Source organism: uncultured Aquabacterium sp. (assembly GCF_913773725.1).
GTDB lineage: Bacteria > Pseudomonadota > Gammaproteobacteria > Burkholderiales > Burkholderiaceae_C > Aquabacterium.
The window spans coordinates 1-196,697 of the sequence record NZ_CAJYGK010000156.1 but is presented as its reverse complement, the minus strand read 5'-3'; the positions used below and the strand labels follow the sequence as shown (position 1 = coordinate 196,697).

At 67.1% G+C, this 196,697-nt stretch carries 194 protein-coding genes, 4 tRNA genes and 1 pseudogene; 108 read left to right on the top strand and 91 right to left on the bottom strand.

Going from position 1 to position 196,697, the window contains the following annotated elements:
- The 8 genes from QZ709_RS19095 to modC form a co-directional block, all read left to right on the top strand.
- Positions 1-361, top strand: a 361-nt coding sequence (locus tag QZ709_RS19095) for a nitrogenase component 1 (RefSeq protein ID WP_294639123.1), incomplete at its 5' end; no start/stop codon positions are given.
- Complete coding sequence (nifX, locus tag QZ709_RS19090; protein ID WP_294639121.1) at positions 358-777, top strand: nitrogen fixation protein NifX; 420 nt, start codon at positions 358-360, stop codon at positions 775-777. The genes QZ709_RS19095 and nifX, both read left to right, overlap by 4 nt.
- The gene (locus tag QZ709_RS19085; RefSeq protein ID WP_294639119.1) at positions 770-1,252 is read left to right on the top strand and encodes a NifX-associated nitrogen fixation protein; all 483 of its coding nucleotides are present in this window, start codon (positions 770-772) and stop codon (positions 1,250-1,252) included. Before nifX ends, QZ709_RS19085 begins: the two co-directional genes overlap by 8 nt.
- A gap of 56 nt (positions 1,253-1,308) precedes the next feature.
- Positions 1,309-1,503 carry a CCE_0567 family metalloprotein gene (locus QZ709_RS19080; protein ID WP_294639118.1) on the top strand — a complete coding sequence of 65 codons (195 nt, stop codon included), beginning with the start codon at positions 1,309-1,311 and terminating at the stop codon, positions 1,501-1,503.
- A gap of 16 nt (positions 1,504-1,519) precedes the next feature.
- Positions 1,520-1,825, top strand: coding sequence for a ferredoxin III, nif-specific (fdxB, locus tag QZ709_RS19075; protein ID WP_294639116.1), 306 nt, complete (start codon positions 1,520-1,522; stop codon positions 1,823-1,825).
- A gap of 174 nt (positions 1,826-1,999) precedes the next feature.
- On the top strand, positions 2,000-2,776 hold the full coding sequence (modA, locus tag QZ709_RS19070; RefSeq protein WP_294639115.1) for a molybdate ABC transporter substrate-binding protein: 777 nt from the start codon (positions 2,000-2,002) through the stop codon (positions 2,774-2,776).
- 3 nt (positions 2,777-2,779) lie between these two features.
- Positions 2,780-3,478 carry a molybdate ABC transporter permease subunit gene (gene modB / locus QZ709_RS19065; RefSeq protein ID WP_294639114.1) on the top strand — a complete coding sequence of 233 codons (699 nt, stop codon included), beginning with the start codon at positions 2,780-2,782 and terminating at the stop codon, positions 3,476-3,478.
- Positions 3,471-4,577 carry a molybdenum ABC transporter ATP-binding protein gene (gene modC / locus QZ709_RS19060; protein WP_294639113.1) on the top strand — a complete coding sequence of 369 codons (1,107 nt, stop codon included), beginning with the start codon at positions 3,471-3,473 and terminating at the stop codon, positions 4,575-4,577. The genes modB and modC overlap by 8 nt, the downstream gene beginning before the upstream one ends.
- Here modC and QZ709_RS19055 read toward each other — a convergent pair.
- The gene (locus QZ709_RS19055) at positions 4,552-5,193 is read right to left on the bottom strand and encodes a TetR/AcrR family transcriptional regulator (RefSeq protein ID WP_294639112.1); all 642 of its coding nucleotides are present in this window, start codon (positions 5,191-5,193) and stop codon (positions 4,552-4,554) included. The two genes, modC and QZ709_RS19055, sit on opposite strands and share 26 nt — an antisense overlap.
- A 107-nt stretch (positions 5,194-5,300) precedes the next feature.
- On the opposite strand from QZ709_RS19055, the gene QZ709_RS19050 reads away from it, so the two are divergent.
- Together QZ709_RS19050 and modD are read left to right on the top strand one after the other, a co-directional pair.
- On the top strand, positions 5,301-5,933 hold the full coding sequence (locus QZ709_RS19050) for a hypothetical protein (RefSeq protein WP_294639111.1): 633 nt from the start codon (positions 5,301-5,303) through the stop codon (positions 5,931-5,933).
- A gap of 100 nt (positions 5,934-6,033) precedes the next feature.
- Positions 6,034-6,879, top strand: coding sequence for a ModD protein (gene modD, locus QZ709_RS19045; protein WP_294639110.1), 846 nt, complete (start codon positions 6,034-6,036; stop codon positions 6,877-6,879).
- Positions 6,880-6,884: 5 nt separating this feature from the next.
- Here the strand turns inward: modD and QZ709_RS19040 are convergent, their stop codons facing one another.
- The 19 genes from QZ709_RS19040 to QZ709_RS18950 form a co-directional block, all read right to left on the bottom strand.
- The gene (locus tag QZ709_RS19040) at positions 6,885-7,565 is read right to left on the bottom strand and encodes a PEP-CTERM sorting domain-containing protein (RefSeq protein ID WP_294639108.1); all 681 of its coding nucleotides are present in this window, start codon (positions 7,563-7,565) and stop codon (positions 6,885-6,887) included.
- Between the two features lie 29 nt (positions 7,566-7,594).
- The gene (locus QZ709_RS19035) at positions 7,595-9,781 is read right to left on the bottom strand and encodes a phosphocholine-specific phospholipase C (RefSeq protein WP_294639106.1); all 2,187 of its coding nucleotides are present in this window, start codon (positions 9,779-9,781) and stop codon (positions 7,595-7,597) included.
- Positions 9,782-9,915: 134 nt separating this feature from the next.
- Positions 9,916-10,467, bottom strand: a complete 552-nt coding sequence (locus QZ709_RS19030; RefSeq protein ID WP_294639104.1) for a PEP-CTERM sorting domain-containing protein — start codon at positions 10,465-10,467, stop codon at positions 9,916-9,918.
- 85 nt (positions 10,468-10,552) lie between these two features.
- Entirely contained in the window at positions 10,553-11,047 is a 495-nt protein-coding gene (locus QZ709_RS19025; RefSeq protein WP_294639102.1) for a hypothetical protein, read from the bottom strand.
- A complete protein-coding gene (locus QZ709_RS19020) occupies positions 11,041-11,364 on the bottom strand; it encodes a (2Fe-2S) ferredoxin domain-containing protein (RefSeq protein WP_294639100.1) in 324 nt (107 codons plus the stop codon). Before QZ709_RS19020 ends, QZ709_RS19025 begins: the two co-directional genes overlap by 7 nt.
- A gap of 41 nt (positions 11,365-11,405) precedes the next feature.
- Positions 11,406-11,705 (bottom strand): ferredoxin family protein, encoded by a 300-nt coding sequence (locus QZ709_RS19015; RefSeq protein WP_294639098.1) that lies wholly within the window; start codon positions 11,703-11,705, stop codon positions 11,406-11,408.
- 34 nt (positions 11,706-11,739) lie between these two features.
- On the bottom strand, positions 11,740-13,044 hold the full coding sequence (locus QZ709_RS19010) for an FAD-dependent monooxygenase (RefSeq protein WP_294639135.1): 1,305 nt from the start codon (positions 13,042-13,044) through the stop codon (positions 11,740-11,742).
- 37 nt (positions 13,045-13,081) lie between these two features.
- Positions 13,082-14,179 (bottom strand): electron transfer flavoprotein subunit alpha/FixB family protein, encoded by a 1,098-nt coding sequence (locus QZ709_RS19005; protein ID WP_294639097.1) that lies wholly within the window; start codon positions 14,177-14,179, stop codon positions 13,082-13,084.
- A 34-nt stretch (positions 14,180-14,213) separates the two neighbouring features.
- The gene (locus QZ709_RS19000) at positions 14,214-15,062 is read right to left on the bottom strand and encodes an electron transfer flavoprotein subunit beta/FixA family protein (protein WP_294639096.1); all 849 of its coding nucleotides are present in this window, start codon (positions 15,060-15,062) and stop codon (positions 14,214-14,216) included.
- Positions 15,063-15,094: 32 nt separating this feature from the next.
- Entirely contained in the window at positions 15,095-15,466 is a 372-nt protein-coding gene (gene nifW / locus QZ709_RS18995; protein WP_294639134.1) for a nitrogenase stabilizing/protective protein NifW, read from the bottom strand.
- On the bottom strand, positions 15,466-16,314 hold the full coding sequence (gene cysE, locus QZ709_RS18990) for a serine O-acetyltransferase (protein ID WP_294639095.1): 849 nt from the start codon (positions 16,312-16,314) through the stop codon (positions 15,466-15,468). Before cysE ends, nifW begins: the two co-directional genes overlap by 1 nt.
- Positions 16,311-17,450 carry a homocitrate synthase gene (gene nifV, locus QZ709_RS18985; protein ID WP_294639094.1) on the bottom strand — a complete coding sequence of 380 codons (1,140 nt, stop codon included), beginning with the start codon at positions 17,448-17,450 and terminating at the stop codon, positions 16,311-16,313. Before nifV ends, cysE begins: the two co-directional genes overlap by 4 nt.
- A 329-nt stretch (positions 17,451-17,779) precedes the next feature.
- On the bottom strand, positions 17,780-18,118 hold the full coding sequence (locus QZ709_RS18980) for a 2Fe-2S iron-sulfur cluster-binding protein (RefSeq protein WP_294639093.1): 339 nt from the start codon (positions 18,116-18,118) through the stop codon (positions 17,780-17,782).
- Positions 18,119-18,128: 10 nt separating this feature from the next.
- Positions 18,129-20,012: a Fe-S protein assembly chaperone HscA gene (gene hscA / locus QZ709_RS18975; protein ID WP_294639092.1), complete on the bottom strand. Its 1,884-nt coding sequence runs from the start codon at positions 20,010-20,012 to the stop codon at positions 18,129-18,131.
- Positions 20,013-20,022: 10 nt separating this feature from the next.
- The gene (iscA, locus tag QZ709_RS18970; protein ID WP_294639091.1) at positions 20,023-20,346 is read right to left on the bottom strand and encodes an iron-sulfur cluster assembly protein IscA; all 324 of its coding nucleotides are present in this window, start codon (positions 20,344-20,346) and stop codon (positions 20,023-20,025) included.
- Between the two features lie 8 nt (positions 20,347-20,354).
- Complete coding sequence (gene erpA, locus QZ709_RS18965) at positions 20,355-20,738, bottom strand: iron-sulfur cluster insertion protein ErpA (protein WP_294639090.1); 384 nt, start codon at positions 20,736-20,738, stop codon at positions 20,355-20,357.
- Between the two features lie 36 nt (positions 20,739-20,774).
- Positions 20,775-21,218: a Fe-S cluster assembly scaffold IscU gene (iscU, locus tag QZ709_RS18960; protein WP_294639088.1), complete on the bottom strand. Its 444-nt coding sequence runs from the start codon at positions 21,216-21,218 to the stop codon at positions 20,775-20,777.
- A gap of 42 nt (positions 21,219-21,260) precedes the next feature.
- Positions 21,261-22,481: an IscS subfamily cysteine desulfurase gene (locus QZ709_RS18955; RefSeq protein ID WP_294639087.1), complete on the bottom strand. Its 1,221-nt coding sequence runs from the start codon at positions 22,479-22,481 to the stop codon at positions 21,261-21,263.
- A gap of 186 nt (positions 22,482-22,667) precedes the next feature.
- Entirely contained in the window at positions 22,668-23,885 is a 1,218-nt protein-coding gene (locus tag QZ709_RS18950) for a M20 aminoacylase family protein (protein WP_294639085.1), read from the bottom strand.
- A gap of 166 nt (positions 23,886-24,051) precedes the next feature.
- Between QZ709_RS18950 and QZ709_RS18945 the strand changes: the two genes are divergently transcribed.
- Positions 24,052-24,360, top strand: a complete 309-nt coding sequence (locus QZ709_RS18945) for a polyhydroxyalkanoic acid system family protein (RefSeq protein WP_294639083.1) — start codon at positions 24,052-24,054, stop codon at positions 24,358-24,360.
- Between the two features lie 21 nt (positions 24,361-24,381).
- Here QZ709_RS18945 and QZ709_RS18940 read toward each other — a convergent pair whose 3' ends face one another.
- Positions 24,382-24,648 carry an acyl-CoA-binding protein gene (locus tag QZ709_RS18940; RefSeq protein ID WP_294639082.1) on the bottom strand — a complete coding sequence of 89 codons (267 nt, stop codon included), beginning with the start codon at positions 24,646-24,648 and terminating at the stop codon, positions 24,382-24,384.
- A 155-nt stretch (positions 24,649-24,803) separates the two neighbouring features.
- Between QZ709_RS18940 and QZ709_RS18935 the strand changes: the two genes are divergently transcribed.
- The 12 genes from QZ709_RS18935 (at position 24,804) to QZ709_RS18880 (ending at position 35,379) form a co-directional block, all read left to right on the top strand.
- A complete protein-coding gene (locus QZ709_RS18935; protein WP_294639081.1) occupies positions 24,804-25,736 on the top strand; it encodes an ABC transporter ATP-binding protein in 933 nt (310 codons plus the stop codon).
- Positions 25,733-26,506: an ABC transporter permease gene (locus QZ709_RS18930; RefSeq protein WP_294639080.1), complete on the top strand. Its 774-nt coding sequence runs from the start codon at positions 25,733-25,735 to the stop codon at positions 26,504-26,506. The genes QZ709_RS18935 and QZ709_RS18930 overlap by 4 nt, the downstream gene beginning before the upstream one ends.
- Before the next feature lie 42 nt (positions 26,507-26,548).
- Positions 26,549-26,797 (top strand): BolA family protein, encoded by a 249-nt coding sequence (locus tag QZ709_RS18925; protein WP_294639079.1) that lies wholly within the window; start codon positions 26,549-26,551, stop codon positions 26,795-26,797.
- A gap of 136 nt (positions 26,798-26,933) precedes the next feature.
- The gene (gene murA, locus QZ709_RS18920; RefSeq protein ID WP_294639077.1) at positions 26,934-28,229 is read left to right on the top strand and encodes a UDP-N-acetylglucosamine 1-carboxyvinyltransferase; all 1,296 of its coding nucleotides are present in this window, start codon (positions 26,934-26,936) and stop codon (positions 28,227-28,229) included.
- Positions 28,230-28,343: 114 nt separating this feature from the next.
- Positions 28,344-28,994 carry an ATP phosphoribosyltransferase gene (gene hisG, locus QZ709_RS18915; protein WP_109035407.1) on the top strand — a complete coding sequence of 217 codons (651 nt, stop codon included), beginning with the start codon at positions 28,344-28,346 and terminating at the stop codon, positions 28,992-28,994.
- 105 nt (positions 28,995-29,099) lie between these two features.
- Positions 29,100-30,422: a histidinol dehydrogenase gene (gene hisD, locus QZ709_RS18910; protein WP_294639075.1), complete on the top strand. Its 1,323-nt coding sequence runs from the start codon at positions 29,100-29,102 to the stop codon at positions 30,420-30,422.
- Positions 30,422-31,567, top strand: a complete 1,146-nt coding sequence (gene hisC / locus QZ709_RS18905; protein WP_294639074.1) for a histidinol-phosphate transaminase — start codon at positions 30,422-30,424, stop codon at positions 31,565-31,567. The genes hisD and hisC overlap by 1 nt, the downstream gene beginning before the upstream one ends.
- A complete protein-coding gene (gene hisB, locus QZ709_RS18900) occupies positions 31,564-32,184 on the top strand; it encodes an imidazoleglycerol-phosphate dehydratase HisB (RefSeq protein WP_294639071.1) in 621 nt (206 codons plus the stop codon). The genes hisC and hisB overlap by 4 nt, the downstream gene beginning before the upstream one ends.
- 30 nt (positions 32,185-32,214) lie before the next feature.
- The gene (gene hisH / locus QZ709_RS18895; protein ID WP_294639069.1) at positions 32,215-32,901 is read left to right on the top strand and encodes an imidazole glycerol phosphate synthase subunit HisH; all 687 of its coding nucleotides are present in this window, start codon (positions 32,215-32,217) and stop codon (positions 32,899-32,901) included.
- A gap of 78 nt (positions 32,902-32,979) precedes the next feature.
- Positions 32,980-33,720, top strand: a complete 741-nt coding sequence (gene hisA / locus QZ709_RS18890) for a 1-(5-phosphoribosyl)-5-[(5-phosphoribosylamino)methylideneamino]imidazole-4-carboxamide isomerase (protein WP_294639067.1) — start codon at positions 32,980-32,982, stop codon at positions 33,718-33,720.
- An 82-nt stretch (positions 33,721-33,802) separates the two neighbouring features.
- A complete protein-coding gene (hisF, locus tag QZ709_RS18885) occupies positions 33,803-34,582 on the top strand; it encodes an imidazole glycerol phosphate synthase subunit HisF (protein WP_294639065.1) in 780 nt (259 codons plus the stop codon).
- Between the two features lie 212 nt (positions 34,583-34,794).
- Positions 34,795-35,379: a CBS domain-containing protein gene (locus QZ709_RS18880; RefSeq protein ID WP_294639063.1), complete on the top strand. Its 585-nt coding sequence runs from the start codon at positions 34,795-34,797 to the stop codon at positions 35,377-35,379.
- A 56-nt stretch (positions 35,380-35,435) separates the two neighbouring features.
- Here the strand turns inward: QZ709_RS18880 and QZ709_RS18875 are convergent, their stop codons facing one another.
- The 4 genes and pseudogenes from QZ709_RS18875 to QZ709_RS18860 all read right to left on the bottom strand — a co-directional run bounded on the left by QZ709_RS18875 (position 35,436) and on the right by QZ709_RS18860 (position 40,359).
- A complete protein-coding gene (locus QZ709_RS18875; protein ID WP_294639061.1) occupies positions 35,436-37,382 on the bottom strand; it encodes an ATP-binding protein in 1,947 nt (648 codons plus the stop codon).
- Positions 37,366-37,914: pseudogene (locus tag QZ709_RS21340) on the bottom strand (CHASE2 domain-containing protein); the annotation flags it as partial. The pseudogene QZ709_RS21340 and the gene QZ709_RS18875, both read right to left, overlap by 17 nt.
- A gap of 15 nt (positions 37,915-37,929) precedes the next feature.
- On the bottom strand, positions 37,930-39,597 hold the full coding sequence (locus QZ709_RS18865) for a FecR domain-containing protein (protein ID WP_294639058.1): 1,668 nt from the start codon (positions 39,595-39,597) through the stop codon (positions 37,930-37,932).
- Positions 39,598-39,627: 30 nt separating this feature from the next.
- Positions 39,628-40,359: a Nif3-like dinuclear metal center hexameric protein gene (locus QZ709_RS18860; protein ID WP_294639133.1), complete on the bottom strand. Its 732-nt coding sequence runs from the start codon at positions 40,357-40,359 to the stop codon at positions 39,628-39,630.
- A 48-nt stretch (positions 40,360-40,407) separates the two neighbouring features.
- Between QZ709_RS18860 and QZ709_RS18855 the strand changes: the two genes are divergently transcribed.
- Positions 40,408-41,577, top strand: coding sequence for a Do family serine endopeptidase (locus QZ709_RS18855; RefSeq protein WP_294639056.1), 1,170 nt, complete (start codon positions 40,408-40,410; stop codon positions 41,575-41,577).
- A 1-nt stretch (position 41,578) separates the two neighbouring features.
- On the opposite strand, the gene tatC is transcribed toward QZ709_RS18855, so the two are convergent.
- The 5 genes from tatC to hisI all read right to left on the bottom strand — a co-directional run bounded on the left by tatC (position 41,579) and on the right by hisI (position 44,073).
- Complete coding sequence (tatC, locus tag QZ709_RS18850) at positions 41,579-42,379, bottom strand: twin-arginine translocase subunit TatC (protein ID WP_294639054.1); 801 nt, start codon at positions 42,377-42,379, stop codon at positions 41,579-41,581.
- A gap of 6 nt (positions 42,380-42,385) precedes the next feature.
- The gene (gene tatB / locus QZ709_RS18845; protein ID WP_294639052.1) at positions 42,386-42,883 is read right to left on the bottom strand and encodes a Sec-independent protein translocase protein TatB; all 498 of its coding nucleotides are present in this window, start codon (positions 42,881-42,883) and stop codon (positions 42,386-42,388) included.
- A 51-nt stretch (positions 42,884-42,934) separates the two neighbouring features.
- Positions 42,935-43,156 (bottom strand): Sec-independent protein translocase subunit TatA, encoded by a 222-nt coding sequence (gene tatA, locus QZ709_RS18840; RefSeq protein WP_294639050.1) that lies wholly within the window; start codon positions 43,154-43,156, stop codon positions 42,935-42,937.
- A 135-nt stretch (positions 43,157-43,291) separates the two neighbouring features.
- Complete coding sequence (locus tag QZ709_RS18835) at positions 43,292-43,675, bottom strand: phosphoribosyl-ATP diphosphatase (protein ID WP_294639048.1); 384 nt, start codon at positions 43,673-43,675, stop codon at positions 43,292-43,294.
- Positions 43,676-43,683: 8 nt separating this feature from the next.
- Complete coding sequence (gene hisI / locus QZ709_RS18830) at positions 43,684-44,073, bottom strand: phosphoribosyl-AMP cyclohydrolase (RefSeq protein WP_294639046.1); 390 nt, start codon at positions 44,071-44,073, stop codon at positions 43,684-43,686.
- Positions 44,074-44,175: 102 nt separating this feature from the next.
- On the opposite strand from hisI, the gene pdxA reads away from it, so the two are divergent.
- Complete coding sequence (gene pdxA, locus QZ709_RS18825; RefSeq protein WP_294639044.1) at positions 44,176-45,243, top strand: 4-hydroxythreonine-4-phosphate dehydrogenase PdxA; 1,068 nt, start codon at positions 44,176-44,178, stop codon at positions 45,241-45,243.
- 12 nt (positions 45,244-45,255) lie between these two features.
- Here pdxA and QZ709_RS18820 read toward each other — a convergent pair whose 3' ends face one another.
- Positions 45,256-47,748, bottom strand: a complete 2,493-nt coding sequence (locus QZ709_RS18820) for a DUF1631 family protein (RefSeq protein ID WP_294639042.1) — start codon at positions 47,746-47,748, stop codon at positions 45,256-45,258.
- A 321-nt stretch (positions 47,749-48,069) separates the two neighbouring features.
- On the opposite strand from QZ709_RS18820, the gene petA reads away from it, so the two are divergent.
- From petA to QZ709_RS18790, 6 genes are all read left to right on the top strand, one after another.
- The gene (petA, locus tag QZ709_RS18815) at positions 48,070-48,669 is read left to right on the top strand and encodes a ubiquinol-cytochrome c reductase iron-sulfur subunit (RefSeq protein WP_294639040.1); all 600 of its coding nucleotides are present in this window, start codon (positions 48,070-48,072) and stop codon (positions 48,667-48,669) included.
- Between the two features lie 14 nt (positions 48,670-48,683).
- A complete protein-coding gene (locus tag QZ709_RS18810) occupies positions 48,684-50,084 on the top strand; it encodes a cytochrome bc complex cytochrome b subunit (RefSeq protein WP_294639038.1) in 1,401 nt (466 codons plus the stop codon).
- 21 nt (positions 50,085-50,105) lie between these two features.
- Positions 50,106-50,873, top strand: a complete 768-nt coding sequence (locus tag QZ709_RS18805) for a cytochrome c1 (protein ID WP_294639036.1) — start codon at positions 50,106-50,108, stop codon at positions 50,871-50,873.
- 131 nt (positions 50,874-51,004) lie between these two features.
- On the top strand, positions 51,005-51,619 hold the full coding sequence (locus tag QZ709_RS18800) for a glutathione S-transferase N-terminal domain-containing protein (RefSeq protein ID WP_109035446.1): 615 nt from the start codon (positions 51,005-51,007) through the stop codon (positions 51,617-51,619).
- Between the two features lie 33 nt (positions 51,620-51,652).
- Positions 51,653-52,234: a ClpXP protease specificity-enhancing factor gene (locus QZ709_RS18795; RefSeq protein ID WP_294639035.1), complete on the top strand. Its 582-nt coding sequence runs from the start codon at positions 51,653-51,655 to the stop codon at positions 52,232-52,234.
- Between the two features lie 27 nt (positions 52,235-52,261).
- Positions 52,262-52,337: transfer RNA gene (locus QZ709_RS18790), tRNA-Thr, on the top strand.
- A gap of 78 nt (positions 52,338-52,415) precedes the next feature.
- On the opposite strand, the gene QZ709_RS18785 is transcribed toward QZ709_RS18790, so the two are convergent.
- The 4 genes from QZ709_RS18785 to QZ709_RS18770 form a co-directional block, all read right to left on the bottom strand.
- Positions 52,416-53,213 (bottom strand): PEP-CTERM sorting domain-containing protein, encoded by a 798-nt coding sequence (locus QZ709_RS18785; RefSeq protein ID WP_294639034.1) that lies wholly within the window; start codon positions 53,211-53,213, stop codon positions 52,416-52,418.
- 399 nt (positions 53,214-53,612) lie between these two features.
- Positions 53,613-54,944 (bottom strand): TolC family outer membrane protein, encoded by a 1,332-nt coding sequence (locus QZ709_RS18780; RefSeq protein WP_294639033.1) that lies wholly within the window; start codon positions 54,942-54,944, stop codon positions 53,613-53,615.
- Positions 54,945-55,081: 137 nt separating this feature from the next.
- Complete coding sequence (locus tag QZ709_RS18775; protein WP_294639031.1) at positions 55,082-55,735, bottom strand: protein-L-isoaspartate O-methyltransferase; 654 nt, start codon at positions 55,733-55,735, stop codon at positions 55,082-55,084.
- A 120-nt stretch (positions 55,736-55,855) separates the two neighbouring features.
- A complete protein-coding gene (locus tag QZ709_RS18770) occupies positions 55,856-56,599 on the bottom strand; it encodes a TetR/AcrR family transcriptional regulator (RefSeq protein ID WP_294639030.1) in 744 nt (247 codons plus the stop codon).
- Positions 56,600-56,725: 126 nt separating this feature from the next.
- Here QZ709_RS18770 and QZ709_RS18765 point away from each other — a divergent pair, with 126 nt between their 5' ends.
- The 15 genes from QZ709_RS18765 to QZ709_RS18695 all read left to right on the top strand — a co-directional run bounded on the left by QZ709_RS18765 (position 56,726) and on the right by QZ709_RS18695 (position 73,304).
- The gene (locus QZ709_RS18765; protein WP_294639029.1) at positions 56,726-57,643 is read left to right on the top strand and encodes a histone deacetylase; all 918 of its coding nucleotides are present in this window, start codon (positions 56,726-56,728) and stop codon (positions 57,641-57,643) included.
- Positions 57,644-57,655: 12 nt separating this feature from the next.
- Positions 57,656-58,099, top strand: a complete 444-nt coding sequence (locus tag QZ709_RS18760) for a thioesterase family protein (protein ID WP_294639028.1) — start codon at positions 57,656-57,658, stop codon at positions 58,097-58,099.
- Positions 58,100-58,264: 165 nt separating this feature from the next.
- A complete protein-coding gene (locus QZ709_RS18755) occupies positions 58,265-59,896 on the top strand; it encodes a 3-(methylthio)propionyl-CoA ligase (protein WP_294639027.1) in 1,632 nt (543 codons plus the stop codon).
- 217 nt (positions 59,897-60,113) lie between these two features.
- Entirely contained in the window at positions 60,114-61,349 is a 1,236-nt protein-coding gene (locus tag QZ709_RS18750; RefSeq protein ID WP_294639026.1) for a branched-chain amino acid ABC transporter substrate-binding protein, read from the top strand.
- A 161-nt stretch (positions 61,350-61,510) separates the two neighbouring features.
- Entirely contained in the window at positions 61,511-62,536 is a 1,026-nt protein-coding gene (locus QZ709_RS18745) for a branched-chain amino acid ABC transporter permease (RefSeq protein WP_294639025.1), read from the top strand.
- 7 nt (positions 62,537-62,543) lie between these two features.
- Positions 62,544-63,836: a branched-chain amino acid ABC transporter permease gene (locus tag QZ709_RS18740; RefSeq protein ID WP_294639024.1), complete on the top strand. Its 1,293-nt coding sequence runs from the start codon at positions 62,544-62,546 to the stop codon at positions 63,834-63,836.
- A 10-nt stretch (positions 63,837-63,846) separates the two neighbouring features.
- Positions 63,847-64,656, top strand: a complete 810-nt coding sequence (locus QZ709_RS18735; protein WP_294639023.1) for an ABC transporter ATP-binding protein — start codon at positions 63,847-63,849, stop codon at positions 64,654-64,656.
- A gap of 3 nt (positions 64,657-64,659) precedes the next feature.
- Entirely contained in the window at positions 64,660-65,355 is a 696-nt protein-coding gene (locus QZ709_RS18730) for an ABC transporter ATP-binding protein (RefSeq protein ID WP_294639021.1), read from the top strand.
- A gap of 224 nt (positions 65,356-65,579) precedes the next feature.
- Positions 65,580-67,676 (top strand): 3-hydroxyacyl-CoA dehydrogenase NAD-binding domain-containing protein, encoded by a 2,097-nt coding sequence (locus tag QZ709_RS18725; protein ID WP_294639020.1) that lies wholly within the window; start codon positions 65,580-65,582, stop codon positions 67,674-67,676.
- Positions 67,677-67,767: 91 nt separating this feature from the next.
- A complete protein-coding gene (locus tag QZ709_RS18720; RefSeq protein ID WP_294639018.1) occupies positions 67,768-69,642 on the top strand; it encodes an acyl-CoA dehydrogenase in 1,875 nt (624 codons plus the stop codon).
- A gap of 58 nt (positions 69,643-69,700) precedes the next feature.
- A complete protein-coding gene (locus QZ709_RS18715) occupies positions 69,701-69,982 on the top strand; it encodes a Dabb family protein (protein ID WP_109035503.1) in 282 nt (93 codons plus the stop codon).
- A 14-nt stretch (positions 69,983-69,996) separates the two neighbouring features.
- Positions 69,997-70,797: an SDR family oxidoreductase gene (locus QZ709_RS18710; RefSeq protein ID WP_294639017.1), complete on the top strand. Its 801-nt coding sequence runs from the start codon at positions 69,997-69,999 to the stop codon at positions 70,795-70,797.
- A 3-nt stretch (positions 70,798-70,800) separates the two neighbouring features.
- Positions 70,801-71,268: a PaaI family thioesterase gene (locus QZ709_RS18705; protein ID WP_294639016.1), complete on the top strand. Its 468-nt coding sequence runs from the start codon at positions 70,801-70,803 to the stop codon at positions 71,266-71,268.
- Positions 71,269-71,302: 34 nt separating this feature from the next.
- On the top strand, positions 71,303-72,334 hold the full coding sequence (locus QZ709_RS18700) for an NADP-dependent oxidoreductase (RefSeq protein WP_294639015.1): 1,032 nt from the start codon (positions 71,303-71,305) through the stop codon (positions 72,332-72,334).
- A 40-nt stretch (positions 72,335-72,374) separates the two neighbouring features.
- Positions 72,375-73,304 (top strand): SDR family oxidoreductase, encoded by a 930-nt coding sequence (locus tag QZ709_RS18695; protein ID WP_294639014.1) that lies wholly within the window; start codon positions 72,375-72,377, stop codon positions 73,302-73,304.
- Between the two features lie 62 nt (positions 73,305-73,366).
- Here QZ709_RS18695 and rapZ read toward each other — a convergent pair whose 3' ends face one another.
- The 3 genes from rapZ to QZ709_RS18680 are packed head-to-tail and all read right to left on the bottom strand — an operon-like array spanning position 73,367 to position 76,924.
- The gene (gene rapZ, locus QZ709_RS18690) at positions 73,367-74,281 is read right to left on the bottom strand and encodes an RNase adapter RapZ (protein WP_294639013.1); all 915 of its coding nucleotides are present in this window, start codon (positions 74,279-74,281) and stop codon (positions 73,367-73,369) included.
- On the bottom strand, positions 74,278-76,032 hold the full coding sequence (recN, locus tag QZ709_RS18685; RefSeq protein WP_294639012.1) for a DNA repair protein RecN: 1,755 nt from the start codon (positions 76,030-76,032) through the stop codon (positions 74,278-74,280). Before recN ends, rapZ begins: the two co-directional genes overlap by 4 nt.
- Before the next feature lies 1 nt (position 76,033).
- Positions 76,034-76,924, bottom strand: a complete 891-nt coding sequence (locus QZ709_RS18680; protein ID WP_294639132.1) for an NAD kinase — start codon at positions 76,922-76,924, stop codon at positions 76,034-76,036.
- 107 nt (positions 76,925-77,031) lie between these two features.
- Here QZ709_RS18680 and hrcA point away from each other — a divergent pair, with 107 nt between their 5' ends.
- Positions 77,032-78,060 (top strand): heat-inducible transcriptional repressor HrcA, encoded by a 1,029-nt coding sequence (gene hrcA / locus QZ709_RS18675; RefSeq protein WP_294639011.1) that lies wholly within the window; start codon positions 77,032-77,034, stop codon positions 78,058-78,060.
- A gap of 138 nt (positions 78,061-78,198) precedes the next feature.
- Positions 78,199-79,224 (top strand): glycosyltransferase family 9 protein, encoded by a 1,026-nt coding sequence (locus tag QZ709_RS18670; protein WP_294639009.1) that lies wholly within the window; start codon positions 78,199-78,201, stop codon positions 79,222-79,224.
- Positions 79,225-79,256: 32 nt separating this feature from the next.
- Here QZ709_RS18670 and QZ709_RS18665 read toward each other — a convergent pair whose 3' ends face one another.
- Together QZ709_RS18665 and QZ709_RS18660 are read right to left on the bottom strand one after the other, a co-directional pair.
- Entirely contained in the window at positions 79,257-80,414 is a 1,158-nt protein-coding gene (locus QZ709_RS18665) for a glycosyltransferase family 9 protein (protein WP_294639007.1), read from the bottom strand.
- The gene (locus QZ709_RS18660; protein WP_294639005.1) at positions 80,411-81,259 is read right to left on the bottom strand and encodes a glycosyltransferase family A protein; all 849 of its coding nucleotides are present in this window, start codon (positions 81,257-81,259) and stop codon (positions 80,411-80,413) included. The genes QZ709_RS18665 and QZ709_RS18660 overlap by 4 nt, the downstream gene beginning before the upstream one ends.
- Positions 81,260-81,415: 156 nt before the next feature.
- Here QZ709_RS18660 and QZ709_RS18655 point away from each other — a divergent pair.
- The 4 genes from QZ709_RS18655 to QZ709_RS18640 all read left to right on the top strand — a co-directional run bounded on the left by QZ709_RS18655 (position 81,416) and on the right by QZ709_RS18640 (position 85,992).
- Positions 81,416-81,492, top strand: a tRNA-Ile gene (locus tag QZ709_RS18655).
- Positions 81,493-81,693: 201 nt separating this feature from the next.
- Positions 81,694-83,694 carry a TonB-dependent siderophore receptor gene (locus QZ709_RS18650; protein WP_294639004.1) on the top strand — a complete coding sequence of 667 codons (2,001 nt, stop codon included), beginning with the start codon at positions 81,694-81,696 and terminating at the stop codon, positions 83,692-83,694.
- Between the two features lie 94 nt (positions 83,695-83,788).
- Entirely contained in the window at positions 83,789-84,634 is an 846-nt protein-coding gene (locus QZ709_RS18645) for an ABC transporter substrate binding protein (RefSeq protein WP_294639002.1), read from the top strand.
- Positions 84,631-85,992, top strand: coding sequence for a diguanylate cyclase (locus QZ709_RS18640; RefSeq protein WP_294639001.1), 1,362 nt, complete (start codon positions 84,631-84,633; stop codon positions 85,990-85,992). The genes QZ709_RS18645 and QZ709_RS18640 overlap by 4 nt, the downstream gene beginning before the upstream one ends.
- 6 nt (positions 85,993-85,998) lie before the next feature.
- On the opposite strand, the gene QZ709_RS18635 is transcribed toward QZ709_RS18640, so the two are convergent.
- The 5 genes from QZ709_RS18635 to QZ709_RS18615 are packed head-to-tail and all read right to left on the bottom strand — an operon-like array spanning position 85,999 to position 90,358.
- A complete protein-coding gene (locus QZ709_RS18635) occupies positions 85,999-86,685 on the bottom strand; it encodes a glutathione S-transferase N-terminal domain-containing protein (RefSeq protein ID WP_294639000.1) in 687 nt (228 codons plus the stop codon).
- A 2-nt stretch (positions 86,686-86,687) separates the two neighbouring features.
- Entirely contained in the window at positions 86,688-87,320 is a 633-nt protein-coding gene (locus QZ709_RS18630; protein WP_294638999.1) for a glutathione S-transferase, read from the bottom strand.
- Positions 87,321-87,376: 56 nt separating this feature from the next.
- A complete protein-coding gene (locus tag QZ709_RS18625) occupies positions 87,377-88,384 on the bottom strand; it encodes a cytochrome d ubiquinol oxidase subunit II (protein ID WP_294638998.1) in 1,008 nt (335 codons plus the stop codon).
- Position 88,385: 1 nt separating this feature from the next.
- Positions 88,386-89,774, bottom strand: coding sequence for a cytochrome ubiquinol oxidase subunit I (locus QZ709_RS18620; RefSeq protein ID WP_294638996.1), 1,389 nt, complete (start codon positions 89,772-89,774; stop codon positions 88,386-88,388).
- A 5-nt stretch (positions 89,775-89,779) separates the two neighbouring features.
- A complete protein-coding gene (locus QZ709_RS18615) occupies positions 89,780-90,358 on the bottom strand; it encodes a GbsR/MarR family transcriptional regulator (protein WP_294638994.1) in 579 nt (192 codons plus the stop codon).
- Positions 90,359-90,541: 183 nt separating this feature from the next.
- On the opposite strand from QZ709_RS18615, the gene QZ709_RS18610 reads away from it, so the two are divergent.
- On the top strand, positions 90,542-90,847 hold the full coding sequence (locus tag QZ709_RS18610) for a hypothetical protein (RefSeq protein ID WP_294638992.1): 306 nt from the start codon (positions 90,542-90,544) through the stop codon (positions 90,845-90,847).
- Between the two features lie 162 nt (positions 90,848-91,009).
- On the opposite strand, the gene QZ709_RS18605 is transcribed toward QZ709_RS18610, so the two are convergent.
- On the bottom strand, positions 91,010-91,243 hold the full coding sequence (locus tag QZ709_RS18605; protein WP_294638990.1) for a cysteine-rich CWC family protein: 234 nt from the start codon (positions 91,241-91,243) through the stop codon (positions 91,010-91,012).
- A gap of 82 nt (positions 91,244-91,325) precedes the next feature.
- Entirely contained in the window at positions 91,326-92,153 is an 828-nt protein-coding gene (locus QZ709_RS18600; protein ID WP_294638988.1) for an HDOD domain-containing protein, read from the bottom strand.
- 174 nt (positions 92,154-92,327) lie between these two features.
- On the opposite strand from QZ709_RS18600, the gene QZ709_RS18595 reads away from it, so the two are divergent.
- Together QZ709_RS18595 and QZ709_RS18590 are read left to right on the top strand one after the other, a co-directional pair.
- Entirely contained in the window at positions 92,328-94,007 is a 1,680-nt protein-coding gene (locus QZ709_RS18595; protein ID WP_294638986.1) for a carbamoyltransferase C-terminal domain-containing protein, read from the top strand.
- Between the two features lie 33 nt (positions 94,008-94,040).
- Entirely contained in the window at positions 94,041-96,065 is a 2,025-nt protein-coding gene (locus QZ709_RS18590; RefSeq protein ID WP_294638984.1) for a S8 family peptidase, read from the top strand.
- On the opposite strand, the gene QZ709_RS18585 is transcribed toward QZ709_RS18590, so the two are convergent.
- The gene (locus QZ709_RS18585; protein WP_294638982.1) at positions 96,040-96,498 is read right to left on the bottom strand and encodes a flagellar basal body-associated protein FliL; all 459 of its coding nucleotides are present in this window, start codon (positions 96,496-96,498) and stop codon (positions 96,040-96,042) included. The two genes, QZ709_RS18590 and QZ709_RS18585, sit on opposite strands and share 26 nt — an antisense overlap.
- Positions 96,499-96,684: 186 nt before the next feature.
- On the opposite strand from QZ709_RS18585, the gene QZ709_RS18580 reads away from it, so the two are divergent.
- From QZ709_RS18580 to QZ709_RS18570, 3 genes are read left to right on the top strand one after another with little or no spacing between them, the layout of a single operon-like run.
- The gene (locus QZ709_RS18580) at positions 96,685-98,019 is read left to right on the top strand and encodes an efflux RND transporter periplasmic adaptor subunit (protein ID WP_294638980.1); all 1,335 of its coding nucleotides are present in this window, start codon (positions 96,685-96,687) and stop codon (positions 98,017-98,019) included.
- Between the two features lie 21 nt (positions 98,020-98,040).
- A complete protein-coding gene (locus QZ709_RS18575) occupies positions 98,041-101,142 on the top strand; it encodes an MdtB/MuxB family multidrug efflux RND transporter permease subunit (protein WP_294638978.1) in 3,102 nt (1,033 codons plus the stop codon).
- The gene (locus QZ709_RS18570) at positions 101,139-104,213 is read left to right on the top strand and encodes an efflux RND transporter permease subunit (protein ID WP_294638976.1); all 3,075 of its coding nucleotides are present in this window, start codon (positions 101,139-101,141) and stop codon (positions 104,211-104,213) included. The genes QZ709_RS18575 and QZ709_RS18570 overlap by 4 nt, the downstream gene beginning before the upstream one ends.
- Here the strand turns inward: QZ709_RS18570 and QZ709_RS18565 are convergent.
- The 14 genes from QZ709_RS18565 to flgB all read right to left on the bottom strand — a co-directional run bounded on the left by QZ709_RS18565 (position 104,203) and on the right by flgB (position 116,926).
- Positions 104,203-105,306, bottom strand: a complete 1,104-nt coding sequence (locus QZ709_RS18565) for a serine/threonine protein kinase (RefSeq protein ID WP_294638974.1) — start codon at positions 105,304-105,306, stop codon at positions 104,203-104,205. The genes QZ709_RS18570 and QZ709_RS18565 overlap by 11 nt on opposite strands.
- Before the next feature lie 23 nt (positions 105,307-105,329).
- A complete protein-coding gene (locus QZ709_RS18560; RefSeq protein WP_294638972.1) occupies positions 105,330-105,665 on the bottom strand; it encodes a hypothetical protein in 336 nt (111 codons plus the stop codon).
- A gap of 125 nt (positions 105,666-105,790) precedes the next feature.
- The gene (locus QZ709_RS18555) at positions 105,791-106,999 is read right to left on the bottom strand and encodes an EAL and HDOD domain-containing protein (RefSeq protein WP_294638971.1); all 1,209 of its coding nucleotides are present in this window, start codon (positions 106,997-106,999) and stop codon (positions 105,791-105,793) included.
- Between the two features lie 21 nt (positions 107,000-107,020).
- On the bottom strand, positions 107,021-107,959 hold the full coding sequence (gene flgL / locus QZ709_RS18550) for a flagellar hook-associated protein FlgL (protein WP_294638970.1): 939 nt from the start codon (positions 107,957-107,959) through the stop codon (positions 107,021-107,023).
- Positions 107,960-107,977: 18 nt separating this feature from the next.
- Positions 107,978-109,681 carry a flagellar hook-associated protein FlgK gene (gene flgK / locus QZ709_RS18545; RefSeq protein WP_294638969.1) on the bottom strand — a complete coding sequence of 568 codons (1,704 nt, stop codon included), beginning with the start codon at positions 109,679-109,681 and terminating at the stop codon, positions 107,978-107,980.
- A gap of 20 nt (positions 109,682-109,701) precedes the next feature.
- Complete coding sequence (gene flgJ, locus QZ709_RS18540) at positions 109,702-110,631, bottom strand: flagellar assembly peptidoglycan hydrolase FlgJ (protein ID WP_294638968.1); 930 nt, start codon at positions 110,629-110,631, stop codon at positions 109,702-109,704.
- Positions 110,631-111,761 carry a flagellar basal body P-ring protein FlgI gene (locus QZ709_RS18535; protein ID WP_294638967.1) on the bottom strand — a complete coding sequence of 377 codons (1,131 nt, stop codon included), beginning with the start codon at positions 111,759-111,761 and terminating at the stop codon, positions 110,631-110,633. The genes flgJ and QZ709_RS18535 overlap by 1 nt, the downstream gene beginning before the upstream one ends.
- Before the next feature lie 42 nt (positions 111,762-111,803).
- On the bottom strand, positions 111,804-112,469 hold the full coding sequence (locus tag QZ709_RS18530; RefSeq protein ID WP_294638966.1) for a flagellar basal body L-ring protein FlgH: 666 nt from the start codon (positions 112,467-112,469) through the stop codon (positions 111,804-111,806).
- On the bottom strand, positions 112,469-113,254 hold the full coding sequence (gene flgG, locus QZ709_RS18525) for a flagellar basal-body rod protein FlgG (RefSeq protein WP_294638965.1): 786 nt from the start codon (positions 113,252-113,254) through the stop codon (positions 112,469-112,471). The genes QZ709_RS18530 and flgG overlap by 1 nt, the downstream gene beginning before the upstream one ends.
- 31 nt (positions 113,255-113,285) lie before the next feature.
- On the bottom strand, positions 113,286-114,014 hold the full coding sequence (gene flgF / locus QZ709_RS18520) for a flagellar basal-body rod protein FlgF (protein WP_294638964.1): 729 nt from the start codon (positions 114,012-114,014) through the stop codon (positions 113,286-113,288).
- Between the two features lie 40 nt (positions 114,015-114,054).
- On the bottom strand, positions 114,055-115,341 hold the full coding sequence (gene flgE, locus QZ709_RS18515; RefSeq protein ID WP_294638963.1) for a flagellar hook protein FlgE: 1,287 nt from the start codon (positions 115,339-115,341) through the stop codon (positions 114,055-114,057).
- 33 nt (positions 115,342-115,374) lie between these two features.
- Positions 115,375-116,028 carry a flagellar hook capping FlgD N-terminal domain-containing protein gene (locus QZ709_RS18510; protein WP_294638962.1) on the bottom strand — a complete coding sequence of 218 codons (654 nt, stop codon included), beginning with the start codon at positions 116,026-116,028 and terminating at the stop codon, positions 115,375-115,377.
- An 18-nt stretch (positions 116,029-116,046) separates the two neighbouring features.
- Positions 116,047-116,457, bottom strand: coding sequence for a flagellar basal body rod protein FlgC (gene flgC / locus QZ709_RS18505; protein WP_294638960.1), 411 nt, complete (start codon positions 116,455-116,457; stop codon positions 116,047-116,049).
- 28 nt (positions 116,458-116,485) lie between these two features.
- Entirely contained in the window at positions 116,486-116,926 is a 441-nt protein-coding gene (gene flgB / locus QZ709_RS18500; RefSeq protein ID WP_294638959.1) for a flagellar basal body rod protein FlgB, read from the bottom strand.
- 173 nt (positions 116,927-117,099) lie between these two features.
- Between flgB and flgA the strand changes: the two genes are divergently transcribed.
- From flgA to QZ709_RS18485, 3 genes are all read left to right on the top strand, one after another.
- Positions 117,100-117,963 carry a flagellar basal body P-ring formation chaperone FlgA gene (gene flgA, locus QZ709_RS18495; RefSeq protein WP_294638957.1) on the top strand — a complete coding sequence of 288 codons (864 nt, stop codon included), beginning with the start codon at positions 117,100-117,102 and terminating at the stop codon, positions 117,961-117,963.
- A gap of 127 nt (positions 117,964-118,090) precedes the next feature.
- Positions 118,091-118,402, top strand: coding sequence for a flagellar biosynthesis anti-sigma factor FlgM (gene flgM / locus QZ709_RS18490; RefSeq protein ID WP_294638956.1), 312 nt, complete (start codon positions 118,091-118,093; stop codon positions 118,400-118,402).
- A gap of 34 nt (positions 118,403-118,436) precedes the next feature.
- Positions 118,437-118,799, top strand: a complete 363-nt coding sequence (locus QZ709_RS18485; RefSeq protein WP_294638955.1) for a hypothetical protein — start codon at positions 118,437-118,439, stop codon at positions 118,797-118,799.
- A gap of 14 nt (positions 118,800-118,813) precedes the next feature.
- Here QZ709_RS18485 and recJ read toward each other — a convergent pair whose 3' ends face one another.
- Both recJ and QZ709_RS18475 read right to left on the bottom strand, forming a co-directional pair.
- The gene (gene recJ / locus QZ709_RS18480; RefSeq protein WP_294639130.1) at positions 118,814-120,535 is read right to left on the bottom strand and encodes a single-stranded-DNA-specific exonuclease RecJ; all 1,722 of its coding nucleotides are present in this window, start codon (positions 120,533-120,535) and stop codon (positions 118,814-118,816) included.
- A gap of 11 nt (positions 120,536-120,546) precedes the next feature.
- Positions 120,547-121,557 carry a hypothetical protein gene (locus tag QZ709_RS18475; RefSeq protein WP_294638953.1) on the bottom strand — a complete coding sequence of 337 codons (1,011 nt, stop codon included), beginning with the start codon at positions 121,555-121,557 and terminating at the stop codon, positions 120,547-120,549.
- A 35-nt stretch (positions 121,558-121,592) separates the two neighbouring features.
- Here QZ709_RS18475 and QZ709_RS18470 point away from each other — a divergent pair, with 35 nt between their 5' ends.
- The 6 genes from QZ709_RS18470 to QZ709_RS18445 all read left to right on the top strand — a co-directional run bounded on the left by QZ709_RS18470 (position 121,593) and on the right by QZ709_RS18445 (position 126,851).
- Positions 121,593-122,846 carry a lipoprotein-releasing ABC transporter permease subunit gene (locus QZ709_RS18470; RefSeq protein WP_294638952.1) on the top strand — a complete coding sequence of 418 codons (1,254 nt, stop codon included), beginning with the start codon at positions 121,593-121,595 and terminating at the stop codon, positions 122,844-122,846.
- Positions 122,839-123,612: a DUF2189 domain-containing protein gene (locus QZ709_RS18465; RefSeq protein ID WP_294638951.1), complete on the top strand. Its 774-nt coding sequence runs from the start codon at positions 122,839-122,841 to the stop codon at positions 123,610-123,612. Before QZ709_RS18470 ends, QZ709_RS18465 begins: the two co-directional genes overlap by 8 nt.
- A gap of 1 nt (position 123,613) precedes the next feature.
- A complete protein-coding gene (locus tag QZ709_RS18460; RefSeq protein WP_294638950.1) occupies positions 123,614-123,823 on the top strand; it encodes a DUF2788 domain-containing protein in 210 nt (69 codons plus the stop codon).
- The gene (locus QZ709_RS18455; RefSeq protein ID WP_294638949.1) at positions 123,823-124,509 is read left to right on the top strand and encodes an ATP-binding cassette domain-containing protein; all 687 of its coding nucleotides are present in this window, start codon (positions 123,823-123,825) and stop codon (positions 124,507-124,509) included. The genes QZ709_RS18460 and QZ709_RS18455 overlap by 1 nt, the downstream gene beginning before the upstream one ends.
- 42 nt (positions 124,510-124,551) lie before the next feature.
- Positions 124,552-125,400 carry a TatD family hydrolase gene (locus QZ709_RS18450; protein WP_294638948.1) on the top strand — a complete coding sequence of 283 codons (849 nt, stop codon included), beginning with the start codon at positions 124,552-124,554 and terminating at the stop codon, positions 125,398-125,400.
- 239 nt (positions 125,401-125,639) lie between these two features.
- Positions 125,640-126,851, top strand: coding sequence for a porin (locus QZ709_RS18445; RefSeq protein WP_294638947.1), 1,212 nt, complete (start codon positions 125,640-125,642; stop codon positions 126,849-126,851).
- A gap of 89 nt (positions 126,852-126,940) precedes the next feature.
- On the opposite strand, the gene QZ709_RS18440 is transcribed toward QZ709_RS18445, so the two are convergent.
- Positions 126,941-127,480, bottom strand: a complete 540-nt coding sequence (locus QZ709_RS18440; RefSeq protein WP_294638945.1) for a DNA-deoxyinosine glycosylase — start codon at positions 127,478-127,480, stop codon at positions 126,941-126,943.
- A 28-nt stretch (positions 127,481-127,508) separates the two neighbouring features.
- On the opposite strand from QZ709_RS18440, the gene QZ709_RS18435 reads away from it, so the two are divergent.
- Together QZ709_RS18435 and QZ709_RS18430 are read left to right on the top strand one after the other, a co-directional pair.
- Positions 127,509-128,273, top strand: coding sequence for a spermidine synthase (locus tag QZ709_RS18435; RefSeq protein ID WP_366937192.1), 765 nt, complete (start codon positions 127,509-127,511; stop codon positions 128,271-128,273).
- 1 nt (position 128,274) lies between these two features.
- Complete coding sequence (locus tag QZ709_RS18430; protein WP_294638942.1) at positions 128,275-130,101, top strand: GspE/PulE family protein; 1,827 nt, start codon at positions 128,275-128,277, stop codon at positions 130,099-130,101.
- Here QZ709_RS18430 and QZ709_RS18425 read toward each other — a convergent pair.
- Both QZ709_RS18425 and QZ709_RS18420 read right to left on the bottom strand, forming a co-directional pair.
- A complete protein-coding gene (locus tag QZ709_RS18425) occupies positions 130,086-132,431 on the bottom strand; it encodes an ATP-binding protein (protein WP_294638941.1) in 2,346 nt (781 codons plus the stop codon). The two genes, QZ709_RS18430 and QZ709_RS18425, sit on opposite strands and share 16 nt — an antisense overlap.
- 7 nt (positions 132,432-132,438) lie before the next feature.
- Positions 132,439-133,188, bottom strand: coding sequence for a response regulator transcription factor (locus QZ709_RS18420; RefSeq protein ID WP_294638940.1), 750 nt, complete (start codon positions 133,186-133,188; stop codon positions 132,439-132,441).
- A 206-nt stretch (positions 133,189-133,394) separates the two neighbouring features.
- Between QZ709_RS18420 and surE the strand changes: the two genes are divergently transcribed.
- From surE to xerD, 6 genes are all read left to right on the top strand, one after another.
- Positions 133,395-134,144 (top strand): 5'/3'-nucleotidase SurE, encoded by a 750-nt coding sequence (surE, locus tag QZ709_RS18415; protein ID WP_294638939.1) that lies wholly within the window; start codon positions 133,395-133,397, stop codon positions 134,142-134,144.
- On the top strand, positions 134,141-135,016 hold the full coding sequence (locus QZ709_RS18410) for a protein-L-isoaspartate O-methyltransferase (protein ID WP_294638937.1): 876 nt from the start codon (positions 134,141-134,143) through the stop codon (positions 135,014-135,016). Before surE ends, QZ709_RS18410 begins: the two co-directional genes overlap by 4 nt.
- Before the next feature lie 42 nt (positions 135,017-135,058).
- Positions 135,059-136,000 carry a peptidoglycan DD-metalloendopeptidase family protein gene (locus tag QZ709_RS18405; RefSeq protein WP_294638935.1) on the top strand — a complete coding sequence of 314 codons (942 nt, stop codon included), beginning with the start codon at positions 135,059-135,061 and terminating at the stop codon, positions 135,998-136,000.
- A 60-nt stretch (positions 136,001-136,060) separates the two neighbouring features.
- On the top strand, positions 136,061-137,503 hold the full coding sequence (gene rlmD / locus QZ709_RS18400; protein ID WP_294638934.1) for a 23S rRNA (uracil(1939)-C(5))-methyltransferase RlmD: 1,443 nt from the start codon (positions 136,061-136,063) through the stop codon (positions 137,501-137,503).
- A 112-nt stretch (positions 137,504-137,615) separates the two neighbouring features.
- Positions 137,616-138,266 carry a chalcone isomerase family protein gene (locus tag QZ709_RS18395; protein ID WP_294638933.1) on the top strand — a complete coding sequence of 217 codons (651 nt, stop codon included), beginning with the start codon at positions 137,616-137,618 and terminating at the stop codon, positions 138,264-138,266.
- Positions 138,259-139,176 (top strand): site-specific tyrosine recombinase XerD, encoded by a 918-nt coding sequence (gene xerD, locus QZ709_RS18390; RefSeq protein ID WP_294638932.1) that lies wholly within the window; start codon positions 138,259-138,261, stop codon positions 139,174-139,176. Before QZ709_RS18395 ends, xerD begins: the two co-directional genes overlap by 8 nt.
- Here the strand turns inward: xerD and QZ709_RS18385 are convergent.
- From QZ709_RS18385 to QZ709_RS18375, 3 genes are all read right to left on the bottom strand, one after another.
- On the bottom strand, positions 139,161-139,358 hold the full coding sequence (locus tag QZ709_RS18385; protein ID WP_294638931.1) for a DUF3079 domain-containing protein: 198 nt from the start codon (positions 139,356-139,358) through the stop codon (positions 139,161-139,163). The two genes, xerD and QZ709_RS18385, sit on opposite strands and share 16 nt — an antisense overlap.
- 110 nt (positions 139,359-139,468) lie before the next feature.
- Positions 139,469-140,338 (bottom strand): ferritin-like domain-containing protein, encoded by an 870-nt coding sequence (locus QZ709_RS18380; protein ID WP_294638930.1) that lies wholly within the window; start codon positions 140,336-140,338, stop codon positions 139,469-139,471.
- 26 nt (positions 140,339-140,364) lie between these two features.
- Positions 140,365-141,207 carry an undecaprenyl-diphosphate phosphatase gene (locus tag QZ709_RS18375; protein WP_294639129.1) on the bottom strand — a complete coding sequence of 281 codons (843 nt, stop codon included), beginning with the start codon at positions 141,205-141,207 and terminating at the stop codon, positions 140,365-140,367.
- A gap of 151 nt (positions 141,208-141,358) precedes the next feature.
- On the opposite strand from QZ709_RS18375, the gene msrB reads away from it, so the two are divergent.
- The 4 genes from msrB to QZ709_RS18355 are packed head-to-tail and all read left to right on the top strand — an operon-like array spanning position 141,359 to position 143,607.
- On the top strand, positions 141,359-141,766 hold the full coding sequence (msrB, locus tag QZ709_RS18370; protein ID WP_294638929.1) for a peptide-methionine (R)-S-oxide reductase MsrB: 408 nt from the start codon (positions 141,359-141,361) through the stop codon (positions 141,764-141,766).
- A gap of 33 nt (positions 141,767-141,799) precedes the next feature.
- Complete coding sequence (locus tag QZ709_RS18365) at positions 141,800-142,447, top strand: septation protein A (protein ID WP_294638928.1); 648 nt, start codon at positions 141,800-141,802, stop codon at positions 142,445-142,447.
- Positions 142,448-142,469: 22 nt separating this feature from the next.
- Positions 142,470-142,754, top strand: a complete 285-nt coding sequence (locus QZ709_RS18360) for a BolA family transcriptional regulator (protein ID WP_294638927.1) — start codon at positions 142,470-142,472, stop codon at positions 142,752-142,754.
- Positions 142,755-142,782: 28 nt separating this feature from the next.
- On the top strand, positions 142,783-143,607 hold the full coding sequence (locus QZ709_RS18355) for a peptidylprolyl isomerase (RefSeq protein WP_294638926.1): 825 nt from the start codon (positions 142,783-142,785) through the stop codon (positions 143,605-143,607).
- Between the two features lie 59 nt (positions 143,608-143,666).
- Here QZ709_RS18355 and trmB read toward each other — a convergent pair whose 3' ends face one another.
- Positions 143,667-144,416 (bottom strand): tRNA (guanosine(46)-N7)-methyltransferase TrmB, encoded by a 750-nt coding sequence (gene trmB / locus QZ709_RS18350; protein ID WP_294638925.1) that lies wholly within the window; start codon positions 144,414-144,416, stop codon positions 143,667-143,669.
- Between the two features lie 81 nt (positions 144,417-144,497).
- Between trmB and QZ709_RS18345 the strand changes: the two genes are divergently transcribed.
- A tRNA-Gly gene (locus QZ709_RS18345) sits at positions 144,498-144,571 on the top strand.
- 62 nt (positions 144,572-144,633) lie between these two features.
- On the opposite strand, the gene QZ709_RS18340 is transcribed toward QZ709_RS18345, so the two are convergent.
- Complete coding sequence (locus tag QZ709_RS18340; protein ID WP_294638924.1) at positions 144,634-146,121, bottom strand: NAD-dependent succinate-semialdehyde dehydrogenase; 1,488 nt, start codon at positions 146,119-146,121, stop codon at positions 144,634-144,636.
- A gap of 148 nt (positions 146,122-146,269) precedes the next feature.
- Between QZ709_RS18340 and alaS the strand changes: the two genes are divergently transcribed.
- From alaS to dut, 7 genes are all read left to right on the top strand, one after another.
- A complete protein-coding gene (gene alaS, locus QZ709_RS18335; protein WP_294638923.1) occupies positions 146,270-148,897 on the top strand; it encodes an alanine--tRNA ligase in 2,628 nt (875 codons plus the stop codon).
- Positions 148,898-149,093: 196 nt separating this feature from the next.
- Complete coding sequence (locus QZ709_RS18330; protein ID WP_294638921.1) at positions 149,094-149,987, top strand: metal-dependent hydrolase; 894 nt, start codon at positions 149,094-149,096, stop codon at positions 149,985-149,987.
- A gap of 197 nt (positions 149,988-150,184) precedes the next feature.
- Positions 150,185-151,072 (top strand): metal-dependent hydrolase, encoded by an 888-nt coding sequence (locus QZ709_RS18325; protein ID WP_294638920.1) that lies wholly within the window; start codon positions 150,185-150,187, stop codon positions 151,070-151,072.
- 73 nt (positions 151,073-151,145) lie between these two features.
- Positions 151,146-152,216, top strand: coding sequence for an AraC family transcriptional regulator (locus tag QZ709_RS18320; protein ID WP_294638919.1), 1,071 nt, complete (start codon positions 151,146-151,148; stop codon positions 152,214-152,216).
- 314 nt (positions 152,217-152,530) lie between these two features.
- Complete coding sequence (locus QZ709_RS18315; protein ID WP_294638917.1) at positions 152,531-153,586, top strand: AraC family transcriptional regulator; 1,056 nt, start codon at positions 152,531-152,533, stop codon at positions 153,584-153,586.
- Positions 153,587-153,624: 38 nt separating this feature from the next.
- A complete protein-coding gene (gene coaBC / locus QZ709_RS18310; RefSeq protein WP_294638916.1) occupies positions 153,625-154,857 on the top strand; it encodes a bifunctional phosphopantothenoylcysteine decarboxylase/phosphopantothenate--cysteine ligase CoaBC in 1,233 nt (410 codons plus the stop codon).
- A gap of 8 nt (positions 154,858-154,865) precedes the next feature.
- Positions 154,866-155,318: a dUTP diphosphatase gene (dut, locus tag QZ709_RS18305; protein ID WP_294638915.1), complete on the top strand. Its 453-nt coding sequence runs from the start codon at positions 154,866-154,868 to the stop codon at positions 155,316-155,318.
- Positions 155,319-155,333: 15 nt separating this feature from the next.
- Here the strand turns inward: dut and QZ709_RS18300 are convergent, their stop codons facing one another.
- Positions 155,334-155,858, bottom strand: coding sequence for a peptidylprolyl isomerase (locus QZ709_RS18300; protein WP_294638914.1), 525 nt, complete (start codon positions 155,856-155,858; stop codon positions 155,334-155,336).
- A gap of 165 nt (positions 155,859-156,023) precedes the next feature.
- Here QZ709_RS18300 and QZ709_RS18295 point away from each other — a divergent pair, with 165 nt between their 5' ends.
- The 3 genes from QZ709_RS18295 (at position 156,024) to QZ709_RS18285 (ending at position 158,138) form a co-directional block, all read left to right on the top strand.
- Positions 156,024-157,214 (top strand): cupin domain-containing protein, encoded by a 1,191-nt coding sequence (locus QZ709_RS18295; protein ID WP_294639127.1) that lies wholly within the window; start codon positions 156,024-156,026, stop codon positions 157,212-157,214.
- Positions 157,215-157,243: 29 nt separating this feature from the next.
- Positions 157,244-157,768, top strand: a complete 525-nt coding sequence (locus tag QZ709_RS18290; RefSeq protein ID WP_294638913.1) for a hypothetical protein — start codon at positions 157,244-157,246, stop codon at positions 157,766-157,768.
- 160 nt (positions 157,769-157,928) lie between these two features.
- A complete protein-coding gene (locus QZ709_RS18285) occupies positions 157,929-158,138 on the top strand; it encodes a hypothetical protein (RefSeq protein ID WP_294638911.1) in 210 nt (69 codons plus the stop codon).
- 222 nt (positions 158,139-158,360) lie between these two features.
- Here the strand turns inward: QZ709_RS18285 and bamC are convergent, their stop codons facing one another.
- The 6 genes from bamC to fliE all read right to left on the bottom strand — a co-directional run bounded on the left by bamC (position 158,361) and on the right by fliE (position 163,227).
- On the bottom strand, positions 158,361-159,524 hold the full coding sequence (gene bamC / locus QZ709_RS18280) for an outer membrane protein assembly factor BamC (RefSeq protein WP_294638910.1): 1,164 nt from the start codon (positions 159,522-159,524) through the stop codon (positions 158,361-158,363).
- A 61-nt stretch (positions 159,525-159,585) separates the two neighbouring features.
- Positions 159,586-160,467 (bottom strand): 4-hydroxy-tetrahydrodipicolinate synthase, encoded by an 882-nt coding sequence (gene dapA / locus QZ709_RS18275; RefSeq protein ID WP_294638909.1) that lies wholly within the window; start codon positions 160,465-160,467, stop codon positions 159,586-159,588.
- Positions 160,468-160,548: 81 nt separating this feature from the next.
- Positions 160,549-161,355: an SDR family oxidoreductase gene (locus tag QZ709_RS18270; protein WP_294638908.1), complete on the bottom strand. Its 807-nt coding sequence runs from the start codon at positions 161,353-161,355 to the stop codon at positions 160,549-160,551.
- 1 nt (position 161,356) lies between these two features.
- The gene (locus QZ709_RS18265; RefSeq protein WP_294638907.1) at positions 161,357-161,560 is read right to left on the bottom strand and encodes a hypothetical protein; all 204 of its coding nucleotides are present in this window, start codon (positions 161,558-161,560) and stop codon (positions 161,357-161,359) included.
- 17 nt (positions 161,561-161,577) lie between these two features.
- Complete coding sequence (locus QZ709_RS18260) at positions 161,578-162,819, bottom strand: MFS transporter (RefSeq protein WP_294638906.1); 1,242 nt, start codon at positions 162,817-162,819, stop codon at positions 161,578-161,580.
- A 48-nt stretch (positions 162,820-162,867) separates the two neighbouring features.
- Entirely contained in the window at positions 162,868-163,227 is a 360-nt protein-coding gene (fliE, locus tag QZ709_RS18255; RefSeq protein WP_294638904.1) for a flagellar hook-basal body complex protein FliE, read from the bottom strand.
- Between the two features lie 205 nt (positions 163,228-163,432).
- Here fliE and fliF point away from each other — a divergent pair, with 205 nt between their 5' ends.
- The 13 genes from fliF (at position 163,433) to fliR (ending at position 175,130) form a co-directional block, all read left to right on the top strand.
- Positions 163,433-165,181, top strand: a complete 1,749-nt coding sequence (gene fliF / locus QZ709_RS18250) for a flagellar basal-body MS-ring/collar protein FliF (RefSeq protein WP_294638903.1) — start codon at positions 163,433-163,435, stop codon at positions 165,179-165,181.
- Positions 165,182-165,199: 18 nt separating this feature from the next.
- The gene (gene fliG, locus QZ709_RS18245) at positions 165,200-166,198 is read left to right on the top strand and encodes a flagellar motor switch protein FliG (protein ID WP_294638902.1); all 999 of its coding nucleotides are present in this window, start codon (positions 165,200-165,202) and stop codon (positions 166,196-166,198) included.
- Entirely contained in the window at positions 166,185-167,276 is a 1,092-nt protein-coding gene (locus tag QZ709_RS18240) for a flagellar assembly protein FliH (RefSeq protein ID WP_294638900.1), read from the top strand. The genes fliG and QZ709_RS18240 overlap by 14 nt, the downstream gene beginning before the upstream one ends.
- Positions 167,277-167,308: 32 nt before the next feature.
- A complete protein-coding gene (gene fliI, locus QZ709_RS18235) occupies positions 167,309-168,703 on the top strand; it encodes a flagellar protein export ATPase FliI (protein WP_294639126.1) in 1,395 nt (464 codons plus the stop codon).
- A gap of 46 nt (positions 168,704-168,749) precedes the next feature.
- Positions 168,750-169,229: a flagellar export protein FliJ gene (fliJ, locus tag QZ709_RS18230; RefSeq protein ID WP_294638899.1), complete on the top strand. Its 480-nt coding sequence runs from the start codon at positions 168,750-168,752 to the stop codon at positions 169,227-169,229.
- Positions 169,230-169,277: 48 nt separating this feature from the next.
- Positions 169,278-170,588: a flagellar hook-length control protein FliK gene (locus tag QZ709_RS18225; protein WP_294638898.1), complete on the top strand. Its 1,311-nt coding sequence runs from the start codon at positions 169,278-169,280 to the stop codon at positions 170,586-170,588.
- Positions 170,589-170,727: 139 nt separating this feature from the next.
- Positions 170,728-171,363 (top strand): flagellar basal body-associated FliL family protein, encoded by a 636-nt coding sequence (locus QZ709_RS18220; protein ID WP_294638897.1) that lies wholly within the window; start codon positions 170,728-170,730, stop codon positions 171,361-171,363.
- A gap of 49 nt (positions 171,364-171,412) precedes the next feature.
- Positions 171,413-172,414, top strand: a complete 1,002-nt coding sequence (gene fliM / locus QZ709_RS18215) for a flagellar motor switch protein FliM (RefSeq protein ID WP_294638896.1) — start codon at positions 171,413-171,415, stop codon at positions 172,412-172,414.
- The gene (gene fliN / locus QZ709_RS18210) at positions 172,407-172,898 is read left to right on the top strand and encodes a flagellar motor switch protein FliN (protein ID WP_294638895.1); all 492 of its coding nucleotides are present in this window, start codon (positions 172,407-172,409) and stop codon (positions 172,896-172,898) included. Before fliM ends, fliN begins: the two co-directional genes overlap by 8 nt.
- Positions 172,899-172,916: 18 nt before the next feature.
- Complete coding sequence (locus QZ709_RS18205) at positions 172,917-173,276, top strand: flagellar biosynthetic protein FliO (protein WP_294638894.1); 360 nt, start codon at positions 172,917-172,919, stop codon at positions 173,274-173,276.
- Positions 173,277-173,363: 87 nt separating this feature from the next.
- On the top strand, positions 173,364-174,074 hold the full coding sequence (gene fliP / locus QZ709_RS18200; protein WP_294639125.1) for a flagellar type III secretion system pore protein FliP: 711 nt from the start codon (positions 173,364-173,366) through the stop codon (positions 174,072-174,074).
- Positions 174,075-174,094: 20 nt separating this feature from the next.
- Positions 174,095-174,364, top strand: coding sequence for a flagellar biosynthesis protein FliQ (gene fliQ / locus QZ709_RS18195; RefSeq protein WP_294638892.1), 270 nt, complete (start codon positions 174,095-174,097; stop codon positions 174,362-174,364).
- 1 nt (position 174,365) lies between these two features.
- The gene (gene fliR, locus QZ709_RS18190) at positions 174,366-175,130 is read left to right on the top strand and encodes a flagellar biosynthetic protein FliR (RefSeq protein ID WP_294638891.1); all 765 of its coding nucleotides are present in this window, start codon (positions 174,366-174,368) and stop codon (positions 175,128-175,130) included.
- Between the two features lie 3 nt (positions 175,131-175,133).
- On the opposite strand, the gene QZ709_RS18185 is transcribed toward fliR, so the two are convergent.
- The gene (locus tag QZ709_RS18185; protein ID WP_294638890.1) at positions 175,134-175,715 is read right to left on the bottom strand and encodes an FxDxF family PEP-CTERM protein; all 582 of its coding nucleotides are present in this window, start codon (positions 175,713-175,715) and stop codon (positions 175,134-175,136) included.
- Positions 175,716-175,846: 131 nt separating this feature from the next.
- Here QZ709_RS18185 and QZ709_RS18180 point away from each other — a divergent pair, with 131 nt between their 5' ends.
- Positions 175,847-177,853, top strand: coding sequence for a DNA topoisomerase IV subunit B (locus QZ709_RS18180; RefSeq protein ID WP_294638889.1), 2,007 nt, complete (start codon positions 175,847-175,849; stop codon positions 177,851-177,853).
- Positions 177,854-177,861: 8 nt separating this feature from the next.
- On the opposite strand, the gene QZ709_RS18175 is transcribed toward QZ709_RS18180, so the two are convergent.
- From QZ709_RS18175 to QZ709_RS18145, 7 genes are all read right to left on the bottom strand, one after another.
- Entirely contained in the window at positions 177,862-179,421 is a 1,560-nt protein-coding gene (locus QZ709_RS18175) for a methyl-accepting chemotaxis protein (protein ID WP_294638888.1), read from the bottom strand.
- A gap of 148 nt (positions 179,422-179,569) precedes the next feature.
- Positions 179,570-180,181 (bottom strand): methyltransferase domain-containing protein, encoded by a 612-nt coding sequence (locus tag QZ709_RS18170; protein WP_294638887.1) that lies wholly within the window; start codon positions 180,179-180,181, stop codon positions 179,570-179,572.
- 73 nt (positions 180,182-180,254) lie between these two features.
- Positions 180,255-181,595, bottom strand: coding sequence for an EAL domain-containing protein (locus QZ709_RS18165; protein WP_294638886.1), 1,341 nt, complete (start codon positions 181,593-181,595; stop codon positions 180,255-180,257).
- Positions 181,596-181,768: 173 nt separating this feature from the next.
- Positions 181,769-183,307 (bottom strand): cryptochrome/photolyase family protein, encoded by a 1,539-nt coding sequence (locus QZ709_RS18160; protein ID WP_294638885.1) that lies wholly within the window; start codon positions 183,305-183,307, stop codon positions 181,769-181,771.
- Positions 183,304-184,686: a DASH family cryptochrome gene (locus QZ709_RS18155; protein WP_294638883.1), complete on the bottom strand. Its 1,383-nt coding sequence runs from the start codon at positions 184,684-184,686 to the stop codon at positions 183,304-183,306. The genes QZ709_RS18160 and QZ709_RS18155 overlap by 4 nt, the downstream gene beginning before the upstream one ends.
- The gene (locus QZ709_RS18150; protein WP_366937191.1) at positions 184,683-184,838 is read right to left on the bottom strand and encodes a DUF2256 domain-containing protein; all 156 of its coding nucleotides are present in this window, start codon (positions 184,836-184,838) and stop codon (positions 184,683-184,685) included. Before QZ709_RS18150 ends, QZ709_RS18155 begins: the two co-directional genes overlap by 4 nt.
- Before the next feature lie 7 nt (positions 184,839-184,845).
- The gene (locus QZ709_RS18145; RefSeq protein WP_294638879.1) at positions 184,846-186,444 is read right to left on the bottom strand and encodes a cryptochrome/deoxyribodipyrimidine photo-lyase family protein; all 1,599 of its coding nucleotides are present in this window, start codon (positions 186,442-186,444) and stop codon (positions 184,846-184,848) included.
- Between the two features lie 174 nt (positions 186,445-186,618).
- Here QZ709_RS18145 and parC point away from each other — a divergent pair, with 174 nt between their 5' ends.
- Positions 186,619-188,943 carry a DNA topoisomerase IV subunit A gene (gene parC, locus QZ709_RS18140; RefSeq protein WP_294638878.1) on the top strand — a complete coding sequence of 775 codons (2,325 nt, stop codon included), beginning with the start codon at positions 186,619-186,621 and terminating at the stop codon, positions 188,941-188,943.
- An 84-nt stretch (positions 188,944-189,027) separates the two neighbouring features.
- Here parC and QZ709_RS18135 read toward each other — a convergent pair whose 3' ends face one another.
- The 4 genes from QZ709_RS18135 to QZ709_RS18120 form a co-directional block, all read right to left on the bottom strand.
- Positions 189,028-190,020: a sodium-dependent bicarbonate transport family permease gene (locus QZ709_RS18135; RefSeq protein ID WP_294639124.1), complete on the bottom strand. Its 993-nt coding sequence runs from the start codon at positions 190,018-190,020 to the stop codon at positions 189,028-189,030.
- A gap of 90 nt (positions 190,021-190,110) precedes the next feature.
- On the bottom strand, positions 190,111-191,559 hold the full coding sequence (locus QZ709_RS18130) for a bifunctional serine/threonine-protein kinase/universal stress protein (RefSeq protein ID WP_294638876.1): 1,449 nt from the start codon (positions 191,557-191,559) through the stop codon (positions 190,111-190,113).
- Entirely contained in the window at positions 191,549-192,292 is a 744-nt protein-coding gene (locus QZ709_RS18125; RefSeq protein WP_294638874.1) for a metallophosphoesterase family protein, read from the bottom strand. The genes QZ709_RS18130 and QZ709_RS18125 overlap by 11 nt, the downstream gene beginning before the upstream one ends.
- An 82-nt stretch (positions 192,293-192,374) precedes the next feature.
- The gene (locus QZ709_RS18120) at positions 192,375-194,042 is read right to left on the bottom strand and encodes a methyl-accepting chemotaxis protein (protein ID WP_294638873.1); all 1,668 of its coding nucleotides are present in this window, start codon (positions 194,040-194,042) and stop codon (positions 192,375-192,377) included.
- A 252-nt stretch (positions 194,043-194,294) separates the two neighbouring features.
- Between QZ709_RS18120 and QZ709_RS18115 the strand changes: the two genes are divergently transcribed.
- From QZ709_RS18115 to QZ709_RS18105, 3 genes are all read left to right on the top strand, one after another.
- Complete coding sequence (locus QZ709_RS18115) at positions 194,295-194,573, top strand: H-NS family nucleoid-associated regulatory protein (protein WP_294638872.1); 279 nt, start codon at positions 194,295-194,297, stop codon at positions 194,571-194,573.
- A 47-nt stretch (positions 194,574-194,620) separates the two neighbouring features.
- Positions 194,621-194,695: transfer RNA gene (locus QZ709_RS18110), tRNA-Arg, on the top strand.
- An 81-nt stretch (positions 194,696-194,776) separates the two neighbouring features.
- Positions 194,777-196,697, top strand: a 1,921-nt coding sequence (locus QZ709_RS18105) for an LTA synthase family protein (protein WP_294638870.1), incomplete at its 3' end; no start/stop codon positions are given.

Here is a 196,697-nt window from a genome sequence, read left to right as displayed (position 1 = left end):
GCCCGCGCTCGACACCTTGCCCGCCGAGCTGGCGCTGGTCGGCGACCTGGAGGACCTGGAGCAAGGGGCCCGAGGCTGCGACCTGCTGATGACCCACTCTCATGGCCGGCAGGCGGCCGAGCGGCTGGGCAAGCCTTTCTTCCGCCTCGGCTTTCCGGTGTTCGACCGCATCGGCAATGCGCACCGCGTGATGGTGGGCTACCGGGGCACGCGCCAGTTCATCTTCGAGGTGGCCAATCTGATGATGGCCCACCTTCCGCATGCCGAGCCCGACACCTGGCCCTTGCCCGACGCCGCGCGGCGCGTGGCCCGTCCTCAGGCCTGCTCGACCACCCCCACCACAGACGGAGTGACATCATGAAAGTCGCCTTCAGCACCCAGGACAAGCAGCGCGTGGACGCGCACTTCGGCTGGGCCAAGAACCTGGCTGTGTACGACGTGACACCCGAGGGCTATCACTTCGTCCAGAACTTCGAGTTCGGCGGCAAGCTGGAAGAAGACGGCGACGAGGACAAGCTGGCGCCCAAGCTGGAAGCCATCCACGACTGCGCCATCCTGTATGTGGCGGCCATCGGCGGCTCGGCGGCGGCCCGTGTCGTGGCCGTGAAGATCCACCCCATCAAGGTGCCGCAACCCGAGCCCATTCTGGACATCCTGGAAAAGCTGCAGGAGGTGCTCAAGGGCACCCCGCCCCCCTGGCTGCGCAAGGCCCTGCTCAAAGGGCAGGCCGCGCCGGTTTCCCACTTTGAAGACGAAGACGAGGTCAACCATGGCTGACGCCACCACGATCGATGCGCCCACCGACGAGGCGCTGATGACCACGCCGTTCGTGCGCGAGCTGGTCAAGATGCTCCGCGCTCAGGACACGCACGGCACCTGGGACGGCAAGAGCGACCGCACGCTGCTGAACCCTTACATCCTCACCCCCGAGCAGCGGCGCGAGATCCCGATCATCGGGGATCCGGATCCCGAGACGCTGTGGCGCGTGGAGCTCTTCTACAACGCCATCGGGGTGGCCATCGAACGCGAGACCGGAAACATGGTCACGCCCATGATGAAGATGAGTCACGAAGGCTTCGGTCGCATGGTCTTGCTGGCGGGCCGGCTGGTGGTGGTGAACAAGCAGCTGCGGGATGTACACCGCTTCGGCTTTGCTTCGCTGGCCAAGCTGGCCGAGGCGGGTGGCAAGTTCGTGTCCGACGGCGTCGCGATGATCCGCGACTACCCGGCCGTGGCGAACTACGGGGCCTGATGCCCCGGCAAGCGGCCCCGACGCCCTTCATGTTTTTTGCATCCGGAGTGAACCCCATGGACGCCGATGAACTCAAGGCCCGGCTCAAGAAGCTCAATGCCCAGGCCACGCAGGCCAAGATGGACCTGCACGACTTGTCCGAGGAGCTGCCCACCCACTGGGAGAAGATCCTGGAGGTGGCGCAGCGCTGCCATGACGCCCACGCCGCGCTGATGGAAGCCCGCAAGGCCGCCGCCGCGGCGAGCGCCTGAGCGACGGGGCGTGGCCATGAGCACCTTTTCCGTCACCATGCCCAGTGGCGAGCGCTGGGAGCCGAAGTTCGTCCAGAACATCAACGAGGCCACCTGCATCGGCTGCGGTCGCTGCTTCAAGGTGTGCCCACGCGGTGTGCTCGAGCTGGTCGGGCTCAATGACGAAGGCGAGCGTGTGTCGATCTCGGACGATGACGACGAGGACGAAGAGTACGAGAAGAAGGTCATGACCATCGCGCACCAGGAACTGTGCATCGGCTGCACGGCGTGCTCGAAGATCTGCCCGAAGAAGTGCTACACGCACGCACCCGCCACCGTGTGAGGCCGGGAGGCCCAGCGGGCGGGTTTGCGTTGAGACGACACGGCAGGGCGCTTTGTGCGGTATACAAGCGGCCTGTACCCTGTTTTCCCGGTCTGTCGCCTCTGCTGCCATGTTCCGCTTCTTGTCTGTCGCACCCTGTCGCGTGCCCGCACCCTGGTTGAAAGGACACCGCCCATGAAGAGGCTCATGGCCTGGCGGCCCACTGCACGACGGGTGGTCTTGACGGCCGCCCTGGGCCTGGCGGCCTGCGGACTGGCCGGTGCAGGTGAAGTGCAGGTGGCGGTGGCTGCCAACTTTGCCGGGCCGTTCCAGAAGATCGCGGCCGATTTCGCGGCGCAGACCGGCCACAAGGCCGTGGCCGCCACCGGCTCGACGGGCAAGTTCTACACGCAGATCCAGGCGGGCGCCCCGTTCGAGGTGCTGCTGGCGGCCGACGACGAGACACCCAAGAAATTGGAAGCGGAGGGGCTGGCGGTCAAGGGGCAGCGCTTCACGTATGCCGTCGGTACGCTGGTGCTGTGGAGCGCCAAGCCGGGCCTCGTGGACGCGCAAGGGAATGTGCTGACGACGGGACGCTTCAGCAGGCTGGCCATTGCCGATCCCAAGGCGGCGCCGTACGGGGCGGCGGGTGTCGAGGTGCTGCGGGCCCTGGGGGTGCTTGACGCCGTGGCATCGCGGATCGTTCAGGGCGCCAACATCGCGCAAGCGCATCAGTTCGTGGCCACCGGCAATGCCGATCTCGGCTTCGTGTCGCTGTCTCAGGTCGCGGTGCCCGACAAGCCGTCGATCGGCTCCTGGTGGGTCGTGCCGGCCCGGCTGTACACCCCCATCCTCCAGGACGCTGTGCTCCTGACCAAGGGGGCTGGCAATCCGGCCGCAGCCGCGCTGCTGGCCTACCTCCGCAGCGAGCCGGCCCGGGCCGTCATCAAGGCCTACGGCTACGGGCTGTGAACCATGGCGTGGTTGCAGCCTGAAGACGTCCAGGCCCTGGTCCTGACGGCCGAGTTGGCCGGTGTGACCACCGCGTTGCTGCTGCTGCTGGGAACGCCGGTGGCATGGTGGCTGGCCCACACGCGCTCTCCTTTCAAGGGCCCGGTGGCGGCCATCGTGGCCTTGCCGCTGGTGTTGCCCCCCACCGTGATCGGCTTTTACCTGCTCATCCTGCTGGGCCCGCAGGGCCCGGTCGGGCGCTTCATGCAGGATATGGGCTGGGGGCTGCTGCCCTTCACCTTCAAAGGGCTGGTGGCGGCCTCGGTGCTGCACTCGCTGCCGTTCGTGGTCCAGCCGCTGCACCAGGCTTTCGAGGCCATGGGCCGGCGCCCCCTGGAGGTGGCCGCCACGCTGCGGGCCAGCCCCTGGGATCGCTTCATCACCGTGGCCCTGCCGCTGGCACGGCCCGGCTTTCTGACGGCTGCGGTGCTGGGCTTTGCGCACACGGTGGGTGAGTTCGGTGTCGTGCTGATGATCGGTGGCAACATTCCCGGTGTGACGCGCGTGCTGTCGATCGCCCTCTATGGCCATGTCGAGGCCAGCGAGTATGACCAGGCCCATGTGCTGGCGGGGGGCATGGTGCTGTTCGGCTTTGGCGTGATGTGGTTGCTGTACCTGCTGTCGGGCCGTACGGGGCTGCGCGCCGGAGCGCGCCATGCCTGAGTTGCAAGCCGACCTTCGTGTGGTGCACCCTGGTTTCGAGCTGGATGTGGCGCTGCGCCTGCCGGCCCGTGGGGTCACGGTGCTGTTCGGCCCCTCGGGGTGCGGCAAGACCACGGTGTTGCGTGCGCTGGCCGGTCTGGAGCGCGCCCGGGGGAGGGTGGCGCTGGCGAGTGAGGTGTGGCAGGACGACGCGGCGAGGGTGTGGGTGCCGACGCACCGCCGTGCCGTCGGCTACGTCTTTCAGGAAGCGAGCCTGTTCCCCCACCTCACCGTGCAAGCCAACCTGATGTACGGCTGGCGGCGCGTGCCGGCGGCATCGCGCCGCGTGGCGGTGGACGAGGCCGTGGCGCTGCTGGGCATCGGGCACCTGCTGGGGCGGATGCCGGAGGCGCTGTCGGGCGGTGAGCGCCAGCGGGTCGCGATCGCACGCGCCTTGCTCACCAGTCCGAGCCTGCTGTTGATGGACGAGCCCCTGTCGGCACTCGATGCCGCACGCAAGGCCGAGATCCTGCCGTATCTCGAACGCCTCAACCGTGAGTCGGGCGTGCCGCTGGTGTACGTCACGCATGCGCTGGACGAGGCGGCCCGCCTCGCGGACCACCTGGTGCTGATGCGGGCAGGGCGGGTCGAGGCGGCCGGGCCGGCGGCCGAGACCTTGTCGCGGCTGGATCTGCCGCTGAGCCAGCTCGATGAGGCTGCCTCGGTGCTGCAGGCCACCGTGATGGCACATGACCCGGATTTCGGCCAGAGCCGGCTCGCGCTCCAGGGCCTGTGTCTTTGGGTGGGGCAGTGTGCCCATGCCCCGGGCTCGCAGGTGCGGATACGCGTGCTGGCTCGCGATGTGAGCGTGTCGCTCAGCCACGCCCGCGACAGCAGCATCGCCAACATCCTGCCGGCGCGCATCGTGGCCTTGCGCGAGGACGGGCCGGACACCGTGACCCTGCGGCTGGCGCTGCTGCCCGGCCCTGAGAGCGGCCAGGCGCCGGCCCAGGCGCCTGTGCTGCTGGCCCGCCTCACGCGCCGGTCCTGCCTGCACCTGAAACTGCATGAAGGCCAGGCCGTGTTCGCGCAGGTCAAGGGGGCGGCCCTGATGGGCTGACCGCCCTCGACATGGCGTCGAGGATGAGGTCGAGCGCGCGCGTGACCGCCTGTTCCTGATCGGCTAGTGCCACGCCCCACTGGGGCAGCTGTCCGTCGACGGCCATGCGCGCCAGTCCGTATGCACTGCCTCGCAAGGCGAGTGCCACGTCCGCCGCAGTGGGCCCGCGAGGCAGTGCGCCTTCCTGCTGCGCCATGCCCACCAGCCGGATCGTCGTGTCCCGCACTGCGGCGAAATGCGTGGCCAGGCTGTCGGATCGCTCGAAATCGAACAGCGCCCGGTTCGACACCAGACGGAACTGGGTCGGGTGGCGCATGGCCCAAGCAATGAAACTGCGCCCCAGTTGCTTCAGTCGCTGGGTGGCCGGCCCGGGGCACGCTTGCTGGTCCCGCTCGACGATCACGTGAAGCTGGCGGACAGCCTCTTCCGCGATGGCCGTCATCAGGGCCCGCTTGTCGGGAAAGTGCCTGAACGGGGCGCCGGAAGAAACGCCGATGCGACGGGCCACCTCGCGCAGGCTCACCTGCTCCAGGCCGGTCTCTGAAGCCATGACGAGGGTGGCCTCCATCAGCGTCTGACGCAGGTTGCCATGGTGGAACGGGCGGGAAGCATGCATATGGAAGCACCGTAATGTAAGCAGTGCGCATTTTGCTTGGCGCGGCGTGACCGGCTGACTAGCATCGGCCCTCACTGCCCGTTCGAAGGGCCAGCCCGGAGATCCGCATGCCCACAGACCGCTCCTCCCGTCCGACGCCGTTCATGCGCCATGGGCCCTGGTGGCCCGGGGTGGTCTTGCTGTTCGGGATCTGCCTGGCGTTGCTGGCCAGCGGCCTGAACACCGAGAACCTGCGCATGGCAATACGCGCCACGGCCCGGCTGTCGCTGGTCTTTTTTCTGATGGCTTACACCGCCGGTGCGGTCTGGCAGCTCCGGCCGGGGCCCGCCTCGGCATGGGTGCGGCGCCATCGACGGCAGTGGGGACTGTTGTTCGTGGCCTCGCACACCGTGCACCTGGTCTGCATTCTCTTGCTGCGTCGTGTCGATCCGGCACTGTTTCATACGCTGGTGCCCGCTGCCACCGTGGTGACGGGGGCGCTGGCCTATGCTGTGCTATGGGCCATGGGGGCGTCGTCCCATGACCGTGTCGCCGCGGTGATGGGCAAGGTGGTGTGGGCGCGCTTGCACCTATGGGGGAGCCATTATCTGTGGCTGAGCTTCGCGGTGGCCTACGGCAAGCGGGCGCTGATGGATCCGGTGTACACGATCCCGATGCTGTTGCTGCTGCTGGCGGCGTCTCTTCGCGTGTGGTGTGCCGTGGTGCATCGGACGTCGTCGGTCCCTTCTCGTTCGGGCTGAGCGCGTCGGCCGGGTGGGCATTGGCCTGCCGCAAAACACGGGCAGCCCCACGGTGAGAACATGCGGCATGCGCCGGCAAAAGGCCGGCTGAGGAGATGCCATGCCATCCGTGCTGAGCGATGTCGTCCTTCAGGCGCTGCTGCATGAGGACGCGCCCTACGGTGACCTCACCACCGACAGCCTGGGCCTGCCCGATGTGCCGGGGCGGGTCGTGTTTGCCGCCCGCCAGCCCATGACGGTGTGTGGCAGCGAAGAGGCGGTGCGCCTGTTCCAGCTGTGCGGGGCGCAGGCCCACGTGAGCACGCCGACGGGCCGGCACGTGCTGGCCGGCACCGAACTGCTGGCGGCCCATGGCCCCGCGCCGGGCCTGTTGCTGGCATGGAAGGTGGCGCAGACGCTGGTCGAGTACGGCAGCGGCATTGCCAGTGCCGTGGCCCGCATCGTGACCGTGTTGCGGGCCGCAGGCCACGCACAACAGGTGGCGTGTACGCGCAAGGCGTTTCCGGGCACCCGCGCACTGGCCGCCAAGGCGGTGCACGCGGGCGGGGGCGTCATGCACCGCTTGGGCCTGTCCGAAACCGTGCTGCTGTTTCCCGAGCACCGCCTGTTCGTGGACCACAGCGTGGACGACACCGTGGGGCGCTTGCGCAAGCTGCAGCCCGAGAAGCGGGTGGTGGCCGAGGTGGGCTCGATGGAGGAGGCGCTGGCGCTGGCCGAGGCGGGTGCCGACGTGCTTCAGCTGGAACGGTTCTCGCCAGAGGCGGTGCGGGCGTGCCGCCTGGCGCTGCACACCAGCCGGCTGCATCCGGTTCTGGCGGTGGCCGGCGGCGTCCACGGAGACAACGCCGTGGCCTATGCCGATGCGGGTGCCGATATGCTGGTGACATCGGCCCCGTACCACGCACCCCCGCGGGATGTAGAGGTGCGTTTCTCGCGGGACGTCTGAACGCGTCAGCCGCGCGCGGGGCGGCGTTGGCGCAGCACGGCGGCCACGCCGACGATGCCGAGGCCCGTCAGGGCCAGCCACGCCGAGGCCGGCTCGGGGACCGGCGCAGCCTGCAGCACGAACGACAGGTTGTCTGCGTAGCCGTCGTTGTCGCCACCGGACAGGCGCTCCATCGACAGCGAGAACATCAGCGAGGTGGTGCCCATGGGCAGCACACCGCTGTCCGCCAGCCTGAACAGGCCGGTCTGCTGGCCGCGATCGCCCGGCATCATGGGCCCGATCATGGCGTAACCGATCTCGGACTGTGTCTGGTCGAGGAAGGAAACGTACAGCAGCGCGTTGTCCTGTTGTGCCAGCCAGCCACCGAGCCAGCCGCTCAGCTCATACCGCAGAGGCTGCCCCGCGAGCGTGCCGAGTTCGACGGTCTGGTATCCGGCGCTGCGTTCACCGACGCCTGCAAACATCTTGCTGCCGCGGTCGACCGGGCCGGGCTGGGTGGGCTTGACCCAGTTGTCGCCGTAGTCCACGGACTGGAAGAGGCTGTAGCCGTCGAAGGCCAGCCAGCCCGAGACACCGGATTCGGCACCGCCATTGACGATGAGGTTGTCGTTGAGTTGAACGGCGGCGTGGGCGCCCAGCGCCAGGCTCAGCAGGCCGCCAAAGGCCAGTTTCTGGATGGTGTTCATGGTGTGTTGCAAGGTTCTAGAAGAAAGCGTCAGATCTGGAACTGGTCGAGCACGGCCGCGCCGCCCATGGCCGGGTCGCTGATGGAGGGCTCACCGGTCTCCAGATGGCCTGCGAAGCGGCGGCTCCAGCCGGCCAGCTGCGACACGCGCACGCTGAGGTCGTACCAGCAGTGCTCAGGCAGGGGGCGGCGCAGCGTGTGCTGGCTGCGGGCCGGCACCACCACCTCTTGAACGGCGCCGTCTTCGTAGCGCAGCGTGCGCAGGGTGAAGGTGGCTGCCGTCTGGCCGTCGTTGCGCAGCGTGACGACCAGTTCGCGCAGGACTGGATCGCCGCTGACTTCGACAGCGGGTTGCGGTGCGGTCGTGCCTGCGGCCGGTGTGGTGCCCGTGACATGGCGGTGCCAGCCGTTCGGCCCCAGCACCCACAGGTCGTACGCGGTGCCCGCGCTCATCGCCCACAGTGCGTCCAGCGTGTCGCCGGCGCCCACGGTGTAGCGGCGGGGCACCTCGGCCAGCGCCTTGCGGTTGTAGACGTGGAACACGGCGCCGGCCTGTCCCTGGTTCTCGAAGCGCAGCGTCACGCCCTTGCCGGACACGGTGGCCGTGGCCTTCAGGTCGTAGGGCAGGGGACGCGCCGGGCGGATGCCGGCGTCCTGCACGGGGGCCTGCAGCGAGGTCGGCGTGGCCGGGGTCTTCGTGCCGGGCAGGGCCATCGCGCGCAGGCGGCGGGCGGTGGTGCTGGGCAGGTCGTCGGTGAAGGGGTTGTCCTCGGGGCGTGCGAAGTCGAAGCAGCTCAGCAGGTCCCCGCTCACGGCGCGGCGCCACGGCGAGATCAAGGGCTCCTGCACGCCGAAGCGGGCCTCGATGAAGCGGATCACCGAGGTGTGGTCGGACACCTGCGAGTTGACCCAGCCGCCCTTCGTCCACGGCGACACGACGTACATCGGCACGCGCGGGCCCAGGCCGTAAGGACGGCGGTGATACTGAGGGTCCGAGCCGTTCAGGTTGTGGTGGTACTCGCCGACCGTGTCCACGGTGGAGCCGCCGGCCAGCTGGGCCTGCGCCGGGTTGGCGTCATAGCGCAGGTACGAGGGCGGGGCAGGCGGGGGCATGTGGTCGAAGAAGCCGTCGTTCTCGTCGAAGTTGATGAGCAGGACGGTCTTGCTCCACACCTCGGGGTTGGCGGTCAGGGCGTCCAGCACCCGGGCGGTGTAGTCCGCGCCCTGGGCCGGGCTGGACGGGCCCGGGTGCTCCGAGCCTTCGGCCGTGGCAATGATCCAGCTGACCTGAGGCAGGCGGTTGGCCAGCACATCGGCCTTGAGCAGGTCCAGATCACGCGTGCTGATGCCGCGCTCGCGCAGGGCACGTGAGTAGCCCGGACGCAGGTACCAGGCGTCGCGGAAGGGGCGGAAGCCGGCCAGCGGGTTGTCGGTGAAGTTGTCCGCCATGTTCTGGTAGACCTGCCAGCTCACGCCTGCGTCCTGCAGCCGCTCGACATAGGTCGTCCAGGTGTAGTCGGTGTTGCGGTCGAGGCTGAACCAGTCGCGGCTGTTGTCGGTCGAGGGACCGCCCGCGACGGCAAGCGGGTCGTTGTGGCCGCTCCACAGGAAGAGCCGGTTGGTGTTGGTGCCCGTCTGGGTGGCGCAGTGGTAGTGGTCGCACAGCGTGAAGGCCCGGGCCAGCGCGAACTGGAAGGGCAGGTCGCTTTCCTTGAAATAGCCCAGGGAGTGGTTCTGCTTTGCCTTGGGCCAGTCGTTCATGCGGCCGTGGTCCCAGGCAGCCTGGGCATCCGGCCACGAGTGCGGCGTGCCCGACACCCGCATCACCGAGAAGTCCTGTTCGGTGTTGAGGTGGAAGGGGGCGATGGCCGTGCGGGTGCTGCCCCAGTTGGGGCGGCCGGGAACCGGTGCGCCGCCCCCGATGGGCTGGACGAAGACCGACTTGCGGGTGAAGGTGCCGACGCGGTCCATCACGGGAATCGGGAACGGGTCGCCGAAGCCACGTACCCCGGCGAGCGTGCCGAAGTAGTGGTCGAAGGAGCGGTTCTCCTGCGTGAGGATCACGATGTGCTCGACATCGTGGAGGGTGCCGGTGCGCTGGTTCGCCGGGATGGCGAGGGCGCGCTGGATGGCCGGCGGGAAACTGGCGAGCGCGGCGCTGGCGCCGACGGCCGAGCCGAGGTTACGCAGAAAGCTGCGGCGATCTTGTTGTGTCATGAAGGTCGGTTCCCGAGGGATGAAGAAAACCCGCCTCAGGGGCGGGGCTTCATGCCACTCTAGGAACCGAGATTGAAACGCCGATGGCGCCGTGGGGACCGATCAGCGCAGGGGAAGATCGGTCACGCCGTCTCTCAGCCGCTGCGCCGTTGACGCCAGCACAGGCCTCCCAGGCCGGCAGCCGCCAGCACAAGCCCGGCCGGCTCGGGCACCGGCGTGGTCAGCGTGATCGGCCCGCTCCAGTGCAGGTAGTTCTCGATGGGGATGTTCAGTTCGGTGTAGGTGCCGGACAGCACGTTGCCCAGGCGGGACCCCAGCAGGAGCGCGCCGACGCCGTCCGCGAACAACTCGGGATAGCTCACCTCCAGGCGGATGCCGGTTCCATCCGGACCGGTGCCGATGCCCGTAACCACGCCGGTGTAGTCCACGGCATCGTCGGGGCCAAACTCGGCAGGCAGGTCGACGTGCAGCGTGCCGCTTCCCGGACCGGTGCCGATCACCAGCGTGACGGCCGCGGAGAACGGCTCGCCTTCGATCGGCGTGCTGCCGTTGTACCACTGGGTGATGTCCCAGGTTCCGGTCCAGGTGCCTTTGAGGTCGGCAGCCAGGTCGGCATGGGCACTCACTGCTGCGACCAGGCCGAGCGTCGCTAGACCCGTTTGGGTCAGCTTCTTGATCAATGTCATGTGATTCCCCTGTCAATGTGAATGTTTGCCCCCTTGGATCGGGGGCGGATTCACCGTATCAGGGGGAGGTCGTCTTGCCAACCCCTCAGCCCGGGTTGCCGCTGCCCCTCAGCAGCGCCTCGATGACCCCCGCGCCGCTGCCGCCCAGCGGGTCCAGTTCCTGGACCTTGGCGAGATAGGCCTCGGCCGCAGCGCGGTCCTGGCAGCGCAGCCGGATGTAGGCGAGCGCCTTGAGCGTGAACACCCAGAAGCGCGCTGGCCCGGGGGCCAGAAAGTCGGCCATGTCGGGCGTCACCGTGCGCCAGTCGTCCGGCAGGCCGGCCTGCGCGGCGGCCACATCCAGCCCCTTCAGCGCAGCCAGTTCGGCCTGCTCGAAGTCGGCATGGCGGGCGTGGAACTTGTAGAGCAGGTAGTAGAGCGAGGGGCACTCCGGCGCGCACACCTGGGCGGTCCACAGCAGCGCCAGTGCGCGCTGCGGGTTGGCTTCGGTGCGGGCCTGGTCGACCAGGTGGCGTGCCTGCGGCGGGACGTCGCCGCCGAACAGGTCGCTCGAGGCCTCGCCGGTGAGGAGGTTCACCATGACCCCGCCGATGCAGCCAGACGGGTCACGACCTCTCCGCCCAGCAGGTGCTTTTCGAAGATCTCGGGCACGTCGTCGGGCGTCACGCGGCTGTAGAGCACGCTGTCGGGAAAGACCACGACGTTGACCCCGCCATCGCAGGGACCAAGGCAGCCGGAGTAGGTCACGCCGACCTGGTCGTAGGCCTGGCGAGCCTGCAGTTCTTTCCAGAAGGCCTGCAGCACGGCCTGGCTGCCCTGGGCGGCACAACAGCCGCGTGGGTGGCCGGGGGGCCGCTGCTGGGAACACACGAACACACTGCGATCTGGGCGGGACATGAGGGGCTCCGGGGTGGGGGGATGCAGAAGAGGCGGCGCGCTCAGCCGAACTTGAAGAGGATGCCGTGCCCACCGCGGGGGTACTCCCACTCGACGTTGCGGTGCTCGGAGCAGATGATCCGGCAGCTGCCGCATTCCAGGCAGCCGTCGGTGATCAGCGTGACCGCGCCGTTGCCTTCGGTCTTGTAGCAACTGGCCGGGCAGACAAAGGTGCACGCGCGGTTCTGGCAGTCCGAACGGCACACCTCGGTGTCCTTGATGCGGATGTGCGGGCGGCCTGCGTCCACCTTGTAGCGGTTCTGATAGAGCTTCTCTTCGACGTTGACGGCAATCGGGGTCATGAGGGTCTCCTGGATGCGAGAGGACGGGGGGCGCTCAGCGGAAGGCGCGCCAAAGCTTGACGGCGTCACCGACCAGACCGGTGAAGCTGCGCGCCGTCCGGAAGCTGGAGAAGATCTCGCGCTCCTTGGTCTTCTTGTCGACGTTGTCGACCGTCACCATGGTGCGGGCCGCCTTGTTGAGCAGCTCCGGGTAGGTGGTGAAGAACTGCGGGTTCTCGTGGAAGACCCGCGGCATGTCGCGGTACTTCTTGAGGTCCTTCATCACGAAGGACTCATCGAGCGCCTTCTGGTAGGCCTTCAGGGTCGACGCGTTCAGCGGCTTGCTCGCAGCCTTTGCGGCGATCACGGTCTCGGCCGCCAGGCGGCCTGTCGTCATCGCCAGGTTGGAGCCTTCGCGGTGCACCGCGTTGACGAAGCCACCCGAGTCCCCGACGATCATCCAGCCGTCGCCATAGACCTTGGGGATGGCGAAGAAGCCGCCTTCGGGAATGAGGTGCGCGCAGTACTCCTTCATTTCGCCACCCTGGATCAACGGGGCGATGGAGGGGTGCCGCTTCATGTTCTCGAGCAGCTGATAGGGCGCGGTCTTGTTCTCGTTGTGCTTGAAGTCGGACAGCATGCAGCCGATGCCCAGCGTGATCGAGTCCTTGTTGGTGTACAGAAAGCCTGTGCCCATCATGCCGTCGGTGATCTTGCCGACCATCTCGATGACGACGCCCTCGTCGTCCTTGATGTTGAAGCGCTGCTGGATCAGCTCTTCCGGCATGAAGTGGATCTCCTTGACCGCCAGCGCCACGTTGCCAGCCTTGACCTCGCCATGGAAGCCGGCCTTGCGGGCCAGCGTGCTGTTCACGCCGTCGGCCAGGATGACCACGTCGGCGAACACATCGCCGGCCTCGCGGTCGCAGCGCACACCCACCACCTTGTCGCCGTCCATGATCAGGCTCTGCACCGTCGTCTCGCAGATCAGCAGTGCGCCGGCTTCGCGCACCTTCGAGCTGAACCACTTGTCGAACTGCGCCCGGATGATGGTGTAGCGGTTGTAGGGCGGCTTGTTGTAGTCCTCGCTGCGGAAGTGGCTGCCCACGAAACTGGCGTCATCCAGCACCCACATGCGCTGCTCGATGATGTGGCGCTCCAGCGGGGCATCGTCCCGGAAGTCCGGGATGATGCGCTCCAGCGCGTCCGCATACAGGATGGCGCCCTGCACGTTCTTCGAGCCCGGGTACTCGCCCCGCTCGATCTGCAGCACCTTCAGGCCGGCCTTGGCCATGGTGTAGGCCGCGGCGTTCCCCGAAGGACCGGCCCCGACGACGATGGCATCGAATTGCTTGTTCACGTTCACGTCCGTTCTCCTGAGGTCGCGTCGAGGAAGATCAGGCCACCTTGCGCACGCGCTGGGCGATGTGGGTCTGGAAGGCCTGGGTCAGGGCCGGCAAGACCTGCATGGCGTTGCCGACGATGCCGTAATGGGCGAAGTCGAAGATCGGGGCATTCGGATCGGTGTTGATGGCCACGATGACGTCGCTGGCCTCCATGCCCACGCGGTGCTGGATGGCCCCGCTGATGCCGGCGGCGATGTACAGCTTGGGGCGCACCGTCTTGCCCGTCTGACCCACCTGGCGGTCGGCCTCGACCCAGCCTGCCTGCACACAGGGGCGGGTGGCCCCCACTTCGCCACCCAGCACGCGGGCCAGGTCGAACACAAGCTTGAAGTTGTCCGGGTTCTTCAAGCCCTTGCCGCCGCTGACGATCACATCGGCATAGGGCAGGTTGATCCGGTTGCTGTGGGCGTCGGCGATGAAGTCGAGCAGCTTGGTGACGATGCCGGTCTCGATCAGGCCGAGGGTGTCTTCGCTGGTGGTGCCCACGCGCGTCTCGTCGGCGCACGGCATCGCCATCACGCGGGGGCGCACGGTGGCCATCTGCGGCCGGTAGGCCAGAGTCATGATCGTGCACAGGAGCGAGCCGCCAAAGGTGGGCCGTGTGGCAGCGAGGGCGCGTGTGTTGGGGTCGATGGCCAACTCGGTGCAGTCGGCCGTCAGGCCGGTCAGCAGGGTGGTGGCCACCGAGCCGGCCAGATCACGGCCCTGCGACGTGGCACCCAGCAGCACGATCTCGGGCTTGTACTTGTTGACCAGATCGGTCAGGCCTTTGGTGAAAGGCTCGTTGCGGTAGCCGTTGAGCACCGGGTCGCGCATGATGTAGACATGGTCGGCACCGAAGGTGAACGCTTCGCGGGCGAAGGCGTCGAGCGGCTCGTCGGGGCCACCCAGCACCACACCGCACAGGGGCGAACCCAACTGATCGGCCAGCTTGCGGCCTTCGCCCAGCAACTCCCACGACACGCTGTGCACGTGACCACGTTCGTGCTCGATGAACACCCACACGCCCTTGTAGGCCTTGAGTTCCTCCGACAGTTCCAGGTTGCGTCCGCGTCCGGCGGGCTTCAGGGCAGGTTTGGCTTCGCTCATGGTAGGGCTCCGGTACAGAGGTGGCGCATTGGGCTCAGGCGCTGAGCTTGTCGACCAGGTCCTGCTCCAGCGTGGGATGGACGGTGAAGATCGACTGGAGCAGATTCAGGGAGATGTCCCGCAGCGACGAGCTCTCCACGGTCATCATCTCGGCCTTCTGGGCACGGGGCGTCGGCCCGAACACCCGGCTCACGACCGTCGGCGAGCCCTTCAGGCCGATCTTGGTGACGTCTTCGATGCCGGCGTCATCCTTGTTCCACTTGCGCACCTGGCAGGCCGCGGCATGGATCATCATCGGCAGCGATGCAAAGCGCATCTCGTTCGTGTTCTCCAGCATGGTGATGAGGCAGGGCAGGGCCGTCCGCAGCACCTGCACGCCACCTTCTCCGCGACGTTCCACGGTGATCGTGCCCTTCTCCAGATCGGTCTCCACGATGCGCGACACATAGGTCAGCAGTTGCAGGCCCAGCCGCTTCGCGATGCCGGGGCCCACCTGCGCGGTGTCGCCATCGATCGTCTGCTTGCCGGTGAAGACCATGTCCACCTTCTGCTCGCTGCCGATCTTGCGGATGGCCGAGGCCAGCGCATACGACGTGGCCAGCGTGTCGGCCCCGGCGAAGGCCCGGTCCGTCACGAGGATGGCGTCGTCGGCGCCGAAGCTGATGCACTTGCGCAAGGCTTCCTCGGCCTGCGGCGGGCCCATGCACAGCACGGTGACCTTGCCGCCGAACTGGTCCTTCAGGCGCAGTGCCTCTTCCAGCGAGAACAGGTCATAGGGGTTGACGATGGCCGGAACGCCCTGGCGCATGATGGTGTTGGTGACCGGGTGCACGCGAATCTGTGCGGAATCCGGGACCTGCTTGATGCAGACGACGATGTGCATGCTGGGCTCCTGCTCGGGCAAGGGAATCGGGTTCAGGCGGCGCGCGACGGCACCGTGTAGGACGGCACGCTGCCGCCTTGGGATGGCAGCGTGCCCTTGAGGCTTTGCAAGGTGACGTGCTGGTGTCCGTCGACCTCCTGAAAGACCTTGAAGACCTTTTCCTGTGCCGGGGTCGAGGTCACGAAGTCCTGGTAGGCCTTGACCAGCAGGTCACGGTAGAGGCCATACAGCGCCTGTTCGTTGTCCTCGGGCAGACCGGGCGTCTGGCGGATGTACTGGTAGAAGCGCTTGAGGATGTGCAGTCGGCTGACGTGCACCACCGTGGCTTCGTAGGGCACACCGAAGAAGTCGAGGAAGTCTTCGGCCGAGGACAGCCGTTGCAGCGCAAGCGTGAGGTTTTCCATCATGAGGACACTCCCGATCGTGAGGCGAAGGTGGGTTGGGCACAGGGGTGGCCGTCGACCTCGCAGCTGTGGCAGGCGTCGTCGCCGGTGTGGGGCGGGGCGGCCTGCCCCTTGAGCAACTTCACCTCGGATTCCAGTTCGGCGATGCGGTCCAGCAGGCAGCCGATGGCCTTGCCGACCGGGTCGGGGATGAGGTGATGCTGCAGGTCGATGCGGTCACTGGCCTGGCGGGGCTCGCGCCGGATGACGATGCGCCCCGGGATGCCCACCACCGTGGCGGCATCGGGTACGTTGTCGATCACCACCGAGTTGGCGGCCACCCGTGCGCCGTGGCCCACCGTGATCGGGCCCAGGATCTTGGCCCCTGCGCCCACGACCACACCGTGGCCCAGCGTGGGGTGGCGCTTGCCCGGTTGCCAGGTGGTGCCGCCCAGTGTCACACCGTGGTAGAGCGTGACGTCGTCACCGATCTCGGCCGTCTCGCCGATCACCACGCAGGCCCCGTGGTCGATGAAAAAGCGGCGTCCGATGCGCGCCCCGGGATGGATGTCCACATTGGTGAGCCAGCGTGCAATGAAGGACAGCAGCCGGGCGCCATAGCGCGCGCCGTGGCGCCAGAGCGCATGGGCCAGCCTGTACAGGGCCACGGCCTGCACACCCGGGTAGATGGTCCACACCTCGAACAGGTTGCGGGCAGCCGGGTCGCGTGTCAGCACACACGCGACATCCTCCTTGAGCAGGCGCCACCATCCCGGTGCGGTTGACGGGCTGGCCGCCACGTCCGCAACGGGGCCGTCCTCGGTGTCGAGCAGCGGGATGGCGTGCAGCCCGGGGTCATCGCGCTTCATTGCGTGGCCCCTTCGGTCGGGTGGCTGGCTTCCAGGAAGAAACGCTGCAGCTCGTCCGCGGTGGGCGGGCGCTTGGCATGCACCGCATGGGCGCGGATGCGGGCCAGCAGCGCTTGCACCTGGGGTTCCACCACCGGCAACCCCATCGCCTGGTAGGCCGAACGGACGGCCCGCGACCCCGAGTGCTTGCCCAGCACCGTTTCGCGCTGGCGCCCGAGCTCGGCCGGATCGAAGCCTTCGTAGGTGTGCGGGTTCTTCAGCAGCCCGTCGACGTGGATGCCCGATTCATGCCGGAACACCGCTTCGCCGACGATGCTCTTGTTGGGCGCCACCTGCCGGCCGGACGCCGTCGCCACCAGCTTGGAGATGGCGCACAGCGAGCGGGTGTCGACCCCGCTGTCGGCGCTGTGCAGGTGACGCAGGCCCATCACGATCTCTTCCAGCGGGGCATTGCCCGCGCGCTCGCCCAGGCCGTTGACGGTGGTGTTCACGTGCGTCGCGCCGGCACGCAGCGCGGCCAGCGTGTTGGCGGTGGCCAGCCCCAGATCGTCGTGTGCGTGCATCTCGATGTCGATGTCCACGGCCCGGCGCAGGCCGGCAATCGCGTCCACCGTGCTGAATGGGTCCAGCACGCCCAGCGTGTCGGCGAACCGCAGGCGCCTGGCGCCGCAGTCCTGCGCCATGCGCGCCACCGCGGCCAGGAAGTGCGGGTCGGCGCGAGACGCGTCCTCGAGCCCGACAGACACGGTGATCCCGTCATGTGCCAGCGGCCACACGAAGCGCTCGATCTGCTCGAGCACCCACATCCGGCCCTGTGCCAGCTTGTGCTGAAGGTGGATGTCCGAAACCGGGATGGACAGGTGCACGATGTCGGCCTGGCACAGGCTGGCCGCGGCGACATCGGCTTCGCACATCCGGCCCCACACCATCAGCCGGCTGCGCAGGCCGAGTGCCGCAATGGCGTTGATGGTGGCCACCTCCACGTCGCCCATCGCCGGAATGCCGATTTCCATCTCGGGCACCCCCGCCTCGGACAAGGCCGTGGCGATGGCGCACTTCTCCTCGACCGAGAAGGCCACGCCGGCGGTCTGTTCGCCGTCGCGCAGGGTGGTGTCGTTGATGATGGGGGCAGACATGGCAGGATCGCAGGGCGGGTTGCGGTTCACTTGCAGGCTGTTCTGCAAGGGGTGTGCCATGTGCGATCAGGTCTTCTGAATCGCTTCAAGCTATTGAAAACAAAAGCGTTTTTTCTGATCGATGCGCATGTGATGGGGCGGTGGTGTCTGGTCCGGTCCAGGCTGTCGGAGGGGCTTGTCGGGTTTGTTTTCTTTGCCACATGCAGAGCGCCCCGTCACGAAGGCCAGCGGCCAAAACAAAGCCGCCTGCAAGGAGGCGGCTTCGAATCTGCAAGGGCATAGGCTCACTCAATGAGCCGGTGAAGTTGAGTGTGCGAGAAGGCAGGCATTCAAGGCCGTTCCCGCGCCAGGTTGCGCGTGTGGCGTGGCAGCTCGATCGTCAGGTCTGCGCCGCGCAGCTTCACGCAGCAGGCCAGGCGCGAGCAGGGCTCCAGGCCCCAGGCATTGTCCAGCTCATCGTTCTCGTCATCGTCCGGCGCGGCCAGCGCGTCGCCTCCCTGGCGCACCAGTACATGGCAAGTGGCACAAGCCGCCACCATGTCGCACGCGTGCTCGATGGCCACCCCGTGGGCCAGCAGCGCCTCACACAATGAGCTTCCCGAGGCCACTTCGAACTGCACCCCTTCGGGACACAACTGGCTGTGCGGCAGCACCGTGACAATGGGCATGGTGGCGTCCTCAGCTGAGCGTGGCCAGCACGCGGCCTGACAGGGCCTTTCGGATGCCGGCGTCCATCCGGCGTGCGGCAAAGGCGGTCGTGACGGCATTGAGGGCCTGGCACGCTGACTTCACCGCATCGGTGTCGGCTTGCGTCTCCAGCCGATCCGCCACCAGGTTGATGGCATCGCGCACCTGCTGCCGCTCCAGCGGCGACAGCAGGGCTTCGCCGTCCTCGGCCAGGGCCGCTTCGGTGGCATCCAGCAGGCGCCGTGCGTCCACCTGGGCCTCGCGCAGCATGCGCAGGCGCATGTCCTCGTCGGCGTGGCCCACACTGTCCTTCAGCATGGCGGCGATCTGGTCGTTGTCCAGGCCGTATGACGGCTTGACCTGAACTTCGGTGGCCACCCCGGTGCTCTGCTCTCGGGCGCTGACGCTCAACAGGCCATCGGCGTCGATCTGAAAGGTGACCCGGATGCGCGCAGCACCGGCCACCATGGGCGGGATGCCGCGCAAAGTGAAGCGGGCCAGCGAGCGGCAGTCCTTGACGCCTTCGCGCTCGCCTTGCACGACATGCAGGCTCATCGCGGTCTGCCCGTCCTTGAAGGTCGTGAAGTCCTGCGCCCGCGATGCCGGCAGGGTGGTGTTGCGCGGAATGATCTTCTCGACCAGGCCACCCATGGTCTCCAGCCCCAGCGAAAGCGGGCACACATCCAGCAGCAGCCAGCCCCCATCGCCCTGCCGGTTGCCCACCAGGGCGTCGGCCTGGATGGCGGCACCCAGTGCGACCACCTCGTCCGGATTGAGATCGGTCAGCGGTTCCTGCTCGAACATCCGCGCCACGGCCTCCCGGACCACGGGCATGCGTGTGGAGCCGCCCACCAGCACGACCCCGTCCACCTCGTCGATCTCGACGGCGGCGTCCTTCAGGGCACGTCGGGTGGCCGACAGCGTCTTCTGGATCAACCCCCGCGTCAGGTCGGCAAAGACCTCGCGCGTCAGCGTGGCGGCGCGGGTATCGGCCGGGTTGCCGGGCAGGGCCAGCGGCACATCGACCGCCGCGTAGCCCGACAGCGCCTCCTTGGCGGCCCGAGCGCAGATCAGCAGGTGCTGCCGATCCTGCGGGCCCAGCGCGGTCCAGTCCTGTTCGGCCTGCGTGGCCGTCCACATCGCCAGCACCCGGTCGACGTCGTCACCGCCGAGTGCCGAGTCCCCGCCGGTCGACAGGACCTCGAACACGCCGCGCGACAGCCTCAGGACCGAGACATCGAACGTGCCCCCTCCGAGGTCGTAGACCACATACGTGCCTTCAGATCCCTTGTCCAGTCCGTACGCGATGGCTGCGGCGGTCGGCTCGTTGAGCAGGCGGAGCACCGGCAGGCCGGCCAGGCGTGCGGCGTCCTTGGTGGCCTGGCGCTGTGCATCATCGAAGTAGGCGGGCACCGTGATCACCACGCCGGTCAGGGGGCCGCCCAGTGCGGCTTCGGCCCGCGCGCCCAACGTGCGCAGGATGTCTGCCGAGACCTCCACGGGAGACTTCAGCCCCGCCGCCGTCTCCACCATCACCATGCCCGGCTGCTCGACCAGGCGATAGGCCGGCGCGCCGGACGATTCGATGTCGGCCAGGCTGCGGCCCATCAGGCGCTTGACCGATGCGATCGTGTTCAAGGGGTCGGTGGCCTGTGCTTCCAGCGCATCGGCGCCGACCGTCACGACGCCGTTGAGGGCATAGCGCACCACCGAGGGCAGCAGCAGGCGTCCGTGTGCGTCGGCCATCGACCGCGGCACGGCACTCATCACGCTGGCCACCAGCGAATTGGTCGTACCCAGGTCGATGCCCGCCGCCAGCCGGTGCTGATGAGGGGCCGCGCTCTGTCCCGGCTCGGCAATCTGCAGCAGTGCCATGCTCGATCCCTCAGACGGCGAAGCTCTCGCCACACCCGCATGCCGCCTTGGCGTTCGGGTTGTGGAACTTGAAGCCTTCGTTCAGGCCCTCGCGCACGAAATCCAGCTCGGTGCCGTCCAGAAAGGGCAGGCTCTTGGGGTCGACCAGCAGTGTCAGACCATGGCTCTGAAAGGCCACGTCCTCAGGCTGGGGCTCGTCGACGAACTCCATCGCGTACGCCAGGCCCGAGCACCCGCTGGTCTTCACTGCCAGGCGCAGGCCGATGCCCTTGCCCCGTTTCGCCAGCGACTTCTGCACGTGGCGGGCCGCCGTGTCGGTCATGGTGATGGGCATGGTGCACCTCACACCGAGAACGAACTGCCGCAGCCACAGGTGGTCTGCGCGTTCGGGTTGTGGATCACGAAGCGCGAGCCTTCCAGCCCGTCCTCGTAGTCGATGTCGGCCCCGAGCAGGTACTGCAGGCTCATCATGTCCACGACCATGGTCACCCCGTCGCGCTCGATGGCGGTGTCGTCGTCGGCGACCTTGTCGTCGAACGCGAAGCCATAAGAGAAGCCGGAGCAGCCCCCGCCGGTCACATACAGCCGCAGCTTCAACGCCGGGTTGTTTTCTTCGGCAATCAGCTCGGCCACCTTGGCGGCCGCGGCGCTGCTGAAGTGAAGGGGCGGGGGCGGCACATCGGCCGTGGAAGTCGCAGGGGCGACAGCGTCAAGGGTGGTGTCCATGAGGGTCTCCGGCAGAAAGGGCAGGGCAGGGCGCCATCAGGTCGGCGCGCACACGGGCTGGTCTCCCAGCGTGACGGGGCCATCGGCCGCGCGTGCCGTGGCCGTGCGAGCCTGGTAGTCGGCAACGGCCGCCTTGATCGCGTCTTCGGCCAGGATCGAGCAATGGATCTTGACCGGCGGCAGGGCGAGTTCCTCGGCGATCTGCGTGTTCTTGATCTCGAGCGCCTGGTCCAGCGTCTTGCCCCGCACCCACTCGGTCACAAGCGAGCTCGAAGCAATGGCCGAGCCGCAGCCATAGGTCTTGAAGCGCGCATCCTCGATCACGCCCGTGGCGGGATTGACCTTGATCTGCAGCTTCATCACGTCGCCGCAGGCCGGCGCGCCGACCATGCCCGTGGCCACGCCTTCCTCGTCGGCCGCGAAACTGCCGACATTGCGCGGGTTCTCGTAGTGGTCGATGACCTTGTCGCTGTATGCCATGGGGTGCTCTCCTGGATGGGGTTGTCTGCAGACAGGGTGCGCTCAGTGCGCCGCCCACTGGATGCTGTCGAGGTCGATGCCCGAGCGCACCATGTCCCACAGCGGGCTCATGTCGCGCAGCTTGCGGACCACCTCGCTGACCCGGGCGACCGTGAAGTCGACTTCGTCGACCGTGGTGTAGCGGCCCAGCGAGAAGCGCACCGAGCTGTGGGCCAGTTCGTCGCTGCGGCCCATGGCGCGCAACACGTAGCTGGGCTCGAGGCTGGCCGATGTGCAGGCGGAGCCGGAGGACACGGCCACATCCTTCATGCCCATCAGCAGCGACTCGCCCTCGACGTAGTTGAAGCTCACATTGAGGTGGTGCGGCGTGCGGTGGGTCAGATGGCCGTTGAGGTGGACCTCCTCGAGCGCCTGCAAGCCTTGCCACAGGCGATCACGCAGGGCGCGGATGCGTTCGCGTTCGGCCCCCATCTCCCGCGCGGCGATGTGGAAGGCCTCGCCCATGCCGACGATCTGGTGCGTCGGCAACGTGCCCGAGCGCATGCCCCGCTCGTGCCCGCCACCGTGCATCTGGGCCTCGATGCGGATGCGCGGCTTGCGGCGCACATACAGAGCGCCGATGCCTTTCGGGCCGTAGCTCTTGTGGGCCGACATCGACATCAGGTCGATGGGCAACTCGCTCAGGTCGATGTCGACCTTGCCTGTGGCCTGCGCCGCATCGACGTGGAAGATCACCCCGCGGCTGCGGCAGAGGTGGCCCAGGGCGGCCACGTCCTGGATCACGCCGGTCTCGTTGTTGACGAACATGACCGAGGCCAGCACTGTGTCCGGTCGCAGCGCCGCCTTGAACTGGTCCAGGTCCAGGAGCCCGTCGGGCATCACCGGCAACACCGTCACCTCCCATCCCTGGCGCTCCATCTCGCGCACGGTGTCGAGCACGGCCTTGTGCTCTGTGGCCACCGTGACGATGTGCCGACCCTTGCCCTGATAGAACTGCGCCGCCCCTTTGATGGCGAGGTTGTTGCTCTCGGTGGCGCCGGAGGTCCACACCACCTCGCGCGGGTCGGCGCCGATCAGCAGGGCCACCTGTTCCCGTGCGATCTCGACCGCCTCCTCGGCAGCCCAGCCATAGGCGTGGGACCGGCTCGCCGGGTTGCCGAAGCGCTCGCTGAGGTAACTCATCATCCGGGATGCCACGCGGGGGTCGACCGGTGTCGTGGCCGCGTAATCCAGGTAGATCGGACGCTTGGGCAGGATGGTCATGAGGGGCGCTCCTTGGGGCGGTCGGGGCAAGTGGGGCTTGCAACCCTGTGCCGGCCTCATTGCAAGGCCGGTGCCATGTGCCCGCTCCTGGCGCAAGTCCTTGAAACGAAAAGAAAAAACGCCGATGCCCCGGTCAAGGGGCATCGGCGCTGCGGCGTGGGAACTGTGCGGTTTGTCGGGTTTGTGTCAGGGGCGTGCCAGCCACTGTCGGGCCAGCGCCACCCAGAACGACGCGCCCACCGGAATCAGGCCATCGTGGAAGTCGTAGCTGGGGTTGTGCAGCATGCAGGGGCCCAGGCCGTGGCCGCCTTCGCGGTGCGTGCCATCGCCGTTGCCGATCACGAAATAGGCGCCGGGCTTGTGCTGCAGGAAGAAGCTGAAGTCCTCGGCGCCCATCGTCGGCTCGAAGGCCTGCACCCGGGCCGGTCCCACCACCGAGGCCATCACCTCGCGGGCGAACGCGGTCTCGGCGGGGTGGTTGATCGTCGGCGGGTAGTTGCGATGGAAGTCGAACGTGGCCCGGGCGCCAAAGGCCGCGCACAACTGCGTGGTCAATTCGCGCATGCGCGCCTCGATCAGGTCCAGCGCTTCCAGGGTGAACGTGCGCACGGTGCCCCGCATCGTGACGGCATCGGGAATCACATTGGTCGCCTCGCCCGCCTCGATCATGGTCACCGAGATCACCCCGGTCTCGATGGGCTTGAGGTTGCGCGTCAGGATGGTCTGGAAGGCCTGCACCAGCTGACAGGCCACCGGCACCGGGTCCAGGCCCAGGTGGGGCATCGCACCATGACAGCCCTTGCCCTCGATGCGGATGGTGAAGTCGTTGCTCGACGCGAAGCAGGGGCCGTCCTTGATGGCGAACGTGCCGGCGGGCAGCCCAGGCCAGTTGTGCATGCCGAAGATGGCCTCCATCGGGAAGCGCTCGAACAGCCCGTCGCGGATCATCTCGCGGGCGCCTCCGCCGCCTTCCTCTGCCGGCTGGAAGACGAGGTAGACCGTGCCATCGAAATCGCGGTGCGACGACAGATGCCGCGCCGCCGCCAGGAGCATGGCCGTGTGCCCATCGTGCCCACAGGCGTGCATGCGCCCCGGGTGGCGGCTGGCGTGGGCAAAGGTGTTGTGCTCCGTCATGGGCAGGGCGTCCATGTCGGCCCGCAGCCCCACGGCGCGCGGGCCAGGGCGTCCCTGTATCACACCGACCACGCCGGTCTTGCCCAGCCCGCGGTGCACCTCGATGCCCCAGCCGGTCAGGGTGTCGGCCACGAGGTCGCTGGTCCGCACCTCTTCGAAGCACAGCTCGGGGTGTGCATGCAGGTCGCGGCGCAGAGCCTGGATCTCGGCGGCGTGGGCCGCGACATCGGGCAGCACGCAGTCGGCAAGGTCGGGCGGTGTGAGGGACATGGTCTGGACGGATGGCGACGCGTTGATTCGGGAATCTTACCTGTCGCCCCTGCTTCCGGAGGGTGGCCCCATGCGCCGTGGGGGCCCTTGCATGCCGCGTTCTTCGTATAGTGTGGCCATCGGGGCGATGTCGGCCCCGATGCGATCACCGAAGGAGACCTGCACGATGAGCGAAGTGCGTTACGAACGCGACCACACCCTGGGCCTGGAGAAGGCGCGCGAACTGGCCAAGGAATGGGCCAACGGCGCGGCCCGCCAGATGGGGCTGGAGTGCCAGCACACCGAAGGGGCCGAGCAGGATGTGCTGACTTTCGAGCGCATGGGCGTGACCGGCACCATGACCGTCACGGGCACCCGCTTCGAGCTGCTCGTGAAGCTCGGTCTGATGATGGCCGCCTTCAAGCCCATGATCGAGGCCGAGGTGGCGAAGAACCTCGGCCGCATCATCGACAAGGCATCCGGCACCCAGGCCTGACGCCTTTTCGTGCCGGGGCGCTCAGCCCTGGCGCGCCTTCAGCGAGGCGATCAGGTCGATGTACGCCTGCTGCGCCTCGGCCTGGCCCTTGCCCTTGAGGGCCGCCCAGGCGTCGTACTTGGCGCGGCCCACGAAATCCATCATGCCCGGGCGGTCGCCCTGCACATCGCCCACGCTGCCTTGCTTGAACAGCGAGTAGATCTGCAGCAGGGTGTTGTTGTCGGGCTTGCTGGTCAGCTGCTTGGATTCGACAACGGCCTGTTCGAAACGGGCTTGCAGGTCGGACATGAATGGCTCCTCAGGTCAGCGGTTGGGTTGAAACGGCGCGATGTTAAAGCCTGTGTACCGATCGGTACCATGTCCGGCCCGCTGTGCCGCGCCTCTCCCCCTCAAAGCAGTGGCTCGGCACGGGACATGGCCCAGCGCCTAGAATCGGCCCCCTCATGAGCGCCGTATCCTTTCAGCACATCAGCAAGTCCTTTGCGTCCGGCGGCCGCACCGTGCACGCCCTGAACGACGTCAGCTTCGACATCGAAGAAGGCGAGTTCTTCGGCCTGCTGGGCCCCAATGGCGCGGGCAAGACCACGCTGATCAGCATTCTTGCCGGTCTGGCGCGCGCCAGCCAGGGTACGGTCCGCGTGCAGGGCCATGACGTCGTGAGCGACTATGCCGCGGCGCGCCGCGCGCTGGGTGTCGTGCCCCAGGAACTGGTGTTCGACCCGTTCTTTTCGGTTCGCGAAACGCTGCGCATCCAGAGCGCCTACTTCGGCCTGAACCGCAACGACGACTGGATCGACGAGTTGCTGGCCCACCTGGGCCTGAGCGACAAGGCCGACGCCAACATGCGTCAGTTGTCTGGCGGCATGAAACGCCGGGTGCTCGTGGCCCAGGCGCTGGTCCACCGACCGCCTGTCATCGTGCTGGACGAACCCACCGCCGGCGTGGATGTGGAGTTGCGCCAGACGCTGTGGCAGTTCATCGCCCGGCTCAACAAGCAAGGACACGCGGTGCTGCTCACCACCCACTATCTGGAAGAGGCCGAGGCTCTGTGCCAGCGCATCGGCATGCTCAAGCAGGGGCAACTCGTGGCGCTGGACCGCACCTCGGCGCTGCTGGCCCGCACGGCGTCCACCATGTTGCGCTTCAAGACCGACGGCGTGTTGCCGCCTTCTCTGGCCGATCGGGCGCGAATCACAGGGCGCATCGTTCAGCTGCCCGCGCGGGATGCCGCCGAGGTCGAGCAGATCCTGGCGACCCTGCGTCAGGCCGGCTGCCTGGTAGAGGACCTGGAAATGGGGCGAGCCGACCTGGAAGACGTCTTTCTCGCCATCATGCAGGGGCGGGCGACCGATTCGGCCCAGGAGGTGTCCGCATGAGTTGGCTCGGATCGTTTCAAGGCGCGCGCCCCCTGTTCGTCAAAGAGGTGATGCGGTTCTGGAAGGTCAGCTTCCAGACGGTGGGCGCACCGGTGCTCACTGCCGTGCTGTACCTCCTGATCTTCGGGCATGTGCTCGAGGACCACGTGCAGGTCTTCGATGGTGTCGGCTACACCCGCTTCCTGATCCCGGGGCTGGTGATGATGAGCCTGTTGCAGAACGCGTTCGCCAACACGTCCTCCTCGCTGATCCAGAGCAAGATCACCGGCAACCTGGTGTTCGTGCTGCTGACCCCGTTGTCCCACCGAGCCTGGTTTCTGGCCTACGTCGGCGCTTCATTGGTCCGCGGGCTGGCTGTCGGGGCGGGTGTCCTGCTGGCCACCGCGTGGTTCGCCCCGCCCGGCCTGGCCGAGCCGGTCTGGGCGCTGGTGTTCGCCGTCCTGGGGGGCACCCTGCTGGGAGCGCTGGGCCTGATCGCCGACCTGTGGGCCGACAAGTTCGACCAGATGGCGGCCTTCCAGAACTTCATCATCGTGCCGATGACCTTTCTGTCCGGCGTCTTCTATTCGGTGCATTCGCTGCCGCCGTTCTGGTTGGGCCTCTCGCACCTGAACCCCTTCTTCTACCTGATCGACGGGTTCCGCCGCGGCTTCTTCGGGGCGAGTGACGTCAGCCCCTGGCTCAGCCTCGCCGTGGTGGCGACTGCCGCGCTGGGTGTTTCCCTCCTGGCGCTGCGCCTGCTCAAGACCGGCTACAAAATCCGCAACTGAGCCCCATTCTTTCCTTTTCTCCATCTGAAAGTGCTGCCTCCCATGGCCAACCCCACGCCCACTGAAGTCCGTGACTACATCGCGAATGGCCTGCCGTGTGACCACCTCGAGGTCGACGGCGATGGCCAGCATTTCTTCGCCACCATCGTCTCGGCCGAGTTCGACGGCAAGAACCGCGTCGCGCGCCACCAGCGTGTCTACCAGGCCCTGGGCGATAGAATGCGAGCCGAGATCCACGCGCTGTCGATGAAGACGCTGACGCCCGCCGAGTGGGCCGCCCAGTCCCGTTGACCCCTTCCGGGGACGCGGCCGGGCACAGGTTGCCTTCGACGCACGCGGTTCCCACACCGGCTTCGGCCCCTCATCGACACTTTTTTCGCAGGCGCGACCTCCGCATGGGCGGCGGGTTCGCGCCCTTTGTGCTTTCATGGACAAACTCCTGATCCGCGGCGGTCGCCGCCTGCAAGGCGACGTCATCATCTCCGGTGCCAAGAACGCGGCCCTGCCTGACCTGTGCGCCGTGCTGCTCAGTGCCGAGCCGGTGGCGCTGGCCAACGTGCCGCAGCTCCAGGACGTCAACACCACCCTGAAGCTGCTGGCCAACATGGGCGTGGTGGCCGCACGCCAGGCCGACGACGCCAGCACCCTCGTGCTGGACGCAGGCCAGGTGAACAACCCCGAGGCGCCGTACGAGTTGGTCAAGACCATGCGTGCCTCCATCCTCGTGCTGGGCCCGCTGCTGGCCCGTTTCGGCCGCGCCCGCGTGTCGCTGCCGGGTGGCTGCGCCATCGGCTCGCGCCCGGTTGACCAGCACATCAAGGGCCTGCAGGCCATGGGTGCGCAGATCACGGTCGAGCACGGCTACATCGAGGCGCGCACGCCGGCCGGCGCGGACGGCCAGCCCGGCCGCCTCAAGGGCGCGCGCATCACCACCGACATGGTCACCGTCACGGGCACCGAAAACCTGATGATGGCCGCGACGCTGGCCGAGGGCGAAACCATCCTCGAGAACGCCGCGCTGGAGCCGGAAATCGTTGACCTCGCCAACCTGCTGATCGCCATGGGCGCGAAGATCGAAGGGCAGGGCACGCACCGCATCCGCATCCAGGGCGTCGAGCGCCTGCACGGGCTGCCGCTGGCGCAGGCCCACCAGATCATCCCCGACCGCATTGAAACGGGCACCTTCCTGTGCGCCGTGGGCGCGGCCGGCGGCGACGTCACCCTGCGTCGCACCAACGGCGATCTGCTCGAGACCGTGATCGACAAGCTGCGCGAAGCCGGCGTCACCATCGAGGTGGGGGCCGACTTCATCCGCGTGCAGGGCACCGGCCGCCCGAAAGCCGTGGGCTTCCGCACCAAGGAGCACCCGGGCTTCCCGACCGACATGCAGGCCCAGTTCATGGCGCTCAACTGCGTGGCCGAGGGCACGGCCGCCATCCACGAGACCATCTTCGAAAACCGCTTCATGCACGTCAACGAGCTGATCCGTCTGGGCGCGAAGATCGAGGTCGATGGGCACAGCGCGGTCGTCACCGGCGTGCCCAAGCTGTCCGGTGCCACCGTGATGGCCACCGACCTGCGCGCCTCGGCCAGCCTCGTGATCGCCGGCCTGGTGGCCGAAGGCGAGACGCTGGTCGACCGCATCTACCACCTCGACCGGGGCTATGACCGCATGGAAGCCAAGTTGCGCGCCATCGGTGCCGACATCACCCGTGTGAAATGACCCACCCCCTACGCGCTTCGCGCGCCCCCTCAAGGGGGCGACACCAGCAGCCCGGCCAAGCCGGATCTGCGGTGTCCGCTTGATCGGGCCGATGCACCAGACCAGACCACTGCCATGATTACCCTCGCGTTGTCCAAGGGCCGCATCTTCGAAGAGACCCTGCCGCTGCTGGCCGCCGCTGGCATCCAGGTGACCGAAGACCCGGAAAAGTCCCGCAAGCTCATCCTGCCCACCACCCGTGACGACGTGCGCGTGGTGCTGGTGCGGGCCACCGACGTGCCCACCTACGTGGCCCACGGCGGCGCCGACCTGGGCGTGGCCGGCAAGGACGTGCTGATCGAGCACGCCGCCGGCGAAGCAGACACCGGCCTGTACCAGCCGCTGGACCTGAACATCGCCAAGTGCCGCATGAGCGTGGCCGTGCGCGCAGACTTCGACTACGAAGCCGCCGTGCGCCAGGGCTCGCGCATCCGTGTGGCGACCAAGTACACGACCATCGCGCGCGAGCACTTTGCCAACAAGGGCGTGCACGTCGACCTCATCAAGCTGTATGGCTCGATGGAGCTGGCGCCGCTGACCGGCCTGGCCGATGCCATCGTCGACCTGGTCTCCACCGGCAGCACGCTGAAGGCCAACAAGCTGGTCGAGGTCGAGCAGATCATGAACATCAGCTCGCGGCTGGTGGTCAACCAGGCTTCGCTCAAGCTCAAGCGTGAGCCGCTGCGCGCCATGATCCAGGCCTTCGAATCCGCCATTCCGCGTTGATGCGGGCCGTGGGGCAGGGGTGTTCGGTTTCCGCTAAGGCGCTGATCGAGACAAGCCATCGCCAGCCCCGCCCCCAGCCGGTCGTTTTCTGAGATCCTCGAGACCATGACAGTCCAGATCCGCCACCTCGCCACCACCCAGTCCGACTTCGAGGCCACCTTCAAGCAGGTGCTGCACTGGTCGGCCGAGACCGACACGGCCATCGAAGACCGCGTGGCCGCCATCCTGGCCGATGTGCGCCTGCGCGGCGACGAAGCCGTGCTCGAGTACACCGCCCGGTTCGATGGCCTGAGCGTGCCCGGCATGGCCGCGCTCGAACTGGGCCAGTCCGAACTGAAAGCCGCCTTCGACAGCCTGCCCGCCGAACAGCGCACCGCGCTCGAATCGGCCGCGCAGCGCGTGCGCAGCTACCACGAGCGCCAGAAGCAGGCCTGCGGCCAGAGCTGGGCCTACCGCGACGAAGACGGCACGCTGCTGGGCCAGAAGGTCACGCCGCTGGACCGTGTCGGCATCTACGTGCCCGGCGGCAAGGCCGCCTACCCGTCGTCCGTGCTGATGAACGCGATCCCCGCCCACGTGGCCGGCGTCGAAGAGATCATCATGGTCGTGCCCACGCCGCGCGGCGAGAAGAACCCGCTGGTGCTGGCCGCCGCCTACGTGGCCGGTGTCAGCCGCGCCTTCACCATCGGGGGCGCCCAGGCCGTGGCCGCGCTGGCCTACGGCACGCGCACCGTGCCCAAGGTCGACAAGATCACCGGCCCGGGCAACGCCTACGTGGCCAGTGCCAAGCGCCGCGTGTTCGGTGAGGTCGGCATCGACATGATTGCCGGCCCCAGCGAGATCCTCGTGCTGGCCGACGGCACCACGCCGCCCGACTGGGTCGCCATGGACCTGTTCAGTCAGGCCGAGCACGACGAGCTGGCGCAGAGCATCCTGCTGTGCCCCGATGCGGCCTACATCACCCGGGTGCAGGAAGCCATCGACCGCCTGCTGCCCACCATGCCGCGGGCCGAGATCATCCGCGCCTCGCTGGAAGGGCGCGGCGCGCTGATCCACACCCGCAGCATGGAAGAGGCCTGCGCCATCAGCAACCGCATTGCGCCCGAGCACCTGGAAGTGAGCAGCAACGAGCCCAACAAGTGGGAGCCGCTGCTCAAGCATGCCGGCGCCATCTTCCTGGGTGCCTACACCAGCGAATCGCTGGGCGACTACTGTGCCGGTCCCAACCACGTGCTGCCCACCTCGGGCACGGCCCGCTTCTCGTCGCCGCTGGGCGTCTACGACTTCCAGAAGCGCTCCAGCCTGATCGAGGTGAGCGAAGCCGGCGCCCAGACCCTGGGCAAGACGGCGGCGGTGCTGGCCTATGGCGAAGGCCTGCAGGCCCACGCCCGTGCCGCCGAACTGCGCCTGAAGGACGGCGGTCAGTGATGGCCCTCGCTTCGCAGACTCCGGTGCAGGCCGACGCCCTCCAGGCCGTCTTCCGCGATGACGTGCGTGCCATGCACGCCTACCACGTGCAGGATGCGGCCGGCTACATCAAGCTCGACGCGATGGAAAACCCGTTCGCCCTGCCGCCCGCGCTGCAGGACGAGCTGGGTCGTCGCCTGAGCCCGCTGGCCCTGAACCGCTACCCCGGCCCGCGCATCAACGACCTGCATGCCGCGCTGCGCGCCCACGCCGGCATCCCGGCCGACATGGGGCTGGTGCTGGGCAATGGCTCGGATGAACTGATCAGCCTGCTGTGCACCGCCTGTGCCCGCCCCGGCGCCACGGTGCTGGCGCCCGTGCCCGGCTTCGTGATGTATGCCGTGTCGGCGCAGATCGCTGGCATGCAGTTCGTGGGCGTGCCGCTCACCGCCGAGTTCGAGCTCGATGCCGACGCCATGGTGGCGGCCATTGCACAGCACCGCCCGGCGCTGACCTTCATCGCCTACCCCAACAACCCCACGGCCAACCTGTGGGACGATGCTGCGATCGACCGCGTGGTGCAGGCCGTGGCCGACAACGTCGCCGCCGGCCACCCAGGCCTGGTCATCATCGACGAGGCCTACCAGCCCTTTGCCTGCCGCAGCTGGCTGCCCCGCGTCGCGGCGCACCCGCATGTGCTGCTGATGCGCACACTCAGCAAGTTCGGCCTGGCCGGTATCCGCCTGGGCTACATGACGGGCCGCGCCGACCTGATCGAGCAGGTCGACAAGGTGCGCCCGCCGTACAACATCAGCGTGCTCAACACCGAGGCCGCCTTGTTCGCGCTCGACCACGCCGACGAGTTCGCGCGCCAGGCCGAGGTCATCAAGGCCGAGCGCCAGCGCCTCATGGCCGCGCTGGCCGCGATGCCGACGGCCCGTGCCTTCCCCAGCGAAGCCAACATGATCCTCGTGCGCGTCCCTGACGCGGCCGCGGTCTTTCAGGCTCTGAAAGCGCGTGGGATCCTGATCAAAAATGTCGCAGGCCTGCATGGTTTGCTGGCAAACTGTGTCCGGTTGACCGTGGGCCTGCCCGCGGAAAACGACGCGCTCATCGCCGCGCTGCGCGAGGTGCTGAGCGAACCCCTGAACGCCCCTCAAGCATGAACGCTCCCGACCAGGTGCCCGCCTGCACCGACCGCGTGGCCGAAGTCACCCGGAACACCGCCGAAACCCAGATCACCGTGCGCGTCAACCTCGACGGCACGGGGGCGGCCAAGCTGCACACCGGCATCGGCTTCTTCGACCACATGCTCGACCAGATCGCCCGCCACGGGCTGATCGACCTCGACATCCACGCGGTGGGCGATCTTCACATCGACGGCCACCACACCGTCGAAGACGTCGGCATCACGCTGGGCCAGGCCTTTGCCAAGGCTGTGGGCGACAAGAAGGGCATACGCCGCTACGGCCACGCCTACGTGCCACTCGACGAGGCCCTGTCGCGTGTGGTCATCGACTTCTCCGGCCGCCCGGGTCTGCACATGCACATCCCGTTCACCGCGGGCAGCATCGGCGGCTTCGACACCCAGCTCACGTTCGAGTTCTTCCAGGGCTTCGTGAACCACGCTGGCGTCACCCTGCACATCGACAACCTCAAGGGCACGAACGCGCACCATCAGTGCGAGACCGTGTTCAAGGCCTTTGCCCGGGCCCTGCGCGGCGCGCTCGAACGCGACCCCCGCATGGCCGGCATCATCCCGTCCACCAAAGGCTCGCTGTGAGCCTGTCTGCCCCGTTCGCCTTCTGACCCCATGAGCCAGACCCCGACCGTTGCCGTCATCGATTACGGCATGGGCAACCTCCGCTCCGTGTCCCAGGCCGTCGAGCATGCGGCCAAGGACCTGGACCTGAACGTCGTCGTCACCAACGACCCGGCTGTCGTGAAAGCGGCCCAGCGCGTGGTGCTGCCCGGGCAGGGGGCCATGCGCGACTGCATGCGCGAACTGCGCGAGGCCCACGGCGGCGACCTGTTCGGCGCCGTGCTGGATGCCGCGGCCACCAAGCCGCTGATGGGCGTGTGCGTCGGCATGCAGATGCTGCTCGACCACTCGGAAGAGCAGGACACGCCCGGCCTGGGGCTGATCCCCGGCAAGGTCGTCCGCTTCCGCCTGGACGGCATGACCCAGCCCGACGGCAGCCGCTACAAGGTGCCGCAGATGGGTTGGAACCGTGTCTACCAATCGCGCCATGCCGGCGTCTGGGGTGGCGAGCCCCATCCTGTCTGGGCCGGTGTGCCCGACGGCAGCTACTTCTATTTCGTCCACAGCTACCACGCGGTTGTCGACAATCCCCAACACAGCGCAGGCGAAACCGATTACGGTGTGCGCTTTACCTGCGCGGTGGCCCGGGATAACATTTTTGCCACGCAGTTCCACCCGGAAAAGAGCGCCGAGCACGGCCTGGCCCTGTACCGCAATTTCCTGCTCTGGAAGCCGTGACGTCGCTCCCTGCCGAGCGGCAGGGATCTTCGGCCACAATGTGCACCGTTTTCTTCCTCCCACTCTGGCGCGATTGCCATGCTGCTGATCCCTGCGATTGACCTGAAAGACGGTAAATGTGTTCGCCTCAAGCAAGGCGACATGAACGACTCCACCACCTTCGGGGAAGACCCGGCTGCCATGGCCCGTCGCTGGCTGGATGCCGGTGCGCGCCGTCTGCACCTGGTGGACCTGAACGGGGCGTTCGCCGGCAAGCCGGTCAACGAGGCCGCGATCAAGGCCATCATCAAGGAAGTCGGTGACGAGATCCCCGTCCAGCTGGGCGGCGGTATCCGTGACCTCGACACCATCGAGCGCTACCTCGACGACGGCCTGAGCTACGTCATCATCGGCACGGCTGCGGTCAAGAACCCCGGCTTCCTGAAAGATGCCTGCTCGGCGTTCGGCGGCCACATCATCGTGGGCCTGGACGCCAAGGACGGCAAGGTCGCGACCGATGGCTGGAGCAAGCTCTCCGGCCACGAGGTGGTGGACTTGGCCAAGAAGTTCGAGGACTACGGCGTCGAAGGCGTGATCTACACCGACATCGGCCGCGACGGCATGCTGTCGGGCATCAACATCGACGCCACCGTCAAGCTGGCCCAGGCGCTGTCGATTCCCGTGATCGCGTCGGGCGGTCTGTCCAACCTGGCCGACATCGAAGCCCTGTGCGCCGTCGAGGACGAAGGCGTGGAAGGCGTGATCTGTGGTCGCGCCATCTACAGCGGTGACCTCGATTTCGCAGCCGCTCAGAAGCGCGCCGACGAACTGAAATCATGATGCCCCCGAGCTCACTGTGTTCGCTGCCCCCCGAGGGGGCGCTGTTTGGCTTGGGGCGGCCCGTCGCCGAACGGGGCGTCTGATGCTGGCCAAACGGATCATTCCCTGCCTGGACGTCACCGGCGGGCGCGTCGTCAAGGGCGTCAACTTCGTCGAACTGCGTGACGCGGGCGATCCGGTCGAAATCGCGGCGCGCTACAACGAGCAGGGTGCCGACGAACTGACCTTCCTCGACATCACCGCCACCAGCGACGGTCGCGACCTGATCCTGCACATCATCGAGGCCGTGGCCTCACAGGTCTTCATCCCGCTCACCGTGGGTGGGGGCGTGCGCACGGTTGAAGACGTGCGCCGCCTGCTGAACGCCGGTGCGGACAAGGTCAGCTTCAACTCGGCGGCCATTGCCAACCCGCAGGTCATCCGCGACGCGTCCGACAAGTACGGCTCGCAGTGCATCGTGGTCGCCATCGACGCCAAGAAGCGCCAGGGCGATGACCTGGCTGCGCGTGGCGAAGGCTGGGACGTCTACAGCCATGGCGGTCGCAAGAACGTCGGGCTCGACGCCGTGGCCTGGGCCAGGCAGATGGCGGAACATGGCGCCGGCGAGATCCTGCTGACCAGCATGGACCGCGACGGCACCAAATCCGGCTTCGACCTGGCTCTGACGCGCGCCGTGAGCGATGCGGTCGGCGTGCCGGTGATCGCCTCGGGGGGTGTCGGCAACCTCGACCACCTCGCCGACGGCGTGCAGCAGGGCGGTGCCGATGCGGTGCTGGCCGCCAGCATCTTCCACTACGGCGAGTACACCGTGGGTGAAGCCAAGGCCGTGATGGCCCGGCGCGGCATTCCCGTCCGTTTCTGAGCGCGCTCGGCCTCGTCCGAAGGGATGAAGCCCACCGGCCGCTGATGTGCGGTCCGTCACGCTGTCCGTTTATCTCGTGGTTTGCCTGATGGCGGGCGAGGGCGCGCGGGCGTAACTTGGATTCCGGCATCACCGTTGTCCCGTGCCAGAAGCCTGTCGAGATCGGCAGGGCAGGCCGCCAGGGCAGCGGACCAGCGCGAAAGGAGCGTGACATGCCAGTTCGCCAAGGCTTCAAACCCCTCGACCTCGTCAGCCTCTCGCAGGCGCCCAGTCTGCCCCGCGTGGCGCGCATCGCCCGGCCCGACGACCCGGCGCTCAGCCTCATCACGGACCTGCACCACGGGCCGTGCGTGGTCGCCAGCCACCTCGACAACCTGCCCCAGACCCTGCACCTGATGATGCGCGCCGGGGTGCGCATGGTGTTCGTCTCCGGCGCCGATGGCAAGCTGGTCGGCATGGCCACGGCAGAAGACATTCAAGGGGAGCGACCGGTGTTGCGCGCCTCGCGTCACCAGATGCCCCATCACGAGCTGACCCTGGCCGACGTCATGACGCCGGTTCACCTCTGGGAAACCGTCGACCTGCACAGCGTGCGCCATGCCTGCCTGGGCGACGTGGCGGCCACGCTGAAGGAGCATGGCCTGCGCTATCTGATCGTCACGCAACGCAAGGGCCAGGAGCTGACCCTGCGCGGGCTGTTCTCCGCACGTCGGCTGGAACTGGCCATGCAGACGGCGATCGAGCCCGATCTGCATTCGCGCAGCTTTGCCGAGTTGGAGCAGGTGCTGGCGCACTGACACGGGACACTGCCTCACAGACGCCGACGTCGCTTTTCCCGTGGGGGCGTTGGCCCTCACACGGTGGCGCCGGGGCGGTAGGGGGCGTCTGGCAGCCAGAGCTCGAAGCGGGCGCCCTGGCCGGGCTGGCTGTCGACGGTGACGCGCCCCCCATGCCGGCGCGCAACCGTGTCGATGAACACGAGCCCCAGGCCGATGCCCGGGGGCAGGTGCGAGGCCCGCCCTTGCTCGAGCCGTTCGTAGCGGCGGAACAAGCGACCCAGCTCGGATTGTGGGATGCCTGGCCCCTGGTCTGTCACCGCGATGATGTGGTGACCATCCCGCGTTGAGACCGAGACCGTGACCTCGCTGTGTTCCGGGCTGAACTTCACTGCGTTGCCCAGCAGGTTGACCAGGGCACGGTGCACCAGGTAATCGTCGACCAGGGCGGGATGCCGGATTTCGCCGTCCCATTCTCGCGCGAGCGTGACGTGCTTGAGTTGTGCTCGCAGGCTGACCTCGTCGATGCATTCGTCGGCCAGCGAATGAAGGTCGGTGGTCTTCAGGGAGACCGGACGGTTCTCCGCCCGCATCACCTGCAAGAGTTCCTCGCACAGGTCCAGTGTGCCCCGCGCCAGGCTTTCGATGTGCTGCAGGGCTTCGTCCGGGCTGGGCCCGTGACCCATCTGCTGCAACTCGACCAGGGCCAACAGCGAGGCCTGAGGGGACCGGATGTCGTGCGCAATGAAGCCCAGCAGTTCCTGACGCTGCATTTCCGCCCGACGCAGTTCCGTCAGATCGGTGGCGCAAACGATCACGCCCCGGGCGTCGGTGGGCCAGTCCGGCCAGCCGTCGTCCTCATGAGCGGAGGGTCCCTGCATCGGGACCAGGTGGACCAGATACTGCCGGCCGCTGGCATGGCTGGCTTCTGTGGTCACGGAGGGCAATGTGTGCGGGGTGGACGCCGTGTCGCTGGCGTTCGACGCCCCCCGATTCTCCCCCTCCGCGGAGCCTGAGGCCACGCGCTTGAGCAACAGGTCCCATGAAGGGGCCTCTGTTGGGACCAGGTGTGCCAACGCTTCCGGCAGGGTGCGACCGTTCAGAGCGGTGGGGGAAGCCTGGCCACTCATCAGCGCCGCCTGCCGGTTGGCCTGGTTGACCCTCCCCTGCGCATCCAGGACGAACACGGCATCCGGCAGTGCGGCCAGGGTGTCGGCCAGCAGCTGGCGTGCCACCCGCAGTTGTGCTCCCGCTTGCCTCAGGGCGGCCGTGCGCTGGTCAAGCATGTCACCCCGAGGGGCATCAGGCACTTGCCCATTCTCGGCGGCGGTGTCTCGGGCGATCAGGTCGAGTTCCTCCTGGAGTGCCCGGGCAGTGGCTTCCAGCCGTCGCCAACTCCACACCGGATAGGCCAGCAGACACACCAGCACCGTGCTGAACGGAGCCCACCAGATGTCCGCCGCCATCAGCAGCCAGGATGCGGTGAGCGCCGCCCCGGACAGCAACAGCGCGTGTGCCATGGCCTTGCGGGGCGTGACGGTACGGAACGACCATCCGAGCAGCAGCACGAGCAGGGCGCTCGTGGCCGCCTGGGCTGGTCTGGGTACCGTGTGCAGCATGCCGCCGGCGCGCAGGTTGGCGAGCAACTGCCCTGACACTTCGACGCCAGCCATGCCGGTGCTCTGGCTGGTCACCGGTGTCAGAAAGGTGTCGGCCAGGCCCCGGGCGGTCACCCCGACGAGCACGTCGCGTCCCGTGAAGGTGCTGGCCGGCACTTCGCCACGCAGCAGTGCCGCCACGGAGACCTGATGAATCCGGCCTGGTGGCCCGAGGTAGCGGATGGCGACCCGGTCGGTGCGCTGCCACCCCGTCTCGGTCGGTGAACCGGTGGACGTCAGCGGTGCGGGGGGGGGCGACGGGGCGCGACGCTGGAGGCGTTGCGCCGGCTGCGGCACCGACCTGCAGCAGGGCCAGGGCCGGGTGGGGATAGGCTTGTGCCGGCGTTCCCGCGTGCAACCAGGCATGACGCAGCACGCCGTCGACGTCCAGCGTGACGTCCGCATGGGCCAGTGTGCTGGCGTCACGGAAGGCGGGCAGCGGCAGCAGTTCGTGTCCTTGCCCCAGGGTGTCCACCGCATGCCCGACGGGCAGCACCACGCGGCCGCTGCGTCGCAGCGCTTCGGCCATCAGGCGATCCTGCTGCGGGTCGTTGTCCGGCTCGGTCATCAGCAGGTTGTAGAGGATCGATCGGGGGCGGGCCTCGGACAGAGCCGAGATCACCTGCGCATGGATGGCCCGCCGCCAGGGCCAGCGGCCCACGGCCTCGAGGCTCGCATCGTCGATGGCCACGATGACGACGTCCTCGGGGGCTGGATGCGTCCAGGTCGCTTGCGCGGCGTCGTGAACCGTCTGGTCCAGGCGCCAGGTCCAGTGTCCCCAACTGGCCCAGGCCGTGAGCAGGGCCAGCGCCAGACTCAGCCAGCGCCATTCACGCTGCCATGAGGGCTGTGCGGTCGGTGCCGCAATGTCGGCATCGCGGAGGAGCAGCAGAGGCAAGGTCGTCGGGGCCCGTCAGGGCGGTGACACGGCGAGCCGACCGCCTGCCTGCAGGCAGTCCCCGAAACCGCTGCGCACGCATGCCGGCAGCACCAGTTGCTGCGGGGCCGTCCAGGGGCCGACAAATCCGTCCGGGTCCACCGCGCGGTAGCGCACATGGAAGACCCCGCCCTCCTGGGGCTTCGGCAACACGATCCGCGTGTCGGCCGTGCGTTCGGAGCCGGCCAGCGAAGCAAAACCGGCGTCTCGACCCAGCTGGAGTTCGAAGACCTGACGCGGTTCGCCTTGCATCTGGAAGGCCAGGGTGTCATCCGTGACCTGAGGTGGCGGCAATGCGGCGGGCTGCGGTCGCACCGCGAAGCGCAGGGCATCGCCCCAGGGCCCGCGATCCTGTCCTGCAGCCGTGGTGGCCACACGCCAGAGATAGTCTCCGGGCGGCAGGGGCACGACCAGCGCGGTGTCCTGCAGGTCATCGCGGTCAAGCAGGGGCTGCTGGAAATCGGCTGTGGTGGCGATCTGCAGCCGGTAACGCCAGGCCTGGGGATGGGCCGCCCAGCTGAAGGGGACGGTCGCCGTGCGCCACTTGGAGCCGGGTGCCGGTGCGGCTGCGATGGGCGCCTCGGGTCGGGCCTTCAAGCGGAACCGGTGGATGGCATCGGCGCTTTCCAGGCCCTGCTCGTCGATGGCGCGGGCGCGCAGCACGTAGTCGCCATCCGGCAGGTTGGCAAAACGCAGTTGCGCCGTCGGGCTGGTGACTTCTTCCCGCACGATCTGGAACTGCTCGTCCTCTGCCACCTGGCCGCGGTATGCCACGGCATGCCTCACCGGCGGCAACTGAAAGCGCACAAGGATGCGTTCTTGCAGCGTCGGCAAGGTGGAGAGGTCGGGCGCCGCCGGCAGCGGGCTGGGCTTGCCGGGCGCGCCATCTGTCCGAGTCACCGTGCCGAATCCGGCGGGCATGAGGGTTTCACGGCCGCTGCCTTGCACGGCCACAGCACCGGTCAAGGTTTCGCCTCGTGTCTGGCTGCGAGCCGCATCGGCGTCGACGCGGAACTCCGTGCCGCGCACGCCCAGCACCGCCTGCGGTGTCTTCACCTGAAAGCGGGGCTCTCCGCCCGTCATGTGGGTCACGAGGGCTTCGACGCGACCCTTCAGCACCTCCCAGACGGAGGAAAAGAAGCCGGCCTGCTCGTACTGGCGCGAAGCGTCGAGTCGCGCCTCGGTGTCGGCCTGGATACGCAGCACCGAGCCATCGGCCAGGCGGACCGTCACATAGCCATTCACAGCCGTGCGCACCAGGCTGCCTGGCGCCACCGGGTCACCGGCTCGCAGCGGGCGCCTGACCCCATCGGGCGATTGAAGGCTGGCATCGCCGACGGCGGCCAGCACCGTGCCATCCCGAGGTACGTGTTTCAGCAGGCTGACGGGGATGCGCAGGCGGGTACCCACCGGGATGCGCCGCGGCGCCACGATCCGATTCAGTTCGGCCACCCTTCGCCAATCCTGAGGGTGGGCCAGCATGCGTTCACCCAGACCGATCAGCGTGTCGCCCTCGCGTGCTTCGTAAACCAGCACGTCGGCACCCGAGGCCTGTTGCCTGGTGGCCTGCGCCAGAGCGCCCGTCGCCAGAAACAGCGCGGCCAGCGCCACGCCCCTGCCGTGAAAGGGATAAAAAACCGCCATTTGGCGAGCTTAGCCGATCAGGGCAGGCCATCAGGCGGGATTCGGCACGTCGATGAACACATGGTGCAGGCCGAAACGCTCACTCAGGTGGGCGCCCAACGCCTGCACCCCATATCGCTCGCTCGCATGGTGACCGCAGGCCAGGTAGGCCACGCCGGTCTCGCGCGCGTAGTGCGCCTGCGGCTCCGAGACCTCTCCGGTCAGGAACACATCCGCTCCCGCTGCAATGGCCTGTTCGAAGTACCCTTGTGCGCCACCGCTGCACCACGCAATGCGGCGCAGCGGTCGCCCGTCTCCGGCCAGTACGACGGGCTCCCTGCCCAGCGCATCCCGCACCCGGTTCGCCAGGCTGTCCAGGCTCAGTCCATCCGGTGCGGCGCCCATGAAGCCCAGGTCCTGGTCGCCAAACCGGGCGTCGGCCGTCAGACCCAGCCGCTGGCCCCACTGGGCGTTGTTGCCCAGGCTGTCGTGGGCGTCCAGCGGGAGGTGGTAGGCGATCAGGTTGATGTCATGGGCCAGCAGGCGGCTCAGGCGTTGGCGCATCCACCCGGTGACACGGCCATCCTGCCCGCGCCAGAACAGGCCGTGGTGCACGAGGATGGCGTCTGCCTCCTGCTCGATGGCCGCTTCGATGAGCGCCAGGCTGGCCGTCACCCCCGTGACGAGCTTGTGGATGGCCGGCCGACCTTCGACCTGAAGCCCATTCGGCCCATAATCCTTGAAACGGCCGGCCTCCAGAAGCATCTGGGTGTAGCCGACCATGGCGTCTCTGTCGATCACGGCAGTCCCTTTCCGGACGGTGATGTTTGCATGCGTAGAACCTGGCTGATTTTCTCTCAGACCGTGACGGTCGCAGTGGCAGTGCTTTTCGTGCTGTCCACGTTCAAACCCCAATGGATCCAGTCGCTGATCTGGCGGCAGGGACTGCCGGGGCCCACGGTGGTGTCGATGGCGCCCGGCGCACGGGCCAGTGCCCCGGCGCCCGGGAGTTTCGCCGAAGCTGCACGCCTGGCTGCGCCCACCGTGGTGAGTGTGATCACCAGCAACACCCGCGCACGCAACCCGCACACGCGCGACCCCTGGTTCCGTTACTTCTTCGGTGACCAGGACAGCCAGCCGCAGTCCGGCGTGGGCTCTGGGGTCATCGTGTCGCCGGAAGGCTATGTGCTGACCAACAACCACGTGATCGACCGCATGGACGACATCGAGGTCATGCTCACCGATGGCCGCAAGACCCGCGCCAAGGTCATCGGAACCGACCCGGACACTGACCTCGCGGTGCTGAAGGTGGACCTCGAACGCCTGCCGTACATCGCCTTCGGCGACTCCGACGGGCTTCAGGTCGGCGATGCCGTGTTGGCCATTGGCAACCCGTTCGGCGTGGGGCAAACGGTCACATCCGGCATCGTCAGTGCCCTCGGCCGCAACCAGCTGGGCATCAACACGTTCGAGAACTTCATTCAGACCGACGCCGCCATCAACCCGGGCAACTCGGGTGGGGCTCTGGTCGATGCCGTCGGCCATCTGGTGGGCATCAACACCGCCATCTACTCCCGTTCAGGGGGCAATATGGGCATCGGCTTCGCCATCCCGGTGTCGACCGCCCGTCAGGTGATGGACAGCCTCATCAAGGACGGCCAGGTGACCCGCGGCTGGATCGGTGTCGAGCCTCGCGACCTGACGCCCGAGATCGCCGAGACCTTCAACCTGCCCGTGCGCGAGGGGGTCCTGATCACCGGGGTGCTGCAAAACGGGCCGGCCGCGCGAGGCGGGCTGCATCCGGGTGATGTCGTGCTCAAGGTCGATGCCACCCGGGTTGCCAACACGGCCCAGTTGCTCAATGCCGTGGCTGCCCTGAAGCCCGGGCAATCGGCGCCTGTGGAGGTGCTGCGGGAGGGCCAGACCGTCCGCATCACCGTGGTGCCGGCCAAGCGTCCCAAGATGCCGTTGCAGCGCCCCGCCGAGCAGGACGAGGACTGAGTCAGCGCTCGGTCCCGGCGGCCGACGCCGTGTCGCTGTCGGGGGCCTGCGTGTGCTTCACGAACAAGGCAGCGCCCCAGATGCCTAACTCGTACAGCAGGCACATCGGGATGGCCAACGCGAGTTGAGACACCACATCCGGCGGTGTGACGACCGCGGCGATCACGAAGGCGACCACAATGAAGTAGCTGCGGAACTCGCGCAGCTTGGCGATGGAGACCATGCCCATCCGCGCCAGGATGATGAGAACGACCGGGACCTCGAACGCCGCGCCAAAGGCCAGGAACATGTTGAGCACGAAGCTCAGGTACGCCTCGATGTCCGGGGCGGCGGTGATGCTCTTGGGCGCGAAGCTCTGGATGAACTTGAACACCTGCCCGAACACGAAGAAGTAGCAGAACGCCACGCCGGTGAAGAACAACACGGTGCTCGCGATGATCAGCGGGTAGACGAGCCGCTTTTCATGGCTGTAGAGACCGGGCGCCACGAACGCCCAGATCTGGTAGAGCACCACGGGCAGGGCCAGCATCAGGGCAGCCAGCATCGTCACCTTGACGGGCACCATGAACGGCGATATCGGGTTGGTGGCGATCAGGGTGGCCCCATGGGGCAGGTTGGCCACCAGCGGCGCTGCCAGCAGGTCGTACAGCCCGGATGGAGAGGGGTAGATTGCGAGCGCGATGAAGGCCACCCCCACCGCGATCAGCGCTCGGATCAGGCGATCCCGCAGCTCGATCAGGTGCGAAACAAAGGGTTGCTCGGTGCCGGCCGGGTCGCCCGGGCTTTGGGAGGGGTCACTCACAGTGGATCAGCGTTGGCGAGAGGCGCCCGAAGCCGGACGGAAGCGGGCCACGCGGGCCGCGCCGGACTGCACATGGCGGCGAACGCCGTGACGTTGCTTGTACCAGAGCGGCGTGGCGCCCCGCTTGAGCCGCCAGTTCTTGCGCACCGGCACGGGGTTGCCGTAGTAGGGGGTGTGCGTCAGGTCGTTGTAGAAGCTGCCGTCCTGCGAGGATGACGATGAACCCGTGTCCTCGCCGGACAGCGCACTTCCGGCCTCGTTGAGGCCTTGCTGCACCTGTTCCCCGAGGTTGCGTGCTGCATCCGAAATGTCGGTCTGCATCTTGCGCAGCTCCTCGAGCTCGATGGAGCGGTTCACCTCGCTCTGGACCTGCGACACATACCGCTGGGCCTTGCCCAGAAGCACGCCGACGGTGCGAGCCACCCGGGGCAGACGCTCGGGCCCCAGCACGATCAACGCAACGGCGCCGATCAGTGCAATCTTGTCGATGCCGAAGTCAATCATGGCAAAAAGCCCTGGCCCCGCCCGGGGAGGGGGCCGTCAGGGGGCTGCAGGTCACGACTTCGTCTTGGCGTCGACGTCGACGGTGTTGGCGTCCTGGCGGGCGGCGTTGCCAACCTGCTGCGTGTCGGCCGTGCCACCGTCCTTCATGCCGTCCTTGAAACCCTTTACCGCGGCGCCGAGGTCGCTGCCGACGTTCTTGAGCTTCTTCGTGCCGAACACCATCACCACGATCACCAGCACGATCAACCAGTGCCAGATGCTGAACGAACCCATGTTCTCTCTCCAAAACGGCCTGCGGCCGCATTAACTACATGAAACCGGTGCGCTCCGTGCGGACGCGACACCTGCATCGGCGGGATGGTAGACCCGCCCTGAGGCAAGTGTGTGACGTTGCGCGCTCACCATCACTCACGCCGCAGGTTTGGGCGTGCCGCTGCCACGGCGGGCGAACTCTTCCAGGCCCGAGAGCCCTTCGCGGCGCGCCAGTTCGGCGACCACGTCTTCCGGGCCCAGGCCGAGATGCGCCATGGCCACCATCGAATGGAACCACAGGTCGGCCAGTTCGCCAACCAGAGCCTGCCGCGCCTCGGCGGAGGTCGGCGAGGCCGCCAGATCCTTGGCCGCCAGAACGGTCTCCGTCGCTTCCTCGCCCACCTTCTTCAGGATGGTGTCGGTGCCCTTGCTGAACAGGCGGGCCACATAGCTCTTGTCAGGATCGCCGCCCTTGCGCGAGGCAATGACCTCGGCCACGCGGGTCAGCACATCAAGTTGCTGGAGTGGGGTGTCGCTCATGAGGGTGCTCACTTGTAGATCTCGCCGGGGTCCTTCAGCACCGGATCGGTGCTCACCCACTGGCTGTCGTCCAGCTTCTGAAAAAAGCAGCTGTGCCGACCGGTATGGCAGGCGATGCCGGGCTCATGCCCAAGCTGTGTGACCTTCAGCAACACCACGTCGTTGTCGCAGTCCAGTCGGATTTCGTGCACCTTCTGAATGTGGCCCGACTCTTCGCCCTTGTGCCACAGCTTGCCGCGCGAGCGGCTGTAGTACACCGCCTCACCCTTGCGGGCCGTCTCGGCCAGCGCCTCGCGGTTCATCCACGCGAACATCACCACGTCGCCGCTGGCAGCTTCCTGCGCGATCACGGGCACCAGGCCCTTGTCGTCCCAGCGAATGTCATCCAACCATGTCATAGACAGGCAGTGTAGCAATCGCGGGGCCAGCATTCGCTTTCCGGCCCACAATATCCGAACTCCCTGTGTCAAGGGAGTGGTTCCACTCAGTGCTGCCTTGCCATGATTCACCCGTCCGCGCCCGTCTCCTCGTCCGATGTCCGTCTTGCCGTGACCATGGGGGATGCCTGTGGCGTGGGGCCCGAGATCATCGCCCGCTGGTGGGCAAGCGAGTCCCGCCCGCATGCCGTGGTCGTCGGCGATCCGGCCGTGCTCGCCAGGGCGCTGCAATGGGTATCGGCCACCGGCGTGACAGTGCGCCTGGTGGAGGACATCGAGGAGGCTTGGCGACTGCCCGCCGGGGTGATGCCCGTGTGGCAACCCGCGGGTCTGCCGGCGGATCTTCTTGCCGCCCCCGTCGGTCGGGTGGATGTGCGTGCAGGGATGGCCGCGGCGGCCTGCATCCGGCAGGCGGTCCGCCTCGCCCAGCAAGAGGCCGTGGACGCCATCGTGACCGCGCCGTTGCACAAGGAAGCGTTGGCCCTGGCGGGTGAGCCGTATCCGGGGCACACCGAGTTGCTTCAGGCGGAAGGCGCCCCTCCGGGCCAGCCGCCGGCACCGGTGCGCATGATGCTGGCCAACGACCAGCTCAAGACGGTGCTCGTGACCATCCACGTCGGCCTGCGGCAGGCGATCGAGCAGGTCACCCTGCCTGCTGTGCTCGGAACCCTGCGCATCACCCATGCCGCTGCCGCGCTGTGGGGCATGCCGGCGCCTCGGATTGCCGTGGCCGGGCTCAACCCGCATGCGGGGGAGGGCGGGCTCTTCGGAGACGAGGAGGTCACCATCATCGGCCCCGCGATCGAGGCGGCCCGGGCCGAAGGCATCGATGCGAGAGGGCCATATGCCCCGGACACGGTGTTCATGCGCGCACGCCACGCACCGCCCGCTCACCCGGGGGAGTTCGACGTGGTCGTGGCGATGTACCACGACCAGGGGCTGATTCCAGTGAAGTACCTGGGGCTGGACCAGGGCGTCAATGTGACGCTCGGTCTGCCCTTCGTGCGCACCAGCCCCGATCATGGAACGGCCTTCGATCTGGCTGGCACAGGACGGGCCGACCCGGCCAGCTTCGCTCACGCGGTCGCCATGGCCCGGCAGATGGTACGAGGGCGTCTCGCCGCGAGGTGAGTGGGCGCGATCTCAGGCTGCAGAGCGGCCGCCACCCGCCAGTGCCGCGAGCTGGCGACGAGCGCGCATCGTTGCGCGCTCCAGCAACTCGGCCTGCTCGAAGGCCTTGAACCGGCCCGTGTCGCACATCTTGGCGAGGGTGCGTGCCGTCAGCGAAATGGTGCGCTTGTGCTGGTGCCCTTGCGTGAAGATGAAGAAGGTGCGCCCTTCGCTGACCCAGGTAAGCCGCACCCGCTTCCATTCTCCCTGCATGAGCATCTGGTAGGCCGTCCCCTTCTGGATGTGATGAACCAGCTGCAGCCCGGCCGCCGGCGGGGGAGGGCTGTCCAGGTTGATGTCCACTTCCGTGAGCGAGGGATCGACCTCCCCCGCCGGCTCGTCGAGGTTGATGTCCACGGTGTCTGTCGGGACGGTGGCCTCCGGCACGAATCCCGCCTGCTGGGCTTCCTCGGGAGACAGCGCAGACGCCACTGTCAGGACGGGCAGTGCAGACAGGTTCTCCATGGCGGCCGGAACCGGGTCGTTGGCCGCTTCTTCCCGGCTCGGGATGGCGAGTCGCTCGACCTTGCTCAACTGCTGTTCCAGCAGCCGCTGCGTGAGATCGTGGTGCGGTGCCTGCTTGAGCGACTCGGCGTGGGCGGGCAGCAGCTGCGAGAAGAAGGCTTGTTTGGCCTCTTCGGGCCACTGGATGAGCGCCAACCCCTCGGTGAGGTCCTTCATCAGCTGGGGCAGCGTCATCAGGAAGGCCTTGCGCAGCGCCGGGGTGCCCTTGGGCTGCACACTGAGCGCCAGGTCGTGGCCTGCTTTGCGCATCCGGGCCGCCAGTTCCGAGCCCGCCCCGTCCCGGGCCGACGCCATCACCTGCACCTGACTCCAGATCTGCGTCAGAAAGTCCCGGACAAAGTCCGGCAGCGTCACCTCGGCAAGCTCGCGCTTCAGTGACTGCATGTAGCGCTGCTGTACCCGCAGGTCGGCTTCCTTGCCGCTGAGCAGTGCCTGAACGGCTGCGTGCTCGGCCGATTCCCGGGCATGGCCGCTCTCGATGTGGCGTTCGAGTTCGGCCAGCTTGGCCTCGTACAGGCCCATCCGGTCGAAGTCGCCCTCGACAATGTCGTCAACCAGCGCGGTGACCTGCTCGAGGCAGGTTCGGCCCGGGCCTTCTTGAAGGCTCTCGTAGGCGACTGACAGGGTGGCGATCCGGTTCACGAAGCGCCGCACCGGGTGCTTTCGCGAGTGGAAGAAACCCATGTCAGCCAGCGCGACGCGAAGCACCGGCATCTGCAGACGGGCGATCTGCCGCGCCATCTCCGGCGCCACCTTGGGGTCGGACAGAACCTGGTCGAACAACGCGGCCACGATGTCGATCACCATCTGGTCCAGCGCAGCCCCGCCGCTGGCGCGTACCAGTTCGTCTCGGTGTGCGCGAATGAGGTTCGCGGCCATCAGCCTTCCGGCAAACCCCGGTGCCGTGCCCAGATCCCCTTCCGGTGCACCAGCGAGAGGCGTCGGGGCGTGTGCCCAGGCTGTGCCGGTGGCTTCCTGGTTGATGCGCTGCAGCAAGGCCTGAAAGCCAGACGGGGCTGCAGGCAGCTGACCGGATCGCAATGGCGGCGCCCCGGCTTCACCACGCAGGCGCATCGGGGGCGGCTGTTCGCCCCCCATGACCGGCATGTTGACGCCGAACATGGCGCCAAGGGCCTGTGCGGCGCGTGCGTGCGCCTCTGGTCCCATGCTGCCGTACGAGGGCGACCAGGTCGACGGATCAACCCATCCGCCTGGGGCCGAGGCGGTGCTCTGCGGGTCGCCCGGAACCTGGCCTGGGGTGGTCGCGGAGGAGGCGGAGCGACCCGAGGAGGACCGGGGCCGCTGGACCGACAGGGCGCGAGGCTGGATGCCCTGGGCACGCAGGTCGGTCGAAATCTGGGCGTAGCACGAACCGATCTGCGGGGCGAGTACGCGCCCCGCGTGCTGACCCAGCATCTGCACGACCTCGGGATCGGGCTCTACCTCGGCCAGCGCCTCGAGCAGCGCGCCGGCGATCTGATTGGGTCGCAGGGCGTGGCGGGCCAGTCGGGCGTCGTCCAGCAGGTCCGACAGGAGTTTGTCGAGTTCGGCCAGTTGCTCGGCGCATTCGACGCCGAGGGCCTGACCGAGTCGGTCTGCGTGAACGCCGCGCTCGACCTCTGCGTTGTCCACCAAGGTCAGCGACGACCAGTCCGAGGGGCCGCCCGACCGGAGTCCGCCCGACGTGGAAGGCGCGGTCTCCGGCAGGAACGTTTTCTGAAGACGCTCGTGCAGGCGATGGCTGAATGCGCGAAGCACCGCAGCCGTGTGGCGCTGCAACACGCTGTCCGCGTTCATCAACGTCTGCCGTTGCTGGTTGCTGGTGGCCGCCATGGCAAGCGGGCCGACCTGCATGGCGAGGCGGTCGAGCGCGTCCGAGACCGCTGCCTGCACGCGGCGGGCGGCGGTCTGAACGATCGCGTCGGTTCGCGGGTCGGTCACGTGCGCTTTCTGTCGGATGGCGGTCAGGGGGAAACGCTGGCGCAGGGCACCACCGGATGTCGTTTCAGCTTATCGGCTATCCGTCGGTCTGACTTGCGTCATTTTGCAAACTGTCACGAATCACACGGTCTTATACAGGCCGGGCGCGAGGGCGTGGCGTGCCCCGGCCGCATGGATGAGGTGCCCGCTGTGGTGCAAATGACGCAGATTGATCCAGGCCAGAGTCTCAGCATGAGGCGCGACGATCTGCCGGGAAGAGGGTGCGCGTCCCTTACAATGCGCGGTTGACCCCATTCAATGTCATCGTCCTCAAGGAAAACCATGAGCAATCAGCCAGTGGACCAAAGCCGTCGGACCTGGGTGACCATGGCCTGCGCCGCCGGTGGCGTGGGCGGCGTGGCCACAGCCATCCCCTTCGTTTCGACCTTCCAACCTTCCGAGCGTGCACGCGCTGCCGGTGCCGCTGTCGAGGCTGATATCAGCGCGCTCAAGCCGGGCGAGATGATGACGGTCGAATGGCGCGGCAAGCCCGTGTGGATCATCAAGCGCACGCCCGAGCAACTGGCCGCGCTCAAGAAGATCGATGGCCAGCTGGCCGACCCCAATTCCGAGCGCAAGCCGGCCGAGCTGACGCCGGAGTACTGCCGCAACACCAACCGCTCCATCAAGCCGGAGATCATGGTGGCCGTCGGCATCTGCACTCACCTGGGTTGCTCTCCGTCGTCGAAGTTCCAGTCGGGTCCCCAGGCCTCGCTGCCGGACGACTGGCCCGGTGGTTTCCTTTGCCCCTGCCACGGCTCGACCTTCGACCTGGCCGGCCGCGTCTTCAAGAACAAGCCCGCTCCGGACAACCTGGAGATCCCGCCCCACATGTACCTCTCCGACAGCAAGCTGCTGATCGGTGAAGACAAGAAGGCCTGATCGGAGACCCCACGATGGCTGAAATGAAACAAGCCCCCGCTGGCGCTGGCGCCGGTGAAAAGCTCCTGACCTGGGTGGACAACCGGTTCCCGGCCACCAAGCTCTGGAACGAGCACGTCGGCGAGTATTACGCCCCCAAGAACTTCAACTTCTGGTATTTCTTCGGCTCGCTGGCGCTGCTGGTGCTGGTGATCCAGATCGTGACCGGCATCTTCCTGGTCATGAACTACAAGCCGGATGCCGAACTGGCCTTCGCCTCGGTCGAGTACATCATGCGCGATGTGCCCTGGGGTTGGCTGATCCGCTACATGCACTCCACTGGCGCCTCGGCGTTCTTCGTGGTGGTGTACCTGCACATGTACCGTGGCCTGATCTACGGTTCGTACCGTACCCCGCGCGAACTGGTCTGGATCTTCGGTTGCCTGATCTTCCTGGCGCTGATGGCCGAAGCCTTCATGGGCTACCTGCTGCCCTGGGGCCAGATGTCGTACTGGGGCGCCCAGGTGATCATCAACCTGTTTGCCGCCATCCCGTTCGTCGGTCCTGACCTGGCCATCCTGATTCGCGGCGATTACGTCGTGGGCGATGCCACGCTGAACCGTTTCTTCTCGCTGCACGTGATCGCCGTGCCGCTGGTCCTGCTGGGCCTGGTGGTCGCGCACATCATCGCGCTGCACGAAGTGGGCTCGAACAACCCGGACGGCGTCGAGATCAAGGCCAAGAAGGATGCCAATGGCAAGCCGCTGGACGGCATCCCCTTCCACCCCTACTACTCGGTGCACGACCTCCTGGGCGTCGGTGGCTTCCTGTTCGTCTTCACGGCCGTGATCTTCTTCATGCCGGAGTTCGGTGGCTACTTCCTCGAGTACAACAACTTCATCCCGGCCGACCCGTTCAAGACCCCGCCGCACATTGCGCCGGTCTGGTACTTCACGCCGTTCTACTCGATGCTGCGTGCCACCACCGACTGGATGGTGAACGTGCTCGCCGTGATCATCGCCCTGGGTGCCGTCCTGAACCTGATCAAGGGCAAGGGCGACGGCAAGACCAAGGTGGCCGGTCTGGTGATCGCTGCAGTCGTCATCGGTCTGCTCAAGACCTTCGAAGCCAAGTTCTGGGGCGTGGCCGTCATGGGCGGTGCCGTCGTGATCCTGGCGGGTCTGCCCTGGTTCGACAAGAGCCCGGTCAAGTCCATCCGCTATCGTCCGAACTGGCACAAGCTGGTGTACCTGGTGTTCGTGATCAACTTCATCATCCTGGGCTACCTCGGCGTGCAACCGCCGTCGCCGGTGGGTGAAAAAGTCAGCCAGATCGGCACGCTGATCTACTTCGGCTTCTTCGTGCTGATGCCCTGGTGGAGCCAGCTCGGCACCTTCAAGCAAGTGCCCGAGCGCGTGACCTTCAAGCCCCACTGATCACCGCAGGAAAGAACAACCATGAAAAAACTGCTTGCCTCTTTGCTGGCCGCCTTCGCCCTGGTGACGGGTGCGCAGGCCTCGGGCGGTGACCTGGTGCTCGACAAGTTCCCCAAGGAACGCGTCAGCGACCTGGCTGCCCTGCAGAACGGCGCCAAGCTCTTCGTCAACTACTGCCTGAACTGCCATGCCGCGGCCTTCATGCGTTTCAACCGCCTGAAGGACATCGGCCTGACCGAACAGCAGATCAAGGACAACCTCCTGTTCCCGACCGACAAGGTGGGTGACGTGATGAAGGTGTCCCTGAACCCGCGTGACGCCAAGGAGTGGTTCGGCGCGACCCCGCCGGACCTGACCCTGGTGGCCCGTTCGCGCGCCAGCCACTCGGGCACGGGCGCAGACTACCTCTACACCTACCTGCGCACGTTCTACCGCGACGACGCCCGTCCGACCGGCTGGAACAACCTGGTGTTCCCGAACGTCGGCATGCCGCACGTACTCTGGGAACTGCAGGGTGTGCGTGAAGCCAAGTTCGTGGAGGAGGCCGATCCGCACGATGCCAACAAGAATGTCCATCGTTTCGATGGCTTCGAGCAGGTCACCCCGGGCAAGCTGTCGCCGCAGGAGTACGACAGCGCCATGGCCGACCTGGTGGCCTACCTGCAGTGGATGGCCGAGCCCATGCAGATCCAGCGTACCCGCATCGGCGTGGGCGTGCTGATCTTCCTGGCGATCTTCACGTTCATTGCCTGGCGCCTGAATGCGGCGTACTGGAAAGACGTGAAGTAAACGCGCGACGCGGTCTCACCCCTCTCGGTGAGCCCGTCACCGGCGCAGTGGCCTTGAAAAGGGTCACTGCGCTTCGTTGTTTTGTGGCGCGATGCGCCACCCGCCTCTTTTGACCTTAGGAGCCCACCGCCATGATGGTGCTGTATTCCGGAACGACCTGCCCCTACTCGCACCGCTGCCGTTTCGTCCTGTTTGAAAAAGGCATGGATTTCGAGATCCGTGACGTCGACATCTTCGCCAAGCCCGAAGACATCGCGTTGATGAACCCGTACAACGAGGTGCCCATCCTGGTGGAGCGTGACCTCATTCTGTATGAATCGCACATCATCAACGAGTACATCGACGAGCGCTTCCCGCACCCGCAGCTGATGCCTGGGGACCCCGTGGCCCGCGCACGCGTGCGTCTGTTCCTGCTCAACTTCGAGAAGGAGCTGTTCGCCCACGTGAACCTGCTGGAAGGCCGTGGCGGCGTCAAGGCCAACGACAAGCAGCTGGAGAAGGCCCGCTCCCAGATCCGGGACCGCCTGACCCAGCTGGCCCCGATCTTCCTGAAGAACAAGTACATGCTGGGCGACGACTTCTCCATGCTCGACGTGGCGATTGCCCCGTTGCTGTGGCGCCTGGACTATTACGGCATCGAGCTGTCGAAGAATGCGCTGCCGCTGTTGAAGTATGCTGAGCGCATCTTCTCGCGTCCGGCTTACATCGAAGCACTGACGCCCTCCGAGAAGGTCATGCGCAAGTGATTGCCCGGTGATCGACCCCACCTCTGAAAGAGCATGTCCACAGACCAAGAAGCCCAGGGCTCATCGACGCGCCCCTACCTGATCCGTGCCTTGCACGATTGGTGCACCGACAACGGGTTCACGCCCTACCTGGCGGTGTATGTGGACCGTTCCGTTCAGGTGCCTCAGGAGTACGTCAAGAACAACGAGATCGTGTTGAACGTGAGCTTCGAAGCCACGAGCCAACTCCAGTTGGGCAACGATTTCATCGAGTTCAAGGCGCGCTTCGGGGGAGTGGCACGGGACATCTCCGTGCCGGTCGATCACGTGATCGCCATCTATGCCCGTGAGAACGGGCAGGGTATGGCGTTCCCCGTGCCCACATCGCTGGGGGGTGACGGTCAGGATGCGCCTGCCTCCACGGGTGAGGTGGTGGATGGCGTACACGATGGTCTGCCAGCCTCTCGCAAGCCTGAACCCGCCGAAGCGGGGCAGGGGCTGCGTCTGGCGCGTCCGCCGAAGGCCGGCAAAGGGCGTACGCTGGAGCCGGTCGTTGCTTCCACCGACAAGGGTGACGAGCCTCCGCCAGAGCCGCCGGCCGGTGGCGCTCGCCCCACACTGCGACGGGTCAAGTAACGGGCGGGATGTAGAATCTCGACAAATGCCGGCTTAGCTCAGTTGGTAGAGCAACCGCCTTGTAAGCGGTAGGTCGTCAGTTCGAATCCGACAGCCGGCACCAATGCAAAGAGGCCCCTCACGGGGCCTCTTTTCTTTTCCGCCCCACCGAGTGGAGCGCGATGGGACGGAAAACTCAGGCTCAGGCCTTGTTGCGACGGCGGGCCACGACACCGGCCAGACCCAGGCCGCTCAGCATCAGCATGACGGTCGAGGGCTCAGGCACGGCGGGCGTGGCCTGGGCGGTGATCGTCGAAACGATGGAACCGTAGTTGCTGATGCCTTCCAGGGCGCTGATGCCGGCCGGCTTCAGACCCAGAGCTTGCGCGAAGGTGTTGAAGGCCACGCCGCCCACGCCGCCGGCGATGGTCAGGTTGCTCAGCGTCGTGGTGACGGTGCCGTCCACGAGGCTGGTGCCGCCTTCGATGTTGCCGATGTCCCACAGGTGGAAGTTGGTCAGCGTGCCGACGCCGTTGCCGCCCACGATGTCGACGTAGATGCGGCTGGTGGTCAGGTCAGCATGGATGTTGGTCACCGACAGCGAGCCACCGCTCGAGGCCAGGTTCTCTTCACCGTCGATCTCGCCTTCCACGGTCATCAGTGCACCACCCGCGGTGTACGCGTCGGTCACCGAGGTGCCGGTCACGGCCAGGCCGGTGATCGGGGCGGTGAACGTGGGGCGGTTGCCGTCGGTGTTCTGATAACGGCCGGTGGAGGTCGTCTTCAGCACGGCGGTAGCCGGGGCGGCTTCGGCCAGCTTGATTTGGCCGGTGTTGATGGCCGTGACCAGCGAGCGGTCGAACGTCAGGGTGCCGGTGCCGCCGACCAGGGTGAAGCCGTTGATCGAGCCGCCGACAGGCAGGTTGATGTCGGCCGCCGAGGCAGCGCCCATGGCGATGAACGACGCGGTGGCGATGATGCTCTTCAGTGCGAGTTTCATGAATATCCCCAATTGATGTGCGGCGCTTACTGGATCGAAACACCGTCAGGCGGCCGCCTGGCCCGACGCCGGCCCCAGCGAATTGCCGAGGCGAGCCGTAGGGTAATGGCCGTTACCGACGCCGGCCGTGAGCATTTGTGTGTAACGCGTCACGGTTCACTGCGGGGGCGGGGCGATCAAACAAACGTTCTTCCCAGCGAAGTGGGGAAGCCGGGGGCGCACCACTTCAGGGCAAACCCTGTGCGGCGGCCTGAAACGGCCATTGCATCTGTTTACGGCTACCCCCCGCAACCAAGTGGGGTCGCAGAGATCCAAAACCGGCTTTGAGCCGGCAAAAGAAAAGGGCCCACAAGGGGCCCGGTGCGTGAACTCCCGGCTCGGAGGCCGGAGTAGACGGGGTCACCGGGGCGCCGGGGCGCCTGTGGGGAACAACTGACGGTTCAGGTCTGCCAGCGCCTCGGTCTGCAAGGTACCTGCCGCCTGGCGCAGGCGCACGCTGCCCACGATGACGTCATAGCGGGCCTTGTAGAGGTCTTTCTGGGTGTTGGCAAGGGCGGTCTGCGCGTCCAGCACGTCTTTGTTGATGCGGACGCCTACGCGGTAGCCCAACTGGGTGGCCTCGAGGGCCAGCTTGGCCGAGGCCTCCGCGGCCTCATAGGCTTTTACCTGCGCCAGGCCGGACATCACCCCGGTGTAGGCCTGACGTGTCGCCAGTGATACGGAACGCCGGGCGTTGTCGAGATCGCGCTCGGATCTTTCCTGCAGCGCCAGCGCTTCTTTCACGCGATTCTGCGTGGCAAAGCCAGCAAACAGCGGGACGTTCACCTCGACGCCCATCGTGGCCGAGGTACCGGCGCCCATGCTCGTCCTCACGAAGGAGGAGGCGGCATCCACCTCGGTCTGGGCCACGGACGCCGTGGCGGCCACGGCGGGGAGGTGGCCAGCCCGCGCCTTGTCGATCTCCAGTCGGGCCACCTCGAGGCCCAACTGCGCCTTGCGCACGAGCGGGGCCCGGGCGCTGTGCTCGACCCATTCGTCCACTGTCCCGGTGCCCAGGCTTTCCAGGCTGGCCGGCGTGGCGAGCGGGTCGGGCTGGACATTGGTTCGCCCCACCAATTGGTCCAGCGCAATGCGTTTGACCTCCAGGTCGTTGGTGGCGGCAATCTCCTGGGCCGAAGCGAGGTCGTGACGCGCTTGCGCTTCACGCGTGTCGGTGATCGTGGCATTGCCCACTTCAAAGCTCCGGCGCGCCGCCGCGAGCTGCTCGGCCAGTGCCTTTTTGTTCGCCTGGGTGGTGGCGAGCACATCCTGCGCGGCCAGCACGTCGAAATAGGCCTGTGTCACGCGGACGATCAGGTCGCTCTCGGCGGTTTCCAGGTCGGTCATGGCGACCTCGAGCGAACGCTCGGCCTGCTCGATCTGAGCAGCGTCCTGGCCGTTGTACAGCGACTGCCTGACCTGCACGGCCACACGGCGGCTGGTGTAATTGCTGTTGTTGGTCCGCTGTCCGAGTGCCGCAGTCAGCGACGAAGGCGGGACGGAGGAATCCAGATGCGATCGCGTGACGGCGCCCTGCAGGCCGACGCTGGGTCGACGCAAGGCATAGGCCTGTTCCACGCGGTACTGGACCGAGTCAGCCTGGGCCTTGGCGGCGAGGTACACCGCGTCATAGCTGCGTGCAGACTGAAGGAGATCCAGCAAGCTGTCTGCCTGGGCCGGGGCTGCGACCATGAGAGAGCCCGTCGCGGCCATGGCGGCCCTGACGAGAACCCGCCTTGCGGTGAAGGCGAGCGGGCGCGCACAAGGCAGGGAACGGGCGTGACGGTACATCTCGGGGATTCCTTGGCTGGACGCGGCGGTCCGATGGGTCAGAAATGGAAGCGGCTGGGCTCGGCGAAGCCGGGCAGGCGGCCGGCGACGGTGTCGAAGAGTTCCTGGCGGCTGAACTGGTTGCCTTCTCCGCGGGTGTAGAGCACGGCCCGCATCACCGGCTCCTGGCCCACGACGGCCAGCAGCCGGCCGCCGGCCTTCAGCTGATCCAGCAGGGCCTGGGGCACCTCGGCCACCGAGCCACACAGCACGATGGCATCGAACGGGGCCTGGGCGGCGAGGCCGTCGGTGCCACTGCCCTGCACGACCTCGGCGTTGTTGACGCCGGCTTGCCGCAGGTTGGCGCGTGCCGTGGAGACGAGTTGGGCATCGGCTTCAAGTGCCACGACGCGCTGGGCCTTGTGAGCCAGGAGCGCCGTCACGTAACCAGTGGCCGCGCCGATCTGCAGCACGGTGTCGCGCTTGCTCAGGTTCAGGTCCTGAACCAGGCGGGCTTCCACGCGCGGGGCCAGCAGGTTGCGCCCGTTGCCCAGGGGCAGCTCCAGGTCCATGAAAGCCTGTGCGCGGTGGGCCGCAGGAACGAAATCCTCGCGTCGAACGACGGACAGCAGTTGCAGCACCGAGGTGTCGAGCACGTCCCAGGGGCGGATCTGTTGCTCGATCATGTTGAAGCGGGCTTGTTCGACGTTCATGCTGGGCATCCTACGGGAGACGATATGGAAGGGAATGGGGGCAAAACCGTGATTCTAAGAAGAGCCGCTGATTCAGGGGGGCGCCGTCTTTCAGACGACACTGTCCCGGTTCAACGCAGCTCATGCATCTGACGGGCTTGTCTCCTCTCCGCCACGCTGTGTCCGGGCACTCAGGCCGTCGATCAGCAGCGTCAGTTGGATGTCCAGATAGGCCTGGGGATCGATGCCGGTCAGCATGCTGGCGCAGGGCGCAAGCGAGTGCTGGTGCATGATCAGGAAGTGCACAGGTGCCATCAGGGCGAGCACGGCCATGTGGACATCCACGCCGCGAAACTCGCCGCGGTCGATGCCGCGCTGGATCGCCCGCCCCAGAAGGCGACGGCTGGGGTCGATGACCTGATCGACATAGAACTGGGCCAGTTCCGGGAAGTGCGCGGACTCGGCCATGATGAGCGGCACCAGTCCTGCGACCTTCTCGGCGCCCACGCGGGTCCACCAGGTCTGCATGAGCAGGCGCAGCAGTTCGGCGGCCGAGCCCTCGAACTGGTCCAGCAGGTCGGTGCCCTCTGAAATCACCTGTACCAGGTAGTGGTGGACGACCGCCTTGAAAAGCGCATCCTTGCTCGGGTAGTACAGGTACAGCGTGCCCTTGGAAACCCCGGCCAGGCGGGCAACATCGTCCGTGCGGGTCGCGGCCAGGCCTTTCTCGACAAACAGAGTCAGGGCCGCCTCCAGCAATTCCTGCGGGCGGGCCGCCTTGCGACGCTGCCGCAGCCGGGGCGCAAGACCGGCCACGGCTGCCTTGATCGGGCAGCTCGTCGCCGAGGGGGCCGGGGCAGCGGGAGGTACGATGGGCTTGGGCACGGCAGCGGTCGGGTTGCTAACTGACTGGTCGGTCAGTAATGTAGCCCGCGCGGCAAGCGGTGGTCAAATCGGATGCGTTGGCTTGGTGGCACGCGGGGGATGCTCGCTGGCATTAAGCTGGCATGCATGCGCGCGTTTCACAGCGACCGTTTTGAGCCGGATCTGCCTGAGGGCCACCGCTTTCCGATGCAGAAGTACGGGCTGCTGCGTGCGGCCGTGACCCGCGAGCTGCCCGGTGTGCGTCTTGGCGAGGCGGCGGCGGCGGGGGATGCCGACCTGGTGCTGGCTCACGATCGGGCCTATGTGGCGGCCGTTTCGGGCGGGACGCTGACGCCAGCGCAGGTGCGCGAGATCGGGTTTCCGTGGTCGCCCGCGCTGGTGGAGCGATCCCGGCGGTCGGTCGGCGCCACGCTGGCCGCGACGGACGCCGCGATCGAGGAGGGGGTGGGGGTGAATCTGGCGGGAGGAACACACCATGCCAGCGCAGCCCAGGGCAGCGGCTTCTGCGTGTTCAACGATGTGGCCGTGGCCATACGCCGGGAGCAGCACCGGCGCCCGGGCGTACGCTGCGCGGTCATCGATCTGGATGTCCACCAGGGCAATGGTACTGCGGCAATCTTTGCGGACGATCGCGACGTGTACACGCTGTCCTTGCACGGCGACCGCAATTTTCCCTTTCGCAAGGTGCCTGGCTCGCTGGATGTGCCGCTGCCGGACGGGTGCGAGGATGGCCCCTACCTCGCTGCCCTGGATGCCGCGCTGGCCGACTTGGCGCAGGCCCATGCGGACCGGTGTTTCGATCTGGTCTTCTACCTGGCGGGGGCGGACGCGCATGAAGGGGATCGACTCGGACGCCTGAAGCTCACCGCAGACGGGATGGCGGTCCGGGACCGGCGCGTGTGGCACTGGTGCGAACAGCGGCGCCTGCCCACCGTGATGTGCATGGCGGGCGGCTATGGCCACGATCTGACCGCAATGGTCGCGGTGCAGTTGACGTCCGTGGCCGAGGCCTTTCACGCATGGCAGCGCAGGTGTCGCCCGTGAATAATCGTGCACATGGAACGACCCCAGGCTCAGCCCCGCAGTGCTTACGCGCATTTTCAGACCATCACCACCCGGTGGATGGACAACGACGTTTACGGGCACGTCAACAACGTCACCTACTACAGCTACTTCGATACAGCGGTGAACCGCTACCTGATCGAAGCGGGCGTCCTCGACATCCATGCGGGTGAGGTGATCGGTCTGGTCATCGAGACGCATTGCAACTACTTTGCGTCGCTGGCCTTCCCGAAGAACGTGCAGGCGGGGATCCGGGTTGCCCACATCGGACGCAGCAGCGTGCGATACGAGATCGGCCTGTTCGAGGACGGAGCCGAGCAGGCCGCGGCATGTGGCCACTTCGTGCACGTGTACGTGGACCGCGAGACGCGCCGACCGGTGGCCTTGCCCGATCCTTTGCTCGGGGCGCTGCGGCGGCTCCAGATGCCGACACCGTGAGTCGCGCCCGGGGTACGTGTACGGGTACTCCCGGAGGGTCAGGCACGACACTCCCGGTACAAACTTTCCTATGATCGACGTGATCTGGAATGATGTGTTTTCAGATGACGTTGGCCGAGGCCCGCGTGACGGGATACGTTTTATGTACTGTTGGAGGTCGATTCCATGAGCCTGATGGGCCAAATGATGCACATGCCCTTGATGATCTCGTCGCTGCTGACGCACGCTGCGCGGCACAACGGGGACATCGAGATCGTCTCGCGGCGTGTCGAGGGTGACATGCACCGCACGACGTGGGCCGAGGTCGAGCTGCGCGCACGCAAGCTGGCGCAGGCGCTGGACCGTCTCGGTGTAGCGCCGGGTGAGCGGGTCGGCACGCTGGCCTGGAACGGCTACCGTCACCTCGAGATCTATTACGGTGTGTCGGGCTCGCAGCGGGTGTGCCACACGATCAACCCCCGCCTGTTCCCGCAGCAGGTGGCCTGGATCGCGAACGATGCCCAGGACAAGGTCATCTTCGTCGACCTCAACATCTTCCCGCTCGTCGAAAAGCTGGCGCCGTCGCTGCCCTCGCTGAAGCACGTGGTGCTCATGTGTGACCGCAGCAACATGCCGCGCGAGTCGGATCTGCCAAGCCTGCTGTGTTACGAGGACATGCTGGCGGCCGAGGACGGCAACTATGCCTGGCCTTCGTTCGACGAGAACGCCGCGGCCAGCATCTGCTACACGTCGGGGACGACGGGGAATCCGAAGGGGGCGGTGTACTCGCATCGCTCGACTGTGCTGCACGCCTATGCGGCTGCGTTGCCCGATGCCATGTGCGTGTCCAGCTCGGACACGGTGCTGCCGGTGGTGCCGATGTTTCACGTCAACGCGTGGGGTCTGCCGTACTCGGCGGCGCTGATCGGCTGCAGGCTGGTCTTCCCGGGTCACCATCTGGACGGAGCGTCGCTGTACGAGCTGTTCGAGCAGGAGCGCGTGACCTTCTCTGCGGGCGTGCCGACCATCTGGTTGGGGCTGATCAACCATGCGAAGAGCCATGACCTGAAGTTCAGCACCTTCCGCCGCACGGTGATCGGCGGCTCGGCCTGCCCGCCCGCCATGATCAAGACCTTGCAGGACGACTTCGGTGTGGAGGTCATCCATGCGTGGGGCATGACGGAGCTTTCTCCGCTGGGCACGCTGAGCCGCCTGAAGGCCAAGCATGCAGATCTGCCCAAGGAGGAAAAGGAGAAGATCCTCGCGAAGCAGGGCAAGGGCATTTACGGCATCGACATGCGCATCGTCGATGGCGATGGTAACGTGCTGCCTTGGGATGGCAAGGCGTCGGGGGACCTGGAGGTGCGGGGCCACTGGGTGGTCAGCGGCTACTTCAACATGGACAAGTCGCCCCTGCACGACGGCTGGTTCCCGACTGGCGACGTGGCCACGATCGATGCGGACGGCTACATGCAGATCACGGACCGTTCCAAGGACGTCATCAAGTCGGGCGGAGAGTGGATCAGCTCGATCGACCTCGAGAACGTGCTGATGGCGCATCCCGCCGTGCACGAGGCGGCGGCCATCGCCTGTCCGCATCCGAAGTGGGACGAGCGCCCGCTCATGGTCGTCGTGAAAAAGCCCGGGGCCGAAGTCAGCCGCGACGAGTTGATCGCCTTCTTCAAAGGCAAGATTCCGAACTGGCAGACGCCCGACGACATCGTGTTCGTGGAGGAAATCCCGCATACGGCGACGGGCAAGATCTCCAAGCTTCAGCTGCGTGACAAGTTCAAGGATCACAAGCTCCCCACTGCGTAACACAGGGGTGACACGACTGTGACCAGAGGCGCCTTCGGGCGCCTTTTTTCATGTCTTCGGGTATGTCCCTGCTACAGCGTGGGGGGTATGAGACACCGTGCTCCAAACGGGATCAGGCAAAACGCTCACCTTGCGGGACTTCCCTGAGGCACCCCTTGAATCGGGGTCTTAAATTGTGACGAAAGCCCATTCCATCACGCTTGAAGAGGAGCCTGTAATGACGTTCAAAGTTCGTGCCCTGACCGTTCTCGTGACCGCGTCCCTGGCTGCGGGTGCCGCCTTGGCCCAGAAGGGGGAGACGGTCAAGGTGGCCTGGATCGATCCGCTCTCCGGCCTGATGGCCAGTGTGGGCCAGAACCAGCTCAAGAGCTTCCAGTTCGTGGCTGAGAAGATCAATGCCAGCAACCCCGCTGGCGTGAAGTTCGAGATCGTCAGCATCGACAACAAGCTGAGCCCGGCCGAGACCCTCAATGCCCTGAAATCGGCCGCTGACCAAGGCGTGCGCTACGTCGTGCAGGGGCTGGGTTCCGGGGCCGCCACCGCACTGGTCGATGGCATCAACAAGCACAACGAGCGGAATCCCGGCAAGGAAATCGTCTTCCTAAACTACGCCGCCGTTGACCCTGATCTGACCAACAGCAAGTGCAGCTTCTGGCACTTCCGTCTGGACGCCGACACCTCGATGAAGATGGAGGCGATGACCACCTTCATCAAGGAACAGCCGGACGTCAAGAAGGTCTACCTGATCAACCAGAACTACGCGCACGGCCAGCAGGTCTCCAAGTTCGCCAAGTCCACCCTGCAGCGCAAGCGCCCCGACATCCAGATCGTGGGTGACGACATGCACCCGCTGGCCCAGGTTCGCGACTTCACGCCCTATGTGGCCAAGATCAAGGCGTCGGGTGCCGACACCGTGATCACCGGCAACTGGGGCTCCGACCTGGCGCTGCTGGTGAAGGCGGCGAACGACGCGGGCCTGACGGCCAAGTTCTACACCTACTACGCGAACTTCGGTGGCACGCCGACCGCCCTGGGCACCGCGGCCGATGGCCGGGTGTACCAGGTGGGCTATGGCCACTACAACATGGGTGGCCTGTACGGCAACCTGATCGCCGACTTCAAGAAGCGCTTCAACGACGACTACTACTCGGGCGCTACCTACCACGCGCTGCACCTGCTGTCGCTGGGCATGGCGCAGGCCAAGTCCACCGATCCGGTCAAGGTGGCGTTCGCGATGGAAGGCATGAAGTTCAAGAGCTTCAACGGCGACGTGGAGATGCGCAAGTCCGACCACCAACTGCAGCAGCCGCTGTACATCGCGCGCTGGCAGAAGATGGACGCGAAGAACACGTACAACGTGGAGAGCACGGGCATGACCTTCTCGCCCGTCAAGTCGTTCGACGCGTTCGTGTCCAGCACGCCCACGTCCTGCCAGATGAAGCGTCCTTCGTGATGCAGGACGGCGCACGCACCCGAGGGTAGTGCGCCTCACGGCCGCGAGAGCGGCCTTCCTTTTGTCGGTGTACCAGGGCGGCCCGTCATGAGCGGGCCGCCGCAGGGCCAGCCATGCCCGTTGGCTGTGCTGGCCCGGTTCGCCCATGCACACGGGTCACCATGGAAACCTTTCTCGTCTTTTTCTTGAACGGCATCAGCTACGGCCTGCTGCTGTTCATGCTCAGCTCCGGGCTCACGCTGATCTTCAGCATGATGGGCGTGCTCAATTTTGCGCACGCGAGCTTCTACATGATCGGAGCCTACCTCGCTTACACCCTCACCGGGTTGGTGGGTTTCTTCCCTTCGCTCATCCTCTCGCCCCTGATCGTCGGGTTGATGGGGGCAGCCTTCGAGCGCTTCAGCCTGCGCAAGGTGCACCAGTACGGGCACGTGCCGGAGTTGCTGATCACCTTCGGCCTGTCTTACGTGGTGCTGGAGGTGGTGCGCCTGATCTGGGGGCCGGCCAACGTGGACTACCGCGTGCCGGAAGCCCTGAGCGGCCCGTTGTTCACGCTGGCCAATGTGCAGGGTGAAGGCCTGCGCTGGCTGGCTGGCGCCGGTGATCCCGCGGTGTGCAGCGTGGCGGCCGGCAACAGCTGCACGCAGTTCCCGATCTACCGCGGCTTCATGGCCGTGGTGGCGCTGCTGATGCTGGGCTCGCTGTGGCTGCTGCTGACCCGCACGCGTGTGGGCCTCATCATCCAGGCTGCCCTGACCCATCCCGACATGGCGCAGGCCCTGGGTCACAACGTGCCGCGCGTGATGATGGGCGTGTTCGGCGGTGGCTGTGCGCTGGCTGGCCTGGCTGGCGTGATCGGTGGCAACGCCTTCGTGACCGAGCCGAACATGGCAGCGTCGGTGGGCGCCATCATCTTTGTGGTGGTGGTCGTGGGCGGCATGGGGTCGCTGGCGGGGGCCTTTCTGGCGTCTCTGCTGATCGGTCTGATCCAGACCTTTGCCGTGGTCATCGATGTGTCCGCCGTTTCGGTGATGCAGAAGATGGGCCAGACCATCGACTACGAGAGCTGGGCCTACCCCCTGTTGAAGATCACCGTGGCGCAGATGGCGCCCATCCTGCCTTACCTGCTTCTCGTGCTGATGCTCATCCTGCGGCCGAAGGGCCTGCTGGGCACCCGGGAGGAGTGACGACACCATGACAACGACAACCTACGACTTCCGGCCCATCAACCTGGGCCGATGGGTGGTGTGGACCGCCTTTGCCCTCGTGTTGCTGATCGCGCCCAAGGTGTTTACCAGCAGCCTGGCCCTCACCATGCTGACCCAGATGGGGACCGGCATCATCATCTGCCTGTCGTACAACATGCTTCTGGGGCAGGGCGGGATGCTGAGCTTCGGGCATGCGGTGTACTCCGGCCTCGGCGCGTTCGCAGCCATCCACACGCTCAACAAGGTGGCCGAAGGCACCTGGGGCATCCCGGTGAGCCTGATTCCCCTCGTGGGCGGAGCAACGGGCTTCCTGATTGCCGCCGTCCTCGGCGCGGTCACGACCAAGAAGTCCGGCACCATCTTCGCAATGATCACGCTGGGCGTGGGCGAGCTGGTGTGGTCGATGTCGCTGATGCTGCCGGAGTTCTTCGGCGGTGAGGGTGGCATTTCGGCCAACCGGGTGGTGGGCGAGCCGTTCATGGGAATCACCTTCGGGCCCCAGATCCAGGTCTATTACCTCATTGCGGTCTACTGCTTCATCTGCACGGCTGCGATGTACGCCTTCACCCAGACCCCGCTGGGGCGCATGCTCAATGCGGTGCGCGACAACCCCGAGCGCGTCCAGTTCATCGGCTATGACACGCAGCGTGTGCGCTACTTCGCTTTCATGATCGCGGGCTTCTTTGCCGGGATCGGCGGCGGGCTGTATGCGATCAACTTCGAGATCGTGACGGCCGAAGTGGTGGGCGCCCACGCGTCCGGAGCCTACCTGCTGTTCACCTTCCTGGGGGGCGCGCTGTTCTTCTTCGGCCCGATCATCGGGGCAATCCTGATGGTGCTGGCGTCGGTGCTGCTGTCCGAGTTGACCAAGGCCTGGCTGCTGTACCTCGGCCTGATCTTCCTGTTCATGGTCATGTATGCCCCGGGTGGCATTGCCAGCCTGTTGCTGATGAATGTGCGTGTGGCGGCCTACGGCTTCCTGCGTCGTATCTGGACGGCCTACCTGGCTCTGTTCGGTACGGGCATGGTCGCGCTGACCGGTGTGGCCGTGATGGCCGAGATGATCTACCACCTGAAGCTGAACGAGGCCCTGGGCCCGGTGATGCGGTTCGCTGGCGTGGAAATCGACACGCAGGGCACGGATGCCTGGGTGGGCGCAGCCATGCTGACGCTGACGGGCGCGGCGTTGTTCGAACTGGCGCGCCGGCAGTTTGCGCACCAGTGGGGGCAGATCCAGGAAGAGATCGAGCTGGCGCAACGCCGCGCGGAAGGGCATTGAGGATCACGACATGAGCCAGACATCCACATCTCATGCACCGTTGGCGCTGGAGCTGCGCGACGTACGCAAATCCTTCGGCAAGACCGAAATCATTCGTGGGGCCAACCTGTCCGTGAAGGCAGGGGAGCGGGTGGCGCTCATCGGCCCGAACGGCGCGGGCAAGTCCACGCTGTTCAACCTCATCAGTGGCCGGATGGCACCGACGAGCGGCGAGATCCTCCTGAATGGACAAGCCATCCACGGGCACCAGCCTTACGAGATCAACCGCCGCGGCCTGGCGCGCAGCTTTCAGGTGTCGAACCTGTTCCCGCGCCTGAGTGTGTTCGAGAACATCCGCTGCGCGGTGCTCTGGTCCATGGGCGAGCGCTATGCCTTCTGGCGCTTCCTGTCCAACCTCACCGAGGTGAACCGCCGTGCAGAGGAAGTGCTGGACATGATCCGGCTGCGCCGCAAGCGCGACACCAGCGTGTCGTCGTTGACCTATGCCGAGCAGCGGGCATTGGAGGTGGGCGTGACGATCGCCGGGGGCGGCAACGTCATCCTGCTCGACGAGCCCACGGCCGGCATGAGCAAGTCGGAGACCGCGAACTTCGTGCGCATGATCCGGGATGTGACGGAGGGCAAGACCCTGCTGACCGTGGAGCACGACATGGGCGTGGTGTTCGGCCTGGCCGACCGCATCGCCGTGCTGGTGTACGGCGAGGTGATTGCCTGCGACACGCCCGAGAACGTGCGCGCCAACGAGCGCGTGAAGGAAGCCTATCTGGGCTCGGTGCTGGCTGAAACCCAGGCCGCCGAAGCCCAAACCAGCGGAGCCTGACGCATGTTGCGCATCGAGAACCTGCACGCCTTCTATGGCAAGAGCCACATCCTCCATGGCGTGAATCTGGAAGTGAATCCGGGCGAGATCGTGAGCCTGCTGGGCCGCAACGGCTCTGGCCGTTCGACCACCATCAAGACCATCATGGGCCTGGTGGATGGCCATGGCACGGTCGAGTGGAACGGCGAGAACCTGCTGGGTCACAAGACGTACGACATTGCCCGACACGGCCTCGGCTATGTGCCGGAGAGCCGGGACGTGTTCCCGAAGCTGACGGTCGAGCAGAACCTGCTGCTGGGACAGAAATCGGGCCGCAAGAAGAGCCGCTGGAGCCTGGACGACATGTACCAGATGTTCCCGCGCCTGAAGGAGCGCCAGCACACCGAAGCGGGCGTGATGTCGGGTGGCGAGCAGCAGATGTTGACGCTGTGCCGCACGCTGATGGGGGACCCCGACCTCATCATGATCGACGAGCCGACCGAAGGGCTGGCGCCGAAGATCGTCGAACTGGTGGGCGAGTACCTGAAAGAGTTGCAGAAGCGGGGGCTGGCCGTGCTGCTGGTGGAGCAGAAGCTGACCATCGCGCTCGACATCTCGCAGCGCTGCTATGTGATGGGCCATGGCGAGGTGGTGTTCCACGGTACCCCCGACGAGTTGCGTGCCGACCAGTACGTGCGCAAGGAGTGGCTTGAGGTTTGAGTCGCCAAACTGGATACAGTGTGGGGTGTTTTCCCGCCTAGGTGTTTTCACCAGGGGCTGGAAGGCCGAGATGCAGGCTTGCAGAGCCTGTGTCAGAATCAACCTCAATTCGTACAAGACTTCTTGTCAGAATTGAATTCAGCTGAGCGGGCGCCGCCGGCCATCCCTGTGCGCAGGGTGACTGTCGGGGTCCGTGTGTCTTCATTGAACGCCCCGACACCGACATGAGCGCTTCCTACCAAGTCACCGACGGCGTGGCCGTCATCACGCTGACCAACCCCCCCGTCAACGGCCTCGGCCACAGCACCCGTGCCGGCATCGTCGACGGCGTGAACCAGGCCAATGCCGACGCCTCGGTCAAGGCCATCGTCATCACCGGTGGGGGCAAGGTGTTCTGCGGTGGCGCAGACATCCGCGAATTCAACACCCCGGCTGCCTTTGCGGCGCCCGGCCTGCACCTCACCATCGAGACCATCGAGAAGAGCAGCAAGCCCGTCGTCGCTGCCATCCATGGCGTCGTCATGGGCGGCGGGCTGGAGCTGGCCCTGGGCTGTCACTACCGCGTGATGGCGCCTGGCGTGCAGGTGGCCCTGCCGGAAGTGAACATCGGCCTGATCCCCGGCGGTGGTGGGACCCAGCGCCTGCCGCGCGTGCTGCCCGTCGAGCAGACGCTGCAGATGGTCACCACCGGCGCCTCGGTGCCCAGCGACAAGCTCGCCAAGGTGCCCGGCCAGCAACTGATCGCCAAGCTGATCGAGGGCGACCTCGTGGCCGGCGCCGTGGCCTTTGCCAAGGAAGTGGCCGACGTGCGCCCGATGCCGCTGGTGCGTCATCTGCCCGTGTCGCCCGTGAGCGACCCCGAGCTGTTCAACAAGGCCCGCGCCGACATGGCCAAGGCCCGCCGCGGCCTGATCTCGCCGCAGCGCTGCGTCGACGCGATCGAGATCGCCGCGAACACGCCGGACATCGACGTCGGCATCCAGAAGGAACTGGACATCTTCAAGGAGATCATGGTCGGCCCGCAGGCCAAGGCCATGCAGCACGCCTTCTTCGGTGAGCGCGCTGCCAGCAAGATCCCCGATGTGCCCGAGAGCACGCCGGCCCGCAAGATCGAGAAGGTGGCCGTGATCGGTGCCGGCACGATGGGCGGCGGCATCACGATGTGCTTCCTGAACGCCGGCATCCCGGTGACGCTGCTGGAGATGAAGCAGGAGGCGATCGACCGTGGCGTGGGCATCATCCGCAAGAACTACGAAGCCCAGGTGGCCAAGGGCAAGCTCGCGCAGGACAAGTACGAGCAGCGCATGGGCCTGCTGACCACCACGCTGAGCTACGACGACATCGCCCAGGCCGACATGGTGATCGAGGCCGTGTTCGAAGACTTCGGCGTGAAGTCGCAGGTGTTCACCAAGCTGGATGCCGTGATGAAGCCCGGCGCCATCCTGGCCTCGAACACCTCGACGCTGGACGTGGACAAGATTGCCGAGGTGACGAAGCGCCCGGCCGACGTCGTGGGCCTGCACTTCTTCAGCCCCGCCAACGTGATGCGCCTGCTGGAAGTGGTGCGCAGCAAGCACACCGCCAAGGACGTGATGGCCACGGTGATGCAGGTGGCCAAGAAGATCAAGAAGGTGGCCGTGGTGTCGGGCGTGTGCGATGGCTTCATCGGCAACCGCATGTTCGAACAGTACGTGCGCCAGAGCTTCTTCCTGGTGGAAGAGGGCGCCACCGTGCAGCAGGTCGACAAGGCCGCCGAAGCCTTCGGCTTTGCCATGGGCCCGTTCCGCGTGGGCGACCTGGCGGGCAACGACATCGGATTTGCCATCCGCAAGCGCCGCAAGATCGAGCAGCCCGACGTGATCTACAGCCCGGTGGGCGACGCCGTGTGCGAACTCGGCCGCTTCGGCCAGAAGGTCGGCAAGGGCTGGTACGACTACGAAGCCGGCAAGCGCGAACCCGTGCCCTCGGCCGAGGTGCAGGCCTGCATCGACAAGGTGCGTGCCGACAAGGGCCTGACGCCGCGCGCCATCAGCGACGAAGAGATCGTGCAACGCCTGGTGCTGGCCCTGGTCAACGAGGGGGCCGCCATCCTGGAAGAAGGCATCGCTTCGAAGGCTTCGGACATCGACATGGTCTACCTGACCGGTTACGGCTTCCCGCTGACCTGGGGCGGCCCGATGCTGTACGCCGACCTGCTGGGCCTGCCCAAGGTGGTCGAGCTGATGAAGGGCTTTGCCGGCAACCCGCACGGCGACCCGGCTTTCTGGACTCCGGCGCCGCTGCTGGCGAAACTGGCCGCCGAAGGCAAGACCTTCAACTGATCGTTCCGTGATCCACGGGGCGCTGGAAGGTGCCCCGGCCTGATCCGCTGCTTGAAGGCAGCGGACGGGCTGCGCTCATCCTGGAGAAAGCATGACCCACCGCGCCACCGTCGACTTCCTGCTGTATGACTGGCTCAAGGCCGATGGCCTGTGCGCCCGCGAACGCCACGCCGAGCACAACCGCGAGACCTTCACGGCCGTGCTGGACCTGAGTGAGCAGATCGCCACCGAGCAGTTCGCGCCGATCAACCGCCTGATCGACGTGCACGAGCCCGAGTTCGACGGCACCACGGTGACTCTGCCCAAGGAAACACCGGTGGCGCTGCAGGCTTTTGCCGATGCGGGCCTGATGGCCGCCAGCAAGGACGCCGAGGTGGGCGGCATGCAGCTGCCCACGGTGGTCGAAATCGCATCGATGAGCTTCTTCTACAAGAGCAGCGTGGGCCTGGCGGCCTACCCGATGCTCACGCGCGGCAACGCCAACACCATCCTGGCGCACGGCACGCCCAAGCAGATCGAGGTGTTCGCCAAGGGCGGTCTGGAAGGCCGCACCTTCGGCACCATGTGCCTGAGCGAGCCGCAGGCCGGCTCCAGCCTGTCCGACATCGTCACGCGCGCCGTGCCCGATGTGCAGGGCGATGGCAGCGGCGTGGCATGGCAGCAGGATGAGCTGGGCCCGCGCTACCGCCTGACGGGCAACAAGATGTGGATCTCGGGCGGCGAGCACGAGATGGGCGAGAACATCGTTCACCTGGTGCTGGCCAAGATCCCGGGGCCCGATGGCAAGCTGATTCCGGGCGTGAAGGGCATTTCGCTGTTCATCGTGCCCCGCAAGCTGGTCAAGGCCGACGGCACGATCACGGGCCAGCGCAACGACGTGGCGCTGGCCGGCCTCAACCACAAGTGCGGCTACCGCGGCACGGTGAACACGCTGCTGAACTTCGGTGAAGGCAAGTTCCCGGTCAACGGGCAGGCCGGGGCCGTGGGCTACCTGATCGGCAAGGAAGGCGAGGGCCTGAAGTGCATGTTCACGCTGATGAACGAGGCGCGCATCAGCGTGGGCCTGGGCGCGACCATGCTGGGCTATGCCGGCTACGAGGCCTCGCTGGAGTACGCCAGGCAGCGCCCGCAGGGCCGTGCCATGGGCGCCGGTGGCAAGGATCACAGCGCCCCGCAGATCCCCATCATCCAGCACACCGACGTCAAGCGCATGCTGATGATGCAGAAGGCCGTGGCCGAAGGTGGCCTGGCGCTGGGCCTGCTGTGCGCGCAGCTGGTGGACGACGAGTACACCGGCTCACCCGATGAGCGAGACAACGCCCGCCTGCTGCTCGAGCTGCTGACGCCGATAGCCAAGAGCTGGCCGAGCGAGTGGGCCCAGGAGGCCAACAGCCAGGCCATCCAGATCCTGGGCGGCTACGGCTACACGCGCGACTTCCCGGTCGAGCAGTACTGGCGCGACAACCGCCTGAACATGATCCACGAAGGCACGCACGGCATCCAGGGGCTGGACCTGCTGGGCCGCAAGGTGGTGATGAACGGTGGCAAGGCGCTGGCCGTGCTGGCCGCGCGCATCAGCGACACCGTGACCCGCGCCGGTCAGGTCGACGGGCTGGCGGAGCATGCGAATGCGCTGGCCGGCGCGCTGCAAAAGGTGGGCGCGGCCACGAAGGCGGCCTGGGCCACCGGCGTGCCGGAAGAGGCCCTGGCCAACGCCACGCCCTACCTGCAGGCGTTCGGCCACACCGTGATGGCCTGGATCTGGCTGGAGCTGGCGCTGGCCGCCAAGACGGCGCAGGCCGCAGGGGAATGGGACAAGGGCCCGCTCGGTACCGGCTTCCTCAAGGGTAAGCTCGCCACCGCCGACTACTTCTACGCCTACGAGTTGCCCAAGATCGACGCGTGGCTGGGGGTGGTGGCACGCCGTGACCTGACCTGCGCCCGCGCCGAGGCCGACTGGTTCTGAAGCCCGGGGCAGGGGGCGGCGTTTCACCGATTGTTTCCCTGTTCCAGAAAGACAGACCATGCTTCGCCACATCGTGATGTTCACCCTCAAGAACCCGGCCGACGCGCCCAAGGTCAAGGCCCTGCTCGACAGCTGCAAGGACCTGGTGCCCGGCATGCACGAGTTCGACGTGGGCATCCGCACCGAAGGCCTGGAAGCCAACGCCGACGTGGTGCTGGTGTCCACCTTCACCGACCAGGCAGCCCTGGCCGCCTACCAGCCGCACCCGCATCACCAGGGCGTCGTCGCGCAGATCCGCGAGATGGCCTCTGGCCGGCAGGTGATCGATTACTTCGTCTGACCCCTCACACACCCATGAGCCACACGCCCCGCACCGTTCAGCAACTGTTTGACCTTCGCGGGCGAACCGCCCTGATCACCGGCGGCTCGCGTGGGCTGGGCCTGCAGATGGCGTTTGCGCTGGGCGAGGCCGGCGCCCGCGTGCTGATCAGCTCGCGCAAGGCGGCCGACCTGGAAGAGGCGGTGGCCGCGCTCCAGCAGGCGGGCATCGATGCGCAGTGGGTGGCGGCCGATGCCGGTCAGCCCGAGGACATCGCCCGCCTGGCCGACGAGGCCATGGCCCGCCTGGGCCAGATCGACATCCTCGTGAACAACGCCGGTGCCACCTGGGGCGCGCCCGCCGAAAGCCACCCGCTCGAGGCCTGGGACAAGGTCATGAACCTCAATGTGCGCGGCTACTTCCTGCTGTCGCAGGCGGTGGCCCAGCGCAGCATGATCCCGCGCCAGCAGGGGCGCATCATCAACGTGGCGTCCATCGCCGGGCTGGGGGGCAACCCCGCCTTCATGCAGACCATTGCCTACAACAGCAGCAAGGGCGCGGTGGTGAACTTCACGCGCGCGCTGGCGGGCGAGTGGGGCCGGCACGGCATCCGCGTCAACGCGCTGGCGCCCGGCTTCTTCCCGAGCAAGATGACCGCCGGCTTCCTGGGGGCGGTCGGTGAAGACAAGATCGCCGAAGGCGCGCCGCTGCGCCGTGTCGGCGACGACGAAGACCTCAAGGGCGCCACCGTGCTGCTGGCCTCGGATGCCGGCAAGCACATCACCGGCCAGATCCTCGCGGTCGACGGCGGGGTGAGCGCCATCATCGGTGCCTGATCCATGTCCATTCCCTTTCCCGTTCACATCCCGCTGGTCGAGCACCTGGGACTGCGCCTGGAGCGCTTTGCCGATGGCGAGGCCGAGTTGAGCTTGACGCTCGACGCGGACGTGCACACCAACTCCTTCAAGGTGGCCCACGGCGGGCTGTTGATGATGATGCTCGACGTGGCCATGGCGCATGCTGCGCGCAGCCGCAACAAGGACGCCCCCGATGGCGGCCCCGGCATCGTCACCATCGAGATGAAGACCAGCTTCATGCGACCCGGGCAGGGCACGCTGCGTGCCGTGGGCGCGGTGATGCATGCCACGGCCAAGATGGCCTTTTGCGAAGGCCGTGTGCTCGACGAGGCGGGGCAGATCTGTGCCCATGCCACGGGCACTTTCAAGTTCCTGCGCGCGCTGCCGGTGTCTGGCCGTGCCACGCAGGCCCTGTCGCGCGTTCCCCTGCAAGGGGACGGGTCCGACTGAACCCCGCTGTGCCAACCCACCCAAGGAGCATCCCATGAGCCAGGCCGTCAACCACCAGCTGCTGCTGGCCTCTCGCCCGCAAGGCGAGGTCACCCCCGACAACTTCCGCATGGTCGAAGCCCCCGTGCCCTCGGCCGACGATCTGGCCGAGGGCCAGGTGCTGGTGCGCCACCATTACCTGTCGCTCGACCCGTACATGCGCGGCCGCATGAACGACAGCAAGAGCTACGCAGAACCGCAACCGCTGGACACCGTGATGATCGGCGGCACGGTGGGTGAGGTGGTGGCCAGCAAGCACCCCAAGTTTGCCGTGGGCGACAAGGTGGTCGGCATGGGCGGCTGGCAGGAGTACAGCGTGGTCGACGCCACGCAGCGCGGCCTGCTCAACAAGGTCGACACCACCCACATTCCGCTGTCGGCCTATCTGGGCTCGGTCGGCATGCCGGGCGTCACGGCCTGGTACGGTCTCATCAAGATCATCCAGCCCAAGGCCGGCGAGACCGTGGTGGTGAGCGCCGCCAGCGGGGCGGTGGGCAGCGTGGTGGGCCAGCTCGCCAAGGCGCGCGGTTGCCGTGTGGTGGGCGTGGCGGGCGGCGCCGAGAAGTGCGGCTATGTGGTCGACGAGCTGGGCTTCGACGCCTGCGTGGACTACAAGGCCCACCCCGACCCGAAGTCGTTCTACAAGGCGCTGAAGGAAGCGACGCCGAACGGCATCGACGGCTACTTCGAGAACGTGGGCGGCATGGTGCTGGACGCCGTGCTGGCGCGCATGAACGCGTTCGGCCGCATCGCCGTGTGCGGCATGATCGCTGGCTACAACGGTGAGCCCACACCCATGCAGAACCCGGCGCTGATCCTGGTCAACCGGTTGAAGGTGGAAGGTTTCATCGTCAGCGAGCACCCCGAGGTGTGGCCCGAGGCCATGACCGAGCTGGGCGGCATGGTGGCCACCGGCAGGATGAAGTTCCGCGAGTCGGTGGCTCAGGGATTGAGCGCCGCGCCGGAAGCCTTCATGGGTCTGCTCAAGGGCCGCAATTTTGGCAAGCAGCTGGTGAAGCTGATCTGAGCCTGATTTTCATTGAACAACGCTTCAGCAGGAGACCTACATGAGCGCATTGACCCTTCGCCCTGGCATGACGGCCGTGATCACGGGCGCCGGCAGCGGCTTCGGGCTGGAACTGGCGCGCTTGGGCGCCGAGAAGGGCCTGAACCTGGTCCTGACCGACGTGCAGCAGGACGCGCTGGATGCGGCCGTGACCGAGCTGACCGCCAAGGGCGTGAAGGTGGCGGCCCTGCGCGGTGACGTGTCGCGCGCCGAGGACGTGCAGGCCCTGGCTGACCTGTGCATGGAGTGCTTCGGTGCGCCCCACATCGTCATCAACAACGCGGGCGTGGCCCACGGCGGCCTGATCTGGGAGCACACCCAGCGTGACTGGGAATGGGTGCTGGGTGTCAACCTGTTCGGCGTGGTGCACGGCGTGCGCGTCTTCACGCCCCTCATGCTCAACGCCGCGCGCAAGGACCCGAGCTGGCAGGGCCACATCGTCAACGTGGCCTCGATGGCCGGCCTGCTGAACTCGCCCAACATGGGCGCATACAACGTCAGCAAGCATGCGGTGGTCAGCCTCTCCGAGACGCTGTACCAGGATCTGGCGCTGGTCAGCGAGCAGGTGCATGCCTCGGTGCTGTGCCCTTATTTCGTGCCCACCGGCATCCACATGTCGCACCGCAACCGCCCGGCGGAGCTGCGCAGCGAAGGCAAGCCCACACCCAGCCAGATGATTGCGCAGGCCATGAGCACCAAGGCCGTCACGTCGGGCAAGGTGACGGCGGCCGATACGGCCAAGCTGGTGTTCGGCGCCATCGAAGCCGGGCAGTTCTACATCTACACGCACCCGCAGGCCTTGGCCATGGTGCAGACCCGTCTGGAAGACGTGATGCAGGGCCGCAACCCGACCGACCCGTTTGCCGGCAAGCCGGAGATCGGCGCGCAGCTCAAGACGGCGTTGCGCGAAGCGATGGCCAAGCAGGGCTGAGCTGGCAACGTCGACAAGGCCCGGCCCGGGAGGGCCTGGCCCATGTCATGCGGGCAGGCGCTTCAGCGGGCGTCCTGCTCGCGGTGCCGGGCCAGCACCACGCCACGTGGCGCAAAGCGCCGCACCAGTTGCTCGACGCAGTACACCGAGCGGTGCTGGCCGCCTGTGCAGCCAATGGCGACCGTGACGTAGCTGCGTTGATCGCCCTCCAGCGTTGGCAGCCAGCGCAGCAGGAAGGCCTCGATCTGGGTGATCAGCTCGGCCGATTCAGGCTGGGCCGCCAGGTAGTCGATCACGGGCTGGTCGCGACCGGTCAGCGGCTTCAGTTCCTTCAGGTAGAAGGGATTGGGCAGCATGCGCACGTCGAACACGAAGTCGGCGTCCAGTGGCACGCCGTGCTTGAAAGCGAACGACTCGAAGACCAGCGTGAGCCGGGCTGGCGCCGCCTGCACGATGTTGCGGATCCAGGTGCGCAGCTGGGCGGGGCGCAGCAGCGTGGTGTCGATCACCGTCGACACGTCGCGCAGCGGGCTCAGCAGTTCGCGCTCCAGGTTGATGGTGTCGATCAGGGCCTGGTCTTCCTGAGACAGCGCCCGGTCGGGCTGCTCGCCTTGTGCGGGGACGTGGCCCGTGGCCTGCAGCAGCGGGTGAGGGCGGCGTGTTTCCGAGAAGCGCCGCACCAGCACCTCGGTGCTGGCATCGAGGAACACCGATCGCAGTGTGTGCCCTTCCGTGCGCAGCTCGCTCAGCACGGGCAGCAACTGTGGCAGTGAACCTGCGCTGCGCACATCCACCGACACGGCCAGCCGGCGCTGTTGCTCGGGCAGGCGTTGCTGCTCGAGGTTCACCAGGCCGCGCAGCAGTTCCGGGGGCAGGTTGTCGACGCAGAAATAGCCGGCGTCTTCCAGCGCATTGAGGGCGACGGATTTGCCCGAGCCGGAGATGCCGGTCAACAGGACGACGTCGAGCAGCCTCATGCGGCCTCCTTGCGGCGCCGGCCTTTGGCCGTGCCTGGCGCCCCGGTCGGTGGCGCCTCACGGTCTTGCGCGTCTTGCACGCGGGCGGCTTCCAGCATCGCGCGGGCATGGGCCAGGCTGGTGTCGCTGACCGCGCCGCCCAGCATGCGGGCCACCTCGGCCACACGCGGATCGCCGTCCACCGGGCGGATGTCGCTGGTGGTCTGGCCAGCTTGGAGCGATTTGGCCACCAGCAGGTGCTGGTGCGCACACGCGGCCACCTGGGCCAGGTGGGTGACGGCCAGCACCTGACGGCCGTGGCCCAGGCGCTGCATCAGCCGACCCACGGTGTCGGCCACGGCGCCGCCCACGCCCGAGTCGATTTCGTCGAAGATCAGGGTGCCGACCTGCTCGGCATCGGCCGTGCGCTGTGTGGTTGTGACCGCGATGGCGAGCGCGAGACGCGACAGCTCACCGCCCGAGGCTACCTTGCCGAGCGGGCGCGGCGTGCTGCCGGCGTGACCGGCCACCAGAAACTCCACCGATTCCAGGCCGAAGGCCTGCGGCTCGGTTTGCGCGGTCAGGGCCACCTCGAAGCGGCCACCGGCCATGCCCAACTCCTGCATGGCGGCGGTGACGGCCTCGGCCAGGGCGGGGGCGGCCTGCGCGCGTTGCTTCGATACGGCCCGCGCGACGGTGAGCCAGGCCTGATGAGCGCGGGCGGCCTCGCGCTCCAGCGCGTCGAGGTCGGTGGCAGCATCCAGCTCGGCCAGTTCGGCCTTCCAGCCTTGCAGCAGTTCGGGCAGCTCGGCAGGCTGGCGGCGGTAGCGGCGCGACAGGCTCATCCAGGCCGACATGCGGCCGTCGAGTTCGGCCAGGCGGTCCGGGTCGAGCTCGGTGTGGTGCAGCGCACTGTTGAGGCTGTGGGCGGCGTCCTGCAACTGCGCCTGGGCGTCGCGCAGCACCTCCAGCGCATTGGCCAGGTGGGGCTCGACGCTGGCGACATCTTCCAGCGCGTCGATGGCGCGGCTGGTGAGCGACTCGGCACTGTCATCCGCCTCCGAGACGGCGTCGAGCGCCAGCCGGGCGGCATCCAGAATGGCCTGACCATGGCTCAGGCGCTGGTGTTCGGCATTCAGTGTCTCCCACTCTTCGGGCTGGGGCGACAGCTTGTCGAGCTCGCTGATCTGCCACTGCAGGCGTTCGCGCTCGCGCTCCAGATCGGCCTGACGGCTGCGGGCCTCCTCCAGGCGGCGCTGTGCATCCCGGCGGGCGGTCCAGGCCTGCTGCAGCGCGTTGGTGTCCACGCCCGCCTGGCCGTCCACCAGCGCCCGCACGGCGTCGGTGCGGGTCAGGCTCTGCCAGGCGTGCTGGCCGTGGATGTCGACCAGGTGCTCACCCAGTTCGCGCAGTTGCGACACGGTGGCCGGCGCGCCGTTGATCCACGCGCGGCTCTTGCCCTGTGCATCGACCACCCGGCGCAGCATCAGCGGGGCGCCCGGCTCGACTTCGAAGCCCGCCTCTTCCAGCCAAGGGGCCAGGCGCGTGGCGAGGGACTCGGTCAGGTCGAACTCGGCGGTGATGTCGGCCTTGGCTGCGCCTTCGCGCACCACGCCAGCGTCACCGCGGCTGCCCAGCGCCAGTTGCAGCGCGTCGATCAGGATGGACTTGCCGGCACCCGTCTCGCCCGTGAGCGCCGTGAAGCCGGCGCCCAGGTCGATCTCCAATTGGGTGACGATGACGAAATCGCGCAGGCTCAGGCGGCGCAGCATCTCAACTCACTCCTTCGTTCCAGCGCAGCTTGCGGCGCAGGGTCGCGTAGTAGTTCCAGCCCTCGGGATGCAGGAAGCGCACCCGGTGGGCCGAGCGGCGCACCGTCACGCGGTCGCCGGGCAGCAGGCTCGCCAGGCTCTGCATGTCGAAGTTCATGCTCGCATCGCGCGCGGCCACGATCTCGATCGTGACGGTGCCGGTGTCGGGCAGCACGATGGGCCGGTTCGACAGGGTGTGCGAGGCAATCGGCACGATGGTCCAGCCACCCAGATCCGGATGCAGGATCGGGCCGCCCGCCGACATGGCGTAGGCGGTGGAGCCGGTGGGCGTCGACACGATCAGGCCGTCGGCGCGGTAGTTGGCCACGAACAGGCCGTCCACCTCGGCGCGCACCTCGACCATCGACGCCACGGCGCCGCGGCTCACGACGATCTCGTTGATCGCGAAGCCTTCGTAGATGGTGTCGAACTCGCCATCGCGGGTGGGGCGCAGCACGGCGCCGGCCAGCAGCACGCGCTTTTCTTCTTCGTACTGGCCGCCCAGGATCAGGGGCAGGGCGGTGGCCATGTCCTTGAGCTGGATGTCGGTGATGAAACCGAGGCGGCCCTGGTTGATGCCGATGAGCGGCACGTCGAACGGGGCCAGTTCACGGGCAGTCGCCAGCATGGTGCCGTCGCCGCCCACCACGACCACCACGTCGCACTGGCGGCCGATGTCGCGCATGCCCAGCGAGGGGTAGTCCGACATGCCGGTGCTTTGCGAGGTCTCCTGCTCGATCGAGACATCGAGTCCGGCGCGCACCAGAATCTGGGCGACGTCTTCCAGCACCGGCTTGATACCGCGCGCGTGGTACTTGCCCACCAGGGCGGCGTGGGTGAAGCGGCAGGGCAGGGGGCTCGGCATGCGGGGAATTACACCACAGCGACCATGACAAACCTGTGCTTTTCCCCAGGGAGAGGGGCCGCGGCGGTACCGTGTGCGCCTAGAATGAAACAGCCATGCTGGATGACCGTGCCAAGATCCTCCTGAAAGCGCTGGTCGAGCGCTACATCGCTGACGGACAGCCAGTGGGTTCGCGCACCTTGTCGCGGGCCTCGGGGCTCGATCTGTCGGCCGCCACCATCCGCAACGTCATGGCGGATCTGGAAGAGCTCGGGCTGATTGTCAGTCCCCACACCTCGGCCGGCCGCGTGCCCACCCCCAAGGGCTATCGCCTTTTCGTGGACACCATGCTCACGGCGCGCCCGGTCAGCCTGGACGGGCTGGCTGCCGAAGCGGGGGAGCAGACCCCCCATCTGCAGCCCGATCAGCCTCAGCGTGTGATCGCCAATGCCGCACACCTGCTGTCCGACCTCTCTCAGTTCGTGGGGGTGGTGACGGCACCGCGCAAGGCGTCCGTCTTCCGGCACATCGAGTTCGTGCGGCTGGGCGACAAGCGTGTGCTCGTCATCCTGGTGGCGCCCGATGGCGACGTGCAGAACCGCGTGATCTTCACGGTGCAGGATTACACGCAGTCTCAGCTGGTCGAGGCCAGCAACATCCTCAACGCGCATTACTCGGGCCTGACGATCGACGAGATGCGCAGCCGGCTGAAAACAGAGGTGGAGCAGTTGCGTGCCGACATTGCCACCCTGATGAGCCAGGCGGTGCAGGTGGGCGGGGAAGCCATGGCGGAAAGCACGGACCAGGTGGTCGTGTCTGGCGAGCGCAACCTGCTGACCGTGCAGGACTTCTCCAACGACCTCGGCTCGCTGCGCCGCCTGTTCGACCTGTTCGAGCAGAAGACACAGCTGATGCGCCTGCTGGATGGATCCAGCCGGGCCGAAGGCGTGCGCATCTACATTGGCGGCGAAAGCCAGGTGGTGCCCTTCGAAGAGCTGTCCGTCGTGTCGGCGCCCTACGAGATCAATGGGCAGGTGGTGGGAACCCTCGGTGTGATCGGGCCCACGCGAATGGCCTACGACCGGATGATCGAGATCGTCGACATCACGTCCCGCCTTGTGAGCAACGCCTTGAGCGTGAAGTGACGCCGGACTGCCCACGGGGTATGTGAGGGGGCATGGCGTTTGCCAAGGCGGAAGATCGCACTCTTTCGTCCAGCCGTGTCTGCCCGTCTCGTTCCTCCTGCATCGCCCTTTCCTGTGCCAGGCAGGCCGACCGGGGGCTTGGCCGACGGCCCGACGCCGCATGGCGGGCCGCTGCTTCACCAGTGGACGCCCGAGCGCGTGCTGGTGTTTCGTGCCCTGAACCTGGGAGACATGTTGTGCGCCGTGCCAGCTTTGCGAGCCCTGCGCCGTGTACTGCCGACCGCGCACATCACGCTGCTCGGTTTGCCGTGGGCCATCGACTTTTCGCGCCGTTTCGCGGATCTGTTGGACGGGCATCTGAGCTTTCCCGGCTACCCGGCCCTGCCTGAGCGCGAAACCGATGTCCTTGCGTGGCCGGACTTTCTGCAATCCATGCAGGGTCAGGGCTTCGACCTGGTCGTGCAGATGCATGGCAACGGACATCACACCAATGCCCTGATGGCGCTGCTCGGCGCCCGCATGAGCACCGGCTTCTGTGAGGCAGGCGGGCTGAGTGCCTGGCCTTGGCACGTGCCGTGGCCTGAATCGGGCCCCGAGCCACTTCGCCTGATGGCCCTGGCCCGGCATCTCGGCGCACCGGCTGACGACCCGGCGCTGGCCTTTCCCCTCGGGGCTCAGGATCGCGCAGCGTGGGCGGGGCGGCCCGACATCCTGGCGTTGCGGTCGGGCGGCTACCTGTGCCTGCATCCGGGCGGGCGCGAAACGAGAAAGCGTTGGCCCGCACACCAGTTTGCCGCGGTGGCGGATGTGCTGGCCGGGCTCACCGGGCTGCCCGTCGTCTTGACCGGCAGCGGCGAGGAGGCGGCCCTGACCGGGGCGGTGCGTCGCGCCATGCGCTCGCCTGTGCTGGACGCAGCGGAGGCCGTGCCGGTCGGTGCGCTGGCGAGCCTGATCGCCGGCAGCCGTCTGCTCATCACCAACGACACGGGGACATCGCATCTGGCGGCCGCCTTGAGGGTGCCCAGCGTGGTGGTATTTCGCTGCACCGACATCGACCGCTGGGCTCCGATGGACACCGAGCGCCATCGCGCCGTGTGGGACCCCGCGGGCGAGCGCATCGACCTCGTGCTGCATGAGGCACGGCAGCTGCTCGAGCGCTTCTGACGAGCCCGGCGTCTGATGGCCGGGGCGCACGCTCACGGGCTGGCCGCTTCGAGTGGGCGATGCGCGGACGGGGCCGTATGCCCCCCGGGGCCCGCTTGCCATTCGGCCATGGCGGCTCCGAGCACCTCGTCCACCGTGACGTCGGTGACGAACGAGACCTGGTGGTGGCAACGTTGGCGCACGTTCTCTACGCCGCAGACTGGGCACGTCAGCCCCATGGACAACACCGCGCGCTGGCGCCCCTGGACCAGGGGCGCTGCGGTGATGAGGTTCATGGCCCAGTAGATGCCAACGCTGGGGCAGCCGAGTGCAGAGGCCAGGTGCAGTGGCCCTGTGTCGTTGGACACCAGCAGGCGCGCTCGCTGCAGCAAAGCCAGCAGACCGCTCAAAGGCAACTGACCGGCCAGGTCCAGGTGGGGGGTGTCGCCCAGCTGTCCCGCGAGCTGCGAGGTCAAGGAGCGTTCCGCCTCGCTGCCATTGACCACGATGAACGCCCCTGCCCGCGCCAGCGCCCGTCCCACCGCAGCGAACCGTTCGACAGGCCAGCGACGGCGTTCATCTGTGGCGCCCGGTTGCAGCACGGCGATCGGTTGATGCGGCAGCGCTGCCACCGCGGCCAGCACGGCGTGATCCCGGGCGGTCACCGCCAGCCTGGGATTGAGTTCGCGCGCGGCGGCGCCCGCCAGGCCGACGACCTCCAACAGCCGCAGGCGCTCGTTGCGCCAGCGCTCATAAGGCAGGTTCCGGTCCAGCGGCTCGGCATTGTCTGCCTGCAGGCCGACGGTCAGGGCTGCCCCGAGGCGCTTGATGAACGGGTTGGTGTAGCGGCCACCGCCATACAGCTGGATGGCGAGGTCGAAGCGAGCCTGGCGCATGGATGCCACGAATCGATCCACCGCGGCGTGGTCGGAGAGACTGTCTTCGGGGGCTCCGACGCCCGGGATCTGTGGCAGGACGACCACCTCATCGACCGGGCCCGGTCGACCGTGAAGGAACGCCTGGTGCCAGGCTCGGCCCAACAGCGTGATGTGCGCCTGAGGCCAGCTGGCGCGCAGCGCGTGCAAGGCCGGCAGGGCGAACACGAAGTCGCCGATGGCATTGGGCCGCAGTACCGCAATGCGGCGGACCTGTGCAGTGGCAAGCGCAGGACCCTTGAGCGGGCGGGCAGGCAGTACGGCGCGTCTCATCATGGCAGTGCGCCCTGCAAGACCCAGGGTGCGTCACAGTCCCGCTCCGGCACTGTGGTGGGCAACTCCTGGTGGTAGGCGCCGGAAGGAAAGAGCCCGCAGCCGCCGTCGCGGGCCATGACGCGCAATTGCGCCAGAACATCCTCGCCGCAATGCTGAGTGGGCAGGTCCTGCCAGAAGTCGAAACCACCAGCGGCGCGCAGCTTGGCCGTGTCGAACAGCACGCAGCCGCCCACCCAGGCGACCTTGTAGAGCCGCGGCGCGGCGTCCGGTGCGGTGCGGTCGTCGGCGCCCAGTTTCTGTTGCAAGTGATAGAGGTTGGCTGCACTGTGGAGGTGGTGGCGAGCCCAGTGCGGGTCGCCGGGGCGGATGCATTCCGGCCGCACCGGTTCGTCCCACCAACTGACAGCTTGATGATGCGGGCGCTCGTCGTGCATGTGACTGAGGCCGTGCACGGCACTGCCTACAAACCCGCAGCGCGCCCAGCGGAGGGCGATGACGAGCCGTTCCACGAGGTCGGGTTCGAGGATGACGTCGTCATCCAGGAAGAGCAAGTAGGGCGCGCGCACCTGATGGAGCAGGAAGGCGCGCTGCTCGGCCAGCCCTCGCCGAGGGCGCGGGCCATGCCAGTCGACAGGGCGCCCCTGGGCTTGCAGAAGCCGGATGATGGCCCGGACCTCCGGCGCGTGCAGCGTGGATGTGTCGGATTGGTCAGCCACCACGATGCGCAGCGAAGCCGCCGTCTGAGCCATCACGCTGGTCAGGGTGACGGCCAGTGCCGCAGGGCGATTTCGTGTCGGAATGAGGATGTCGACATCGGCCGTGAAGGGCGTTGCGGGTGTGGGCATGGTCGCAGGGGAGGGCAGGAATGAGGCAACACCTGCTTGCCGGCAAACAGCGTGCGTGGCCCATGGCCGAACCGGCATGACGCTCCAGGGCCTCTGCTACGATAGAGGGCTGTCTGTGGGGGCCCGGGAGGGCACGTCCGCAGCGCAGTTGAAGGGGGGCCGTTAGCTCAGTCGGTTAGAGCAGAGGACTCATAATCCTTTGGTCGTTGGTTCAAGTCCAACACGGCCTACCACCCTGGTTTACGCATGGTTCGGGTGCTTACCGCATCTTCCCGTTAACCGAAAAGACGTTGTGCTGCGACGACAGCGTGGCGCGTGTCGTCGATGGACAGTCATGGGTCACTCCGGCCCGCCCAGTTTGTCACCCCGGCCCCCCGGCTCGCATGGATAATTTGCGACCAGGGGAGGTTCATTGACCTCGAGGTGTGTCGCAGATGTTGGGTGTCCGAGCCAATTACAAGGTGTGGGGCGTGTTGTGTGCGCTGGGCTGTGTGGCCGGGAGCTCAGCACGTGCGCTTGAGCGCGTGCCCACCGAAGAGGACTATTACGCGAACATCCCCGTGGTGCTCACGGCCAGTCGTCTGGATCAGCCGTTGAATGAAGCGCCCGGCGCCATCACGGTGGTCGACCGGAACACGATCCGGCTGTCGGGTGCGCGAACCATCGCAGAGGTGCTCAGGCTGGTGCCGGGCTACCTGTCCAGCGGGTGGAACGGTGCCAATCCTCTGTCGGCGTATCACGTGCCGCTGGACGACTACGGCATCCGCAATCTGGTGCTGATCGACGGTCGGTCGGTGTACTCCACCGCCCACCTCGGAGACACCCACCGCGGCATGATGGATGTGATGCTCGAGGACATCGAGCGCATCGAGGTGCTGCGCGGAGCCAACTCGGCCGCCTACGGCGCCAATGCCATGTTCGGTGTGATCAACATCATCACCCGGCACAGCGCAGATACCGTCGGAGGCGAATTGGGCCTGACGGTCGGCAATGACGGCATCTTTGACAAGCGCGCGCGAGTGGGCGGTGGCAACGAGGTCGCGAGTTTTCGGCTTTCGGCTGGTGAGCAGCGGGACAGCGGCTATCGGAACGCCTATGACGACAAGCGCCTCAGCCAGCTCAACGGACGGGTCGATCTGCGGCCTTCCGCGGTCGACGAGGTGATGCTTGCCAGCGGTGTCTCGTATCTGGCAGCGGGAGAGGGGTACACGCCCACGGACGACGGCAATCCGTACCACACGATCTACAGTCGGGATGTGTACCTGCAGCTCGACTGGCGGCACCAGCTGGCGGACTCCGACGAGTTCAAGCTGTCTGCAAGCTTCATGGAAGACCGCAAGCAGGACTACGCACTGTCGCCCAACCGCAAGCTCAACAGCAACCCACCGGTCAGTGGCGAGAGCGTCATATGGGACTACGGTGCCCTGGGCCGGCGAAGCAACATCGAGGCGCAGCGCCGTTTTGGTCTGGGTAACGGGGTGCGGGCGCTGGTCGGACTCGGCTTCAAGGACGAGCGCGCCAAGTCCGAAGCGCTGTACCACAACGCAGCATGGCAGTCGTTCCAGGAGTCCCGTGCGTTCGGCACGGTCGAGTGGCGCATGACGCCGCAGTGGCTGTTCAACGCAGGCTTGTTCGTGGGCAAGCACAGCCTTGCGGGCACATACGCCACGCCGCGGCTGATGGCCAACTGGTTGCTGGCTCCCGGACACACGCTGCGTTTCGGTGCCACCGAATCGGTGCGTGCGCCCAACCTGTCCGAGTATGTCGCCGACGTCCGGCACTACACGACCACGGGCGCGCTGTACCAGCATGAATACGCGGCGACGGGGAGGGTGCAGCCGGAAAAGCTCAGGAGCGTCGAGCTCGGCTACGTCGGTCGGCTGCAGGACTACCGGCTGACCTTCGATGTCCGACTTTTCCGGGAGCAGCTCGATGAATTCATCGTCGCCCGGTTGCCCAGCACTCGCCACCCCGAGACCGGCAAGCGCGCGCGGGATTATCTGAACTACACCGACCTGCTGGTCACGGGTGGGGAGTACCAGGTCCGCTGGAAGCCGGCGGCTGACACCGAGCTGTGGCTGAATCAGACGTTCACGGAAACCAAGTGGGACAACGTGAACTACCAGGTCAGCGACGAGCGCCGTCCACCTCGTCACCACACGACGATCGCCTGGTTCCAGCGGTTGTCTCCGCAGACCGAACTGAGTGTCATTCACGAGCGGCTGGGCGGCATGACCTGGCGCTATGACCGCGATTGGCTTCCGTTCTCTCACCGCACCGATGTGCGCCTGGCGCAGGCGTTCCGCCTGGGAGACAGCAAGGCCGAGGCAGCGCTCACCGTGCAGTCGCTGGAGGGGCAGCAGGATGCTTTTCTGATCAGCCGAGGGTTCGCGTTGGCCCGTCGGGTGTTCGTCACCCTGAAGCTGGAGATCTGATCTGATCAACCGGCGACAGTCCCTTCTGCTTGCTGCGGGCGCCGCCTTGGCCGGTGTCGCAGCGCCATTGCGTGGCGCAGGCGAGGCAGTCTGGGTGCTGCCGTCGGATGCGGGGGGGGCGCATGCGGAAGCACTGTCGGCGTTGCAGGTGGCCTGGCGCCAGGCCAGCCGTCGCGGCGACCTGATCGTGCTGGAGCCGGGCCAGCTGCCCACCGAAGGGCTGCCTGGCGCGGTGATCACCTTGGGCAGCAACGCCCTGCGGCTGGTGCACAGCCGGGCAGAGGCCCAGTCCGACTGGGCCCGCGTGCCGGTGCTGGCTGCCCTGATTCCGCGGGAGGCCTTTGCGGCCATCTGGCGGCGGCCTCCGGCGTGGGTGTCTGCGGTTTACCTGGACCAGCCGCCCGACCGCTACATGGAATTGATCCGCAAGGTGTTCCCGAAGTCCACACGAGTGGGTGTGCTGCTGGGGCCCGATGGTCAGGCCATGCGCCAGGTGCTGGCCGAGGAAGCCAGGGAGCGCGGCCTCCAGCTGACGCCTGTGACGGTGAGCCAGCCCGACGGACTCTATGGCGCTTTGCGCACGGCCCTGGCGGACAGCGATGTGCTGCTGGTGCTGCCCGACAGCACGGTGGCCGACGCCGGTGCGCTGCAGCGGGTCCTGATCGCTGCCTACCGGCAGCGCATTCCGGTGATCGCCTATTCACCTGCTCTGGTCCGGTCCGGGGCGGCCCTTGGTCTGTATGCAAGTCCGGCCCAGGTGGGACGGCAGGTGGCATCCATGTTGAAGCTCGCACCCCAAGCCCAGAACTGGCCTGCTTCCCGTCTGGCGGACAGTTTCATGATCGCAACCAACGAGCAGGTGTGCCGATCCTTGGGGCTGGATGTGCCGGAGCCCGTTGCGCTGGCCGAACTCATCCGGCGACAGGAGGGCTCACGGTGAGCTTGAAGTTGGGCGGCATCCGGGCGCGTCTGTGGGTGGCCACGGCGTTGCCAGCCATGCTGGTGATCGCCATGCTGGTAGCCGGATTTGCGTTTCGTTATGGCGAGCGCATGGCCGATGCCTTGCAGGACCGCGGTGTCGCGTCGGCGCGGCAGTTGGGCAGCGCGGCGGAGTTCATGGTGTTTGCCGGCGACCGGGAGGGGCTGGTCAGACTGACCGAGGCGGCCGTGCGCAACGACAAGCAGTTGCGCGGCGTGGCGGTCTATGACGCGCAAGGGCAACTGCTGGCATCGGCAGGTCAGTTGACGGCAAGCCCTGCGCCTCAGGGCTCGCTGCTGGACGTGCAGGTGGCCGACGAGTTGCGCATCGTGCAGCCGATCTACCCGACGGCCGGCCCGGTGGACGATCTGTACACGCCGACGCCCTCGGCTGGCCTGGCTTACGGTCCGGGCTCTCGCCTGGTGGGGCATGCGGTGCTCGAGATGTCGATGGAGACGCTGGCGCAGCAGCAGAAGGAGCTGTTGCTCTGGTCGCTCGTGACGGCGGCTGGGGGGCTGTTGCTTGCCGGCGGGCTCGCGACCTTGCTGGCTTCGCGCGTGACGGCCCAGATCACGCTGATCAACGATGTGGTTGCCCGCGTGGGCCAAGGCGATCTCGATGAGCGGGTGGACATCCATCGCAGCGGGGTGTTGCGTCCGCTGGCGCTGGGCATCAACGTGATGATCGGCCGGATCGCCACCACCCAGGAGGAGCTGCAGTACCGCATCGAGCAGGCCACCCGCGAGCTGCGTCATCAGAAGGAGGTCGCCGAGCAGGCCGCCCGAACCGATGCCCTCACTGGCACCGCCACCCGTCTTGCGTTCACTGAAGTGGCCGAGGTCGAGATGCAGCGCGCCCTGCGCTACCGCAATGACCTGTCGCTGCTGATGCTGGATCTGGATCACTTCAAGGGCATCAACGACCAGCACGGGCATGTCACGGGCGACGCCGTGCTGGTGAACTTTGCCCAGGTGGTGCAGCAGCAGATCCGCAACATGGACACCTTGGCCCGCATAGGCGGCGAGGAGTTCGTGGTGCTGCTTCCCAACGCAAATGTCGCCCAGGCGGGTGCGTTGGCCGAGCGCATCCGCCGTGCCGTAAGCGAGGCTCGGCTCATGGTGGACGGCAAACCCCTGCGCGTGAGCGTGAGCATCGGTGTGGCGCAGTTCGACTGGCGGGAGCTGAGCCTGACGCGTTGGCTGGCGCGTGCCGACGCGGCGCTCTATCGTGCCAAGGACCAGGGACGCAACCGTGTGGTGCACGATGCCACGGACGGTGCCCCGCCCGAAGGCACGGAGCATCCGCCGGTCGAGGGGTGATTCACCTCACCGCTGCACCATCTTCTGCGCCTGTTCGATGAAGGCGGTCGAGCCCTTGTCGTCCTGAACCAGGCTTTCTACCTTGACGGGCACAGCCACGCCCCGTTGACAGGCCGGCCGCGCCTTCATGGCATCCAGCCAGCGCTGCAGGTGCGGCAGCCCGTCGACCGACACGCCCGACCAGCGGTGCGTACGCACCCAGCACCAGTTCGCGATGTCGGCGATCGACAGGTCGGGGCCAGCCAGCCATTCGGTGCGCGCAAGCTGGCCGTCCAGCACCTCGAACAGGCGCCGGGATTCATTCTGGTAGCGGTCGATGGCGGGCTGGATCTTCTCGGGGAAATAGCGGAAGAACACATTGGCCTGGCCCATCATGGGCCCCACGCCGCCCATCTGGAACATCAGCCATTGCAAGACGCGCGATCGGCCCTGCGCGTCGCTGGGCATCAAGCGGCCTGTCTTTTCGGCCAGATAGACCAGAATGGCGCCCGATTCGAACACCGCGAAGTCGCCGGCTTCGCGGTCGACAATGACGGGGATGCGGCCATTCGGGTTGAGTTGGAGGAACCAGGGCTGCTTCTGCTCGCCCGCAGCCAGGTCGATCGCGTGCACGGTGTACGGCAGGCCCAGTTCCTCGAGTGCCACCGACACCTTGTGGCCATTGGGGGTGGAGGCGGTGTACAGGTCGATCATGCTCAGGCTTTCAGGCTGGGGCGCTCGGCCAGCGCAGCGCGCCACCGGGCCAGATGCGGGTGCGCCTCACCGGGTTTGAACCGGATGATGCGGGCGAAGTCGACCAGCACCACGGCGGTGATGTCGGCGAGCGTGAGGTGGTCGGCTGCCACGAAATCGCGGTCGGCCAGGTGGGCGTTCAGCGTGTCGAAAAAGCGCAGCGCCCGGGTCTGGCCCCGTTCACCCAGCTCCGGGATCTGGGGCACGCTGGCCTCGCCCGTCAGGGCGCGGCCCTTCATGGCCGGGCTGGTGTTGCGGAAGGCCTCGGCCACGGCCAGCAGGCCTTCAAACTCCAGGCGCGCGTTCCAGCTCGCCACCTGCGCCTTTTCGATGGGCGTGCGCCCCAGCAGCGGCGGGTCGGGCCAGGCGGCTTCCGCCCAGGCCCAGATCGCCGCGTTGTCGGGCAGCACGGTGCCGTCGTCCAGCTTCAGCGCGGGCACGGTGCACTGCGGGTTGAGTGTCCGGAAGGCGTCGCCCAGCTGCTCGCCCCGCATCAGGTCGACCTGAACGGTCTCGTGCGGGATGCCTTTTTCAGCCAGCAGGATGCGGGCGCGGCGCGGGCTCGGCGCGGTGGCGCAGTCGTACAGTGTGATCATGCGCTGCATCGTGCCGGATGCCGCGCCGAGGGCCCATGCGGGATACACCCCATGGCTCACCCGTAGGTGATGCCGCTCGTCTTGCCCCCGAACACCCGGTAGACGAAGACCGTGTAGCCAGCGATCGCTGGCAGGCTGATGGCCGTGCCCACGAGGATGATCTTGAGCGAGGACGGTGCGCTGGCCACTTCCCACACTGTGAGCCGGTCGAGCAGCACGTACGGGTAGAGGCTGTAGGCCAGCCCGAAAGCGCCCAGCACCAGCACACTGATGGCCAGCACCAGCGGCAGCCACGCCAGCTTGCCATTCGGCCCTTGCACGCGGTGCGAATTCAGCAGCCCGCGTAACGCAATCAGGGCCATGCCGGTCATCAGGGGCACGGGCAGCAGGGCCAGCAGGGCGGGCATGGTGAACCAGCGTTCGGCCACCGTGGGGCTGACCAGCGGCGTGGCCACCGACACCAGCAGCAGGGCCAGCACGAGCCCCGGCCAGGCCGCCTTGGCCCAGCCCACCGCACGGCGTTGCAGGGCCCCGTCGGTCTTGAGGATGAGCCAGCACGCGCCCAACAGCACGTAGGCCACGGGCACGGCCACGGCCACGCCAGCGGCAAACACCAGGGCCATCGGCCCCTCGGCCAGGCCCGTGACGTAGCGGCCGAGCATCCAGCCCTGTGCCAACGAGGCCAGCAGCGAGCCGGCAAAGAAGGCCCGGTTCCACAGCGGCTTGTGTTGCGCGCGGGCCTTGACGCGGAAGTCGAACGCCACCCCGCGGAGGATGAGGCCCAGCAGCATCAGTGCCACCGGGATGTACAACGCCTGCAGGATCACCCCGTGCGCCTTCGGGAAGGCGATGAGGAGCAGGCCGACGCCCAGCACCAGCCAGGTCTCGTTGGCATCCCAGAACGGACCGATGGAGGAGACCATCTCGTCGCGTTCGCCGTCGCCATGGGCGCGCGGCAGCAGCATGCCCACGCCCAGGTCGTAGCCGTCCAGGGCCACATAGGCCAGCATGGACACGCCCATCAGCAGCCAGAACAGCACGGGCAAGAAGGTATCGAAGTCCATGTCAGGCTCCTTGCTGAACGAGACCCTGTTCGGTCGTCATGCCGGGTACGACCGGGTCCGGGCCGGCCGCGTCCAGGGGCTTGCTGCTGAGGTAGCGCAGCACGCCGATGTAGGCGAGCAGCAGGCTCACGTAAAGCACCACGTAGCCGGTCAGGCTCCAGGCCACCGTGGCGGCCGGCGTGGTGGTGACAAGGTCGGCGGTGCGCAGCACGCCGTGCACAAGGTAGGGCTGGCGGCCGATCTCGGTGACATACCAGCCGGCCACGGTGGCGACCCAGCCCGAGAAGGTCATCCACGACAGCGCGCGCCACACGGCCTTCGGCACACGGGCGTCGGCCGTGGACCAGCCGGCGCGTCGCAGGCGCCACCACGCCAGCCAGCTGACCAGCAGCATCAGCGTGCCCATGCCCACCATGATGCGGAAGCTGAAGAACACGGGCTTGACTGGCGGGTGCGCTCCCGGGAAGGAAGACAGCCCCTGGAGTTCGCCATCGGCGCTGTGCGTGAGGATGAGCGACCCGAGCTTGGGGATGCCCACGGCCCAGTCGTGCCGCTGCTCGGCCTCGTTCGGCCAGGCCATGAGCAGAAGGGGCGCGCCGCGCTCGGTGTGCCAGATGCCTTCGATGGCGGCGATCTTGGCCGGCTGGTGCTTGAGGGTGTTGAGCCCATGCAGGTCACCTGCAATGATCTGCAGCGGGATCAGCACCGCCGCCAGCGTGACGCCCAGACGCAGCACCTTGGGCGTGGCCGCATTGGCGCAGCCGCGCAGCACCTGGCTGGCCGCCAGCCCCGCCATCAGGAAGGCCACGGTCAGCCCGGACGCCAGCAGCATGTGCGTGAGCCGGTACGGAAAACTCGGGTTGAAGACGATGGCCAGCCAGTCGGTGGCATGCAACTCGCCGTTGACCAGCGTGTGGCCTTGCGGGGTCTGCATCCAGGAGTTCAGGCTCAGGATCCAGAACGCGCTCATGGTGGTGCCGAAGGCGACCAGGAAATTGGCCACCAGGTGCATGCGCTCGCTGACCCGGCCATGGCCGAACAGCATCACGCCCAGGAAGGTGGCCTCCAGGAAGAAGGCCGTGAGCACCTCGTAGCCCAGCAGTGGCCCGGCGATGTTGCCCGCCCGCGCCATGAAGCCCGGCCAGTTGGTGCCGAACTGGAAACTCATGGTGACGCCGCTGACGACGCCCAGGGCGAAGGTCAGCGCGAACACCTTGGTCCACAGGCGCCAGGCACCCAGCCAGGCCGTGTGCCCCGTGCGCAGCCAGCGCCAGCGCATGAACAGCAGCACCCAGCCGAGCGCGATGCTGATGGTTGGAAAGAGGATGTGGAAGGTGATGTTGGCCGCGAACTGCATGCGTGACAGCAGCAGGGTGTCGAGGGCATCCATGGCGCTCACTCCGGATCTCGTTGCGTTTCACGCTGACCGACCACCTTCAGGTGGCCGGTGAACTCCAGCAAACGACCGACCTTCGAGCCCAGCTTCATCAACTGGGCGAGCGTGCGGGCGTCCATGCGCTGCACGTCGTCGAACCAGGTCATCATCAATTCGATGAGGTCGTGCATGCCCTGCATGCGTTCCTGGGCCACGCGGTCGTCGTCGCTGGCCGGGCTGGCCATGAGGGCGCCGCGCAGCATGGTCAGCGTGGGCTCCACCTCTCGGCGGCGGCGCTCTTCGGCCAGGGTACGGAAGATCTCCCAGGCGTCAGACGGAGCGTCAAAGTACTCGCGGCGATCGCCCGGCATGTGCTTGAGCCGGACCAGTCGCCAGGACTGCAACTCCTTCAGACCCATGCTGACGTTGGAGCGGCTGAACGACAGCGCTTCGGTGATCTCGTCGGCGTTCAGCGGGCGGGGCGACAGGTAGATGAGTGCGTAGATCTGACCGACGGTGCGGTTGATGCCCCAGCGGCTGCCCATCTCGCCGAAGTGGGCGACAAAGGTGGCGACCAGGGGGGACATGGCAGCGGACATGGTGAGGGGCTTTCCGAAAGGGGAGAGGTGAGCGCATTGTCTTTGACAAATTTCAGTAAATCCTGAAATTACAGAAAGACCCCGAGGGGAGGAGGGGTGATGTAGTTTTTTGCAAAGCGCCTGTCATCCGGGCAGGCGGGGCCTGCGTTGAACCGTCATCGCATCAATGGAAGTTGTCGTTCCATGAACCGTCATACAGAGCAACAGCTGCTGAATTTCTGCGTCGCCCAGCACGGCCGATTCAACCCGCAAGCGTGGGAGAGTCTGGACAGCGTGTCTCCGGACTACAAGGCCTGTGCCATGCTTTTGCTGGCCAACGCCCGCTGGTACGGCCGGGAGCAGGAAATGCGCGAACTGGTTGGCGCGCCGACACGTCCCCAGGCCGCTGGCCGCCTCAGCGAGCTGGCCTCGCGTGCCGGCTTCAACTGCAGCCGCTTCGCGCAGCGCCTTCAAGCCCGTCTCTGGTCCAGCACCGAACCGAAGCGCTGAGTCGCTTGCCGGACGGCAGACGACTTATCCCCGCATCCTGTGGATAAGTCTGTTGGGAAGCCTTGGGAAAGGGCCTTCCCCCCTGGGTAACCCGGTAGGTTGCCCATAAATGTGGCAGTTCCATGACCGTTCCTGCATGCTGGAACGGCTCTGTACCGATGCTCAGTCTGCGCCGGGTTCGACCGGGCGCACTTCCTGCGTCGCACAGTTCTGGCACAGGCATGACAGCCCACGCATGGCCTTGGGCACACGCGCCAGCAACTCCGGAGAAAACGTCACGCTCTTGCACCAGCAGGGCGTGTCGAGGCGGCCCGACAGGGCCGGCGCACAGGCATTCGGCCCGCCGCACAGCGGGCACCGATGGTGGGGCAGGGCGTCGACGATGGAGGGTTTCATCGCAGGCGAAGACGGGCTGAAACGAGGGAGTGCGCAGTGTGAGGCGGCCCCTGTGGCGCGTCCACCCGCGTAAACACCTGCCTCAGGCCATCATGCCGTCCACCTCGGCATCCAGGTCCGCGGCAGACAGCGCACGGTCGGCGAGCCAGTCGAGGTTGAGCTTGAAGTGGCCAACCAGCTGCGGGGCGAGCGCGTCGAGGCAATCGGCAGCCGGCAGGCCCATGTCCATCGCGTCGGCCAGCAGCACCGCCAGGTGCAGCACGGCGCCCATCGGCTGGAACGGCCGGGCCTCCAGGGGCCGCGCCGCTGTGGAAAAGGCCTGCAGCAGGGCATCCGGAAACTTCCAGCGCCGCGCCAGTTCGGCCGTCACGTCGGCGTGGCTGCAGCCGAAACGGGCCTGCTCCAACAGGAAACGGTCTCCAGGGCGCGCGACGCTCGACTCGATGAGGGCCACGCCCTCGCGCTCGACCTGCATCATCAGCAGCTGACCGGTCTGGAGCATGAGGCCGCCCAGGTAGGCCACTTCGGGATCAACCAGGGCGGGCCGCGCCAGCAAGCCGGCGTAGTGCGCGCACGCCAGGCCGCGGCGCCAGAAGCGGCGGCGGTCCAGGCCTGGGACGGCGGGAAAGCTGCGTGCCACGCTGCTGGCCATTGCCAGGTTGCGGAGGGTGACCAGGCCCATGGTCGCTGTTGCCTCGCGCAGGCTGCTGATGCTGCGCAGAGGGCTGTAACGGGCGGTGTTGGCCACGCGCAGCACGGTGGCACTCAGCGCGGGATCCTTGCCGATCACGTTGGCGAGGTCGTTGAGCGACAGGTTGTCGTCGTTCAGGCTGCGCATCAATTCCAGGGCGACCCCGGGCATGTTGGGCAAGACCAGGGAGAACGGGAAAAAGGCGCTGACCGGATTCATGGAGTGGGCGTGATGACGGTGTCGCCACTCTAGGGGTGTTGACGGGCTGCCAACCGTGCAGAAAGCACGGGTGCGGCATGTTGTTCTGGCTTTGTGCCGCCGCCGGCCGAGCGCAGATGTGCCCTTGCCACGTCAGTGTGCCGGGCCCACGTCCGCCTGTTGCACACTGCCGCCATGAGCAGGGTGACGGTGGGTATGCATTGGGGCTTGGGCCTGGGGGCGGCCGCCTTCTGGCAGGACGGTCGGTTGGCGTTTGCCTCGGCCGAGGAGCGCTTGAGCCGGTGCAAGGGCGACCGTCGTTGTCCGGTGACGGCGCTGGACGCGGGGCTGGCGTGGCTGGATCTGTCTGCTGCGGCGGTGGACAGTTGGGTGGTGGCCGGGCCGGCCTGGCTCGAGCGCGATCCCGTCTGGCAGGCTTGGCTGGCTCGTCGCGGCATTCTCCCGGGCCGCGTGCGGCATGTGTCCCTGCAGGACGCGCAGTGGGCCCAGGCGCTGGGCCTGTCTCCGCATGACGAGGCCGCCGTGTGGTGCAGCGAGCCGCACGCCCGGGCTGGCGGTGGCGAGCGGGGACGTTGGGGGCGACAGCGCCTGGGGCGTGGGAGTGTGCAGGCCGCGGCAGATTGGCATGAAGCCGAGCCGGGCGCGGTGGGGTTGGGCGCGGTCTACGGCGCTGTCACCCGCTGGCTGGGCCTGCGGCCGGAGGGGGATGAGTGGCGCGTGATGGGCGCGGCGGCGTGGGGCGATCCGGCCCGGCACGCGCCGTCCTGGGCCGAGGCGTTGACTTGGGACCCCTCTGGGGGACTGCACGTGAACCCTGGTTTCTGGCGGCTCGCCGAGGACGGTGGGCTGGCGCTGCAGACCGAGGCAGGGCTTCGCTGGTTCGGGCCCCCTCGGCAGCAGACCGAGCCCTGGTCCGCGCGTCACTTCGATCTGGCTGCTTCGGTGCAGGCGCTGGCCGAGCAGCACCTGCTGAAGGGACTGCATGTGCTGTACCGCCGCACGGGGCTGCCTGCCGTGTGCCTGAGCGGCAGCGTCATGCTGAACTCGCTGGCCAATGGCCGAGCGGCCTGCGAAGGGCCGTTCGAATCCCTTTATGTGCCCTTCGCACCCGATGCCAGCGGGGCCGCCATCGGCGCGGCTTTGCTGGGCGCACGGGCCATTTCCGGGGCAGACAGGCTGGAGGGGCGCGGGGCGCATGGCGCGTCGTCCTGCCTGGGGCGAGGTTTCGGCTCTGACGACGCGGTGACTGCGGCAGAGGCGGCAGGGCTGACGTGGCGTCGGCTTGGAGAAAGCGAGCTTCTGGCCGAGGCGGTGCAGCGCCTGCAGCAAGGTGAGGTGATCGGCTGGTTTCAGGGACGGGCGGAATTCGGCCCGCGGGCATTGGGTGCCCGCTCCATCGTGGCGGACCCCCGTGTGCCGGAGATGCAGGATCGCATCAACCGCCTCGTCAAGTTCCGCGAGCCGTTCCGGCCCTTTGCACCGGCGGTGCTGGCCGAAGCGCAGCCTGAGTGGTTCCTGGGTGATCGCCAGCCTGTTTCCCCTTACATGGACAAGGTCCTGCCTTTCCGGCCCGAGCGTCGCGCCCAGGTGCCTGCCGTGGTGCACCGGGATGGCACGGGCCGGCTGCAGACGGTCACCCACGACATGGCTCCACGGCGTTGGCGGGCGCTGATCGAGGCGTTCGGGACCCGTACCGGGGTGCCCATGCTGCTCGACACGTCTTTCAATGTGGACGGTGAGCCGGTGGTCGACAGCCCTGCGGACGCGGTGCGCACCATGCAGCATGCCGGGCTGGACGCGCTCTTCATCGAGGGCATTCTGGTGACGCGCCGCATGGAGCAAGCAGGTCGCTAACATGCTCCCTGGTTTCCTCCGCTGATCACCTGCATGTCTTCTTTCACTTCTGCCCTGCGGCGCGCGGTCCACCTCGGGGTATGCGCCGGCCTGCTGTCCGGGCTGATGCCCGGTGGGGCTGCGGCCCAGTCGCCCGCGGCACGCATCATCGTCAAGCTGCGTACCGGCACGGAGCTGGCCACCGTGAGCGCCCGGCAGGCCGCCCAAGGCGTGCCCTCTGCAGAGTTGCGGCCCATGCATCGCCTGGGGCAGTCGAGTGGGATCCCGCTCACCGACGGTCGACAGCTGGCGCCTGGCCTGCACGTCGCCACGGCATCGGGGATCAGTGCATCGGCGCTGGCGGCCCGGCTGAGCGCGCGCAGTGACGTCGAGTACGCGGTGGTGGATGGCTGGCGGCGTCCGACCAGCGTGAGCGAGCCCACGGACCCGTATTTCGGGTCCCCGGCCAGCCTGCCGGCAGGGCAGTGGTACCTGCGCGCGCCGACCGGGGTGTTCCGCTCGGCCATCAACGCCACCTCGGCCTGGTCCCAGCTTCAGTCCAGCCTGGGCGCGGTCGGCAGCGCCGACGTGGTCGTGGCGGTGCTGGACACGGGGGTGCGCTTCGACCACCCTGATCTGGCGAACAAGCTGATTTCACCAGGCTACAGCATGGTGGCCGAGGGCACGCGGGCGGGCTATCCGGGCGGGGGGCGCACGGCCAGCGCTTCGGACCTGGGCGACTGGCTGACGCAGGCCGAGATCACGGCCAATCCGACGCTGTACAAGGACTGCGAGGTGCAGTCGACCAGCTCATGGCATGGCACCAAGGTGGCCGGCATTCTGGGCGCCCAGAGCGACAACGGCGTCGGCATGGCCTCGGTGGCGTGGGCGCCGCGCCTGCTGCCCGTGCGGGTGCTGGCCAAGTGCGGCGGCTATGACTCGGACATCATCGCCGGCATGCGGTGGGCAGCCGGGCTGTCGGTGCCCGGCGTCACGCCCTTGAGCAGCACGCAGACCGCGCGGGTCATCAACCTGAGTCTGGGCGGCGAGGGCAGCTGTTCGTCGGCATATCGCGATGTGATCTCGCAGCTGGCCGCGCGCAATGTGGTGGTGGTGTCATCCTCGGGCAACGGGTACGGCGAGGCAGTGAGCGCGCCGGGCAATTGCCCGGGAGTGATCACGGTGGCCGGCCTGCGTCACGCGGGCACCAAGGTCGATTACTCTGCGCTGGGCCCCGAGGTGACCGTGAGCGCTCCCAGTGGCAACTGCCTGAGCGGCATCGGTGCCTGCGCTTATCCCATCCTGACCACGGTCAACACGGGCGCGACCACCCCCGTGGCCGGCTCGGCGGGCGCCGACTACAGCAGCGGCGAGCGGCCGACGTATGGCACCAGTTTTGCCGCGCCCCAGGTCAGCGGTGCGCTGGCCTTGATGCTCAGCCAGCGGCCCGGGCTCACGCCGGCGGCCATGGCGCAACTGCTGCGCAACACGGCGCGCCCTTTTCCCGCACCGTCGGGCGGGGATGGCGTTCCGCAGTGCACCGCGCCGGCCTCCGGGGTACGTCAGGACGAGTGCCACTGCACCGACGCCACCTGTGGCGCGGGCATGCTGGATGTGGGGCAGGCCGTGGCGGCCGTGGACGGTGCGGTGGCGGTCGTCTCGACGGGCAACAGCGTGCTGGCCCCGGGGAGAACGATCACGCTGAGTGGTGCCGGGTCGCTCCCCAGCGTGCCGGCTGCCGGTGTCACCCGCTACGAGTGGACGCTGCTGGAAGGCGGCGGCATCGTGACGGCCCTGGCAGGAGACGCAAACGCCGTGTCCATGACCGCCGTGCCGTCAGCGGCTGGGAGCTTCAAGGTCCGGCTCGCGGTGACCGATGACCGGGGGGCCACCTCGGTGTCCGATTACCGCGTGCACATCGCCTCCCTGGACGCGTCCACCGCCGGCCCGCCGTCGTCTGGCGGCGGCGGCGGCGGAGGCGGCGGCGCCATCGACCCGAGCTGGCTGGCGGCGTGGGCCTTGCTGCTTGGCGCGGGACTGTGCCGCCCCTGGCTCAGGGAATCAGCACGTAGTCGGTGAAGGCGACGCGCTGCACGCGGGCGCTGATGTGCTGGCGTGCCAGATGGTCGTTGACGCTGCGTCGGATCTCGCGGGACAGCTGACGCATGCCATCTGGTCCCAGCACGTCCTGACTGTCCATTTCGGCGCCCAGTTGCGTCACCATGGACTGGAAGGCAGGCGTGAGGGGGGCGAGCACCTGCTGGGCGGTCTTGTCGTTCACCTGCAGGCTGATTTCCACGCGCACGAAGCTGCCGTCGGCCAGCTGTGGCGTCATCCGGCCCAGGTCGACCCATGCCGGACGTGGGCGGCCGGGGTCTTCCGTGGGCTGGTTGGCGTAGAACCAGACACCGATCCCCAGTCCCAGGGTGACCAGGCCGATGACGATCCCGACCAGCCAGTCCTGTCGTTCGCGGCGGCGCGCGGTGGCAGGGGTGGGGCGGGTGTTCGACATGCGGCAGCTCCTGTTGAGTAAAGCGCATTAGCTTAGGCTGCACCGGGTGGGGCATGACGGGGTAAGCTGCGCGCTTTTGCGACATCTTCACGCTCGGCCGCATTGCCTGCAGTGCCGGTCGAGACCACCCGCTGCGCCGGTACGGTCAGCACGCAGACTCCGGGTGGATCACCCAAGCAGAACAGCATGACACCCGAGACGACCCGTGGGCCGTTGCCCGCTCGACCCGCACAGCAGCAGACCGGACGAGCCCGCTGGCCATGGTTGGTGGCCGCCGCCTGTGTGGCGGGCGCCGCCGGCTGGTGGTGGACACATCGCGCTGAAGCGCCGACCGCCGATGGGCCCCGGACCGAAGCCTCGGCCGGTGCACCCAGGGCGGGGGCTGGCGATCGCCGGCGCGGTGCCCGTGGCGGCGATCAGGCCGTGCCCGTGCGGGTGGCCGAGGTCCGCCGTCAGGACATGGACGTGGTGCTGGATGCGCTGGGCACCGTGACCCCGGTGGCGTCGGCCACGGTCCGTGTGCGGGTGGATGGCCTGCTGCAGGCGGTGCTGTTCCAGGAAGGCCAGGTGGTGCGCGCGGGCCAGGTGCTGGCGCGCATCGACCCGGCGCCCTTCGAGGTGGCGCTGGCCCAGGCCCAGGGGCAACTGCAGCGTGATCGCGCCTTGCTCGACAACGCACGGCTGGAGGCCCGGCGCCTGACCGATCTGGTGCGCCAGGACGCGGCCTCGGCCCAGCAACTGGCGGCGCAGCAGGCCCAGGTGGCGCAGTACGAAGGCACCCTCAAGGTCGATCAGGCCGCCGTCGACGATGCCCGGCTCAAGCTGGGCTACACGCAGGTGACGGCGCCCCTGAGCGGCCGCATCGGCCTGCGCCAGGTGGACCCGGGCAACATGGTGCGCAGCACCGACACGGCGGGGCTGGCTGTCATCAACCAGGTGCAGCCGATTGCCGTGGTGTTCGCCGTGCCGCAGGACCAACTGGCCGCGCTCAAGGGGCGCAGCGAGGGGCTCGCCGTGCAGGCGTTCGACCGCAATGGCGGCACGGTGCTCGGCCGCGGCACGTTGATGGCCGTGGACAACCAGGTGGACGCCGCCACGGGCACCGTCAAGCTCAAGGCCCGCTTTGCCAATGAGGACAGCCGCCTGTTTCCCAACCAGTTCGTCAATGTGCGCCTGCGCCTGGACCGACTGAAGGCCATCCCCACGGTCCCGGAGGCCGCGGTCCTGCGTGGCGCCCAGGGTGCCTATGTCTACGTGATCGACCAGGGCAAGGCCCGCATGCAGACCGTGAAGACCGGCCCGCGCGAGGCCGGTCGGGTGGCCATCCAGGACGGGCTGACGGGTGGAGAGCAGGTGGTGATCGACGGCAGCGAGCGGCTGGAAGATGGCAGCCGTGTCGAGGTGGTGCCCGAGGCCGCGGGGCGCGCGGCGTCCGGTGCGTCTGGGGCGTCTAGCGCAGAAGGCGGCCGACGGGCGCGTGCCGACCGCGGCGCGGCGGGCGGTGGCCGGCCTGCCCACTGAGGGGCGCCTGCGGGATCCGACATGAACCCATCACGCCTGTTCATCCACCGCCCGGTGGCCACGACGCTGTTGATGCTGGCGGTGCTGCTGGTGGGCCTGCTGGGCTGGAGGCAGCTGCCGGTGTCGGCGCTGCCTCAGGTGGACTACCCCACCATCCAGGTCGTCACGCTTTACCCGGGCGCCAGCCCGGATGTGATGGCGTCGGCCGTGACGGCGCCGCTCGAGCGGCAGCTGGGCCAGATGCCCGGGCTCGCCCGCATGGCGAGCACCAGCTCGGGCGGGGCCTCGGTCATCACCTTGCGCTTCAACCTGGGCCTGCCGCTCGATGTGGCCGAGCAATCGGTGCAGGCGGCGCTCAATGGGGCCGCCACGCTGCTGCCGACCGACCTGCCCATGCCGCCGGTCTACAACAAGGTCAATCCGGCGGATGCGCCCGTGATGACCCTGGGTGTCACGTCCGCTTCGTTGCCGCTCACGCGGGTGCAGGACCTGGTCGACACCCGCATCGCGCAGAAGCTGTCGCAGTTGCCGGGCGTCGGCCTGGTGGCCCTGACGGGCGGGCAGCGCCCCGCGGTGCGCATCCAGGCCAACCCGTCCGCGCTGGCGGCGCTGGGCCTCACGCTCGAAGACGTGCGCACCGCGATCGGCAACGCCAACGTCAACCAGGCCAAGGGCAGCTTCGATGGCCCTTCGCAAGCCGCCACGATCGATGCCAACGACCAGCTGCGCTCGGCGGCCGAATACCGTGACCTCGTGATCGCCTGGAAGAACGGCGCGCCCATCCGCCTGCGGGACGTGGCGCAGACGGTGGATGCGGCCGAGAACACCCGGCTGGCCGCCTGGGCGAACGACAAGGCGGCCGTGGTGCTCAGCATCCGGCGTCAGCCCGGCGCCAACGTGATCGAGACGGTGGACCGCATCCACGCCCTCATGCCCGAGCTGCGTGCGGCGTTGCCCTCCACGATCGAGCTCACCGAGCTGAGCGACCGCACCGTGACCATCCGCGCGTCGGTGGCTGCCACCCAGTTCGAGCTGGCGCTGGCCGTCGTGCTGGTGGTGCTGGTCATCCTGCTGTTCCTGCGCAATGGCCGCGCCACGCTGATTCCCGCGGTGGCCGTGCCGCTGTCGCTGATCGGCACGCTGGCCGTGATGGCCTTGCTGGGCTATTCGATCAACAACCTGACGCTGATGGCGCTGACGGTGGCGGCCGGCTTCGTGGTGGACGACGCCATCGTGGTGGTCGAGAACATCGCCCGCTACGTGGAGGAGGGCGAATCGCTGATGGCCGCCGCGTTGAAGGGCAGCCAGCAGATCGCGTTCACCATCATCTCGCTGACCTTCTCGCTGATCGCCGTGCTGATCCCCCTGCTGTTCATGGGCGATGTGGTGGGGCGGCTGTTCCGCGAGTTCGCGGTGACCCTGGCCGTGGCCATCCTGATCTCGGGTGTGGTGTCGCTGACGTTGACGCCAATGATGAGCGCGCGGCTCTTGCAGCCCCCGCATGCGCACCGCGAGAACGCGTTCTTTCAGGTGTGCGGGCGTGTGCTCGATGGCCTGGTGGCCCGTTATGACCGTGCCCTGAAGGTGGTGCTGGCCCACCAGGCGACGACGCTGTGGGTGGCGCTGGGCACCGTGGCCTTGACCGTGGGGCTGTATCTGCTGGTGCCCAAGGGCTTCTTCCCGGCGCAGGACACGGGTGCCATCCAGGGCATCACGCTGGCCAGCCAGTCGACCTCGTTCGCTGCGATGGCCGAGCGTCATCAGGCCCTGGCCCGGGTGCTGCTGGCCGACCCGGCGGTCCAGAGCCTGAGTGCCCACATCGGTGTGGACGGCCAGAACCCCACGTTGAACAGCGGCCGGTTGCAGATCAGCCTGGTTCCCCATGCGCAGCGCGGCGAGTCGGCGCATGCGGTGATGCAGCGCCTGGCAGAGCGGGCCCGTGCGGTGCCGGGCGTGACCTTGTACCTGCAGCCCGTGCAGGAGCTGGGCATCGAAGACACCGTGAGCCGCGGGCAGTTCCGGCTGGTGGTGCAGAGCGCCCGGCCGGACGACCTCTCACGCTGGGTGCCGGCGCTGGTCGAGCGCTTGCGCACCTTGCCCGAACTGAGGGACGTCAGCAGCGACCTGCAGGAAGAGGGCCTGCAGGCCTTTGTCGAAATCGACCGCGAGGCCGCAGGCCGCCTGGGTGTGACCGTGGCCGCCATCGACAACGTGCTCTACAACGCGTTCGGGCAACGCATGGTCTCCACCATCTTCACGCAGGCGGCGCAGTACCGCGTGGTGCTGGAAGCGGCACCGGCCTTTCAGGTTGGCCCCAAGGCGCTGGAGGACCTGTACGTGCCGGCCAGTGCCCAGGGCGGTGCGCCGGTGCGCTTGTCCAGCGTGGCCCGTGTGGTGGAGCGTCCGGCGACGCTGTCCATCCAGCACGTCGGCCCGTTTCCGGCGGCCACGCTGTCGTTCAACCTGGCCCCGGGTGTGGCGCTGGGCGAGGCCGTGGCGGCCGTCGAAGCCGCCCAGGCCGAGCTGGCGCTGCCGCCCTCGGTGCAGACGCGCTTCGATGGCGCCGCGCTCGCTTTCCGTGATTCGCTGTCCAGCACGCTGTGGCTGGTGCTGGCTGCGGTGGTCACGATGTACATCGTGCTGGGCGTGCTGTACGAGAGCTTCATCCACCCCGTCACCATCCTCTCGACGCTGCCTTCGGCTGCGGTGGGGGCCTTGCTGGCGCTGCTGGTGGGCGGGCAGGACCTCAGCCTCATCGCCGTGATTGGCATCGTGCTGCTGATCGGCATCGTCAAGAAGAACGCGATCATGATGATCGACTTCGCGCTGGATGCCGAGCGCACGCGGGGGCTGGCGCCACGGGATGCCATCTACGAAGCCTGCCTGCTGCGCTTCCGGCCCATCCTGATGACGACGATGGCGGCCTTGCTGGGCGCCTTGCCGATGATGCTGGGCACCGGCGTGGGCGCGGAATTGCGTCAGCCCTTGGGCCTGACGCTGGTGGGCGGGCTCATCGTCAGCCAGGTGTTGACGCTGTTCACCACGCCCGTGATCTACCTGGGCTTCGTGCGCTTGCAGACGGCGTGGGCCGACTGGCGCGCCGGGCGGAGCGCTGCCGCATGAAAGCGCTGCCTGCGGCCTCGATGGGCTCGCTGTCGGCCTTGTTCATCGGCCGGCCCGTGGCCACGGTGCTGCTGACATTGGCGATAGCCCTGGCCGGTTTGCTGGGCTGGCGTGCGCTGCCCGTGGCGGCACTGCCGCAGGTCGATTCGCCCACCATCGTCGTCACGGCCAACCTGCCGGGCGCCAACCCCGAGACCATGGCCAGCAGCGTGGCCACGCCGCTGGAGCGCAGCCTGGGCCGCATTGCTGGCCTGACCGAGATGACCTCGTCGTCGAACATGGGCAGCACCCGCATCACGCTGCAGTTCGACCTGAGCCGCGACATCGACAGCGCGGCGCGCGAGGTGCAAGCCGCCATCAACGCCTCGCGCAGCCTGCTGCCCACCGGCATGCCGGGCAACCCGACCTATCGCAAGGTCAATCCGGGCGATTCGCCCATCATGATCGTGGCGATGACCTCGCCGCGCCACAGCCGCGCGCAGATGTTCGATGCCGCCTCGACCATCCTGGCGCAGCGCCTGTCGCAGGTGAAGGGTGTGGGCCAGGTCGACGTGGGCGGGGCCTCGCTGCCGGCCGTGCGCGTGACGGTGAATCCCCAGGTGCTGGCGGCCATGGAGCTGGGGGTGGAGGATGTGCGCACCGCGCTGAACGCCGCCAATGCACGCCGGCCGCAGGGCTTGGTGGAAGACGGCCCCCGCAGCTGGCAACTGGGCGCCTCGGACCAGGCGCCGGACGCGGCCACGCTGGCGCCCACGGTCGTGCGCTGGCGCGAGGGGGCCGCGGTGCGCCTGCGCGACGTGGCCGAGGTGCGCGACAGCGTACAGGACGTGCGCAGCGCGGGCTATGCCAATGGTGAGCCCGCCGTGGTGCTGACGATCCGCCGCCAGCCGGGCGCCAACGTGATCAAGACCGTGGACGAGATCCGGCGCCTGCTGCCGATGATGGAGGCGTCCGTGCCCCCGGACATGCACCTGCAGGTGGTCATGGACGCGACGCGCTCCATCCGCGCCAGCCTGGCTGAGGTGCAGCGCTCGCTCGCGATTTCGGTGGGGTTGGTGATCATGGTGGTGCTGCTGTTCTTGCGGCACCGCGCCGCCACGCTGGTGCCGGCGGTCGCCGTGCCCGTGTCGCTGCTGGGCGCACTGGCCGTGATGCCCCTGGCCGGCCTGAGCCTCAACAACCTGTCGCTGATGGCGCTGACGGTGGCCACGGGCTTCGTGGTCGACGACGCCGTGGTGGTGCTGGAGAACATCGCGCGCCATGTGGAGCGCGGGCTGCAGCCCATGCAGGCGGCCCTGTTGGGTGCCCGCGAGGTGGGCTTCACGGTGGTGTCCATGAGCCTGTCGCTGCTCGCTGTGTTCATCCCCATCCTGTTCATGGGGGGGCTGGTGGGGCGGCTGTTCCAGGAGTTCGCCATGACCCTGGGCGTGGCGGTGGCCGTGTCACTGGTCGTGTCGCTCACGACCACGCCGATGATGGCCGCACGCCTGTTGAAGGCCCGGCCGGCAAGCCCCGACGGCGAGCCCGCCAAGGCCCATGCCGGCGCATGGCAGCGGGGCTACGCGGCTTCGCTGAGCTGGGTGTTGCGCCACCCGGCGCTGGTGGGCCTGCTGCTGGTGGCCACCATCGGCCTCACCGTGTGGCTCTACATCACCATCCCGAAAGGCTTTCTGCCGCGTCAGGACAACGGGCGACTGATGGGCGGGCTCGTGGCCGACCAGACCGTGTCCTTCGATGCCCTGCAGGCCAAGCTGCAGCAGGCCATGCGCATCGTGCAGGCCGATCCGGCCGTGGCGCACGTGGTGGGCTTCACCAGCAGCGGGCAGCGCAACAGCGCCAACGTGTTCATCGACCTGTTGCCGCTCAAAGAGCGTGATGCCGACGCCGAGGCCATCATCAGCCGCCTGCGCAAGCAGCTGAGCAAGGTGCCCGGGGCGCGCCTGTACCTGTGGGCGCCCCAGGACGTGCGGGTGGGCGGGCGCAGCGCGAACGCGTCCTACCAGTACACCTTGCAGTCGACCGACCTGGCCGTGCTGCGGCAGTGGGAGCCGCTGGTGCGCAAGACGCTGTCGCAGCTGCCTGAACTGGTGGATGTGAACACCGATGTGGCCGACGGCAGCCCGCAGGTCACGCTGGTGGTGGACCGCGAGGCGGCCGCCCGCCTGGGCGTGAACTTCCGCCACCTGGACAACACGCTCTACAGCCTGTACGGGCAGCGGCAGGTGGCCACCATCTACCAGCCGCTCAACCAGTACAAAGTGGTGCTGGAAGCGCCTGCCTCGTTCACGGAAGGCCCGGCTTCGCTGGCGCAGGTCTACCTGTCGTCGGCCAGCGGTGCACAGGTGCCCTTGTCGGCGCTGGCACGCTGGGTGCCCACCACGGCGGCCATGTCGGTCAATCGGCAGGGCAGTTTTGCGGCGAGCACCATCGCGTTCAACCTGCCCGAGGGCGTGGCCCTGTCGACCGCGCAGCAGGCCGCCCAGGCCGCACTGTCCCGGCTCAACCTGCCGCCCGAGCTTCACGGCAGCTTCCAGGGTACGGCGCGCGCGCAGCAGGTCGCCACCGAGAACCAACCGCTGCTCATCCTGGCCGCCATCATCGCCATCTACATCGTGCTGGGCGTGCTGTACGAAAGCCTGGTTCACCCGCTGACCATCCTGTCGACGCTGCCCTCGGCCAGCGTGGGGGCTTTGCTGGCGCTGATGCTGACGGAGACCGAGTTCAGCCTGGTGGCCTTCATCGGCGTGGTGCTGCTGGTGGGCATCGTGATGAAGAACGCCATCATGATGATCGACGTGGCGCTGGACGCCCAGCGCACGCGGGCGCTGGATGCCCGGGCCGCCATTCACCAGGCGGCGGTGCGGCGGCTGCGGCCCATCCTGATGACCAGTGCAGCGGCCATGCTGGGCGCGCTGCCGCTGGTGCTGGGCGGTGGCGAAGGCGCTGAACTGCGCCGACCGCTGGGCATTGCCATCGTGGGCGGCCTGCTGTTGAGCCAGTTGCTGACCCTGTACACCACGCCGGTGGTGTACCTGGGTCTGGAGCGCCTGCGGCTGCGGCTCAGTCGATGAGCCAGGCCGGCGTGTCGTCCGACTGGCTCATGAGTTCGATCTGCTGGCGCAGGGCGTCGGCCTGCTGCTGCCAGTAGACGCCCGAGTCGAACCATGGAAAGGCCGCGGGGAAGGCCGGATCGTGCCAGCGGCGGGCGATCCAGGCGCTGTGATGGATGAGGCGCAGCGTGCGCAGGGGCTCGATGAGCTTGAGTTCGCGCCAGTCGAATTCGCACACGCTCTCGTATCCGTCGAGCAGGACGTCCAGCTGGCGGGTGCGCTCGGCCCGTTCGCCGCTGAGCAGCATCCACAGATCCTGCACGGCCGGACCCATGCAGGCGTCGTCCAGGTCCACGAAGTGCGGGCCGTCCGGCGTCCACAGGATGTTGCCGGGATGGCAGTCGCCGTGCAGGCGGCGCAGACGCAGGCCGTCCACCCGGGCAAAGGCCTCGTCGGCCAGGTCCAGCGCCTGGTCCGCGACACCCAGCCACATGGCCCGTTGATCCGGCGGCAGCAGGGGGCTGTCGGCGAGGCTGTCGCGGGCCGAGCGGCCGGTCTCGGCCACGCCCATGGTCAGGCGGTGGGCGAAGGGGCGGCGCGCGCCCACGGTGTGCAGGCGCCCCAGAAAACGGCCCAGCCAGCGCAGGACTTCGGGGTCTTCCAGTTCAGGCGAGCGGCCACCGCGGCGGGGCGTGAGGGCCAGCCGATGCAGACCGAGCACGCCCAGGGAGGGCAGGGTGCCCAGCAGGCGCACTGTGCCCTCAGGGGCCTGAGCCAGCGTGGCGGGCACACGCTCGGGCACCAGGGCAAGCGGCAGTGGCGGCACGGCTGGTACCTCGGCCTCCATCAACTCGAGCGCGAAGTCGTGTTCTTCGAGGATCTGGTCGTCGGTCCAGCGGCTGGCCCGGTAGAACTTGGCCACCGCCATGCCGCCGTCGTCCAGCCCGATCTGAAAGACGCGGTTCTCGTATGAGTTCAGCTGCAGCAGCCGGCCGTCCACGCGGTGGCCAAAGGCCTCGATGGCATCCAGTACCAGATCGGGCGTCAGGTCGGCGTAAGGGGTCTGGCTGTCTGCGAGTGGGCTCGAAAGCGGGGCGTCGTCGTGGTCGGGCATGGCCTGATTAGGCCACACGCCTTTCAGCGTGCCACGGGCGTCGTGGCGCAGCCCCACTGCACGAGCTGATCGTTGAGCAGGTGGATGACCAGCCCCGCGAGGGCGAGTTGCACCGCCAGGGGCGCCGCGGCCGCCGCGATGTCGGCACCGTTGTCGGCCGGGATCAGCGTCAACGCGATCACCGCACCGGCAAACGGCAGGCAGCCGGCCAGGCTGCCGGCAGCCAGCGCGCGCCAACTCAGGTGCCGCCGCCGCCCGAAGGCGCGCAACATGCCCAGTCGCCAGGCGGCATGGAAGAAGTTGACAACCAGCACGATGGACAGGACCAGCACGCCGATGAGGGGAGCAAGCGCATTCATGGTTCCCGGAGAATAGCCGGGGGCCATAAAAGATCAAGGGTTTTCCCTTGGTGTGAGGGGTGCCTTCCCGTGCGGAATCCACAAGGCGGGAGCCCGGATGCCGGCTCCCCCGCGCCTTCGGGGGCTCAGTCGAGCTGGGCGGCCGCCGCCAGTGCCCTCAGGATGCCGGCATTCACGTCTCCGAAGTCCATCAGCATGCCTTCGGCCGCGTCCCGGATGTCGAAAAGCGTGCTGCCTTCGATGGCCTTGACCAGCTTGAAGTACGGCTCGTAAGGGCCGGTGCCTTCGGCCAGTGCCTGGTAGACCCGCTCCGGCACCGGAATGGTCTTGAGCAACTGGGGGAAGGGCTGCATGAACATGCGATCGAGCAGCGAGAACACCCCACAGATGAAAAGCTCGCCACGGGTCTCGTCGTCGGCATGGGCGGCGCGGGCCAGCTCTTCCATCAACAGGCCCCGTCGCACGGCCGCGAACATGACGGGCCGCATGTTGGGGTCCTTGCTGGCGGTGGCCAGCAAGAGCGCCAGCCAGCGCTTGAGCCGCTGGTAGCCCAGGATCATGATGGCGTGACGGAACGAGCTGATCTCCACCGACAGCCCGAAGGCCGGCGAGTTGATGTAGCGCATCAGCTTGTAGGCCAGCGGCGGGTCGCGTTTGAGCGTGTTTTCCAGGTCTTCGATGTCGGCCTGGCGGTGCACCTGGTCGATCAACTGCACGATGACCTGCAGCGCCGGCTGGTCGGCCGGCTTGCCGCTGTCGTGGATGGCGTCGTCGATCGGCCATCCCAGGACGGCCATGGCACCCCGGCGGAAACTGGTTTCCATGTCGGCCACGGTTTCCACGCCGGCCTGCACGTGCACGATGTGGCGTGCCACGCCGTCCGGATTGAAGCCGACCCCCCCGGTGGTCTGGTCCACCCGGCGGTCTTCCGAGAAATCGATGATGGCGTGCTTGAAGCAGGGCAGCACTTCACGCGGGAGTTCTGTCAGCGGGCGCCCCTTGAGCAGCAGCGTGCTGCCATGGCTGTGCAGCGCGCAGATGGCCTCCGCGTTGGCCGGGTCCGTCGCCATGAAGGCGGGAATCTCGACGAGCCACTGCGGAGCCGGCTTGCTGAGGATCAGGTCGTGTAGCAGCGTTTCGCTGACCACATTGAGCCAGACGGCCGGCCCGCCTGCCGGCCAGACGGTTTCCAGGGCCTCGATGAGCGCGGCCGGTGAGAGTCTGGTGTCTGGCGTCAGCGGGAAGACCGACAGACGCGTGGCGATCACGTTGCGCTGGCGGTCGATCACCGGACTGTAGGCGAGGGCGATCTGCGAAAGAATGGGGTGGTCCATGAGGGCGCGATGCGGGGGAAATCAGCCGATGTACTGGAAGAGCGACATTTTCTGGACCGCAGCATAACTGCGCAGAGCCGCGTCGTAACCCGCCTGCTGCCCCTGGAAGCGAGAAATCGCCTCGATCATGTCCAGGTCTTCCGCGTTGGACTTCTCGTTCTGGGCTGCCAGCTTGAGTGACCCAATGCGGCTTTCGATGCCGTCCATGCGGTTCAGGGCTTCACCCACCTCGGCACGGGCCGCCTGCATGTTGCCCATCACCTTGTCCAGGTCCTTCAGGCCGTTGTTCACGGTGGCCCGGAGGTCGGTGCTGGTGGCGTTGCTCTGCTGCAGGCCGGCAATGGCGGAAGTCAGGGCGTCGAACACGTTGACGCCGACCAGGTTGCCCTGCTCGTCCCGTCCTTGCATCCAGGTGCGCTGGCCGTCCACCGTGAGACTGACCTGTTCGCTGGAGCTCGCCTGGATGCGACCCCGCTGGCCGTTGTATTGCACGGTGCCCGGCGCGGTGTTCGACACTTCGGTGAACGGGGTGTCTGACAGGCCCTGGCCGCCGAAGACATAGCCGCCGCTGCCGTCCGGCCGATTGGCGATCGACAGCAACTGCTTGCGGATCTCGACCAGCTTCTTGGCCAGCGCATCCCGCTCGCCGTCGGAGTAGGAGCCGTTGCCGGCGGCCACCATGGTTTCGCGGGCGCTCTGCAGCAACTCCACCGCATCGCCCAGAGCCGATTCCGCGATACCCATGGCGTTGCGGCTGGCGTCCAGGGCGCGCTTGTCGGAATCGTTGCGGGCGATGGAGGCCAGAGCGCGCTCCGCCCGGGCGGCGGCCGTGGGGTCGTCGCTGGCCAGGTTGACGCGCTTGCCGGAGGTCAGCTGGCCCTGCGTGCGGCTCAGGTCCTGCTGGCGGTTCTGCAGATTGTTGATCGACTGCTCGTAGGCATAGGCGGTGGACAGGCGCATGATGAACTTCCTTGCGTATCACTGTGACACGTTGAGCAGCGTGTCGAAAACCTTCTGGGCCACCTGCAAGACCTTGGCCGCGGCCTGGTAGCTCTGCTGGAACTGGATCAGGCGTGCGGCTTCTTCGTCCAGGTTCACGCCCCGGGTGGCTTCCAGCGTCTGGGTCGCCTGGGTGTCCAGCGCGCTGCTGATGCTCGAGGCGGTGCGTCCGCTCTGGACCAGCACCCCCAGGTTGCCGATCATCTGCGAATACGCGTTGGTCACGGTGGTGACCGACCCGTTGGAGCTCAACGAGATCAGGTTGCGGTCGCGCAGCTCCAGCATCCCGCGTGCATTGCCGTTGTTCCCCGAAGGGTCCACCGGCGGCTCGATCGTGATGCTGTCACCGGCTTCGGGCACGCCGGTGATGCGTTGTGTGAACAGGGCCGCACCGCCCGCGTCGTTGAAGACGAGGTTCTGACCGGGCAGCCAGTTGGCCGCAATCAGGTTGCCACTGCCGTCGACCACGTTGAAGCCGCTGCCGGTGGCTGGCGTCTGGAACGTCAGCGTCAAAGGCGTGGCGGGAAGGGCGCGACCCGACGGGGCGTTCATGGTCAGCGAATCGACCGACATCGTTCCGCGGTTGGTGTCCGCGGTGTAGGCCACCAACGGCGATGCCGCGGCGATGTCCTGCGGATTCTGCAGGTTCACGCGTACCGTGATGGCCTTGTCCATGCCTGTGAACAGCGCATTGCCTTGCAGCACGTTGCCCGCCGCATCCTTCTTCGCCAGAATGCCCAGCTGCTGCTGCGTGTTGATGGCAGCCGCGAAGCTCGAGGCGAAGTCGTTGAGGTCCTTGCGTGTGGAAGCCAGATCCTTGTTCTGGAAGTCCAGCAGCCCGCGCAGTCCGCCGCCGACCAGCTGGCTGTCGTCCAGTTGGCGCAGGCTGTTGGCCGTCACGATGCCGACCGCGCCGACCGTGATCCCGTCTGCGTTGGTGCCCTGCATCAGGGCCAGTTCCTGTGCCTGGTTGCTCAACACCAGCAGTTGCCCGCCGCCCATGAACACGCTCAGGCTGCCATCGTCGGCTTCCACGGTGTTGACCTGAACCAGCTTGTTGAGCCGGGTGATGACCTCGTCACGGCGGTCCATCAGGTCGTTGGGGGGCTGGCCGGTTCCCTTGGCGCTGGCGATGTCCTGATTGAGCCGCGCGATCTGCTTGGCGTAGTCGTTGATCTGCTTGATGTCGGTGCCCAGGTCGGAGATGACGCCGGCCTGGAGCTGTTCAATCTGCTGCGCGGACGAGCGGATGCGGCTGGCCCACTCTTCGGCACGCGACAGCACGACCTGGCGCGCCGACATGTCCTGCGGCTGGTTGGCCACATCGACGAAGGCATTGAGCAATTGCGTGGCGGCGTAGCCCAGGCCGGTCTCTCCGGTGGGCAGCACGGTTTCCAGCTGCTCCAGCTTGTCCAGACGCGTCTTGTCGGCCGAGGCGGCGGCCGAGGCCTCGTTGGCCGACTTGATCAGGAACTCGTTGGTCGAGCGGGTGATGGTGGTGACCTTGACGCCCCGGCCGAAAAAGCCGGCCCCGGTGTACATGCCGCCTTCCGTCGACAGTTCGACCTTCTGCCGTGAGTAGCCGGGTGTGTTGACGTTGCTGATGTTGTGCGCGGTCGTGTCCAGCATCGCCTGGTTGGCGAACATCGCACGGGTGCTGAGCGCGAAGATGCCTGATCCCATGGTGCGAACTCCTCAGTGGGTCAGGCCACGGTGCGCTGCAGACGCAGGGTGGTGTTGATCACGCGGGTCAGCTTGTCGGCGTAGGCCGGATCGGTGGCGTAGCCGGCCTTCTGTAGGCCGCGCGCGTAACCCTGTGCCGTGTCGGCCTGGGCCACCGTCTGACTGTAGCGCGGGCTCTGGCTCAACAGCCGGGCGTGGTCCTTGAAGGCCTCCTCGTATGAGTCATACGCACGGAACTTGGCCGTCACCTTGCGTGCGACACCGCCGATGTACTCGGTCGTGGTCACCTCGGCCACCTTGCCCTTCCACCCGGAGGTGGCCTTGATGCCGAACAGGTTGTGAGAGGGCTGGCCGTCCGCCGTCTTGATTTCGCGCTTCCCCCAGCCGGATTCGAGCGCTGCCTGGCCCAGGATGTTGCTGGCCGGGATGCCCGTGGCCTCTTCCGCCGCGCGGGCTGCAGCCTGGTGCTTGCGCACGAACTGCTCCGATGCGCTGAGTGCACGGCCATTGGCTGCCACCGGGCGGCCTTCGGCATCCACGCGGCTGCGGTCGGTGTTGAGCCGGGCGTCGAGGGCCTGGTTCGGTGTGACGCTGCCGAGCATGCGTGCAGTCGGGTTGGCTGCAGCAGCCGGTTGGTCCGAGCGGATGCCCATCTGGCGCTCCAGCTGGCGCGCGATCATGTCGCTCAGCCCGCCGGGCAGCCCGGTCATCTGGGTGGCGAACTGCTGGTCGAGCATGCTGGCGCCCATCTCCGTCCCGCTGTTGTCCAGCATGCCGGAGCTCATCGTGGTGGCCCGCATGCTCTTCATCAGCTCCTGCATGAACAGGCCTTCGAGCTGCTTGGCCGTATCTCGAACGGCCCGACGAGGGTCCTGGCCCGCTGTGGCCTTCAGCTGGTCCAGCGAGCGCAGATCGGTGGTCAGGCCACCAGGGCGGGGTGTGAGGGCCATCAGATCACCTCCAGTTCAGCCTGCAGCGCGCCGGCCGCCTTCATCGCCTGAAGAATCGCCAGCAGGTCCTGCGGATTGGCACCCAGGGTGTTGAGCGCCTTGACCACCTCCGTCAGCTTGGTGCCGGCGGGCATCTGGATCAGGGCACCCGGCGCCTGGTTGATCGAGATGTCGGCTTTCTCGCTGACGACGGTCTGGCCTTGCGACAGTGGATTGGGCTGGCTGATCACCGGCGTCGAGCTGATCGTGACGGAGAGGTTGCCGTGCGCCACCGCGCAGGGGCCGATGGTGACGTTCTGATTCAGGACGACGGAGCCGGTCCGCGCATTGATCACGATGCGGGCGGCGGGAGTGGCCTGCGTGATGGTGAGGTTCTCCAGATCGGCCATGAAGGCGACCCGCTCGCCGGGTGCCTGCGGCAGCTTGACGGCCACCGTGCGGCCGTTGATGGCCTCGGCCGTGCCGTCGCCCTTGGCCTGGTTGATCGCCTTGGCCACTTCACGCGCGGTGTTGAAGTCGTCCGCGCGCAGGTCGTACTGGATCAGGCTGCCCTGAAGCCAAGGGGTGGGGACCGCCCGTTCGACCGTGGCACCGTCTGGGATGCGGCCGGCGCTGAGGTGGTTGATCTGCACCTTGGAGCCGCCTTGTGAGGCGCCCGCGCCGCCCACGATCAGGTTGCCTTGCGCCAGGGCGTAAATTTGCCCGTCTGCCCCCTTCAACGGCGTGGCGATCAGGGTGCCGCCGCGCAGGGACTTGGCATTGCCGATCGAGGAGACGTTGACATCCAGCGGTTGCCCGGGCTGAGCAAAGGCGGGCAGGGAGGCCGTCACCAGCACGGCAGCCACGTTCTTGAGCTGCATGGCCGCACCCGGCGGCACCGTGATGCCCATCTGCTGCAGCATCGCGTTCATGCTCTGGCCGGTGAAGGGCGTCTGAGCTGTCTGGTCACCCGTGCCGTCGAGGCCGACGACCAGTCCGTACCCCATCAGCTGGTTGCTGCGAACCCCTTGCACGGCCGCGATCTCCTTGAGGCGGACCGATGCGGCGTGCGCGGGCAGGGCACTGGCCAGCAGGGCGGCCAGGCAGGCCGGTGCGATCAGGAGCTTGATCAGGCGGGAGGTGGTACGCATGGAGCCGAATCCTTCTGGGGGTCGGCTCCATTTTCGGAAGCTTTAGAACGGCGAAATGCTCAAAAAGACGCGCGACAGCCAGCCTATTCCCTGGGCTTCCTGCTGGGAGCCCTGTCCCCGCTGCTCGACGCGGACATTGGCCACCTTCTGCGAACTGACGCTGTTGTCCCGCTGGATGGCCATGGGGTCGATCTGGCCCGAGAAACGCAGCACGTCGACGTTGGCGCCGATGCCGATCTGCTTCTCGGCCGAGACGACGAGGTGTCCGTTGGGCAGCACCTCCACCACGGTGGCCGTGATCGTGCCCTCGAACTGGTTGTCGGCCTTCGCCGAGCCCTTGCCATTGAAGGTGTTGTTGCTGTTGCCGGCGGCTTCGAGCTTGGCCAGCGCGGACGCCCCGATCAATGGCACGGCCGTGATGCCACTCGAGACCTTGCCGTCCTTCTGGATGGTCGTGGTCTTTTCCTGGTTGGCCTTGAGCTGCTCGTTGATCACGATGGTGATGATGTCGCCCACCATGCGTGCGCGGTGCGTTTCGTACAGCGGCCGGTAGCCTGCGCTCTGGAAGATCGAGCCCGTGTTGGCCACCGGCTGGGCCACCGGGGCGGGGCGAACCTGCGTGGGCTCGACCACCTCGACCTTGGGGTTGAGGGTCACGCAGCCCGAGAGGGCCAGCGCGCACAGGGCGGCGATAAGGCGCAGTTTCATCACAGCTGTCCCAGCTTCTGCAGCATCTGATCCGAGGTCTGGATGGCCTTGGAGTTCAGTTCATAGGCGCGCTGGGTCTGGATCATCTGCACCAGCTCCTGCACGACGTTGACGTTGGAGGTCTCGACAAAGCCTTGAGATAGCGAGCCCAGGCTGCCGGACTGCGGGTTGCCCGACTGTGGGGGGCCGGAGGCGACCGATTCCACGTAGGTGTTCTGGCCGATGGGATCGAGCCCTGGCGCGTTGACGAAGTTCGAGATCTGGAAGCGGCCAATGACCGCAGGCTCTGTTTCACCTGCCAGCTTTGCCGAGATGATGCCGTCGGCCGAGATGGTGATGTTGGTGGCTTCGGCCGGCACCGTGGCGCCGTTCGTGTTCACCAGATAGCCGTTGTTGGTGACGATGCGGCCCTGATTGTCCAGCTGGAAGGCGCCGTCGCGGGTGTAGCCGATGCGGCCATCCGGCAGTGTGACCTCGAAGAAGCCCTTGCCGTTGATGGCCACGTCCAGGTTGCCGCTGGTCTGCTGCAGGCTGCCCTGCGTGAACTGGCGCGAGGTGGCCACCGGCCTGACGCCCAGCCCGACCTGCAGCCCGGTGGGCAGGGTGCTCTGCTCGGAGCTGTTGGCGCCGCTTTGCCGCAGCGTCTGGTACATCAGGTCTTCGAACACGGCATGCGACTGCTTGTAGCCGTTCGTGCCGCTGTTGGCCAGGTTGTTCGAGATGTGGTCCAGCTGGGTCTGCTGGGCTTCCATGCCGGATTTCGAGATCCACAGGGAACGCATCATGGCCGGTCTCCTTCAGGGTTCAGGTCGAAGCTCAGGAGCTCGACAACAGTTGCGAGGCCGCCTTCTCGTCCTGCTCGGCGGTCTGCATCATCTTCATCTGGGCTTCGAACTGGCGAGCGGCTGCGATCATCGACACCATGGTCTCGATCGGGCTGACGTTCGAGCCTTCCAGCGCGCCGCTCTGCAGCCGCGCCACATCACTCAGGGGCAGGGGGTCCCCGTTGGCCGTGCGGAACAGCCCATCGTCGCCACGCTTGAGCTTTTCTTCCGGGATGACCATCTTGATCCGGCCAGCCTGGTTGATCTGTCCATTGGCCTGCTTGGCACTGACCGTGCCATCGGGCGCGATCGTCACCTCGGTCTCCGGCGGCACCGTGATCGGCCCGCCATCCCCCATCACCGGCAAGCCGCCCGGCGTGACCAGGGTGCCGTCGGGCAGCACCTCCATCGTGCCGGCTCGGGTGTAGGCCTCGGTGCCATCCAGCGCCTGCACGGTCATCCAGGCCTTGCCCTGCATGGCCACATCGAGCGGGCGGCCCGTCACCGTGACCGGACCGGCTGCGTCATCGTAGCCAACGGTGGTTTCCAGCGAGTAAACGCGGGTGGTGGCGCCGTCGCCGCGCACCGGCACGGCACGGATGGCCTGCAACTCGGCCCGAAAGCCGGTCGTGCTCACGTTCGCCAGGTTGTTCGACAGCACGTCCTGGCGCTGCATGTTCATCTTGGCGCCGGCCATGCTGAGGTAGATCATGCGGTCCATCAGCAGCTCCTTGCGGTCAGATCAGAGACGGGCCGGTTCATCAGCGGATGTTGACCAGCGTCTGCAGCACCTGGTCTTCCGTCTTGATGGTCTGCGCATTGGCCTGATAGGTGCGTTGCGCCACGATCATGTTGACGAGTTCACCGGTCAGGTCGACGTTGGACTCCTCCAGTGCCCCGCCTTGAAGCAGGCCCAGGCGGCCCGCACCGGGCGTGCCGTACTGTGCGGGGCCGGACGATGCGGTCTGCCCCCACTCGTTGCCCCCCTTTGGCTCCAGGCCCTGCGGGTTATTGAATCGTGCCAGCCCGATCTGGGCCTCTGTCACCGTCTGGCCGTTGGTGTAGCGCACCAGGATGGCACCGGTCGAGTCGATGTTGAAGCTCGAGAAATCCCCACGGGGGTAGCCGTCCTGCTGCAGCTCGTTGACGACCGACTTGCCGGCGTACTGGGTGGCCTTGCTGAAGTCGATCGTGGCGTTGACGTCGGACAGCGTGGAGATCCCGACATCCGCACCCGAGAACGGCGGCAACTGCACCAGGCTCATCTGCGCCTTGGTCGTCAGCGAGTTTCCGTTGTAGTCGACGATCTGGCTGGGCTTGCTGGTGGCCGGGTCGAACTGGATCTGGAAGGCCGGAGTGGTGGAGCCGGTAGGCAGGTACTTGCCATTCACGGCTGCGTACACATCCCAGCTGTCGTCACCGCTCTTGCGGTAGTAGTAGTCCACCGCCACACCCTGGCCCGAGCCGTCATACAGCGTCTGCGTGGTGCTGAAGGTGTAGGAGCCGGTCAGCGGGGGGTAGACGGAGGTGTCGTAGGCATCGTCCGCCATCTCCGATGCATTCAGGTTGATGTCCATCGTGATGCGGCCAGTGGCCTTGGCGCTGCCGCCGGTCAGGGCCAGCTTGATGGGCTGGTCGCCCTCGTCCAGCAGCTTGTGCCCCTGGTTGTTCACGATGAAGCCGTTGTTGTCGACCTTGAACTGGCCATTGCGGGAGAAAAGCCGCTCGCCCGCCACATACAGCGATCCGTTGCTCCCCATGTCCCAACGCTGGACCTTGAAGAAGCCGTCGCCGTTGATGGCGATGTCCAGCGGGTTCTCGGTGGTGGTGATGTTGCCCTGCGTGAACTGCTGGGCCACCGAGGCGATCGTGGCACCGATGCCGATGTTGTTGCTGCCACCGCCGTTGAGTGAGGCCGCGTACATGTCGGCAAACTCGGCGCGGGCGGTCTTGGCGCCGTAGGTGTTGGCGTTGGCCACGTTGTTGCCGATGACCTGCAGACTCTTGCTGGACACATTGAGTCCGGAAAGTCCTTGCTGGAAGCCCATGTCTGTTCCTTTCGGGGGTGACGGCCGCGCCGTTTACGAGATGGCCTTGACAGCGCTGTAGGCGACGCTGCCCTTGTTCTGCAGCTCGAGCTTGAGCGTGCCGTTCTGTGTGCTGACCGCATTGACGTAATCCAGCATCATGGCCGTCGAGCCCACTGCGGTGTTGCCCGATGTGGCCGTGACCTTGAAAGTCATGCCGCTGGTGTTGGTGCCTTCCGGCGCGGTCCAGGTGAAGCCCTGACGGCCTGCCGGCATGCCGGACTGCGTCACGGTGTCGACCACCTTGCCGGCCTTGTCGAGGATGTCGATGCGGACATTGGCGGCGGCCGAGGTCAGCTCGTAGCCGCCCACCGTGACGCCGTTGTTGCCTGTCGCCAGGCTGTTGCCTTCCAGCCAGACGTTGTGGCCGACCAGACCGGCGCCCTGCAGCATCTGCATCTGCGTGAGGTTGGCGCCCAGACTGGTCATCGTGGTGTTCAGCTTCTCCACGCCCGTCACCGTCTGGATCTGGGCCATCTGGCTCGTCACCTGGGCGTTGTCCATGGGGTTGAGCGGATCCTGGTTCTGCATCTGCGTGACCAGCAGCTTCAGGAAGCGGTCCGACGCCTCGCTCGCGGTGGGCGTCTTGTTGGAGCTGCTGGATGTGGTTGCAGCGCTCGCGCCGTTGACAGGGGTGGTGGTGCTCATGGTGTGCTTTCTTCAGCCTCAGCTGCCTTGACCCATCTGCAGGGTCTTCATCAGCAGGGACTTCGTGGTGGTCATCACCTCCACGTTGTTCTGGTACGAGCGGGAGGCCGAGATCATGTTGACCATCTCTTCCACCGCGTTGACGTTGCTGTAAGTGACGTAGCCATCGGCATCTGCCTGGGGGTGGCGTGGGTCATGTACGCGTCGTCCGGGGCTGGCGTCTTCGGTGACGTTGGACACCGTCACGCCGGCCGCCCCCACGCTGCCCATCGGCGCCGTGCTGAAGATCACATGACGCGCCTTGTAGGACTGGCCATCCGGGCCGGCCACCGTATCGGCGTTGGCCAGGTTGGACGCCACGACGTTGAGCCGCTGCGCCTGGGCGCTGACGGCGCTGCCTGATACGTTGAAGATGTTGAACATCGACATGGGGCACTCCTCTGACTGCTTGAAGGCCTCACTGGCCGGTGATCGCCGTGTTCAACGTGCGGACCGAGCCGTTGATGAAGCGCAGCGTGGCCTCGTAGCGCACGGTGTTGTCGGCGAAGCTGGCGCGCTCGCGGTCCATGTCCACCGAGTTGCTGTCCAGGTTCGTCTGCGATGCGGCTGCGTAATTCATGTCGGGCTCGGTGCGTGCGCCGGCAGGGCGGCCATCTCGCTGCAGATGGCCCGATGCGCTGGTCGTGGCCAGCTGCAGCTTGGGCATGCCGGGGCTGCGTTCGGCCACCGAGCTCTGGCCCGTCGCATTGCGCAGGGCTGTGGCGAAGTCGAAGTCGCGTGCCACATAGCCCGGCGTGTCGGCGTTGGCGATGTTGCTGGCGATCAGGCGCTGGCGCTCCGACCGCAGGGTCAGGGCCTGGGCCTGGAAATTCAGGGAATCGGTCAAGCGGTTCAACATCTCGGGGACCTCCGGCCTTCGACGGACCGGTGGATCCGGTGTCCGAGCCCAGGCCTTGAGCTTGGTGCCGATGGTGCGGCGAGCGCGGCCGGAACATGAGCCGGAATAAGGGGCGTTTCGGCCGCCATTTCAGACCTCGGCCGGCCGGCCGCATCCGTACAGTCCGATTCACCATGTTCAGCCCGCTGTCGTCCTCGAAACCGCCGTCTGCCGCGTCCCCGATCGGGGCAGTCGCGCGCAGCGCGTCGGATGCCACATCATGGTGGCGGGCCTCGCTGGCCTGCTGGCTGTCGCGAGGCGCGCTGGCCCTCGCATGGACGCTGGCGCTCGTGTGCGTGGCGTGGGGGCAGACAGCGGCGCCTCAGGCTGCCCTGCCTGCAGATGCCAGCCTGGCATTGCGCGCAGAAGTGGGGGCCTTGCTGTCCCAACAGAAAGTCGCGCAGGGTGAAGGCGCCGGCAGCAGCGCGGCGCGCAGCCCCTGGCGTGTCGCGTTCGAACTGGGCGAGCTCGATCCCCGTCTGCGACTGGCGCCTTGCCAGCGCATCCAGGCCTACCTTCCCGCCGGCGCCCGGCTCTGGGGCCGCACGCGTGTCGGCCTGCGTTGCGAGCAGGGGCCGGTGCGCTGGAACGTCTTCTGGCCCGTGACCGTACGCGTGTGGGGCCAGGCCGTCGTGGCCGCCGCGCCACTGCGGCCCGGTGAGCCCCTCACGGCGGCCGACCTCAAGCTGGCCGAAGTGGACCTGGCGGCCGAGCCCGCGCCTGCCGTGCTCCAGCCGGCAGCCCTGATCGGGCGCTCTGTGACGCGGGCGCTGGAAGCAGGGCATGCCCTTCGCACCAGCGACGTCCGTCCGCGGCGCTGGTTCGCGCTCGGAGACACCGTCACCGTCAACGTGCTGGGTGACGGCTTCCATGTGCAGGCCGAGGGGCGGGCAATGGCACATGGCGATGAGGGTCAATGTGCGCGCATCCGTGCCGAAAATGGTCGTACGGTGTGCGCGATGCCAGTGGGCGAAAGACTGGCCGAACTCCGGCTCTGAAACAATTGATTGCGTTTTGACCCCTTATTCATGGGGTTCGGGATGCAAAACGGATTAAAGTCGGTCAGTCTCTCGTCGATAAGACGGATGTGACCACTCGGTGAAAGCCGGGAAACAGGAGTACATCATGAAGATCGGCAACCCACTTGAAAAGGCGATAGGCGCCGGGGCCGCCCAGCGGACCGAGGGTGCCACCACCACGTCCACACCCGGCAAGACCGGTTCTCTGGACGGTGGTGTGAGCGAGAGCGCCAAGGTGACGCTGTCCTCTACGGCAACCGGGCTGATGAACACCGCCGACAACGGCGACTTCAATGCGGCCAAGGTGTCCGAGGTGAAGTCGGCGATCGACAACGGGACCTACAAGGTCAACGCAGAAGTGATCGCGGACAAGCTCATCAGCAACGCCCGCGACCTGCTGCAGGCACGCGCTGCCTGATTTCAGCATGTCCGCGTTGGGCCGAGGCCTTCCCATGCCACCCGCTGACGCCCTGGCTCAGCGGGTGTCGGTTCTCGAGCAGCAACTCGACGCGCTTGAAGCCGCGTTCGCCCAGGGCGAGCCCTCGGGCATCGAGGCGGCCAGCGAAGGATTGCACCAGGCCCTGATGGAAACGGCTCGCGTGGCGGGCCAGCACGGGGCTGCGTCGTTGACGCCGTCGCTGCGCGAACGGCTCGATCTGGCGCGCGCGCGCGCCGCGGCCCAGCTTGCACCGGCTCATCGGGCGGCCCTGACATTCGAGCGTACGCTCCAGGTGTTGCTGCCGCGTGAGCAGGCCGACACTTACGGGGCTCTGGCCAGCGGCCCTGGTGCCCAGGCCATCAAAGCCTACCGCTGAAACGGCGCCGGGCCTCAGGCCTCGACCGCGCCTTCCACCACCATCTGCACGCGCTGCCGCCCCTGGAACTCGTCCAGTGACACGCGGTAGGCCAGTTGCGCCCGCGCTGGCAAGGGAGCCGTCCGGCCAAACCAGATGCCGTCGCGCACCTGGCCCTGAACCCGCAGGCTGAGCTTGAGGTGGCGTTCGCCCACCAGACGCTGGTTGATCACCTCGACCGGCTCGCAGAACACCGGCGCGTCGAATCCGGGGCCCCACACGGCGGCGTCCAGCGCCTGCACGGTGTCCGGTGTGAACCAGTGCACCGCCAGAGGGCCATCGGTGCTCAGCTGCCGCTGCAGCAGGCTCGCATCCAGTTCTGCTTCGGCGATGTGTTCAAGGGCAGTCTGAAACTTCGGGAAATCCGCTTCCGCCACGGTGCAGCCCGCTGCCATGGCATGGCCGCCGAAGCGCTTGAGCAATCCGGGGTGCCGTTTGGCCACCAGGTCCAGAGCGTCGCGCAAATGAAAGCCGGGAATGGAGCGGCCAGAGCCTTTCAGGAGGCCGTCCTGTCCGCGCGCAAAGACAAAGGTGGGACGATGCAGCCGGTCCTTCAGCCGCGATGCAACGATCCCGACCACCCCTTCATGAAAATCCGGGTCGAACAGGGCGAGCGCGGCGGGGGGCTCGCCTTCCGGCATCACCTGCTCCAGCAGCATCTCTGCCTGCTCCCGCATGCCACCTTCCAGGTCGCGGCGTTCCCTGTTGATGGCATCCAGCTGGCGCGCGAGAGTCTCCGCGCGGGCCGGGTCATCGGTGGCCAGGCATTCGATGCCCAGCCCCATCTCCGCCAACCGGCCCGCCGCATTGACGCGGGGGCCCAGCGAGAACCCGAAGTCCTGGCTGGTGGCGCGCGCCGGGTCGCGGCCTGCCGCTGCGAACAGCGCCGCGATACCGGGTTGCATCCGTCCTGCGCGGATGCGCTTCAATCCGAGGGAGACCAGACGCCGGTTGTTGTCGTCCAGTCGACCGACGTCGGCGATGGTGCCGAGGGCCACCAGATCCAGCAGGCTGTCGATGCGCGGCTGGCTGGCGGCCTCGAAGGCGCCGCGTTCGCGCAGCACCGCCCGCAGAGCGAGCAGCACGTAAAACATCACCCCGACGCCCACCAGGGCCTTGCTGGGAAAGCGGCATTGAGGCTGGTTGGGGTTGACGATCACATCGGCATGCGGCAGGTTGACGCTGCCGTCGGCCTCGATCACGGGCAGGTGGTGGTCGGTGATCAGCACCTTCATGCCCATCGAGTGCGCCAGGTCGACCGCTTCATGGCTGGCCATCCCGTTGTCCACCGTGATGAGGACGTCGGCGCGCCGGGCCCGCACGAGCTCGACGATGGGGGGCGTCAGGCCATAGCCGTGAACGGCGCGGTCGGGTACCACGTAGCTCAGCTGCTCTGCTCGGGCGCCCAGCATGCGCAGGCCGCGCAGGGCCGTCGCGCAGGCGGTGGCGCCGTCGCAGTCGTAGTCCGCGACGATGCACAGCCGCTGGCCGGCAGCAAGGGCGTCTGCCAGCAGCAGTGCCGCCTCACGGGTGCCGGACAAGGCGTCGGGCGGAAGCAGGCGGGCCGGGCTGTCGTCCAGCTCGTCGGCCTGGCGCACGCCACGGGCCGCGAACAGGCGGGCCAGCAAGGGGTGGACGCCGGCCTGTTCCAGGGCCCAGGCGGCGCGTGGGGGAACGTCTCGTTCGATCAACTGCATCGGGATGGCGCTCACAGTTCGGCCAGCCAGCTGGCGGGGCGCGCAGCGGTCACGCCACGCCAACGTTGCCACCAACGGCCCAGCGCGCCACGCGGCGCCGCGGCCGTCAGTGTCACGGCGCTTCGCTCCCCGCACAGGGTGAGCTTCACGGGCTGCCCGGCCTTGAGCCGGGCACAGGCCGGGGCCAGCACCGACGCGTCCACTTCCTGCCAGGCGGCCAGCCAGGCCGGCATGTCGTCGGCCAGCAGGGACGCACGCAGGTGGTCGACCACGGTCACCCCGGCTGGCAGGGTCGCCGTCCGGCCGGGCAAGCCGCAGCCACTCAACCAGAACGAGTTGATCGTGGGCAGGCCTGCTGCTTCACGGCGGTCGTTGACGGCATGCTGATACAGCACCATCTGAACCTCGCTCTGCAGCCGCCGCAGCACCCGAGCCTGCGGGTGATCCGTCATCCACACGTCCGGATTGCGACCGATCACGCGGTCCAGCGACGCCGTGGGCAGCCCTGCCAGCGAGGCATGGGATGCATACCAGCGGGTGGGCGCGCCCCACAGCAGCGTCCAGCCATCGCTCTCGAACAGATCTCGCACCGCTTCGAACGCGGCTCGGGAGTCGGCTGCGGTGATCCCCATGCTGTCCGGGTCCAGCAGGGTCATGTGGTCACGGCCCATCAGCCAGTGGCAAGGGGTCAGCTGGCCCCAGTACTGGTCGGGCGTCAACGTGACGCCGTCGTGATGGGCCCACCAGGCGGCCCAGGGCAAGGCCCCGTCTGCCAGGGCATCGCCCGTCTCGGCCCAGCCGAGCAGGTCGGCCAGAACGCGCTCGTGCGGCATCGACAGTGCGTACTCATCCGCATGTAGTCGCCCGGTTTCCTCCAGCAGCCCCCACAACTCGGACCAGTGGGGCAGGGCATCGGCAGCGTCCAGGCGGGGCAGGGCCTGGACGCAAGGCTCGGACAGGCTGGCGGCAAACGGCACGATCCAGTGCGGCAGCGGCGCTTCTTTCACATCGGGGGCGGGCATGGGGGGGATTATCGAATGAGTACACTCCCCCCACCATGAATCTGCCTTATGAATGGCGTGTTGGCTGGCGTTACACCCGTGCCAGCCGGGCCACCCGACGCAACGGCTTCATCTCTTTCATTTCCGGCGTGTCCGTTCTGGGCATTGCGCTGGGGGTGGCGGCCCTCATCATCGTGCTGTCGGTGATGAACGGTTTTCAGAAGGAAGTGCGCGACCGGATGCTGTCCGTCATTGCCCACGTGGAGCTCTACGACGCCCACGGTGGGGCTCTGGTGGAGTGGAAGCTGCTGGCGAATGCCGCGCGGCGCCATCCAGCAGTTGCTGGCGCTGCGCCCTTCGTGCCGGCGCAGGCGCTCATTGCACGGGGTGACGACATGCGCGGGGCCATGGTCCGCGGCATCGTTCCGGCAGAGGAAGCCCAGGTCACGCCGCTGGCTGCCAGCATGAAGCCCGTGTTTGGCCGGCTGGTGCCTGGGGGCTGGGGTGTTGTGATCGGGGTGGAACTGGCGCGCAGTCTGGGCCTGCGAGAAGGCGATGTGATCACCCTCGTGGCTCCGAGCGGTCAGGTGACACCCGCAGGGGTGGTGCCCCGCCTCAAGCAGGTCACGGTGGTGGGCCTGTTCAACGCAGGCCACTTCGAGTACGACAGCGGCCTGGTGCTGATGCATGCCGAAGACGCCGCGCGCCTGTTTCGTACCGGGGGGATCACCGGTGTGCAACTGCGCCTGAAGGATGCCCAGGCGGCCCGTCAGGTCGGTGCGGAGTTGCAGAACCTGTTGGGCGATGGCGTCATCGTGCGTGACTGGACGCACACCAACCGCAACTGGTTCGATGCGGTGCAGGTGGAAAAGCGCATGATGTTCATCATCCTGACGCTGATCGTGGCGGTGGCCGCGTTCAACCTGGTGTCCACCCTTGTCATGACCGTGACCGACAAACGCGCCGACATCGCCATCCTGCGCACGCTGGGCGCCAGTCCCCGCTCGATCATGGCCATCTTCATGGTCCAGGGCGCGCTGTCGGGGTTCCTGGGCACGCTCGGTGGCCTGGGGCTGGGCTTGTTGGTCGCCTTCAACATCGACGTGATCGTGCCGGCCATCGAGCGCCTGCTGGGCGTCGATTTCCTGCCGGGCAGCATCTACCTGATCAGCCGCATGCCTTCCGACCCGCAGTCGACCGACATCGTGCCCATTGCCCTGATTTCACTCGTTCTGTCCCTCGCCGCCACGCTCTACCCCAGCTGGCGCGCCAGTCGTGTGCAACCTGCCGAGGCCTTGCGCTATGAGTGAACTCATTCCTGCCGAACACCGTCCCCTCCACGTGCGCAAGGTGCACTCCTTGCGCACCTTCCGGTGGCTGGCCCACGGGTGGGCCGATCTGATGGCCGCTCCAAGGGTCGGCCTGGCGCACGGTGCCCTGATGGCACTGTTCGGGGGCGCGCTGCTGGCGTTTGCCTGGAACCACTTCTGGGTCCTGGCCGGGGCGTTCTCGGGGTTCCTGCTCGTGGCTCCCATCCTGTCGACTGGCCTGTACGCCGTCAGCCGCGCGCTGGTGCGTGGGGAGCCAGCCAACTTCGGCACCGTTCAGCGCGTCTGGGCTTCACTGGACCGGAGACTGGTTCAGTTCGGCATCCTGTTGACGGCCATGGGCACGGGCTGGGTGATCAGCTCCGCGGCCATCATTACCCTCGGTGTGAAGCCGACGGTCGCCACGCCTGTCGATTTCCTCTATCGCGTGGTCCTGGCGTCCGACTCCGGGGTGTTCGAGATCTGGCTGCTGCTGGGCGGGCTCATGGCTGCCCCGATTTTTGCTTCCAGTGTGGTGGCCATTCCCCTGTTGCTGGACCGCCAGGTCACCATGCAATGCGCGCTGCGCACCAGCTGGCAGGCCGTGGCAGCCAATCCCATCTGCATGAGCCTGTGGGCCGCCATCGTCATGTCGCTGACGGCCCTGGGACTTGCAACATTCATGTTCGGCCTGATCGTGGTGCTCCCGGTGCTGGGGCACGCCACCTGGCATGCTTACCGGGACCTCGTGGTCCGAGAGACGAGTTGACATGTACGGCTTGACCGAAGAGCAGATTGCTCAGTGGGGCCTGACCTTCGGGGTCGGCGCGTTCATCCTCTACATGATGTTCATCATCGTGCAGCTCGCGCGCGAATCGAAGGCAGGCAAGTTCGGCACCTTCGTGCTGTTTCTGGTGCTGGGTTTCGGCGTGCTGGGCTTCGTCGCCAAGAACGTCATCGCGTGGTTGCTGAACATCTGATGACATCTTCCGCTTCCTCCATCCTGCATGCCCGGGGCCTGGTACGCCGCTTCCACGAAGGCCCCGTGGACGTGACGGTGCTGCATGGCGTGGACCTGACCGTGTCGGCCGGCGAGACCGTGGCCATCGTCGGGGCCTCAGGCTCCGGCAAGAGCACGTTGTTGCACCTGCTGGGCGGGCTCGACTCGCCCACCCAGGGGCAGGTGCGACTCATGGGGCGTGATCTGGCGCAGATGAGCCCGGCCGAGCAGGGCAGCTGGCGCAACCAGCACCTGGGCTTCATTTATCAGTTTCATCACCTGCTGCCCGAGTTCTCGGCCATCGACAACGTGGCCATGCCGCTGCTGATCCGGCGCCAGCCCATTGCGCAGGCGCGTGAACACGCGCAGGACTGGCTGGCTCGTGTCGGGTTGGCACACCGCGGCAACCACCGGCCGGCCGAGTTGTCCGGCGGTGAGCGGCAGCGCGTGGCAGTGGCTCGGGCCCTGGTCACACGGCCGGCGTGCCTGTTGGCTGACGAGCCGACAGGTAACCTGGATCGCGGCACAGCCGACGCGGTGTTCGAGCTGATGATGGAGCTCGCCCGCAACGAAGGCACGGCGGTCGTGATGGTGACGCACGACGCTACCCTGGCGGCGCGCTGCGTGGTGCGCCACCAGCTGGTCGGCGGGCGGTTCGTCGACTGACGCTGCCTTGCGCTGGCCAGGCCTGGACCCCAGGTGGATGCGATGTGGATCGACACCCATTGCCACCTCGATGCGCCGGAGTTCGGCGCGGACCGGCCCGAGGTGATTGCCCGGGCCCGCGCAGCCGGGGTGGCCATGCAGGTCATTCCAGCGGTGATGCCCTCCTTGTTCGACAGCGCGCGACGGGCAGCTCAGGAGGCCAATGGAGCCTACGCGCTGGGCACCCACCCGCTGTACGTGCATGCGGCGGGCGACGACCCGGTCGCGCGCTTGGGCGAGGCACTCGCCCAGCACGGCCAGGACCCTCGTCTTGTCGCCGTGGGCGAGATCGGGTTGGACCACTTCGTGCCGGCCTTGCAGGATGAGTGCTCCCGGAAACGGCAGGAGTCGCTGTACGCGCAGCAACTCGAGCTCGCGGTCGAACACGGTTTGCCCGTGATCCTGCATGTGCGCCGCAGTGCCGACCTGTTGCTCAAACACCTGCGCCTGCAACGAGCGCGAGGGCGGCCCGTGCGAGGCGGGATCGCCCACGCCTTCAACGGCAGCCTTCAGCAGGCCCACGCTTTCCTGGATCTGGGCTTCTGCCTGGGCTTCGGCGGCGCGATGACGTTCGATCGGGCACACCAGATCCGCCGCCTGGCAGCCGCCTTGCCGGCCGATGCCATCGTGCTGGAAACCGATGCCCCGGACATTCCGCCGCACTGGCTGTACCGCACGGCGGCCGAGCGGGCTGCAGGTCTACGCAGCCGTAACGAGCCGGCAGAGTTGCCGGCCATGGCTGCCGTGCTGGCCGCGCTGCGAGGGTGGTCGCTCGAGCAGGTCAAGTGGCACACCACCCGTAACGCCCAGCGCGTCCTGCCACGGTTGTTGCTCCTGGGTGCTCCGGGCTGACACGGAAGCTGTCTCCGAATGGCGCGTTTGCGCCACGGCGTGCCGGGAGCAGTCGGGCGGTCAACTGCTTCAGCCTGAGGCACTCGTGCTCCATGTCGGGTGGGATAACCCTGTTCCACCTTGGGCCTTTCCCTGTCACATCGGTGTCCTGGCCAATTCCGGCACAGGCCTTGCCCTCCGGTCCCCCAACCCGCAGTCCAGCGGGCTTACCCATCCAAAGGTTCAAGACTGGAGACAACATGAAGACTGCCCCCATCAAGTCGATCCTCGCCCTCGCTGTGGCCGCTGCTGCCGCCTCCTCGGCTCAGGCCGTGAGCTTCGAACAGAACGGCGTCACGCTCGACATCAACGGCACCGTCAACGGCTTCTACGTCAACCGCGACAGCAAGACGACGGTCGAGGGCGTCAGCCAGACCACCAAGACCAGCGGCATCTCCAACGGCCTGCTGCCGGGCTGGATCAACTTTGTGGCCACCGGCAAGGCCGGCGGCTACGACGTCAAGGCGCACATCAGCTTTGCCCCTGGCATCAACGACCGCTCCGACATCGTGGGCCTGCCCAAGGGCTCCGGCGCTGACGGCATCACCCAGGGCGTGGACAACAGCCCCTTCAGCCAGATCGACACCCGCAACAACTACTTCTCGTTCGGCACGCCCACGATGGGCACGGTCAAGATCGGCCGTGACATCGGCATGTTCGGTCAGAACGTGATCCTGTCCGACATGACCCTGCTGGGCGTCGGTGGCACGACCAACGCGGCCATCCCGTTCAACACGACGTTCGGCATGATCGGGCATGGCTACATGTACACAGGCTTCCAGGCCCAGATCTCGTACCTGAGCCCGAAGGTGTCGGGCTTCCAGGCAGGTGCCGGTCTGTTCCAGCCGAAGAGCTTCTCGGGCAACTCCGCCAAGACCCCCGGCCTGCAAGCCATGGCCACCTACGACATCCCGGGCGCGCTGCCGGGCCAGCTGTGGACCGGTCTCGTTCACCAGAAGACCGACTGCCAAAGCTCGACCACTTGCGCCACCAAGCCGTTCACGGCCAACGGCTTCGAGCTGGGTGGCAAGGTCCGATTCGATGCCTTCGAAGTGCTGGCCTATGGCTTCAACGGCAAGGGCCTCGGCCTGTCCACCGTCGGTGCACAGTTCCTGGGTGGCGCTGATGCAGACGGCAACAAGACCAAGTCCAACGGCTACTTCGTGCAAGGCACCTACAAGCTCGGTGACACCAAGTTCGGTCTGAACTACGGTCAGAACAAGGACAAGGATGGTGCAGCCGGTGCCGGCGTGTCGCTGAAGAACCAGAGCTACACCCTGGGCGTGTACCACTCGCTGAACAAGTTCATCACCCTGGTGGGCGAGTTCAACAACGAGAAGCAGACCAACTCGGCCAACTCGAACGAGACCAAGACCAACACCATCAGCCTGGGCGGCATCCTGTTCTTCTGATCGCGAGGTCGGTAAGAGCGTCTGGCTGCGTGCGGTGCGCAGCCAGGCGGGCAACTTGGGGCAACGGTCACGCGACCGTTGCCCTTTTTTTATCCTGACGCGGCCACGCCTGCGGTCTCGAACACCACCCGCCAGGCGGCGAGCTTGCGCTCGAAAGACCACGAAGCATTGGCCGGGCTGGTCGAGGGCAGTTGGTAGACGGGCAGGCCCAGGGCCCGCGTGATGCGCATGTGCCGTGCCGACTCGCCGCCGTTGTGCGCAATGCCGCGCAGCGTCGGCACCTGCCGGATCAAGCCGGGCAGGTCGTTGAGCTGGGCGTCACGGATGGCGCTGTCGAGGCTGCCCTCGCGTGCGCAGCCGGCATACACGTCCCAGATGGCGAGGCCATGGGCCCGCACGACCGGGAGGCGCTCAGCGTAGGGACGCACTTGCAGGGCCTCGTCGCCACGCAGCCCCCACAGCGCCGACAGAATGGGCCAGAACGCGTTGCGGGGATGAGCGTAATACTGCTGCGACGCCAGCGAGGCCACGCCCGGAAAGCTGCCGAGCACCAGCAGCCGCGCGCCCGGGCCCACGACCGGAGGCAGGCCTTGCAGACGCGGGGACGGAGGCTCGGGAGTGCGTGGCATGGGATCGGCACTGTGCCACACTCGCCGCGTGAAACGAAAGCCCCGACTCCCCGAGGCCACCCTGTCCGAACAGGGCGGCTTGCGTTACCTCCACCTTGAAACCCCCTGGATCCAGGGCGCCATGCGCATCCGCCAGCCGCTCAAGCTGGAGCTCGAGTACATCCAGCGCATGATGGCCTGGACGCTGCTGCGCGACCCCGAGGCGGTGGCCACCGCGCGCACCCTGCAGCTGGGACTGGGCGCGGCCGCGCTCACCAAGTTCTGCCACAGCGTCCTTCGCGCGCCCACGACCGCGGTCGAGCTCAATCCCCAGGTGATCGCGGCCTGCCGGGCGTGGTTCCATCTGCCGGACGACGACGAGCGTCTCACGGTGATCCAGGGTGATGCGGCCCGTTTCGTGGCCGACGAGCACCACGTGGCAGCGTTCGACGCCCTGTGCGTCGACCTGTATGACCACGAGGCCGCCAGCCCGGTGCTGGACGATGAGGCCTTCTACCGGGCCTGCTGGCAGGTGCTGGACGATGGCGGGGTCATGAGCGTCAACCTCTTCGGCCGGGACGTCAGCTTCGATCGCAGCGCCAGCCGCATTGCCTCCGCCTTCGGCGCCGACCGCGTGGCCATGCTCAAACCCACGCGCGACGGCAACACCATCGTGCTGGCGTGGAAAGGGTTCGACCTGCCTTCCCGCGAAGTGCTGGCTGAACGCGCCGAAACTTTACAGACCCGCTGGAATCTGCCTGCGCGAAAATGGGTCAAATTGCTGTCCCGATGCACCCCGTCTTTGCCCGCCTGACATGAGCGCTTCCTCTGCGTCCGCCCCCGCACCCGCGCCCGGCCCCGCTTCAACGCCCCGCCGGCCCACTGCCGCCCCCAAGGGGCCGCTGGAGTGGCGGCTGCTGCTGCAGTGGTTGACGGAAGACGGCGTGGTCGGCGTCCGGGACGCCGAGAAGGTGGCCCGGCGCTTTGCCGCAGGCGACAGCGCCCAGCACCCGCTGGTGCGGCTGGCCGGCATGGGCCTGACCCGCGCCGACACCGGCAATCTGCTCGAACTGGAGCCCCTCACCGAGTGGCTGGCCGGGCGCGTGGGCATGCCCTACCTGCGCATCGACCCGCTCAAGGTCGATGTGGCCCGCGTGGCCGAAGTCATGTCCATCAACTACGCCGAGCGCCGCAAGGCGCTGCCGGTGCAGATGAGCCTGACCGAGATCACCATCGCAACCAGCGAGCCTTTGGATGTGGACTGGGTCGAAGAGATCCTGTCGCACACCAAGAAGAAGGTGAAGCTGGTGGTTTCCAGCCCGCTCGACCTGCAACGCTACCGCACCGAGTTCTACACGCTGGCCAAGTCCGTCAAGGACGCCAACAAGAAGACGGGCGACAGCGTCGCGCACAACTTCGAGCAACTGGTCGAACTGGGCAAGAGCAATCGTCAGCTCGACGCAAACGACCAGGGCATCATCCAGGTCGTCGACTGGCTGTGGCAGTACGCCTTCGACCAGCGCGCTTCGGACATCCACCTCGAGCCGCGCCGCGAGATGGGCGCCATCCGCTTCCGCATCGATGGCGTCTTGCACACCGTCTACCAGGTGCCGCTGGCTGTGATGCAGGCCATGACCGCGCGCATCAAGCTGCTGGGGCGCATGGACGTGGTCGAGAAGCGCCGCCCGCTGGATGGGCGCATCAAGACGCGCAACCCGGGGGGCGACGAAGTCGAGATGCGCCTGTCCACCATGCCGACCGCTTTTGGCGAGAAGCTGGTCATGCGGATTTTCGACCCGGACAACACCGTCAAGTCGTTCGAGGCCCTTGGCTTCGCGCCCAGCGAGACCCAGCAGTGGGAGCAACTGGTCAGCCGGCCGCACGGCATCATCCTGGTCACCGGCCCCACGGGCTCCGGCAAGACGACGACGCTGTACTCCACGCTCAAGCGCGTGGCGACCGACGAGGTCAACGTCTGCACCATCGAAGACCCGATCGAAATGATCGAGCCCTCGTTCAACCAGACTCAGGTGCAGGCCACCATCGACCTCGGCTTCGCCGAGGGCCTGCGTGCGCTGATGCGTCAGGACCCGGACATCATCATGGTCGGTGAAATCCGAGATCTGGAAACCGCCGAGATGGCCATCCAGGCCTCGCTGACCGGCCACCTGGTGTTCTCGACGCTGCACACCAACGATGCGGCTTCGGCCATCACCCGCCTGACCGATCTGGGCGTGCCCAGCTACCTGATCAGTGCCACCGTCATCGGCGTGCTGGCCCAGCGCCTGGTGCGCACCCTGTGTCCGCATTGCAAGAAGCCGGACGACAGCGTGCGCCCCGAGATGCTGGCCGAAGCCATCAAGCCCTGGCGCCTCAACGGCCACATCCAGCCCTACAAGCCGGTGGGCTGCCTGGAGTGTCGGATGACGGGTTTCAAGGGCCGGGTCGGTCTGTATGAACTGCTGCCGGTCAGCGAAGGCATCCGCAGTGCGATCCACCCGCATGTCGACATGCCCCGTCTGCGCCAGACAGCTGCCAAGGAGGGGCTGCGTCCCCTGCGGCCGGGCGGCGTCATGAAAGTGGCCGAAGGCGTCACCACGCTGGAAGAGGTGTTGCGCAACACGCCTCAGTGGGAAACCTGATCGGCGGCAGCGGCGCTGGTGAACGGCTCCACCGTCACCACGCAACGGATCCCGCACGGGGAGACCTCTTCCCACCGCACCTGACCGCCGAGCTGCTTCACGCGCTTGCGGACACCGCCCATACCCAGGCCGTGAGACCAGTCCTCCGGCGCCCGGCCGATACCGTTGTCCTGGACCTCGAGGGTCAGGCGGTCATCTGCCAGTTTCAGCGTCACCACGATGTGGCGGGCGCGTGCATGGCTCAGCGCATTGCTCACCAGCTCCCGCAGGATGCGGGTCAGGGACGACCACTGGACCATCGTCAGCGTCACGTTGACATCGGCAGCGAAGTCGAAATCGAGCCGGCATTCGGCCACGGCGGCGCGATGGTGCAGGTCCCGCTTCCATTCGGCCGCGGCCTCTACCAGGCAATGTGATTGGGCTGCCAGGCCGCGTGTCAGGGTTTTCAGGTCCTGCAGCGTGTGCCGGATGTACTCCTCGATTTCCGTGTTCGGGGCCTGGTACATCAGTGTCAGCAACCGCGCCCCGATGTCGTCGTGCAGGTCCTGGGCGATGCGCAGGCGTTCCTCGCTGCGCCCTTGTTCCACAGCGCGATCGAAGTTCAGCGCGCGCTGCAGTTGTTCGATGATGCGCTCGGCAAGCCGGGCATCTTCCACCGTGAACAGGCGCAGCCCCTTGTGTGCGTGTCGCAGCGCAAGCGCTCGGTTGCCCGCTACGGCGTCGCCCAGCCGCGGCATGGGCAACAGCAGCAAGGCGCCATTGCTGCGCACGGCGGCACCGGCCACGTGGCCGCGGACCACTTCGCTTTCCAGCGGGTCGAACAACTCACGCATCAGCCGCAGCATGGCCTCGTTCAGGCGGTCCGGGTGGTGCTCCAGCTCGCGCGCCATGCGATAGAGGTGCTGAAAGAGGCGCTCCATGGACAGTGCATCCCGCCCGGGCAGCTGCGTCAGCATCCAACGCCGCGCCAGCAGGTAGCTTCCCAGCGCGAGAAACAGCGACAGCGTCATCGACGTGAACTGACCGAGCGAGAACACCGCGACGAACAGCAGATCCAGTGACGCGGCCACCGTGCTCGATACGGCCAGCAGCGAGAACTCCTGCAGCACCTGTCGCGTCCGCGACAGATAGGGGCAGAACGACAGCACGATGCCGACAAAGAGATGCCAGACCATCACGCCCTGCCAGCCCAGGTGCAACTGAAGATCAGGCCGCCGGTGCCCGAGCATGAGCGCGAAGACCAGCAGCGCCCAGGTCGCCGCGGCCACCAGCGTGAAGCGCAGCACGATCCTGCCGAATGGATGAGGCTGCACACGCTGTCCATGGCGCATCAGCAGGAGGGCCGCGACCATGCTGAACGCGCACAGGCCTTGCCAGGCCCACCAGCCAGCGGCGGAGGCGAGCACAGAAGGGGCCACGGCGGTCGCGACCGCCACCAGTGCGAGCAGCAGGAGAACCACGCCGCCGACCCAGCGCCCGGCGGCCGTCAGACGGCTCGGTACGCCGACGGCCAGCTGCATCAAGGCGGCTGCAGAGGCCAGGTCGGCGGCCATGCGTCCGCCGAAGTCCAGCGACGCCAGCCACGCCGGCGCGAAGAAGTCGAGGTTGCTGCCGACGGCCATGAACATCAGCTGGGCCGATTGCGCCGTGGTGAGCAGGGCAAAGGCGGCGCTGTTCCGGGTCGGATGTGACAACAGGACCGAGGCCCCCACCATGAACACGGCGAGCGCCAAGCCCGACAGCACCCAGTACAGCACGGTGAGGCCCGACCAGCTGCGGGGGGCGATCAGGACCGGTTCTTCTGCCGCGTGCGCGAAACTCAGGTGAGCGACCAGGCCTTCCGGGCGCCAGTGCTGCCGCACGGCATCGACTTGACGATGAAAGGCAAGGAAGCGAGCACGGTCGGCCTCTTCGGGCAGCCAGCGCGCCGAGCGCTGGAGCAGCACCATGCCGGCGGGGAAGCTCACGGGCTGGGCCGGTCCGGCCTCCGGCGGGGGATCGATGCGCAGGCCGACCAGCTCCAGTCGCTCGAGCCTGCGCAGGGTCGGGTAATCGACAGACTGCAGCGAGAGGTGCCCATCTGCCCTGGCCTTCAGCGTCACGGGAAGGTGAGGCTGTCGAGCGAGCCACCACGCGCACCCGGCCACCACCAGACAGGCTCCGAGTGCCAGCCCCACCAGCAGCCGCATGCGCCAGCCCATCCATCGAGGCGGGGCGCGGGTTTCGCCCAACACCTCGTCGATGGTTGGCAAGGCTCCCGGAGCTCGCCGCGCCAGCAGCCCGTTCAGCCTGTGAGCAGACGAGGGCGGGTGCGCAGCCGGGTCCGGCATGGGGTGCTCAGACCAGGCCCTGCTTGCTGGCCAGCACGGCCGCTTCTGCACGGCTCGACACGTTCAACTTCTTGTAGATCGACTTGATGTGGTCGTTGACGGTGAACCATTTGATGCCCATGAGCGAGGCGATCTCCTTGATCGTGAAGCCCTTGCTCAGGTACGTCAGCACCTCGCTCTCGCGGGGCGTGAGCCGCTCATGGTCGAGGGTGTTGGCTGCGCCGGCCGTCGTCGCGTGGGCCGTCGGTGCGCCCGGCTCTGCTGCGTGCACGGCGCCAGCGTGCTGACTTCCCGCAGGGGTCACGCCTTCGGTCCGGAAGTGGTTCAGCAACCGCCGCGCGATGGCCGGGGACAGGGGCGGTTGCCCCCGAACGATCTTCTGCAGCTCTTCGACCAGCACCTCGAAACGGTCTTCCTTGAGCAGGTAGCCGTCTGCACCGCACTGCAGCGCCGGAAACAGGTGTTCGTCGTCGGAGTACAGCGTGGTGACAATGCGCGTGGCGGGATACCCCCCCAGTTCGGTCAGCAACTCCAGGCCGCTGCCATCCGGCAACTCCAGGTCCACCAGGATCAGCTGAAACGGCTCTGCGCCGGGCTGGGCCCGTCCGCCGGGAGCATGGCCCAGCAGACGGCGCGCGGCGTCCAGGTCACTGACCTCGGTGATGCTGCCTACATCGCTGAAACTTTCACGCACGACACGGCACAGAAAGCCGCGCGCCACCGGGTTGTCTTCGAGTATCAGAACCTTGACGGCCATGGAGTTCCTTCCGAGCCCGCGCGGGCGCCGCATGGGCTGGGTTGGTGGGCCCCGGCTGAACTGCGTCCCGGGGTCTCGCCCGGGTGGACGAGTTGACAGGTGTACAAGTCGGTAACTTTACATGCAAGCGCCCCTGCCGCGGCCAGGGGGCTCACCGAATCGAGGGGGCCGGCTGCCGCACGACGTTGCGCTCCTACAATCACCGGATGCGAATTCTCATTGCCAACGATGACGGTTACCTGGCGCCCGGCATCGCTGCCCTTGTCGAAGCCTGCCAGGGACTGGGAACGGTCGATGTGTTCGCGCCGGAGCGCAATGCCAGCGGCACCTCCAACGCGCTGACCCTGCACCAGCCGCTCAGCCTGCACACCGCGGCCAACGGCTTTCGCTATGTCACTGGCACGCCGTCGGACAGCGTGCACCTGGCCCTGACGGCCGGGCTCATTCCCAAGCCGGATCTGGTGCTGTCCGGCATCAACAACGGCGCCAACATGGGTGACGACACGCTGTACTCCGGCACCGTGGCCGCGGCCACCGAGGGCTATCTGTTCGGTGTACCGGCCATCGCTTTTTCGCAGGTGGTCAAGGGCTGGCATGCGCTGGATGCCGCGGCCCGCACGGCCCGCCGCATCATCGAGCACGTGCTGGCCCATCCGCCGTCCGAGTCGCCCTGGCTGCTCAACGTGAACATCCCCAACCGCGAGGACGCCGACGCGCTGCCCTGGGCCATCACGCGCCTGGGGCGGCGTCACGCCAGCTTTCCGGCGGTGCCCCAGACCAACCCGCGTGGCGACCTGTTCTACTGGATCGGCCCCGCCGGTGAAGCGCGCGAAGAGGGCGAAGGCACCGATTTCCACGCCGTGCGCCATGGACAGGTCTCGATCACGCCTTTGAAGGTCGACATGACGGATCACCAGCGACTGCCCGCCTGGCAGGGCTGGGCTGGCACCCGATGAGCCGCGGGCAGTCTGATCCCAAGCCGCGGCGGTTTCCGCTGCAGCTGGATCAGGTCGCGTCGGCACGGCCAGCAGCCCCCCGGGCTGCCGCGCCGGCAGGGCCTCGGGACCTCCTTCGCCCCCAGGCGCCGCTGGCCCAGGCAGAGCAGGACCGCCGCCGCCTCAGTGCGCCGGGTGGCCTTGGGCTGGACTCGGTGCGCGTGAGAGCGCGCATGGTGGAGCGCTTGAAGGCCGACGGCCTGTCCGATGGGCGGGTGCTGGGTGCCTTCGGTACCGTGCCGCGCCATCTTTTTGTCGACACGGCCCTGGTCAACCAGGCCTACGAAGACACCAGCCTGCCCATCGGGCTGGGGCAGACGATTTCCAAGCCCTCGGTGGTGGGGGCCATGCTCCAGCTGCTGTGCGAGCGGCCCGGCCTGGCCGCAGACCGCCAGTCGCCGGCGCCGCTGGGTGCCTGCCTCGAGATCGGCACGGGCTGCGGTTACCAGGCGGCGCTGCTCGGGCTGCTGGCGCGACGGGTGGTGTCCATCGAGCGGGTGCGCGAACTGCACCTGAAGGCGCGCCATCACCTCGATGCCGTTCGTGCGTCTCTGCCTCCCCGGTTCGATGTCCGGCTGGTGTTCGGCGACGGCATGCTGGGTCATGCCCCTGGCGGGCCCTATGACACCATCATTGCTGCCGCAGGGGGACAAGCCGTGCCGCAGCCCTGGCTGGACCAGCTGGCGCCAGGCGGTCGGCTGGTCGCGCCCGTCGACGATGGCCGCCCGGGACAGCAGGTGCTGACCATCATCGACCGGCTGCCCGACGGCACGCTGCAGACCCACCGCGCGGGGGCCGTTCTGTTCGTGCCTCTAAAATCCGGCACCACATGATGTTTCGTGGCCCGGCGCGTTGTCGGGGCACCATAGCGTCCCATGCACATGATTTTTACTTTCAGGATGGCCGCCTCGGCGGCAGCCTTGCTCGTTCTGGCCGGCTGTGCCTCCACGAGCCACAAGGCCCCCGTTGAAGAGCGCTCCCGGCCTGTGGCCTCGGGAGGCGCCCCCGCGCCCGCGCCCGCGCCAGCCAAACCCCTGCCAGGGGCCGAGAACGCCGGCAAGCCCGGCTACTACACGGTCAAACCCGGCGACACCCTCATCCGGATCAGCCTCGAATCCGGCCAGAACTGGCGCGACCTGGCAGCCTGGAACAACCTCGAGAACCCCAACTTGATCGAAGTGGGGCAGGTGCTGCGGGTTGTTTCCCCTTCGGTGGACCCGGCTGCCTCCTCGGCCGTGGTGTCGGCCAAGCCGCTCACCCCGCCGTCCCGGATCGAAGCCCGTCCCCTGGACAGCAAGACGGCCACGCCGGGCACCCAGGCCAAGCCGGCTTCGGGGGCCGCTGCCGCTGTGGCGGGGGCAGCAGCGTCGGGCGCCGCGTCTGGCACGGCGTCGGCGCCCGCGGCAGACCCGGCCAAGGACAAGCCCGCACCGGCCACCCCTGCCTCCGATGAGCCCACCTGGACCTGGCCCGCTGCGGGCCCGCTGCTGGGCGGCTTCGAGGAAGGCAAGCGCAAAGGCCTGGCCATCGGCGGCAAGGCCGGCGACCCCGTGTTCGCGGCGGCAGACGGTCGCGTCGTCTACGCCGGCTCCGGCCTGCGTGGCTACGGCAACCTCGTCATCGTCAAGCACACCGGGGACTACCTCACGGCATACGCCCACAACCAGACACTGCTGGTCAAGGAAGACCAGACCGTGCGCCGGGGCCAGAAAATCGCAGAGATGGGGTCGACCGATTCCGATCGCGTCAACCTGCACTTCGAGATCCGCAAGCAGGGCAAGCCCATCGACCCGGCCCGTCAGCTGCCGAGCCGCTGAGCGCAAGCGGACGCCGGTCGGGCAGGGCGCCGGGCCGGTCACTCCTGAGACAATATCGGGATGAGTGCCTCTCCCGATATCCCCGTTTCCGAGTCGCCGGCCGCTGTCGAGCCGGCGATCAGCCTGCCGCCTCCGCCCCCCGGGCAGGAGTGGCTCACCGTCGAGTCCCTGGACCTGGACGCCCAGGGTGTGGCGCACCGCGCCGATGGCAAGGTCGTGTTCATTGAAGACGCCCTGCCTGGCGAGGTGGTGCGCGTCAACGTCACCCGTCGCAAGAACAACTGGGAACAGGCCACGCTGGCCGAGATCCGCCGCGAAAGTCCGCTGCGTGTCACGCCCAAGTGCACCTTCTTCGGCCTGTGCGGTGGCTGCAAGATGCAGCACTTCCACGCCAGCGCGCAGGTGGCTGTCAAGCAGCGCGTGCTCGAGGACAACCTCTGGCATCTGGGCAAGGTCAAGCCTGAAACCCTGCTGCGGCCCATCGAGGGACCTTCCTGGGGCTATCGATTCCGCGCTCGCCTGTCGGTGCGCTACGTGGCCAAGAAGAACACGGTGCTGGTCGGCTTCCACGAGCGCAAGTCGCGCTACGTGGCCGACATGACGAGCTGCGAGGTGCTGCCGCCGCATGTCAGCCGCCTGCTCATGCCGCTGCGCGAGCTGATCGGCGCCATGGACGGGCGTGATCGCTTGCCGCAGATCGAGGTGGCCGTGGGCTCCCGCGTGACCGTGCTGGTGCTGCGTCACCTCGAGCCGTTGAGCGCCGCGGATGTGCAGCGCCTGAAGGACTTCGCGGCCACGCACAGCCCCGCCGAGGGCGGTCAGGCGGCCATTTCGTGGTGGCTGCAGCCCAAGGGCCCGGACACCGTGCACCCGCTGGACGAGACCGCACCCACGCTGGACTACACGCTGCCCGAGTTCGGCATCACCATGCCGTTCAAGCCCACCGATTTCACACAGGTCAACCACGCGATCAACCAGGTGCTGGTCGGGCGTGCGCTGCGCCTGCTGGCGGTGCGGCCCGATGAACGCGTGATCGACTGGTTCTGCGGCCTGGGCAACTTCACCCTGCCGCTGGCCACTCAGGCGCGTGAGGTGCTGGGCATCGAGGGCAGCGAAACCCTGGTGGCCCGTTCGCGCGACAACGCCGTCGCCAACGGCGTGGCAGCGCGCACGAGCTTTGTGGCCCGCAACCTGTTCGAGATCACGCCGCAGGAGCTGGCCGGCTACGGCCATGCCACCCGCTGGCTGGTCGACCCGCCGCGCGAAGGCGCTTTTGCCCTGGCCAAGGCCCTGGCCGACCTGCATCAGTACCCCTCGCTGGTGCCGGGCTGGCAGCGCCCGCAGCGCATCGTCTACGTCAGCTGCAACCCCGCCACCCTGGCGCGGGATGCGGGCTTGCTGGTGCACCAGGCCGGTTACCGTTGCACGGCAGCGGGGGCGGTCAACATGTTCCCGCACACGGCGCACGTCGAGAGCATGGCGGTGTTCGAGCGGGCCGATTGAGCCCGCGGCACGCCCCGGACCCGTGCGAAGGCCCATACTGCATGGCGGGTCTTCACATCTGGTAACGCGGCCTTCTGTCAGCGGCCTCACCGCCTCCCGCGTTGTTCCAGACATGTCTGTTGCCGGAGATCGCGTGTCCCTCAACGAGTTCACCGCCCTTGCCTGGTGCCGCGCGCGGGCCTGGACCCTGACGGCGGCCTTGTGCATGCTCGGGGCAACCACGGGCCTGCCTTCGGCAGCGCACGCGGCCACCCTGGAGGGCCAGCGCTTCGATGACACCGTGGTGCTGGCCGACCGCACCCTGCGTCTCAACGGCCTGGGCCTGCGTGGTGTCGCGTGGGTCAAGGCCTTCGTCGCCGGCCTGTACCTCAGCGCACCCACGCGCGATGCCGCGCAGGCCCTGGCCATGCCAGGCCCCAAGCGCATCCGCCTCAAGGTGATGCTGGACGCCCCCAGCAAGGAGCTCACCCGGTCCCTGACCAAGCGCATACGCAAGTACGAGCCGGCCGAGGTGCAGCAGCGCCTGGGTGGGCGGCTCGACCAGTTGGCCGCCCTGCTGGACGGCATCGGCGACCTGAAGGTGGGCGACACGCTCGACCTGGACTACCTGCCCGGGCGCGGCGTACAACTGCAGCACAACAGCCGCCCGGTGGGCCAGGCCGTGCCCGGAGAGGACCTCTACCGTGCCGTGCTGAAGATTTTTGTGGGCGACAACCCGGTCGACCCGCGCATGAAGCAGGGGATGATGCGTGGCGGTGCCTGAACCCCGGACGGTGTCGCCCGCGGCGGACCCGCACCTCGATCGCTTCATCGACGCCCTGTGGCTGGAGGACGGGCTCAGTCCGAACACGCTGGGAGCCTACCGCCGTGACCTTCAGGCACTGGCCGACTGGCTGGTGCAGCAACACACCGGCCGCACGCTGGTGCAGGCCACCGAAATCGATCTGTTGGGCTACACCTCGGCGCGGCACAGCGCCACCAAGCCGTCGTCTGCGGGGCGGCGTCTCAGCGTGTTCCGTCGCTTCTATCGCTGGGCCGTGCGCGACGGTCACACGACGCAGGATCCGACCCTCCGCATGGACGCCCCGCGACAGCACATGCGCGTCCCGGGTACCCTGACCGAGGCCCAGGTCGAGGCGTTGCTCAACGCGCCCGACGTGCACGAAAGCCTGGGCCTGCGCGACCGCGCGATGCTCGAGCTGATGTACGCCAGCGGGCTGCGCGTCAGCGAACTCGTCGACCTCAAATCCGTGCACGTGGGGCTCAATGAAGGCGTGTTGCGCATCACGGGCAAGGGCAGCAAGGAGCGGCTCGTGCCGTTCGGTGGCGAGGCGGGCGACTGGCTGCGTCGCTACCTCGCTGAGGCCCGCGGCGTGATTCTGTCAGGCCAGGTCAGCGATGCGCTGTTTGTCACCGCACGGGGCGGCCCCATGACGCGCCAGATGTTCTGGAAGCTGATCAAGAAGTACGTGCTTCTGGCCGGCATCACGCAGCCGTTGTCGCCGCACACCCTGCGGCATGCGTTCGCCACCCATCTGTTGAACCACGGTGCGGACCTGCGCGTGGTGCAGATGCTGCTGGGCCACGCCGACATTTCGACCACACAGGTTTACACCCACGTGGCGCGGGAGCGCCTGCGCCAGTTGCACAGCCAGCATCACCCGCGCGGCTGATCCTCGGCGTTGCCCTCCTGCGGCGGGGTCCAGGTGTCCCAGTCGGGCCCGAACAGCTCTGACGGGTGCGGCGTGCGATCCGAGCCGTTGCCGCAGGCCATCGAGGCGGCAGGGCAGTACTTGTCGCAGCCCCAGCAGACGCGCTCGGGATGGGCGGGAAGAAGGGGAAAGCGTTTGCGCACGGCCCAGTGTCCTGCTGGCGCGGGCTGCATGGTTTTGATGCGCGTCAGGCCGCGGCGGGGCCACGGAAGGGCCATCGTCCGGTTGCACCGCATGCCGGAGGCGGCGGCGCTCAATCCACACCCAGCAGAAACGCCAGTTCGTCCTCGGTGAAACCGGCCGCCTTGCGGGCCGCTTCGTTGAAGGGCGGGCGCAGGCGGGGCGCTTCGTAGCGGCGCACCAGCTCCGGATACAGGGCGACGGCATCCAGTCCCCGCTCGCGACAGAGGGCGTGGAACCACCGGTTGCCGATGGCCACATGCCCGACTTCGTCACGCAGGATGATGTCGAGGATGCGGACCGCCTCCAGATCCCCGGCGCGGGTGAGCTTGTCCTGAATCAGCGGGGTGGCGTCCAGGCCGCGTGCCTCCAGCGTGCGGGGCACCAGTGCCATGCGGGCCAGGATGTCATCGCGCGTCTTCTCGCACATGGACCAGAGACCGTCGTGGGCGTCGAAATCGCCGTAGTCGTAGCCCAGAGACTGCAGATGCGTTCGCAGCAGGCCGAAGTGCAGCGCCTCTTCGGACGCCACACGCAGCCAGTCCAGATAGAACGCCGCCGGCATGCCGGCGAAACGCCAGCATGCGTCGAGCGCCAGGTTGATCGCGTTGAACTCGATGTGGCAGATGGCGTGCAGCAGGGCGGCGCGGCCTTCCAGCGTGAAGGGGGATCGGGACGGCACCTGTTTGGCCGGCACCAGGGCCGGGCGAGCAGGGCGCCCGGGCATGGCCGCTTCCTGCTCGGGGGACAGCGCCAAGGCGACCGCGCACGCGGCGGCGCTCAAGCCTGCTGGCGCCGCGTCCTGGCGCGGGGTCGCCTCTTCCTGTGCACCGCGCTGCACTGCATCGCCCCCCAGGCGCTCGTACAGCGCACGCGCGGCCTTGGCCTTGGCGGCTGGATCGGGGGTCAACAGAATGGCAAGGGCTTCTTCACGCGCAGACATCCGCGTATTGTGCCCATCGCCGTCGCTCACTCTGCCCAGGTCACCCAGCCGAAGTGGGCCGTCACGAGGATCACGATGCCGAAGGCGATGCGGTACCAGGCGAAGGGGTTGAAGTTGTGGCTGGACACGTAGCGGATCAGCCAGCGCACGCACACCCAGGCCGACAGGAAGGCAAACACCAGTCCGGTGGCGAACAGCGGCAGGTCGTCCATGGACAGCAGGTGGCGCTCCTTGTAGAGGCTGTAGGCCCCGGCCCCCATCAGCGTGGGGATGCCCAGGAAGAAGCTGTAATCCGTGGCCGCCTTGCGCGACAGGCCCAGCATCATCCCGCCGATGATCGAGGCGCCCGAGCGGCTGGTTCCCGGCACGAGGGCCAGGCACTGCACCAGCCCCACTTTCAGCGCGTCGGCCACGGTCAGGTCGTCCACCGTCTGCACGCGCGGTGCCGGGCGGCTGAGGGCCAGGCGCTCAGCCAGCAGGATGATCAGCCCGCCGGCAATGAAGGTGACCGCCACCACCGTGGGGGTGAACAGGTGGGCCTTGATGGCCTTGCCGAACAGCAGCCCCAGGATGATGGCCGGCACGAAGCCGATCAGCACATTCAACGCGAACCGCTGCGCCTGGGGCTCGCTGGTGATGCCTGTGATGGTGTCGCGCACGCGCTGCCAGTACACCAGCACCACGGCAAAGATGGCGCCGGTTTGGATCGCGATGTCGAAGACCTTGGCCTTGTCGGCGCCTGCGCTGTGCCCGAAATCGAGCAGCGAGCCCGCCAGGATCAGGTGGCCGGTGCTGGAAATGGGCAAGAACTCGGTCAGCCCTTCGACGATGCCCATCAGGGCGGCTTTGACAAACAGGATGAGGTCCACGGTGGGTGCCAGTTCGGTGACGCAAGGTGAGGGAGCTCTGCCCATGTTAGGCGAGGCCGGTGGTGCAGTAGTCGACCCTTCCCCAGGGACAGGGGGGCTTGTCTACACTGCGCCACATCCAGGCAGACTCATCCGCACGAGGTTGGTTCACATGAGCGAAGACTACAAGGTCAAGAAGTCGGACGCCGAGTGGCGCGCCCAGCTCGCCCCGCTCGACTACGAGGTCACGCGCCGGGCCGCCACCGAGCGCGCCTTCACCGGGCGTTACTGGGATCACTTCGAGGCGGGGCAGTACAAATGCGTCTGCTGCGGCGTGACGCTGTTCGACTCGGACACCAAGTTCGATGCCGGCTGTGGCTGGCCCAGCTACTGGCAGCCGACCGAACAGGCCCGCGTCGAGCGCGTGATGGACACGAGCCACGGCATGGTGCGCGTCGAGGTGCGATGCCAGAACTGCGGCGCCCACCTGGGCCATGTGTTCGACGATGGCCCGGCCCCCACGGGCGAGCGCTTCTGCATCAACTCGGCCGCGCTAGACTTCGAGCCGCGCCCGACCTGAGCGCAGTCCACAGGCCCCTGGCCTTCCGCCTTCATGAAGATCCTGTTCGACCTGTTGCCCATCATCCTGTTCTTCATCGCCTTCAAGTGGGGGGAGGGGCACAGGGATGTGGCAGCCCAATGGATGACCCAGTACCTGGGCTTCGCCGTCTCCGGCGGGGTGGTCGGGCCGACGGAGGCGCCCACGCTGCTGGCCACCGTGGTGGTGATCGCCGTGACGCTGTTGCAGGTGGTGGTGCTCAAGGCGCTGCGCAAGCCGGTGGACCGCATGCTGTGGGCCGGGCTGGGCATCGTCGTGGTGCTGGGAGGCCTGACCCTGTGGTTCCACGACGAGACCTTCATCAAATGGAAGCCCACGGCGATCTACTGGCTCATGGGGGCCGGCCTCTTCATCACCGAGGTGGTACTGGGCAAGAAGATGCTCAATCAGATGATGGGGGGGCAGATCCAGGTGCCGGATGCCGTGTGGCGCCAGCTCGGTTGGGCCTGGGTGGCCTTCTTCACCGGCATGGGCGTGCTCAACCTGTACGTCGCTTTCAGTTTCCCGACCGACACCTGGGTGAGCTTCAAGCTGTGGGGCAGCCTGGGCCTGACGCTGGTGTTCACCCTGCTGCAGGGGCTGTACCTGAGCCGCCACATGCCGGCCGAGGCAGACGCGGCGGCGGACAAACGCCCATCCTGAACCGCTTCCGAGGAGGCTTTGCATGAACGCCCACAATGCGGTCACCGTGACCGCCGGACAGATCGAAGACGCCCTGCGTCAGGCCTTGCAACCCGAGGCGCTCGTCGTCACGGACGACTCGGCTCAGCACGCCGGCCATGCCGGTTCCAGCGGGGCGCTGAGCGGTACCCATTTCACGGTGCAGGTAAAGGCTCGTTGCTTCAACGGACTGTCTCACGTTCAGCGTCATCGCCTTGTGTATGATGCCCTGCGCAATCTGATTGCCCAGGGGGTTCATGCCCTGGCCATCAAGGCCGAGCCCGTCTGAATTCCATTCAAGAAAGCTTTCCGCTCCTATGAAGACCTCTCGTATCGCCAAGGCTGCCGCGCTGGCTGCTACGCTCACGCTGGCCGCTCCGCTGGCGTTCGCGCAAAACATCGCCATCGTCAATGGCAAGGCCGTGCCCAAAGCGCGTGCCGAGGCCATGATCGAACAGATCCTGAAGCAACAGCAGCAGCCCGGCCAGCCGCCGCAGGCCCGCACCCCCGAGCTGGAGCAGAAGGTCAAGGACGAAGTCGTGCTGCGCGAGATCTTCATCCAGGAAGCCGAACGCCGTGGCCTGCAGGCGTCTGCCGACTACAAGGCCCAGATGGAACTGGCCCGTCAGTCCATCCTGATCCGCGCCCTGTTCCAGGACTTCGAGAAGAAGAACCAGCCCGACGAAGCCGAAGCCAAGGCCGAGTACGACAAGATCAAGGCGGCCAACGGTTCGCAGGAATACCGTGCTCGCCACATCCTGGTCGAGAAGGAAGACGAGGCCAAAGCCCTGATTGCACAGCTCAAGGCCGGCGCCAAGTTCGAAGACCTGGCCAAGAAGAACTCGAAGGATCCGGGCTCGGCCGAGAACGGCGGTGACCTGGATTGGGCGAACCCTGGCAACTACGTGCCCGAGTTCTCCGAAGCCATGGTCAAGCTGCAGAAGGGCCAGGTCACCGACGCGCCCGTGAAGTCGCAGTTCGGCTACCACATCATCAAGCTGGAAGATGTGCGTGCAGCCCAGTTCCCGTCGTTCGACGAAGTGAAGGGGCAGCTGATGCAGCGCCAGGCCCAGGCGAAGCTGGCCAAGTTCCGCGACGACCTGCGCAGCAAGGCCAAGACCGACTACAAGTTCAGCGAGTGATCCGCTCGGCCTGAAAAAGAAAACGCCCCGTGAGGGGCGTTTTTCATTGGAGGCGCGCTTCAGGCCCGCTTGCGGAAGACCAGGTCCCACACCCCGTGGCCCAGGCGCAGGCCGCGGTTCTCGAACTTCGTCAGCGGGCGGTAGGCCGGCTTCTCGGCGTAGCCTTGTGCGGTGTTTTCCAGGGCAGGCTCGGCCGACAGCACCTCCAGCATCTGCTGGGCATAGGGTTCCCAGTCGGTGGCGCAATGCAGGTAGCCGCCGGGCGCCAGATGCTGCACCAGCTTGGCCACGAACGGCGGCTGGATCAGGCGGCGCTTGTGATGGCGCTTCTTGTGCCACGGATCGGGGAAGAAGATGTGGACGCCAGCCAGTGAGCCGGGGCGGACCATGTGTTCCAGCACCTCGACCGCGTCGTGCTGGACGATGCGCAGGTTGGTCAGGCCGCGTTCGCCGATCTGCTTGAGCAGGGCGCCCACGCCAGGCTCGTGCACCTCACAGCCGATGAAATCGGTGTCGGGCAGCGTCTGGGCGATCTTGGCCGTGGCGTCGCCCATGCCGAAGCCGATCTCGAACACCACCGGGGCCGTGCGGCCGAACGTGGCTGCCAGATCCAGCGCTTGCTGCGCGAAGGGCAGCACGAAGCGCGGGCCCAGTTCGCTCAAGGCGCGGGCCTGGCCCTCCGTGGTGCGGCCGGCCCGCATTACGTAGCTGCGGATGGTGCGGGGGTGTTCGGGGCGGTCACCGCTCGCCTCGACGGCGGGCTGGGCCTCGTCGGCAGAGGCGGGCAGGGTGGGGTCACTGGAAGACATGCGCGTTCGCTACAGGCGTCGGACGAAAGGACGAGAGTGTGCCTCAAAGCGTGCCGGCGCTGCGCTAGAATGCGCAGCACTGCGGGTGTAGTTCAATGGTAGAACGCCAGCTTCCCAAGCTTGATACGTGGGTTCGATTCCCATCACCCGCTCCAGAATCGACAACGGCGACCCTCGGGTCGCCGTTCTGCTTTTCGCGGGGTGTGTCAGCCCCGGTTCACCGATCCAGCCCGCCCAGGCACACGTACTTGGTCTCCAGGTAGTCATCCAGCCCCTGGCGCGCCCCTTCACGCCCAAGCCCTGACTGCTTGACCCCGCCAAACGGCACCTCGCAGGTCGAAATCAACCCGGTGTTGACGCCCACCATGCCGTACTCCAGCGCTTCGCTGACGCGGAAGATGCGGCCCACGTCGCGGCTGTAGAAGTAGCTCGCCAGCCCGAACTCGGTGTCGTTGGCCAGGTGAATCGCCTCGGCCTCGGTCTCGAAGCGGAAGACCGGCGCCACCGGCCCGAAGATCTCCTCACGCGCCATGCGCATGCTCGCATCCACGTCGGCCAGCACCGTGGGCTGGTAGAACGCGCCGCCCGCCACGCTGGCCCGCGCCCCGCCGGTCAGCACGCGTGCGCCTTTGGCCAGCGCGTCGCCCATCAGCGTTTCGACCTTGTTCATCGCTTCGGCGTCGATCAGCGGGCCTTGCACCACACCCGGCTCGAAGCCGTTGCCCACCTTCATCTCGGCCACCCGCGCGGCCAGCTTCTCCACAAACGTCTCGTAGATGCCGGCCTGGGCGTACAGCCGGTTCGCGCACACGCAGGTCTGCCCAGCGTTGCGGTACTTGCTCACCAGCGCGCCTTCCACGGCGGCGTCCAGGTCGGCGTCATCGAACACGATGAAGGGCGCATTGCCGCCCAGCTCCAGCGACAGCTTCTTCACGGTGGGCGCGCACTGCTGCATCAGGATGCGGCCCACCTCGGTGGAGCCCGTGAACGACAGGTGGCGCACCGTGTCACTCGCGCACAGCACCTTGCCGACTTCGATCGACTGCCGGGCGTCGGCCGTGACCACGTTCAGCACCCCGGCCGGCATGCCCGCGCGCAGGGCCAGCTCGGCCACCGCCAGCGCCGACAAGGGGGTGGCCTCGGCCGGCTTGATCACCACCGGGCACCCGGCGGCCAGGGCCGGGGCCACCTTGCGCGTGATCATCGCAATCGGGAAGTTCCACGGCGTGATGGCCGCGCACACGCCCACGGGCTGGCGCACCACCAGATAGCGCTTGGTCGGGTCGGTGGTCGGGATGGTCTCGCCGTAGGCGCGGCGGGCCTCTTCGGCAAACCACTCGATGAACGAGGCGCCGTAGCCCACCTCGCCGCGTGATTCGGCAAGGGGCTTGCCCTGCTCGGCGGTCATGATGCGGGCCAGGTCGTCGGCGTGCTGGTGCAGCAGGTGGAACCACTTCATCAGGATGGCGCCGCGGGCCTTGGCCGTCAGCGCCCGCCAGGTCGGCCACGCGGCGTTGGCTGCCGCCACGGCGCCTTCGGTGTCCGATGCCCCCAGGTTGGCGACCTCGGCCAGCAGGGCGCCTGTGGCCGGGTCGTGCACGGCGAAGCGGCTGGAGCTGTCCACCCACTGGCCGTTGACGAGGGCCTGGGTCTTCAACAGCGTCGGGTCTTGCAGCGAGGCCAGGGGCGAGGCGATGGCATCCATGGTGTGGCTCCGTGACAGGTCTTGATGGCGGGCCATCATAGGGGGCGGCCCGAAATCTATAATCAGGGGCTTCGCTGAGCCCTGCCCGCGAGGTGGATTGCTGTTGCACGCCGCCCCCTGGCGCCCAGCCCTAAGAGAAAGACCCCGGATGAAAGCCGCCCAGATCCGTTCGACCTTCCTGAAGTACTTCGAGTCCAAAGGCCACACCATCGTCGCGTCCAGCCCCGTGGTGCCCGGTGACGACCCGACCCTGCTGTTCACGAACGCGGGCATGAACCAGTTCAAGGACGTGTTCCTGGGCTTTGACAAGCGCCCGTACACGCGTGCCACCACGTCGCAGAAGTGCATCCGCGCCGGCGGCAAGCACAACGACCTGGACAACGTCGGCTACACCGCGCGGCACCACACCTTCTTCGAGATGCTGGGCAACTTCTCGTTCGGCGACTATTTCAAGAAGGACGCCATCAGCTACGCCTGGGAACTGCTGACCGAGCACTTCAAGCTCCCGAAGGACAAGCTCTGGGTCACCGTTTATCAGGAAGACGACGAGGCCTACGAGATCTGGAACAAGGTGGTGGGCGTGCCCGCCGAGCGCATCGTGCGCATCGGCGACAACAAGGGCGGCCGCTACATGTCCGACAACTTCTGGATGATGGGCGACACCGGCCCCTGTGGCCCGTGCACCGAGATCTTCTACGACCACGGTCCCGAGATCGCCGGCGGCCCCCCGGGCAGCCCCGATGAAGACGGCGACCGCTACATCGAGATCTGGAACAACGTCTTCATGCAGTTCAACCGCACCGAAGACGGCGTGATGCACCCGCTGCCCAAGCCCTCGGTGGACACCGGCATGGGCCTGGAGCGCATCGCCACGGTGCTGCAGGGCAAGCACAGCAACTACGAGATCGACCTGTTCCAGAACCTGCTGGCCGCAGCCCGCGAGGCCGTGTCGGCGTCGGGCGGCGAGGGCTTCGACCCGAACAGCCCGTCACTCAAGGTGATCGCCGACCACATCCGCGCCTGCTCGTTCACGGTGGCCGACGGCGTCATCCCCAGCAACGAAGGCCGGGGCTACGTGCTGCGCCGCATCACCCGTCGCGCCATCCGCCACGGCTACAAGCTGGGCGCCCGCACCCCGTTCTTCCACAAGCTGGTCGCGGCCCTGGTGGCCGAGATGGGCGAGGCCTATCCTGAGCTGCGCGCCAATGAAAAGCGCATCACCGAGGTCCTGAAGACCGAGGAAGAGCGCTTCTTCCAGACCATTGCCAACGGCATGGAGATCCTGGAAGGCGCCCTGGCCACGGGTGCCAAGGTCATCGATGGCGAGACCGCCTTCAAGCTGCACGACACCTACGGCTTTCCGGTCGACCTGACCGCCGACGTCTGCCGGGAGCGCGACGTCACCGTCGACCAGGCCGGCTTCGATGCCGCCATGGCCCGCCAGCGCGAGCAGGCCCGTGCGGCCGGCAAGTTCAAGATGGCCGCCGGGCTGGAGTACACCGGCGCCGCCACCACCTTCCACGGCTACGACCACCTGGCCTGCGAAGCCGCCACCGTCACCGCCATCTACGTCGACGGTGCGTCGGTGCAGCAGGCCAACGCCGGTGACGACGCCGTGATCGTGCTGGATCACACCCCGTTCTACGCCGAATCGGGCGGCCAGTGCGGCGACAGCGGCGACATGCGCAACGCCACCAGCCGCTTCGTGGTGGAAGACACGCTCAAGATCCAGGCTGACGTGTTCGGTCACCATGGCCGCGTGGTCGAAGGCGCCGTCAAGGTGGGTGACACCCTGAACGCCAAGGTCGACGCCGAACTGCGCGCCAAGACCGTGCGCAACCACAGCGCCACCCACCTGATGCACAAGGCCCTGCGCGAGGTGCTGGGCGAGCACGTGCAGCAGAAGGGCTCGCAGGTCACCCCGGACCGCACCCGCTTCGACTTCTCGCACGGCCAGCCGCTGACCGACGAAGAAATCCGCGAGATCGAAGCCCTGGTCAACGCCGAGATCCTGGCCAACGCCGACGCGCAGGCCCAGGTCATGGCGCTGGAAGACGCCCAGAAGAGCGGTGCCATGATGCTGTTCGGCGAGAAGTACGGCGAAACCGTGCGCGTGCTGAGCATCGGCTCCTCGAAAGAGCTGTGCGGTGGTACCCACGTCAAGCGCACGGGTGACATCGGTCTGTTCAAGATCGTGGCCGAAGGCGGTGTGGCCGCCGGCGTGCGCCGCGTCGAGGCCATCACGGGCGACAACGCGCTGGCCTACACCCAGAACCTGGAAAGCACCGTCAATGGACTGGCCGCGCTGCTGAAGGCCACCCCGCACGACGTGCCGGCCCGCGTGGCCGCCGCGCAGGACCAGATCCGCGCGCTGGAAAAGGAAATCGCCGCCCTCAAGGGCAAGCTGGCGTCCGCCCAGGGTGACGAACTGGTGGCCCAGGCCGTCGACGTCAAGGGCGTGAAGGTGCTGGCTGCGCGCCTGGAAGGTGCCGATGCCGCCACGCTGCGCAACACCATGGACCAGCTCAAGAACAAGCTGAAGACGGCCGCCATCGTGCTGGCCGCCGTGGACGGCGCCAAGGTGCAGCTGGCCGCTGGCGTGACGGCCGACACGACGGCCAAGGTCAAGGCGGGTGAGCTGGTCAACTTCGTCGCCCAGCAGGTGGGCGGCAAGGGCGGCGGCAAGCCCGACATGGCCATGGCCGGCGGCACCGACGCCGCGGCGCTGCCCCAGGCCCTGGCCGGCGTGCAGGCCTGGGTCGCCGAGCGGCTGTGATCTCGGGCTGCGTTGGCGGCCTCTTGCATGGAAAGCGCCCTCCGGGGCGCTTTTTTCATGGCGAATCGGCTTTGACGCGGCCCGGGATCGGGAATTTGTCAGCCAGGAATCCTTCCAGTCGCGCAACATCCTGTCGGGATCGGCATCGGTTTTCTAAAGTGGGAATCAAAATGAACCCCTCCTGAGGCAGATCTCCATGAGCACCGATACCATCAAAGCCACCGCCAAGCACCCCATCGTGCCGCGACTGAAGCTGCAGTTCGGTCTGGATGGCGACATTCCGAAGTACTGGATGGGCGGCGACCCGTTCCAATCCCGCTTCTGGGACGCGCTGTCCATCATCTTCCCGCCGGGCGAGAAGTACTTCATGAACTGCGTGCGCGATTTCCGCGACCAGATCAACGATCCCAAGCTTCTGCAGGAAATCAAGGATTTCAACCTGCAGGAAGCCCAGCACAGCATGGTGCACCGCCAGGACAATGACCGCCTGCGCAAGCAGGGCGTCGATGTCGACAAGCTGACGGCCTTCGTCGACAACATGCTGAACAAGGACTACCGCAGCAAGTACAGCAAGGGCTACAACCTGGCGGTTACCTCGGCGCTGGAGCACTTCACGTCCATCATCGCCCACAGCCTGTTCGACAAGCGCGACATCATGAAGCACGCCGATCACCGGGTGCGGGCCATGTACAACTGGCACGCCATCGAAGAGGTGGAGCACAAGGGCGTGGCCTATGACGTGATGGAAGACTACGCCAAGGTGGGCTACTTCAAGCGCGTGGCGGCCCTCGTGCATGCCACCGTGATGTTCCCCGTCACGATTCACCGGGTGCAGCATGCGCTGCTGAAGCACGACGGTTTCACCGGCTGGCAGCGGCTGAAGCTGTCGGCCAAGGGCATCGTGTGGATGTTCAAGCCGGGCGGCCTGCTGCAGCCCATGGCCAAGGCCTACTGGCAGTACTACAAGCCGGGCTACCACCCCTGGCAGGAAACCGAGCAGCCGGGCTACGAGCAGTGGCTGGCGGCGTTCAACGCCAGCGGTGACCCGGTCAAGGCCAGCGAAGAAACGCGCATGGCACTGGCACTCTGATCACGACCATCCTTTCTCGACTCCTAAGAGATTCAGGGCCCCTCGGGGCCCTTTTTTTCGTCTGCTCGGCACCCCGGGAAACCCCTGATGGCTGGGTGTCGCAGCCGAAACCTTGCTGTCACGCTTCATCCTTCTGGGTAGAAGGGGTGTTCCGAAGAATGACGGCATTGCATCACAACACAACAAAGAGGCAAGCCATGACCACCAAGTACCCCGCCCTGCACCCCATCGTGCCGCGCGAGCGTCTCGACTTCAACCTCGACGACAAGGACATTCCGAAGTACTGGTTCGAGGGAGATCCTTTCAAGACCCGACTGTTCGACGCCATGTCGATCATCTTTCCCCCAGGCGAGAAATTCTTCATGACCTGCGTGCGTGACTTCCGTGACCGCATCCGGGATCCGCAGTTGCTCGACGAGATCAAGGGCTTCAACCGCCAGGAAGCCCAGCACAGCATGGTGCACAACCAGTACAACGAACGCCTGCGTCAGCAGGGCATCGATGTCGATCGCCTCACGAAGTGGCTGGACGACCTGCTCTTTGTCCACTATCGCGGGCACCGCAGCCGCGAGTACACGTTGGCCATCACGTGTGCGCTGGAGCACTTCACGTCGATCGGCGCGCACACGCTGTTCGACAAGCGCGACATCATGAAGAAGGCGGATCCGCGCGTCCGGGCCATGTATGCCTGGCATGCGATTGAAGAGGTCGAGCACAAGGGGGTGGCGTATGACGTCATGATCGACCATGCCAAGGTGGGCTACTTCAAACGCATCGGAGCCATGCTGCACACCAGCGTGATGTTTCCCTTCACCATCCACTACTTCTGCCATCAAATGCTGAAGATGGACGGCTTCTCGTGGTGGGAGCGCCGCAAGATGCAGATGAAGGGCATGTGGTGGTTGCTCAAGCCGTCGGGCCTGCTGGCCCCGCTGATCAAGCACTACTTCCCTTACTACCGAGTGAACTTCCATCCATGGCAGGAAACGGAGCAGCCCGGCTACGAGCAGTGGCTGGCTGCCTTCAGCGTCAACCGTGACCCGGTCGAAGCGAGCGAACTGATGCGCGCTGCCCTGGTGCGCTGACGGATTCCGCCGCGCGCGCTGCCTGAACTGGTTAGACTTCGGCACACTCATTGGGAGTGTGCCGATTTCGTTTATGCGTATTCCACTTCCGCCCGCCATGCTGGAGGCGCTGGGCATCAAGCCCATCCCGCTGTTCATGCTGTCCAGCTGGATCAAGGCCGCCGCCAAGTGCGGTTTCAACGTGCAGCCCTTGTTCAAAGAGGCGGGGATCACCATCGACCTCATCCGCCTCGAAGAGGCCAGGGTGTCGCCGCTGCAGATGGTGTCCGTGCTGGAACAGTGCGTGGCCATGTCTCCGGACCATTACTTTCCGCTGGTGCTGGGGGACACCTTTGCCTTCGAATCGTTGCCTGAATTCGAGACGCTGCTGACCACCAGCCCCACGCTGCGCGACGCGCTCAATGCGGCCAAGATGGCCCGCAAGGTGGTGCTGCCCTGGATCACCATCGAACTGGAGGAGAAGGGCGATGAGGCCAAGGTCGTCATCGGCTTCGATGTGCCGGTGCCGAACCTGACCAGCTTCGGCCTGCCCTTGCACCTGGTGTCTCACGCGATCATGGCGTGTGTGCGCAAGTTCGGGCGCAACCTGGTGGGCCACGAGGACAACTTCCGCGCGGTGCACTTCCAGATCGCCGAAGACGCCACGCCGTATGCCGAGCAGATGCGCCGCTTCTTCCCGGAGGGCATGGTCCGTTTCGGGCAGAAGGAGGACGCGCTGATCTTCGATCGCGCGGCGCTCGACGTGCCGTTGGAGGGGGCGTTTCCTGCCCTGCACGAGCAGGCACAGCGACTGGCCGAGCAGCGCCTGGGCAAGGAGGCCCGGCGCCAGGGGGTGGCCGCCGAGGTGGAAGAGCTCATTGCCCGCGAGCCCGCCTTGCTGGCGCTGGGGGTCGAGGACATGGCGGATCGCCTCAACCTGCATCCCCGCACCCTGCAGCGGCGCCTGAAAGACGAGAACGACAGCTACCTGGGGGTGCAGGCTCGGATGCGCCATCGCCTGGCGTGCGACTGGCTCAAGCGGGGCGAGCTCTCCATCGACGACATCAGTGCGCGTCTGGGGTTCTCGGATCGACGTGCCTTCACCGCCGCCTTCAAGCGCTGGGAAGGCTGTACACCCAGTGCATGGCGGGAGCGCCAACTGTGATTTCCGGTCTCCGAATCTTGTAACGGATGTAGTCGGAAGGGCCCCTGGGGGGGCCTTGTTTTTGCGCCTTTTGTACCGCACCAAGGGAAACCACGCGGTACCATTTGGCTCTTTCAGGCCACTGGGATGGGGGGAGTGACGCTTATTCATCCCATTTGGCGTCCAACATTCCTTGGCGGCCACCGGGGTGGGGCCTAAATTCAGACACATGCGATGTCCGTCTAACGCGATTTGTAACGGCATCAAATTGGGAAAGATGGGTTGTCAGATGTATCACCCGTCCTTACTGTGTAGTCGACCTGAACAGGACCGCCATGCAAGCCTCGCAAGCCACACGCCCCACCACGTCGTCCGTTCCTCTGCCTGCCCTGGGTAGCTGGCGCCAGGCCGCATCCGTGTGCGGGTTTCACGTCGAGCAGGCGCTGAGCGAGGCCGGCATCGGCCTCAATGACAAGACGCAGGCGCAACTGCGGGTGACCCCCGAGGCCCTGCTCAAGGCCTTTTCCCAGTGCGTGGAGCGGGCCAAGGGGCGGCATTTCCCCTTTGTGCTCGGGGACTGCTTTGTCTTCGAGCACTACGCCGAGTTCGATGCCTTCATCGCGTCCTGCTCGACGGTGCGCGACATCCTCGAGCTGGCCGGCTGGGCGCGCGAACTGGTTGCGCCGTGGATGGAGTTGCGCCTGGACGAGTTCAACGCCGAAGCCCATCTGCGGGTCGAAATGACGGTCCCGCACGCCGACAGCGCCAAGCTCGCCTCGGTACGTGAGGTGGTACTGGCCGCGATCTACCAGCTCATCACCCGCGCCACGCGGGAGCCGCAATGGCTGCTGTCGGTGCGCGTGTCCGGGCCGAAGCCGGATTACGCACAGGAGTTCAACGACCATTTCCGGGTCCCGGTGTTCTTCGACGAAGGCATGGACGCGCTCGTCATGGATCGGCGCTGGCTGGACGCCCCCTTGCGCACGCCGGTGCCGCAGGTGCTGACCCGAGCGCGCCAGATGATCGAGCGCCGCCTGAACCAGGAAGGCGGGTCGCGCCGCGTGTCGGATGAGGTCCGCTGGGCGCTGGAGCGCCGCCCCGAGCTCCTGCGCGAAGGGCTGGACGCCACCGCCGGGGCCCTGGGCCTGCACCCCAGAACCCTGCAGCGTCGTCTGCAGGCCGAGGGCGTCAAGTACGTGGACATCCAGTCCGAGGCGAAGCTGCACCGTGCTCGCGTGATGCTCAAGCGTCGCGCCATCAGCATGGAGTCCATCAGCACCGAGCTGGGATTCTCCGACCGTCGCGCCTTCACCTTCGCATTCAAGCGCTGGACCGGACTGTCGCCCAGCGCCTACCGCAATCAACTCAATGCGGTGGGCGTGGCCCGCTGAGACGCGTCGCGGCCGGGAGCCTGATAGAGTCCCGGCTCATGTCAGATCGCAATGAGCTTCAAGGCCGGCACATCGTGCTGGGCCTGACCGGCGGCATCGCCTGCTACAAGTCCGCCGAACTGGTGCGGCTGCTCACCAAGGCCGGCGCCACCGTCCAGGTCATCATGACCGAGGCGGCCGAGGCCTTCATCACCCCGGTGACGATGCAGGCCTTGTCGGGGCGACTGGTGTACACCAGCCAGTGGGATGCCCGGGCGGCGAACAACATGCCGCACATCAACCTCGGGCGGGAGGCCGACGCCATCCTGATCGCGCCGGCCAGTGCCGATTTCCTCGCCAAGCTGGCCACGGGCCGCGCCGACGAGTTGCTGAGCCTGACCTGCCTGGCCCGTCCCCGGGAGAGCGCGGCGCTGCTGGTTGCGCCGGCCATGAACCGCGAGATGTGGTCCCATCCGGCCACCCAACGCAACATCGCCACCCTGCAGGCCGACGGTACCGTCGTGCTGGGCCCTGGTTGCGGCGATCAGGCCTGCGGCGAGACCGGAGACGGTCGCATGCTCGAGCCCGAAGCCTTGCGCGACGCGCTCGTGGCCCATTTCCAGCCCAAGGTGCTGACAGGGCGTACTGTGCTTGTCACGGCGGGGCCCACGTTCGAGCCCATCGATCCCGTTCGGGGCATCACCAACCATTCGAGCGGCAAGATGGGCTTTGCCATTGCCCGCGCCGCGCAGGAAGCCGGTGCCGACGTCACGCTGGTGGCCGGCCCCGTTCACCTGCCCACTCCGGCCGGTGTGCGCCGCATCGATGTGATGACCGCGCAGCAGATGTACGACGTGGTGTTGCCAGCTGCGGCCGTGCACGAGGTGTTCATCGCCACCGCGGCTGTGGCCGACTGGCGGCCGGCCTCTCAGAGTGATCAGAAGATCAAGAAGGAAGGCAAGAAGGTGGCCCCCACGTTCGAGCTGACCGAGAACCCAGACATCCTGGCGGCCGTGGCGGCCTTGCCGCGGCCACCTTACTGCGTCGGTTTTGCCGCCGAGAGCGAACACCTGCTGATGCACGCGCAGGCCAAGCTGCAGCGCAAGCGCATCCCGCTCATCATTGGCAACCTGGGGCCGGCCACGTTCGGCCGCGACGACAACAGCTTGCTGGTGGTCGATGCCCAATCCCACCATCCCCTGCCCGCGGACGGCAGCCAGGCTGACAAGCTCAGCCTCGCGCGCCTGCTGATGCAGGAACTGGCCGACCGCCTTGCACGACTTCCCGCCTGACCTTTCACATGACCACCGTCGACGTTCGTCTCCTGGATCCCCGCATGGCCGATGCCATGCCGGCCTATGCCACGCCGGGCAGTGCCGGGCTGGATCTGCGCGCCTGTCTGGACCAGCCGCTGGTGCTGGCCCCCGGGCAGGCCGAGCTCATTCCTACCGGTCTGTCCATCCACCTGGGGGACCCAGGGCTGGCTGCGATGATCCTGCCGCGCTCGGGGTTGGGGCACAAGCACGGCATCGTGCTGGGCAACCTGGTCGGGCTCATCGACTCCGACTACCAGGGCCCCTTGATGGTCAGCTGCTGGAACCGCGGCCCGGCCGCTTTCACCGTCCAGCCCATGGAGCGCATCGCCCAGCTGGTGATCGTGCCAGTGGTGCAGGCCACCTTCCGACAGGTGGAGAGCTTCGACCAGGCCTCTGCGCGGGGCGAGGGCGGCTTCGGCTCCACCGGGCGCGGCTGAGGCGCCCTGCGCCGTTCAGTGCAGGGTTTCGCCCGGCGGCGCAGACGGCGGCGCCAGGCTGAAAGGCGATGCCGAAACCGAACCCTGTTCGATCTCCTCCTCGGTGGCGGTGCGCACGTCGTGCACCTTCAGCGACAGGCGCAGCGCCAGACCCGCCAGCGGGTGGTTGCCATCGAGCACGACATGGCTGTCATACACCTCGGTGACGGTGTAGATCGCCTCTTTGGGCAGATCCGGCGTCGTGGCCCCGTCCGGCGGGCCGTCGAACTGCATGCCTTCCGACACGCCGTCCACGAAGATGTCGCGTGACTCGAAGAAGACGAGGTCCGCGTTGTAATCACCGAAGGCGTGCTCGGGCTCGAGGAACAGGTGGGCCTCGAAGCCCTCGCTCTGGCCCATCAGGGTCTCTTCGACCTTGGCGAGCAGGTCCTCGCCGCCGACCAGAAACTCCATCGGTTCCTGCAACTCATCAATCAACTGGCCCTGGGCGTCCTCGAGACGCCACCACAGGCTCACCACGCACGGAGAAGAAATGATCATGGCGCGATCATCTCACGGCATGCGGAATTGAGCGCGCTCAGCTGTCCGGCACCCGGCTCGACGCACAATCGCGGCATGTCTCGACAAACCGCTCCCCGCCGCAATGCTGCGGCTGCCCCGACCACCCCGATTGCCGCGGTGGCTCCGTCTCTGGTGGCGCCGGCCATCGACATTGACGCGCCCACTCCGCTGCTAGGTGGCATCAGCCCGCAGGTCTTCATGCGGCGCTACTGGCAGAAGAAGCCGTTGCTCATCCGGCAGGCCATGCCCGGTGTGCAGCCGCCGCTGGACCGTGCGGCACTGTTCGCCCTCGCCGCAGAGGAAGAGGTCGAGTCCCGGCTCATCGTGCAGTCACTGCCCTCGGGCGATTCGGGTGCGCCAGCAGGCAAGCAGCCGGCCCGGCGCCGTGCCGAGCCCGACCCGGGCTGGCGGTTGGCGCATGGGCCGTTTTCGCGCCGTCAGTTGCCGGCCCTGACGCAGCCCGGCTGGACCCTGCTGGTACAGGGCCTGGACATGCACGTGCCGGCCGCAGAAGCGATGCTCCAGCAATTCCGCTTCGTGCCGGATGCCCGGTTGGACGACCTGATGATCTCGTTTGCCACCGAGCAGGGCGGTGTCGGCCCCCATTTCGACTCGTACGACGTGTTTCTGCTGCAGGTGCACGGCCGTCGCCGCTGGCGGATCGGGCCGCTGAAGGATGCGGCGTTGCAACCCGATGTGCCGTTGAAGATACTCACGAACTTCGAGCCCGAGGAGGAGTGGGTGCTCGAGCCCGGCGACATGCTGTACCTGCCGCCTCGCTGGGCGCATGACGGGATCGCGGAAGGTGGAGAGTGCATGACGTGCTCGATCGGGTTCCGCGTGCCGGAGGCGACCGAACTGGCCCGTGAGGTGCTGGTGCGCTGGGTGGAAGGCCTGGATGCTCCGGAGACGCCCCGGCTCTACAAGGATCCGAACCAGCCGGCGACCACTCAGCCTGGTCAGGTGCCCGAAGCGCTGCAGGGCTTTGCGGCAGAGGCCGTGGCCCGCTTGCTGAAGGACCCGGAGGCGCTGAAGACCGCGCTCGGGGAAGTCCTGACCGAACCCAAGCCGCGCGTGTGGTTCCATGCCGGGGAGCCGTTGCCCGATGGGGTCGGCGTCCGGCTGGACGCGCGCACGCGCATGGTCTACGACGGCCGACGTGTCTTTGCAAACGGTGAGTCATGGCGTGCCGCGGGCAAGGATGCACGGCACCTCCAGCGACTGGCGGACCAGCGCTGGCTGGATGCGCGCACGGTCGCCCAGGCGAGCCCGGCGTTGCGCGAACTGCTGGACCAGTGGGCGGAGGATGGTTGGCTCCATCCGCATGCAGGCTGAACCGGACCAAGTCCGAGGGGAGACCCGCCATGAGCGAAGCCGTTTTGCCCGAGCCGTCGGAGGGCGGGACCCCGGAGACGGGGCGCATCGAAGGCTGGCGCGGCGCCGAGGATCGGTTCCGTGCCGCCATGGCATTGGCGGCCGCGCAGGCCCTTGATGTCTGGCTGGCCGATGCCCATTTCGCTCACTGGCCCCTGGGGGAGCGGGCTGTGATGGAAACCTGGCATCAGTGGGCCCTGGCGGGTGGGCGGCGCCATGCGACGCTGCTGGCCGCGCGCTATGACGACTTGCCTGGCCGGCATCCGCGCTGGGTCGCGTGGCGCACCACCTGGGCGCACCGTGTCGCCTGCCGTGAAGCGCACGAGGGCCTGAAGGACGAGGTGCCCACCCTCGTGATCGTCGGCGATGTCCTGGCTGTGAAAGTGCTGGATCCTTTGCGCGGAACCGGTCTGTGGACACGCGATCCCGTCAGAATCGGCGAGTGGCGTGCCGAACTTGACGTAATTTTGCAACGCTCGTCGGAGGCCCTGCCCCCTACCACCCTTGGGCTCTAGGGAAAGGTCGTAGAGACCCTATAATCCCAAGTTGAATGTGACGCAACGGCCGTTCCGTTGTGATGCATCCTTTGCCCTTGTCTCGTTTTTGATGGGACTGTGGGCTTTGCACAGTTCCAATACCCCGGTTTTAACTGACACTCCTTTTGAGGACACAACCATGAAAAAGTCGCTCCTGCTGGCTTCGCTGATCGCTGCCATGGCTCTGGCCGCCTGCGGCAAGAAGGAAGAGCCCGTTGCTGAAGTCGCTCCGGCTGCTTCGGAAGCTTCGGCTCCTGCTGAAGTCGCTTCGGCTCCTGAAGCTGCTTCGGACGCTGCTCCTGCTGCTCCGGAAGCTGCCTCGGCTGCTTCGGACGCCGCTTCGAACTGATCTCGGTTCGATTCTGCAAAAGAACCGCTCTTCGGAGCGGTTTTTTTTCGGCCGGATTTCTCTGTTTGCGGGAGAATGCGGCCGGCGCCGTGGTGGGCGCGGGCCCGCGCCCTCAGGGTTGTCGCGAGGTTCCCCGTCAAGGCGGCGCGGCATGAAAAAACCCGACCGGGCGTCGGCCGGGTCGGGTCTCTTGGGAACGGCGCTCCCGTGGGGAGCAGGCGTTCAGTTCAGTTCATCAACCAGCAGCTTCGCAATGCGGCGCGCCGTGGCGGTGCTGGTGGCCTGTCCCTTCTCGTCCGTCACGCGCACCAGCGTCTGAGCGCGGCTCTGGCCGCTGACTTCAACGCGGTAACGGCTCAGACTTTCCTCGTTCTTGCTGCTGCCGAACAGGCGGCTGAAGAAGCCGGGCTTCTGGGCTTGCGGATCGGTGCTCGACAGGCGGACTTCATAGAAGCCTTGCTTGCGGTCGCGGTTCTCCACCGTGAAGCCGCTGCGGTCCAGCGCCAGTCCGACGCGGCGCCAGCTCGTGTCGAAGTCGGCTGCCACGCTCAACCCGGTACCAGAGGCGTCCAGCGCTGCGATGGCGGCGGACTTGCTTTCAGCAACCGAAGTGGCCGGCTGTGCAGCCTCGGCCTTGGCGGCGGCCACGGCTTCCTTCGGTGCGCCGAGGCGCGCCATCAGACGCGACAGCATCTCGGCCTCGAGGTCCGGGTTGCTGGGGCGGGCCTTCCAGGTCGTCTGCTCCTTGCGGGCGTCGACGTACTCTTCGGTCATGCCGCGGTGGGTGATGTAGACCTCGGTCGTGCCATTGGCCGCGCGCTCGATGCGGGTGCGGTACTGGTCGCGTTCGCCCGAGTCGTACAGGGCCTCGAACACCCTGCCCAGCAGGTTGCGGATGCCGCCTTCGGGTACCTTGCGGCGGTTCTCGGCCCAGTTGGTTTCCATCAGGCCGATGTCACGCCGGTTGGTCGTGAGTTCGAAGCCCATCTCGTCCCAGAAGGCTTCGGTTTCATCCCACACCTTTTCAGGCGGGAGGGCCACGGCGAGCCAGCGCGTCTGGCCCTGCCGCTCGAGCTTGACCACCCCTTGCGTGCTGGGGGCCACGGCGGCGCCGGGTGCCACGGCCGCTTCGGCTCGGGCGGTGTCGCGGGCCAGGCTGCTTGCCGACACGGGGCCGGTGCTGATCTGCCCATAGCGGGTCTGTCCGGGCAACTGGCTCAGGTCGGGGGGGACATCCAGGCGCACGGTCTTGGCGCCACTGGTCTTGTAGTCGACCTTGTCACCGGACAAGGCATTGTCGAGGGCGGAGCAGCCGGAGGTGAGCAGAGCGACAGAGAGGGTCGCGCCCAATGCAAGCGTGGTCGGGTGACGGGATTGGATCGACATGGATGGAGGCAATGAGACCGGCCGGGCCGTACAGCGACGGCCTGGCCGGACGTCGGGTGGGTTACAGCACCCCGGATTCGCGCAGGGCGGCTTCGACCAATTGCTGGCCGCCAGCCGTCAGTTCGGTCAAGGGCAGGCGCAGCGTACCACCAACCTTGCCCATGCGGGTCAGGGCCCACTTCACAGGGATCGGGTTGGGCTCGCAGAACAACTGCTTGTGCAACGGCAGCAGCTGCATGTGCAGCTCGATGGCGCGGGCAGCGTCCTTGGCCATCGCGGCGGCGCACAGCTCGGCCATGGCGCGAGGTGCCACGTTGGCCGTCACGCTGATGTTGCCGTGACCGCCCAGCAGCATGAGGGCAAAGGCAGTGGGGTCGTCACCCGAGAACACCGAGAACCCCTTCGGCGCCTGGCGCACCAGCCAGGCCGCGCGGTCGATGTTGCCGGTGGCTTCCTTGATGCCGATGATGCCGGGGATCTGGGCCAGGCGCAGGGCGGTTTCCGGCGTCATGTCTGCCACGGTGCGGCCGGGCACGTTGTAGAGCACGACCGGGATGTCGACCGCTTCGGCGATGGCCTTGAAGTGGGCGTAGATCCCTTCCTGGGTCGGCTTGTTGTAGTAGGGCACGACCTGCAGCGTGCAGTCGGCGCCGACCTTCTTGGCGTACTGGGACAGCTCGATGGCTTCGCGCGTGGAGTTGGCGCCGGCACCGGCCATGATGGGCACGCGGCCCTTGGCCTGTTCCACGGCCACGCGGATGATCTCGCAGTGTTCTTCGACGGAGACGGTGGGCGATTCGCCGGTCGTGCCGACCACACCGATCACGTTGGTGCCTTCGGCAATGTGCCAGTCGATCAGCTTGCGCAGGCTGTCGTAGTCCACGCTGCCGTCTTCGTGAAAGGGCGTGACCAGGGCCACGATGCTGCCGGAAATGGTTGTCATGGTGCTTCCTTCAATCCTGCCATTCTAATCAGGCGTGGGCGGCCGCCCGGCCGGAGAAGGCCGTGGCGGTGCCGGGGCGGCTCAGTGGGGCCGGACCTCTTTGTTCAGGGCTGCCAGGGCCAGGCGGTCGACAAGCCCGGGGGCAATGAGCTTCATCCAACGGCCCAGGCGACCCTTGGTTGACATGACGATGTCGCGACGTCGCGCCTTCATGCCTTCGCGGATCAGGCGGGCGCAGGTCTCGACCGACATGGCGCCGCTTTCGTCCAGGCCGCTGCGGCCGGCCGGCTGCCCCTGGGCGTTGAAGCCGCGGTAGCGGATGTCGGTGGCCACCACGCCCGGATAGGCCAGGGTGACGCTCACGCCGTGGGGCACCAGTTCGACCCGCAGCGCCTCGAAAAAGCCGTTCATCGCGAACTTGGTGCTGCTGTAGGCAGTGCGCCCTGGCACGCCCACCAGACCGGCCAGGCTGGAGACGGCGACGATCCGGCCGCGGCTGGCCTTGAGGTGGGGCAGGGCGGCGTGGGTGCACCAGACGCTGCCCCACAGGTTGATGCGCATGAGGTCCTGGTACCACTGCAGGTCGGTCACCTCTTCGAGCAGGGCGTGGGCCGACATGCCGGCGTTGTTGACCAGGGTGTCCAGGCGCCCGAAGCGGGAGACGGTGTCGGCAATGAGGCCGCGGCACTGGGCCTCGTCGCCGACGTCGGTGGGGCGGACCAGCACGTCGCAGCCATGGACACGGCATGCCTGGGCCACGGATTCGAGCTTGTCGGCGTTGCGGGCGGCCAGCACCAGGCGCAGGTCCCGGCCTTCGGTGGTGGCCAGTTGCCGCGCGAGTTCGGCGCCGATGCCGTCCGAGGCACCGGTGATGAGGACGACGCTCATGTCAGAAACAGCTCCAGAGGCGGGTGGCCAGGTCGAAGACCAGGCCGGATCGGGCATACAGCGCGAACACGCCGGCGAGCACCGCCAGGGCGGCCAGCCAGGCGGCGATGCGCCATCCGACCGGCAGGGGCCGGTCGGGCGCCGATTCTGAGGCCGTCCCAGGTGTCCGGGGCTTGGCGTTTTCCGCGGGTGGAGAAGGCGACATGGCGGGGCGCGGCGTGCTCAGGCGGTCACCAGGCGCCGTGCGGGCTGGCGGTGCTCCTGGATGGGCAGGTTGAGCGCGAAGGCCACCAGGCCCAGTGCGATGGCTATCCACCAGACGACCTGGTAGCTGCCCGTGGTGTCATACAGCCGGCCGGCCAGCCAGACGCCCAGGAAAGAGCCGATCTGGTGTGAGAAGAAGACGATGCCGCCCAGCATGGACAGGTGGCGCACGCCCATCATCTGGGCCACGACAGCGTTGGTGGGGGGGACAGTGGACAGCCACAGGGCGCCCATGGTGGCAGCGAACACGCCGACCGACAGGGGCGTCAGTGGGGTGAGGAGGAACAGGACCATCACGATGGCCCGCAGCAGGTAGATGGCGGAGAGAATCAGGTTCTTCTTCAGGTGCTGGCCCAGTACCCCGACCGTGTAGGTGCCGAAGACGTTGAACAGGCCGATGAGGGCGAGCGCCGTGGTGGCGACCTGTGGCTCGAGCTGGTTGTCCTTGAGGTAGCTGGGCAGGTGCACGGCGATGAAGGCCACCTGGAAGCCGCAGACGAAGTAGCCGGCTGTGAGCAGCAGGTAGTCGCGGTGCCGGAAGGCTTCACGCAGCGCCGCAAGGGCGCCCAGCGGGGCTTCGGTGGTCGCGGTGGTGCCGGACGGGGACGGTGCCGAGTTGGACTGACGCTGCTCTCGCAGGCCGATCGCCGCAGGGGCGATGAGCAGGGCGCTGGCGGCCAGGGCCATCAGGGCATGGGACCAGCCGAGGTTCTGGATCAGCCAGCTGGAGACCGGCACCATCAGGAACTGACCGAAAGACCCGGCCGCGGCCACGAGGCCCATGGCCCACGAGCGCCGTTCGGCACTGACATGTCGGCCCACCACCCCGTAGACCACGGCGTAGGTGGTGCACGCCTGCGCCAGGCCGATCGTCACGCCGGTGGAGATGTTGAACATCAGCAGGTGGCCGCTGGTGGCCATGCCGAGCAGGCCCAGCGCATAGAGCGCGGCGCCCGTCCAGAGCACACGCCAGGCGCCGGTACGGTCGGCCCACCATCCAACAAAGGGGCCGGCCGCACCCCACACCAGGTTCTGCAGTGCCAGGGCCAGGGCGAAATCTTCGCGCTGCCAGCCGTGCGCCATGATGATGGGCTGCAGCCACAGGCCGAAGCCGTGGCGGATGCCCATGGAGAGGGTGACGACGAGGGCGCTGCACAGCAGCAGCGGCCCGAGGGGCAGAGGGCGGACGGAGGGGGGCATGGCAGGTGGGGCGCGCGACCGCCCGGCGGCAGCCGAGCCGGAGGCGGCTCAGACCTGCATGTTCATGATATCCGTGTAAGCCTGAACGAGCTTGTTGCGGACTTGAACCGCCGACTGGAAACCCAGTTGGGCTTTCTGCATGGCGATCATGGTTTCTTCCAGGCTGACGGTGGGGTTCCCGAATTGCACCTCGCGCTGGAGCGCCGACGAAGTCGCTTGAGCCTGGCTGATGGAGCCGAGCGCACCGGTCAGGGCCGTCTGGAAGCTGGGCTTGTCGACCGCCTGCGTACCTTGGGTGCCCTGCGCCGCTTCAGCGCGGGCCTTGGCCTCGACCCGGCGTGCGACATCGGCCATGCCAGCCTTGGCGGCGGCCTGGGCGAAATCGAAGGGCTTCAGTTTGAGGTCCATGTGCCGAAAAGGTGATCAAGGCGTGATGTCTGTCCACCACGATCGGCATCCTACGCAGGCTCCAGGCAACAGAAGCGGGGAACTGCTCGGCATTTCTGCGCCTGTTCCCGGCACTTTTACCCGGCGTGACTCCGAATAATGAGAGCGTTCGAGTGGGATTGCGGCATCGTGTATCGGCGGTGCCCTGGTCCCCGCAAAGACCCTCATGGAAGTCACAGTCGCCCCCAACTCTGCCGCCGCCGTTGTCCCACCCGTTGAGGTGGTCGACAGCAAGCCGCCTGGATTCGTCCAGCGGCTCAAGGACCTGCCCATGCAGCGCAAGCTCATGCTGGGCGGGGGCATCGCAGCCCTGTTCGCCATTTTCGTGGCGATGCTGATGATGGGGCGCGAAGGCGATTACCGCGTTCTGTACTCCAATCTGTCCGACAAGGACGGGGGCGCCATCATCGCGCAGCTGCAGCAGATGCAGGTGCCGTACAAGTACACCGAGGGCGGCGGCGCCATCATGGTCCCCGCCGACAAGGTGCACGACCTGCGCTTGAAGATGGCGTCGGCCGGCCTGCCCAAGGGTTCGGTGGTGGGCTTCGAGCTGATGGAGAACCAGAAATTCGGCGTGACGCAGTTCCAGGAACGCCTGAACTTCCAGCGCGGCCTGGAAGGCGAGCTGACCCGGTCGATCCAGGCGCTGTCCGGTGTGGAGAGCGCGCGTGTGCACCTGGCGCTGCCGAATCAGAATGGTTTCTTCCGTGAGCAACAGAAGGCGTCGGCCTCGGTCGTGCTGACTCTGCTGCCGGGCCGCTCGCTGGACAAGGCGCAGATCGCCGGCATCGTGCACCTGGTGTCGTCCAGCGTGCCGGAGATGTCGCCCAAGGCCGTGAGCGTGGTGGACCAGAGCGGTTCGCTGCTGTCGGGGCCGAAGGAAGGCATGGAATCTGCCCAGGCAGGGATGGATGCCCAGCAGCTGCAGTACGTGCGCCAGATCGAGTCGAACTACACGCAGCGCGTGCGTGACATCCTGGAACCGGTGGTGGGGCGTGACAACCTGCGCGCCCAGGTGACGGCCGAGGTGGACTTCTCGCAGGTCGAGCAGACGGCCGAGGAGTTCAAGCCCAACCAGCAGCCCAACCAGGCCGCCATCCGCAGCCAGCAGTCGAGCGAGCAGACGGGACAAGGCCAGGCCACGCCTTCCGGCATCCCCGGTGCCGCCAGCAACCAGCCGCCGGTGCCGGCCACCGCCCCGGTCAATGGCGCGTCGCAGCCGCTGGGGGCCGCGCAGCAGGGCACCGGCACGGGGACCAGCCGCCGCGAGAACGTCACCAACTACGAGGTGGACCGCACGGTGCGTGTGATCCGCAACAGCACCGGCAACATCCGCCGCCTGAACGCGGCCGTGGTGCTGAACCACCGCACCACGACCGATGCAAAGGGCAAGACAACCACGGAGGCCATCTCGCAGGAGGAGCTCGACAAGCTGACCGCCCTGGTGCGCGAGGCCATCGGTGCGGATGAAAAGCGCGGCGATTCGGTCAAGCTGATCACCACCCCCTTCCAGATCACCAAGGAAGAGCCGGAAGAGCTGCCGCTTTGGAAGGACCCTGAAACGCGCGACATGCTGCGCACGCTGGCAGTCCCGCTGGGCCTGGCGCTGGCTGCCTTGATCGTGGTGTTCGGAGCCATCCGTCCGGCGATCAAGGCCGCCCAGCCGCTGCCGCCCGAACCCGCTCCCGAGAACGAGCAGCCCAAGCTCAGCGCCGTGGTCGACGATGTCAACGAGCTGCCCGCACTGGAAGGCCCCCAGGGTGCCGGTCTGGGCGAGGTCATTGGCGAGGACGGCCAGCCGGTGCCGGCCCTGGAGGCCAACTCGCTGGACGCCCGTCTGGAAGAGGCCCGCCGTCTGGCGCGCGAGAATCCGCTTGCCATGGCCACGCTGCTGCGCGGCTGGGTGAACAACTGAGCACGAACAGGTCTGACCATGGACGAAAAAGGACTCGAAGACGCAGCCATCCTCCTGATGTCCCTCGGGGAGGAAGAGGCCGCTGCTGTCTTCAAGCACCTGGAGCCCAAGGAGGTGCAGGGCCTGGGCGAGACCATCGCCAAGCTCAAGACGATCACCAAGGACCGCATCGAGCAGGTGCTGGACCGCTTCAAGGAAGAGGCCGTCGAGATGGGCTCGCTGGTGCCCGACACCGACGAGTACATCAAGTCGGTGCTGCGCAAGGCCCTGGGCGACGACAAGGCCAACCTGCTGATCGACCGCATCATCCAGGGCAGCGACATCACCGGCATCGAGAGCCTGAAGTGGATGGACCCGGAGTCGGTGGCCGAGCTGCTGCGCAACGAGCACCCGCAGATCGTGGCCGCCATCCTGGTCCACCTGAACCCGGATCAGGCTTCGCTGGTGCTGAAGGCCTTCAGCGAGCGCCATCGCAATGAAGTGATGGTACGGATCGCCACGCTCGACGGCATCCAGCCTGCGGCGCTGAAAGACCTGAACGAGGTCCTGTCGCGGGTGCTGGCGGCAGGCGGCAGCACGCGCAAGAAGTCGTCGCTGGGTGGGGTCAAGCCGGCGGCCGAGATCATCAACATGATGGGCTCGAGCCTGGAGACCTCGATCCTGGATTACATCCGCGAGTCGGACGGCGATCTGGCGCAGAAGATCATGGACAACATGTTCACCGTCGACGACCTGATCAAGCTGGACGACAAGGGCTTCCAGACGCTGCTCAAGGAAGTGCAGACCGAGTCGCTGATCATTGCGCTGAAGGGGGCGTCGCCCGAGATCCGCGAGAAGGTGTTCAAGAACATGTCCAGCCGTGCGGCCGAGACGCTGCGCGAGGACCTGGAGTCGCGCGGGCCGGTGAAGCTCTCCGAGGTCGAGGGCGAGCAGAAGGAAATGCTGAAGATCGTCCGCCGCCTGGCAGACGAAGGCCAGATCACGCTGGCCAGCGGAGGAGACGATGACTACGTCTAAGCCGAAGCCCCAGACGCCGCCCCCCGCTGCAGGCGGACAGGCGAACAGCTCCTACACCCGGTTCATCCCGCGCGAGGAGCTGGGCAATGTGTCGGCCTGGAACCTCGAGACCTTCGAGCCGCCGCCCGCGCCGCCGGTCGAGGCAGGCGTGCGCCGGCCGACGCTGGCGGAACGGGCTGCGGCCGAGATGCGGGCGCAGCGCCCCTTCCAGCCTGCGGCACCGGCTTCAGGGCAGGGCGCTCGCCCCGTGTTCGGAGCGGCCCCCGCTGCCCCCGCGGGTCAGCAGATGCCGCCGGGTGTGAGGCCGGTTTCTCCGGCTGGGCCGCGCCCGACTCCGGTGCGGCGTCCGCCCATCGTGGGCGGGATGCCCGGGCAGGCCGAGGCCGAGGCCGCTGCAGCGGCAGCTGAGGCAGCCCGCGCGGCGGAGGCAGCTGCGGCGCCGGCTGCACCGTCGGGCCCCAGCGTGGACGAGCTGGTCGAGCAGGCTCGCCAGAGCGGCTACCAGGACGGATACCGCAACGGGCTGGCCGCGCTGGAAAGCTACAAGCAGGCCCAGGGCGCGCAGATGGCCGCCTACATGAATGACCAGATCGGCGCGCTGGCGAACGACTTTCACCACCGGCTGGAGTCGCTCGAACAGCAGCTGGCGGGCCGGATCGCCGGGGTGGCGCTCGAATTGGCCCGGCAGGTGGTCCGCACCGAATTGCGGCAGAACCCGGAGCTGGTCGTGACGGTGGCCGAAGAAGCGCTGGGTGCCTTGCTGGCCTCGGCCAAGCAGATCGTGTTGCGCCTCAACCCGGATGACCTGGCCCTGTCGCAAGGCCGGCTGGACGAGTTGCTGCAGGCGCGCGGTGCGCGTGTGGTGCCCGATCCGCTGCTCGCGCGCGGGGGGTGCCTGGTGGAGTCCGACATCGCCGTGGTGGACGCCACGGTGGAGGCCCGCTGGAACCTGGCAGCCGCTGCGATCGGCCACAAGACGGCCTGGAACGGCGGCCGGGAAGACACGCGCAACACCGAACTCCCCCCCGAAGAGCGCGAAGCCGGCGGTGAGGAATTGGACGAGGGAGGCCACGCATGAACATGACCGTGCAAGCCGAGGCGGGGCCCAGCATGGACCGTTGGCATCGCTTCCTGGATGACCTGGACGCCTGCGCCATCACCCGCACCCCGCTGGAGAACCAGGGCAAGCTGGTTCGCGTGGCGGGCCTGGTGCTGGAGGCCGCCGGCCTGCGTCTGCCCGTGGGGGCGGTCTGCGAGATCCACTCCGAAGCCCGGCTGGAATCGACCCCGGTGCTGGCCGAGGTGGTCGGCTTTGCCGGCGACCGGGCCTATCTGATGCCCACGGCCGAGGTGCATGGCCTGGCCAGTGGCGCCCGTGTGGTGCCGCGCACCATCCCGGTCAACCCGCCGGTGCTGGGGCGCCCGAACCACCCGTGGCGTCGCAGCGAAGACCGCACCCGCCACCTGCCGGTGGGCAGCGGCCTGCTGGGCCGGGTGGTGAACGCCCAGGGCGAGCCACTGGACCGCATGGGCCCGCTGAAGGACGTGCGCAGCGAGCCGCTGGCCCGCCGCCCGATCAACGCGATGGAGCGCGACCCGGTGCGCCTGCCGCTGGACACCGGCGTGCGCGCCATCAACTCGATGCTGACCGTGGGCCGCGGCCAGCGGATCGGCCTGTTCGCCGGCTCGGGCGTGGGTAAATCGGTGCTGCTGGGGATGATGGCCCGCTACACCCAGGCCGACGTCATCGTCGTGGGCCTGATCGGTGAGCGGGGCCGCGAAGTCAAGGAGTTCATCGAGGACATCCTGGGCGAAGAGGGCCTGGCCCGCTCGGTGGTGGTGGCCGCGCCGGCCGATGCCCCGCCGCTGACCCGCATGCAGGGCGCCAACTACGCCACCGCCGTGGCAGAGCACTTCCGCGATCAGGGCCTGCACGTGCTGCTGCTGATGGATTCGCTGACCCGCTATGCGATGGCCCAGCGCGAGATCGCCCTGGCCATTGGCGAGCCGCCGGCCACCAAGGGCTATCCGCCCTCGTGCTTTGCCAAGCTGCCCCAGCTGGTCGAGCGCAGCGGCAACGGCCTGAATGGCCATGGCTCGATCACGGCGTTCTACACCGTGCTGTCCGAAGGCGACGACCAGCAGGACCCGATCGCCGATGCGGCGCGCGCCATTCTGGACGGCCACATCGTGCTGTCGCGCGAACTGGCCGAATCGGGCCACTTCCCGGCGATCGACATCGAGCGATCGGCGTCCCGCGTGATGCACAACGTGGCCGACCACGACCACATCGACGATGCACGCCGCTTCCGGCAGTTGTGGTCGCGCTACAGCAAGGCGCGTGACCTGATCCAGCTGGGTGCCTATGTGCCCGGTGGCGACCCCGAACTGGACCTGGCGGTCCGGGTTCACCCGGCCATGGTGCATTTGCTGCAGCAAGGCATGCACACTCCTGCCACACTGGACGACAGCGTGGCCCAACTTCACCAGATCGTGAACCCCTGATGTCGACCCTGTTGTCCCTGACCCCTGTTGATCCGAAGGTGGCCGCATGAGTGGCGTGCAAGCCCTGCTGATGGTGCTCGAGTCCGCCGAGAAGGAGCGCGACGAGGCCATCACTGCCCTGGAGACCAGCCGCAAGGCCTACGACGCCGCGCGCCAGCAGGCCCAGTCGCTCAGTGACTGGCGCCGCGACTACGAGCAGCGCTGGCAGGCCCAGTTCCGCCAGAGTGGTGGCATGGAGATCCTGCGCTGCTACCAGGACTTCATGGCCCGTCTGGCCGAGGCGGTGTCCGAGCAGGACCGCCGCGTGGCCATGGCTCGTGCCCAGATGGACCGCATGCAAGGCCAGCTGATCGAGCGTGAGCGCCGGGTGGCGGCCGTCTCTCAGCTGATCGACCGTCGCCATGCCGACGCGCAGCAACGTGCATCCCGGCAGGAGCAGAAGGCCACCGACGAGATGGCCGCGCGCCTCACGCGTGGCGGAGCCGGCCTGGGCGGCATGAGCCCCCTGGCCGCCGGTCCGCTCTGATCCGACTCCTCCCATCCGAACGCCGCCGCAGCCGAAAGGACCCCCGCGATGAGCTCTCCGATTGCCAGCAACAAGAACCTTCCCGCCAACGTGGCCGCCCAGGGCGGTGGCCTGCAACTGGGTGACCTGGCCAGCCGCCTGGCGAGCCAGCAGGCGGGTGGGGCAGGCCTGTCGTTCGCACAGTTGATGAGCCAGCATCAGGCTGCAGAGCCGGCCCCCAAGGCGCCGGCCAAGCCCGCGCAGGCCAGCCAGCCGCCCAAGGCGCCCCAGGTGGCCCGCCAGCCCGTGGCCACCAAGGCACCGGCTGCCCGTGCAGAACAGCCCGTGGCGCCGACCGCGGCCCAGCGGCCGGCAGACAAACATGCCACCCGGGCGGACAACCGCGGCGCCAAGCCAGCCTCCCGTGAGGGCGCGCGCACCGACTCGGCGGACAAGGCGACCGATGAGCGCCCCCCCGAGTCTGCAGACCGCAAGGACACCGCGGTGACCGACGCCGGCGTGGTCGCGCGGGAATTTCAGCCTCCCAGCCAGATTCAGCCGGGTGACGCGCAAGGCCTGATGGCCTGGCTGGCGAGCCAGGCGGAGGCCGACGCCCTGGCGGGTGAGGCCGCGCAGTTGCAGTCGGGGGCAGAGGCGACCGCCCAGGCCGACCAGGATCCGCGCGGAGGGCAGCCGGGCGGTGAGGCTGCTGGCGCCCTGGCGCTGGATACCGCTTCGTGGCGTCAGGCCAGCGGCACCGTGGCACTGCAGGCCGATACCATGTTGAAGCCGGTCGGAGCGTCCGGCGAGCAGAAGGTCGAGACCGATGCCTTCGCCCACCTGATGGCAGGTGGCTTGAAGGGCGCCGCCCCACAGGCCGGCCGGGCCGAAGGCCCGACCCAGAGCGCCACCCTTGCCACACCGGTCTACAGCCCTGACTTCGCCCAGGCCCTGGCCGACCAGGTCAGCATGTGGGTGGGCCAGACCAGCGTGAACGGACCGATGACGGCGGAGTTGCACCTCAATCCGGCCGAGATGGGCCCCATCAACGTGAAGATTTCACTGGATGGCCAGTCGGCTCAGGTGGATTTTGCGGCGGCGGCGTTAGAAACGAGAAAGGCCATTGAAGCCAGCATGCCCCTGTTGTCCAGTGCACTCGACAGCGTGGGCCTGAGCCTGACCGGAGCCGGTGTGTCGGACCAGACCGCACAGCAGGGCTTCGGCCAGCAGTTTGCTCAGGCCAGCGCAGAACGTGGTGCGCTTGCCACGGGCCGTGGTGACAGGGCCGATGCGGACGCCAGCCTGGACAGCGATGGCGCGATGCGTCCGGTGAGCGCGCCGCGCCCGGGCCGACTGGGCGGACTGGACCTGTACGCCTGATCGGCCTCGGCGCCGACTGAGAATCGAGCGCCTTTCACCGGGCTTATCGCTTTTTCGCGATGCGGCTGGCTTCGGACAATCCCTCCATGACCTGCGTGCCGATTGAGCACCCAGATCGTGGACTCCAGGAGAAGAGCGAATGTCAGCTGCCCCTGCTGCGGCCCCGGCCGAGGGCGATGCCCCCAAGAAGGGCTCGAAGAAACTGATCATCATCATTGCTGCCGTGGCCGTGCTGCTGCTGGGCGGCGGTGGTGCGGCGTTCTTCATGATGAAGAAGAAGGCCGCCGAGGCGGAGGCCGCTGCGGCCGAAGACGGCGGTGGCGAGGAAGAGCACGCCAAGCCGGCGAAGACGGCCAAGAAGCCCGAGCATGGCAAGGACCACGGCGCGCCGCCAACCTTTGTCCCGCTGGACCCCTTTGTCGTCAACCTGGCCGACAAGGATGCCGAGCGCTACGCCCAGGTCGGCGTGAGCCTGCAGGTCGATGACCCGAAGGTGGCCGAAGAAATGAAGGCCTACATGCCGGCCATTCGCAACGCCATCCTGCTGATCCTCTCGCACAAGTCGTCCGTCCAGCTGCTGACGGCCGAGGGCAAGCAGGATCTGGCTGAAGAGATCCGTCGTGAAGCGGCCCGCTCCATGGGCTACGAGGTCGAGGATCCGGACGAGGAAGAAGCCGAGGGCGACGCACCCAAGAAGAAGAAAAAGAAGAAGCGTCGCGTGGAGCTCTACAACCCCATCGTCCAGGTGGCCTACTCGTCGTTCATCATCCAGTGAGCGATCTGCCCGGCCTGTTTGCGTTACCGGCCCCGGAAGTCGACCGACCATGAACCAGCAGATCCTTTCGCAAGACGAAGTCGATGCGTTGCTGCAGGGCATCACCGGCGAGAGCCAGAAGCTCGAGCAGGAGGAGATGCCCAAGGAGGGCATCCGCGAGTACAACCTGGCGCAGCAGGAGCGCATCGTCCGTGGGCGGATGCCCACGATGGAGATCATCAACGAGCGCTTCGCCCGCAACATCCGCATCGGGCTGTTCAACCTGATCCGCAAGTCGCCCGAAGTGTCGGTCGGCGGCATCAAGGTGCAGAAGTACAGCGCCTTCCTGCGCGACATCGTCGTGCCGACCAACTTCAACATCATGTCGGTCAAGCCGCTGCGCGGCTCCGGCCTGATCGTGTGCGATCCCACGCTGGTGTTCGCCGTGATCGACTCGCTGTTCGGCGGCTCGGGCAAGTTCCACACGCGCATCGAAGGGCGCGACTTTTCCGCCACCGAGCAGCGCATCATCCGCCGCCTGGTGGACGTGATCACCGAAGAGTACAAGCGCTCGTGGCAGGGCATCTACCCGGTCGAGCTGGAATACCAGCGCTCCGAGATGCAGCCCCAGTTCGCCACCGTGGCCACGCCCAGCGAGATCGTGGTGTGCTGCTCGTTCACGCTGGAAATCGGCGACACCAGCGGCACCATTCACGTCTGCATTCCATACGCCACGCTGGAGCCCATCCGCGACATCCTGTTCTCGTCGATCCAGGGGGACTCGTCCGAGCCCGATCGCCGCTGGGTGACGCTGCTGACGCAGCAGATCCAGTCGGCCGAGGTGTCGCTGGTGGCCGAACTGGCCCATGCCCCTGCCACGGTCGAGACCCTGCTGGCCCTCAAGCCCGGCGACTTCATCGAACTCGACCTGGAGCAACTCATCCAGGCCAAGGTCGACGGGGTGCCCGTGTTCGATTGCTACTACGGCACCTCCAACGGCAAATACGCCCTTCGCATTGAAAAGCTACTGACAGCCGGCAATACCAGCTGGCTGGGAGACCAACATGTCTGACCCCGCAGAGTTCCCCCCGAGTGACAGCGCCGCCGAGCAGGACGCGATGGCGGCGGAATGGGAGGCCGCGCTCGCGCAACAGGCCACTTCGGGTGGCGCCTCGGCCGACGATGTGTTCGCCTCGGCTGCCAGCGAAGTGGCCAGCCCGGCCCAGCAGATGACGCCCGCGGCGTTTGCCAGCTTCGCGCCGCAGCAGCCGGCAGCCAACCCGGCTGGCAACGACATCAACATGATCCTGGATATCCCCGTTCAGTTGACGGTGGAACTGGGGCGCACGCGCATTCCGATCAAGAATATCCTCCAGCTGGCGCAGGGGTCCGTTGTGGAACTCGATGCGCTGGCGGGGGAGCCGATGGATGTGCTGGTCAATGGCTTCCTCATTGCGCAGGGTGAAGTGGTGGTGGTCAATGACAAGTTCGGTATCCGACTGACCGACATCGTCACCCCTTCGGAACGGATGCGTCGCCTGAGTCGCGGCGGTTGAGACAGGGAAATTCAGGCCATGGCCTCCAGTGGATTGATGGTGTTCTGGTTCGTCTTCATCGTGGCCTGCATCCCCGTGTGTCTGTGGCTGCTGAAGCGGTCGGGCCTCGCCCAGGGCGGACTGGTCGGGGCACAGGCACTCATGAAGCCGATCAGCGTGCTCAACCTGGGGCCGGGTCAGCGACTGGTGGCCGTCGAAATCGGCGCGGGCGACGAGCGCACCTGGCTGATCCTCAGCGTCACGGCGCAGCGCATCACCACCCTGCACACCATGCAACCCCTGGCCGGTTTCGAAGCGGCGCAGGCCGTACCGCCTGCGCAGGCTTTTGCCTCGGTGCTGGGTCGCCTGACGCAGGGCAACAAGCAGGCAGGCTCCTGACAACGCGCACCTTTCGTGATGAGTTCGTCCTCTTCCGCCCTTCGCCGCCGCACGCTGCGGATCGCCCTGACTGCCGGCCTCGCTCTCATGGCGGGGGCCGTTTGCGCACAGAGCGCCGGCGCGCCGGCGAGCCTGCCGCTGATGGTGGGCCAGGGCCCCTCGGGCAACACCTATTCGGTGCCCATCCAGACGCTGCTGTTCTTCACGGCGCTGAGCTTTCTGCCCGCCGTGCTGCTGATGATGACGGGCTTTACCCGCATCGCCATCGTGCTCAGCCTGATGCGTCAGGCGCTGGGCACTCAGGCCGCGCCGCCCAACCAGGTCATCATCGGTCTGTCTCTGTTCCTGACGATGTTCGTCATGGGGCCCACGCTCGACAAGGTCTACAAGGAGGCCTACGAGCCCTTTGCGGCCAACCAGATCAGCTTCAATGAAGCCTTGGAGCGCGGCCAGGGCCCGATGCGGCAGTTCATGCTCAAGCAGACCCGGCAGTCCGACCTGGGGCTGTTCGTCAAGCTCGCCCGCATCGAGGGCGAGGTCAAGCCCGAGACCGTGCCGTTCCGCGTGCTGGTGCCGGCCTTCGTCACCAGCGAGCTGAAGTCGGCCTTCCAGATCGGCTTTCTGATCTTCATCCCCTTCCTGGTCATCGACATGATCGTGGCCAGTGTGCTGATGAGCCTGGGGATGATGATGCTGTCGCCCGTGCTGGTGGCCTTGCCCTTCAAGCTGATGCTGTTCGTGCTGGCCGATGGCTGGAACCTGTTGCTGGGCTCGCTGGCCGCCAGCTTCGTGCCCTGACATCCGAAAGAGGTCGATCCATGGATCCCCAACAAGTCCTGACCATCAGCCGCGACGGCCTGCTGACACTGCTGACCATCTGCGGTCCCATCGTGCTGGTCGTGCTGGCCGTGGGCCTGGTGGTGAGCATCTTTCAGGCTGCCACCCAGATCCACGAACAGACCCTGTCCTTCGTGCCCAAGCTGCTGGCCGCCTTCGCCACGCTGGCCGTGGCCGGCCCCTGGATGCTGAGCACCCTGGTGGACTACATTCAGCAGGTGCTGCAGAACATCCCGAACGTGGTGGGCTGAGGTGGTCAGCTTCAGCGAAGCTCAGGTTCTGGCGTGGATCTCGCCCTGGTTGTGGGCATTCTTCCGCGTGCTGGGCCTGTTCACGGCGGCGCCCGTGCTGTCCATGCGCGTGATCCCGCGCCGTGTCCGCATCGGGTTGGCGCTGCTCGTCGTCGTCGCGGCCGAGCCCAGCCTGCCGCCCGAATTGAGCCAGTACACGATCAATTCGCCGCACGCGCTGATGCTGATCGTGCAGCAGGTGATGATCGGCCTGACCGTGGGCTTTGCCGCACGGGTCGTGTTCGCCGCCATCGAGTTCGCCGGCGAAGTGGTGGGCCTGCAGATGGGCCTGAGCTTTGCCGCCTTCTTCGATCCCACCAGCGGCGGGCAGCTCAATGCGGTCGCGCGCTTTTACGGCACCGCGGCGGCATGGTTGTTCGTGGTGATGAATGGCCACCTGCTGCTCACGGCGGCCGTGCTGCAGAGCTTTCAGGCCTTTCCGGTGTCACCCGAGCCGCTGGCTTTCCTCAAGGTGGTGCAGCCGCAGACCTGGGGTGCCGAGCTGTTCAAGCTGGGGCTGTGGGTCTCGCTGCCGGTGGTCGCCATGCTGATTCTGGTCAACATGGTGATGGGTCTGGTGGCGCGTGTGGCGCCTCAGATGAACATCTTCTCCGTCGGCTTTCCCGTGACACTGGGGGTGGGCCTGACGGGCCTGTGGCTGACGCTGCCGATGATGCAGCAGCCCTTCACGATGGCGATCGAGCGGATGCTGGGCTACTTCCAGTGATGGTCACTGGCCGCGGCGGCGGGCGGCCACCCAGCCGATTGCCCCCAGGCCCAGCAGCATCATGGCGGTGGTCGTGGGCTCGGGCACGGCCTCGGTGAAGGCGAACTTGGCGATGTAGCTGGTACCGGCCGAACCCGTGGCCAGGCCCGAAATCGTGGCTGTGTACGAGCCGGCATCGAAGGTGCCTGTCAGGTAGAGCGACTTGTTCGGGTCGAACCCGGACACCACCATGCTCATCACGCCGGGCTCGAACCAGCCGACCGTCCGGTCCACCTCGGGGAAGAGCCGCCCGATGTACTGCACGCCGGTGTCGTTGTTGCGCAGGACCAGGCTGACGTTGGCGGTGTTCTCGACCTTGTCGAACCCGAACCAGGCGTCTTGCCGCGGGAACAGCCAGATGTAGCCCGGGGAGGTGATGGACAGCAGGAAATCGAAGGTGTCCACGAAGCTGCCCGGCACCACCTGGTGTTCGAAGCGCGTGTAGGGCGCGTCGGTCGGGGTGGTGACGTCGTACTGCTGGTCTGCCGACGCGGCGGTGGCCAGCGTCAGGGCGCTCAGCAAGGCGAGGGCGGTGCGGGTGAACATGGGACGGCTGCGTTTGTAATAGTTGGTGTCAATTTTCTCACAAGCTGTCTGTGCTGTGTGGGCAACCTGAGCGCATCGGGCTACCTCATCAAGGGGGAAGGGGCGTCCGGACGTCCGTAGAATCGGCGCCCATGTCTGCCAAGCCGTCTCCCAAAGCGTCCACCCAGCCCAGCGCCACCTATGGCGAGGGCTCCATCCGCGTCCTCAAGGGCCTGGAGCCTGTCAAGCAGCGTCCGGGCATGTACACCCGGACCGACAACCCGCTGCACATCATCCAGGAGGTGATCGATAACGCGGCCGACGAGGCCCTGGCCGGCTTCGGCAAGCGCATTGCGGTCACGCTGCACACCGATGGATCGATCAGCGTGGAGGACGATGGTCGGGGCATCCCGTTCGGCATCCACCCCGAGGAAGGTGTGCCGGTGGTCGAGATCGTGTTCACCCGGCTTCACGCGGGGGGCAAGTTCGACAAGGGGTCGGGCGGGGCCTACAGCTTCTCGGGCGGCCTGCATGGCGTGGGCGTGAGCGTGACCAACGCGCTGGCCACACGCCTGCAGGTGACGGTGTGCCGCGACAAGCAGGTGGCCACGCTGGCCTTCAGCGGCGGCGACGTGATCGAGCCCGTGGCCGTGCGCCCGGCCGCCAGTGGCGACCGCAAGAACGGCACGACCGTGCGCGTGTGGCCGGACGCGAAGTACTTCGAAAGCGCCGAACTGCCGCGTGGCGAGCTGGTGCACATGCTGCGCAGCAAGGCCGTGCTGATGCCGGGCGTGACCATCACCCTCACCATCGAGAAGGCCGGCAAGGACGCCGAGGTGCAGACCTGGCTCTACAAGGGCGGCCTGCGCGACTACCTGACCCAGACGCTGACGACCGACCCGGTCATCCCGCTGTTCGAGGGCGAGCAGTACGCCAGCGGCAGCGAGACCGAGAACTTCGCCGAAGGCGAGGGTGCGGCCTGGTGCGTGGCCTTCACCGAAGAAGGCGCGCCCATGCGCGAAAGCTATGTCAACCTGATCCCCACGGTGGCCGGCGGCACGCACGAGGCGGGGCTGAAGGACGGCCTGTTCAATGCGGTGAAGGGCTTCATCGAGATGCACTCGCTCATGCCCAAGGGCGTGAAGCTGATGCCCGACGACGTGTTCAGCCGCGCGAGCTTTGTGCTGAGCGCCAAGGTGCTGGACCCGCAGTTCCAGGGGCAGACGAAGGAGCGCCTGAACAGCCGCGATGCGCTGCGGCTGGTCACGACCTATGTGAAGCCGGCGATGGAGCTGTGGCTCAACCAGCATGTGGAATACGGCCGCAAGCTGGCCGAACTGGTGATCAAGCAGGCGCAGGCTCGCCAGAAGGCCGGCCAGAAGGTCGAAAAGAAGAAGAGCTCCGGCGTGGCCGTGCTGCCCGGCAAGCTGACCGACTGCGAAAGCCGCGACATCGCGTTCAACGAGGTGTTCCTGGTCGAGGGCGACTCGGCCGGTGGCAGCGCCAAGATGGGCCGCGACAAGGAGACGCAGGCCATCCTGCCGCTGCGCGGCAAGGTGCTCAACGCGTGGGAGGTCGAGCGTGACCGCCTGTTTGCCAACAACGAGATCCACGACATCTCGGTGGCGATCGGCGTCGACCCGCACGGGCCGAACGACGAGGTCGACCTGTCAGGGCTGCGCTACGGCAAGATCTGCATCCTCTCGGACGCCGACGTGGACGGCTCGCACATCCAGGTGCTGCTGCTCACGCTGTTCTTCCGCCACTTCCCGCGCCTGATCGAAACGGGCCACATCTACATCGCCCGCCCGCCGCTGTTCCGGGTGGATGCGCCGGCGCGCGGTAAGAAGCCCGCGGCCAAGTTGTATGCGCTGGACGAGGGTGAGCTCAACGCCATCCTCGACAAGCTCCGCAAGGAAGGCTGCCGCGAAGGCGCCTGGAGCATCAGCCGCTTCAAGGGCCTGGGCGAGATGAACGCCGAGCAGCTGTGGGACACCACGCTGAACCCGGACACCCGCCGCCTGTTGCCGGTGGCCTATGGTGAGCCGGGCTTCGGCGACACCGAAGGGGCTTTCAACCGGCTGATGGGCAAGGGCGAGGCCGCCTCGCGCCGTGAGCTCATGGAGCTGCACGGCGACGCGGTCGACGTCGACATCTGACCCGTCGGTCAGGCGGAGCGAAGCCGGAAGGCAGCCACAGCCTGCACCAGCTCATCGGCACGTTGCCGCATGCTGTCGGCGGCGGCGGCCGATTGCTCGACCAGCGCGGCATTCTGCTGAGTGGCCTGGTCCATCTGCTCGATGGCCTGTCCCACCTGTCCGATGCCGGCGCTCTGTTCCTGGCTGGCGGTGTTGATCTCGCGCACGATCTCGTTGACACGCGTGATGGCCTTCACGATGTCTTCCATCGTTTGTCCGGCCTCCTGCACCAGGGTGGCACCTTGTTCCACCTCGTCCACACTGCCCTGGATCAATGATTTGATCTCGCGGGCGGCATCGGCACTGCGCTTGGCCAGGGTGCGCACCTCTTCTGCCACCACGGCGAAACCGCGGCCTTGCTCGCCCGCGCGTGCGGCCTCGACCGCGGCATTGAGTGCGAGGATGTTGGTCTGGAAGGCGATGCCGTCGATCACCGAGATGATGTCGGCGATCTGGCGCGAGGAGTGCGAGATGCCCTGCATGCGGGCGACCACGTTGCCCACCACTTCGCCCCCGCGCAGCGCGACGGTTGCGGCTTCTTCCGAAAGGCGGTTTGCCTGCTGAGCGTGCTCGGCATTGTGGCGCACGGTTGTGCCCAGCTCTTCCATCGTGGCCGCCGTCTGCTGCAGTGCACTGGCCTGGTGCTCGGTGCGCGCGGACAGGTCCTGGTTGCCTTGGGCGATCTCCTGGCTCGCGCCTGCGACGCCTTCGGCGCTGCTGCGCACGCCGGACACCACCCGGACCAGGGCTTGCTGCATCTCGGCCAGCGCGGCCACCAGCGGCGAGAACTCGTCATGGGCGTCGTCGCGGATGGTGCTGCTCAGATCGCCATCGCGAACGCGCTCGGCCACGTGCCGGGCCTCGCGCACGCGCCGCCGCAAGGTGCGGCCGACCCACAAGGCAAAGCCAACGAGGCCGATCGTCATGCCGGAAAACGCGGCGATGAGCAGGCGCGTGGTGCTGCCGACGGCCTGAGTGATGTCGACGATCTCGTGAGACAGGGCGTCGCTCTGGTAAACGACGGTTTCGTTCAGGACCTTCAGCAGGGCGTTGCGGGCGGGAATGGTGTGCTCCACCAGGTAGGCGAAGGCTTCATCCCTGCGGCCTTCCTGGATCAGTGCCACGTTGGCGTCGCCTTCTTTCCAGAATGCAACGACCAGACCTGGCACGGCAGCGTACCGGGCCTTGCCCTTTTCCGTAAAGAGCATGTCGCGGTACTGCGCGAGCTCGCGCTCGATGAAGAGGCGCTTGGCTGCGATGTCGTCGAGGGCAGTCTGCCGTTCCTCGGGGGTGCGCGCCAGCATGGCATGTCGCAACTGCAGCGAAACGCGGGTGACGCTGAGCTCCACCTGGGCGACGCGGTTCAGTTGCGGAACGCGGTTGCTCTCCGCGCGCTTGGCGAGCTCGCTCACATCGTTGAGCTCTTGAATGGCATAGATGGCGGTTGCGATGAGCACAAGGGTCAACGCGGCCACCACCGCCATCAGCCGGCCTGCAATCCCCAAACTGGGGCGGCTGGAATTTTTCATTTTGTCCGAACTCCTCAGATCTGTTTTGGTGGCAGAGGGGTGTTCGGCGTGAACGAGGACGACTTGAGCCCTGTCTGGTGCACCGAGACCGGGCTTCGGTGCTTCTTCGTGCCCCGGTTCGGTGCAATTGACGGTGATTTGATTTGGATCAAACCCTCGACAGGTGCACCGCCAGCTCGTGCGACAGATTGGGGTGGCCGACCTTAGGGTAGGGCGGGCGGGGCCACTGCCAGCGGTGAGCCGGGAAAAGCGCCCTCACGGCGTTGATGTCGCAGTGGTACGGCGGCCCTTCGATGAGGCCTTCCTCGGTCGCGGCAGGGCGGAGGCGCTGCATCAGCAGGGCAAAGAGGTGGCCGCCGGGCTTCAGCCAGGCATGCAGCTGATCGGCGTAGGCGGTCCAGTGATCAGGGTGAAGGGCGCACAGACAGGTCTGCTCGTAGATCGCGTCCGCAGCGGTGTCGGGCTGGTAGCGCAACACGTCGGCGTGCACGATCCGGGCCTTCACGCCGCGTGCATCGCACAGCGCCCGCGCTCGTTCCACCGCGGCCTCGGTGTAGTCGATGCCCGTGACGTCAAAGCCGCGCGCGGCCAGTTCGGCCACCTCCCAGCCCTGGCCGCAACCGGGCACGATGATGCGGCAAGGCTGCAGTTGACCGGTCTCCAACCAGGTCTGAAGCTGTGGACTGGCTTGCCCCCGATCCCAGCCTGTCTGCTGCGTATCGAAGCGTTCTTGCCAGAAGGCGGGGGTCGGACCAGTCATGAAGCAAGGGGATCAGTTTTGATACCCGGTATGGTACCGAAGCCCGCCGATGCACGCTGGCTCTGTGATCGGTTCAAGCGTCTGCTGCGGGCGGCAGCGGCAGCACCTCGGCCGCAAAGGGCGGCGGTGCGTGCCACACCCCGCCCGGCCCCCAGCTCACGTCCCCGCAGACGACGTGCCAGGACGGTGTCGTTTCGCCAGGTCGGAGCGCCTGCTGGAATGCATACGAGACGGTCACCGTCATGCCCTTGCCGCCCAGGGTACGGTACGGGCGCGTGACCTGTACCCGCCCCGGGGCCTGAAGCGCCCGTTTGAAGTAGGGGCGACGGGCCCAGCATGCGCCGTCCGCCTGCCCCAGCGGGCTGAAGCCCGGCCCCTGGGCGGCACGCCGTTCTTCCACCCACAGGTTGGGGCCGACCTGAAAGCCGGCGTCGTCCAGCACGAAGCAGACGAGGGCACCGGGAAGGGCCAGGAAGGAGCGGGCCGCTTCGTCCAGCGGGCGCCCGGCACTCAGCAGCACACCGGCGTAGCCGATGGCGTTCTGGAAGGGCGCCATCAGGTTCCTCTGCTGCGTGCGCTGAAGGGCGCGAAACCGCGCCAGTTCCACGTGCAGGGCGGCGATGCCCTCGTGGCGCGTCCGCGGCGCGAGTTCGGGCTGGGGGCGTGCAAAGTAGTAGCCTTGCACCAGGTCGACATCCGACTCGAGCGCCAGCAGCGCTTCGCGCGGCGTTTCGATGCCTTCCATCAGGACCAGGGCTTCGGCTTCGTGCAGCACCGATACGGTCTGGGTGACCGCCCGCAGCCGGCCCGGATCGTCGGCCATGGCGGTGACCAGGCTGCGGTCGAGCTTCACGATGTCCGGCCGGACTCGCCAGACCCGGTCAAAATTCGAGTGGCCTGCACCGAAGTCGTCCAGCGCGATCAGCATACCGTGCGACCGCAGGGCGGCGACAGCGGACAGGAAGGCGTCGCCATCCGGGATGGCGCTTTCCAGCAGTTCCAGCACGATCAGCGAGGGCGAGATCCCCAGCCTGCTCAGGATCTCGGAGAGGAAGCCAAGCTGCGCAGGATCGGCCAGGGCCACCAGCGCCTCTGGTCGGATGTTGAGGAACAGCCAGTGTGCAGGTGGCGCGTGTTCGGCGAAGTTGAACAGGTGCATGACCCGGCTGAGCGTGTCGCACCACGCCGCCTCGCCTGCCGGAACCTCGTCGAACATCTGCAGGGGGGACACGGGGCGGCCGTCTTCGTCGATGGCACGAAGCAGCGCCTCATGGCCGACCGCTCGGCTGTGAGACAGGCTGTAGATCGGCTGGAAGGCGGTGCTGAGGGTGCGGCCGCGCAGGCTGGCCTGGTGTTTCCGACCTCCTGTGGGCTGCAGGGCGTCGAGCGCTTCACGAAGGCATGAGTCGGGCATGAAAGGAAGACGGGCGTGGCGGTCTGCGCCGTCGGTGAACGTTGCGCGTATTCTGATTGTCGCGCCAGCCGGCCGATCAAGGGAAATGAGGGCGGGTCACGAAGTCAGGCGTGCGTTCGTCACGGCGCGATGGTGCCGGAGGCGATTTGCGAGCAGGGGCTCGTTCATCTGCTTCAGAGCTGGTCGAGATGGCGCACCAGTTCGGCGGCCTTGACCCGGATCTGCTGGCGCTCGGCCTCGTCCATGCGATCGATCTGCCGGTACACCATGCCGATGCGCGGGTTGCGGCGCAGCAGCCCGTCGTGGCGCAGGTGAAAGTCCCAGTACAGCGCGTTGAAGGGGCAGGCGCGTGGGCCCAGCCTGTCCTTGCGGTCATAAGGGCAGCCGGTGCAATGGTCGCCCATGCGGTGCAGGTAGGCCGCGCTGGAGACATAGGGTTTGGTTGCCAGCTTCCCTCCGTCGGCGAACTGGCTCATGCCCAGCGTGTTCGGGGCCTCGACCCATTCGAACGCGTCGATGTAGACGCCCAGATACCACTCGTGCAGGGCCTGAGGATCCAGCCCGGCCAGCAGCGCAAAGTTGCCGATCACCATCAGCCGCTGGATGTGATGTGCATAGGCCTGGCTCAGGGACTGACCGACGGCGTGCTTCATGCACGCCATGCGGGTGTCGCCATGCCAGAACCAGCCGGGCAGAGGATGCGTGTGCCCGAAGTGGTTGACGTGGGTGTAGCCAGGCATGTGAGCCCAGTACACACCGCGTACGTACTCGCGCCAGCCCAGTATCTGGCGGATGAAGCCCTCGACGGCGCTCAGCGGCGCGTGCCCATCGCGCCAGGCGTTCTGAGCTGCCTGCACCACCTCGCGCGGGTTGAGCATCTTGGTGTTGAGCGCGAACGACAGCAGCGAATGGAACAGGCGCCAGCCCCGATGGGTGAGTGCGTCCTGGAAGTCGCCGAAGTGGGGCAGGGCGTGCTGCACGAAGGCGGCCAGATGCTGAAGCGCCTCACCCCGGTGCAAGGGCCAAGCCAGGGCCTCGGCCTGTGGCGCGCCGAAGTGCGCCACACCGGCTGCCTCGATGGTCGACCACAGCGCGCGGTGATCGTGCGGGTGGCGCCAGTCGGCGGGCTCGGGGGGCGTGCCGGGCCACGCTTTGCGGTTGTCCTGATCGAAGTTCCACTGTCCTCCGGCGGGCTTGCTGTCTTCGTCCATCAGCACGCCATGGCGTACGCGCATCTGCCGGTAGAAGTGCTCCATGAGCCACTGTTTGCGCCCTTTGAAGAGCGCGCGGGCTTCGTCGCGTGTCGTGTAGAAGTGCTCGCTGTCGACCTGCGTCACCGCGACGCCGTGCGCAAGCTGGGCCTTGCCCCACGCGTCCAGCACCGCGTCCAGCCGCCATTCGTCTGGCGCCTGGTATTCCACGTGGGTGGCTGCGTAGTGCGACACCAGGGCATCCAGGTTGTCCGTGACCGATTGCCGGTTGCTCGGGTCGTCGATGGCCACGTAACGCACCCGGTGCCCGGCAGCCTTGAGCTGTCGGCCCAGCTCCCGCATGCCCGCAAAGATGGCGAGGATCTTCTGCGCATGGTGTCGCACGTAGTCTGTCTCGCTGCGGACCTCCATCAACACGTAGACGGTGTCCGGGTCGACCGTGGAGAACCAGCTGTGCAGGGGGTTAAGCTGGTCCCCGAGGATGAGACGCAAGCGGCTCATGCGGTGCTCCACAGACGGCGGTACAGGCCTTCGGGGTCGTGGTCGTGGGCCTGCTTGTCGGGATTGAAGCGGCGGCCACCTCGCGGGTCGGTTCCCCGTCCAGCCAGGTAGAGCCAGTTGCCCTGGTTGCTGTAGACGTCGTAGTCGACCAGCTGGGACTCGAACCACGCTGCACCGGCGCGCCAGTCGCTCTGTAACTCGTGCACCAGGTAGCTGGCCACCACCTGCCGCATGCGGTTGGACAGGAACCCGCTTGCGTGCAGCTCGCGCAGGCCGGCATCGACGAACGCATGGCCAGTGCGGCCCTCGCACCAGCGTTGGAATGCCGAGACGTCATGCTGCGGCAGAGGGAGATCGCTCAGACCGCGCGCACGGTAGAGCGCCCGACCGTGTTTCAGGTGCATGAGCCGGAAGTGATCGCGCCACAGCAGTTCGAACCAGAGCCAGTAGCTGCCCTCATTTGCGCCGTGCTCGGCTTCGAATGCGCGCAGGGCATGCATGATCTGCCGCGCAGAGAGCGCGCCGCTGGCCAGCCAGGGGGAGAACTTGCTCGAGTAGTCGATGCCCATCAGCCCGTTGCGCGTGGCCTTGTAGCTGTGCGGCAGCCGCCGTTGCAGGTACCGCGTCAGATGCGCCTGTCCGCCTGCTTCGCCGGGTGCGCACGCGGGCAGGTGGTAAGGAAAAGCGGATCGGGCCTCGTACGCAAGCGTGTCCGGCGCGGGGCGTTTGAGCGGCGTGTGGCACAAAAGCACCGGCACGGCGCCATCGCCCTGCGCGGTCATGGTTCGGGCAGCGGCCCGTGGGTCCCACAAGCACTCGGCCGAGGGCAAGGGCGGCAAGGCTGCCGGGGCCGGCAGCGGCGCACGGGCTTGCACGCCCGCGCGCTCCACCTGCTGCCGGAAGGCCGTGAACACATCGGGCGCGCGGTCGATGGAGAAGGGAAGGTCGTCCGGGGCCAGCAGGCTGGACTGCCACGTGGTAACGAGCTGCCAGCCGTCGCGTCTCGCCGTGGCGCACAACGACGCCACTTCATCCTGCTCGAAGGGGGCCGCGATGTCCTCGGCCGTGACCAGTTCTGCCTTCATTGCCGCCACCAACCGGGGGAGAACCGCGACGACCGGCCCGCGCAGCACCAACAGCCGGCTGCCCAAAGCCTGCAGAGCGGCATCCAGCGAAGCCAGCGTGTCGGCCAGCACGGCCATGCGGTGAGGGCCCCTGCGGCGGGGACCCCAAGGGCCGGGCAAGGTCTCGGCCGGATCCCAGATGAAAACAGGCAGCAGGGAGCCTCCTTGCAGGTGTGCGGCCTGAACCGCATGCAACAGCGACGGGTTGTCGCTCAAGCGCAGGTCATGGCGGAACCAGTGGATGACGTTGCTCATCGCGGGCGAGACTCTGCGGCGGGGCGTTGCTGGCGGCAGCGGTCGGAGCAGTACTTCACCTCGTCCCAGTCACGCGCCCACTTTCGGCGCCAGGTGAACGGCCGGCTGCACGCGGCACACAGTTTGGTCGGCAGGTCGGACTTCTTTCGCATGCGCATGTCAAAAGCTCAGCAACATCTGGGAGGGGTCTGCCTTGGCGCGGGTGGGACCCCGCGTGCCGGCGCGGCGCGGCCCGTTCGGACCCTGTCCATCCCGGTTCACGCGGGAGCCATGCCGGGTCACGATCTCTGCCGTGGCCGCCTGCACCTCGGGCCGGGCTCGCACCGCGTGGACGCGGGCACGGGCATCCCGCAGCGCTTCTTCCAGGTCCACCAGCGGCAGGGGCAGGTCGGCCTCGGGGTCGGGGCCGACCCGCACGCCGCAGCGTTGCTGGACGTCGGGTGGCATGCGCCACGGCTCGAACAGCCAGCTGTCCGGCACGCGGCGCAGTGCGGGCAGCCAGTGCCGCACGAAGTCGCCATGAGGATCCTGGTCCCGCGCCTGCTTGACAGGGTTGTAGACGCGTGTGGCGTTGATCCCGGTGGTGCCGGCCTGCATCTGCATCTGGCTCCAGTGGATGCCGGGCTCGTAATCCACGAACTGACGGGCCAGCCACAGACCGACAGGACGCCAGGGCAACCACAAGGGATAGGTCGCCACCGAGACCAGCATGGCGCGCATGCGGAAGTTCAGCCATCCAGTCTCACGCAACATGGCCACGCAGGCATCGACCAGCGGCCAGCCCGTCCGACCTGCCACCAGCGCGTCGAATCGGGGCGTGTCCACCTCGGTCCGCAGTTCGTCGTAGCCCGGGTGCATGTTGCGCCATTCGATTTCCGGTTCGCTCTCCAGCTTCTGGATGAAGTGGCAATGCCAGTGCAGCCGGCTCAAGAAGGCCTTGAGCCCCGCTTGCTGGCGCTGGGTGTCACCGTCGGCTCGCAACGCGAGCTCGGCGAGGCGCGCCTCGGTCGCCTGAACCACCTCCCTGACGGACAGGCAGCCCCAGGCCAGATAGGGCGACAGCCGCGAACACGCATGGGTCGCACTCAAGGGGGAAGAGATGCCGCCTCGGTAACGCGCACACCGCGCCATGAGAAAGGACGCCAGAAGCTGCAGGCCCGCCGTCCGCCCCCCGCGCTGGCGGCCCGATGGATCAGGGCCCAGGGGGTGAATCAGGTCGGCCAGCGCCTCGACGGAGACCCCGGCTGCGGGCGCCGGCTGCGTTCTCGGGTCGAAGGGTGGTTCGTCCAGGCATGGCTGGCTCATGAAGCGCTGCCAGTGTCGGTGCCAGCCATCCCGGTTCCGGAGGCGTCGCACCACGCCGTTCTGAGGCCGTTCGGTCCATGTCACCCGATGCTCGGCACACCACTGCGCCACCGCCAGGTCCCGCGCATAGGTGAACGCGTTTCCGGTCTCTTCGTGGGCGAACAGGGCACTGAACGGTCTGGCGTGCCAGCATGCCGCCAGCGCCGAGGTCACGTCGCCGTGCCAAACAGTCAACTCGACCCCGCGCGCCCGCAGCGCCGCAGCGAGTTCGAGCAGCGATTCACGTACGAAACCCCACTGCGCCGCAGACGCATCCGGCAAGGTCCACAGCGCCGGCTCGGCCACGTACAGGCAGCGCACCGAGCCCCCCGCCGCGTACCGGCAGGCGGCATCGAGCGCAGCATGGTCGTGCAGGCGCAGGTCGCGTTTGAACCAGACAAGGGCATCGGACATGGCGGGCAGCTTAGTCAGCCTGGCCCGAGGCTGACGACGTTACGGCGTCGAAAGTGGCGTCAAACCAGCGTCATGTCGCGTTGTGGACCGGGCCGCGGGATGTCGGTCGACCGTGCTGCATGCCACTACACTTCGTTCCGCCCGCAACGCCCGGGCCCGTACCGACTGACCACGATGACCCAACAGACCATCGACTTCAACCCGCTGCCCCCGGATGGCGGCGAGTCCCTGACCCTGGCCCACTACGCCGAGCGCGCCTACCTGGAGTACGCGCTCAGCGTGGTCAAGGGCCGTGCCCTGCCTGACGTGTGCGACGGCCAGAAGCCCGTGCAGCGCCGCATCCTGTACGCCATGGAGCGCATGGGGTTGGCTTTCAGCGGCAACACCGGCGCCAAGCCTGTCAAGAGCGCCCGCGTGGTGGGTGATGTGCTGGGCCGCTATCACCCCCACGGGGACACCGCCGCCTACGACGCCATGGTGCGCATGGCGCAGGACTTCGCGCTGCGCTACCCGCTGATCGACGGGCAGGGCAACTTCGGCAGCCGCGATGGCGACGGCGCGGCCGCGATGCGCTACACCGAAGCCCGGCTGGCGCCGATTGCCCGCCTGCAGCTCGATGAAATCGACATGGGCACGGTGGACTTCGTGCCCAACTACGACGGTTCCACCCAGGAGCCGCGTCAGTTGCCGGCGCGGTTGCCGTTCGTGCTGCTCAATGGCGCCAGCGGCATTGCCGTGGGCCTGGCCACGGAAATCCCCAGCCACAACCTGCGTGAGGTGGCCGCTGCCGCCGTGGCCCTGATCAAGAACGACCAGCTGCCCGACGCCGAACTGGCCGAGCTCCTGCCCGGCCCCGACTTCCCTGGCGGCGGGCAGATCATCTCCAGCCCCCAGGACATCGCCGAGGCCTATCGCACCGGCCGGGGCAGCCTCAAGGTGCGCGCACGCTGGAAGATCGAAGACCTGGCCCGCGGTCAGTGGCAGCTGGTGGTGACCGAGCTGCCGCATGGCACCAGCGCGCAGAAGGTGCTGGAAGAGATCGAAGAGCTCAGCAACCCGAAGATCAAGGCCGGCAAGAAGGCATTGACGGCCGACCAGCTGCAGCTCAAGACCACGGTGCTGTCCGTGCTGGACGCCGTGCGCGACGAGTCGAGCAAGGACGCCCCGGTGCGCCTGGTGTTCGAACCCAAGAGCCGCACCATCGACCAGCAAGAGCTGATCAATACGCTGCTGGCGCACACCAGCCTGGAAACCTCGGCGCCGATCAACCTCACCATGGTGGGCGCCGACGGCCGGCCGACGCAGAAGAACCTGCGGCAGATCCTGACCGAGTGGATCGGCTTCCGCATGGAAACCGTGACCCGGCGCACCCAGCACCGCCTGGGCAAGGTGCTGGACCGCATCCACATCCTCGAAGGCCGGCAGCTGGTGCTGCTCAACATCGACGAGGTGATCGCGATCATCCGCCACAGCGACGAGCCCAAGCCTGCGCTGATCGAGCGCTTCAAGCTGAGCGACCGCCAGGCCGAGGACATCCTTGAAATCCGGCTGCGTCAGCTGGCGCGGCTGGAAGCCATCAAGATCGAGCAGGAACTCTCGGATCTGCGGGCCGAGCAAGGCAAGCTGGAAGACATCCTCGGCAACAACAGCGTGCTGCGTCGCACGGTGGTCAAGGAGATCGAGGCCGACGCCAAGCAGTTCGGCGACGACCGCCGCACCCTCATCCAGGCCGAAAAGCGCGCCGTGGCCGAGGTCAAGGTGATCGACGAGCCGGTGACCGTGGTCATCAGCCAGAAGGGCTGGGTGCGCGCGCGCACCGGCCACGGCCATGATCCGGCCGGCTTCGCGTTCAAGGCGGGCGACGGCCTGTACGGCACCTTCGAATGCCGCACGGTGGATCCGCTCATCGTGTTGGGCAACAACGGTCGCGTGTACAGCGTGCCGGTCAGCAGCCTGCCGGGGGCGCGAGGGGATGGCCAGCCCATCACCACCATGATCGAGCTGGAATCCGGCACCCAGCCCAAGCACTACCTGGCCGGCTCGCCCGAGCAGGTGATTCTGCTGGCCAACAGCGGCGGTTTTGGCCTGCTGGCAAAGCTGGGTGACCTGACCACGCGCCAGAAGGGGGGCAAGGGCTTCCTGACGCTGGACGAGGGCGATACCCTGTTGCCGCCGGTGCGGGTGCAGCCTGGGCACATCCAGGTGGCCTGCCTGGCACAGGGCGGGCGCATGCTGGTGTTCGGCTTGGACGAACTCAAGCTGCAGTCCAACGGTGGCCGCGGGCTGACGCTGATGGAAGTGGATGCCCAGAGTGACCCGCTGATTGCCGCGGTCACGGTGCACCAGGGCGTGCGCGTGATCGGCACGACCCGCGGCGGCAAGCCCAAGGAAGAGGACGTGCGCAACAGTGCCTACGCCGCGCACATCGGCAAGCGGGCCCGTAAGGGCAAGCCGGTCGAGGCCTTCCAGAAGGTGTTGGCGCTGGCTGCGCTGGGCTGACGCGCCCGAGGCACCTGGGGCGCGTGTTCGCGGCCCCTCGGCCCCTCCGCCCCGGCGCCCGCCGGGGTCTTCAATACCGCGCCCTTATCCCTGCCACAACCGCGCCACCACCAGGGTGTAGAGCGGGATGCCGGCGAGGATGTTGAACACGAAGGTGACGGCGAGAGACAGCCCCAGGTAGAGCCCAGGGTTGGCTTCGGGGATAGCGTGGCGCAGCACCGCCGGCACGACGATGTACGACGCGCTCGCGGCCAGCACCGTCAGCAATGTGGCATCCCCTTGAGACAGCCCCAGCGTCCATGCCAGCCCGACGGCCAGCGCGCCGTGCACCAGCGGTGCCACCAGCCCGTAGGCGAGCAGGGCTGTGGGTACACCCTTGAGCAGCGGCAGCTGCCGCGCAACCAGCAGGCCCATGTCGAGCAGGAAGATGGCCAGCATGCCCTTGAACAGGCCGGACGAGAAGGGCTCCATCATGGCCTTGCCCTGTTCCCCGGTCACCATGCCGACCACCAGGCTGCCGAGCAGCAGCAACTGGGCGCCGTCGGTCAATGCTTCGTGCAGCACGGCCTTGACTCCCAGCGGTGCGGGTGCTGCCTGACCGGTGGCGGTGCTCAGTGGTGCCGTGCCCTGCTGGCGCCGCACCCAACTGGCCAGCGCCACCGCCATGATGATGGCAGGCGACTCCATCAGCACCAAGGCCGCTGCCATGTGACCGCCGTACTCGATGCCCTGATGGGTCAGGTACTGGGTGGCGGCAATGAAGGTCGTGGCAGAGACCGAGCCGTAAGTGGCCGCCACGGCGGCCGCATCCAGCTTGTTGAGCCAGCGCTTGAGCAGGGCGTAGCCGATCACCGGCACGATGACGGCGAGCATGGCCGCCGCTGCCAGACCAGTGAGCACATGGGCGCCCAGCCCGGTCTGTGACAGAGAAAAGCCGCCTTTCAGCCCCACCGACATCAGCAGGTACAGCGACAGGAAACGGCTGATCGCCGTCGGGATTTCGAGATTGGAGCGCAACAGGCCGGCTGTCACGCCGAACACAAAGAACAGGACCGCAGGATCGAGCAAATTGGACAAAGCATTCATGGCCCGAATGCTAAGCCGCTTGACAGATCATGAAAATTAAAATGTTCGGATTGGAATCATCTAAGAATCCGATGGAATCGTTCAGGCCCGTACGACGGTCACCGAGCATTCGGCTTCGGCCACCACCTGTGCGCTGACGCTGCCCAGATAGCGGCGCAGCGCCGAGTTGCCTCGTGCGCCCATCACGATGTGCTCCACCTGGTTGCGGTTCGCAAAATCGATGATGGCCGCAGCCGTGTCCGGCGCTTCCAGGACGTGGAAGGTCAGGCGGTGTTCGTCGAGCTTGAGGTCTTGCTGCAGCGGGCGAGCCCAGTGCTTGACCGCCACCAGCTGCTGCACGTGCAGGCTGTTGCCCTGCTCGTCGGTCAGGGTGTCCATGCCGATGCGGTTGGTCTTCATGATGCTCACGCAGGCCAGCCGCGCACCCGGCTCGATCTGCAGGATGCGGCGGACCGTGGAAAGCAGCTTCTGATCCAGTTCGGGCGTGCCCGTCTTCACGCCGATGGCGACCATGATGATCGGGCAGCGCTCCACGTGCTCCAGCGTGCTGTGTTGCACCTTGGGCTCGTTGCCCAGGGCCTTGAACCACCGGCGCAGCGTCTGGAGGCGGCCTGCCGTGTCCCGGCGTTCGGCCCGCTCGGTGAGCGTGACCTGCTCGGGGTGCTGCAGGTCGCTGGCCAGCTGGGCGGCGCTCTGGTAGCGCTTGTCGGGATCGACCTCGAGGCAGCGCAGGATGACTTCCTGCAGCCAGGGGGGCAGATCGGGTCGGATGGTGCGGGGCGGCACCGGGTCGGTGTAGAGCCGCTTGCGCAGGCCGCTGACGGTATTCGGCTGGCCGAAAGGCCGCTCGCCCGTGCTCAGGTGGTACAGCATCACGCCCAGCGCGAACAGGTCGCTGCGCGGGTCGTTCCGCACGAACTGCACCTGTTCCGGCGAGATGTAGGGGCCGGTGCCCATGGGCAGGCAGAACTCCTCTTCCAGCAGGTCGGGCAGCTGGTCGTGCCGTGACAGGCCGAAGTCCACCAACACCACGGTGCCGTCCGGTCGGAACAGGATGTTGCTCGGCTTGATGTCGAGGTGCACCACGTGCTGCTTGTGCAGCGCATGCAGGGCGACGGCCACCTGGGCGCCGATGTGGGCGACCTCGCTCGGGGGCAGCGGGGCCTCGTCCAGCCGGGGGCGCAGCGACACGCCGGGAATGTGCTCCATCACGATGTAGGGTTGCCGGATGAAGTCTCCCTTCGCAACGAAGCGCGGCACATGGGGCCCTTTCAGGACGGGCATCACCATCTGCTCGACTTCGAAGCCGACGATGGTGGCCGGGTCCTCGCCACCCTTGATGCGTGGGATCTTCATGATGAGCGGTCCGTCGCCATCGCCCGGGCGCGGCTGGCCGTCTGCACGCACCACATCCCACAGGGTGGCCATGCCACCGGTGTGCAGCTTCTGCTTGAGCAGAAAGCCGTCGATCACCATGCCTTCATGCAGCCGCGGGGCAGGCGGCGGCAGCGTGGTCTCCTCACTGTCCATGGATCAGCCTTTCTGCGAGGGCTTCGGGCAACCCGGCCTCGCGCACACGGCGCGCGGCGGTCTCATGGTCGTAAGGTACGCGATGGAAAGTGAGCAGGGCTGAATCCGTGTCAAAGGTTGCGTAGCAGGCCGCAGGGTTGCCGTCGCGCGGCTGCCCCACCGAACCCGGAATGGCCAGCCAGCGGCGCACCGGCGACAGGCTGATGGGCACCCCCCCGACGGGCATGAACTCGCCTGCCTTGCCCGTGGCCGAGAGGTGGTACAGGCAGGGCTGGTGCATGTGCCCGCAAAACACGAACTGGTGTGTGGTCGCGAACAGGCTGCGCGTGGCCTCCATCCGCCCCTGCAGGTACTCCCAGTGGGCCGGGTCGTGCACGTTGGCGTGGGCCACCAGGCAAGGACCGACTTCCGCCGTGAGCGGCAAGGACAGCAGCCAGTCACGCTGCGCAGTACTCAGCTGGGCTTTGGTCCAGGTCAGCGAGGGCTGCACATGGCTGGCCATCTGGCTGGTCGTGAACTCGCCCAGGGCGTCGTCATGGTTGCCCCGCACGCACACGGCGCCCTCGGCGTGGCGCGCACGCACGAAGTCCAGCGTCCAGCCCGGGTCGGCGCCGTAGTCCACATAGTCGCCCAGGAACACGAGCTTGTCGAAGCCGTTTTCCAGGGCGTGTGCATAGACGGCCTCGGTGGCCTGGCGGTTGGCGTGCAGGTCGGACAGCAGAGCGAGTTTCATGGCGTGAGGGCGGGGCTGACTCGGTCGAGTCTAGCCAGCCGCGCTCGCGAAATCGCTCCGCAGCCCGGGTTCGGGCTCGGGATTAACCCGCGTTGTGCGGTGCCTGGGCGGCCCGTTGGGCCTTGGCGGCCTTGCGCAGTGCCACGGCATCCGTGGCTGCGTGCTGGCTGTCCTGGCTGTCGAGGCGGAAGACCCTCACCGAGTCGGCCAGCACATGGGCGCGCTCGGCCATCGACATCGATGCGGCCGCAATCTGCTCGACTGCCGCCGCGTTCTGCTGCGTGATGCCGTCCAGTTGCGAGACGGCCTCGTTGATCTGCGAGATGCCGGTCAGCTGCTCACGCGCGCCATGGCTGATGGTGCCGACCAGCGCGCCGACACGGTCGACCGACGCCAGCGCCTCGCGCATCGAGTGACGGGCCGCGTCGCTCAGTTCGGCGCCGGCCCGGACCTTCTCGCTCGAATCGGTGATGAGCTGTTTGACTTCCTTGGCCGCCGTGGCCGTCCGTTGAGCCAGGGCACGCACTTCGGCGGCCACGACGGCAAAGCCGCGACCTTGTTCGCCGGCCCGTGCCGCTTCCACTGCGGCGTTCAGCGCCAGAATGTTGGTCTGGAAGGCGATGCTGTCGATCACCTGAATGATGTCGTTGATGCGGGCGGAGGACTCTTCGATCGCACGGATGGTGCGGGTGAGGTTGTCGACGGCCTGGTCGCTCTGGTGCGTGATGCCGGAGGTCTGCTCGGCCAGGTCTGCGGCCTGCTGGGCGGTGTCGGCGCTGGTGCGGACGGTGCCGGTGATTTCTTCCATCGACGCGGCGGTCTCTTCCAGGCTGCTGGCCTGGGCCTCGGTGCGGCCCGAGAGGTCCTGGTTGCCGGATGCGATCTCCTGCGTGGCCACCAGCATCTGCTCGACTTCCGTGCGCGCGTCGGTCACGATGGCGCGCAGGTTGACCTGCAGCTGGTTGAGCGAGCGCGTGAACTGCCCGACGATGTCCAGTCGATCCGATTGGATGGGCACAGTCAGGTCGCCCGCGGCCATGCGGTTGGCCGTGCTGAGCAGCTGACGGAAGGGCACGACGGCCAGTCGCGTGAGGAGGGTCCGCCCCAGCAGCCCGACCGCGCTCATGAACAGGGCCGCAATGGCCCAGCGCCAGGCACCCAGCTCGGCGATGCCATGCTCGATGAACATGCCCAACCCGAAGCCCAGCGCGGTCATCAGGACCGATGCCAGTGTCAGTTCGCCAGCCAGATCAAGGTATGTGAGGTCCGCCAGCCGGCCGCGCCAGCCCAACTGGATCACGCGTCCATTGCGCAACGCCACCGTGGGATGCCCGCTCTGGGCCTCGGCGCGCATCTGGGCGTAAAGCCGCTCTGCTGCCACCACGGCATTGGCGTCGGGCTCGGTGCGCACCGACATGTAGCCCATGGGCTGATCGCCGTTCATCAGCGGCGTGACATTCGCGCGCACCCAGTAGTAGGTGCCATCCTTGCGTCGGTTCTTGACCAGACCGGACCAGGGGCGCCCGTTTTCGATCGTGGCCCACATGTCCCGGAAGGCTTCTTCCGGCATGTCGGGATGGCGGATCATGTTGTGGGGCTGGCCCAGCAACTCCTCCCGGGAATAGCCGCTGACATGAACGAAGGCCGGATTGCAGTAGGTTATGCGTCCCTTCAGATCCGTGGTGGAGACCAGTGAGGACCCTTTCGGGTAGGCAAAAGCCTGATCAATGACGGGCAGGTTCGTGCGCATGGCTTCTTTGGGGCAGTCAAGTGACAGAGGGTCTTGACAGGAAATCTCGATGCGCCGTCCTGCCTGCGGTGTCCCGTAAACCGGGTTTAGGTATGAAATGTATAGACCGTCATCGGCACCCAATGCCGAAATCTGAAGAGGAAATTGCCGTGGAAATCACGCTTTGAACGGCACGTGTCTCCGTTTTGCTAGCATGATGGGGTTCCCAATCCCTGGCTGTTGCGGCCAACTTCCCGGCCATGAAGGCCTGCGATGATGACCCCAGAACAAGAAGCCGTGCTGCGAGCCGTTCGCAAGCTCGTTGATTTTTGGCACATCACGCCTGGCGAACTGTTGGCAGATGGCCCGATTGCCGTGCCGCCTGCCGCGCCATCGCCCCCGCCCGTGCCGCGCCCGAAGTACCGCCATCCCGTGAACGGCGAGACCTGGGACGGCACAGGATCGCAGCCGCAATGGCTGAAGGACGCCCTGACGCGCGAGGGCTACACCGTCGAAGAACTGCGTACACCTGCCGAAGCAGGGCCGGACTGACGCGACGTGACCGCTGGCGCTTGGTTGTACACTCAGCGCCCTGGTCGCTCCCTGTAGTACAACGGATAGTACGCTTGCCTCCTAAGCGAGAAATCTGGGTTCGATTCCCGGCGGGGGGACCATGCACAGGGGCGAGGCCTTCTTAAGGCGCCCATAAGCTTGCCTGCATCCAATGCGGTCTTCACCACCGAAGATCGTTCAAGATGCCGTTGTCCTTTGCGCGCCGCCACGCCTGCTGGTTCACGTGGCTTGCCTGGTTGCTGCTGTTCGTCCTGCTGTTCGGCACCTTGCGCGTCCTGCTCTGGCACCACACGGGCGGTCAGGCTCCCTTGTCGCCCGGCGCTGTCGTGCACGTCATGGGCTGGGGACTGGTCTTCGACACCCTGGCCGGGGCCTCGTTGCTTTGGCCGCTTTCCTTGTTTCTGGCCGCTTCTCCGGCGCGGCTCTGGGCGGCCAGGGGCTGGCGGGTGGTCACGGGCGTGGGCCTGACAGCATGGCTGATGCTGTTGCTGTTCGTCGCAACGTCCGAATGGCTGTTCTGGGACGAGTTCGGCACGCGCTTCAATTTTATCGCCGTCGATTACCTGATCTACACCCACGAGGTGATCGGCAACATTCGCGAGTCGTACCCGGTCGGCAAGCTGCTGGGGCTGATGGTGCTGTGCTCTGCGGCCGTTGTCTGGTGGGCTCGGCGCTGGCTGATGCCGCCGGCTGACGCGAACGCGAAAGGCCGACACGCCTGGACCTTGCCGGTGGCTGTCCTGCTGCTGCTGGTACCTGCTCATCTGGTGGTGCATGCGGGCATGAAACAGCAGTCCGACAACCGCTATCTGAACGACCTGAGCGGCGACGGCGTCTACGAGTTCTTCGCCGCGCTGCGACACAATGAACTGGACTACGAGCACTTCTACCGCAGCCTGCCGGCCGAGCAGGCCGTGCTTCGTCTGCGTCGGCAACTCGAAACGCCCCATGCCCGCCTGCTGAGCGACGCGCCCGGCGACTTCACCCGCCGCGTCGACTACGGCCAGCCCGAGCGCCGGCTCAATGTGGTGATGGTGTCGGTGGAAAGCCTTTCCGCCGAGTTCATGGCCGCCTTCGGCAACCGCGATGGCCTGACGCCCAACCTGGATCGGCTGGCACGAGAGGGTCTGCTGTTCACGCAGTTGTATGCCACCGGCACCCGCACCGTTCGCGGTCTGGAGGCGCTGTCGCTGTCCGTGCCGCCAACGCCGGGGCAGTCCATTGTGAAACGGCCGAACAACGAAGGGATGTTCTCGCTGGGCAGCGTCTTCCGCGACAAGGGGTATGACACCCGGTACGTGTATGGCGGCTATGGCTACTTCGACAACATGAACGCCTTCTTCTCGGCGAACGGCTATGACGTGGTCGACCGCATGGCGATCCCGAGCGAGGCCATCCACCACGAGAACATCTGGGGGGTGGCCGACGAAGACCTCTTCACACTGGCGCTGCAGCAGGCCGACGCGTCCTACCGTCAGGGCAAGCCGTCGTTCATGCACGTCATGACGACCTCCAACCACCGGCCCTTCACCTATCCGGATGGCCGCATCGACATCCCGTCCCACACCGGTCGGGCCGGGGGCGTGAAGTACACCGACTGGGCCATCGGCCGCTTCATGGCCGAGGCTGCCAGCCGCCCGTGGTTCCGGGACACGGTGTTCGTGTTCGTGGCGGACCACTGCGCGTCCAGTGCCGGGAAGACAGATCTGCCGCTGGAGCGGTACCACATCCCCGCCATCGTGTACGCCCCCGCGCACATCCAGCCCGCCCGCTTCGAGCGCTTGGCCAGCCAGATCGACCTGGCGCCGACGGTGCTGGGTCTGCTGCGTTTCCGGTATGACAGCCGCTTCCTGGGCTACGACGTGTTCGACCTCGAGCCGGGCCGGGAGCGCGCCTTCATCAGCACCTATCAGGATCTGGGCATCGTGCGGGACGGCGCGCTGGTGCGCCTGGACCCACGGGGCGGCGTGCAGGCCCGTCGGGTGGCTGCGGGTCGGTCGCTGAACGAGCCGGCCGACATGCCCGCCGACGTGCTGGCCGACGCCCCGTGGGTCCAGGCGCACCAGCGCGCCGTCCCGCACGATGCCCAGATCCTGATAGGTG

Excerpts from the sequence above, each read along its gene's own strand:
- QZ709_RS19025 (WP_294639102.1), bottom strand. The coding sequence starts at position 11,047 with ATGGTGAACCTCCTCACCGGCGAGGCCTCGAGCGACCTGTTCGGCGGC.
- flgB (WP_294638959.1), bottom strand. The coding sequence starts at position 116,926 with ATGTTGAACCGCTTGACCGATTCCCTGAATTTCCAGGCCCAGGCCCTG.
- modD (WP_294639110.1), top strand. The coding sequence starts at position 6,034 with ATGCCATCCGTGCTGAGCGATGTCGTCCTTCAGGCGCTGCTGCATGAG.
- QZ709_RS18925 (WP_294639079.1), top strand. The coding sequence starts at position 26,549 with ATGGCCAACCCCACGCCCACTGAAGTCCGTGACTACATCGCGAATGGC.
- QZ709_RS18695 (WP_294639014.1), top strand. The coding sequence starts at position 72,375 with ATGAGCGCATTGACCCTTCGCCCTGGCATGACGGCCGTGATCACGGGC.
- bamC (WP_294638910.1), bottom strand. The coding sequence starts at position 159,524 with ATGTCGATCCAATCCCGTCACCCGACCACGCTTGCATTGGGCGCGACC.
- QZ709_RS18260 (WP_294638906.1), bottom strand. The coding sequence starts at position 162,819 with ATGCCCCCCTCCGTCCGCCCTCTGCCCCTCGGGCCGCTGCTGCTGTGC.
- fliE (WP_294638904.1), bottom strand. The coding sequence starts at position 163,227 with ATGGACCTCAAACTGAAGCCCTTCGATTTCGCCCAGGCCGCCGCCAAG.
- flgG (WP_294638965.1), bottom strand. The coding sequence starts at position 113,254 with ATGATGCGTTCCCTGTGGATCTCGAAATCCGGCATGGAAGCCCAGCAG.
- QZ709_RS18950 (WP_294639085.1), bottom strand. The coding sequence starts at position 23,885 with ATGTCCCTCACACCGCCCGACCTTGCCGACTGCGTGCTGCCCGATGTC.
- QZ709_RS18800 (WP_109035446.1), top strand. The coding sequence starts at position 51,005 with ATGATGGTGCTGTATTCCGGAACGACCTGCCCCTACTCGCACCGCTGC.
- QZ709_RS18290 (WP_294638913.1), top strand. The coding sequence starts at position 157,244 with ATGAGCGAAGCCGTTTTGCCCGAGCCGTCGGAGGGCGGGACCCCGGAG.
- QZ709_RS18795 (WP_294639035.1), top strand. The coding sequence starts at position 51,653 with ATGTCCACAGACCAAGAAGCCCAGGGCTCATCGACGCGCCCCTACCTG.
- recJ (WP_294639130.1), bottom strand. The coding sequence starts at position 120,535 with ATGCAGTTGATCGAACGAGACGTTCCCCCACGCGCCGCCTGGGCCCTG.
- flgK (WP_294638969.1), bottom strand. The coding sequence starts at position 109,681 with ATGGGATCAGGCATCTTCGCGCTCAGCACCCGTGCGATGTTCGCCAAC.
- QZ709_RS18355 (WP_294638926.1), top strand. The coding sequence starts at position 142,783 with ATGAAGACCTCTCGTATCGCCAAGGCTGCCGCGCTGGCTGCTACGCTC.
- QZ709_RS18180 (WP_294638889.1), top strand. The coding sequence starts at position 175,847 with ATGTCTGCCAAGCCGTCTCCCAAAGCGTCCACCCAGCCCAGCGCCACC.
- tatA (WP_294639050.1), bottom strand. The coding sequence starts at position 43,156 with ATGGGTTCGTTCAGCATCTGGCACTGGTTGATCGTGCTGGTGATCGTG.
- QZ709_RS18930 (WP_294639080.1), top strand. The coding sequence starts at position 25,733 with ATGAGTTGGCTCGGATCGTTTCAAGGCGCGCGCCCCCTGTTCGTCAAA.
- pdxA (WP_294639044.1), top strand. The coding sequence starts at position 44,176 with ATGATTCACCCGTCCGCGCCCGTCTCCTCGTCCGATGTCCGTCTTGCC.
- QZ709_RS18705 (WP_294639016.1), top strand. The coding sequence starts at position 70,801 with ATGTCCATTCCCTTTCCCGTTCACATCCCGCTGGTCGAGCACCTGGGA.
- QZ709_RS18755 (WP_294639027.1), top strand. The coding sequence starts at position 58,265 with ATGAGCCTGATGGGCCAAATGATGCACATGCCCTTGATGATCTCGTCG.
- rlmD (WP_294638934.1), top strand. The coding sequence starts at position 136,061 with ATGAGTGCCTCTCCCGATATCCCCGTTTCCGAGTCGCCGGCCGCTGTC.
- QZ709_RS18865 (WP_294639058.1), bottom strand. The coding sequence starts at position 39,597 with ATGGCGGTTTTTTATCCCTTTCACGGCAGGGGCGTGGCGCTGGCCGCG.
- fdxB (WP_294639116.1), top strand. The coding sequence starts at position 1,520 with ATGAGCACCTTTTCCGTCACCATGCCCAGTGGCGAGCGCTGGGAGCCG.
- QZ709_RS18605 (WP_294638990.1), bottom strand. The coding sequence starts at position 91,243 with ATGAAACCCTCCATCGTCGACGCCCTGCCCCACCATCGGTGCCCGCTG.
- flgL (WP_294638970.1), bottom strand. The coding sequence starts at position 107,959 with ATGCGCCTGTCCACCGCCTATGCCTACGAGCAGTCGATCAACAATCTG.
- hisD (WP_294639075.1), top strand. The coding sequence starts at position 29,100 with ATGACAGTCCAGATCCGCCACCTCGCCACCACCCAGTCCGACTTCGAG.
- QZ709_RS18590 (WP_294638984.1), top strand. The coding sequence starts at position 94,041 with ATGTCTTCTTTCACTTCTGCCCTGCGGCGCGCGGTCCACCTCGGGGTA.
- flgE (WP_294638963.1), bottom strand. The coding sequence starts at position 115,341 with ATGGGCTTCCAGCAAGGACTTTCCGGACTCAATGTGTCCAGCAAGAGT.
- QZ709_RS18860 (WP_294639133.1), bottom strand. The coding sequence starts at position 40,359 with ATGGTCGGCTACACCCAGATGCTTCTGGAGGCCGGCCGTTTCAAGGAT.
- QZ709_RS18325 (WP_294638920.1), top strand. The coding sequence starts at position 150,185 with ATGACCACCAAGTACCCCGCCCTGCACCCCATCGTGCCGCGCGAGCGT.
- QZ709_RS18530 (WP_294638966.1), bottom strand. The coding sequence starts at position 112,469 with ATGAAACTGCGCCTTATCGCCGCCCTGTGCGCGCTGGCCCTCTCGGGC.
- fliF (WP_294638903.1), top strand. The coding sequence starts at position 163,433 with ATGGAAGTCACAGTCGCCCCCAACTCTGCCGCCGCCGTTGTCCCACCC.
- QZ709_RS18750 (WP_294639026.1), top strand. The coding sequence starts at position 60,114 with ATGACGTTCAAAGTTCGTGCCCTGACCGTTCTCGTGACCGCGTCCCTG.
- parC (WP_294638878.1), top strand. The coding sequence starts at position 186,619 with ATGACCCAACAGACCATCGACTTCAACCCGCTGCCCCCGGATGGCGGC.
- QZ709_RS19030 (WP_294639104.1), bottom strand. The coding sequence starts at position 10,467 with ATGACATTGATCAAGAAGCTGACCCAAACGGGTCTAGCGACGCTCGGC.
- QZ709_RS18565 (WP_294638974.1), bottom strand. The coding sequence starts at position 105,306 with ATGCCCGACCACGACGACGCCCCGCTTTCGAGCCCACTCGCAGACAGC.
- QZ709_RS18365 (WP_294638928.1), top strand. The coding sequence starts at position 141,800 with ATGAAGATCCTGTTCGACCTGTTGCCCATCATCCTGTTCTTCATCGCC.
- dapA (WP_294638909.1), bottom strand. The coding sequence starts at position 160,467 with ATGACAACCATTTCCGGCAGCATCGTGGCCCTGGTCACGCCCTTTCAC.
- flgC (WP_294638960.1), bottom strand. The coding sequence starts at position 116,457 with ATGTCGATGTTCAACATCTTCAACGTATCAGGCAGCGCCGTCAGCGCC.
- QZ709_RS19015 (WP_294639098.1), bottom strand. The coding sequence starts at position 11,705 with ATGACCCCGATTGCCGTCAACGTCGAAGAGAAGCTCTATCAGAACCGC.
- flgF (WP_294638964.1), bottom strand. The coding sequence starts at position 114,014 with ATGGACCGCATGATCTACCTCAGCATGGCCGGCGCCAAGATGAACATG.
- QZ709_RS18730 (WP_294639021.1), top strand. The coding sequence starts at position 64,660 with ATGTTGCGCATCGAGAACCTGCACGCCTTCTATGGCAAGAGCCACATC.
- QZ709_RS19085 (WP_294639119.1), top strand. The coding sequence starts at position 770 with ATGGCTGACGCCACCACGATCGATGCGCCCACCGACGAGGCGCTGATG.
- QZ709_RS18455 (WP_294638949.1), top strand. The coding sequence starts at position 123,823 with ATGACATCTTCCGCTTCCTCCATCCTGCATGCCCGGGGCCTGGTACGC.
- fliN (WP_294638895.1), top strand. The coding sequence starts at position 172,407 with ATGTCTGACCCCGCAGAGTTCCCCCCGAGTGACAGCGCCGCCGAGCAG.
- QZ709_RS18955 (WP_294639087.1), bottom strand. The coding sequence starts at position 22,481 with ATGACCATCCTGCCCAAGCGTCCGATCTACCTGGATTACGCGGCCACG.
- QZ709_RS18625 (WP_294638998.1), bottom strand. The coding sequence starts at position 88,384 with ATGGACTTCGATACCTTCTTGCCCGTGCTGTTCTGGCTGCTGATGGGC.
- hisF (WP_294639065.1), top strand. The coding sequence starts at position 33,803 with ATGCTGGCCAAACGGATCATTCCCTGCCTGGACGTCACCGGCGGGCGC.
- QZ709_RS18410 (WP_294638937.1), top strand. The coding sequence starts at position 134,141 with ATGAGCCGCGGGCAGTCTGATCCCAAGCCGCGGCGGTTTCCGCTGCAG.
- QZ709_RS18155 (WP_294638883.1), bottom strand. The coding sequence starts at position 184,686 with ATGAGCAACGTCATCCACTGGTTCCGCCATGACCTGCGCTTGAGCGAC.
- recN (WP_294639012.1), bottom strand. The coding sequence starts at position 76,032 with ATGCTGCGCCGCCTGAGCCTGCGCGATTTCGTCATCGTCACCCAATTG.
- nifV (WP_294639094.1), bottom strand. The coding sequence starts at position 17,450 with ATGTCTGCCCCCATCATCAACGACACCACCCTGCGCGACGGCGAACAG.
- QZ709_RS18620 (WP_294638996.1), bottom strand. The coding sequence starts at position 89,774 with ATGGATGCCCTCGACACCCTGCTGCTGTCACGCATGCAGTTCGCGGCC.
- QZ709_RS18360 (WP_294638927.1), top strand. The coding sequence starts at position 142,470 with ATGAACGCCCACAATGCGGTCACCGTGACCGCCGGACAGATCGAAGAC.
- QZ709_RS18780 (WP_294639033.1), bottom strand. The coding sequence starts at position 54,944 with ATGGTCGCAGCCCCGGCCCAGGCAGACAGCTTGCTGGATCTCCTTCAG.
- QZ709_RS18765 (WP_294639029.1), top strand. The coding sequence starts at position 56,726 with ATGCGCGCGTTTCACAGCGACCGTTTTGAGCCGGATCTGCCTGAGGGC.
- QZ709_RS18405 (WP_294638935.1), top strand. The coding sequence starts at position 135,059 with ATGCACATGATTTTTACTTTCAGGATGGCCGCCTCGGCGGCAGCCTTG.
- hisC (WP_294639074.1), top strand. The coding sequence starts at position 30,422 with ATGGCCCTCGCTTCGCAGACTCCGGTGCAGGCCGACGCCCTCCAGGCC.
- QZ709_RS18720 (WP_294639018.1), top strand. The coding sequence starts at position 67,768 with ATGACCCACCGCGCCACCGTCGACTTCCTGCTGTATGACTGGCTCAAG.
- QZ709_RS18740 (WP_294639024.1), top strand. The coding sequence starts at position 62,544 with ATGACAACGACAACCTACGACTTCCGGCCCATCAACCTGGGCCGATGG.
- QZ709_RS18760 (WP_294639028.1), top strand. The coding sequence starts at position 57,656 with ATGGAACGACCCCAGGCTCAGCCCCGCAGTGCTTACGCGCATTTTCAG.
- QZ709_RS18805 (WP_294639036.1), top strand. The coding sequence starts at position 50,106 with ATGAAAAAACTGCTTGCCTCTTTGCTGGCCGCCTTCGCCCTGGTGACG.
- QZ709_RS18735 (WP_294639023.1), top strand. The coding sequence starts at position 63,847 with ATGAGCCAGACATCCACATCTCATGCACCGTTGGCGCTGGAGCTGCGC.
- fliI (WP_294639126.1), top strand. The coding sequence starts at position 167,309 with ATGGACCGTTGGCATCGCTTCCTGGATGACCTGGACGCCTGCGCCATC.
- hscA (WP_294639092.1), bottom strand. The coding sequence starts at position 20,012 with ATGGCACTGCTGCAGATTGCCGAGCCGGGACAGAGCGCGGCCCCTCAT.
- trmB (WP_294638925.1), bottom strand. The coding sequence starts at position 144,416 with ATGTCTTCCAGTGACCCCACCCTGCCCGCCTCTGCCGACGAGGCCCAG.
- QZ709_RS18665 (WP_294639007.1), bottom strand. The coding sequence starts at position 80,414 with ATGATGAGACGCGCCGTACTGCCTGCCCGCCCGCTCAAGGGTCCTGCG.
- dut (WP_294638915.1), top strand. The coding sequence starts at position 154,866 with ATGACCACCGTCGACGTTCGTCTCCTGGATCCCCGCATGGCCGATGCC.
- QZ709_RS18660 (WP_294639005.1), bottom strand. The coding sequence starts at position 81,259 with ATGCCCACACCCGCAACGCCCTTCACGGCCGATGTCGACATCCTCATT.
- fliP (WP_294639125.1), top strand. The coding sequence starts at position 173,364 with ATGGCGGGGGCCGTTTGCGCACAGAGCGCCGGCGCGCCGGCGAGCCTG.
- QZ709_RS18340 (WP_294638924.1), bottom strand. The coding sequence starts at position 146,121 with ATGGATGCCATCGCCTCGCCCCTGGCCTCGCTGCAAGACCCGACGCTG.
- QZ709_RS18575 (WP_294638978.1), top strand. The coding sequence starts at position 98,041 with ATGAACCCATCACGCCTGTTCATCCACCGCCCGGTGGCCACGACGCTG.
- QZ709_RS18450 (WP_294638948.1), top strand. The coding sequence starts at position 124,552 with ATGTGGATCGACACCCATTGCCACCTCGATGCGCCGGAGTTCGGCGCG.
- QZ709_RS19050 (WP_294639111.1), top strand. The coding sequence starts at position 5,301 with ATGCCCACAGACCGCTCCTCCCGTCCGACGCCGTTCATGCGCCATGGG.
- QZ709_RS18555 (WP_294638971.1), bottom strand. The coding sequence starts at position 106,999 with ATGGACCACCCCATTCTTTCGCAGATCGCCCTCGCCTACAGTCCGGTG.
- QZ709_RS18205 (WP_294638894.1), top strand. The coding sequence starts at position 172,917 with ATGGCCTCCAGTGGATTGATGGTGTTCTGGTTCGTCTTCATCGTGGCC.
- QZ709_RS18285 (WP_294638911.1), top strand. The coding sequence starts at position 157,929 with ATGAAAAAGTCGCTCCTGCTGGCTTCGCTGATCGCTGCCATGGCTCTG.
- QZ709_RS18630 (WP_294638999.1), bottom strand. The coding sequence starts at position 87,320 with ATGATCACACTGTACGACTGCGCCACCGCGCCGAGCCCGCGCCGCGCC.
- QZ709_RS18150 (WP_366937191.1), bottom strand. The coding sequence starts at position 184,838 with ATGCGAAAGAAGTCCGACCTGCCGACCAAACTGTGTGCCGCGTGCAGC.
- QZ709_RS18130 (WP_294638876.1), bottom strand. The coding sequence starts at position 191,559 with ATGGACAGTGAGGAGACCACGCTGCCGCCGCCTGCCCCGCGGCTGCAT.
- QZ709_RS18610 (WP_294638992.1), top strand. The coding sequence starts at position 90,542 with ATGAACCGTCATACAGAGCAACAGCTGCTGAATTTCTGCGTCGCCCAG.
- QZ709_RS18715 (WP_109035503.1), top strand. The coding sequence starts at position 69,701 with ATGCTTCGCCACATCGTGATGTTCACCCTCAAGAACCCGGCCGACGCG.
- modB (WP_294639114.1), top strand. The coding sequence starts at position 2,780 with ATGGCGTGGTTGCAGCCTGAAGACGTCCAGGCCCTGGTCCTGACGGCC.
- hisG (WP_109035407.1), top strand. The coding sequence starts at position 28,344 with ATGATTACCCTCGCGTTGTCCAAGGGCCGCATCTTCGAAGAGACCCTG.
- fliJ (WP_294638899.1), top strand. The coding sequence starts at position 168,750 with ATGAGTGGCGTGCAAGCCCTGCTGATGGTGCTCGAGTCCGCCGAGAAG.
- cysE (WP_294639095.1), bottom strand. The coding sequence starts at position 16,314 with ATGAAGCGCGATGACCCCGGGCTGCACGCCATCCCGCTGCTCGACACC.
- QZ709_RS18475 (WP_294638953.1), bottom strand. The coding sequence starts at position 121,557 with ATGCCCGCCCCCGATGTGAAAGAAGCGCCGCTGCCGCACTGGATCGTG.
- QZ709_RS18460 (WP_294638950.1), top strand. The coding sequence starts at position 123,614 with ATGTACGGCTTGACCGAAGAGCAGATTGCTCAGTGGGGCCTGACCTTC.
- fliM (WP_294638896.1), top strand. The coding sequence starts at position 171,413 with ATGAACCAGCAGATCCTTTCGCAAGACGAAGTCGATGCGTTGCTGCAG.
- QZ709_RS18775 (WP_294639031.1), bottom strand. The coding sequence starts at position 55,735 with ATGAACGTCGAACAAGCCCGCTTCAACATGATCGAGCAACAGATCCGC.
- QZ709_RS18445 (WP_294638947.1), top strand. The coding sequence starts at position 125,640 with ATGAAGACTGCCCCCATCAAGTCGATCCTCGCCCTCGCTGTGGCCGCT.
- QZ709_RS18835 (WP_294639048.1), bottom strand. The coding sequence starts at position 43,675 with ATGAGCGACACCCCACTCCAGCAACTTGATGTGCTGACCCGCGTGGCC.
- QZ709_RS18470 (WP_294638952.1), top strand. The coding sequence starts at position 121,593 with ATGAATCTGCCTTATGAATGGCGTGTTGGCTGGCGTTACACCCGTGCC.
- QZ709_RS18855 (WP_294639056.1), top strand. The coding sequence starts at position 40,408 with ATGCGTAGAACCTGGCTGATTTTCTCTCAGACCGTGACGGTCGCAGTG.
- QZ709_RS19035 (WP_294639106.1), bottom strand. The coding sequence starts at position 9,781 with ATGACACAACAAGATCGCCGCAGCTTTCTGCGTAACCTCGGCTCGGCC.
- murA (WP_294639077.1), top strand. The coding sequence starts at position 26,934 with ATGGACAAACTCCTGATCCGCGGCGGTCGCCGCCTGCAAGGCGACGTC.
- nifW (WP_294639134.1), bottom strand. The coding sequence starts at position 15,466 with ATGGAAAACCTCACGCTTGCGCTGCAACGGCTGTCCTCGGCCGAAGAC.
- QZ709_RS18710 (WP_294639017.1), top strand. The coding sequence starts at position 69,997 with ATGAGCCACACGCCCCGCACCGTTCAGCAACTGTTTGACCTTCGCGGG.
- QZ709_RS18265 (WP_294638907.1), bottom strand. The coding sequence starts at position 161,560 with ATGTCGCCTTCTCCACCCGCGGAAAACGCCAAGCCCCGGACACCTGGG.
- QZ709_RS18170 (WP_294638887.1), bottom strand. The coding sequence starts at position 180,181 with ATGACTGGTCCGACCCCCGCCTTCTGGCAAGAACGCTTCGATACGCAG.
- QZ709_RS18160 (WP_294638885.1), bottom strand. The coding sequence starts at position 183,307 with ATGAGCCGCTTGCGTCTCATCCTCGGGGACCAGCTTAACCCCCTGCAC.
- nifX (WP_294639121.1), top strand. The coding sequence starts at position 358 with ATGAAAGTCGCCTTCAGCACCCAGGACAAGCAGCGCGTGGACGCGCAC.
- QZ709_RS18510 (WP_294638962.1), bottom strand. The coding sequence starts at position 116,028 with ATGAGCACCACCACCCCTGTCAACGGCGCGAGCGCTGCAACCACATCC.
- QZ709_RS18785 (WP_294639034.1), bottom strand. The coding sequence starts at position 53,213 with ATGAAACTCGCACTGAAGAGCATCATCGCCACCGCGTCGTTCATCGCC.
- QZ709_RS18125 (WP_294638874.1), bottom strand. The coding sequence starts at position 192,292 with ATGAAACTCGCTCTGCTGTCCGACCTGCACGCCAACCGCCAGGCCACC.
- coaBC (WP_294638916.1), top strand. The coding sequence starts at position 153,625 with ATGTCAGATCGCAATGAGCTTCAAGGCCGGCACATCGTGCTGGGCCTG.
- modA (WP_294639115.1), top strand. The coding sequence starts at position 2,000 with ATGAAGAGGCTCATGGCCTGGCGGCCCACTGCACGACGGGTGGTCTTG.
- QZ709_RS18535 (WP_294638967.1), bottom strand. The coding sequence starts at position 111,761 with ATGCGTACCACCTCCCGCCTGATCAAGCTCCTGATCGCACCGGCCTGC.
- QZ709_RS18560 (WP_294638972.1), bottom strand. The coding sequence starts at position 105,665 with ATGAATGCGCTTGCTCCCCTCATCGGCGTGCTGGTCCTGTCCATCGTG.
- QZ709_RS18600 (WP_294638988.1), bottom strand. The coding sequence starts at position 92,153 with ATGAATCCGGTCAGCGCCTTTTTCCCGTTCTCCCTGGTCTTGCCCAAC.
- QZ709_RS18935 (WP_294639081.1), top strand. The coding sequence starts at position 24,804 with ATGAGCGCCGTATCCTTTCAGCACATCAGCAAGTCCTTTGCGTCCGGC.
- QZ709_RS18430 (WP_294638942.1), top strand. The coding sequence starts at position 128,275 with ATGAGCGCTTCCTCTGCGTCCGCCCCCGCACCCGCGCCCGGCCCCGCT.
- tatB (WP_294639052.1), bottom strand. The coding sequence starts at position 42,883 with ATGATTGACTTCGGCATCGACAAGATTGCACTGATCGGCGCCGTTGCG.
- iscA (WP_294639091.1), bottom strand. The coding sequence starts at position 20,346 with ATGCCCATCACCATGACCGACACGGCGGCCCGCCACGTGCAGAAGTCG.
- QZ709_RS19040 (WP_294639108.1), bottom strand. The coding sequence starts at position 7,565 with ATGAACACCATCCAGAAACTGGCCTTTGGCGGCCTGCTGAGCCTGGCG.
- QZ709_RS19080 (WP_294639118.1), top strand. The coding sequence starts at position 1,309 with ATGGACGCCGATGAACTCAAGGCCCGGCTCAAGAAGCTCAATGCCCAG.
- QZ709_RS18120 (WP_294638873.1), bottom strand. The coding sequence starts at position 194,042 with ATGCGCACGAACCTGCCCGTCATTGATCAGGCTTTTGCCTACCCGAAA.
- QZ709_RS18615 (WP_294638994.1), bottom strand. The coding sequence starts at position 90,358 with ATGTCCGCTGCCATGTCCCCCCTGGTCGCCACCTTTGTCGCCCACTTC.
- QZ709_RS19020 (WP_294639100.1), bottom strand. The coding sequence starts at position 11,364 with ATGTCCCGCCCAGATCGCAGTGTGTTCGTGTGTTCCCAGCAGCGGCCC.
- QZ709_RS18945 (WP_294639083.1), top strand. The coding sequence starts at position 24,052 with ATGAGCGAAGTGCGTTACGAACGCGACCACACCCTGGGCCTGGAGAAG.
- QZ709_RS18635 (WP_294639000.1), bottom strand. The coding sequence starts at position 86,685 with ATGATCGACCTGTACACCGCCTCCACCCCCAATGGCCACAAGGTGTCG.
- hrcA (WP_294639011.1), top strand. The coding sequence starts at position 77,032 with ATGCTGGATGACCGTGCCAAGATCCTCCTGAAAGCGCTGGTCGAGCGC.
- QZ709_RS18175 (WP_294638888.1), bottom strand. The coding sequence starts at position 179,421 with ATGAAAAATTCCAGCCGCCCCAGTTTGGGGATTGCAGGCCGGCTGATG.
- QZ709_RS18810 (WP_294639038.1), top strand. The coding sequence starts at position 48,684 with ATGGCTGAAATGAAACAAGCCCCCGCTGGCGCTGGCGCCGGTGAAAAG.
- QZ709_RS18225 (WP_294638898.1), top strand. The coding sequence starts at position 169,278 with ATGAGCTCTCCGATTGCCAGCAACAAGAACCTTCCCGCCAACGTGGCC.
- QZ709_RS18440 (WP_294638945.1), bottom strand. The coding sequence starts at position 127,480 with ATGCCACGCACTCCCGAGCCTCCGTCCCCGCGTCTGCAAGGCCTGCCT.
- QZ709_RS18115 (WP_294638872.1), top strand. The coding sequence starts at position 194,295 with ATGATGACCCCAGAACAAGAAGCCGTGCTGCGAGCCGTTCGCAAGCTC.
- flgM (WP_294638956.1), top strand. The coding sequence starts at position 118,091 with ATGAAGATCGGCAACCCACTTGAAAAGGCGATAGGCGCCGGGGCCGCC.
- flgA (WP_294638957.1), top strand. The coding sequence starts at position 117,100 with ATGTTCAGCCCGCTGTCGTCCTCGAAACCGCCGTCTGCCGCGTCCCCG.
- QZ709_RS18875 (WP_294639061.1), bottom strand. The coding sequence starts at position 37,382 with ATGCCTGGTTGCACGCGGGAACGCCGGCACAAGCCTATCCCCACCCGG.
- QZ709_RS18745 (WP_294639025.1), top strand. The coding sequence starts at position 61,511 with ATGGAAACCTTTCTCGTCTTTTTCTTGAACGGCATCAGCTACGGCCTG.
- QZ709_RS18270 (WP_294638908.1), bottom strand. The coding sequence starts at position 161,355 with ATGAGCGTCGTCCTCATCACCGGTGCCTCGGACGGCATCGGCGCCGAA.
- QZ709_RS18580 (WP_294638980.1), top strand. The coding sequence starts at position 96,685 with ATGACACCCGAGACGACCCGTGGGCCGTTGCCCGCTCGACCCGCACAG.
- QZ709_RS18570 (WP_294638976.1), top strand. The coding sequence starts at position 101,139 with ATGAAAGCGCTGCCTGCGGCCTCGATGGGCTCGCTGTCGGCCTTGTTC.
- erpA (WP_294639090.1), bottom strand. The coding sequence starts at position 20,738 with ATGGACACCACCCTTGACGCTGTCGCCCCTGCGACTTCCACGGCCGAT.
- QZ709_RS18380 (WP_294638930.1), bottom strand. The coding sequence starts at position 140,338 with ATGTCTGCGCGTGAAGAAGCCCTTGCCATTCTGTTGACCCCCGATCCA.
- QZ709_RS19005 (WP_294639097.1), bottom strand. The coding sequence starts at position 14,179 with ATGAGCGAAGCCAAACCTGCCCTGAAGCCCGCCGGACGCGGACGCAAC.
- QZ709_RS18220 (WP_294638897.1), top strand. The coding sequence starts at position 170,728 with ATGTCAGCTGCCCCTGCTGCGGCCCCGGCCGAGGGCGATGCCCCCAAG.
- QZ709_RS18165 (WP_294638886.1), bottom strand. The coding sequence starts at position 181,595 with ATGCCCGACTCATGCCTTCGTGAAGCGCTCGACGCCCTGCAGCCCACA.
- QZ709_RS18395 (WP_294638933.1), top strand. The coding sequence starts at position 137,616 with ATGTCTGTTGCCGGAGATCGCGTGTCCCTCAACGAGTTCACCGCCCTT.
- QZ709_RS19055 (WP_294639112.1), bottom strand. The coding sequence starts at position 5,193 with ATGCATGCTTCCCGCCCGTTCCACCATGGCAACCTGCGTCAGACGCTG.
- fliG (WP_294638902.1), top strand. The coding sequence starts at position 165,200 with ATGGACGAAAAAGGACTCGAAGACGCAGCCATCCTCCTGATGTCCCTC.
- hisA (WP_294639067.1), top strand. The coding sequence starts at position 32,980 with ATGCTGCTGATCCCTGCGATTGACCTGAAAGACGGTAAATGTGTTCGC.
- QZ709_RS18320 (WP_294638919.1), top strand. The coding sequence starts at position 151,146 with ATGCGTATTCCACTTCCGCCCGCCATGCTGGAGGCGCTGGGCATCAAG.
- alaS (WP_294638923.1), top strand. The coding sequence starts at position 146,270 with ATGAAAGCCGCCCAGATCCGTTCGACCTTCCTGAAGTACTTCGAGTCC.
- petA (WP_294639040.1), top strand. The coding sequence starts at position 48,070 with ATGAGCAATCAGCCAGTGGACCAAAGCCGTCGGACCTGGGTGACCATG.
- QZ709_RS18425 (WP_294638941.1), bottom strand. The coding sequence starts at position 132,431 with ATGCCGGACCCGGCTGCGCACCCGCCCTCGTCTGCTCACAGGCTGAAC.
- QZ709_RS18485 (WP_294638955.1), top strand. The coding sequence starts at position 118,437 with ATGCCACCCGCTGACGCCCTGGCTCAGCGGGTGTCGGTTCTCGAGCAG.
- QZ709_RS18650 (WP_294639004.1), top strand. The coding sequence starts at position 81,694 with ATGTTGGGTGTCCGAGCCAATTACAAGGTGTGGGGCGTGTTGTGTGCG.
- QZ709_RS18300 (WP_294638914.1), bottom strand. The coding sequence starts at position 155,858 with ATGATCATTTCTTCTCCGTGCGTGGTGAGCCTGTGGTGGCGTCTCGAG.
- QZ709_RS18880 (WP_294639063.1), top strand. The coding sequence starts at position 34,795 with ATGCCAGTTCGCCAAGGCTTCAAACCCCTCGACCTCGTCAGCCTCTCG.
- QZ709_RS18315 (WP_294638917.1), top strand. The coding sequence starts at position 152,531 with ATGCAAGCCTCGCAAGCCACACGCCCCACCACGTCGTCCGTTCCTCTG.
- hisI (WP_294639046.1), bottom strand. The coding sequence starts at position 44,073 with ATGACATGGTTGGATGACATTCGCTGGGACGACAAGGGCCTGGTGCCC.
- QZ709_RS18725 (WP_294639020.1), top strand. The coding sequence starts at position 65,580 with ATGAGCGCTTCCTACCAAGTCACCGACGGCGTGGCCGTCATCACGCTG.
- iscU (WP_294639088.1), bottom strand. The coding sequence starts at position 21,218 with ATGGCATACAGCGACAAGGTCATCGACCACTACGAGAACCCGCGCAAT.
- hisB (WP_294639071.1), top strand. The coding sequence starts at position 31,564 with ATGAACGCTCCCGACCAGGTGCCCGCCTGCACCGACCGCGTGGCCGAA.
- QZ709_RS18330 (WP_294638921.1), top strand. The coding sequence starts at position 149,094 with ATGAGCACCGATACCATCAAAGCCACCGCCAAGCACCCCATCGTGCCG.
- surE (WP_294638939.1), top strand. The coding sequence starts at position 133,395 with ATGCGAATTCTCATTGCCAACGATGACGGTTACCTGGCGCCCGGCATC.
- modC (WP_294639113.1), top strand. The coding sequence starts at position 3,471 with ATGCCTGAGTTGCAAGCCGACCTTCGTGTGGTGCACCCTGGTTTCGAG.
- QZ709_RS18185 (WP_294638890.1), bottom strand. The coding sequence starts at position 175,715 with ATGTTCACCCGCACCGCCCTCGCCTTGCTGAGCGCCCTGACGCTGGCC.
- QZ709_RS18240 (WP_294638900.1), top strand. The coding sequence starts at position 166,185 with ATGACTACGTCTAAGCCGAAGCCCCAGACGCCGCCCCCCGCTGCAGGC.
- QZ709_RS18585 (WP_294638982.1), bottom strand. The coding sequence starts at position 96,498 with ATGTCGAACACCCGCCCCACCCCTGCCACCGCGCGCCGCCGCGAACGA.
- QZ709_RS18980 (WP_294639093.1), bottom strand. The coding sequence starts at position 18,118 with ATGCCCATTGTCACGGTGCTGCCGCACAGCCAGTTGTGTCCCGAAGGG.
- QZ709_RS18420 (WP_294638940.1), bottom strand. The coding sequence starts at position 133,188 with ATGGCCGTCAAGGTTCTGATACTCGAAGACAACCCGGTGGCGCGCGGC.
- flgJ (WP_294638968.1), bottom strand. The coding sequence starts at position 110,631 with ATGGCCCTCACACCCCGCCCTGGTGGCCTGACCACCGATCTGCGCTCG.
- fliQ (WP_294638892.1), top strand. The coding sequence starts at position 174,095 with ATGGATCCCCAACAAGTCCTGACCATCAGCCGCGACGGCCTGCTGACA.
- QZ709_RS18940 (WP_294639082.1), bottom strand. The coding sequence starts at position 24,648 with ATGTCCGACCTGCAAGCCCGTTTCGAACAGGCCGTTGTCGAATCCAAG.
- QZ709_RS18700 (WP_294639015.1), top strand. The coding sequence starts at position 71,303 with ATGAGCCAGGCCGTCAACCACCAGCTGCTGCTGGCCTCTCGCCCGCAA.
- QZ709_RS18595 (WP_294638986.1), top strand. The coding sequence starts at position 92,328 with ATGAGCAGGGTGACGGTGGGTATGCATTGGGGCTTGGGCCTGGGGGCG.
- rapZ (WP_294639013.1), bottom strand. The coding sequence starts at position 74,281 with ATGAGGCTGCTCGACGTCGTCCTGTTGACCGGCATCTCCGGCTCGGGC.
- QZ709_RS18145 (WP_294638879.1), bottom strand. The coding sequence starts at position 186,444 with ATGTCCGATGCCCTTGTCTGGTTCAAACGCGACCTGCGCCTGCACGAC.
- msrB (WP_294638929.1), top strand. The coding sequence starts at position 141,359 with ATGAGCGAAGACTACAAGGTCAAGAAGTCGGACGCCGAGTGGCGCGCC.
- QZ709_RS19000 (WP_294639096.1), bottom strand. The coding sequence starts at position 15,062 with ATGCACATCGTCGTCTGCATCAAGCAGGTCCCGGATTCCGCACAGATT.
- QZ709_RS18465 (WP_294638951.1), top strand. The coding sequence starts at position 122,839 with ATGAGTGAACTCATTCCTGCCGAACACCGTCCCCTCCACGTGCGCAAG.
- hisH (WP_294639069.1), top strand. The coding sequence starts at position 32,215 with ATGAGCCAGACCCCGACCGTTGCCGTCATCGATTACGGCATGGGCAAC.